This is a genomic window from Dermatophilus congolensis (genome assembly GCF_900187045.1).
In the GTDB taxonomy this organism is placed as follows: domain Bacteria; phylum Actinomycetota; class Actinomycetes; order Actinomycetales; family Dermatophilaceae; genus Dermatophilus; species Dermatophilus congolensis.
In genome coordinates this window covers 1,382,737-1,613,422 of the sequence record NZ_LT906453.1, presented here as the reverse complement: position 1 = coordinate 1,613,422, position 230,686 = coordinate 1,382,737, and the positions used below count along the sequence as shown (strand labels likewise).

General features: G+C 60.2%; 201 protein-coding genes, 6 tRNA genes, 1 other RNA gene, 2 pseudogenes, 1 CRISPR repeat array and 1 riboswitch (2 of these 212 running past the window's edge). Of the genes and pseudogenes, 71 read left to right on the top strand and 139 right to left on the bottom strand.

All coding sequences use genetic code 11. From position 1 onward, the window contains the following. Positions 1 to 1,849, top strand: the 3' portion of a protein-coding gene (locus tag CKV89_RS06930; RefSeq protein WP_028327835.1) for a molybdopterin-dependent oxidoreductase. The gene continues 500 nt to the left of window position 1, outside the view; the window shows 1,849 of its 2,349 coding nt (coding positions 501–2,349); its start codon lies off the left edge, out of view; it ends in the stop codon at positions 1,847 to 1,849. Positions 1,850 to 1,926: 77 nt separating this feature from the next. Here CKV89_RS06930 and ulaG read toward each other — a convergent pair whose 3' ends face one another. The 5 genes from ulaG to CKV89_RS06905 all read right to left on the bottom strand — a co-directional run bounded on the left by ulaG (position 1,927) and on the right by CKV89_RS06905 (position 7,689). Further along, the gene (ulaG, locus tag CKV89_RS06925; RefSeq protein WP_028327836.1) at positions 1,927 to 2,982 is read right to left on the bottom strand and encodes an L-ascorbate 6-phosphate lactonase; all 1,056 of its coding nucleotides are present in this window, start codon (positions 2,980 to 2,982) and stop codon (positions 1,927 to 1,929) included. Between the two features lie 43 nt (positions 2,983 to 3,025). After that, entirely contained in the window at positions 3,026 to 4,390 is a 1,365-nt protein-coding gene (locus tag CKV89_RS06920) for an MFS transporter (protein ID WP_028327837.1), read from the bottom strand. Positions 4,391 to 4,454: 64 nt separating this feature from the next. Continuing rightward, on the bottom strand, positions 4,455 to 5,408 hold the full coding sequence (locus CKV89_RS06915; protein ID WP_028327838.1) for a sugar kinase: 954 nt from the start codon (positions 5,406 to 5,408) through the stop codon (positions 4,455 to 4,457). Further along, positions 5,405 to 6,991, bottom strand: coding sequence for an L-ribulose-5-phosphate 3-epimerase (locus tag CKV89_RS12275; protein ID WP_084441381.1), 1,587 nt, complete (start codon positions 6,989 to 6,991; stop codon positions 5,405 to 5,407). The genes CKV89_RS06915 and CKV89_RS12275 overlap by 4 nt, the downstream gene beginning before the upstream one ends. Beyond that, entirely contained in the window at positions 6,988 to 7,689 is a 702-nt protein-coding gene (locus tag CKV89_RS06905; protein ID WP_051277774.1) for a 3-dehydro-L-gulonate-6-phosphate decarboxylase, read from the bottom strand. Before CKV89_RS06905 ends, CKV89_RS12275 begins: the two co-directional genes overlap by 4 nt. A 234-nt stretch (positions 7,690 to 7,923) precedes the next feature. Between CKV89_RS06905 and CKV89_RS06900 the strand changes: the two genes are divergently transcribed. After that, positions 7,924 to 8,877, top strand: coding sequence for a sugar-binding transcriptional regulator (locus CKV89_RS06900; protein ID WP_028327840.1), 954 nt, complete (start codon positions 7,924 to 7,926; stop codon positions 8,875 to 8,877). Positions 8,878 to 8,914: 37 nt separating this feature from the next. Here the strand turns inward: CKV89_RS06900 and ndk are convergent, their stop codons facing one another. Then, a complete protein-coding gene (gene ndk, locus CKV89_RS06895; RefSeq protein ID WP_028327841.1) occupies positions 8,915 to 9,334 on the bottom strand; it encodes a nucleoside-diphosphate kinase in 420 nt (139 codons plus the stop codon). Between the two features lie 323 nt (positions 9,335 to 9,657). Between ndk and CKV89_RS12080 the strand changes: the two genes are divergently transcribed. The 4 genes from CKV89_RS12080 (at position 9,658) to CKV89_RS06875 (ending at position 11,882) form a co-directional block, all read left to right on the top strand. Then, on the top strand, positions 9,658 to 10,023 hold the full coding sequence (locus tag CKV89_RS12080; RefSeq protein WP_028327842.1) for a roadblock/LC7 domain-containing protein: 366 nt from the start codon (positions 9,658 to 9,660) through the stop codon (positions 10,021 to 10,023). A gap of 175 nt (positions 10,024 to 10,198) precedes the next feature. Further along, entirely contained in the window at positions 10,199 to 10,774 is a 576-nt protein-coding gene (locus CKV89_RS06885; RefSeq protein WP_028327843.1) for a hypothetical protein, read from the top strand. Between the two features lie 41 nt (positions 10,775 to 10,815). Beyond that, entirely contained in the window at positions 10,816 to 11,391 is a 576-nt protein-coding gene (locus tag CKV89_RS06880) for a GTP-binding protein (protein ID WP_028327844.1), read from the top strand. Continuing rightward, positions 11,388 to 11,882 (top strand): roadblock/LC7 domain-containing protein, encoded by a 495-nt coding sequence (locus CKV89_RS06875; protein ID WP_028327845.1) that lies wholly within the window; start codon positions 11,388 to 11,390, stop codon positions 11,880 to 11,882. The genes CKV89_RS06880 and CKV89_RS06875 overlap by 4 nt, the downstream gene beginning before the upstream one ends. Before the next feature lie 14 nt (positions 11,883 to 11,896). Here CKV89_RS06875 and CKV89_RS06870 read toward each other — a convergent pair whose 3' ends face one another. The 3 genes from CKV89_RS06870 to ileS form a co-directional block, all read right to left on the bottom strand. After that, entirely contained in the window at positions 11,897 to 12,310 is a 414-nt protein-coding gene (locus CKV89_RS06870; RefSeq protein WP_157728090.1) for a DUF4233 domain-containing protein, read from the bottom strand. Further along, entirely contained in the window at positions 12,303 to 13,874 is a 1,572-nt protein-coding gene (locus tag CKV89_RS06865; protein WP_324603357.1) for a bifunctional folylpolyglutamate synthase/dihydrofolate synthase, read from the bottom strand. Before CKV89_RS06865 ends, CKV89_RS06870 begins: the two co-directional genes overlap by 8 nt. A gap of 99 nt (positions 13,875 to 13,973) precedes the next feature. Continuing rightward, positions 13,974 to 17,246: an isoleucine--tRNA ligase gene (gene ileS / locus CKV89_RS06860; RefSeq protein ID WP_028327847.1), complete on the bottom strand. Its 3,273-nt coding sequence runs from the start codon at positions 17,244 to 17,246 to the stop codon at positions 13,974 to 13,976. Between the two features lie 302 nt (positions 17,247 to 17,548). Between ileS and CKV89_RS06855 the strand changes: the two genes are divergently transcribed. After that, complete coding sequence (locus CKV89_RS06855) at positions 17,549 to 19,201, top strand: aspartate:alanine exchanger family transporter (RefSeq protein ID WP_084441388.1); 1,653 nt, start codon at positions 17,549 to 17,551, stop codon at positions 19,199 to 19,201. An 87-nt stretch (positions 19,202 to 19,288) separates the two neighbouring features. Beyond that, a complete protein-coding gene (gene valS, locus CKV89_RS06850) occupies positions 19,289 to 21,997 on the top strand; it encodes a valine--tRNA ligase (protein WP_028327849.1) in 2,709 nt (902 codons plus the stop codon). Positions 21,998 to 22,077: 80 nt separating this feature from the next. Here the strand turns inward: valS and CKV89_RS11850 are convergent, their stop codons facing one another. From CKV89_RS11850 to tig, 5 genes are all read right to left on the bottom strand, one after another. Beyond that, a complete protein-coding gene (locus tag CKV89_RS11850; RefSeq protein ID WP_154657707.1) occupies positions 22,078 to 22,821 on the bottom strand; it encodes a hypothetical protein in 744 nt (247 codons plus the stop codon). Positions 22,822 to 22,836: 15 nt separating this feature from the next. Next, positions 22,837 to 24,117, bottom strand: coding sequence for an ATP-dependent Clp protease ATP-binding subunit ClpX (gene clpX, locus CKV89_RS06845; protein WP_028327850.1), 1,281 nt, complete (start codon positions 24,115 to 24,117; stop codon positions 22,837 to 22,839). 418 nt (positions 24,118 to 24,535) lie between these two features. Beyond that, a complete protein-coding gene (locus CKV89_RS06840) occupies positions 24,536 to 25,186 on the bottom strand; it encodes an ATP-dependent Clp protease proteolytic subunit (protein WP_051277775.1) in 651 nt (216 codons plus the stop codon). A 50-nt stretch (positions 25,187 to 25,236) separates the two neighbouring features. Then, positions 25,237 to 25,815, bottom strand: a complete 579-nt coding sequence (locus tag CKV89_RS06835) for an ATP-dependent Clp protease proteolytic subunit (protein WP_051277776.1) — start codon at positions 25,813 to 25,815, stop codon at positions 25,237 to 25,239. A 404-nt stretch (positions 25,816 to 26,219) separates the two neighbouring features. Then, a complete protein-coding gene (gene tig / locus CKV89_RS06830; RefSeq protein WP_324603358.1) occupies positions 26,220 to 27,548 on the bottom strand; it encodes a trigger factor in 1,329 nt (442 codons plus the stop codon). A gap of 587 nt (positions 27,549 to 28,135) precedes the next feature. Here tig and CKV89_RS06825 point away from each other — a divergent pair. From CKV89_RS06825 to CKV89_RS06815, 3 genes are all read left to right on the top strand, one after another. Next, positions 28,136 to 28,212, top strand: a tRNA-Pro gene (locus tag CKV89_RS06825). Positions 28,213 to 28,360: 148 nt separating this feature from the next. Further along, positions 28,361 to 29,395 carry a methyl-accepting chemotaxis protein gene (locus CKV89_RS06820; protein ID WP_051277732.1) on the top strand — a complete coding sequence of 345 codons (1,035 nt, stop codon included), beginning with the start codon at positions 28,361 to 28,363 and terminating at the stop codon, positions 29,393 to 29,395. 187 nt (positions 29,396 to 29,582) lie between these two features. Beyond that, positions 29,583 to 29,656, top strand: a tRNA-Gly gene (locus tag CKV89_RS06815). 63 nt (positions 29,657 to 29,719) lie between these two features. Here CKV89_RS06815 and CKV89_RS06810 read toward each other — a convergent pair. Continuing rightward, positions 29,720 to 30,184 carry a ribose-5-phosphate isomerase gene (locus CKV89_RS06810; RefSeq protein WP_084441392.1) on the bottom strand — a complete coding sequence of 155 codons (465 nt, stop codon included), beginning with the start codon at positions 30,182 to 30,184 and terminating at the stop codon, positions 29,720 to 29,722. Positions 30,185 to 30,473: 289 nt separating this feature from the next. Here CKV89_RS06810 and pepN point away from each other — a divergent pair, with 289 nt between their 5' ends. Beyond that, the gene (gene pepN, locus CKV89_RS06805; RefSeq protein WP_028327855.1) at positions 30,474 to 33,041 is read left to right on the top strand and encodes an aminopeptidase N; all 2,568 of its coding nucleotides are present in this window, start codon (positions 30,474 to 30,476) and stop codon (positions 33,039 to 33,041) included. Between the two features lie 284 nt (positions 33,042 to 33,325). After that, positions 33,326 to 33,883, top strand: a complete 558-nt coding sequence (locus tag CKV89_RS06800) for a hypothetical protein (protein ID WP_154657708.1) — start codon at positions 33,326 to 33,328, stop codon at positions 33,881 to 33,883. A 258-nt stretch (positions 33,884 to 34,141) separates the two neighbouring features. Here CKV89_RS06800 and malQ read toward each other — a convergent pair whose 3' ends face one another. Further along, positions 34,142 to 36,337, bottom strand: a complete 2,196-nt coding sequence (gene malQ / locus CKV89_RS06795) for a 4-alpha-glucanotransferase (protein WP_028327857.1) — start codon at positions 36,335 to 36,337, stop codon at positions 34,142 to 34,144. Positions 36,338 to 36,565: 228 nt separating this feature from the next. Between malQ and CKV89_RS06790 the strand changes: the two genes are divergently transcribed. Further along, positions 36,566 to 37,708, top strand: coding sequence for a mechanosensitive ion channel family protein (locus tag CKV89_RS06790; RefSeq protein WP_231935347.1), 1,143 nt, complete (start codon positions 36,566 to 36,568; stop codon positions 37,706 to 37,708). Between the two features lie 69 nt (positions 37,709 to 37,777). On the opposite strand, the gene CKV89_RS06785 is transcribed toward CKV89_RS06790, so the two are convergent. After that, positions 37,778 to 39,451 (bottom strand): threonine/serine exporter family protein, encoded by a 1,674-nt coding sequence (locus CKV89_RS06785; protein ID WP_154657709.1) that lies wholly within the window; start codon positions 39,449 to 39,451, stop codon positions 37,778 to 37,780. A gap of 130 nt (positions 39,452 to 39,581) precedes the next feature. On the opposite strand from CKV89_RS06785, the gene CKV89_RS06780 reads away from it, so the two are divergent. Next, positions 39,582 to 41,639 (top strand): alpha-amylase family glycosyl hydrolase, encoded by a 2,058-nt coding sequence (locus tag CKV89_RS06780; RefSeq protein WP_154657710.1) that lies wholly within the window; start codon positions 39,582 to 39,584, stop codon positions 41,637 to 41,639. Then, entirely contained in the window at positions 41,636 to 43,036 is a 1,401-nt protein-coding gene (locus CKV89_RS06775; protein ID WP_028327859.1) for an MFS transporter, read from the top strand. The genes CKV89_RS06780 and CKV89_RS06775 overlap by 4 nt, the downstream gene beginning before the upstream one ends. A gap of 19 nt (positions 43,037 to 43,055) precedes the next feature. Here the strand turns inward: CKV89_RS06775 and CKV89_RS06770 are convergent, their stop codons facing one another. The 5 genes from CKV89_RS06770 to CKV89_RS06750 form a co-directional block, all read right to left on the bottom strand. Further along, positions 43,056 to 43,841 carry an ABC transporter ATP-binding protein gene (locus CKV89_RS06770; protein ID WP_051277734.1) on the bottom strand — a complete coding sequence of 262 codons (786 nt, stop codon included), beginning with the start codon at positions 43,839 to 43,841 and terminating at the stop codon, positions 43,056 to 43,058. Continuing rightward, entirely contained in the window at positions 43,838 to 44,944 is a 1,107-nt protein-coding gene (locus CKV89_RS06765; protein WP_197697038.1) for a FecCD family ABC transporter permease, read from the bottom strand. Before CKV89_RS06765 ends, CKV89_RS06770 begins: the two co-directional genes overlap by 4 nt. Continuing rightward, positions 44,941 to 45,918 (bottom strand): ABC transporter substrate-binding protein, encoded by a 978-nt coding sequence (locus CKV89_RS06760; protein ID WP_028327861.1) that lies wholly within the window; start codon positions 45,916 to 45,918, stop codon positions 44,941 to 44,943. The genes CKV89_RS06765 and CKV89_RS06760 overlap by 4 nt, the downstream gene beginning before the upstream one ends. 391 nt (positions 45,919 to 46,309) lie before the next feature. After that, positions 46,310 to 46,948, bottom strand: coding sequence for a hypothetical protein (locus CKV89_RS11845; protein ID WP_034401622.1), 639 nt, complete (start codon positions 46,946 to 46,948; stop codon positions 46,310 to 46,312). Next, a complete protein-coding gene (locus CKV89_RS06750; RefSeq protein WP_051277735.1) occupies positions 46,945 to 47,400 on the bottom strand; it encodes an acyl-CoA thioesterase in 456 nt (151 codons plus the stop codon). The genes CKV89_RS11845 and CKV89_RS06750 overlap by 4 nt, the downstream gene beginning before the upstream one ends. A 122-nt stretch (positions 47,401 to 47,522) precedes the next feature. Between CKV89_RS06750 and CKV89_RS06745 the strand changes: the two genes are divergently transcribed. After that, entirely contained in the window at positions 47,523 to 48,437 is a 915-nt protein-coding gene (locus CKV89_RS06745) for an acyl-CoA thioesterase (protein ID WP_028327863.1), read from the top strand. Positions 48,438 to 48,446: 9 nt separating this feature from the next. On the opposite strand, the gene CKV89_RS06740 is transcribed toward CKV89_RS06745, so the two are convergent. The 4 genes from CKV89_RS06740 to CKV89_RS06725 form a co-directional block, all read right to left on the bottom strand. Then, the gene (locus tag CKV89_RS06740) at positions 48,447 to 49,274 is read right to left on the bottom strand and encodes a hypothetical protein (protein WP_034401624.1); all 828 of its coding nucleotides are present in this window, start codon (positions 49,272 to 49,274) and stop codon (positions 48,447 to 48,449) included. A 68-nt stretch (positions 49,275 to 49,342) separates the two neighbouring features. Further along, positions 49,343 to 50,029 carry an ABC-2 transporter permease gene (locus CKV89_RS06735; RefSeq protein ID WP_028327865.1) on the bottom strand — a complete coding sequence of 229 codons (687 nt, stop codon included), beginning with the start codon at positions 50,027 to 50,029 and terminating at the stop codon, positions 49,343 to 49,345. Then, a complete protein-coding gene (locus CKV89_RS06730) occupies positions 50,022 to 50,897 on the bottom strand; it encodes an ABC transporter ATP-binding protein (protein ID WP_051277736.1) in 876 nt (291 codons plus the stop codon). Before CKV89_RS06730 ends, CKV89_RS06735 begins: the two co-directional genes overlap by 8 nt. Next, positions 50,894 to 51,295 (bottom strand): GntR family transcriptional regulator, encoded by a 402-nt coding sequence (locus tag CKV89_RS06725; protein WP_028327867.1) that lies wholly within the window; start codon positions 51,293 to 51,295, stop codon positions 50,894 to 50,896. Before CKV89_RS06725 ends, CKV89_RS06730 begins: the two co-directional genes overlap by 4 nt. A 187-nt stretch (positions 51,296 to 51,482) precedes the next feature. Here CKV89_RS06725 and CKV89_RS06720 point away from each other — a divergent pair, with 187 nt between their 5' ends. Together CKV89_RS06720 and yidC are read left to right on the top strand one after the other, a co-directional pair. Next, positions 51,483 to 51,797: a hypothetical protein gene (locus tag CKV89_RS06720; protein WP_028327868.1), complete on the top strand. Its 315-nt coding sequence runs from the start codon at positions 51,483 to 51,485 to the stop codon at positions 51,795 to 51,797. 64 nt (positions 51,798 to 51,861) lie between these two features. Beyond that, positions 51,862 to 52,695, top strand: coding sequence for a membrane protein insertase YidC (gene yidC / locus CKV89_RS06715; protein ID WP_028327869.1), 834 nt, complete (start codon positions 51,862 to 51,864; stop codon positions 52,693 to 52,695). A 156-nt stretch (positions 52,696 to 52,851) separates the two neighbouring features. Here the strand turns inward: yidC and ettA are convergent, their stop codons facing one another. Continuing rightward, positions 52,852 to 54,534, bottom strand: coding sequence for an energy-dependent translational throttle protein EttA (gene ettA, locus CKV89_RS06710; RefSeq protein ID WP_028327870.1), 1,683 nt, complete (start codon positions 54,532 to 54,534; stop codon positions 52,852 to 52,854). Positions 54,535 to 54,741: 207 nt separating this feature from the next. After that, positions 54,742 to 55,737, bottom strand: coding sequence for a DUF418 domain-containing protein (locus CKV89_RS06705; RefSeq protein WP_034401627.1), 996 nt, complete (start codon positions 55,735 to 55,737; stop codon positions 54,742 to 54,744). 201 nt (positions 55,738 to 55,938) lie between these two features. Here CKV89_RS06705 and CKV89_RS06700 point away from each other — a divergent pair, with 201 nt between their 5' ends. Next, a complete protein-coding gene (locus tag CKV89_RS06700) occupies positions 55,939 to 57,183 on the top strand; it encodes a sensor histidine kinase (protein ID WP_084441396.1) in 1,245 nt (414 codons plus the stop codon). Beyond that, a complete protein-coding gene (locus CKV89_RS06695; RefSeq protein WP_028327872.1) occupies positions 57,180 to 57,836 on the top strand; it encodes a response regulator in 657 nt (218 codons plus the stop codon). The genes CKV89_RS06700 and CKV89_RS06695 overlap by 4 nt, the downstream gene beginning before the upstream one ends. Positions 57,837 to 57,920: 84 nt before the next feature. Here the strand turns inward: CKV89_RS06695 and CKV89_RS12530 are convergent, their stop codons facing one another. From CKV89_RS12530 to CKV89_RS12525, 3 genes are all read right to left on the bottom strand, one after another. Further along, positions 57,921 to 59,576, bottom strand: a complete 1,656-nt coding sequence (locus CKV89_RS12530) for a GTPase (protein WP_051277737.1) — start codon at positions 59,574 to 59,576, stop codon at positions 57,921 to 57,923. Beyond that, complete coding sequence (locus CKV89_RS06685) at positions 59,573 to 61,267, bottom strand: GTPase family protein (RefSeq protein ID WP_034401629.1); 1,695 nt, start codon at positions 61,265 to 61,267, stop codon at positions 59,573 to 59,575. The genes CKV89_RS12530 and CKV89_RS06685 overlap by 4 nt, the downstream gene beginning before the upstream one ends. 156 nt (positions 61,268 to 61,423) lie before the next feature. Then, on the bottom strand, positions 61,424 to 61,546 hold the full coding sequence (locus CKV89_RS12525; RefSeq protein ID WP_267879313.1) for a hypothetical protein: 123 nt from the start codon (positions 61,544 to 61,546) through the stop codon (positions 61,424 to 61,426). On the opposite strand from CKV89_RS12525, the gene CKV89_RS11840 reads away from it, so the two are divergent. Then, positions 61,545 to 61,781 (top strand): hypothetical protein, encoded by a 237-nt coding sequence (locus CKV89_RS11840; RefSeq protein WP_154657712.1) that lies wholly within the window; start codon positions 61,545 to 61,547, stop codon positions 61,779 to 61,781. The two genes, CKV89_RS12525 and CKV89_RS11840, sit on opposite strands and share 2 nt — an antisense overlap. Here the strand turns inward: CKV89_RS11840 and CKV89_RS06675 are convergent. After that, complete coding sequence (locus CKV89_RS06675; RefSeq protein ID WP_028327875.1) at positions 61,723 to 62,232, bottom strand: hypothetical protein; 510 nt, start codon at positions 62,230 to 62,232, stop codon at positions 61,723 to 61,725. The genes CKV89_RS11840 and CKV89_RS06675 overlap by 59 nt on opposite strands. Before the next feature lie 294 nt (positions 62,233 to 62,526). Between CKV89_RS06675 and CKV89_RS06670 the strand changes: the two genes are divergently transcribed. The 4 genes from CKV89_RS06670 (at position 62,527) to CKV89_RS06655 (ending at position 65,100) form a co-directional block, all read left to right on the top strand. Beyond that, positions 62,527 to 62,835, top strand: coding sequence for a metal-sensitive transcriptional regulator (locus CKV89_RS06670; RefSeq protein WP_028327876.1), 309 nt, complete (start codon positions 62,527 to 62,529; stop codon positions 62,833 to 62,835). A gap of 75 nt (positions 62,836 to 62,910) precedes the next feature. Further along, positions 62,911 to 62,987 (top strand) — tRNA-Arg (locus CKV89_RS06665). Positions 62,988 to 63,049: 62 nt separating this feature from the next. Then, entirely contained in the window at positions 63,050 to 64,480 is a 1,431-nt protein-coding gene (locus tag CKV89_RS06660; protein ID WP_084441398.1) for a hypothetical protein, read from the top strand. Between the two features lie 167 nt (positions 64,481 to 64,647). Beyond that, entirely contained in the window at positions 64,648 to 65,100 is a 453-nt protein-coding gene (locus CKV89_RS06655) for a cupin domain-containing protein (protein WP_084441400.1), read from the top strand. Positions 65,101 to 65,206: 106 nt separating this feature from the next. On the opposite strand, the gene CKV89_RS06650 is transcribed toward CKV89_RS06655, so the two are convergent. Together CKV89_RS06650 and CKV89_RS06645 are read right to left on the bottom strand one after the other, a co-directional pair. Further along, positions 65,207 to 65,998 carry a carbon-nitrogen hydrolase family protein gene (locus CKV89_RS06650; protein ID WP_028327881.1) on the bottom strand — a complete coding sequence of 264 codons (792 nt, stop codon included), beginning with the start codon at positions 65,996 to 65,998 and terminating at the stop codon, positions 65,207 to 65,209. 24 nt (positions 65,999 to 66,022) lie between these two features. After that, positions 66,023 to 67,162 carry a PrsW family intramembrane metalloprotease gene (locus tag CKV89_RS06645; protein WP_084441402.1) on the bottom strand — a complete coding sequence of 380 codons (1,140 nt, stop codon included), beginning with the start codon at positions 67,160 to 67,162 and terminating at the stop codon, positions 66,023 to 66,025. A gap of 186 nt (positions 67,163 to 67,348) precedes the next feature. Here CKV89_RS06645 and orn point away from each other — a divergent pair, with 186 nt between their 5' ends. Continuing rightward, a complete protein-coding gene (orn, locus tag CKV89_RS06640; RefSeq protein ID WP_243886732.1) occupies positions 67,349 to 67,939 on the top strand; it encodes an oligoribonuclease in 591 nt (196 codons plus the stop codon). Positions 67,940 to 68,063: 124 nt separating this feature from the next. Beyond that, positions 68,064 to 68,139 (top strand) — tRNA-His (locus CKV89_RS06635). 83 nt (positions 68,140 to 68,222) lie between these two features. On the opposite strand, the gene CKV89_RS06630 is transcribed toward CKV89_RS06635, so the two are convergent. The 4 genes from CKV89_RS06630 to CKV89_RS06615 form a co-directional block, all read right to left on the bottom strand. Then, positions 68,223 to 68,654, bottom strand: a complete 432-nt coding sequence (locus CKV89_RS06630; protein WP_231935346.1) for a copper resistance CopC family protein — start codon at positions 68,652 to 68,654, stop codon at positions 68,223 to 68,225. A gap of 289 nt (positions 68,655 to 68,943) precedes the next feature. Next, positions 68,944 to 69,016, bottom strand: a tRNA-Lys gene (locus CKV89_RS06625). A gap of 227 nt (positions 69,017 to 69,243) precedes the next feature. Then, on the bottom strand, positions 69,244 to 69,591 hold the full coding sequence (locus CKV89_RS06620) for a GroES family chaperonin (protein WP_456236317.1): 348 nt from the start codon (positions 69,589 to 69,591) through the stop codon (positions 69,244 to 69,246). Next, positions 69,584 to 69,847 carry a DUF3618 domain-containing protein gene (locus CKV89_RS06615; RefSeq protein ID WP_028327884.1) on the bottom strand — a complete coding sequence of 88 codons (264 nt, stop codon included), beginning with the start codon at positions 69,845 to 69,847 and terminating at the stop codon, positions 69,584 to 69,586. Before CKV89_RS06615 ends, CKV89_RS06620 begins: the two co-directional genes overlap by 8 nt. Before the next feature lie 162 nt (positions 69,848 to 70,009). Between CKV89_RS06615 and bcp the strand changes: the two genes are divergently transcribed. From bcp to CKV89_RS06600, 3 genes are all read left to right on the top strand, one after another. After that, positions 70,010 to 70,483 (top strand): thioredoxin-dependent thiol peroxidase, encoded by a 474-nt coding sequence (gene bcp, locus CKV89_RS06610; RefSeq protein WP_028327885.1) that lies wholly within the window; start codon positions 70,010 to 70,012, stop codon positions 70,481 to 70,483. 72 nt (positions 70,484 to 70,555) lie between these two features. Beyond that, a tRNA-Leu gene (locus tag CKV89_RS06605) sits at positions 70,556 to 70,637 on the top strand. 268 nt (positions 70,638 to 70,905) lie between these two features. Continuing rightward, positions 70,906 to 71,886, top strand: a complete 981-nt coding sequence (locus CKV89_RS06600) for a cytochrome b5-like heme/steroid binding domain-containing protein (protein ID WP_051277740.1) — start codon at positions 70,906 to 70,908, stop codon at positions 71,884 to 71,886. A 150-nt stretch (positions 71,887 to 72,036) separates the two neighbouring features. Here the strand turns inward: CKV89_RS06600 and CKV89_RS06595 are convergent, their stop codons facing one another. The 7 genes from CKV89_RS06595 to clpS form a co-directional block, all read right to left on the bottom strand. Then, positions 72,037 to 73,101 (bottom strand): hypothetical protein, encoded by a 1,065-nt coding sequence (locus tag CKV89_RS06595; protein ID WP_231935345.1) that lies wholly within the window; start codon positions 73,099 to 73,101, stop codon positions 72,037 to 72,039. A gap of 124 nt (positions 73,102 to 73,225) precedes the next feature. Beyond that, the gene (gene rdgB / locus CKV89_RS06590) at positions 73,226 to 73,837 is read right to left on the bottom strand and encodes an RdgB/HAM1 family non-canonical purine NTP pyrophosphatase (RefSeq protein ID WP_028327887.1); all 612 of its coding nucleotides are present in this window, start codon (positions 73,835 to 73,837) and stop codon (positions 73,226 to 73,228) included. Continuing rightward, positions 73,834 to 74,577 (bottom strand): ribonuclease PH, encoded by a 744-nt coding sequence (gene rph, locus CKV89_RS06585; RefSeq protein ID WP_028327888.1) that lies wholly within the window; start codon positions 74,575 to 74,577, stop codon positions 73,834 to 73,836. The genes rdgB and rph overlap by 4 nt, the downstream gene beginning before the upstream one ends. Before the next feature lie 45 nt (positions 74,578 to 74,622). After that, positions 74,623 to 75,393, bottom strand: coding sequence for an MBL fold metallo-hydrolase (locus CKV89_RS06580; protein ID WP_028327889.1), 771 nt, complete (start codon positions 75,391 to 75,393; stop codon positions 74,623 to 74,625). 59 nt (positions 75,394 to 75,452) lie between these two features. Beyond that, on the bottom strand, positions 75,453 to 76,274 hold the full coding sequence (gene murI / locus CKV89_RS06575) for a glutamate racemase (RefSeq protein WP_034401632.1): 822 nt from the start codon (positions 76,272 to 76,274) through the stop codon (positions 75,453 to 75,455). 74 nt (positions 76,275 to 76,348) lie between these two features. Continuing rightward, entirely contained in the window at positions 76,349 to 77,002 is a 654-nt protein-coding gene (locus tag CKV89_RS06570) for a DUF2017 family protein (protein WP_051277741.1), read from the bottom strand. Then, complete coding sequence (clpS, locus tag CKV89_RS06565; protein ID WP_028327890.1) at positions 76,999 to 77,304, bottom strand: ATP-dependent Clp protease adapter ClpS; 306 nt, start codon at positions 77,302 to 77,304, stop codon at positions 76,999 to 77,001. The genes CKV89_RS06570 and clpS overlap by 4 nt, the downstream gene beginning before the upstream one ends. A gap of 262 nt (positions 77,305 to 77,566) precedes the next feature. On the opposite strand from clpS, the gene CKV89_RS06560 reads away from it, so the two are divergent. Then, entirely contained in the window at positions 77,567 to 78,853 is a 1,287-nt protein-coding gene (locus CKV89_RS06560; protein ID WP_231935487.1) for a nicotinate phosphoribosyltransferase, read from the top strand. Between the two features lie 73 nt (positions 78,854 to 78,926). Here the strand turns inward: CKV89_RS06560 and CKV89_RS06555 are convergent, their stop codons facing one another. The 3 genes from CKV89_RS06555 to CKV89_RS06545 all read right to left on the bottom strand — a co-directional run bounded on the left by CKV89_RS06555 (position 78,927) and on the right by CKV89_RS06545 (position 82,063). Beyond that, positions 78,927 to 79,727, bottom strand: coding sequence for an RDD family protein (locus tag CKV89_RS06555; protein ID WP_034401634.1), 801 nt, complete (start codon positions 79,725 to 79,727; stop codon positions 78,927 to 78,929). Between the two features lie 104 nt (positions 79,728 to 79,831). Then, positions 79,832 to 81,601: a DEAD/DEAH box helicase gene (locus tag CKV89_RS06550; protein ID WP_028327891.1), complete on the bottom strand. Its 1,770-nt coding sequence runs from the start codon at positions 81,599 to 81,601 to the stop codon at positions 79,832 to 79,834. Positions 81,602 to 81,745: 144 nt separating this feature from the next. Next, positions 81,746 to 82,063, bottom strand: coding sequence for a DUF3039 domain-containing protein (locus CKV89_RS06545; protein ID WP_028327892.1), 318 nt, complete (start codon positions 82,061 to 82,063; stop codon positions 81,746 to 81,748). Between the two features lie 95 nt (positions 82,064 to 82,158). Between CKV89_RS06545 and CKV89_RS06540 the strand changes: the two genes are divergently transcribed. Then, a complete protein-coding gene (locus tag CKV89_RS06540) occupies positions 82,159 to 82,980 on the top strand; it encodes a polysaccharide deacetylase family protein (RefSeq protein WP_051277744.1) in 822 nt (273 codons plus the stop codon). Between the two features lie 32 nt (positions 82,981 to 83,012). Here the strand turns inward: CKV89_RS06540 and CKV89_RS06535 are convergent, their stop codons facing one another. The 4 genes from CKV89_RS06535 to hutU form a co-directional block, all read right to left on the bottom strand. Next, on the bottom strand, positions 83,013 to 83,564 hold the full coding sequence (locus tag CKV89_RS06535) for a YqgE/AlgH family protein (RefSeq protein WP_028327893.1): 552 nt from the start codon (positions 83,562 to 83,564) through the stop codon (positions 83,013 to 83,015). An 81-nt stretch (positions 83,565 to 83,645) separates the two neighbouring features. Further along, the gene (gene hutH, locus CKV89_RS06530) at positions 83,646 to 85,193 is read right to left on the bottom strand and encodes a histidine ammonia-lyase (protein WP_028327894.1); all 1,548 of its coding nucleotides are present in this window, start codon (positions 85,191 to 85,193) and stop codon (positions 83,646 to 83,648) included. Between the two features lie 49 nt (positions 85,194 to 85,242). Continuing rightward, positions 85,243 to 86,433: an imidazolonepropionase gene (gene hutI / locus CKV89_RS06525; protein WP_028327895.1), complete on the bottom strand. Its 1,191-nt coding sequence runs from the start codon at positions 86,431 to 86,433 to the stop codon at positions 85,243 to 85,245. After that, positions 86,430 to 88,121 carry a urocanate hydratase gene (hutU, locus tag CKV89_RS06520; protein ID WP_034401638.1) on the bottom strand — a complete coding sequence of 564 codons (1,692 nt, stop codon included), beginning with the start codon at positions 88,119 to 88,121 and terminating at the stop codon, positions 86,430 to 86,432. The genes hutI and hutU overlap by 4 nt, the downstream gene beginning before the upstream one ends. Positions 88,122 to 88,308: 187 nt before the next feature. Here hutU and hutG point away from each other — a divergent pair, with 187 nt between their 5' ends. Further along, a complete protein-coding gene (gene hutG / locus CKV89_RS06515; RefSeq protein WP_084441406.1) occupies positions 88,309 to 89,274 on the top strand; it encodes a formimidoylglutamase in 966 nt (321 codons plus the stop codon). An 87-nt stretch (positions 89,275 to 89,361) separates the two neighbouring features. Here hutG and CKV89_RS06510 read toward each other — a convergent pair whose 3' ends face one another. Then, the gene (locus CKV89_RS06510; protein WP_095068502.1) at positions 89,362 to 91,713 is read right to left on the bottom strand and encodes a DEAD/DEAH box helicase; all 2,352 of its coding nucleotides are present in this window, start codon (positions 91,711 to 91,713) and stop codon (positions 89,362 to 89,364) included. A gap of 1,821 nt (positions 91,714 to 93,534) precedes the next feature. Next, positions 93,535 to 93,741 carry a hypothetical protein gene (locus CKV89_RS11835; protein ID WP_154657713.1) on the bottom strand — a complete coding sequence of 69 codons (207 nt, stop codon included), beginning with the start codon at positions 93,739 to 93,741 and terminating at the stop codon, positions 93,535 to 93,537. Positions 93,742 to 94,160: 419 nt separating this feature from the next. Between CKV89_RS11835 and trxA the strand changes: the two genes are divergently transcribed. Continuing rightward, a complete protein-coding gene (gene trxA, locus CKV89_RS06500) occupies positions 94,161 to 94,547 on the top strand; it encodes a thioredoxin (protein WP_028327901.1) in 387 nt (128 codons plus the stop codon). 81 nt (positions 94,548 to 94,628) lie between these two features. Here trxA and ssrA read toward each other — a convergent pair. The 6 genes from ssrA to CKV89_RS06470 all read right to left on the bottom strand — a co-directional run bounded on the left by ssrA (position 94,629) and on the right by CKV89_RS06470 (position 99,942). After that, positions 94,629 to 95,001: a transfer-messenger RNA gene (gene ssrA, locus CKV89_RS06495) on the bottom strand. A 137-nt stretch (positions 95,002 to 95,138) separates the two neighbouring features. Further along, positions 95,139 to 95,552, bottom strand: coding sequence for a pyridoxamine 5'-phosphate oxidase family protein (locus tag CKV89_RS06490; RefSeq protein WP_028327902.1), 414 nt, complete (start codon positions 95,550 to 95,552; stop codon positions 95,139 to 95,141). Positions 95,553 to 95,666: 114 nt separating this feature from the next. Then, positions 95,667 to 97,676, bottom strand: coding sequence for a DUF2207 domain-containing protein (locus CKV89_RS06485; protein ID WP_084441410.1), 2,010 nt, complete (start codon positions 97,674 to 97,676; stop codon positions 95,667 to 95,669). 40 nt (positions 97,677 to 97,716) lie between these two features. Beyond that, on the bottom strand, positions 97,717 to 98,196 hold the full coding sequence (gene smpB, locus CKV89_RS06480) for an SsrA-binding protein SmpB (protein ID WP_028327904.1): 480 nt from the start codon (positions 98,194 to 98,196) through the stop codon (positions 97,717 to 97,719). Between the two features lie 124 nt (positions 98,197 to 98,320). Beyond that, positions 98,321 to 99,226: a permease-like cell division protein FtsX gene (gene ftsX / locus CKV89_RS06475; RefSeq protein ID WP_208310107.1), complete on the bottom strand. Its 906-nt coding sequence runs from the start codon at positions 99,224 to 99,226 to the stop codon at positions 98,321 to 98,323. Further along, positions 99,223 to 99,942 (bottom strand): cell division ATP-binding protein FtsE, encoded by a 720-nt coding sequence (locus tag CKV89_RS06470; protein WP_084441411.1) that lies wholly within the window; start codon positions 99,940 to 99,942, stop codon positions 99,223 to 99,225. Before CKV89_RS06470 ends, ftsX begins: the two co-directional genes overlap by 4 nt. Before the next feature lie 217 nt (positions 99,943 to 100,159). Between CKV89_RS06470 and CKV89_RS06465 the strand changes: the two genes are divergently transcribed. From CKV89_RS06465 to CKV89_RS06450, 4 genes are read left to right on the top strand one after another with little or no spacing between them, the layout of a single operon-like run. Further along, positions 100,160 to 101,662 (top strand): methylmalonyl-CoA carboxytransferase subunit 5S, encoded by a 1,503-nt coding sequence (locus tag CKV89_RS06465; protein WP_028327907.1) that lies wholly within the window; start codon positions 100,160 to 100,162, stop codon positions 101,660 to 101,662. A 42-nt stretch (positions 101,663 to 101,704) separates the two neighbouring features. Further along, a complete protein-coding gene (locus tag CKV89_RS06460) occupies positions 101,705 to 103,264 on the top strand; it encodes an acyl-CoA carboxylase subunit beta (protein ID WP_028327908.1) in 1,560 nt (519 codons plus the stop codon). Between the two features lie 51 nt (positions 103,265 to 103,315). Then, positions 103,316 to 103,609, top strand: coding sequence for a hypothetical protein (locus CKV89_RS06455; protein ID WP_028327909.1), 294 nt, complete (start codon positions 103,316 to 103,318; stop codon positions 103,607 to 103,609). Positions 103,610 to 103,650: 41 nt separating this feature from the next. After that, a complete protein-coding gene (locus CKV89_RS06450) occupies positions 103,651 to 104,022 on the top strand; it encodes a biotin/lipoyl-containing protein (RefSeq protein ID WP_028327910.1) in 372 nt (123 codons plus the stop codon). Positions 104,023 to 104,106: 84 nt separating this feature from the next. Here CKV89_RS06450 and CKV89_RS06445 read toward each other — a convergent pair whose 3' ends face one another. Both CKV89_RS06445 and prfB read right to left on the bottom strand, forming a co-directional pair. Then, complete coding sequence (locus tag CKV89_RS06445; RefSeq protein WP_028327911.1) at positions 104,107 to 104,991, bottom strand: universal stress protein; 885 nt, start codon at positions 104,989 to 104,991, stop codon at positions 104,107 to 104,109. 147 nt (positions 104,992 to 105,138) lie between these two features. Then, a complete protein-coding gene (gene prfB, locus CKV89_RS06440) occupies positions 105,139 to 106,245 on the bottom strand; it encodes a peptide chain release factor 2 (protein WP_028327912.1) in 1,107 nt (368 codons plus the stop codon). Between the two features lie 99 nt (positions 106,246 to 106,344). Between prfB and CKV89_RS11830 the strand changes: the two genes are divergently transcribed. Next, the gene (locus CKV89_RS11830) at positions 106,345 to 106,566 is read left to right on the top strand and encodes a hypothetical protein (RefSeq protein WP_154657715.1); all 222 of its coding nucleotides are present in this window, start codon (positions 106,345 to 106,347) and stop codon (positions 106,564 to 106,566) included. On the opposite strand, the gene CKV89_RS06435 is transcribed toward CKV89_RS11830, so the two are convergent. Then, positions 106,527 to 108,014 (bottom strand): beta/alpha barrel domain-containing protein, encoded by a 1,488-nt coding sequence (locus CKV89_RS06435; protein WP_051277747.1) that lies wholly within the window; start codon positions 108,012 to 108,014, stop codon positions 106,527 to 106,529. The genes CKV89_RS11830 and CKV89_RS06435 overlap by 40 nt on opposite strands. 962 nt (positions 108,015 to 108,976) lie before the next feature. Between CKV89_RS06435 and CKV89_RS06430 the strand changes: the two genes are divergently transcribed. Then, a complete protein-coding gene (locus CKV89_RS06430) occupies positions 108,977 to 109,225 on the top strand; it encodes a WhiB family transcriptional regulator (RefSeq protein WP_028327913.1) in 249 nt (82 codons plus the stop codon). Between the two features lie 53 nt (positions 109,226 to 109,278). On the opposite strand, the gene CKV89_RS06425 is transcribed toward CKV89_RS06430, so the two are convergent. Next, the gene (locus tag CKV89_RS06425; RefSeq protein WP_028327914.1) at positions 109,279 to 110,823 is read right to left on the bottom strand and encodes a sensor histidine kinase; all 1,545 of its coding nucleotides are present in this window, start codon (positions 110,821 to 110,823) and stop codon (positions 109,279 to 109,281) included. Positions 110,824 to 110,947: 124 nt separating this feature from the next. Between CKV89_RS06425 and CKV89_RS06420 the strand changes: the two genes are divergently transcribed. Both CKV89_RS06420 and CKV89_RS06415 read left to right on the top strand, forming a co-directional pair. Continuing rightward, entirely contained in the window at positions 110,948 to 111,601 is a 654-nt protein-coding gene (locus tag CKV89_RS06420; RefSeq protein WP_028327915.1) for a hypothetical protein, read from the top strand. A gap of 10 nt (positions 111,602 to 111,611) precedes the next feature. Beyond that, a complete protein-coding gene (locus CKV89_RS06415) occupies positions 111,612 to 112,100 on the top strand; it encodes a DUF2505 domain-containing protein (RefSeq protein WP_084441413.1) in 489 nt (162 codons plus the stop codon). 11 nt (positions 112,101 to 112,111) lie between these two features. Here the strand turns inward: CKV89_RS06415 and CKV89_RS06410 are convergent, their stop codons facing one another. Further along, on the bottom strand, positions 112,112 to 112,513 hold the full coding sequence (locus CKV89_RS06410; protein WP_154657716.1) for a DUF6912 family protein: 402 nt from the start codon (positions 112,511 to 112,513) through the stop codon (positions 112,112 to 112,114). A gap of 120 nt (positions 112,514 to 112,633) precedes the next feature. Next, the gene (locus CKV89_RS06405) at positions 112,634 to 113,941 is read right to left on the bottom strand and encodes an AAA family ATPase (RefSeq protein WP_154657717.1); all 1,308 of its coding nucleotides are present in this window, start codon (positions 113,939 to 113,941) and stop codon (positions 112,634 to 112,636) included. A 239-nt stretch (positions 113,942 to 114,180) separates the two neighbouring features. Here CKV89_RS06405 and CKV89_RS06400 point away from each other — a divergent pair, with 239 nt between their 5' ends. After that, entirely contained in the window at positions 114,181 to 114,432 is a 252-nt protein-coding gene (locus CKV89_RS06400; RefSeq protein WP_028327917.1) for a helix-turn-helix domain-containing protein, read from the top strand. On the opposite strand, the gene CKV89_RS06395 is transcribed toward CKV89_RS06400, so the two are convergent. After that, positions 114,366 to 114,971 (bottom strand): hypothetical protein, encoded by a 606-nt coding sequence (locus CKV89_RS06395; RefSeq protein ID WP_095068500.1) that lies wholly within the window; start codon positions 114,969 to 114,971, stop codon positions 114,366 to 114,368. The two genes, CKV89_RS06400 and CKV89_RS06395, sit on opposite strands and share 67 nt — an antisense overlap. 188 nt (positions 114,972 to 115,159) lie before the next feature. On the opposite strand from CKV89_RS06395, the gene CKV89_RS06390 reads away from it, so the two are divergent. Both CKV89_RS06390 and CKV89_RS06385 read left to right on the top strand, forming a co-directional pair. Next, positions 115,160 to 115,741, top strand: a complete 582-nt coding sequence (locus CKV89_RS06390; protein ID WP_028327918.1) for an Rv3235 family protein — start codon at positions 115,160 to 115,162, stop codon at positions 115,739 to 115,741. A gap of 231 nt (positions 115,742 to 115,972) precedes the next feature. Beyond that, entirely contained in the window at positions 115,973 to 119,257 is a 3,285-nt protein-coding gene (locus tag CKV89_RS06385) for a S8 family serine peptidase (protein WP_028327919.1), read from the top strand. A 78-nt stretch (positions 119,258 to 119,335) separates the two neighbouring features. Here the strand turns inward: CKV89_RS06385 and secA are convergent, their stop codons facing one another. The 14 genes from secA to CKV89_RS06315 all read right to left on the bottom strand — a co-directional run bounded on the left by secA (position 119,336) and on the right by CKV89_RS06315 (position 137,671). Beyond that, positions 119,336 to 122,056 carry a preprotein translocase subunit SecA gene (secA, locus tag CKV89_RS06380; protein ID WP_028327920.1) on the bottom strand — a complete coding sequence of 907 codons (2,721 nt, stop codon included), beginning with the start codon at positions 122,054 to 122,056 and terminating at the stop codon, positions 119,336 to 119,338. A 380-nt stretch (positions 122,057 to 122,436) separates the two neighbouring features. After that, the gene (gene hpf / locus CKV89_RS06375) at positions 122,437 to 123,075 is read right to left on the bottom strand and encodes a ribosome hibernation-promoting factor, HPF/YfiA family (protein ID WP_028327921.1); all 639 of its coding nucleotides are present in this window, start codon (positions 123,073 to 123,075) and stop codon (positions 122,437 to 122,439) included. Positions 123,076 to 123,374: 299 nt separating this feature from the next. Then, positions 123,375 to 124,160 carry a ComF family protein gene (locus CKV89_RS06370; protein ID WP_154657718.1) on the bottom strand — a complete coding sequence of 262 codons (786 nt, stop codon included), beginning with the start codon at positions 124,158 to 124,160 and terminating at the stop codon, positions 123,375 to 123,377. 36 nt (positions 124,161 to 124,196) lie between these two features. Then, complete coding sequence (locus CKV89_RS06365) at positions 124,197 to 125,954, bottom strand: GerMN domain-containing protein (protein WP_084441417.1); 1,758 nt, start codon at positions 125,952 to 125,954, stop codon at positions 124,197 to 124,199. After that, positions 125,951 to 127,765, bottom strand: coding sequence for an MtrAB system histidine kinase MtrB (gene mtrB / locus CKV89_RS06360; RefSeq protein WP_051277750.1), 1,815 nt, complete (start codon positions 127,763 to 127,765; stop codon positions 125,951 to 125,953). Before mtrB ends, CKV89_RS06365 begins: the two co-directional genes overlap by 4 nt. Positions 127,766 to 127,769: 4 nt before the next feature. Continuing rightward, a complete protein-coding gene (mtrA, locus tag CKV89_RS06355) occupies positions 127,770 to 128,447 on the bottom strand; it encodes an MtrAB system response regulator MtrA (RefSeq protein WP_028327925.1) in 678 nt (225 codons plus the stop codon). Between the two features lie 221 nt (positions 128,448 to 128,668). Next, the gene (gene ahcY, locus CKV89_RS06350; RefSeq protein WP_028327926.1) at positions 128,669 to 130,120 is read right to left on the bottom strand and encodes an adenosylhomocysteinase; all 1,452 of its coding nucleotides are present in this window, start codon (positions 130,118 to 130,120) and stop codon (positions 128,669 to 128,671) included. 246 nt (positions 130,121 to 130,366) lie between these two features. Then, the gene (locus CKV89_RS06345) at positions 130,367 to 131,050 is read right to left on the bottom strand and encodes a class F sortase (RefSeq protein ID WP_084441419.1); all 684 of its coding nucleotides are present in this window, start codon (positions 131,048 to 131,050) and stop codon (positions 130,367 to 130,369) included. 8 nt (positions 131,051 to 131,058) lie between these two features. Continuing rightward, positions 131,059 to 132,375 carry an Ig-like domain-containing protein gene (locus tag CKV89_RS11825; protein ID WP_154657719.1) on the bottom strand — a complete coding sequence of 439 codons (1,317 nt, stop codon included), beginning with the start codon at positions 132,373 to 132,375 and terminating at the stop codon, positions 131,059 to 131,061. A 392-nt stretch (positions 132,376 to 132,767) separates the two neighbouring features. Further along, the gene (locus CKV89_RS06335; RefSeq protein WP_034401650.1) at positions 132,768 to 134,147 is read right to left on the bottom strand and encodes a mycothione reductase; all 1,380 of its coding nucleotides are present in this window, start codon (positions 134,145 to 134,147) and stop codon (positions 132,768 to 132,770) included. A gap of 42 nt (positions 134,148 to 134,189) precedes the next feature. After that, entirely contained in the window at positions 134,190 to 135,368 is a 1,179-nt protein-coding gene (locus CKV89_RS06330; protein WP_034401652.1) for an SIS domain-containing protein, read from the bottom strand. Positions 135,369 to 135,488: 120 nt separating this feature from the next. Next, positions 135,489 to 135,692 (bottom strand): Trm112 family protein, encoded by a 204-nt coding sequence (locus tag CKV89_RS06325; protein WP_028327935.1) that lies wholly within the window; start codon positions 135,690 to 135,692, stop codon positions 135,489 to 135,491. Between the two features lie 125 nt (positions 135,693 to 135,817). Beyond that, the gene (locus CKV89_RS06320; RefSeq protein WP_028327936.1) at positions 135,818 to 137,233 is read right to left on the bottom strand and encodes a phosphomannomutase/phosphoglucomutase; all 1,416 of its coding nucleotides are present in this window, start codon (positions 137,231 to 137,233) and stop codon (positions 135,818 to 135,820) included. Positions 137,234 to 137,242: 9 nt separating this feature from the next. Beyond that, the gene (locus CKV89_RS06315; protein WP_095068594.1) at positions 137,243 to 137,671 is read right to left on the bottom strand and encodes a DUF3499 domain-containing protein; all 429 of its coding nucleotides are present in this window, start codon (positions 137,669 to 137,671) and stop codon (positions 137,243 to 137,245) included. 63 nt (positions 137,672 to 137,734) lie between these two features. Between CKV89_RS06315 and CKV89_RS06310 the strand changes: the two genes are divergently transcribed. Continuing rightward, positions 137,735 to 138,172 (top strand): metallopeptidase family protein, encoded by a 438-nt coding sequence (locus CKV89_RS06310; protein ID WP_034401654.1) that lies wholly within the window; start codon positions 137,735 to 137,737, stop codon positions 138,170 to 138,172. A gap of 31 nt (positions 138,173 to 138,203) precedes the next feature. On the opposite strand, the gene CKV89_RS06305 is transcribed toward CKV89_RS06310, so the two are convergent. Beyond that, positions 138,204 to 138,473 carry a WhiB family transcriptional regulator gene (locus tag CKV89_RS06305; RefSeq protein ID WP_028327938.1) on the bottom strand — a complete coding sequence of 90 codons (270 nt, stop codon included), beginning with the start codon at positions 138,471 to 138,473 and terminating at the stop codon, positions 138,204 to 138,206. Positions 138,474 to 139,036: 563 nt separating this feature from the next. Between CKV89_RS06305 and CKV89_RS06300 the strand changes: the two genes are divergently transcribed. Next, the gene (locus CKV89_RS06300) at positions 139,037 to 139,753 is read left to right on the top strand and encodes a TIGR03089 family protein (protein ID WP_051277752.1); all 717 of its coding nucleotides are present in this window, start codon (positions 139,037 to 139,039) and stop codon (positions 139,751 to 139,753) included. Positions 139,754 to 139,818: 65 nt separating this feature from the next. On the opposite strand, the gene CKV89_RS06295 is transcribed toward CKV89_RS06300, so the two are convergent. From CKV89_RS06295 to pyrR, 42 genes and pseudogenes are all read right to left on the bottom strand, one after another. Further along, on the bottom strand, positions 139,819 to 140,994 hold the full coding sequence (locus CKV89_RS06295) for a SpoIID/LytB domain-containing protein (protein WP_051277753.1): 1,176 nt from the start codon (positions 140,992 to 140,994) through the stop codon (positions 139,819 to 139,821). 179 nt (positions 140,995 to 141,173) lie between these two features. Then, positions 141,174 to 141,656, bottom strand: coding sequence for a PH domain-containing protein (locus CKV89_RS12265; protein WP_028327939.1), 483 nt, complete (start codon positions 141,654 to 141,656; stop codon positions 141,174 to 141,176). A 36-nt stretch (positions 141,657 to 141,692) separates the two neighbouring features. After that, entirely contained in the window at positions 141,693 to 142,448 is a 756-nt protein-coding gene (locus tag CKV89_RS06285) for an ABC transporter permease (protein ID WP_028327940.1), read from the bottom strand. Continuing rightward, the gene (locus tag CKV89_RS06280; protein WP_231935486.1) at positions 142,445 to 143,194 is read right to left on the bottom strand and encodes an ABC transporter permease; all 750 of its coding nucleotides are present in this window, start codon (positions 143,192 to 143,194) and stop codon (positions 142,445 to 142,447) included. The genes CKV89_RS06285 and CKV89_RS06280 overlap by 4 nt, the downstream gene beginning before the upstream one ends. Then, positions 143,194 to 144,150 carry an ABC transporter ATP-binding protein gene (locus CKV89_RS06275; RefSeq protein WP_084441422.1) on the bottom strand — a complete coding sequence of 319 codons (957 nt, stop codon included), beginning with the start codon at positions 144,148 to 144,150 and terminating at the stop codon, positions 143,194 to 143,196. Before CKV89_RS06275 ends, CKV89_RS06280 begins: the two co-directional genes overlap by 1 nt. A gap of 60 nt (positions 144,151 to 144,210) precedes the next feature. After that, the gene (locus tag CKV89_RS06270) at positions 144,211 to 144,906 is read right to left on the bottom strand and encodes a response regulator (RefSeq protein WP_028327943.1); all 696 of its coding nucleotides are present in this window, start codon (positions 144,904 to 144,906) and stop codon (positions 144,211 to 144,213) included. After that, positions 144,903 to 145,676 carry a sensor histidine kinase gene (locus tag CKV89_RS06265; protein ID WP_157728088.1) on the bottom strand — a complete coding sequence of 258 codons (774 nt, stop codon included), beginning with the start codon at positions 145,674 to 145,676 and terminating at the stop codon, positions 144,903 to 144,905. The genes CKV89_RS06270 and CKV89_RS06265 overlap by 4 nt, the downstream gene beginning before the upstream one ends. A 490-nt stretch (positions 145,677 to 146,166) precedes the next feature. Then, positions 146,167 to 146,745: a CRISPR direct-repeat array (repeat unit 29 nt; unit sequence CGGCTCATCCCCGCAGGCGCGGGGAGCAC). 30 nt (positions 146,746 to 146,775) lie between these two features. After that, positions 146,776 to 147,141 carry a type I-E CRISPR-associated endoribonuclease Cas2e gene (cas2e, locus tag CKV89_RS06260; RefSeq protein ID WP_034401655.1) on the bottom strand — a complete coding sequence of 122 codons (366 nt, stop codon included), beginning with the start codon at positions 147,139 to 147,141 and terminating at the stop codon, positions 146,776 to 146,778. Then, positions 147,135 to 148,076, bottom strand: coding sequence for a type I-E CRISPR-associated endonuclease Cas1e (gene cas1e, locus CKV89_RS06255; protein ID WP_231935344.1), 942 nt, complete (start codon positions 148,074 to 148,076; stop codon positions 147,135 to 147,137). The genes cas2e and cas1e overlap by 7 nt, the downstream gene beginning before the upstream one ends. A 28-nt stretch (positions 148,077 to 148,104) precedes the next feature. Beyond that, the gene (gene cas6e / locus CKV89_RS06250) at positions 148,105 to 148,758 is read right to left on the bottom strand and encodes a type I-E CRISPR-associated protein Cas6/Cse3/CasE (RefSeq protein WP_028327946.1); all 654 of its coding nucleotides are present in this window, start codon (positions 148,756 to 148,758) and stop codon (positions 148,105 to 148,107) included. Beyond that, the gene (cas5e, locus tag CKV89_RS06245) at positions 148,758 to 149,474 is read right to left on the bottom strand and encodes a type I-E CRISPR-associated protein Cas5/CasD (protein WP_028327947.1); all 717 of its coding nucleotides are present in this window, start codon (positions 149,472 to 149,474) and stop codon (positions 148,758 to 148,760) included. Before cas5e ends, cas6e begins: the two co-directional genes overlap by 1 nt. Next, on the bottom strand, positions 149,474 to 150,592 hold the full coding sequence (gene cas7e, locus CKV89_RS06240) for a type I-E CRISPR-associated protein Cas7/Cse4/CasC (RefSeq protein WP_028327948.1): 1,119 nt from the start codon (positions 150,590 to 150,592) through the stop codon (positions 149,474 to 149,476). Before cas7e ends, cas5e begins: the two co-directional genes overlap by 1 nt. A gap of 36 nt (positions 150,593 to 150,628) precedes the next feature. Beyond that, positions 150,629 to 151,258, bottom strand: a complete 630-nt coding sequence (gene casB, locus CKV89_RS06235) for a type I-E CRISPR-associated protein Cse2/CasB (protein WP_051277756.1) — start codon at positions 151,256 to 151,258, stop codon at positions 150,629 to 150,631. After that, entirely contained in the window at positions 151,255 to 152,958 is a 1,704-nt protein-coding gene (gene casA / locus CKV89_RS06230; RefSeq protein WP_051277757.1) for a type I-E CRISPR-associated protein Cse1/CasA, read from the bottom strand. Before casA ends, casB begins: the two co-directional genes overlap by 4 nt. Next, complete coding sequence (locus CKV89_RS11820) at positions 152,955 to 153,554, bottom strand: M23 family metallopeptidase (RefSeq protein ID WP_051277758.1); 600 nt, start codon at positions 153,552 to 153,554, stop codon at positions 152,955 to 152,957. Before CKV89_RS11820 ends, casA begins: the two co-directional genes overlap by 4 nt. Positions 153,555 to 153,683: 129 nt before the next feature. Next, the gene (gene cas3, locus CKV89_RS06220) at positions 153,684 to 154,613 is read right to left on the bottom strand and encodes a CRISPR-associated helicase Cas3' (RefSeq protein ID WP_084441427.1); all 930 of its coding nucleotides are present in this window, start codon (positions 154,611 to 154,613) and stop codon (positions 153,684 to 153,686) included. A gap of 529 nt (positions 154,614 to 155,142) precedes the next feature. Beyond that, positions 155,143 to 155,724 (bottom strand): annotated as a pseudogene (locus CKV89_RS12260) (CRISPR-associated endonuclease Cas3''); the annotation flags it as partial. A gap of 284 nt (positions 155,725 to 156,008) precedes the next feature. Then, positions 156,009 to 157,097, bottom strand: coding sequence for a methylenetetrahydrofolate reductase (locus tag CKV89_RS06210; RefSeq protein WP_231935343.1), 1,089 nt, complete (start codon positions 157,095 to 157,097; stop codon positions 156,009 to 156,011). A gap of 9 nt (positions 157,098 to 157,106) precedes the next feature. Then, positions 157,107 to 157,829, bottom strand: coding sequence for a nicotinamide riboside transporter PnuC (gene pnuC / locus CKV89_RS06205; protein ID WP_051277761.1), 723 nt, complete (start codon positions 157,827 to 157,829; stop codon positions 157,107 to 157,109). A 59-nt stretch (positions 157,830 to 157,888) separates the two neighbouring features. Continuing rightward, on the bottom strand, positions 157,889 to 158,356 hold the full coding sequence (ribH, locus tag CKV89_RS06200) for a 6,7-dimethyl-8-ribityllumazine synthase (RefSeq protein WP_028327950.1): 468 nt from the start codon (positions 158,354 to 158,356) through the stop codon (positions 157,889 to 157,891). Further along, positions 158,356 to 159,657, bottom strand: coding sequence for a 3,4-dihydroxy-2-butanone-4-phosphate synthase (gene ribB, locus CKV89_RS06195; protein WP_407919588.1), 1,302 nt, complete (start codon positions 159,655 to 159,657; stop codon positions 158,356 to 158,358). Before ribB ends, ribH begins: the two co-directional genes overlap by 1 nt. Then, positions 159,657 to 160,268 (bottom strand): riboflavin synthase, encoded by a 612-nt coding sequence (locus CKV89_RS06190; RefSeq protein ID WP_084441429.1) that lies wholly within the window; start codon positions 160,266 to 160,268, stop codon positions 159,657 to 159,659. The genes ribB and CKV89_RS06190 overlap by 1 nt, the downstream gene beginning before the upstream one ends. Further along, positions 160,269 to 161,426, bottom strand: a complete 1,158-nt coding sequence (ribD, locus tag CKV89_RS06185) for a bifunctional diaminohydroxyphosphoribosylaminopyrimidine deaminase/5-amino-6-(5-phosphoribosylamino)uracil reductase RibD (protein WP_084441430.1) — start codon at positions 161,424 to 161,426, stop codon at positions 160,269 to 160,271. It lies immediately after the preceding gene. A 160-nt stretch (positions 161,427 to 161,586) separates the two neighbouring features. Beyond that, a riboswitch (FMN riboswitch) is annotated at positions 161,587 to 161,727 on the bottom strand. A gap of 43 nt (positions 161,728 to 161,770) precedes the next feature. Continuing rightward, positions 161,771 to 162,439 carry a nucleoside/nucleotide kinase family protein gene (locus CKV89_RS06180; RefSeq protein ID WP_084441432.1) on the bottom strand — a complete coding sequence of 223 codons (669 nt, stop codon included), beginning with the start codon at positions 162,437 to 162,439 and terminating at the stop codon, positions 161,771 to 161,773. Then, positions 162,439 to 163,098, bottom strand: a complete 660-nt coding sequence (gene rpe / locus CKV89_RS06175; RefSeq protein ID WP_028327952.1) for a ribulose-phosphate 3-epimerase — start codon at positions 163,096 to 163,098, stop codon at positions 162,439 to 162,441. The genes CKV89_RS06180 and rpe overlap by 1 nt, the downstream gene beginning before the upstream one ends. A gap of 82 nt (positions 163,099 to 163,180) precedes the next feature. Then, the gene (locus CKV89_RS06170) at positions 163,181 to 164,764 is read right to left on the bottom strand and encodes an RsmB/NOP family class I SAM-dependent RNA methyltransferase (protein WP_051277762.1); all 1,584 of its coding nucleotides are present in this window, start codon (positions 164,762 to 164,764) and stop codon (positions 163,181 to 163,183) included. Further along, positions 164,761 to 165,705, bottom strand: a complete 945-nt coding sequence (gene fmt / locus CKV89_RS06165) for a methionyl-tRNA formyltransferase (RefSeq protein ID WP_028327955.1) — start codon at positions 165,703 to 165,705, stop codon at positions 164,761 to 164,763. The genes CKV89_RS06170 and fmt overlap by 4 nt, the downstream gene beginning before the upstream one ends. 124 nt (positions 165,706 to 165,829) lie before the next feature. Further along, positions 165,830 to 167,944 (bottom strand): primosomal protein N', encoded by a 2,115-nt coding sequence (locus tag CKV89_RS06160; protein ID WP_161626199.1) that lies wholly within the window; start codon positions 167,942 to 167,944, stop codon positions 165,830 to 165,832. Between the two features lie 207 nt (positions 167,945 to 168,151). Continuing rightward, entirely contained in the window at positions 168,152 to 169,372 is a 1,221-nt protein-coding gene (metK, locus tag CKV89_RS06155) for a methionine adenosyltransferase (RefSeq protein ID WP_028327956.1), read from the bottom strand. 159 nt (positions 169,373 to 169,531) lie between these two features. Beyond that, the gene (gene coaBC / locus CKV89_RS06150; RefSeq protein ID WP_028327957.1) at positions 169,532 to 170,863 is read right to left on the bottom strand and encodes a bifunctional phosphopantothenoylcysteine decarboxylase/phosphopantothenate--cysteine ligase CoaBC; all 1,332 of its coding nucleotides are present in this window, start codon (positions 170,861 to 170,863) and stop codon (positions 169,532 to 169,534) included. Between the two features lie 155 nt (positions 170,864 to 171,018). Continuing rightward, the gene (gene rpoZ / locus CKV89_RS06145; RefSeq protein ID WP_028327958.1) at positions 171,019 to 171,282 is read right to left on the bottom strand and encodes a DNA-directed RNA polymerase subunit omega; all 264 of its coding nucleotides are present in this window, start codon (positions 171,280 to 171,282) and stop codon (positions 171,019 to 171,021) included. Between the two features lie 103 nt (positions 171,283 to 171,385). Continuing rightward, positions 171,386 to 171,943 (bottom strand): guanylate kinase, encoded by a 558-nt coding sequence (gene gmk / locus CKV89_RS06140; RefSeq protein ID WP_028327959.1) that lies wholly within the window; start codon positions 171,941 to 171,943, stop codon positions 171,386 to 171,388. 1 nt (position 171,944) lies between these two features. Continuing rightward, positions 171,945 to 172,262, bottom strand: a complete 318-nt coding sequence (gene mihF, locus CKV89_RS06135; protein ID WP_028327960.1) for an integration host factor, actinobacterial type — start codon at positions 172,260 to 172,262, stop codon at positions 171,945 to 171,947. A 254-nt stretch (positions 172,263 to 172,516) separates the two neighbouring features. Continuing rightward, positions 172,517 to 172,864 (bottom strand): chorismate mutase, encoded by a 348-nt coding sequence (locus CKV89_RS06130; RefSeq protein WP_051277763.1) that lies wholly within the window; start codon positions 172,862 to 172,864, stop codon positions 172,517 to 172,519. A gap of 1 nt (position 172,865) precedes the next feature. After that, positions 172,866 to 173,732, bottom strand: a complete 867-nt coding sequence (pyrF, locus tag CKV89_RS06125; RefSeq protein ID WP_095068496.1) for an orotidine-5'-phosphate decarboxylase — start codon at positions 173,730 to 173,732, stop codon at positions 172,866 to 172,868. 40 nt (positions 173,733 to 173,772) lie between these two features. Beyond that, positions 173,773 to 174,792, bottom strand: a complete 1,020-nt coding sequence (locus CKV89_RS06120) for a dihydroorotate dehydrogenase (RefSeq protein WP_084441433.1) — start codon at positions 174,790 to 174,792, stop codon at positions 173,773 to 173,775. Then, on the bottom strand, positions 174,792 to 175,676 hold the full coding sequence (locus CKV89_RS06115) for a dihydroorotate dehydrogenase electron transfer subunit (RefSeq protein ID WP_028327963.1): 885 nt from the start codon (positions 175,674 to 175,676) through the stop codon (positions 174,792 to 174,794). Before CKV89_RS06115 ends, CKV89_RS06120 begins: the two co-directional genes overlap by 1 nt. After that, complete coding sequence (gene carB / locus CKV89_RS06110) at positions 175,673 to 179,005, bottom strand: carbamoyl-phosphate synthase large subunit (protein ID WP_028327964.1); 3,333 nt, start codon at positions 179,003 to 179,005, stop codon at positions 175,673 to 175,675. The genes CKV89_RS06115 and carB overlap by 4 nt, the downstream gene beginning before the upstream one ends. Next, positions 179,005 to 180,357, bottom strand: coding sequence for a glutamine-hydrolyzing carbamoyl-phosphate synthase small subunit (gene carA, locus CKV89_RS06105; RefSeq protein ID WP_407919569.1), 1,353 nt, complete (start codon positions 180,355 to 180,357; stop codon positions 179,005 to 179,007). The genes carB and carA overlap by 1 nt, the downstream gene beginning before the upstream one ends. Continuing rightward, complete coding sequence (locus tag CKV89_RS06100; RefSeq protein WP_028327965.1) at positions 180,354 to 181,703, bottom strand: dihydroorotase; 1,350 nt, start codon at positions 181,701 to 181,703, stop codon at positions 180,354 to 180,356. The genes carA and CKV89_RS06100 overlap by 4 nt, the downstream gene beginning before the upstream one ends. Beyond that, a complete protein-coding gene (locus CKV89_RS06095; RefSeq protein ID WP_034401658.1) occupies positions 181,700 to 182,656 on the bottom strand; it encodes an aspartate carbamoyltransferase catalytic subunit in 957 nt (318 codons plus the stop codon). The genes CKV89_RS06100 and CKV89_RS06095 overlap by 4 nt, the downstream gene beginning before the upstream one ends. Further along, positions 182,656 to 183,252: a bifunctional pyr operon transcriptional regulator/uracil phosphoribosyltransferase PyrR gene (gene pyrR, locus CKV89_RS06090; protein ID WP_084441435.1), complete on the bottom strand. Its 597-nt coding sequence runs from the start codon at positions 183,250 to 183,252 to the stop codon at positions 182,656 to 182,658. The genes CKV89_RS06095 and pyrR overlap by 1 nt, the downstream gene beginning before the upstream one ends. Before the next feature lie 199 nt (positions 183,253 to 183,451). Here pyrR and CKV89_RS06085 point away from each other — a divergent pair, with 199 nt between their 5' ends. The 8 genes from CKV89_RS06085 to buk all read left to right on the top strand — a co-directional run bounded on the left by CKV89_RS06085 (position 183,452) and on the right by buk (position 192,593). Further along, positions 183,452 to 183,808 (top strand): GrpB family protein, encoded by a 357-nt coding sequence (locus CKV89_RS06085; RefSeq protein ID WP_028327968.1) that lies wholly within the window; start codon positions 183,452 to 183,454, stop codon positions 183,806 to 183,808. 112 nt (positions 183,809 to 183,920) lie between these two features. Next, entirely contained in the window at positions 183,921 to 185,606 is a 1,686-nt protein-coding gene (pgi, locus tag CKV89_RS06080) for a glucose-6-phosphate isomerase (RefSeq protein ID WP_028327969.1), read from the top strand. A gap of 190 nt (positions 185,607 to 185,796) precedes the next feature. Continuing rightward, positions 185,797 to 186,909, top strand: coding sequence for a pyruvate dehydrogenase (acetyl-transferring) E1 component subunit alpha (pdhA, locus tag CKV89_RS06075; RefSeq protein WP_034401660.1), 1,113 nt, complete (start codon positions 185,797 to 185,799; stop codon positions 186,907 to 186,909). 2 nt (positions 186,910 to 186,911) lie between these two features. After that, positions 186,912 to 187,889 carry an alpha-ketoacid dehydrogenase subunit beta gene (locus tag CKV89_RS06070; protein ID WP_028327971.1) on the top strand — a complete coding sequence of 326 codons (978 nt, stop codon included), beginning with the start codon at positions 186,912 to 186,914 and terminating at the stop codon, positions 187,887 to 187,889. Between the two features lie 9 nt (positions 187,890 to 187,898). Continuing rightward, positions 187,899 to 189,176, top strand: a complete 1,278-nt coding sequence (locus CKV89_RS06065; RefSeq protein ID WP_028327972.1) for a dihydrolipoamide acetyltransferase family protein — start codon at positions 187,899 to 187,901, stop codon at positions 189,174 to 189,176. A gap of 5 nt (positions 189,177 to 189,181) precedes the next feature. Further along, a complete protein-coding gene (gene lpdA, locus CKV89_RS06060; RefSeq protein ID WP_028327973.1) occupies positions 189,182 to 190,594 on the top strand; it encodes a dihydrolipoyl dehydrogenase in 1,413 nt (470 codons plus the stop codon). A gap of 41 nt (positions 190,595 to 190,635) precedes the next feature. After that, complete coding sequence (locus CKV89_RS06055) at positions 190,636 to 191,535, top strand: phosphate acyltransferase (protein WP_028327974.1); 900 nt, start codon at positions 190,636 to 190,638, stop codon at positions 191,533 to 191,535. Beyond that, on the top strand, positions 191,532 to 192,593 hold the full coding sequence (gene buk / locus CKV89_RS06050; RefSeq protein ID WP_028327975.1) for a butyrate kinase: 1,062 nt from the start codon (positions 191,532 to 191,534) through the stop codon (positions 192,591 to 192,593). The genes CKV89_RS06055 and buk overlap by 4 nt, the downstream gene beginning before the upstream one ends. On the opposite strand, the gene CKV89_RS06045 is transcribed toward buk, so the two are convergent. The 3 genes from CKV89_RS06045 to efp form a co-directional block, all read right to left on the bottom strand. Next, entirely contained in the window at positions 192,583 to 193,518 is a 936-nt protein-coding gene (locus CKV89_RS06045; protein WP_161626200.1) for a LysR family transcriptional regulator, read from the bottom strand. The genes buk and CKV89_RS06045 overlap by 11 nt on opposite strands. Positions 193,519 to 193,682: 164 nt before the next feature. Beyond that, entirely contained in the window at positions 193,683 to 194,183 is a 501-nt protein-coding gene (nusB, locus tag CKV89_RS06040; RefSeq protein ID WP_084441436.1) for a transcription antitermination factor NusB, read from the bottom strand. Then, positions 194,183 to 194,743, bottom strand: a complete 561-nt coding sequence (gene efp, locus CKV89_RS06035) for an elongation factor P (RefSeq protein ID WP_028327977.1) — start codon at positions 194,741 to 194,743, stop codon at positions 194,183 to 194,185. Before efp ends, nusB begins: the two co-directional genes overlap by 1 nt. Positions 194,744 to 194,883: 140 nt before the next feature. Here efp and CKV89_RS12075 point away from each other — a divergent pair, with 140 nt between their 5' ends. After that, on the top strand, positions 194,884 to 196,557 hold the full coding sequence (locus tag CKV89_RS12075) for a peptide ABC transporter substrate-binding protein (RefSeq protein WP_028327978.1): 1,674 nt from the start codon (positions 194,884 to 194,886) through the stop codon (positions 196,555 to 196,557). A gap of 14 nt (positions 196,558 to 196,571) precedes the next feature. On the opposite strand, the gene aroB is transcribed toward CKV89_RS12075, so the two are convergent. The 8 genes from aroB to CKV89_RS05990 all read right to left on the bottom strand — a co-directional run bounded on the left by aroB (position 196,572) and on the right by CKV89_RS05990 (position 206,019). Beyond that, positions 196,572 to 197,723, bottom strand: a complete 1,152-nt coding sequence (gene aroB, locus CKV89_RS06025; RefSeq protein WP_084441438.1) for a 3-dehydroquinate synthase — start codon at positions 197,721 to 197,723, stop codon at positions 196,572 to 196,574. After that, complete coding sequence (locus CKV89_RS06020) at positions 197,720 to 198,268, bottom strand: shikimate kinase (RefSeq protein WP_324603361.1); 549 nt, start codon at positions 198,266 to 198,268, stop codon at positions 197,720 to 197,722. Before CKV89_RS06020 ends, aroB begins: the two co-directional genes overlap by 4 nt. Next, positions 198,265 to 199,485 (bottom strand): chorismate synthase, encoded by a 1,221-nt coding sequence (gene aroC / locus CKV89_RS06015; protein ID WP_028327981.1) that lies wholly within the window; start codon positions 199,483 to 199,485, stop codon positions 198,265 to 198,267. Before aroC ends, CKV89_RS06020 begins: the two co-directional genes overlap by 4 nt. A 63-nt stretch (positions 199,486 to 199,548) precedes the next feature. Further along, a complete protein-coding gene (locus CKV89_RS06010) occupies positions 199,549 to 200,490 on the bottom strand; it encodes a shikimate dehydrogenase (protein ID WP_051277767.1) in 942 nt (313 codons plus the stop codon). Position 200,491: 1 nt separating this feature from the next. Continuing rightward, entirely contained in the window at positions 200,492 to 202,372 is a 1,881-nt protein-coding gene (gene mltG / locus CKV89_RS06005) for an endolytic transglycosylase MltG (RefSeq protein WP_051277768.1), read from the bottom strand. Further along, entirely contained in the window at positions 202,369 to 202,881 is a 513-nt protein-coding gene (ruvX, locus tag CKV89_RS06000) for a Holliday junction resolvase RuvX (protein WP_028327982.1), read from the bottom strand. Before ruvX ends, mltG begins: the two co-directional genes overlap by 4 nt. A gap of 32 nt (positions 202,882 to 202,913) precedes the next feature. Continuing rightward, on the bottom strand, positions 202,914 to 205,604 hold the full coding sequence (alaS, locus tag CKV89_RS05995) for an alanine--tRNA ligase (protein ID WP_028327983.1): 2,691 nt from the start codon (positions 205,602 to 205,604) through the stop codon (positions 202,914 to 202,916). 154 nt (positions 205,605 to 205,758) lie between these two features. Further along, positions 205,759 to 206,019 (bottom strand): hypothetical protein, encoded by a 261-nt coding sequence (locus CKV89_RS05990; RefSeq protein ID WP_028327984.1) that lies wholly within the window; start codon positions 206,017 to 206,019, stop codon positions 205,759 to 205,761. 559 nt (positions 206,020 to 206,578) lie between these two features. Between CKV89_RS05990 and CKV89_RS05985 the strand changes: the two genes are divergently transcribed. From CKV89_RS05985 to CKV89_RS05940, 11 genes and pseudogenes are all read left to right on the top strand, one after another. Further along, positions 206,579 to 207,568 (top strand): ABC transporter permease, encoded by a 990-nt coding sequence (locus CKV89_RS05985; RefSeq protein WP_028327985.1) that lies wholly within the window; start codon positions 206,579 to 206,581, stop codon positions 207,566 to 207,568. Next, on the top strand, positions 207,568 to 208,518 hold the full coding sequence (locus CKV89_RS05980; protein WP_084441439.1) for an ABC transporter permease: 951 nt from the start codon (positions 207,568 to 207,570) through the stop codon (positions 208,516 to 208,518). Before CKV89_RS05985 ends, CKV89_RS05980 begins: the two co-directional genes overlap by 1 nt. Beyond that, the gene (locus CKV89_RS05975; RefSeq protein ID WP_084441441.1) at positions 208,515 to 210,686 is read left to right on the top strand and encodes an ABC transporter ATP-binding protein; all 2,172 of its coding nucleotides are present in this window, start codon (positions 208,515 to 208,517) and stop codon (positions 210,684 to 210,686) included. The genes CKV89_RS05980 and CKV89_RS05975 overlap by 4 nt, the downstream gene beginning before the upstream one ends. Positions 210,687 to 210,811: 125 nt before the next feature. After that, the gene (locus tag CKV89_RS05970) at positions 210,812 to 212,398 is read left to right on the top strand and encodes an ABC transporter family substrate-binding protein (protein ID WP_231935485.1); all 1,587 of its coding nucleotides are present in this window, start codon (positions 210,812 to 210,814) and stop codon (positions 212,396 to 212,398) included. A 343-nt stretch (positions 212,399 to 212,741) separates the two neighbouring features. Further along, positions 212,742 to 214,355, top strand: a complete 1,614-nt coding sequence (locus CKV89_RS05965) for a peptide ABC transporter substrate-binding protein (protein ID WP_028327987.1) — start codon at positions 212,742 to 212,744, stop codon at positions 214,353 to 214,355. A gap of 142 nt (positions 214,356 to 214,497) precedes the next feature. After that, positions 214,498 to 215,424, top strand: a complete 927-nt coding sequence (locus tag CKV89_RS05960; RefSeq protein ID WP_028327988.1) for an ABC transporter permease — start codon at positions 214,498 to 214,500, stop codon at positions 215,422 to 215,424. Beyond that, positions 215,417 to 216,361 carry an ABC transporter permease gene (locus tag CKV89_RS05955; protein ID WP_084441443.1) on the top strand — a complete coding sequence of 315 codons (945 nt, stop codon included), beginning with the start codon at positions 215,417 to 215,419 and terminating at the stop codon, positions 216,359 to 216,361. The genes CKV89_RS05960 and CKV89_RS05955 overlap by 8 nt, the downstream gene beginning before the upstream one ends. A 28-nt stretch (positions 216,362 to 216,389) precedes the next feature. Next, entirely contained in the window at positions 216,390 to 217,511 is a 1,122-nt protein-coding gene (locus tag CKV89_RS05950; protein WP_084441445.1) for an ABC transporter ATP-binding protein, read from the top strand. After that, positions 217,508 to 217,998: pseudogene (locus tag CKV89_RS12700) on the top strand (ATP-binding cassette domain-containing protein); the annotation flags it as partial. The gene CKV89_RS05950 and the pseudogene CKV89_RS12700, both read left to right, overlap by 4 nt. A 102-nt stretch (positions 217,999 to 218,100) precedes the next feature. Continuing rightward, on the top strand, positions 218,101 to 218,556 hold the full coding sequence (locus tag CKV89_RS12695) for an oligopeptide/dipeptide ABC transporter ATP-binding protein (RefSeq protein WP_407919587.1): 456 nt from the start codon (positions 218,101 to 218,103) through the stop codon (positions 218,554 to 218,556). 535 nt (positions 218,557 to 219,091) lie between these two features. Next, positions 219,092 to 219,883: a formylglycine-generating enzyme family protein gene (locus tag CKV89_RS05940; protein WP_231935342.1), complete on the top strand. Its 792-nt coding sequence runs from the start codon at positions 219,092 to 219,094 to the stop codon at positions 219,881 to 219,883. Positions 219,884 to 220,007: 124 nt separating this feature from the next. Here the strand turns inward: CKV89_RS05940 and CKV89_RS05935 are convergent, their stop codons facing one another. After that, entirely contained in the window at positions 220,008 to 220,583 is a 576-nt protein-coding gene (locus tag CKV89_RS05935) for a DUF6226 family protein (RefSeq protein ID WP_028327991.1), read from the bottom strand. Between the two features lie 28 nt (positions 220,584 to 220,611). Next, positions 220,612 to 222,075 carry a replication-associated recombination protein A gene (locus CKV89_RS05930; RefSeq protein WP_407919568.1) on the bottom strand — a complete coding sequence of 488 codons (1,464 nt, stop codon included), beginning with the start codon at positions 222,073 to 222,075 and terminating at the stop codon, positions 220,612 to 220,614. Between the two features lie 161 nt (positions 222,076 to 222,236). Between CKV89_RS05930 and CKV89_RS05925 the strand changes: the two genes are divergently transcribed. Then, positions 222,237 to 224,486 carry a putative bifunctional diguanylate cyclase/phosphodiesterase gene (locus CKV89_RS05925; protein WP_051277769.1) on the top strand — a complete coding sequence of 750 codons (2,250 nt, stop codon included), beginning with the start codon at positions 222,237 to 222,239 and terminating at the stop codon, positions 224,484 to 224,486. Then, a complete protein-coding gene (locus CKV89_RS05920) occupies positions 224,479 to 226,761 on the top strand; it encodes a putative bifunctional diguanylate cyclase/phosphodiesterase (RefSeq protein ID WP_051277770.1) in 2,283 nt (760 codons plus the stop codon). Before CKV89_RS05925 ends, CKV89_RS05920 begins: the two co-directional genes overlap by 8 nt. A gap of 15 nt (positions 226,762 to 226,776) precedes the next feature. Here the strand turns inward: CKV89_RS05920 and CKV89_RS05915 are convergent, their stop codons facing one another. Next, positions 226,777 to 227,409, bottom strand: a complete 633-nt coding sequence (locus tag CKV89_RS05915) for an HAD family hydrolase (protein WP_051277771.1) — start codon at positions 227,407 to 227,409, stop codon at positions 226,777 to 226,779. Positions 227,410 to 227,522: 113 nt separating this feature from the next. Further along, positions 227,523 to 229,346, bottom strand: a complete 1,824-nt coding sequence (gene aspS, locus CKV89_RS05910; protein ID WP_028327992.1) for an aspartate--tRNA ligase — start codon at positions 229,344 to 229,346, stop codon at positions 227,523 to 227,525. Between the two features lie 156 nt (positions 229,347 to 229,502). On the opposite strand from aspS, the gene CKV89_RS05905 reads away from it, so the two are divergent. Then, positions 229,503 to 230,686 carry the 5' portion of a formate--tetrahydrofolate ligase gene (locus tag CKV89_RS05905; protein WP_197697037.1) on the top strand. Its footprint extends 523 nt past the window's final position, so only the first 1,184 of its 1,707 coding nucleotides appear in the window; the start codon lies at positions 229,503 to 229,505; its stop codon lies beyond the right edge, outside the window.

Here is a 230,686-nt window from a genome sequence, read left to right as displayed (position 1 = left end):
GTTCGCGAGCACGTGGGATGTCGTCGCTGAGCACACAGAAACGCTCATCGCTTTTGGCGGGGTGCCAGTAAAGAACACTGGAATTGATGCAGGGGGTGCAGGTGATCACCCCACTGGGCAAGCACTTGATGCTTTGCATTCGCGTGGCGCGAACCTTGTTGTTGTTTCACCGCTGCGCGATGACCTACCTGGAGCGCGCTGGGTTCCTATTTCTCCGGGAACAGACACGGCCCTCATGCTCGCGATGACCCACGTTCTGCTCGAAGAGAATCTCGCTGACAGCGAATTTCTGGAGAAGTACTGCTCGGGCGCGGACACATACGCCAACTACATCCTTGGCCGCAGCGATGGCGAACCGAAATCTGCGCGCTGGGCCGAAGAAATCACGGGGATTAAGGCTGAAGAAATTCAAGCCTTGGCACGCTTGGCCGCTCAGACGCGCACACTCGTGACGGTTTCATGGTCTTTGCAACGAGCTCGCCATGGCGAACAACCCATGTGGGCTGCGTTGGCGCTTGCAGCTCATTTGGGGCAAATCGGTCTGCCTGGTGGTGGGTTCGCAAGTGGCTATGGATCGATGAATAAGCCTGGCTGCTCTCCTACACCGCTGCGGTTCCCGGCTTTGCCTCAAGGGCAGAACCCTGTGGGTGAGTTCATCCCGGTTGCCAAGATCAGTGACCTACTCCTTCATCCAGGTGAGGAGTTCACATATGACGGTGGCACTTACACGTATCCCGATATTCGTTTGGTGTGGTGGGCCGGGGGAAATCCCTTCCATCACCATCAAGATCTAGGGCGTCTGACGAATGCTTTTACCCGCCCAGACACGATCATCGTTTCTGATCCTTACTGGACCTCTACAGCACGTCACGCAGATATCGTCCTTCCTTCCACCACTACTTTTGAGCGAGATGACATTGGTGGGGCGCGTTCAGGGGCACGGCTGACTCCGATGCGAGCGCTGGTTTCGCGGTACTGCGAGGCTCGTGATGACTACGACATTTACTCGGCTCTGGCCGAGCGGCTTGAGGTGGGTGAGGTTTTCACTGAGAACCGTGATGCGCAGGAGTGGCTGCGTCACTTGTACGGCATTTTTGAGCAGGATGTCACTCAAGGGCGTATCACGCCACCGGGTATGGAGGTACCGGAGCTGCCATCGTTTGAGGAGTTCTGGGACGGTGAGGGGATTGATCTTCCTCGGCTGGGTCCCATTGTGGCGTTTGAGGATTTTCGGACGGACCCTGTTGAGAATCCGTTGCCTACTCCGTCGGGGCGCATTGAGCTGACGAGCGAAACGATTGCTGCGCTTGAGTTGCCTGATTGCCCGGGGCATCCAACGTGGCTGGCTCCTACAGAGTATTTGGGTGCGAACTATGCCAATACGTTCCCACTGTTGTTGTTGGCTAATCAGCCTGCTGCGCGGCTGCATTCTCAGCTTGATGACGGCGCTACTTCGGTGGCTTCGAAGGTGGCGGGGCGGGAGCCGATTCGGTTGAACCCTGCGGATGCTGCGGCACGGGGTATTGATACCGGAGATGTCGTTTTGGTGAGCAATGATCGTGGTGCTTGTTTGGCGGGGGCGATCTTAAGTGATGCTGTGCGCCAGAACGTTGTGCAGTTGTCGACGGGGGCATGGTTTGACCCGTATGACCCGCAGGTGCATGGGCCAGAGGCTGGCCAGGCTGGGCTACGTGTGGGGACGTGTGTGCACGGTAATCCGAATGTGTTGACTGCTGATGTTGCTACCTCTGGTTTGTCGCAGGGGTGTACTGGTCAGCATGTTTTGGTGGAGGTTGTGCGTTGGGATGGCCCGGTTCCGGAGGTGAGTGTGCATGAGGCTCCGTGTTGATTGAGGTTTTTGGGCATGCGGATGGCCCGCGCACCGTGATGGTGTGCGGGCCATCCGCATATGTGGGTTGTGCGTGTTTAGAGGATTGAGGGGAAGGGAACGTTTTGTTCTTCGGTGAAGCAGTCTTCGAAGCCGCGGCGGTAGTGGTATTGGATTTTGTCTTTGTCGGTGGGGTAGGTGAATTTGCCGCCGACTTCCCAGAGGAATGGTTTGAACTGGTATTGCAGGACGTCTTTCTTGTAGCGCCACAGCATGAGGATTTCCATGGGGTCGGCTTTGAAGTTGGTCCATACGTCGTGGTGGAACGGGATGACCACTTTGGTGCCGAGGGCTTCGGCCATGCGCAGGATGTCCACGGAGGTCATCTTGTCTTGGTTCCCGATGGGGTTTTCGCCGTAGGAGCCTAGGGCTACGTCGATGTGGTGGTCTTTTCCGTGCTTGGCGTAGCGGATGGAGTAGTGCGAGTCGCCGCTGTGGTAGATGTTCCCGGCGGGGGTTTTGAATAGGTAGTTGACTGCTTTGTCGTCCATGGTGGGGACGATGCCTTCGAGGTCTTCGGAGGAGGTGACTAGGACGGTGCGGTCGAAGGAGTCGAGCATGACGATCTCGACGTCTTTGATTTGTACGGTGTCACCGGGTTTGACGACGGTGATGCGTTCTTCTGGAACACCCCATGAGATCCAGAGGTCGGCGCAGCCTTGTGGTCCGATGAAGGGCACGTCGGGCGAGCAGTTTTTCAGGACTGCTGCGGCGAAGAAGGGGTCGATGTGGTCTTGGTGGATGTGGGTGGCTAGGACGGCGTCGACTTGGGTTACGGCGAAGGGGTCGTAGACGATTGGCGCTGCGCGCAGGTTGGGTTGGAGTGCTCGGCCACCGGTCATGTTGCGCATTTGGTGGTAGGGCTTCATTTCGGTGACTTTTTGGGTGCGTTTGCCGTTGCCGAACCATAGGTCGGTGGCGATGTTGGTGCCGTTTTCGGTTTTGAGCCAGATGCCGGTGCATCCGATCCACCACATGCTGACGGTGCCTGGTTCGACGTGGGTGTTGTCGATTTCTTCGTTGAGCCAGGTTCCCCATTCGGGAAATGCTCCGAGGATCCATTTTTCGCGGGTGATTTCGTCGATTTTGCTCATGTCTGCTCTCCGGTTGGTTGGTGGTTGTGTGGTTGTTGGTGGGTTAGATGGAGTCGAGTGATTTGCCTTTGGTTTCGGTTGCGAAGAGGTAGGTGATGCCGCCTAGGAGTAGGAGGGCTGCGAAGAAGGTGAAGGCTGGGGCGATGGAGTCGAGGGTGACTTTGGCTCCGAACATTGCGCCGAGTAGTGCGGGGCCGAAGATTTTGGCGGTGGCTCCGATGCCGTATCCGAGGCCGAGTCCGGTGGATCGGGCTTCGTTGGGGAATTGTTCGGCTCCGAAGGCGTTGAGGATGCCGAAGGCTCCGTCGCCGAAGGTCATGGCGATGAGGATTCCGGTGAAGAAGATCCATCCGGCGTGGGCGCTGTCACCGGTGGTTGTGGAGATGGCTGCGATGAGTAGTCCGCAGGCGCCGATGAGTCCGAAGCTGAACATGGTCCATCTGCGGCCGATTTTGTCGGCGAGCCAGGCGGAGGTGAGGCGGCCAAGGAGGTCGCCGAGTGAGACGAGCATGAAGAGGTTGGCGACCATGCCGGTATCGAATGCGTAGCCAGAGCCGAGGATGGTTTGTCCCCAGGATTGGATGACGGAGGATCCGAGGATGAAGCTGAAGGATCCGAGGGTGATGATGACTAGTGGGCGTAGGTACTTGCCGAAGATGATGGAGTATGAGGCTGCTTCGGTGTGGGTGGGGGTGGGGAGTTCACCGAGTTCGTTGACGGGGATTTCTAGTGCCCAGGCGAGGGCTTTTCGAGCTTCGTCGGTGCGGCCTTGGGTTTGCAGGTAGCGGGGTGATTCGGGGACGGCTCGTAGCCAGAGGAGCAGGAAGATGGGTGCGGCTCCTAGGGCGATGAGCAGTCTCCAGTTGTCGCCGACCATTTTGGAGGCGAGGCTGCCTAGGAAGAGGCCTAGGGGGATGAATACGGAGGCGAGTCCGGATAGTAGGCCGCGTTGTTTGGCGGGGACGAATTCTTGGATGTAGGGGATGGAGACGATGTTGAGTCCTCCAACGCCGATGCCGACGAGGACGCGCAGGGCGGCCAGCATGATCCAGGCGTTGTCGGGGGTGAAGACGGATATGAAGGTGAAGAGGGTGAAGAGTAGGACGCACCAGAAGAAGCTGACTTTGCGTCCGATGCGGTCGGCGAGGTGTCCCCAGAGGATGGCGCCGATGACGGTTCCGAGGCCGGACATGGCCAGGATGATGCCGATCTCGTTGCCGTTGAGGTTCCAGTTGGGGTCTTTGAGCAGGCTGTTTACGGCGAAGCCGATGAGGAACATGTCGAAGAATTCGGAGATGTTTCCGGTGATGGCTAGGCCGATGAGGCTTTTTTGGTTGCGGGTGAGTGGGCGGGAGTCGATTTGTTGTAGCGCTGTTGGGCGCGCTGAGGGTACAGCGATGTCACTCATGACGAGTCCTAGGTGGTGGGCCGGCTGAACGGCTAGAGGGTAGGTGGGTGGTGGGGTGGGGTTTTCAGCGCAGAATGTCTGCCGTGGTGGGTATGGCGAGTTCTTCGGGGGTGACGTGGGTGAGGTCGCCGTGGTGGGTGAGGGCGAGTTTTGAGGTGCGCAGTCCCCAGATGATTCCGTCTTTGACGCTGTTGCCGAGGTAGCCGTGGAGGGTGGCGGCGACGAAGGAGTCGCCTGCTCCTGGGCGGTCGGTGATGGGTACGGTTTCGACGGCGTGGATAGATCTGCCTTCGATGCCGCTGTAGTAGACGCCGTTGATGCCGTCTGTGGAGATGACGTGGTTGATGGTGTTGTACATGGCGTGAAGTTGGGCGTTGACGGCGGGTCCGTCTCCGTCGAGGCCGAAGAGTTTGTTGGCGTCTGAGCGTGAGCAGAAGAGGATGTCGACTTTGTCGAAGAGTGGTTCGAGTACTGCTCGTGCTTGGGCTGGGGTCCACAGGAGGCTGCGGTAGTTGATGTCGAGGGCGACGCGTACGCCGCGACGGTGGGCTTGGGTGACGGCGTAGGTGACGGTGGCTGCGGTGGATGGGGTGAGTGCGGCGGTGATGCCGGTGACGAAGAGGACGTCGGTGTCTAGTAGTGCGTCCCAGTTGAAGGTGTCGGGGGTGATGTCGCGGAAGGCGGTGTGGTGGCGATCGTAGGTGACCCGGGCGGGCATGGGTGGGTCGCCTGGTTCGAGGAAGTAGAGGGCCATTCGGCCTTCTGGTACGCGGACGACGTGGGATAGGTCGACGCCTGCGCCGCGATATTCGGAGAGGAATCGGCAGGCGAGGTCGCCTCCGGGCAGGACGGTGGCGTAGGTGGTTCTGCGGGCGAGTTGGGCTAGTAGGCCGGCGACGTTGGCTTCGGAGCCTGCTGGGGTGAGTCGTAGGTCGCTGCAGGTTGCTAGGCGTTCGCCGCGGTGGACGGTGAGTCGGATTTGGGCTTCGCCGAAGGTGGTTAGTTCGTAGGTGCTCATCGGCGTAGTCCTTCACTGGCGGCGTCGGTGCCGTAACGGTTTTGGTAGCGGTCGAAGTTGGCGTTGATTTCTTCTTGGGGCAGTTCGGTGAGGGTGCCTAGGGATTCTGCGACGAGGACGGTGTGGGCGATGTCTTCGACCATGATTGCGGCTTGTAGTGCTTTGTCGATTGTTGGGCCGACGGTGAATACGCCGTGCTGTTTCATCAGGATTGCTGGTGAGGTTCCGATGGATCGGACTATTTCTTCGCCGATGGCGTTACCGCCGATGGGGGCGTAGTCCCCTAGGGGTACTTCGCCTCCGAATTCGTCGGCGATGGCGGTCAGGACGCATGGGATGGGGCGGCCTGCGGCGGCGAAGGCGGTGGCGTAGCGGGAGTGTGTGTGGATGATGGACATTACGTCGGGGCGGGCGCGGTAGACGGCTAGGTGGGATGCGGTGTCGGAGCTGGGGCCGTGTTCTCCGGCGATGATTTTGCCGTTGATGTCAACGATGACCATGTCTTCGGGGGTCATGACGTTGTAGGGCATTCCGGAGGGTTTGATGATGATGTGGCCGGTTTCGGGGTCGCGGGCGGAGAGGTTTCCGCCGGTCCAGGCGACGAGTCCGGCTTCGGGGAGGGCGAGGTTTCCGCGGCAGACTTCTTTGCGTAGTTCGGTGAGGCTGTGGGGTAGGTCGGTGGTGGGTGGAGGGGGTGGGGTGGTGATGGTGATGCCTGCGTGGGTGAGTTTGTCGTGGATGTATTGGCGTGCTGTGGCGGCTAGTTGTGCAGAGTTGTCTGCTTCGTCGTTCCACATTTCGATCATCATGCGGCCGGTCCAGTTTTGGGCGGCGAGTTCGGTGAAAGCTTCGTCCCAGTTGACGATGCCTGTGCCCATGGGGACGCGTCGGGGTTCGCCGGGGCGGACGTCTTTGGCGTGGAGGGCGAGCATGTGGCCGCGTCCGCGTCGTAGTTCGCTGGTGATGTTGAGGCCTTGTTCGGCGATGTTGCCGATGTCGGGGTAGAGCTGGAGCCAGGGTGAGTCGATTTCGTTGACGATGTGCATCGCGGTGGAGATGGAGGTGATGTCGGTGCCGTCGACGTTTTCGATGCCGAGGAGGATGCCGCGGGTTGCTGCGTGGGCTGCGCCGGTACGTAGGCATTCGACGTACCACTGGCGGTTTTGGGGGTGGGGTGTTTCGTAGTAGGCGAAGTATCCGGCGAGTTGGAGGACGGGGATGTGTAGGTCGGCGGCGAGGTCGATGCCGTCGATGAGGGCTTGGGTGGCTTGGGCGCGGGTGTGTGGGTCGCTGGATCCGGGTGCGATGCGGCGGTGGAGGGATAGGCATAGTCCGCCGAGTTTGATGCCGGCGTTGTGGGCGGCTTGGCGTACTTCGTCGCGTTGTTTTTTGTTCCAGTGCAGGCGTGCTTGGCGTTCTGGGGTTTCGTCGATGGATATGTCAACGAAGGAGAACCCTGCGGTTGCTGCTTGGGCGAAGAAGCTGGGCCAGGTGCCGGTCCATTTGAGTGCTTTTTCGTAGATGCCTAGTTCGATGGTGGCGGTGGTGGTGCGGGTGTGTTCGATGGTGGGGGTGGCGTTCATTTCCAGACCTGGCCAATTGCGTGGTTGAGTTCGGCGGCTGCTGCTGCGGGGTCGGTGGCGGTGGTGATTGAGCGTCCGGCGATGATGATGCCGACGGGGTGTCCGGCGAAGGTTGTCAGGTCGGTGGCGGTGATGCCGCCGGTGACGGTGACGGTGAATCCCATGGCGGCGAGTTGGTCGATGCGTTCGAGGTCGGTGGGTTTCCAGGAGAGGTCGCCGCTGGCTTCGCGGTCGCGGGAGCGTTTGACGATGATGTGTTGGACGCCGGCGTCGCGCCATTGGTGGGCGCGGTCGGGGTCGAACCATTCGTCGGCGAGTTCGACTTGGACTTCTCCGTTGAATTCTGCGGCGACGGCGCAGACTTGGCGGACGGTTGTCATGGATGCTCCGGCGACGACGGAGACGAGGTTGGCTCCGGCTTCGAAGGCCATGCGGGAGAGGATGGAGCCGGCTTCTGCGATGCGAATGTCGGCGAGGATTGCGGTGTTGGGGAAGAGGGCTCGGATTTCTCGGACGGCGCGTAGTCCTTCAGCCAGGATGAGGACGGTTCCGCATTCGATGATGTCGATGTGGGCGATGACGCGCGGCAGGGGTGCGAGGGCACTGGGGAGGTCGCGGACGTCGAGTGCGACTTGCAGTCGGGGCCTGGGGTGGGGGCTGCAGTCGTGCGACGTGTCTTCAGCGCGGGTCTGACTCATGTCGTCTCCTTCGTCGAGGCTGCCGTCGTCGTCGGCGGCGGCCCTGCTCCCGGCGTCGTTACCGGGATGCGGAGAACGTAGATCTCTGAGGTGGACCACGGCGAGCGACCACATGCACAGGTGTGCACGACTACGTCACATTCAGGGTGTATGTATGTTTTGACCTGTGTTTTTTTGAACGCGTTAGCTTTACCTAACGCTCCACATTTGCACACAGGTGCGCAAAATAGGTGGGTGGAGTCCATCGCTGAACACCGTGAGCACATCCAGCTGTTGTTGTCTGTTTCGCGTTGGTATTACGAGGATCAGCTGAGTCAGAGCACAATTGCCGCGCGGATTGGGTATTCACGTTCGTCGGTCTCAAGGTTGTTGACGCAGGCGCGGCAGCGGGGAATTGTCCGTTTCGATATATCGCACCCGGTTGAGCGGCATATGGCGTTGGAGTCTGCGCTGGTGGAGCGGTTTGGGTTGCGTTCGGCGCGAGTGACGGACAGTGCTGCTGAGGCTGATCCGGGTCCGGCTCGGGCGGGTGCGGAGGTGCTGGTGGAGGCCGTGCAGCGGGCAACGGTGTTGGCGGTGTCTGCGGGGACGACGGTCAGTGAGGTGGCCTATGAGTTGCCGACGATGTCGCTGCGGGATTTGCATGTGGTGCAGATGATTGGGGCACTAAGTCGGGCGAATCCGCTTGTTGATTCTCCTGATGTGACGCGGCGGATAGCGGAGCGTTTGGGTGGGGATTATCGGCAGATGCCGGCTCCGCTCATTGTGGGTACGCCGCGTTTGGCGCGGGAGTTGAAGAAAGAGGAGTCTGTGGCGAACGCTTTGGCGTTGGCTTCGCATGCGGATGTGGCGTTGGTGGGGATTGGGGCCATGGATGAGACCGGTTCGTCGGGGCCGATTTTTAATGGGTGGATTTCGCATGCGGAGTCGCGGCGTCTTTTAGCGATGGGGGCGGTGGGGCATGTTTCGGGGCATCACTTTGATGCCCAGGGGCATCCGGTGGTGACTGATCTGTATGAGCGGGTGTTGTCTGTTCCGTTGGGGCGGTTGCGTTCTGTTCGTACGGTTATTGGTGTGGCCGCTGGTGAGGGGAAGACTGCCGCGATCCGTGGTGCCCTGTTGGGGGGCTATATCAATGTTTTTGTGACTGATGCTGCTACTGCGCATCGGGTGTTGAGGCAGGGGTGAGTGAGGCTGCGGTGCTGCGGTCCCTTACGGGTGGCTGTCAGAGTTCGGGGAACCAGATACTGATTTCTCGTTCTGCGGAGGCGGGGCTGTCTGATCCGTGAACGATGTTCTGTTGCACTGGCGTACCCCAGTCTCTGGCGAGGTCTCCGCGGATGGTTCCTGCTGCTGCCACGGTGGGGTCAGTGGCTCCGGCGAGGGTGCGGAATCCTTCGATGCACCGTTCCCCTTCGATCACTGCTGCAACCAGTGGTCCGGAGGACATGAATTCCACGAGGGGGTCGAAGAATGCTTTCCCCATGTGCTCAGCGTAGTGCCGGGTGAGTAATTCGCGGCCTGGTGCGGCTACTTTCAACGCAATGATGCGGTATCCCTTGGCTTCAATTCGTCGCAATATCTCACCCGTGAGTCCACGCGCATAGCCATCGGGCTTCACAAGAACGAGAGAACGTTGAGTCATAGCTGAACAATATCGGCCCTGTTTACATTCATCATGGAATAGCTATATGTGGTCAAAAACCCTCGTTATAGCCTGTTCGCCCTTGACGTATGCAACACATACATACGGCTCCGGAAAGGGTCATTACCTGCAGGCACAACGCAATTGGTAGCACTACCGGACGAGCGTTCCGGACGAGTGTGTTGTTGTGGGCCCCACACCCTGCATACGCTGATCAAACCGTACGTGACCAGTGCCTTAGTCAATACCGGCGATGCAAAGAACCGCGCGTACGGCATAAGGTCAACATCATCGGAATCCATTCTTTTCCAACAGGAGCCACAGTGAGCCGTCAAGAAGAACTCTCCCTGATCATCGCCAATGTCCGGGCTTCGATCCCCGAACTGCAGAGCGTCATGGTCGCTTCGGTCGACGGCCTTGCCATCGCCCACGACCTTCCCGAGAACGAGGCTGAGCGCATGGCTGCCATGGCCGCCACCGCCCTGGGTCTTGGTGAGCGTATTTCGGAGCGCTCCACTCTTGGTGAGCTCGCTGAGGGTGTTATCCGCGGCCGCAACGGGTACATCATCGTTTACCCCGCCGGCGAGAACGCCGTGCTGGCCCTTGCTGGCCCTTCAGACAGCAACCTTGGTCTCATGCGTATCGAAGCTCGTGCAGCCAGCGCTAAGATCGGTGCTCTACTCGACTGATCAGCGACCTTTCGTGATGTTCAGTCGAGGGCTCGCGTCGGCGGAGCACGGCCCTACCTGGATATCTCGATGTGCTTCAGTGTGGGTACCTTTGACACACTCGAAGAATGCCCGTAAACGGGCGACTCGCCCCACCGGCCGAGCGGCACGTCCGTGAGCATTCAAGGAGACCCCAATGAGCGACTGGGTGATCGTGTTCCTGCAATCCCTGGGCTGGATGTTTCCAGCAGCTCTAATTGGACTCTTTGTTGGGTTTTGGGCGGAGCGTTCAAGAGCTCTCGGCCGGGTTAACCCCTCCCCCGCAACCGATGAGAGCCTCGACGGTGTCGACCTCGCTTCGGAAGCCTCGACTGCCCCCCCAGGAGCCGAGCCTTCCGAGGAGAAGGTTATCGAGCCGGTAATCCCCGACCGGCACGACGAAGACACCGCTATTGCACTCGCTGCGGCGAATGCACGAATCGAAGCTCTCACTGAGGAACTCAACGCCCGCTCCAGTAAGGACGCCGTCGAGTACGGCCGTCTGGAAGCAGCAGCGTTGCGTTCCCTCGACGAGATCATCGAGGCAGATCAGGCTCGCATTAAGCAGCTGACTACGTCTCTTGAGGAAATCAAAAAGAAGTCACGTACCCAGGAGCGCAAATTGCAGGTTGGCGAACAACGTATCGGCAGCTTGAAAAATGCGATTGCTGAGCGGGACTCGCGAATCCTTGAGCTCGATGCGGAACTCGTCAAGCTTCGTCGCGAAAAGTAGCGGCGAACTCCCCCCGCACACCTTCCACCAAGGAGACCCTTGTGGTGAAGAAAGCCGTCATCGGACACACCACTCGCCGTGAGGTGACATTCGTCGGCCCCTATGGAGTTGGCAAATCCACCGCCGTGCGTTCCCTCAGTGATATCCCCGTTGTCAACACCGAAGTAATGAGCACGATGGCCCGCCCCGGCGGCCGCGCAGCTCGCCGGATGACTACAGTCGGCCTCGATTACGGCGAGTGGGGCAGTAACTATGGCGCCGTTGCTGTCGTTGGTACTCCCGGGCAAGCACGTTTTCAGTCCACCCGTGACCACGCTCGCGGACGAGCTTCAGCCGTCGTTCTGTGGATGTACGGCCAAAACGAATACGCTCTCGAGGAAACAGCAGAATGGATCAAGGTTCTCGGTAACGAGCAGACCTGGTCTCGCCTCACCGTGGCTGTCACACGCCTAGATGAGGGAGAGAACCACCCGGCGCTGGAAGACTACCGACCTGTGCTTGATTCATTCAGTCCCGATATCCGCCTTCTTGCGGGAGATCCACGTGATCGCGACTCGGTGATCCGTGTGGTCGAAACCGCGCTGGCCTCGACTAAGAAGAAGAAAGCTCGATCATGACCAGCCTGATGCACACGGGTAACGTACCCGCGGCCGAGACCTCCGAATGGGATATGGAGACCGACACCGAAACGGTGTCCAAGCTTGAAGAAATCGGCACCGCAACACTGCCGATTCTCGAAAGCTTGGCAGAGCGGCTCCCCACTTTGGAAGGCGCAATGCTTTGCACGGCCGATGGATACAACCTGTGCGCGCTCGGACTGGAGTCTTACCAAGTTGGTCGTCTCGCAGCGATGACGAGCACCATGTTTTCCGTGAGTAACGGCGCTATCGATGCCATCACCAGTGATGACAAAGAAGCAAGCCCGCTGGAGCAAGTAACGCTCAAGAGCGGGGACAGCCAGTACATGATCTACCCCATCCAGCATGATCAGCTGGGGTACCTGCTCATGAGCATGTGGGCGCAGGAGATCACGCTGGGTGAGTTCCTCATGGAGGCAAAGATCAGTGCACGCGAGCTCACGCGCCTCGTGCAGATAGAGGATCTCTGAGGCGCGTGAACTGGCTACGCCTGCAGTGAGGCGTTGTTTTTGATCCATTCGTCTGTGAGGGCGTCCATCTGGGCGCCCTTGCGGACGGCTACCAGCCACAGCCCTGTGAATATCGCCCCGACAAGAACCATCATGGGCACCACAAAGGCATAAGCGAACGTGGCTACCTGAACCGCCCAACCGACTAGTTCACCTCGGCGGAATCGCACAGCAATCGCAGCAACTACGCACGCTGCGCTGATTGCTAGACCAATCCAGAGAACCACATCAGCGTTCTGAGGCATCGAGGCGACGGTGAGGGCTCGGCCCACCACTGCCGCGAATCCCATCACGAGCATCTGAGACCACAGCACCATGCTGCACAGCCGTCGCGTCACTCGACGCGACGGCTGTGGCATATCTGCCGACTGAGTGTCGTTCTCAGGCATCTGTGGCCCCAAGCAGCAAACGAACTTCACCAGCGGTGAATACCGAACCGGTCGCAACAACTCCAGCACCCATGCCAGCAGCATCAGCCAACTCAACTGCCGTGTCGAGAGCAGTTGGCAGGTGCGGCTCGATACGCACTCTGTTCTCACCGAAGATCTCCACTGCGAGCGCACCGAGCTCTTCGGCGCTGCGGCGGCGTGGTGAGGTGGTTTGGGAGATGACGATCTCATCGAAGATGGGCTGGAGCTGTTCAAGCATGGCTTCAGCGTCTTTGTCTGCCAGTACCGCGAGCAGGCCAACCGTGTGGGTGAACATGAAGGAGTCCTCCAGCGTGGCGACCAGTGATGCTACGGCTGCTGGGTTGTGGGCTCCGTCTACCAGGACTGCTGGTGAACGACGTACCAGTTCTGCCCTGCCTGGGGAGGTGACGTCAGCGAATGCTGCTTGCACAACTTCAAGTGCTAGTTGTTCCTGACCACCACCGATGAAAGCTTCTACTGCTGCTAGGGCGATGGCTGCGTTGTGCGCCTGGTGCATTCCGAACAGGGGGATGAAGATATCTGGGTAGATCCCAGCCAGTCCCCGCAAGGTGACCATTTGCCCACCGACAGCAACTTCGCGGGCAACAACGCCGATGTTTTCTTCCATGAAGATGATGGGAGCGTCTACGGCGTTAGCGGCTTCGGTCAGTATTTCTTTGACCGCTGGGTCTTGTTCAGCCGAGATGACGATGGAGCCAGCTTTGATAATGCCGGCTTTCTCGCGTGCAATTTCGACGATGTCGCTGCCGAGGTAGCGTTCGTGATCCATCGAGATCGGGCCGAAAACAGCGACGGTGGCGTTAATAACGTTGGTCGCGTCCCAGGTGCCGCCCATGCCGACCTCGATGACACCTGCCTCGACGGGGGCGTCAGCGAATGCGGCGTAGGCCATCGCTACGAGCACCTCGAAGAACGACAGGCGTGGACCGCCTTGTTCTTGGCTTGCCGCGTCAGCCATTTCAACAAACGGCACGATGTCTTCGTAGGCGTCGAGGAACCGTTGGGTGCTGATGGGTTCGCCGGAGAGAACGATGCGTTCGCGGATGTCGTGTAGGTGTGGTGAGGTGAAACGGCCGGTGCGTAGCCCTAGTTCACGCAGCAACCGTTCGATCATGCGTGCTGTGGTGGTTTTGCCGTTCGTGCCGGTGATGTGAATGGTCGGCATCGCCTGTTGGGGGTCACCGAGCAGGTTCATGACGTGGCGGATTCGATCCAGAGTTGGCTCGATGATGTGCTCGGGGTTGCGCGCGATGATGTTTTTATCGACTTCACGCGCTCGTTCTTTGACAGCGGGGTCTTCTGGTGCCGGGCGGCGGGCACGAGATCCGGTGCGCTCTCCCATTGCGTTAGATGTGGGAGCTTCGCTGGGTGTGATGGTTTTTGTGAGTGCGCCTAGTTCGAGGGCTTCGCTGCTGGTTTCATCACCGAAGTCATCGAGGTAGGCGGGGTCTAGTGGGGTGCCAGCGTCGGAGGCTTTGGTGGGGTCATTGCTGGGTTCGATGTCGTCGCTGCGTCGGGTCACGGTGCCCTTTCTCGGTGTTCAGGTGATGGTTGTTAGGCGGGCCGCAGCGCGGTGGAGCTCATGAGCTCCACCGCGCTGCCAGTTCGTGGCTACCCGTTTTTACAGTTTTTTGAGAAGAAGGCGGATTGGTTGCCCGTCGCCCACTGTGGTGGTGACGGAGCCTTCTTCGGGAAGCGCTTCGAGCGTGGGCGCAGAGCCGAACTGGGTTGCCAGTGTCTCTGAGGTGATGAGATCACCGAAGCTCTTGACTGCTTCCCACACGTCGCCTTCACCGGTGATGGTGAGGCTGATGCGGTCAGTGACGTCAAACCCAGCGTCTTTACGTGCCTGCTGGACTACGCGAATGATGTCACGAGCGACACCTTCGGCGGCCAGTTCTGCGGTGATGGTGGTGTCGAGCACAACGAATCCACCGCTGGAAAGCATCGCTGAGGCGCTGGCGCTGCCTTCGGTCTGCGCAACAACGGTCTCGAGAGTGTATTCGGATTCTTCGAGTGCGATACCTGCGCAGACCACTGTGTTGTCTTCGACTGTCCAGTCTCCGGTCTTGGAGCCCTTGATCACGACTTGTACCTGTTTACCCAAACGGGGACCGGCAGCGCGGGCATTCACGGTAAGCCGCTGGGTGATTCCGAAGTCGGCTGCCGAAGCCTGGTCTGTGGCCAGCAAGGTGACCTTCTTGACGTTAACTTCGTCGCTGATGAGTGCGGTGAATTGCTCTAGGGCTGCGGGGTCCTCGGTAACGACGGTGAGTTCGGCTAGTGGGAGCCGGTTACGCAGTCCTTTGGATTTGCGCAGGCTAGAGGTGGTAGAGCAGACCTCACGGGCGCGATCCATAGCTTCCACGAGAGCTGGGTTGGCGGGCAGGTCGTCGCTGTTGGGCCAATCTGCCAGGTGCACGGAGCGTTCACCGGTCAGGCCACGCCAGATCTCTTCGCTTGCCATTGGTAGCAGCGGAGCGGTCAGGCGTGTGAGCACTTCGAGCGTGGTGTACAGGGTGTCGAAGGCGTCGCGAGCCACGGTGGCGTCGGCTCCGCTGGTGTCCCAGAAACGGTCCCGGCTGCGGCGGACGTACCAGTTAGTCAGCACGTCACAGAACACGCGGACGGACTCGCAGGCGGCAGCGATGTCGTAAACCTCTAGTGCTGCGGTGACGTCAGTGACGAGGTCGTGCAGTTTAGCGAGCAGGTACTTGTCGAGTACGTCGGTGGAGTCGGTGCGCCAGGTAGCTTCATAGCCTTGGGTGCCGTCATCGCGGGTGACGGCGTTGGCGTACAGGCTGAAGAAGTACCAGACGTTCCATAGTGGCAGCAGCCCGGCGCGGACACCTTCGCGGATGCCTTGTTCGGTGACGATGAGGTTTCCCCCGCGCAGGATTGGGCTGGACATGAGGAACCAGCGCATCGCGTCGGCGCCGTCACGAGCGAACACTTCGTTGACATCGGGGTAGTTTCGCAGCGACTTGCTCATCTTTTGGCCGTCGTTACCCAAAACGATGCCGTGGCTGAGCACGCTGGTGAAGGCGGGACGGTCAAACAGGGCGGTGGCCAGGATGTGCATGGTGTAGAACCAGCCGCGGGTTTGCCCGATGTATTCGACGATGAAGTCCCCCGGGTAGTGGTTTTCGAACCAGTCGGCGTTTTCGAATGGGTAGTGCACCTGGGCGTAGGGCATGGAGCCGGAGTCGAACCAGCAGTCAAGAACTTCCGATACGCGGCGCATGGTGGCCTGCCCGGTGGGGTCATCCGGGTTGGGGCGGGTGAGTTCGTCGATGAAGGGGCGGTGTAGGTCGACTTCACCGTCAGCGTTGCGAGGTAGACAGCCGAAGTCTTTTTCGATCTCTTCGAGGCTGCCGTAGACATCGGTGCGTGGATATTCGGGGTCATCACTGACCCATACCGGGATTGGGCTGCCCCAGTAGCGGTTACGTGAGATGGACCAGTCGCGTGCGCCTTCAAGCCATTTACCGAACTGGCCGTGTTTGACGTGTTCAGGTACCCAGGTGATGTCTTCGTTGGTTTCGACCATGCGGTCGCGGATTTTCGTTACCTCAACGAACCAGCTACCAACGGCCTTGTAGATGAGGGGCTTACGGCATCGCCAGCAATGCGGGTAGGAGTGCACGTAGCTTTCTTCGCGCACCAGCTGCCCGTTTTCTTTGAGCTTGTTGATGATGGGGCGGTTTGCTTCGAATACCTGCAGGCCCTGGAAGTCAGGCACGACGGAGGTGAATTCGGCTCGGTCGTCGACTGAAAGGATGGTGGGGATGCCATGAGCGGCTGTGTCTGCCTGGTCAACTTCACCGTAGGCGCTGGCCATGTGCACGACACCGGTACCGTCCTCGGTGGTGACGAAGTCAGAGTGGATCACCTGGAAGGCGTTGTGCGTGCCCCAGCGCTCCACGTCAGTGAAGTAGTCAAAGATCGGGGTGTATCGCTGACCGACCAGGGTTGACCCGAGGAAGGTCTCTTCAACCAAGTCGTCAACGTTTTTCGGGTCACCGTCAGGGCCGACGAACTCTTTGGCATAGTGCCCCAGACGCGCCTGGGCGACGATGTAGCGTTCACCGTCGGCGGCGCGCACGGCAACGTATTCGACGTCATTACCGACGGCCATGGCCAAGTTAGTGGGCAGGGTCCACGGGGTGGTGGTCCAGGCGACGAGGCGATCACCGTTGGGTAGCGCAACCCAGACGGCAACGGAAGGGTCCTGCCGCTGCTGGTAAACCTCGTCATCCATGCGTAGCTCGTGGTTAGACAGAGGGGTTTCGTCGTTCCAGCAGTACGGGAGGACTTTGTGTCCCTTGTAGACCAGGCCTTTGTCGTAGAGAGACTTAAACGCCCAGATCACCGATTCCATGTACTGGGGGTTAAGTGTTTTGTAGTCGTTATCGAAATCAACCCAGCGGGCTTGGCGGGTGACGTAGTTACGCCACTCGTCGGTGTATCGAAGCACCGAGCTGCGGCATTCGGCGTTGAAAGCACCGATGCCCATCTCTTCGATTTCTTTTTTCGTTGAAATCCCAAGGAGACGTTGGGCTTCAAGTTCGGCAGGCAGGCCGTGTGTGTCCCATCCGAAGCGGCGCTCCACGTGCTTGCCGCGCATCGTTTGGTAACGCGGGATGACGTCTTTGACGTATCCGGTCAACAGGTGCCCGTAGTGGGGCAGACCATTAGCAAAGGGTGGCCCATCGTAGAAAACGAACTCGTTCTCGCCGTCGTCCCCGGCAGGGCGAGCTTGAACAGAGGCCCGGAAGGTGTCGTCTTCTTTCCAGTAGGCCAGGACGCGTTCTTCAAGGGCGGGGAAATCCGGGGCGGAAGGAACGCCGAGTGCTTCACCGGCGTGGGAAGTGTGTGCTTTGGGGTAGATCATGCTGGTCGCCTTCGATGTTGAGAGTTGGTGGGCGTCCAGACCTCTGCCTCCCTAGCGGTGAGCGTGGGACGGCGAAGACTCGCCCGACGAGGACGGCTCACCGGTTCCGACCGGTCAACCGCGGTACCACCTCGCTTGCTCACCGTCACCGGGCACATGCACCGGGGCGGGAACCTCTCTGCTGGGCTGTGACGGGCCCACCCGTTCGGTTCTACTAGGCCACGCATCACCGGATGCGTGGCTGTTCTTCCGAAGGCTCACCGGTGATGGCCGGGTCTGCGCCTATGCATGCAATTCTAGCCATGTCCGAGGTGGTACGTCGCCCTGCCCAGACCTGCAATGACAGTCCTTGGTTTACCTCGCCATACCGTTATGAGGTGAATGCCGTCCTGGATTTCCTTGCCGCCAACCCGCTGCTGACAGTTTTCGGAGTGGTGGCGTGCGGCACCCTCGTAGGCGCAATCCCGTTCGGCCCACTACGCCTCGGCTCAGCCGGGGGCCTGTTCGTAGGGCTGGCGGTAGGGGCATTGGATGCCCGACTCAGCGAAAACGTGCACCAGCTACAAACATTCGGGCTGGCCCTGTTCGTGTACACGGTAGGCCTAGCCGTCGGGTACACATTTTTCACCACCCTCAAACGACAAGCCTGGACCCTGCTAGCCAGTGCGGGCGTTCTAGCAATTTCCGTGGGCGTCAGCATCGGGGTCGGGCGCCTGCTGGGACTTTCTGCACCGATGGTCGCTGGCGCCTACGCCGGCGCCACAACCACCTCCCCCGCCTTAGCCGCAGCAACCCAGGCCGCCGGGAACACCATCCCTTCTGTCGGTAATGCGCTCAGCTACCCCGTGGGCGTCATCGCCACAATGCTCACTCTCGTCATCGTCACTGCCGTGCCCCTGCCATCGCGCCGCGACCCCGAACCAGTCACCAGCGGCACCCTGACCGCACGCAGCGTCGAAGTGACCCGCCACACCCCACTGGAGGACGTCCCTGGCTGGAAGGCACAGCTGATCCAAGGGTCATACTTCGTCCGCGATGGCGCCGGATGTGTCATCTCCGATGGCGCAACCCTCATGCCTGGTGACCGCATCCTCCTCATCGGCACCCCAGCCACCTTGGAACCTGCCATCGAATTCCTCGGCCACGAATCAGATATAGAACTCACTGACAACCGGCAAGATGTCGATCACCGCCGCGTCACCGTCTCCAACCCAGAAATCGCCGGCCGCACCCTCGCCGAGATCGACCTACCAGGGCGATTTGGTGGCCGCGTCACTCGCGTGTTCCGCGGCGACACCCAAATCCTGGCCCACGACGACCTCAGCCTCGCCCTGGGCGACCGTGTCCTCGTTGTATTACCTGCAGGCCGACTCGACCACGCCGCTGGCATCTTCGGCGACTCCGAACGCCGCATCTCTGAAATCGATCCACTCTCGTTGGGAATTGGTATGGCCCTAGGGATCGGATTGGGCACTATCGCTATACCACTGGGATCAGCGTCGCTGTCTCTAGGCGCAGCAGGCGGCCCCCTAGTCATGGGAATGCTGCTGGGGCGAGTACGCCGCACCGGCAACCTCGTATGGGAACTACCCCACAGCGCCAACCTCACCCTGCGGCAACTAGGGCTAACCATGTTCCTGACCTGTGTCGGCCTAGCTAGCGGCCCCGCCTTTGCCGGCACAGCGTTCTCCCTGACCGGTATCGCTGTCGGTGCGCTCGCCGCGGTGATAGCAGACACAATCGCGTTACTCATGTGGGCCGCGGCGATTCTGCTTGGCCTATCCACTGGGCGAGCAGCCGGTTTAATGGCCGGCAGCATCGGCCAACCAGCACTCCTGGCATACGCGCAAAGCCGGGTCGCTGACGAGCGCGTAGAAGCCGGGTACAGCACAATCTTCGCGGTCGGGATGGTCGCGAAAACCATCATCGCCTACCTGATCGCATCTGCCTGGTGACCTGCCTGAAACACCATCACCTTTTGCCACGCTGAAGACCACCTTCTGGATTGGCCCCCACTTGCGCGGTGATGGGAAGATCAACCCATGACTAACCCCATATCCGGCCACCACAATCACGCCCACATCCCGGACAAACCGTCAGTAGACGGCCTGGAAGAGAAGTGGGGCCCCGTATGGGAAGAAAAGGGCACCTACCACTTCGACCGCCAGCGCGCTGTGGAGCTTCCTCGCGAGCAGATCTACTCCATCGACACTCCCCCGCCCACCGCCAGCGGATCCCTGCACGTGGGGCACGTGTTCAGCTACACCCACACTGACCTTGTCGCCCGATACAAGCGCATGCAGGGCCTCGAGGTGTTCTACCCCATGGGCTGGGACGACAACGGCCTGCCCACCGAGCGACGCGTCCAGAACTACTACGGTGTGCGCGGAGACGCCTCCCTGCCCTACGTCGACAGCTACGAACCCCCACAGCGCGGCATGGCCGACAAGTCCGGCAAAGCCGTGAAGATGGCTGACCAGCAGCCCATCAGCCGCGCTAACTTCATTGAGCTTTGCTACGAACTCACCCGCGAAGACGAAAAAGCCTACGAATCGCTTTGGCGCCGACTCGGTGTCTCAGTTGACTGGGCCCAGACCTACCAAACCATCGACGACCACTCCCGCGCAGTGTCCCAGCGGGCCTTCCTAGACCACCTCGAAGCAGGCCAGGCCTACCAGGCCGAAGCTCCCGGCCTGTGGGACGTCACCTTCCAAACCGCTGTGGCCCAGGCTGAACTCGAAGCCCGCGAATACCCCGGCGCCTACCACCGGGTCGCATTCCACCGCCTTGACGAGCAGGGCAACCGCATCGAGGGCCAAGACGTCTACATCGAAACCACTCGCCCCGAGCTACTCCCGGCCTGTGTGGCACTCATCGCCCACCCCGATGACGAGCGCTACCAGAATCTGTTCGGCACCAAGGTGGCTTCGCCCCTATTCGGGGTTGAGATCCCCGTACTGGCCCACCCTGCCGCCGAAATGGACAAGGGCGCCGGTATCGCCATGTGCTGTACCTTCGGTGACCTCACCGACGTTGTATGGTGGCGCGAACTCAACCTGCCCACCCGCTCACTCATCACCCGCAACGGCCGTCTTTCCGGTGACACCCCCGAATGGCTGCGCGGATCTGGTGCCGAGTTCTACGCCGAACACGTCGCCACGAAGACCCCCTTCACCGCGCGCAAGAACATCGTCGAGGCCCTCGCCGCATCCGGGGAAATGGATGGCGACCCCAAACCAACCCAGCGCATGACGAACTTCTTCGAGAAAGGCGACAAGCCCCTCGAAATCGTCACTAGCCGCCAGTGGTACATCCGTAACGGTGGCCGCGGCGAACAGTTGCGCGAAGAGCTACTCAAGCGCGGCGAAGAACTCACCTTCCACCCCGAGTTCATGCGTGTGCGTTACGAAAACTGGGTTCGTGGATTGAACACCGACTGGCTCGTCAGCCGCCAGCGGTTCTTCGGTGTGCCGATTCCGCTGTGGTACCCCATCAGCGAAAACGGCGAGCCAGACTATGACTCCCCCATCGTCCCAGCCCCCGAGCAGCTGCCCATCGACCCCTACACCGATGTGCCCAGCGGATACACCGAAGAGCAGCGCGGCCAAGCTGGCGGATTCATCGGCGACACCGACATCCTCGACACCTGGGCAACATCTAGCCTCACCCCGCAGATCACTACTGGTTGGCCGTGGGCCGAGGGCGAAGGCGATCCCGAGTTGTTCGCCAAACTGTTCCCGATGAACCTACGCCCCCAGGGCCAAGACATCATCCGGACCTGGCTGTTCAGCACCGTTGTGCGTGCCCACCACGCACAAAACTCCCTGCCGTGGACTGACGCAGCGATCTCCGGGTGGATCCTTGACCCGGACCGCAAGAAGATGAGCAAGTCCAAAGGCAACGCCGAAACCCCTGAGGGCCTGCTGCAGCAGCACGGCTCGGACGCGGTGCGTTACTGGGCTGCATCGGCCCGCCTAGGCACCGACGCCGCCTTCGATACCGGCCAGATGAAGGTTGGGCGCCGCCTGGCGATCAAGGTGCTCAACGCGAGCAAGTTTGTTCTGGGCTTCGGTGCCGCAGACGCGCCAGTGTCGTTTGACCGCGCCCAGCTGCTCTCCCAGGTGACTCACCCGCTGGATGCCTCCATGCTCGCCTCCTTGGCTGAGGTGATAAGCAAGGCCACCGCAGGTTTCGAGGCTTACGACCACACCCGTGCCCTCGAAGTGACGGAAACCTTTTTCTGGGAGTTCTGCGACGATTACCTCGAGCTCGTCAAAGACCGCGCCTACAGCGAGGGTGAAGGAGCTACCTCGGCACAGGCTGCGCTGCGGCTAGCCTTGGAGACACTGCTGCGCATGTTTGCGCCGTTCCTGCCCTACGCCACCGAAGAGGTGTGGAGCTGGTGGCGAGCCGAGACAGGTTCGGTTCACCGCCAGGCGTGGCCCGTTCCCGAAGATGTCTCCCTCGCAACCCCCGGAGACCCAGCTGTCCTGCGTGTTGTCAGTGAAGCGCTGGCCGGTATCCGCCGGGCAAAGTCCGACGCCAAGGTAGGTATGCGTGCTGAGGTCGAGACAGTCGTGATTGCTGGCTCTGCTGCCACGCTGTCGCTGCTTAAACAGGGTGAGGCGGACTTGCTAGCCACCGGTAGGGTGCTCGCGCACACCTACGTCGAGGAAGACACCACCGAGAACCCAGTTGTCATTCGTGACGCAGTGCTTATTCCTCCGCCCCCGCGTGAAAAGAAAAAGTGACACTCCCCTGCTGAGGCAGCCGTGACATAGATCGGGGTGCTCACCTTCGAGTTCGAAGGTGAGCACCCCGACTTTGTGTTTCAAGATCGCATAGCAATGCTTGACTGCGCACTTGGCCGGGGCATCCATAGCGCCAGCCGTCCGGTCTCGCGCGCGATCGTTACTGGGTCTGGGCGTACGAGCAGCCACGGAACATTCCACCCAGATAAGGCACACCGGTCAGTGAGGAACCCTTCCCGCCGTGGGGCGTCCACATCGCCCGTGCCAGGGTCGTATTGCAGTACTGGTTTTCCCGGTTCGGTACGCGCCCACAGCGCTACGTGCCGAGGCATGTGCGCTCCGCCTACATAGACAAGAACGGGGCGTCCTACCCCGATCCGTGCGACCGTTTCATCGAAAAGAGAAGCGCGCCGACGTTTATCAGCGAATCGCACAAGCCGGATCTCATAAGACACACCTGGCACAGAACCAGAACGTTCGATCTCGGCCCTGGCGCCCCAGGGCGGAGTGCCTAAGGACGTCGGCCACGGCACTTGCAGAGTGCCTCGCCGCGGCGTGACTGCGTTCGTGCGGGTGAGCACCTCGGATTCAGCGGTAGCCCACCGTTTCGCGGCCATCTGGGCCCGCATGCGCGCTGCCTGAGGGGTCTCGACACCCACTGCACCGACGCGCGGTTTTTCTCCAGAGACGTCATCAGCGGACAGCCACGCCGCAAATGGCGGGTCAATCAAGGCGCGAGCCATCACAAGTGCTGCCGCGCCACAACTGGTGGGGGTTGCCTGAACCGGCCCCTTACGCCCCACCGATTCGAGTTCTCGGAGCATAAGAATGAGTGTGGCCTAAGCGGATTCTTTACGGTCAAGCCTCTTGCGTGAACGCAGCTCATCGGGGTTGTGACGCACGATGGTGGGCAGCACGTTTTCGAGCACTACCTCGCGGCTGATGACGACTCGAGCGATTTCATCATCGCTAGGCACATCGAACATGACGGGCAAGAGAACTTCTTCGAGGATGGCGCGCAGCCCACGAGCTCCCGTGCCGCGCAGCAGTGCTTGGTCAGCGATTGCTTCTAGCGCATCCCCGGTGAACTCCAAGTCCACACCATCAATCTCGAACATGCGCTTGTACTGCTTCACCAGGGCGTTGCGTGGCTCCTGCAGAATCCGCACCAGGGCGTCCCGGCCTAGCGGAGAAACAGTCGTGATCACGGGAAGACGGCCGATGAATTCGGGGATGAGACCAAACTTCATCAGGTCTTCTGGCATGACGTCACCGTAGCCTTCTGGCTCGGTGCTGGCCTGGTGCAGGTCCGCGCCGAACCCTAGGCCGCTCTTACCGGCACGCGACTCAATGATTTTGTCCAGACCGGCGAATGCGCCACCGACGATGAACAACACGTTTGTTGTGTCGATTTGGATGAATTCCTGATGCGGGTGCTTACGGCCACCCTGCGGAGGAACGGAGGCAGTCGTGCCTTCGAGGATCTTCAATAGGGCTTGCTGTACGCCTTCACCGGAGACATCCCGCGTGATGGAGGGGTTCTCCGATTTACGAGCGATCTTGTCGACCTCATCGATGTAGATGATGCCTGTCTCGGCCTTCTTCACATCGAAGTCTGCGGCCTGGATGAGTTTGAGCAGGATGTTCTCGACATCTTCACCGACATACCCTGCCTCGGTGAGAGCAGTTGCATCAGCGATAGCGAACGGCACGTTGAGCATGCGCGCCAGAGACTGCGCGAGATACGTTTTTCCGCACCCGGTGGGGCCGATGAGCAAGATGTTTGATTTGGCGATGTCGACCTGCTCATCGCCTTTGCGGGGCGCAGCTTGGATGCGCTTGTAGTGGTTGTACACCGCGACCGCTAGTGCCCGCTTGGCTGAATCTTGGCCGATGACGTACTGCTCGAGGAAAGCGAAAATATCTCGCGGCTTTGGCAGCTCACCTGGACCGAAGTCGTTGCTGTCAGTGAGTTCTTCCTCGATGATCTCGTTACACAGATCGATGCACTCGTCACAGATGTACACGCCGGGGCCCGCGATGAGCTTTTTGACCTGCTTCTGACTCTTCCCGCAGAAGTTACACTTCAGCAGATCTCCGCCATCACCAACACGTGCCACGAAATCATCCTTCCCGCCCGCCTCGGCGGACCATTACGGGAATCCGACACGAACAAAACCGACTAGCCAGCTCCGCCGAACAACAGCGGCGGCCTGTGCCGTGGGGCTTGTGGCCTTGGCTGGCTATCCCTCGATGCTGCATCCTCAAACCCGATCTCGAACCTATCGGCAGACACACGTTCTCACAGTTATTGAATCCGTGTGTCGCCCACGGGGGAGCCTCAATTCGCTGATGACACAGCACACGCAAAGACAGAATCTCATTATCTCATCGGCATTGTGACGAGGTTTCCCAGTGTTCACCCTTTCGGCGTAAACACAAGCTTTCCTGAGGAGACGGAGTAGGTCGGGGTGATCATGTGATCGCCCCGACCTACGTCATTGTCAAGATGTGTCCTTGCGGACGGTACCTCAGCAATCAGCGCTGACGCGATGCCTTACGGCTTGCCAAAACCTGGTCGATGAGACCGTATTCGCGCGCTTCCTCAGCGGAGAGAATCTTGTCGCGCTCAATGTCAGCGTTGACCTGCTCAGGCGTGCGGCCCGAGTGGTGCGCCAGCGTCTCTTCCAGCCAGGTGCGCATCCGGAAGACCTCGTTGGCCTGGATTTCGATGTCGCTGGCCTGGCCGTAGTCACTCCCAGCCAACGCGGGCTGGTGAATGAGCACGCGAGCGTTAGGCAGGGCGAAACGCTTACCGGGGGCACCGGCAGCGAGAAGTACCGCAGCGGCCGAAGCAGCCTGCCCCACGACGAACGTCTGCACGTCGGGGCGGATGAACTGCATCGTGTCGTAGATGGCTGTCATGGCAGTGAAGGAACCGCCAGGGCTGTTGATGTACATGATGATGTCGCGTTCTGGGTCTTGAGACTCCAGCACGATCAGCTGCGCGATGACATCGTCAGCAGAAGCATCATCAACCTGCGCTCCAAGGAAGATGATGCGGTCCTCGAACATCTTCGTGTACGGGTCGGTGCGCTTCATCCCGTAGGAGGTGCGCTCCTCGAACTGCGGAAGGATGTAGCGGTTGCTCGGCATTGCCACTGCAGGGCGGCGCTGTTCGTTCATCATGGACGTTCCGTTCTCGGGCTGGCTCGATGCGATGGGGTACTGGAAATGCATCAGTCGCTCGTGCCTCCCTTACCGGGGGTTTGGTTGGCGTGCTCGTAGACGTGGTCAACGAAGCCGTACTCTTTGGCCTCTTGGGCGCTGAACCAGCGGTCGTGGTCAGAGTCTTCGGTGATCTTCTCCACGGTCTGTCCGGTGTGGTGGGCGATAAGTTCGGCCATCTGGCGTTTGATGAAGAGCATCTGCTCAGCCTGGATTTTGATGTCCGTGGCTTTACCGCCGATACCGCCCAGAGGCTGGTGCATGAGGATGCGGCTGTGTGGGGTGGCGTAACGCTTGCCTGGCGCGCCTGCGGTAAGCAGGAACTGTCCCATGGAGGCCGCCATACCCAGTGCCACGGTGGCTACGTCGTTGGGGATCCAGTTCATCGTGTCGTAGATCGCCATACCTGCCGAGATAGACCCGCCGGGGCTGTTGATGTACAGCCAAATGTCTTTGTCGGGGTCTTCGGCGGCCAGGAGAAGCAGCTGCGCGCAGATGGCGTTGGCGTTCTCGTCACGCACCTCAGAAGACAGGAAGATAATCCGCTCTTTGAGCAGACGGTTGTAGATGTGATCGTCCAGGCCACCCATCGGTCCCGGCCCTGCGGCAACGATGTCGCTGCTGTGGCTCACGTGGTCTCCTCACTCGCTTGATCACCGGATGTGACGTCTAGCGGCGTACGTGGGGGTGAACCCCGCTGACGATCCGGCACTTTCACGAGAGTAACGCTCCACCTCACGAGGTAATTCCGTCTCCGGAACCCTGAAGTGCATTGGGCTGGCGGTGTTTGGTGTCAGCTAATGCGTGGTTGCGGGGTGTTGCGCACTCGTCGTTTTCTTTGTTCTTTTCCATCATCACCGGATGCATCCACCGAGAACGACACCGACGTGCACAAGCTGCACGCGAAGCGGGTGGATGCGTGAGGGAGGTGTCCTGCCGAACGCATCGGCAGGACACCTCCCTCACATCACGACGCCTTGTGGGCGCGTTTGTGTCACTTCTTGTCAGATTCCTCAGCCTCGGCCTCTTCTTCGCCTTCTTCGGCGTCGACATCGGCGCTGAGGTCGACCTCGTTGCCAGAGGCGTCGGTGACCTTGATGAGCTCAAGCACAGAAGCCAATGCCTTGCGGCGAGCAACCTCACCAGCCATAGCGGCGACCTGGTTCTGGTCTTCCATCACCTGGGCGAGCTGGCCGGGGTCAATGCCTGCCTGCTGAGCAGTCATGATCAGGTATTCGATGAGCTCACCCTGGCTGACCTGAACCTCGCGGCTCTCAGCGATCTCGTCGAGGAGAAGCTGGGTACGCAGGCTCTTCTCGGTGGACTCAACAAGCTCCTGACGGTGCTCGTCGTCGCTTTCGCGGCCTTCACGTGCCAAGTGGCTGTCAACCTCGGCCTGGACAAGGCTGTCCGGGACAGGGATTTCCAGGGTTTCGAGAAGGTGGTCCAGAAGCTGGTCACGAGCTTCGATGCCCTGCTGGAGCACGAGCTCACGCTCGGCCTGCCTACGGGAGTCAGCCTTGAGCTCTTCGAAGGTGTCGAACTCGGAAGCCATCTGAGCGAACTCGTCGTCAAGCTCGGGAAGCTCGCGCACCTTGACGCCCGAGAGGGTGACCTCAATGTCAGCATCTTCGCCCTCGTGGTCGCCGCCAGCCAGCGGACCCTTGAAGGTCTTGGTCTCCTCAGCCTTCATGCCAATGAGCGCCTCGTCGAGGCCCTCGAGCATGGTCTTGGAGCCAACCTCGTAGGAAACACCGGAGACAGCGTCGATCTCTTCCTCACCGATGGTGCCCTTGAGGTCGATGACGACGAAGTCACCTTCAGCCGCCGCACGGTCAACGGGGACGAGGGAACCGAAACGCTCACGGAGCTGCTCGACGTTCTTGTCGGTCTGCTCATCAATGGCGGAATCGGTCACATCCGCGACGGACACCGACAGCTTCTCGAACTCGGGCAGCTCGATGGCCGGACGGATGTCAACCTCGGCGGTGAACACGAAGTCAGACTCGTCCTCGAGCGGCACGGAGGTGATGTCAACCTCGGGCTGGCCCAAGGGGCGCAGCTCGTTCTCGACCATGGCCTGCGTGTACAACTCCGGCAGGGCCTCATTGACGGCTTCCTGCACGATCGCACCCTTACCGACGCGCTGCTCGACGAGGCGGGCGGGGACGTGGCCCGGACGGAAACCGGGGACGGAGATCTGGGAGCTGATGGCCTTGACTGCGGCATCCAGTCGAGGCTTCAGCTCGTCATAGGGGACCTCGACGGTCAGCTTGACCCGGGTCTGGCTGAGGGTCTCGACGGAGCTCTTCACTTCTGGCACTCCAGAATCACATGGGGAATAAGGACAGATCGGGGAGGTGCACGACCGGCGCGACCTGACTATTCAGGTGCCTCGCGGTGATCGGTTGCATGCGACCGCCGAACCGGCTCGGCAAGAGCCGAAACGGATGATGAGTGCACACAAAAGCCCCGTTCCAGCCATGCTAACCGCTCGCGCCCGCATCCCCGTAACCGAACGGGCGATTAAAAGGCAGGATCACCCCTAGAGGTCTGGCCAGGCAGGCTCTCAGGAGCAAAAATCCTCCGCAGAAAAGAGACCTTCCCTCTCCTCCCCTGATCTCCACCACTTCCCTCGCATCTCACATGGCAAGATACTTGTAGGTTTATGTAACACCCCATCGCACCCAACCGATGACGCCAACAAATTCGCTCAGCGGATTCTCAAGACCGGGCGGGAGGGCAGGCCAGCTCACGACTTAGGGGAGATGAGTCGACCCAGGAGCGGCCATCGAGGAGCAGCTGGCTCCTCAACCACGGGAGGGAGCGCAAGATGCAGCGCTCCCTCCCGTGGCATTCACACCCCTGTTTGTGCCCTACACTGGTATCCGCGGACCGCTGGTCTGCAGACGGGCTGTGGCGCAGCTTGGTAGCGCGCGTGCTTTGGGAGCACGATGTCGCAGGTTCGAATCCTGTCAGCCCGACCACCTAAAAATCCCCTTCCACGTGGAAGGGGATTTTTGCTTCTGTAAACAAATCCCAAAAACACTGATGGCCCCTCTTGCCCATCCAACTGCACCTCACATTGCCCCCACCGGTGCCGATCAGAAGACCACGCACTCACGGAGGTCGAACATGCCCCTTTTCCGACGCGGCACCGCGCCGAACGCCACACCATCCCCCTTTGGCGACAACCACCAGCCCTTCATATACACAGATGAAGACGCAACCCTCCAAGCAGAAAACGACGAACTACGCCGCAAAATCGCCGCCGCAAAAGAAGAGGCAGACTTCGTCAAAATGCGGTTCGACCTCATGACTAAAGCCTCCGACATCGGCCTATGGGACATGACCGTCGAAGCAGGCGACCCCGTCAACCCCAACAACGCCTTCTGGTGGAGCCCTGATTTCCGCCACATGCTCGGCTTCAACGACGAACGCGACTTCCCCAACGTCCTCGACAGCTGGGCATCACGCCTCCATCCCGAAGACAAAGAACAGGCCCTTCAAAAATTCTCCGATCACCTCAATGACCGCACCGGGCGCACCCCCTTCGACATCGAATACCGCCTACAGCTCAAAAACGGCGATTACAAATGGTTCCGCGCCTCAGGGGCGACCCTGCGCGGATCAAACGGCGTACCTATCCGCGTGGCTGGAGCCCTGCACGACATCCACCAAACCAAGCAACTCGTCGCCGAAGCCGAAGAAACAGCCGAACGACTGCGTGACTCTTCGGCGCAACTTGCCAGAGTCAGCGAACAACTAGCTAATGCAGCAAACCGAGCTGTCTCGGCAGTGACCTCCTCCTCAAGCCGTATGGCAAAGCTCGACGAGAGCAGCACAAAGATCGGCCAAGTGGTTGAGCTGATCACCAGCATTGCCGCCCAAACCAACCTGCTGGCCCTCAACGCCACCATCGAAGCCGCCCGCGCCGGAGAAGCAGGCAAAGGCTTCGCCGTCGTGGCCAACGAGGTCAAAGAACTCGCCAACGAAACCTCACAAGCCACCCACGACATCGCCACCCAGGTCGACACAATCCGCAACGACGCCCAAAGCGCCGTCCAAGGAATCGAAGAAATCAGCACAATCATGACCGACCTGGACAGCTACCAACGCGCCATTAGTGAAGTCGTCGAGGAGCAACGGCAGGTCGCCACCCGCCGTTGAGCGCCGCTGTCACCCACGCAAAAACCGCTTATTTCCCGCTCTCACCATTACATTTTTCGACCGGGGCCACCCTGTGGCACACTTTCTTAAGCGGAAGGTCACCCGCGAGAACAAAGATCTTCATGTGTGAAGAACGATGTACTCCTGGGCGGGACCACCGGGTGATCGGCGTTAACGCCGTTCACGTGCGGGTGTAGCTCAATGGTAGAGCCTCAGTCTTCCAAACTGATTACGCGAGTTCGATTCTCGTCACCCGCTCCAAACTCAGGTGAAGCGGCGAGGTAAACACCTCGCCGCTTCACCTTTTTCGCGACTACGCAACAATCATGCCTGCGGCTTCTCACCAGTGGACTCATACGACTCCAGCATCGCCAACCGGCGCTCATGCCGCTCATCACCAGAGAACGGCGTCTGCAAAAAGGCCGTCACCATCTCCTTGGCCAACTCCACCGACGACGTACGCGCCCCAATAGCCAAACACTGGGCATTGTTGTGCTCACGCGCCAACTGCGCCGTCTGAACGCTGTGACCCAACGCGCACCGCACCCCCTTGACCTTGTTCGCCGCGATCTGCTCACCGTTACCAGAACCACCCAAAACAACACCAAAGGAGCCAGCATCCTCACGCACCGCCTCAGCAGCAGGCACAACAAACACCGGGTAGTCGTCCAAAGCGTCATACTCCAGCGGCCCGTGATCGACCACCTCATGACCCAGCGAACGCACATGCTCCATCAGCACACCCTTGAGCTCGAACGCAGCATGGTCCGAACCAAAATGAACCCGCATCACACACTCCTCATACACAACGGCCACACGCGCAGCCCGAGAACAAAACCAGCCGACTCCACACGCCGACCACACGCCCAGTGTGCCACCCGCACAGCACAACCCCCGCCCCAGGCCCCATTCACAACAGCCATAAGAGAAACCCGCTCACCAATCCCCCACCTACAGCCCCCAGAGCCTCCCGACGCAGCGCCGTCCATGCCATGCTGAACCCCAAACACGCCTACATCGTGACGACAATGAGCCCTACCGGCCCCACCCCGCCACGAGAAAACACAGGAGGAACCCCGTGCCTGCCGAGAACCTGACACGTCAGGAAGCCGCCGAACGCGCCGAACTCCTGAAGGTCCACGAGTACAACATCACCCTCGCACTCAACGGCGGCCCCACCACCTTCTCCACCCGCACGCGCGTCCGCTTCGACGCCGTCACCCCCGGCGCCGAGACCTTCATCGACTTCATCGGCCCCAGCGTCGAATCCATCACCCTCAACGGACGCACCCTCAACCCAGCAGAACACTTCGCCGACTCACGCATCCGGCTCACAGACCTAGCCGAACACAACGAACTCGACATCACCGCCACCGGCGCCTACATGAACAGCGGTGAAGGCCTCCACCGCTTCGTCGACCCCGCCGACGACCAGGTCTACCTCTACACCCAATTCGAAGTCGCAGACACCCGCCGCGTCTTCCCCGTATTCGAACAACCCGACCTCAAAGCCACCTTCCAATTCACCGTCACCGCACCACGGGAATGGGAAGTCATCTCCACTCAAAATGTCGACACCACCGAAGAAAACGGCGACAACACCACCTGGACATTCCCGCCCACCGCGATCCTTCCCCCATACGTCACCGCAGTCATCGCCGGCCCCTACGCATCCGTCAGCGACAGCGTCACCACCGGCGACGGGCGCACCATCCCCTTGCGCCTACTAGCCCGCCGCTCCCTGATGCCCCACCTAGACACCGACAACATCTTCGACATCACCAAACGCGGATTCGACTACTACGAAAAAGAATTCGACCTCGCCTACCCGTTCGACAAGTACGACCAGATCTTCACACCCGAATACAACTTCGGCGCAATGGAAAACGTCGGCGCCGTCACCTTCAACGAAATGTACGTATTCCGCGGCCGCGTCACCGAAGCAATCATCGAACGCCGCGCCCTGACAATCCTGCACGAACTAGCCCACATGTGGTTCGGAAACCTCGTCACCATGCGCTGGTGGAACGACCTATGGCTCAACGAATCCTTCGCCGAATGGGCAAGCACCGCCGCCCAAGCAGAAGCCACCCGCTGGACAGAAGCCTGGACAACCTTCGCCGCCAGCGAAAAAGCATGGGCCTACGACCAAGACCAACGCTCCACCACCCACCCCATCGTCGCCCCCATCCGCGACCTAGAAGACGTCGTCGTCAACTTCGACGGCATCACCTACGCCAAAGGCGCCTCCGTCCTCAAACAACTCGTCGCCTACGTCGGCCGTGAAGCATTCACCACCGCACTACGCAACTACTTCAACGCCTACGCCTACGGAAACACCACCCTGACCGACCTGCTCGCCGAACTCGAAGCAGCCTCCGGCCGCCAACTCAGCCAATGGTCCAGCCTCTGGCTCGAAACCGCAGGCGTCAACACCCTCCACGCCGAAATCGACACCGCAGACACCGACACCACCCTCATGGAATCGGTACGAGTCATCCAAACCGCCACCACCACCCACCCCACCCTGCGCCCCCACACCATCCGCATCGGGCTCTACGACCTCGACACAACCGGCACCACCCCCATCCTGACCCGCCGCGACCTCATCCACGCCGAAATCGACGGAGAAAGCACCGAAATCTCCGCACTAGCTGGCCTACGCCGCCCCGACCTACTCCTCCTCAACGACGACGACCTCGGCTACGCCAAAGTCCGACTCGACGACACATCCCTAACCACCGTCATGGCCCACCCACACGCCATCGTCGACAGCCTCGCCCGCGCCGTCGTCCTAGGCTCCCTATGGGACATGACCCGCGACGCCGCACTACCAGCCCGCACCTTCATCAACATCGGGCTGCAATTCCTCGCCGACGACCTCGACTCAACCCTGCGACGCAGCCTCATCTCCCAAATCACCACCACCGCCAAGATGTACGTCGCACCCCACACCCGCGACACCACCACCATCGAGCTAGGCGACAAACTCGCAGAACTAGCCAACAACGCCCAACCAGGCTCCGACGCACAACTCCAACTCGTCACCGCCGCAGCCACCTGGGCCACCACCGACACCCAACTAGAACGCATCCGCGCACTCCTGGACGGCACCCAAACCCTCCCTGGCCTGGACATCGACACAGAAATGCGCTGGACACTCCTGACATCCCTAGCAGCAGGAGGACGCGCCACCGTCGAAGAAATCGCCGCCGAAGAAGAAAAAGACCGCACCGCAACCGGCCGCGAACGCGGAGCCCGCGCCCGCGCATCCATCCCCACCGCCGAAGCCAAAGAAGCAGCCTGGGCCAGAGCAATCGAAGAAGACAGCCTGCCCAACTCAATGATCGAAGCCACCGCACAAGGCTTCGTGCGCGCTAATGACCTATCGCTACTGACGCCATACATCCCGCGCTACCACGCAATGCTGCGTGACATCGAACGCACCCGCACCCACGCGATCACCGAATCGATCGTCGAAGCGTTCTACCCCGCAGTGCTGGCCTCACGCGAACTCCTCGAAGCCACCCAAACATGGCTAGAGGCCAACACCGACGCCCCCGACGCGCTACTACGCCTAGTGAACGAACGCCGCGACGTAGCAGCCCGCGCCCTAGCCGCCCAAGAGCGCGACGCACAAAGCTAAAAACACCAAAACCTGTGGTGGCCTTGCCCTTCCTTCTAAGAAGGGAGGGCAAGGCCACCACAGGTTTACCTGGGAACAGGAGAGAGCCGCGTGATTGATGCGTCATGCGCGCACCAATGCCGCGCGCCGTCGGGCCGAAGATGTGCCTATGCCACACCGCGTCCGCGTTGTAGCTCAACACAGGACGACTAGCTTTCCAAGATCCACCTAGTGAGGAAACATCAATGATCTAATGCGCTCACGAGACGTGTCACATGGATGCGTCTGGCAACAAGGAGGCTGTCATGAAGTGTGCAGTCATCGCATCCGCCTCGCTACTACTGGCCAGCACGGCTCCACAGGTAGCGCCAGCACCCACCGTTCCATGGGACCCAGGGACAGCGACAATCAGCATCACCAACCTCAACGAAGCTCGCGCCCAGGCCATGGTGGTCACGCAGTCGCTGCCAGCGACGCCGAAGAACCTATCCCGCCCCATGGAAAACCAGGCAACCAAGGAGATCGCCTCGATTCGCGCCACAGCCGAGCGCGACCAAGACATCGACACCTTCACGGCAGCCAAGGTCGCTGTAAAGGTCACGCAGGTAAGAACCTCGAACGGAAAAGCTGAGGTCAAGTATCGGATTGACACGGTTCTCAATCGCAGCGCTGCCGCAGTTTCAGAAGGGGCACCCGCGACCATGGAGACCGCAACGGACCGCACCGCACGATTTGCTACTGAAAACGGACGCTGGGTCCTGACCGAAGAAGAAGTGCAGGGTCAAGAGGTGAAGGGCACGGAAGAACCCGCTCAGGCAGGGATGGAAGACGTCATCGAAGCTGCGACTTCGGGGCCGAAATGAGCCGCCGTGCACGGCGGGCACCCAGACCTGGCCGGCATCGGAGGTAAGAAGCAGTTGAGAGCCTGGGCCGTCATCCTGCCCTCGAGGGCAGGATGACGGCCCAGGCTCTCATGAACACGCCCTGCTGATCTGTAGAAGTGCCTACCCAATCAGGTAGGACATGCCCCATGAACACCGGTCATGCCCAGCGTGGCCCCCTAAGACACGAGAAAGTGGCCGATCTTCAGGTCGAAGTCGAAGAGGAGCCGCGCCAACGCATCAAGCTTCACAACGTGGAACACCACGCTCAATACACGCAGCCAACGCCTTAGCCCGACGAGACTGCACCAACTCCTCCAAAAACATAGGAACACCATCAGGGCCAGCCAACGGAACCCGCCAGTTCGGGTACTCATCATTAGTTCCAGGCTGATTCACACCCCGGCGATCCCCAGCCAAATCAGCCATCGCCACCGACACCAACAACGACGGCGTCCACGACACATACCGATGCAGCGCCTCCACCACCGACCCAGCTCGGTGAGCAACGAGATCATCCTCAGCCGCGATCGTGCGGGCATCAACACCATCACCACTGGGCACATCAACAAGACCCCGCTCAGAAAGACGGCACAACACCCGGTGCCGCTCATCATGGAAGGCCTCCCACTCCTTCTCAACCTGCTGAGTAAACATGCCCAACCGGTCACGAACCTTGACGTGCTCACCCTCCAAATACCCAGCCGTAGGCGGCAAATCATGCGTCGTCACCGACGACAAACACAACCGGCGATACGTCTCCGGCTGCCGGAAACCGGCCTCATCCTGCTCAAACCAGAAAATCGACGTGCCCAAAATGCCCCGACCACTCAAGTAGTCACGCACCCACGGCTCCACCGTGCCCAAATCCTCACCAACAATCACAGCACCAGCACGCTGGGCCTCCAGCACGAGAATGCCGATCATCGCCTCATGATCCAGACGCACATACGTCCCATCCAGCGGCTTCTTCCCAGCAGGGACCCACCACAACCGGAAAAACCCAATGATGTGATCAATACGCATACCACCCGAATGACGCAACGCCGCCCGAATCATGTCCCGGAACGGGCGATACCCCGTCTCCACAAGACGATCCGGACGCCACGGCGGCTGACTCCAATCCTGACCCAACTGGCTGTACGCATCCGGCGGAGCCCCCACCGTCACCCCACGAGCCAACACCGACCCCAACGACCACGCATCCGCACCCGCCGGATGCACACCCACCGCCATATCCTTCAAAACACCAACACTCATGCCCGCATCCACAGCTGAACGCTGCACCTGCGCCAACTGCGCATCAGCAACCCACTGCAGCCACATCTCGAACCCGACATCCTCGACGTGCTCATCCCGGAACTGCTCCACCGCAGGAGCCTGCGGCGAGAAGAACAACTCCCGCCACTGCGCATCACTGACCGAACCATCAGCGATCAACGCACACCACGTCGCGAAATCAATCAGCGGCTGCCCCTGCTCCTGACAGAACTGCTCAAACTCCAACTGACGACGCACCGACCGCGGCACCTCATACAACGCATGCAAAGCCTCACGCTTGAGCGGAACCAACACATTGCGCTCAATGCTGTCCCGCTCATTCAACGCCCGACCCTGACGAGCACACCGAGCCACCAACGCCTGCACACCCTCATCGGCATACGCCAACTCAGGCACATCCTCAGGACGGATATAACTCGTATCCACAAACCGGCGCGACGTCGGCAAATACGGCGACGGCTCAATCGGAGGAACAGGAGCAGCCGCATGCACCGGGTTCACCAACACAAAATCGGCACCCAAATCACGCCCCGCCCACACACACGTATCACCCAGATCCGCGAAATCACCCATCCCCCAAGAACGACGGGTACGCACCTGATAAATCTGCGTCGCCACCCCACGAGCACCCGAAGAAGCCACCGGCTCAGGCACATCCAACACCGCCGGAACCACCACAAGCGTGCCCTGCCCAACCCCCTCAACAGAACCCGACACCTCGGCATGCAACGAATGCCACCCCAACGGCAAATCACCCGGCAACTCAAACGTCGCCTCACCCACCAACGCACCATTAACCATGCGCGGATCCACCCACACATCCAACTGCCTCAGATCACGCACACCTGCCCGATCCTCCAACTCCACCCACACCCGCACCGGCTCACCATGAGGCACATGCACCGCAACACGGCCACCCTCCCCCGCCCGCACTAACGAAAACGCCGGCAAAGTTCGTAACCACGGCTCATCCTCCCGCTCACGTAACGCCCGCGACGCCGCCGCATCATCCGAAGCATCCACATCGAACGCGCCCAACACCGCCCGAATCGTCTCGGCGCTAACAATGACGTGCTCACCCTTCCAGTTGTCGTACTCGGTCGCGACACCATAAGCGCGAGCCAGGTCCGCCAGGACCTGCGAAGGGTGCTCCATCTGAGTCAAGGATTCAAGCCTTTCTTCACAAAAGAAAATGGGAAAGAAAAATTAAGAAAAACAACGCGTGCGTCCACAAGCACAACGTCGACAACCACGAGCATCCTATGGGCTGCCTACCAGCACAGTCCTATCCGCTCATACAAGACACACAAAACCCACCAAAAACGCCTTACCCCAACCCACTCTTTCAGCTGGTACCGATCCACCTCAGTAAGAATCAATCACATGATCGGCACGACCCTCATGATGATGACGGCAAAGCTCGACATCCGTAATCCCATCCACACCGGCACCAGCGGACGAACAGGGACAGGCGCAGACAAAGAACCTACCGGAAATACCTCCTTCTCACTATCCAAACTCAGCGACCTCACATGGAGCGACCTAGGCGACTGGCTCCTAGACCGCCCCCTAAAAATCCTCTTCATCCTCGTCGTCGCCTACCTCGCCCGCTGGCTACTACACCGCGGCATCAACACCCTCATCCGCACCATCCAATGGCGCAGATCCACCGGCGACACCGGCAGCATCGGCGTGGTCGACCCCATGCCCACCGCCCAACTGCCCGTCATGCGCCGCGGAGCCCGCAAAGCCGCCCGAGCCGTCAAACAAGCAGGACTGGTCAACACCGACCGTCAAGGCCAACGCCTCGACACCCTCGGATCACTCCTACGAAGCATCGTCTCCGTCCTCGTCTGGGTCACCGCCGCCCTCATGATCGGCACCGAACTCGGCATCAACATGGCCCCGATCATCGCCTCCGCCGGAGTCGGTGGTGTCGCCATCGCCTTCGGTGCACAAAGCATCGTCAAAGACTTCATCAGCGGCCTATTCATGATGTTCGAAGACCAATACGGCGTCGGTGACCTCGTCGACACCGGCGAAGCCATCGGCACCGTCGAAGAAGTCACCCTGCGCGTCACCCGACTCCGCGACGCAACCGGTGTCGTCTGGTACGTCCGCAACGGCCAAATCACCCGCATCGCCAACCGCACCCAAGGCTTCCAAACCGGCGCCGTCGACATCCCCGTCTCCATCGAAGAAGACCCAGGCCGAGTCATCTCCATCCTCAAACGCGTCGTCGCCGACGTCTACATCGACCCCCGCTGGCGCAAATCCCTCCTCGAAGAACCCACCGTCGCCGGTGTCGAATCCCTCGAAGGCGGCACCATGACCATCCGCATCTTCGCCAAATGCGTCGCCGACCAACAATGGGGCGTCATGCGAGAAATCCGCGAACACAGCAAAAAAGCACTCTCCGCACGCGGCATCGCCGGCCCCCTCCTCATGCCCAGCAACCTGCCCTGGGCACCCCACGCCGCCAAACCCAAAGAAGGCACCGACAACAACACCCCACCCAAGTCATAACCCCCTCCCCCACACACAAGAAGGCCCCCTGCGCACCAACGCACGGGGCCTTCTTCACACCCACAACACTCAGCTCGCCGCCCCCGAACTCACCGACGAACGACGCAACGCACGCGAAACCGCCTTCCCCGCAATCCGCGAGCGCGGCCTCAAGAAACGCCCCAAATACGTCCCCATCGACACACCACCAGCAATCGCCAACCCCGTCGCAGCCGCCGACCACAACAACGTCCCACCATCCATCGCCGCAGACGGATCCGGCACCGGCTCAACCAAGTAATACAAGCCCCTAAACACCAGCCCACCAGGCAAAAACGCCACAATCCCACCCGTAACCACACCCAACGGCGGGACACTCAACCAGCCAGCCATCAACTGACTCATCAACCCCGCACACAAACACGCAGCCGCCGTCGCCGCAATCGGATCAAACCCGGCAACCCCCACCAGCGTGTACACCAACCAACTCAACGCACCCGTCACCGCAGCAACCACCACCGTCACCGGCCCCGAATACGACGACAACGCCGCACCAAACGCAGCCAACACCACCCCCGTGATCTGCCACCCCAACATCGGAGCGAACGTGCGCGGAGGAATCAAATACGACGGCACCCCCAACCGCTGGCCAATACTCAACACACCCATCACCCCCACCAAAATGCCCAACGTCATCATGAACACCTCAAATGAACGCGCCGCCGCCGTGACGTAATACGCATCAATCGCATCCTGGGCCGCCCCCACCACAGACAACCCAGCCAACGCCACAACAATCCCGCACGTAACAATCAACGAAGGCCGCACCGCCAAAAACGAATCCGACACATACGCGCCACCAGCAACCAACCCCAACATCACCACCGTAGGGATCGCCCCACCCACAATCTGGGCGAAAAACGCCGCCAACTTCCGCCGCGCCGACCACAACGACGAGCGATCCACCAACATCACCACCAACGTCACCAACACCAACTCAGCCGGCGTACCACCCAACAAGATCCCCACACCCAAACCCGTCACACCCGCAGCAACAGTCACCACCCACCGCGCATACGCATGCGGACTCTCATTGATCTCCAAAAACCGCGCCCGCGCCTCATCCAAAGGCAAATCACCCTCAGAAATCTCCGCGCTCAACGCCTCCAACCGCGACAACCGCTCATAATCAGGCACCCGCACACTCACCGTGCGCACCATCGTCACGGGATCCTGAAACGACCCCCGGTGATGCGTCACCGCGATCGACGTAAACGTCACATCCACATGCACCGACCGCAACCCATAGGCACGCGTCACCGCCAACACACCCGCAGTCACATCCGCAGCCGAAGCCCCCGTAGCCAACGACACCTCAGCCATCCGCATCGCCAAATCAATCACCGACCGCGAATGCGCATGCTCCACCCCATCATTGATCTCCCGCAGATCCATCCCCCACGTCGGCGCAGAACCCCGCAACGCATTCCGAACCCGGAACAACCCACTCTGCTTCAACTGATCCCGCGGAATAACCTTCAACGTCCCGGTCACCGGGTCTTCAGCGATCACGCTGTTCTCATCCAACGCCGGATACATCTCCGGCTTACTCACCGGCGCGACAACCTCCACCCCAGCATCACCCTCAACCGAAGACGCATCCCGCGTCACCGGCACAAACCACGAACGCTCATCACCCTCAGGCACACCCGAGCGCCCCTCATCACCAACACCAGAAACAGAACCGCCACTCTTGTCAGCCACGACACCAACTGTGGAATACCTTCACCCCACACGCAAAGCGACGTTGTGCCTACCCAAAACACGCCCCATCAACAGCCAGATCACAACACCCCCACTCGAACTCACACGACACATAAGCGAGCATGGAACCATGGCTAACCCAACCAGCCCCAGCCCCTACGAACGCATGGGCGGCCACGCAGCCTTCACCACACTCATCTCCACCTTCTACGACGGCGTCCGCAACGACCCCGAACTACGCGCCCTCTACCCCGAAGAAGACCTCGCCCCAGCCGAACAACGACTCCTCGAATTCATGGAGCAATACTGGGGCGGACCCACCACCTACTCCGAAAAACGCGGCCACCCCCGCCTACGCATGCGCCACATGCCCTTCGCCATCACACCCAGCCAACGCGACCGCTGGGTAACCCACATGATGAAAGGCGTCGACGCCATGGGCCTACCCCAACCCGAAGACACAGCCCTACGCGCCTACCTCCTACGCGCAGCCGACTCCCTCATCAACACCCCCGAACCACAACCACTCCCCTGGTGGAAAAACGCCGTCGTCTACCAGATCTACCCCCGCAGCTTCGCCGACGCCAACGGCGACGGCATCGGAGACCTCCCCGGAATCACCAACAACCTCCACCACATCGCCGAACTTGGCGTCGACGCCATCTGGATAAGCCCCTTCTACCCCTCCCCCATGGCCGACGCCGGATACGACGTCACCGACTACCGCGACATCGACCCCACCTACGGCACCCTCGAAGACCTCGACAACCTCATCAACCGCGCCCACCAACTCGGCCTCAAAATCATCATCGACATCGTCCCCAACCACACCTCCAGCAGCCACCCCTGGTTCCAACAAGCCCTCAACGCCGCCCCCAACTCCCCCGAACGCGACCGCTACATCTTCCGCCAAGGCCGCGGCCCCAACGGCGAACTACCACCCAACAACTGGGAATCCAACTTCTCCGGCCCAGCATGGACCCGCACCGACGACGGCAGCTGGTACCTCCACCTCTTCGACTCAGCCCAACCAGACCTCAACTGGAACAACCCCCACGTCCACGCCGAATTCGAATCCATCCTCCGCTACTGGTGCGACCGCGGCATCGACGGCTTCCGCATCGACGTCGCCCACGGCCTCATCAAAGCCGACGGCCTACCCGACACCGACCCCACCCTCACCCCCAACGACCCCACCCACCACCAACCCATGTACGACCAAGACGGCGTCCACGACATCTACCGCCACTGGCGCCGCATCCTCAACGAATACAACCCCACCAACAACCCCAACAACGACCGCATCCTCATCGCCGAAGCCTGGGTCACCCCCCTAGAACGCACCGCCCGCTACGTACGCCCCGACGAAATGCACCACAGCTTCGGATTCGAATACCTCACCACCGCCTGGGACGCCCAAGCCATCACCAACACCATCACCCACACCATCACCGCCAACAACGCCGTCAACGCCATCTCCACCTGGGGCCTGTCCAACCACGACGTCGTCCGCCACGCCTCCCGCCTCGGCCACCACGACACCACACTGACCGCAAGCCGCCTAGGCATCGGCCCCAACGACCCCCAACCCGACACCCAACTCGGCCTCACCCGCGCCCGCGCCGCCACCACCCTCATGCTCGGCCTCCCCGGCGCCGCCTACCTCTACCAAGGCGAAGAACTCGGACTACCCGAAGCCACCACCATCCCCCCACACCACCGCCAAGACCCCACCTGGACCCGCTCCAACGGCACCATCATCGGCCGCGACGGATGCCGCGTCCCCCTCCCCTGGAACGCCGACGCCCCCGCCTACGGCTTCAACACCACCGGCAAAACCTGGCTACCCCAACCCGACACCTACCGCCAATACGCCCGCGACCACCAAGAAAACACCCCCAACTCCACCCTCGAGCTCTACCGAACCCTCCTATCCCTGCGCCGCCAATACCGCCTCGGCGAAACCGACCTCGCCCACGTCGACATGGGCCCCGAGAACAACCACCTCGTCGTCTTCCACGCCGACGGCCCCGTCGAACGCATCGTCATCATGCTCAACACCAGCAACACCCCCACCCCACTACCCCACGGAGAACTCCTCATCTCCAGCAGCCCCTGCCACAACAACCAACTACCCGGCAACAGCGCCGCCTGGATCCGACTCCCCCGAAACACCACCACCCCATGAACACACAACTACAACCCCACCAACGCACCACCGCCGCAACCCTCATCACCCTCATCTCCATCGTCGCCTTCGAAGCAATGGCGATCAGCACAGTCATGCCCAACGCCGCCAACGAACTCAACCTCCACAGCGGCTACGGACTCACCTTCTCCGCCCTCTACACCGCCGAACTATTCGGCATCGTCATCGCAGGAGCCTGGATCGCCACCCGCGGCGCCCTAGCCCCCCTCATCACCGGACAACTCCTCTTCGCCCTCGGCGCCGCCACCTGCGGCGCCGCCACCACCGCAACACCATTCATCATCGGCCGCGCACTCACCGGACTAGGGTCAGGCCTGGTCACCGTCACCGTCTACGTCCTCGTCGGCGCCCTCTACCACCCCACCCAACGCCCCCGACTCTTCGCCTGGATCTCCGCAGCCTGGGTCCTGCCCTCCATCATCGGCCCCCTCCTGGCCGGACTCCTCGCCCAAACCTTCACCTGGCGACTGGCCTTCTGGATCGTCATCCCCGCCGTAGCCATCGCCCTGCCCCTACTCATCCGCCACCACCACACCATCTCCCCCGCCGGAATCGACCCCCACACCACCAGCCGCACCCGACTCGCCCTCCTCACCTGCGGCGCAGCCATCGCAGCCAGCGCCGCAGCACTCCAAGCCAGCGGCACCCACCTCATCCCACCAACCACCCTGACCATCAGCACCATCATCCTGAGCACCCTCACACTCGGCGCCGCACTGCACTACACCTTCCCCACCGGCACACTCCGACTCCACCACGGCATCCCCAGCGTCATCTCCTCACGGTTCTTCCTCACCGCCGCCTTCAACGCCACCATGGCCTACCTGCCGCTCTACCTCGTCAACCGCGGCAACATGACACTCACCACCGCCGGAATCATCCTGGCATGCGCCTCCATCGGCTGGTTCCTCGGATCCACCACCCAAGGCCACCCCCTCATGCACGGACAACAACACCGCCTCGTACGCATCGGCGCACTCACCTGCCTATGCTCCTACGTACTCTTCACCGTCCTGACCTACCACCCAAACCTGCACACCTGGTGGTTCATCCCCACCCTCGCCCTCACCGGAATCGGCATGGGCCTATCCACCGCATCCCTGTCCGTCCTGGCCCTGCACCTAACCCCCCTAGAACAACACGCCTCCATCTCCTCCTCACTACAACTCAGCGACGTCCTCGGCGCCACCCTCGGCCTGACCACCGCCAACGCCATCTACGCCACCGCAGCAGCCACCCAATTCGGCGCCCCCACCACCGGCCCCCACACCGGCAACGCCGCCTACGGCGCCGGCGCCTACATGCTCATCTGGACCATGGCCATCATCACCGCCATCGGAGCAGCCATCGCCGCAAACCGCACCACACCCCAGTAACCACCCCACCACTGCCGCCCTACGCCGGCAACACCACAAACTGCTCACCAATACGATGCACCAGCAACGGTGAGCGATACACCTGCGAAAGCACATCCGCGCACAACACCTCCGCAGGAGCCCCCACAGCACGCACCCGCCCCTGATCAAGCAACACAACCCGATCCGCATAACGCGCAGCAACCGTCAAATCATGAATAGCAGCAACAACCGTCACCCCCTCACCCCGCCGATGCTCATCAACAAAATCGAGCACATCCCGAGCCGTACCGATATCCAAAGAACTCGTCGGCTCATCCAAAACAATCACCGGTGCCTGCTGCGCCAACACCCGCGCCAACATCACCCGCTGCGCCTCACCCCCAGAAAGCTCCCGCACCGACCTACCCGCCAAACCACCAAGACCCAACCGCTCCACCACATCAGCAACAACGGCATGATCACGGAACGAATGACGCGCAAAAAAACGCACATACGGAGTCCTGCCCAGCAGCACATACTCAGCAACACTCATCCCCTCCGGTAACTGCGCAGACTGCGGCATCAAAGCGATATCGCACGGCCCCGGACACCCACCGGCCCCCGTGTGCACCACCCCCGCATACGGCACCAACCCCGCCAACGCCCGCAGCAGCGTGGACTTACCCGACCCATTAGGCCCAATAACAGCGACAAACTCCCCCGCAGAAAAATCCACCGAAACGTCATGCAAAACCCGGCGACGCCCACCAGAGCGCCCCACATCAACCGCGACACCCACCACCCGCAACGCAACCCCCACCTGCGACGACGAAAAACCACTCATACGCTCACCCGCTTACGGCGCCAAAGAATAAAAGCGAAAAACGGTGCCCCAACAAACGCCGTAATCACCCCAATAGGTAACTCAGCCGGCGCAGACACAGTCCGGGCCCCCACATCAACCAAAAGCAGAAAACCCGCACCAAACAAACCAGACAACGGCAAAATCGCCCGATACGAATGACTCGCGACAAGACGCACTACATGCGGAACAACCAGGCCAACAAACCCGATAAGCCCACTGACCGCCACCGCCGCAGCCGTCAGAAAAGTCGCAGCAGCGATAACAACACACCGCACCCGAGCCGCATTCACCCCCAGTGAACGAGCCTGCTCATCACCAAGACGCAGCACATCTAGCCACCGCGCCTGCGGCAGCAAAACAACCACCGACACCACGAAATACGGCAAGAACGTCACCACCGGTGTCCACCCATCACCAGCAAGCCGACCAAAAATCCAACTCAACACTTCACGAGAGCGAGTCTGATCAAGCTGCTGCAAAAGGTACGCCTGGGTAGCCGAACACAACGAGGAAACCGCCACCCCCGCCAACAGCAACGTCGAAGGATCAAAAAACGACCCCCGTGCCACCAACACCGACCCAGCCACCGCCAGTAACGCTCCCACAAAAGCAGCCAACGGAACCGCCTCAAAAGGCCCCACCGTGAACTGCACACCAAACCCAAGCGCGAGCACAGCACCCACACCTGCCCCCGCAGAAGCACCAAGAAGATAAGGGTCAGCAAGAGGATTGTGAAAAACCCCCTGATACGAAGCCCCCGCCACAGAAAGAGCAGCACCCACCATCAAGGCAAGCACAGTGCGCGGAAACCGGATCTGCCACAACAAATCCGCGACAGGATCACCCAAGTGGCTACCGGAACCAACCCCCGGAATCTCTGCGAACATCACGTCCACAACCTCAGCGATTTCAAGGCCAGCAGCCCCCGAAGTCAGGCTCACCCCCACCGCGACAGCAAGAAGCACAACCCCAACAATCACCGGAACCAGGGGCACCTTGAACGCCCGCGAAAGCGCCTCTTTCGCTGCCTGCGGCTGCTGCAGCGAAAGAGGCGCTCCCTTTGAGGTAGAAGAACCCATCATCCGACTGTGGTGGGCTGAGCTGCAGCGCTAGTCCCCACCCCAGCAGTGGCTTTAGTCAGCGCGCCAGCAAGCTGATCAACCAGCTGCGGCAAACGCGGCCCCCACCGGGATGCGATATCGGAATTCACTGTGACGACATTGCCGTTTTTCACTGCCGCAACATTGGCCCACCCCGGACGGCGAGCCACATCCTGGGCCGTATAGCCCGACTGGTCAGTGATCACAATGACCTGCGGATCAGCCTTAATAATGGCCTCTTCAGTTAGCTGCGGATACCCGCTCTTAGGGCCATCTGCATTATCAGCAATATTCGTGGCACTCATCTTGGCGTAAATAGACCCAATAAAACTATGTGAACTCGCCGAGTGATACTTGTCATCAAGCTCGTGATAAACAGACAGCGGTTTATTCGGCGCCTTACTCAACGCAGCATTGATCTGCGAACGCATCGTCCCCACGAGCTCCGTAGTCTCGTTCACATGCCCAGTGGCCTGCCCGAGAATAGCGAGCTCGCCATACCCTGCATCAAGCGTCGGCGGCGCAGGAGAAAGCAGCACCGGAATACTCAGCTTCTTCATCGATGCAGCCAAACCATTAACGTCATTACTTATAACCACAAGATCCGGTTTATGTTTGACGATCGCTTCAACATTCGGCTCAAAGCCAGACAAATCTGTAGCCGGAGCCCCCTGAGGGTACGTGGAATATTTATCGGCAGCGACCACCTGTTTACCCGCACCAATAGCGAACAACGATTCGGTAGCGCTCGGCGACAACGAAACAATCCGTTGCGGCTGCGACTTCAACGTAACCGGACCAAGTGAGGTGTTCACCACAACCGGGAACGTTCCCGTCCCCGCAGCGGCGCTAGCAGACGAACTACCAGCAGGTTTACTGCCAGTAGAGGCATTACTGCAGGCAGTAAGAACAAGCAGCGCTGCTGCAACAACGGCGCTGACTTTAGATAACCGCATTGACGGTTTCCTCCTCTGTAAGCGGGGGCGAAGGGTGCACTGATGCGCTTCGAGGAGGTGAAGTTCTAACGCCCGGCAAGGCTAAGCGAGGCGGCTCCGAACCGCTCCTTTCCTCGAGAGCGTCGAATCTTAAAGTGACAGCGGGTTCGACCGGACTCATCCCTTCCCTGCCCTAACCCACTACTACGGGCTCAAGAACCGGAGGGCTTCACCGTTGCGGGCCAGTGCCGGATTCTCACCAGACTTCGACCTACCATCACCTCCACGTTATCCCTGGCACCTCCCCTCAGGACAGCTCAGCAGCTGTGTCGATGCTCTCCCCCCGTCGCCTCTGCCAACCTTTTGCAACGACACCTGCACCCACACCACCGCCACTGCCCCACCGACAGCCTCACCTACCAATCACATCACCAGCAGCCGTGGACAACCGCGTCCACGACCCATGACGCAACAACCGCACCGGCCCCTGACCACCAAAACCCAACGCATGCACTCCCAACGCCAAAGCAGCCCGGAACTGCCCCATCCCCTCACCCACCGACTCATCCCACACCTGCTTATCCAACGCAGTAAGTGCCGCAGCATCCGCGCCACCATCACGCTCACGCTGCACCCGCGCCAACCCCGACTCCGCCACGAAAGCCACATCCTCCCCAGCGAACTCACCAATCACCGACCACCCCTCACGCGGAGGAGACACCGCAGCCCACGGCGCCTGCCGTAACACCGGCGGCACATCCAAACGAAGCCATCCAGCACCTCGCATCCGCGCCAATCGATCCGCCACCGCCGACAAATCCACCGTCACATCCAACGCACCCACCGCTTGCCCCAACGCCGTCCCACGCATACCCACCACAGTCCCGGACCCCAACAGCCCAGAACCACTACGCACCAACACCGAGGACATCAACACCGAACCCGCCGTCTGCAACCGCACATACCCATCAGGCACCAACACCCGCGCCCGCGACACAAACGTCGCCACATCACTCAACGCATCCTCATCAGCAAGCGTGACAAAACTCATCGCTCCCCCTCCCGAACACCAGCAGCCATATGAGCGCACAAAACCGCCCGGGCCTCATCACCAATCCGCATAGAACTCTCACCCGACTCACTCACATACACCGACGTCGTCACCATCGCCGCATGCACAACCTCACCACCATCAGCACCCACCGAACGCACCACCTGCACCGTCTTCACACTGCTATTCCCCACCCGCTCAATCCACACATCCACCAACGCCACACCCACCGCATACGCCAACGGCACGAAGTACTCCACCTCATGCTTCACCACCAAATAACGCCACGTATGAAGATCCTCCGCACCCCAGCGATCAAACGCCTCAATCCGTGCCTCCTGCATGATCGAGATGAAAGCGATGTTGTTGATATGCCCCAACGCGTCCATATCTGAAAACCGCAACGGCACCTCAACCCGAGCCGCGTTCGCCGGTGCACTCCACTGATCCATACCCGACATCCTCGCCGAACCCACCCCACAACAGCGAACCTGCACCGTTATCGGCGCTGCCCCGCCACGCAACAACCGCAACCCTCTTGTTCCACCAGCCCCATTTGGCAAGATGAATTTCCGTGACCCACGACCAGACTCCCACCGAATTCGACCCACTGGCCGACCTGCTGGACACCCTCGACCTCCACGACGCCGACCCCACCACCGGCACAGACGGAACCATCCGTGACAGGTTCACCGGCCGTAGCCAGCCCACACCCCACGGACGTATCTTCGGCGGACAAGTACTCGCCCAATCCATCATCGCCGCTGGCCGCAGCGTCACCCGCAGCCGCGACGAAGAAATGAACATCCACTCTCACCAAGTCAACTACCTCCACCCCGGCGACCCCAACACTGCCCTGGAGTTCGTTGTCGAACGCCTCCGCGATTCCCGCTCCTACTCCACCCGACGCGTCCACATCCTCCAAAACGGTCGCCCCATCCTTGCCGCAATGAGCTCCTTCGCCCGCCCCAATGACGGCTTCGAGCACCACATCGAAGCCCCCTCCGTCCCCGGCCCCGAAGGACTACCCAGTCTGTCCGAAGATCTCTACCCCATGCCCGCCACCGAACCGGGCAACTGGGTGCTACGCCGAGCCGTTGAGATCCGCCACGTCCAAGGCCACGTCGCGCTCTCCCCCGCCAATGACCCCCAAGAAACCCAACAAGTCTGGTTCAAAACCATCGGTGAACTCCCCGACGACTCACTCCTGCACGCAGCAGTCCTCGCCTACGCCTCCGACTGGGTACTTCTCGACCCGGTACTACGCCGCCACGGCATCGCCTGGTTCGACCCTCGGCTACGCGTGGCCAGCCTGGACCAAACCATGTGGTTCCACCGCCACATGCGCGCAGACCAATGGGTCATGTTCAACCAGTCTTCCCCCACCGCAGCTCACGGACGTGGCCTATGCCTAGGCCACATGTACACCGCGCAGGGCACACTCGGCGTCACCGCGGCCCAAGAAGGCATGGTGCACATCCGCGACTAGCTCCATACGTCACGGGGCAGAAAAATGCCCCGTGACCGTACGCGTACCATCCGCAGCTAAGACCTCCACGCCACTGTCTAGCCCCTCAACCGCCGGGACCGCCGTGATCCGCTGCGCCCCAAACGCAGAAGCCCCCACCCGGTAGGTGTATTCACGCCCAATAAGGTCAATGCCCTGCCGCCTAGCCAACTCACTACCTAACAACGCCATCAACGGGCCATGCACAACCAGATCTGGGTAGCCACTACGGCGACACCAGTCACGGTCAAAATGGATACGGTGCGCGTTATACGTCAACGCCGAAAAACGGAACAGCATCACCTCATCCACATCCAGCACGCACCGCGGCTCATCCTCCGCAACGCTACGCACCGGCGGCGCCGTCAACTCCCCCCGACTCCCGACAGAACTGAGGTCACGGTAGACAAGGTTTTGATGCTCAGTGACAGCCACCTGTCCGTCCTGGATGATGCTGTGCTCAACCGTCACGAACGTCAACGCCCCCGTGCGTCCTTGTTTATGCACCGGCGGCAAGGTTCGAATCTGTCGCTGCGCGCTCTGCCCAAAAACCAACGGGCGGTACGTAGTGATACGGCCACCAGCAAACATGCGACCAAGCGCACCACCACCAGGTACGCCACACGCGACGTGCCCATCCTCACCCAGCTCAGCCGTGGTGGGATTGTTCAACAAGTAGAGAATGTGCCACCCAACCGGCACCACATCCGTGGGGGCTTCCAGATCCAAAAGGTGCGCCAAGCGCGCGCACGGCTCGGGAGAAAGAATGCCGTGGCGACGAACTATGTCGACACCGTCATTTATGTCGCTGGCAGTCATAGACCCCATCTTTGCGTATTACCAAGCAGGAGAACCCCACCGGGCACGAGGGCAACAAGTAACAACTGTCATATGTCTGTTTTTTCGCTCGCCAGCGCCGTGGACAAGCAGCAAGCGGTCACGAAGATCCCGGTTGCAAGGAGCGCAACTGCCGCGCCGAGAATGTGGCCGGTTGTGCAAATTTCGTAGGAGCCAAAAGCCACTGACCACACAGCAGGTAAAAGCAAAGCCATCATTACTGCAGTCAGTAGGGCACACAAAGCTGCCACGAATTGAGGAAGTCGCACTGCGCAGCGCAGACCGGCCGCTATCCCCATCGTTGCCATAACGGTAGTGAGCAACGCGGAGAAATACTGCTGGCCAGGCGAGGTGTGCATGACGTACCCAATGAGCGCACTGACCACTACGTGCACGACGAGCACGATCGCTGCGATAACTCCCGCCAAGAGGTAGCGTCCGTAAACGACATCTCGGCGAGAAAGAGGAAATACCGCGCGCATCATGCCGCCGTTATCTGCCTGCCCCATCGAAGACAGCAAGGACGTAAGGGGCATCGCGATGAACGCGAAAAGCCCGAAAGGCAAACTGCTCTCAGGTGCAGCGAGCACAGTCGCTGCCGAGAAAGCTCCGCAGATGAAAGACAACCCCACCACGGTGCCCCATCCGCCCGTGGCCTGAGAAACGTCTAACCGTAAAGCGGCGAGCACACCGGTCGCGCCGTCCGTGTTGTGGGAGCTAGTGGCGGGGTTATTCATGTGAAGTCTCCTGGAGCTGGGCAGGGTGTCCTTTAGCGAGGGCGATGATGAGGGAGTCGAGGGTGGGGCGTTCGACCACGAGGGGTCGTGGCCAGGTGTTGGCGATGTGGGTGGGGGCGTGGGCTTCGAATCCGGCGGTGTGTACGCGTAGCCCGTAGAGGTGGCGGCGGTTTGGGTTGTTGAGGTCGTGCAAGTTGCCTCGGATGAGGCGGTAGTTCTCGAGCAGGTCGGGGGTGGGGCCGTTGTAGATGGCTCGGCCTTGGTGGAGTAGGAGGAGGTGGTCGCTGATGCGTTCGAGGTCTGTTGTGATGTGGCTGGAGTAGAGGGTGGTGTGGTTGGGGTTTTCCATGTATTCGGCGATGAGGTCAAGGAGGTCATCTCGCGTGAGGGGGTCCAGGCCGGCGGTGGGTTCATCGAGGATGAGTAGCTCGGGGTTGTGGGCTAGGGCTGCGGCGGCTTGGAGTTTCATGCCTTGGCCTCGTGAGAGGTTTTTGATTTTGGTGTGTAGCGGTATGCGGAGTTGCTGGAGGAGGTCTCGGTACCGTTGCGGTGACCAGGTGGGGTAGAAGGGTGCGCTGGCGTTTTCGATGTTTTCTGCGGTCCAGTGCTGTGGGTAGAAGGGTGTGTCGAGGACGACGCCGATGTGTTCGTTGGTGGGGGCGTGGATGTTTCCTGCGTCGGGGATGAGGGCTCCGGTGATGGAGTTGATGATGGTGGTTTTTCCTGATGCGTTGGTTCCGGCAAGGCCTAGAACGTATCCACGAGGGATGTCTAGGTCGAGGTCGTGGAGTGTGAAGGTGCCTCGGCGTTTGCGTAGTCCGCGGATACGGACGACGGTGTCGGGGTTGTTGGGGGTGGCGGTGGTCATGGTTGTTCCTCGTGTGGGCTGGGGTAGGGGTTGGCGAGGAGCGCTTCGAGGCAGGTGCGGATGTCGGTGGGGGTTAGGCCGGTGGTATGGGCGGTGTGGATGGCGAGGTTGAGGTGTTTTTCTACTTCGCGTAGTGCGTGTTCGCGGGCGATGGCTGGGTCGCGGGGTCGGACGTAACTGCCTTTGCCTTGGACGTTGTCGATAAGTCCTTCTGCGGCGAGGTCGTTGTAGGCGCGGGTGGTGGTGATGACGCTGACGTGCAGGGCGCGGGCGAGTTTGCGGATGGAGGGTAGTTGTTCTCCTGGCTGGATTTCTCCGCGCAGGATGGCGGCGCGGATGTGGGCGGTGATCTGTTCGTAGATGGGGCGCCCGGAAGAGTTTGAGATGAGTATCTGCACGCACCCTCCTTAGTGTCTATATTCACTATAAACAGTAAGGGTGCTGTATCCCATCAACGCCCAAACCCCACCTGCACTCCCCCACCTACCTACACCGCCGCACCCACCCATCTATGCGTACCCTGTGATGACCAAAGACCACTCCGCCCCTTTTAAACCGCCGCGCCGTCAACCAGAGAGGAACGCCATGCGTATCGCCCTCTCCCCCCGCGCGCAAACACACCCCACCACTGAACTAACAGCAAAACTCTCGACCTACACCTGCATCTTCCTCACCCTCATCACCACCGCAGCAACCGACCAGCAACAACTCACCCTCACCATGATGGTCGGCCTAGCGGCCCTGGCCCTTGCTCTCCAGCACAAAAACCCACCAGCCACACCACGGCTCACCAGCCCACACGCCGCACTGCAACGCCTCACCCCACCACCGCCACCCCACCCCAGCAGACGTATCTGCGGACACCCGTGCAGGCCACGCGCTCCCTCCTCCCCCAGGTAAAACCCCACGGAAATCCACCTGCACCTGCACTCGCGAACAGCCCGACTCCCGGGCGAGGAGAACCATGCCCAATTTGCTCTACCCATTCGACTACGCCATCAGCACGGTCCTAGCCGCGGCGCATTCCGCCCTAGCCGCAGTAGGTTTCGCCCCAGATAGCGCCCTGTCCTGGGTGCTGTCCATCGCGGTTCTTGTTGTGGTGGTCCGGGCAGTGATGCTGCCGCTAACCATCCACGGCGTGAAGCTCGCTCAAGCTTCCGGGCGGGCCCGCCCAGCATTGAACGAGCTACGCAAAAAATACGAAGGAAAAACCGACCTCGAATCGCTCAAAGCGATGCGCGCCGAGCAGATGGCCATCCAAGCCGAGCACGGAATGTCCAGCATCGGCTGTCTGCCTCTACTGCTGCAGATCCCCATCATGTGGTCGCTGTTCCAAGTGCTGCAGCATGTCGCGAACGGTGATCCCATCGGTGTCATGACCCACGATTTGGTCGCATCGATGCGCAGCGGCCGACTAGTCGGTGTTTCCCTCGCTGACCGGATCGGAGGGTTCGGGAATTTGCTCTCATCGCCGGGGCATTTCGCGGTGATCATCACGCTTGCAGTGCTGTCTGCGGCGCTGATCTACATCACGCAGAAACGTTTCGTGCTTGCCAACATGTCACTTGAGGGCATGCCTGAAGGGTTCGCTGACGTGCAGAAAATGATGCCGTTGCTTTCTTCGGTCGGCATTCTCGTCGGGGCAGTGGCTGTCCCGGTCGGGCTGCTGGTGTACTGGGTGGTTTCTAATGCCTTGACTCTGGTGCAAACAGGCATCATCACCACCTGGTTCCCCACCCCTTACACACCTGCAGCTGAAGCGCTCGCACGGCGCCGTGGCCAGCAGTCAAGCGAATAAATAAATCCGCGGGACTGCGCTGGTTGGGTGCCGGTGGAAACATGTGGAGGCTTGCCCCCCCAATGACTGGGATGGTCAAGCCTCCACACGTTTCCCCACCGGGGGGCTGCATGTCTTTCACAAGGTTTAGGCCATGCAGCCCCCCGGGGGTGGGGTTTAGTCGCGGGTGAGTTTGCGGTGTGTGACGCGGTGCGGGCGGGCAGCGTCTTCACCCAGACGCTCCACCTTGTTCTTCTCGTAGCCTTCGAAGTTGCCCTCGAACCAGTACCACTGGTCGGGGTTTTCTTCGGTGCCTTCCCACGCGAGGATGTGTGTAGCCACCCGGTCCAGGAACCACCGGTCGTGGCTGATCACCACGGCGCAGCCAGGGAAGTCCAGCAGCGCGTTCTCTAGCGAGCCGAGGGTTTCGACATCGAGGTCGTTGGTGGGTTCGTCGAGCAGGAGCAGGTTGCCGCCCTGTTTGAGGGTCAACGCGAGGTTGAGTCGGTTACGTTCACCACCGGAAAGCACACCGGCTTTCTTCTGCTGGTCTGCGCCTTTGAAGCCGAATTGGCTGACGTAGGCGCGGCTGGGGATCTCGACCTGACCGACCTGGATGTAGTCGTTGCCGTCGGAGACGACCTCCCACAGGGTTTTGTTTGCGTCCAGGCCGGTGCGGTTCTGGTCGACGTAGCTGATCTTGACCGTTTCACCGATCTTCACCGAACCGTCGTCAGGGGATTCCAGCCCGACAATGGTTTTGAACAGGGTGGTTTTACCCACACCGTTGGGGCCGATCACACCGACAATGCCGTTGCGGGGCAGCGTAAACGACAGCCCGTTGATGAGGGAACGGCCATCGAAACCTTTCTGCAAACCAGCAACTTCGATGACGGTGCTGCCCAGGCGCGGACCTGGGGGGATCTGGATTTCTTCGAAGTCGAGTTTGCGGGTGCGCTCGGCCTCGGCTGCCATTTCCTCGTAGCGGGCCAGACGGGCCTTGCTCTTGGTTTGACGGCCTTTAGCATTAGAGCGAACCCATTCGAGTTCTTCTTTAAGACGTTTCTGCAGTTTGGCGTCTTTTTTGCCCTGCACTTGGAGACGGGCGGCTTTTTTCTCCAGGTAGGTGGAGTAGTTGCCTTCGTAGGGGTAGAGGCGGCCGCGGTCGACCTCGGCGATCCATTCAGCGACGTGGTCGAGGAAGTAGCGGTCGTGGGTGACTGCCAGGACGGTGCCGGAGTATTTCTGCAGGAACTGCTCGAGCCACAGCACGGATTCGGCGTCGAGGTGGTTAGTGGGCTCGTCGAGCAGGAGCAGGTCAGGCTTGCTCAGCAGCAAACGGGCCAACGCGACGCGGCGACGTTCACCACCGGAAAGAACAGTGACGTCAGCATCTCCCGGGGGCGTGCGCAGCGCATCCATTGCCTGCTCGATCTGGCTGTCAAGATCCCAGGCGTCCGCGGCATCGATCTCGGTTTGTAGCTTGCCCATCTCTTCCATGAGGGCATCGAAGTCAGCGTCAGGCTCGGCCATTTCGGCCGAGATTTCATTGAAGCGGTCGACCTTGCGTTTGATGTCGCCAAGGCCTTCCTGCACGTTCTCGAGAACGGTTTTGTTTTCGTCCAGCTCCGGCTCCTGCAGGAGGATGCCGACGCTGTAGCCGGGGCTGAGGCGTGCCTCACCGTTGGAGGGCTCATCAAGCCCGGCCATAATTTTCAGGATGGTTGATTTTCCGGCGCCGTTGGGGCCGACGACGCCGATCTTCGCGCCCGGATAGAACGACATCGAGACGTCGTCGAGGATCAGCTTGTCGCCGACCTTCTTACGCGCCTTGGTCATGGTGTAGATGAACTCGGCCATATACCCAGGCTATCCGCTCAGATCAACCGCCACGAATCCGAACACCCCACAGGCCCAGCAAACCAATCACCACCCCATCCTGGACTCAACTCTGCCCCTGAAGAAGAGTTTCTCGCTGGCGCTTCCTCTTCTCACTCGCCCTTACAGCAGCTTTGGATGCTTTTCCAAGCAATATCATTGGAACGCACCTGCCGTCGGTACGATTAATTATCCCTGAAGGGGTTCAGTATTTTTTGCTGAGCGGAAAGGAACCCCAAACCATGTGATTGCTCTCCATGGATACTCGAGCGGGCCATAAGTGAAGCGTTTAAACCAAAATCGCATGAAAATGTTCTGCGCAATCAGGATTGCAGCACCTAAAACCACTGCTACTCGCAGGTCGCCGCAGACACTGAAGTGGAAAATTTTCCCGACTGGAACGACGATCATGGTAGCCGTGAGATAGCAGGTAAAAGCTGCTCGCCCGAGTGGAGTAAAGAGAGCTTGCAGTATTCCTTTTGCCTGGGTTTGCCACATCAAAGATAAAAGAGTGATGTACAAAACGGCCATGATGCCACCTGTAGCTCCACCTGCGAGCGTGAATCGAGGGTCGCCTGGCTGAGTTGTTTGCCACCAGTATCCGGCAACTGTCGCTGCCAGCGCCGAAGCGGCGGTGACCTTGACGGACTTGTCGCCACGTTCGAGCTTCTCGATCCATCCGCAAGATACCGCTCCTGCTCCTAAAAGCATCAGAGTTGGTATTGAAGCGAGTCCTCCTCCTTTGAGAGTGAAAACAGCAACCGTCGCTACAAGTCCTCCTAAGAGTTGTAGCCTTCCTGGAATGAGAATTATGGCTGGCAACATAATGAGTCCAGCGACGGCATACATAATCAAAACTTCGCCTGGGTAAGCGATTTGATGCAGCGCCCCAATAGCGAGAAGGGCAACGAGTCGGCGTGCGAGAACCGCCCATGGGGAACACCCCCGACAACGGGCCGATTCACGCATAAATACCATCGAGGCTCCGAAAAGAAACACGAAGATGGGCACAAATCTGCCCGAAACGAAGTAATGAAAGACAGATAAGACAGCTTCTGGTCCAGGTAACTCTTCACCGTCCCAGCCAAGGCGAGTGATATCGGGAATATTAACGAAGATGATCCCGGCTACAGCAAAGCCGCGGAGAGCATCGAGAAATGCGTATCGGTGTCGTACAGGAGGCATACCTATACGCTAAGTAGCGATTCTGGCTTCCCGCCTCGCATCTTCAATGAACCCAACCCTTCGGAGGACAGTCCGGATGGCAAACTCCACCCACGGGTGGAAAGGGCAGCTTAAAGAGGCAGCACCAACAAGTGAGCCTTACGGTTGAACGTATGCACTCATCGCTGGGACTAGCTAGCCAAGTCCTGAAGGAGGCGCCTGATGTCCGCTTCACTGAGGAATATGTCACGGCTTAAACAAACTGTCGATGCGGTATTGATCGCAGTTTTAGCGTTTTTAACGCTGCCTGGAACTTTGTTAGAGCACCCTTCGTGGGTAATGGCTTCATGGGTATCGCTACTTCTTGTGCCTTTATGGTGGCGGCGCACGCATCCAGATGTGGTTATGGCCATCCTCGTTGCTGTTGGCGCAGTGCAGTTAGCGGTTTCGGACTCAGCAATCGAAGGCAACGTGACAATGCTGCTGGCTCTTTATTCATGTGCTCGATACGGACGCGTGTGGCGATCTGCTGTTTGGGTTGTGGTTGTTTTAGCTGGCTCCGGCGTAGCCACCTATGTATGGACACGTGACGAGGTTGGACTGGTATCTCCTGAGTTGTTGCAGCGCGATATACAAAGCCTTGCTGGAGCATTGGTTGCACTGACCTTGCTGTCATGGATGGCAGGCCATTTGGGTCGTCTTGATGCGTCCCTGATATCTGTACGTACTGCAGCGGAAGTTGCCGCACAGGAGCAGGAGGTTCGTCTCGCTGTTGCTGCTGAACGCGCACAGATCGGACGGGAGGTGCACGACATCATGGGACATGCCCTTGCGTTAATTGCTGTGCAGGCTGACGCCGCTTGCTACATCATCGCTGCCTCGCCTCGCGAAATTGATCTTTCGCCCGATGAGCGTCTAAGGCAGTCCGAGGAGGCACTTAGTAACATTCGTACCCATGCGACGGCTGCTCTTGAGGAAACCCGCACTTTAGTTCGCGCTATCGGCGAAGCTGATTCTGAGAAGGATATACGGCACCCTCTGCATGGAATCGACGATATTCCAGAGTTAGTCGACGCGGTTCGTAGCAGTGGACGGGTCGTTAAACTTGATTGTGAGAATTTTGACTTTGGAAGGATCGACACCCCAACCCAGAGCGCGATTTATCGAGTGGTACAGGAGTCAATAACAAACGCAATCAAACACACGAGAACCGCGGAAATTAATATTCACATTACATACGACTCTGACCTCACAGTCAGTGTTTGCACTGAGAAAGATTCGGCAGAAAATACTACTACCACTGTTAAGTCTTCCGCAGAGCCGCTACGACGCGGTCGGGGATTGATTGGAATGAATGAGCGAGTAAGCGCCCTTGGTGGCGTCTTGCGCGCTGGACCAACACCAGAAGGAGGTTTTCTCGTTGAAGCGCGGCTACCTCTTCAGGTCAATGAACATGTGACGTCATGAAACCAGCACGTCTTATCCTCGCTGATGATCAAGCAATGGTGCGGACTGGGTTCCGTATGGTTCTGACGCCCCAGCGTGACTTCGATGTAGTAGCTGAGGCTGCTGACGGCCAGCAGGCATGTGAGCTCGCTGAACTTCTTCGTCCGGACATTGTCGTCATGGATGTGCGTATGCCTCGCTTGGACGGAATCGAAGCGACTCGGCGCATTATTCAATGTGTACCGACTACGCGAGTATTGGTCTTAACGACGTTCGATCTAGACGAGTATGTTGTCAGTGCTCTCAATGCGGGGGCATCGGGTTTTCTTCTCAAAGATGCTGGCGCACCCGAACTCCTGGCTGCGGTTCGTGCTGTTCATGCTGGTGATTCTGTTGTGGCTCCTGCTGCTACCCGCCGTCTGCTGGAGCGGCTGCTTCCGTTAGAGAATTCTCACACTCCTGTTGACCTTCGGGCTTTAAGTGCCCGTGAGCTCGAAGTGTTAACTCTCATCGCTAAGGGACAATCGAACAGCGAAATTGCTGATTCTCTTTTTCTTGCAGAGTCCACGGTAAAAACTCACATCAATCGCATTCTTAGTAAATTACGCGCACGGGACCGGGTTCAGCTCGTCATCATTGCCTATGAAACCGGCCTCATTCGCCCTGGGTCCTGAGGTCACTCCACTGCCAGTGCCCGTTGTTCAGATTTTGAACTTCTTGTTCTAGGGGCGGTTCCTTGAACGCTGTCTCTATGTCTTTCAGGATGCGAGGATTTTGTCGAGGTTTTCGCGGGTGGTGCGGTGTGCGGTGAGGACGTCGCGTACTGGGGTGATGACGCGGGTGCGGGCGACGTCGTCGATGGCTGTGTGGAGTCGTTTTTCGGCGCGGGTGCGGGCGCGGTGAGCGCCGATGCGGGTCCAAGTGCGGGCTAGGAGGGTGAGTAGGAGTGAGGTGAGGGCGCCGGTGGCCAGGAGGAGGGTGGGTAGTGGGATGGGGCCGATGGTGGGGGTGGCTGGTGCGGGGAGTTGGAGGTATCCGATGCCGGCTAGGAGGAGTAGCCAGGTCATGCCGGTGGCTAGGGCGATGGTGGCTGCCCATTGGAGGGCGCCGATGATGGTCCACCAGATGGGGCGGCGTTGGCCGAGGTCGACGTTGAGGATGGCTTGGTCGAGGGCGTCGGCGAGGTCGTCGTGGGCGGGGTGGGTGGCTGCGGCGATGGCGTAGGCCCAGGAACGGGGTAGGCCGGTGATGGCGGTTTCGCCGAGTTTGCGGGTGGCGAGGTCGACGCCGGCGTGGGCGGTGGCGGTGGGTGCGGGCAGGGAGGTGCGGTTGAGGAGTGTGTTGAATTCTTCTGGTGGTGCGGTGGTGGTTTCGGGGTGGCGTTGGGCGTTGAGGCGTAGGCGTTTGAGGGGGTCGGGGGTGAGTTTTTGTGTCCAGCGTAGGGGTGGCCAGGCGGTGGTGGCGTTGGCGCGGCGGCGGTAGTCCTTGTCGATGGCTTCGAGGATGGTGGGTGTTCCTGCGGTTTTGGCGAGGGCGTTGATGAGGTTGGTGGGGGCGTTTTCGGGCAGGGTGGGTTCGGTGTCGGCGACGTGTTCGCGTAGTGCGCGGGCGTGGTGGTGTAGGTCGCCGATGAGGCGTTCGCGGGTGGCGGTTTTGGTGGCGACGGTGGTGGCGACGGTGTGGCCGAGTTCGGTGAGGCCTTGTCCGGTGAGGGTGGAAGTGAGTAGGACGTGGGTGTTGGTGAGTCCGTCTTCGTGGAGGAGTCGTTGGAGGTCGTTGGCGCAGGCTGTTTGTTCTTCGTTGGTGAGGCGGTCTGCTTGGTTGAGTAGGACGGTGGAGATGTTGGTGTGGTCGGTGGCGCGGCGTAGGTAGGTGTGGATGAGGGCGTCGGCGTATTTCTGGGGGTCGGTGACCCATAGGAATGCGTCGGTGAGTTGAAGGATGCGGTCGGCTTCTTCGCGGTGTTCGGTGCGGTGGGAGTCGAAGTCGGGGAGGTCTAGGAGGATGAGTCCGTCGAGGTTGGGGGTGTTGATGCGGGTGGTGGTGCCGGGGGGTACGTGGTGGCGGTTGGGGATGTTGAGCCAGTCGAGGAGTTCGGTGGCTGGGTCGTTGCCCCAGATGGCTGCGGTGGTTGTTGTGGTGGTGGGGCGTAGGCGTCCGACTTCGGAGATGAGGTCGCCGACGAAGGCGTTGAAGAGGGTAGATTTGCCGGATCCGGTGGCGCCGGCGAGGGCGATGACGGTGTGGTTGCTGTTGATGGCTATGCGTTCGCTGGCGCGGTCGAGGAGGGTGCGTGTGTGTTCGACGGTGTCGGTGGGTAGGTAGTTGCTGCCGTGTTCGAGAGCGGTGATCATGCCTTCGAGGGCGAGGCTTAGGCGGGTGTTGGGGCCGTGGGTGGGGTCTGGGTTGTTCACCGGGAGGCCTTTACTGTGGCGAGGGCGTCGGCGAGGCGGCGCGGTAGTTGTGGGTCGAGTTCGATGGTGTTGAGGGTGGATCGTATGTCGTTTTCTTCTTCACTGAGGAGGGTTTGGCAGCGTTGCATGAGGAGTTTGCGGGCTTTGGTGGCTAGGGTGCGGACGGCTTGGTCGCCGAAGACTGCTTCGAGGAGGCGTTGGGCTAGGACGGAGGATCCGCCGGCGATGCCGATTTCACCTCCGGTGAGGCCGCCGGTTTGGCTGAAGAGTACGAGCATGAGGATGAATCCGATGGTGTTGGTGCCGATGGCGAGGATGCGGGCGGTGGTGCGGCGGTCTTTTCCTTCGGCGCGGACGAGTTCGAGGATGTCGTTTTGCCAGTCGCGGATGAGGCGGTTGGTTTTGTCTTCGAGGTTGGGGTTGGGGCGGTGGAGGTTGGGGTTGGTGTTGATGAGGTGGGTTCCGGCGGGGATGGTGTCCCAGCGGGTGGTGAGGTCTTCGCGGGCGAGGGCGGCGTGGGAGAGGAGGAGTTCGGCTACTCCGCTGCGGAGGGCTTCGCCGAGTTCTGTGGCGGGGGTTGGTTTTCCGGTGATGGCTGCGGTGACTCGGTCGCGTAGGCGCCCGAAGCTGATTTCGACGGTTTTGAGGAATTCTCCGGTTCCGACGAATTCGTGCCAGCGGGCGAGGATTTCGCCGCGTAGGAGGGAGCCGTCGGATAGGGCGATGGTGATGCGTTGGAGGGCGGCGCCGTAGGCGCTGGTGATCATGGCGTCGAGTTGTTGTTTGGTTTGGACTTGCATTGAGTAGGTTTCGGCGACTGTTTTGATGCGGGTGTCGAGTGAGTCGAGTGCGCCGGTGAGGGTTTGTCGGATGAGGAGTGAGCGGGCGCGGGCGTCGGAGCCGAGTCCGTTGAGCCATTCGCGTAGTTGTTGGGTTTGGAATAGGGGTAGGAGTCCGTTGTCGAGGGGGACTTCGGAGATGGTGAATATGGGTGAGTGGCGTAGGCCGTGTTCGATGAGCATGGCGGCGAGGTGTTCGCCGATGGTTTCTTCGGCTCCGGGGGGTACGCGGTCTAGGACGATGGCGATGGAGGTGCCGCGTTCTACTGCTTCGTCGAGCATTTCCCAGGGGACGGCGTCGGCGTATCGGGCTGCGGTGGTGACGAATAGCCATAGGTCGGCGGCGGCGAGGAGTTGTCGGGATAGGTCGCGGTTGGCTTCGACGATGGAGTCGATGTCGGGGGCGTCGAGGATGGCTATGCCGGCGGGGATGGTGGTGTTGGTGGTGAGGTGGATGCTGTTGGGGTCGTTGGTGGGGGTGGTTCCGGTGGTGCGTGCCAGGGTGGGCAGGATGCGGGGTCCGGTGAACCATTGGTTGTCGGTGGGGTGGTGGATGAGGATGCTGGTGCGGGTGGTGGGGCGTAGTACGCCTGATTCGGTGACTTTTTCTCCGACGATGGAGTTAACGAGTGTGGACTTGCCTGATCCGGTGGATCCTCCGACGACGGCGAGTAGGGGGGCGTGGGCGTCGCGGAGTCGGGGAAGTATATAATCGTCGAGTTGAGCTGTGAGGCGGGCGATGTCGGTTCGTGCTTGCGCCGTGCCTTCTGCGTCGAGCGGAAAGGTGGCTGCACCGAGCTGCACGCGCACGTTTTCTACTGCGCTCAGTAGTTGACCGGTCTCGTTTCCCACTTGCCCATGATCTCTTATTCCGTTGGTGCTGCGGGGTTCGAACACGGCGGGGTGTGTGAATTCGTCGTTTTCGTGTGGTGGTGGCTGTGTTTGTGTGGGGTGTGGCCGGTTTCTTTTGTTTGTTTGTTCGCTGTTGTGGCGTTGTGCTGTGAACGCTCATGCTCGGTTCGGGTGAGCCGATGAGGGGGCTGGCGCGCGGTTGTGGGAGTGGTTGTTGAGCTCTTGGCGCCGCGTTTCGCTATGGATGGCGAAGTGGACCTCATGGAGGAGAACGGTCATGTACGAGAGTGTGTTGTCTGGCCCTAGTGGTGTTGATGTGGGTGTGGTGGCTGCTTTGCAGCATGCTGCGGTGCTTGCCACGGTTGAGGCGGTGGCGCAGGTGCGGCGGTCGGCGGCGGGCGATCCGGCTGTGTGGCTGGATGCGCAGCTTGCTGATTTTGCTCAGGGTGGGGTGGTTAACCCTTATGCGGAATTCCTTCTTCGCGCAGCCGGGTTTGTACCTGTGCAACGCTGAGTGTTTGTTCGTTGAGGAGGGCGGTGGCTGCCCAGTGGATGACGGGCCAGGCTTCGCGTAGTTCGCCGCGCCATGCGGCGGTGACGCCGGGAACCCATCCCCAGGAGCGGGTTTCGTCGATTCCTCCGCTGCGTAGGAGGTCGACGACTTTGTGGTTGGCGTCGTCAATGATGTCTGCGTCGGCGCATTGTGCGCTGGCGTGGGCTGGGTCGAAGGCGTCTTTTCCTTGGATGATTTCTACGTCTGCGGCTCCGCATTCGCGTTCGCTCCAGGGTCCTGCGAAGGCGAGGAATGGTGCGGCTGCTGCATCGACGGCGTTGCGGTCGATGCAGTCGCGGATGTGCAGTGTGGTGGTTGGGGTGGCTCCGCGTAGGGCTGCGGCGATGAGGTGTCCGGCTTGGTGGTAGCTCCACCCTGTCATGCTGCCCATCATGATGTCGCTGACCGTCACGTAGTTGTTCCCCCCCGGGTGGCGACGCCCCTGGTGCAGAGACGCCAGTTGTTGGTGTGGCGCTGTTGTGGCGCCTTTTGAACCCTAAGAGGACACTGAGTTGTGGGGGTGGGGGGTTTGTCGACAACTTTTGGGTGGTTGGGCTGCTTGGGGGTCTGTCTGGATACCTTCGGGGGGTATGTGCTGCTTCGTTAGACTGGCTGGGCCCCTCTTTTTCTCGTGTGTTCACCCAAGTTGCCAGGAGTGCCTGTGCCTGTCGATAGAAGCGATGCGTCAGTGTCAGAGTCGGCGCAGATTTGTTGCACGGATAGTGGTGTGGTTGATCCGGGGTATGTGGGTGAGAAGGAGAGGTATCTCAAGCGGTTGCGGCGGATTGAGGGGCAGGTGCGTGGGATTGCTCGGATGGTTGACGAAGGCCAATACTGTATTGACATTTTGACGCAGATTTCTGCGTTGGATTCAGCGTTAGAGAACGTTGCCTTGGGGTTGTTGGAGGATCACCTGCGTCATTGTGTTGCTGATGCTGCCCGCACCGGCGGTGATGTCGCTGACGCTAAGCTCGCGGAGGCCACTGCGGCTATCCGGCGGCTCGTAAAATCCTGAACCACACCACGAGGTGCGTTACCACTCCCCCACATAGCCCCCTACACTTGATCCCGCACAGCCACTTGTGCACTCGCCCCCGTAGCTCAGCTGGACAGAGCAGGAGCCTTCTAATCTCCCGGTCGCAGGTTCGAATCCTGCCGGGGGCGCCATTGGTCACCTATGGCTGCGCGCTCGGCTAGATCAAGATCACCCGATTCTCAGGAGTCGAGTCATGCGCTGTGGCTTTTGGGCTGTTACTGCTGCTTTGGGGTTGTCGGTGCTGGTAGCGCCGGTGGCGTTGGCTGCTCCTGATCCGGGCTCGCGGGGCGGGGTGCATGGTTTGGGTCCGGTGGGTACTGCGACGATGCATGGGGATGCGCAGTCCAGTGACACCACACCGAATCCCGGCCCTGGATCGCGGGGTGTAAGGAGCGTTTTTTCTGGTAAGCAGGCTGCGTGCCCCACGGTGTTAGCTGATCGTGAGGGCATGGTGTGGTCGCTGTGCACACAGATTGCTAACCGTGCTCCGGTGGTGAATTTGTTGGATTCGACTACTGGGGCGACGTTGGCGTCAATGCCAGTTGCCAAGGGTGCGTTGCTTGGTGGCGTGTATGCGTATGTGGATAATCAGAACCGTTTGGTGATGGTGGATGGTAAGCATCGGCTGTTGAAAATCGGTAAGTCGCGGGCGGGTAATGGGTCGTGGGTGGTTTCTGCTGCGCAGTCGTATGACATTTCTGCGTTTGTTACCGCTGGTGGTGCTGATTCGGCGGATGCGGTGGTGGGTTTGGCTCCGGATCGGCGGGGGCGTATCTGGTTGGCGACGCGGCAGGGCAAGGTGGGGGTGTTTTCTGCTGGTTCTGCGGGGGTGAAGAGTCTGCGTTTGGGGGTTGGTGAGCGTGTAGATAATTCGATTTCGTCGTCGCCGCGGGGTGTGGCGATCGCGAGTTCGCATGCGTTGTACATGCTGGATGCTTCTGATGACGATGTGCCGCGGGTGCTGTGGCGTAAAGGGTATGACCGTGGCAGTGCACGTAAGCCTGGGCAGTTGAGTTGGGGTACGGGGGCTACGCCGACGTTTTTTGGGCCGAAGGGCTCTGATGAGTACGTCACGATCACTGATAACGCCGATGAGCAGGAGCATCTGCTGGTGTACAAGGTGTCGGATGGTTCGTTGGTGTGTTCGGCTGGGGTTTTTGCGCGGGGGGCCAGTGGGACGGAGAACTCTGCGATGGGGCATGGCCGGTCTGTGATTGTGGCGAGTACGTATGGGTATCCGTATCCGGCGTTGCCTCAGGGGGCGGGCAGGAGTAAGCCTGGGGTGGCGTCGTTTACCGCTGGTGGTATGGAGCGGTTTGAGGTTGCTGCTGATGGGTCGGGGTGTCGGCGTGTGTGGTCTGTTCCGGTGTTGTCTTCTGCGGTGCCGCGTTGGTCTGTCGCCGATGACACGATTTACACCATTGTTCGTCCTGCTGCTGGAGTGGTGACGGGCAGCACGTTTGAGGCGGTGACGGTGGATCCGAATACGGGAGCAGTGACTTCTCGCACGAAGATCGCGCGTTCTGCGTTGCGGGACACGTTGGAGATGGTTGGCACCATCACTAAGGATGGCGTGTGGTGGCAGGGCGCGATGACGGGTGTGTTCCGTATGCAGGCTAAGTGATTTCGTTTTTGCTTTGCGTGTGGCTGCATCTACGCGTTTCTTGCCCTTTTCTCTAGGGGTGCAGATGCACTGTCGGACGTGACGCATCCGATGCGTGTACATCAGATTCACGCAGTGGAAGGTTCAGCAGGTGGTAGCTCCTTACGTGGGGTGGGGAGAATGGTGGGATGAGTGATGTAGAGCTGCCCGATTGGGCTAAACCGCTTGGCATGGTTCCGCACCCAGAGGGTGGTTGGTATGTCGAGACGTACCGTTCTTCGACGGTGATTCCTGGGAGCATGCTTGCAGAGCATGGTGGTGACCGTGCGAGCGCGACGGGTATTCAGTTCATGCTGTTGCCGGGTGAGCAGTCTGCCTGGCATCGAGTGGTCTCGGATGAGTTGTGGCTGTATACGCGTGGTGGCCGGGTGGCGCTGGAGTTGGGTGGTGTTGGGGATGTTCCTGAGGTGACTGACAGGCTTGTCATTGGTCCTGATCCTTCGGCTGGTGACGTGGTCCAGGGGTTGGTTCCAGCTGGGGTGTGGCAGCGTGCGTATCCGCTGGATGCGCAGCCTTCGCTTGTTTCTTGCATTGTCACGCCGGGTTTTGATTTCGCGGATTTTGAGCTGTATAGGGCCTAGCGGGCACAGGCCTGCAGATTCGGCGCCGTAGCGTTCACGGCCACTACTGCCGCGCAGTTATCGGCAGTGGTGGCCGTGAAAAGTCAGTGCGTGTGGGGTGTGGCTGCTAGTGGAATTCGTGGGTGTTGGCGAGGACGGGCAGTTCGCGGCGGGCGATGGTGACGGTGTCGCTGTCGATGTCGGCGATGAGGAGTTCGGGAGCTTCGTGTGCGGCGGTGAGGGTTTCTCCGGTGGGGGTGATGATGCGGGAGTGCCCGGCGCCGGTTGGTGCTGTGCTGGTGGTGGCGCCGGCGGGGCGTGCTTGGCCGCAGGCGAGGATGTAGGTGGTGGAGTCGAGCGCGCGGGCGGTGGTGAGGGTTTCCCAGGCGTGGATTTTTCCTACTCCGGTGCCCCATGAGGCGGCAACGATGGTGGCGTGGGCGCCGGCTTTGGCGAGGGTGGTGTAGAGGTTGGGGAATCGGATGTCGTAGCAGGTGGTTAGGCCGATGCGCATGCCTGCGATGTCGACGGTGACGGGGGTGTTTCCGGGTTCTACTGTGTCGGATTCGGCGAATCCGAAGGCGTCGTAGAGGTGGATTTTGTCGTAGTGGGTGTCGATGTTTTTGCCGGTGATGAGCAGGGTGTTGCGTACTTTGCCGGGGGTGGTGGCGGGGGTGAACATGCCGACGGCGATGGTGATGTTGGTGGTGGCGGCGATGTGGCGGATGTGGTTTGCCCAGGGGCCGTCGAGGGGTTCGGCGATGTCGGTAAGGCGGTTGCCGAAGGCGCGCATTGTTGCTTCGGGGAAGATGACGAGGTCGGCGTTGTGGGTGGCGGCTTTGTGTGCCCAGGTGTGTACGAGGTCGAGGTTTGTGTTTAGGTCTCGGCTGGTGGTGATTTGTGCCAACGCGATGCGCATTGTTCTTTCCTCTGTGGTGGTGGGTTAGCCCAGTACGGCGCGTGCGGCTGTCATGGCTTCGAGGAGGCGGCGTTCTTCGGCGGGGGCGCCGGGTCCGGCGCTGCCGTTGGTCATGCGGCGACGGAGCATGGCTAGTTCGACGGCGTCGTCTTGGAAGTCGCGCATTGCTGTTTTGCCTTCTCGTCCGCCGACGGCGTGGGCCCAGGATCGTGCGGTGCGGCGTTCGGAGATGCTGGTGAGCATGCGCACTTCGGCTGGGGAGATCCATCCGTAGTCGGCGTAGACGGTCAGGTGGCTGCGGATGAGTCCGCGTTCGCGTACGCGTACCCAGATCGCGAAGGCGGTAAATGCGACGAAGATGGGCATTTGGAATACGAGGTAGGCGGACCAGAATCCGCCTGCGCCGGTGACGGAGGAGAGGTTCCAGGCGGCGTGGAGGGTCATGGCGGCGCAGAGGCCTAGTGGCGGGATGATGCAGCGTAGGAAGGGGCCGCGCTGCAGGCTCCAGCCGAGTGCTACGCCGGTTACGCCGGTGAATAGGGGGTGGGCGAATGGGGAGATGAGGCCGCGGATGACGAAGACGGCTACGAGGCCTTCGGTGCCGCTCTCGTTGAAGGCGCGGCCGAGGTAGAGGATGTTTTCGGCGAATGCGAAGCCGCAGGCGATGACGCCGGCGTAGACGATTCCGTCGATGATGCCGTCGAATTCTTCGCGTCGCCAGAACAGGATGAATAGCAGTCCTGCTCCTTTGAGTGATTCTTCGACGATGGGGGCTACGAGTACGGCGCTGACGGCGTCTGGGTCGGCGGTGGCTGAGGCTAGGAGCAGGGTGGATCCGGTGTTGAGGGCTAGGGCGGTTCCGGTGGCGATGACTGCGCCCCAGAGGAAGGCGAGCATGACCATAGCGGGGGGTTCGGCTTCGTAGGCGTCGAGCCAGAGCAGTAGTGGCATGACGATGCCCACGGGCAGCAGGGACACGGTCAGGGCGAGTAGTCCGGTGGCTCCGCCGAGTTCGAGTCCGATGACGGTGGGCAGGAGCCATCCGGTGACGCCGAATGCTAGTAGTACGGCGGCGAAGACAAAGCCGCGGCGGAGGCGTTGTCGCCGTGAGCGTTGGGTGCGCACGGTTTGTGTGGTGGTGGGGTGCGTGGACCGCTGGTCCATTCCTGGGTCTCCTTGGGCTGTGCGCTGAGGGTGCCGGGGCCGTGGCGTGCGGATCCACGATGTGGGTTAAGAGTACGTGGCGTTGGTGTCAGGGTCGGGTGGCTTGCCGCAGCGGGTGCGTAACCTGGTGCGGTGAGCAATTCTGCGAAGAGTGTTAATGACCGCATCGTGTGGATCGACTGTGAGATGACGGGTTTGTCTTTGGAGCATGACGCCTTGATTGAGGTGGCTGCGATTGTGACGAACTTTGATCTTGAGCCGTTGGATGAGGGGGTTGATGTGATCATCAAACCTCCGGCGGAGGCGTTGGCTCAGATGAATGATTTTGTGCATCAGATGCATGTCGATTCGGGTTTGCTTGCGGAGTTGGATGGTGGGGTGTCGCTGGATGAGGCGCAGCGGCAGGTTCTTGAGTATGTGCGTGGTCATGCTCCTGAGGCAGGTAAGACACCTTTGGGGGGTAACACGGTGGGCACGGATCGGGCGTTTTTGGCGCGGGATATGCCGGAGCTGGAGGGGCATCTTCACTACCGGAATATTGATGTGAGTTCGGTTAAGGAGTTGTCGCGTCGGTGGTTCCCGCGGGCGTATTTCAATGCGCCGGCTAAGCATGGTGGGCACCGGGCGTTGGGAGATATCCGGGACAGCATCAATGAGCTGCGGTATTACCGTGAGGCGGTGTTTGTGGCTGATCCGGGGCCGGATTCTGCTACGGCTAAAGAGATCGCGGCGCGGCATGAGTTGCCGGTTCCTGATGGTGGTGCTGGGGTGTCGTGAGTGGACGTGGACACCACGGTTTTCCCACTCGATTTTGAGTCAGGCGGGTTTGTGCCGTAAGTTCGTCTCGTTCGGTTTCACCGGCAACGGATCGCCCGCATCGTTGATGTGAGCGTGTTCGATGGTGGGTGTAGCTCAGCTGGTAGAGCACCTGGTTGTGGTCCAGGTGGTCGCGGGTTCAAGTCCCGTCACTCACCCCACAAAAGTAGGCCCCCGCAGATATCTGCGGGGGCCTACTTCATGCCCTTGGCGCCTGATGTGTTCAGGCGCCAAGGGCGGGTGGTTATTGCTTGCGCTTGCGGCGGGCGAGGAGGATCGCTCCGCCGATGAGGAGCGCGGCTGCTGCAGCAGCGCCAATAAGCCATGGTTTTGAGCTTTCTGAGGCGTTTTCTGGGGTGCTGGTGTCTGTGGGTGCCGGTGCGGGGCTGGCGGCGCTGCTGGAGGCTGCTGGCGCGGGCGCAGAGGGTGTAGGTGTTGTTGCCGGCACAGTGAAGGTCACTTCTCCTCCGACGGGGTGCCCGTCAGCGGAGACGATGCGGTATTTCGCTTTCACGGATGGGCCGGTGAGACCTTGAGGGATGGCAGCGGTTACTTTTTCGCCTTTGGTTTGTATGTCTGTGGCGGGGTGGGGTTTGCCGTCATTGCCGACCAGCACGATCTGGGAGAACTGAGAGTTGATTTCTTCGTTGAAGGTGAATGTGACCGAGCTGGGCATGGCCTCTAGGCGGGCCCCGTTTTCTGGGTTTGAGTCGACCAGTTGTGAGTGTGCCCATGCTGGGGATGCCATCAGGAAGCACAACAGGGAAGCTGCGGCAGTGGTGAGAGATCTTCTCAGGGGTGGCGTGGGGATTTTTTTAACGGGGTAGTTCAGGTGAGGGTGCGTAGCCGGACGCGACATGAGAGATCTCCTTCACACAACAAAGGTCACACCCGATCCTGCCATGTCGATTCTTCGCTGTGAGGGTACCAAAAAACCCAGCAGGCTTAGCTGCTGGGTTTGCTTGTGCGCCATCAGGGACTCGAACCCCGAACCAATTGATTAAGAGTCAACTGCTCTGCCTATTGAGCTAATGGCGCTTGGTCTTCAGTTTGCGTCTCGGTTAGCTGATCTTTGTGATCGCTTTCCGGGCCTCGCCCTGACGACTCCTGAAACATTACACGGCTCTGCGGGAAGAGCAAAATTCACCGCTCACCACAAGCGACACACCGGCACCACCTGCCCTCATCAGGGGCATCTCGATACACCGCGGCGCCCTCCTTGCAGCACTGCAAGGAGGGCGCCGCGGTGAAAACTTCAGCGATATTCACAGATACAGACCAGCGGCAGCGTCATCGCCAGGCGCAGCCCGCACCGCATGCAGATCACGCTCACGCGCCAACACATACCGCACGCCATCAAGCTCCACATCCGGCTGCTCGCTAGGGTCAAACAGCGCGTAATCCTCCAACGAGACCTGCCGCACATGCTGCCCCACAGCAACAACCTCCGCCCAGGCAAGCCTCTTGCCAAGGCTAGCCGTGGCAGGAATCAACAATCCGCCGCCAGACTGCCGCTCACCCTCTTTATCCTCAGGCCGCAACAACACGCGGTCACCGAGCATCCGGATCGGCAATCCAGATGAGGTTCGTGCCTGCGCTGCCACTTCAGCCACGCGCACGACGTGCGATAGCCACAGCAGTCAAACCGACCACCACGATCGCTGCCGGGGCAATCACCTCAAGACGAGGCTCACCATGCTCATTCTTCACAGCCTTGTTCAGTGTTTCCCGCGCAGACTCCGCCTGGCGAGCGACAATCGTCTTCGGCTTGACTCGGTACGCCAGCTCGTCGACCGTCGCGGCCAAACGGTTCCGGGACCGGACAATGTCGTTCTCGATCTCTTGGGGAGAACGGGTGCCGTTGCTCATGGCTTGCCTTTCGATAGAGATGGTCGGTTAAACCCTCAATCCGACGATAATCTACTGACGCGGAACAGGCCTCCCCCGCGACGCGACCTTCCGCCCAACGGTTATCGCAGCATCCTTTACCTCGCGAACCGCTACCCATTCATTCACTCACAGGAGCCATGCATGCCCCGTCTCGAAACCGGCCAAAAAGCCCCCGCGTTCTCTCTCACCGCCGCCGACGGCTCCACCGTTTCCCTCGCCGACTACGCCGGCCGCAAACTCATCATCTTCTTCTACCCCGCCGCGATGACCCCTGGATGCACCAAAGAAGCATGTGACTTCCGTGACTCGCTCGCACCTCTACAGCAAGCTGGATACGACGTGATCGGCATCAGCCCTGACTCCCCCGAAAAACTCACCAAGTTCATTGAGCGCGATGCTCTCACCTACCCCTTGCTATCCGACCCAGACAAAGCCGTCGCCGACGCCTATGGCACCCACGGTGAAAAGAAGCTCTACGGCAAAGTATCGATCGGCATTATTCGCTCCACCATCGTCATCGACACCGACGGCACCGTGGAGCTCGCCCGCTACAACGTCAAGGCAACCGGACACGTCGCATCCCTGGCTAAACAGATGAAACTCAACCTCACCTGAAGCCTCCACTCCCCCGCTGACCACGCCGATTCCCACCTTCGGCACCAATACCGGTAAGGTCAGTAGGCAGACGCGCCAGTGGTGGAATTGGCAGACACGCAGGATTTAGGTTCCTGTGCCTCCGGGCGTGCGGGTTCAACTCCCGCCTGGCGCACTCTTTTCTTCACCAACACGGCCCCACGGGCCGTGTCCCGCTTTCTTAAGGCCCCCAAACAAGGGCGCGCGGGCATCAAAATCTTCAACTTCTTCTTTAAATCACCAAGAAACGGCGCGTCGTTTCTTGAGCTACCAGCTCAGTTTCCTTCTCTCCTGCACGATGAGGCATACGGAGCTCCCACTCCGCTGTGCCATCACGTAGACCGGACGCCCCTCACCGGCGAACACCCCGCCAGGTCGAACCAGTCCGACGCAGGAGACCCAACATGCAATCATCAGGACCTTTCGACCTTATCGGCGGGCTGCCTGTGCATGCCCTCACCTTGCACGCCACGGTTATCTTGCTTCCCCTGGCGCTAATCGGGCTGGTCATTGTCATCTTCACCAAGCGTCTCCAGTCTCGCCTGCGTACTCCTATCACCATCGTGGTGATGCTGATGGGGCTGCTCACACTCGTTACTAAAGAATCTGGTGAGGCCCTCGAACACCGCATCGGTGCCCCTGGTGTACACGTCGAATATGCAGACATCCTCACCCTCGTCACCGGCCTCACCGTGCTCGCCACCATGCTTTGGTGGCTCTTGGGGTTCCTCGCTGCACGGAAAGCACGCCAAGCCACCTCGCCTGCACCCACCTACGCAGAAGAGAACGGTGAAAAAGAGAACCTCGGAACCACGCCTTCCCCAATCTTTTCGATTGCTTCCCAGGTGCTCGGCTTGCTCATCGCCGTACTTTCCGTTGCCGTTTTGATTCTTGTCGTCATGGTTGGGCACACCGGTGCCACTGCCACGTGGCAAGACCAAATTGCTAAGACCACCCCTACCTCCGGTATGCAAGGGGAAGGGACAGCCACTTCCCCCACTACGACCCAGCCGACAGGCGCACCTACCGGGCCTTTCGTTTCTTCGACCTCTTCTCCAACACGTTCAGCTCCCTCCAGCACTCGAGGCAGCACCCCCAGCTCTAGCCCCACCGGAAAGCGTCGCCCAATCACCGTCGCGCAGGTGAAGCAGCATGCAACATCGTCGAGTTGCTGGGCGGTCGTCAACAACAATGTCTATGACCTCACGGCCTGGATTTCACGACACCCTGGTGGCCCAGCTCGCATCAAGAGCTTGTGCGGCACTGACGCCACCGCCAAATTCTCATCGAAGCACGGCCAAGAGCGCGGCCCTAACCAGGCTCTAGCGAAGTACCTCATCGGCGCATTAGTCACTGAACACCAGTTCCCACCCCGCGTCCGGTAACCACTCCCCCGGTTAGGAACAGGAGCGCTGCGCTACCGAACTCGTAGAGTGCGTGTCGATTCCTGAACTACACCATCGGGCATGTTGATCAACAGCCGGTATGTCACCACTGCGGGTTGATCTGGCAGCACCGCGCGGGTACGTGACCGGTTATTGTTCCTGATTCCCGGTCCGCGCCAGGTGTACTTCTGCGCGCCTGGAACGGCGGGGATTCTTAGAGCCAGGGTCCGTCCAGGTTTCAGTTTGCCGCGCACAACGATCGGTGCTCCTTGCGCAGCAGACAACGTGGGGGGTGCGGTCCAGGAAAACTGAATCGGCAACATTCCAGTGCGATGCCAGATAGCCGCCGCGGCGAGGTGCGGTAGAGAAATAATCATCACCGCCGCAGTCGAGCAGCCCCACATGCTCGAGGCCACATACCGGGCGCAGCCGCGTTGTCGGGGTTTCGCGGTAGCACATCAGGTCGTTGGCGTCGTCGCAGTGATATTTGCCGGACGCGTGCGGCGCGTCTGGCTGTACACCACCGAGCATGTGCACCAACTCGTGCGCCGCCACAGACCAGTCCGGTGAGATCCAGCAGGTTTCGTCGATACGAGCGTGGGCGGTGTAGCGGCCGTTGCTTGCGTTGTCGCGGTGTGATGAGTCTCGATAAATGGTGGAGACACCGCAGATGTTCCGGGCTTGAGCGAAGACGAGATATTTGCGTTGGGGGGAGCCCATTCCTTGGGCGAGGAGTGCTTTTTCGGTGGTTTCTATGCCGGTGGATGCAGTGAAGGTTCCGGGGGGAACGGTGATGGTGGCGATGTGGGGGCGGCAGTGTGTGCTGACCCAGCGGGCTCGGCGTCCGCTTCCGGTTTTTCTGGCGGATAGGTCGAAAGTGGAGTCGATGCGGGCTAGTTCGCGGCGGATGATGGGTTCGGCGCGGTGGAATTGGCTGTGCGTGCCAGCTTCGTAGGCGTAGACAGCTTGGACGCGGGCGCCGTCGTTCCCGGTGCCAGTGCAGGTTGGGGTGAGATCACGCCATAGGGCGGTGATGGGCTGGTGGTGCGGTGGAGTTGTTGTTGGGGTTGGGGTGTTTTCCACGGCTGCGCCGCCGGTGGCTGGTGCACCGACGATGGTGGCTGCCGTGAAAAGAGCAGCAATGATGTGTGTGATCGCGACAGGCACGATGATCCCCCCAAACCTCAGCATCCCCCGAGCCGAAATTTTTCGCATCACTACTGGTGTAGCGTGCACCGGCTAAACATAGCGGCACAGGGGGCGTAGACGAGAACTCCGGGGTGAAGGCGGCGCCCCACTTTCTGTGTGTGAAAGTGGGGCGCCGTTTGTGCCGGCTGGGTTAGCTGAGGAGTTCGCGCAGGTCGCTGGCTAAGGCCGCGAAGGCTTTGCCTCTGTGGGAGCGTTCGTTTTTCTCTTGTGGGGACAGTTCGGCGCTAGTGCGGGTGTCTCCGTCGACAAGGAGGATGGGGTCGTATCCGAATCCGTTGGTTCCGCGGGGTTCGCGCACGATAGTGCCGGTGAATCGGCCCATGCGTACGGCTGAGCGGCCATCGGGGAGAACTAGCGCTGCTGCGCACACGAAAGCGGCTGCGCGGTGTTCGTCGGGAACGTCGGCGATTTGAGCTAGGAGAAGGTCGAGGTTCGCTTGGTCGTCTCCGTGTTTCCCGGCCCAGCGTGCACTGAACACTCCTGGGGCTCCGCCGAGAACGTCGACTGCTAGCCCGGAGTCGTCGGCTAGGCAGGGTAGCCCCGTGGCTGCGACGGCGGCTTGTGCTTTAAGGAGGGCGTTAGCTTGGAACGTCACTCCGGTTTCCACTACGTCGTGGGCCTCTGGGAATGCGTCGATGCCCACGAGTTCGAGGTCGAGGTCGGTGAGGACGTCGGCGAGGATGTCGCGTAGTTCGTTGACTTTGCCGGCGTTGCGGGTGGCCAGGACAATGCGGCGGCTCACATCTGCTCCCGCGGGGTAGCTTCGAGTGCTTCTTGCTGGCGGCGGGTGAGTTCAGCGCATCCGGTGGTAGCTAGGTCTAGGAGTGCGCCGAGGAGTTCACGGTCGAAGGGGTCACCTTCGGCTGTTCCTTGTACTTCGACGAAGCGGCCATCGCCGGTCATGACAACGTTCATGTCGGTGTCAGCTGTGGAGTCTTCTGGATAGTCGAGGTCTAGGACTGGGTGTCCTTCGACGACGCCGACGCTGACTGCGGCAATAGAGCCGGTGATGGGGGTGGCGGAGGGGCGGATGGCGCCCATTTTCCGTCCGGCGCGGACTGCGTCGACGAGGGCGACGTAGGCTCCGGTGATGGCTGCGGTGCGGGTTCCTCCGTCGGCTTGGAGTACGTCACAGTCCAGGACGATGGTGTTTTCGCCAAGTTGTTTTAGGTCGATGCAGGCGCGCAGGCTGCGTCCGATGAGGCGGGAGATTTCGTGGGTGCGGCCTCCGATTTTTCCTTTGCGGGATTCGCGGTCGCTGCGGGTATTGGTTGCGCGGGGAAGCATGGCGTACTCGGCGGTGAGCCAGCCGGTTCCGCTTCCTTTTTTCCAGCGCGGGACTCCTTCAGTGAAGGAGGCTGCGCATAGGACACGGGTGCGGCCGAATTCGACGAGCACGCTGCCTTCGGCGTGGTCGAGCCAGTTACGGGTGATGCGTACTTCGCGGAGTTGGTCGTCTAGTCGTCCGTCGTGTCGAGTCATGGACTCACCGTATCGGTGCGGGCGTTTTGGTGGTGGGTGCGGTTGTCACCGTGTGACGGTGAAGCGTTGACCGGGGTGGCAGAGTTCCACGTTGGGCCAGAGCGTGGCGGCTTGTGCTCGGCAGATTTCGGGGTCGTTCCAGGCAGGGATGTGGGTCAGGACGAGCCGTTTGACTCCTCCTGCGGTCAGGGCTGCTTGGGCGACGGCGCGTCCGTGCATGTGGATGCCTGGGACGGTGTCGCGGCCTTCGATGAAGGCGCTGTCGGCTAGCACGAGGTCTGCGTTGCGTAGCAGGGGGGTGAGGTTGGGGGTGGTGTCGGTGTCGCCGGTGTAGGCGAAGGTGGCGCCGTCGGCTTCGATCCGGAATCCGAAGGTGGTGACGGGGTGGCGCATGCGAATGGGGGTGATGTGGAATGGGCCGATGGTGATGGGGGTGCGATCAATGAGGTCAGTGAAGGTGTATCGGTCGGTGAGGGTTTCGGTTTCGTCAACGTGGTAGGCCCGGGCGAGTCGTTCTGCAGCGCCAGGAGGTGCGTGTACGGGCATGGGGTTGTCTCGACGGTGAGTGGGGTGGTGGCTGAGCAGCACGTATAGGGGGCATATGTCGAGGCAGTGGTCGGGGTGCAGGTGGGTGAGCAGGACTGCGTCGAGGTCGGCTGGTTCAACGTAGCGTTGCAGGTATCCCAGGGATCCGCTGCCTAGGTCCAGCACGATGTTCCAGGTTCGTCCGTGGTGCTCGGCTTGTACTAGGTAGCACGAGGCGGCCGATTGCGGCCCAGGGTAACTGCCCGAATTACCTACGGCGGTGACGAACACGTACTTCCTCCTTGAGCAGTGCGGGCAGGGTTGACCGCGGCTGGCTATCCAATGCCCAGTTAGGGCTGGGCTGATACCGCATTCCCTTCGGGTTGAACGCTGTCGACTTCCGGTCCGAGGAACCGGCGGGCTAGGCGCGCGAATTCGGCCGGGTCACCCGTGGTGTTGAAGGTGTGTACGGGTGGGGTAGCGGTGTCAGGACGCAGTGCATCACGATCAGCGAGGATGCGGTACACGTCCCGCGCCGTTTCTTCGGCAGAAGAGACCAGTGTCACGGACTCACCGACGACGTAACTGATCACGCCGGTCAGGAGTGGGTAGTGGGTGCATCCGAGGATGAGGGTGTCAACTCCGCGTTCGATGAGCGGGTCGAGGTATTCGTGGGCGACGTGGTGGAGTTCTTCTCCGCTGGTGGTGCCTTGTTCCACGAATTCCACGAATCGTGGGCATGGCTGACTGACGACGGTGAGCTGGGGGGCGGCGGCGAAAGCATCTATGTAGGCCCGTGATTTGTGGGTTCCTTCGGTCGATATGACGCCGACCGATCCATTTCGGGTTGTGGCTGCGGCGCGGCGTACTGCAGGACGGATCACTTCTACGACAGGCACGTCGTAGCGTTCGCGGGCGTCGTGTAGGACTGCGGCGCTGGCTGTGTTGCACGCGATGACGAGGATTTTGACGCCTTTGTCGACGAGGCGGTCCAAGCAGGAGAGGGCGTATTCGCGGGTTTGGGCGATGGGTCGGGGCCCGTAGGGGGCCCTGGCCGTGTCTCCTAGGTAGGCGATCGACTCGTTGGGAAGCTGGTCCAGCACTGCACGGGCGACGGTGAGGCCGCCGAGGCTGGAGTCGAAGATGCCGATGGGTGCGTCGCGTTCAACCACGGGGTGAATATATGCGCTCGTGGGTGACTACCACCTATTTGCAGAGTCGGCTAGGGCTGTGCCGGATTGCTGGGTCAGGTTAGTGAGCTGGCGAGGGTTTCTTGCAGCCAGGTGAGGAAGTCGTAGGTGAGGATCAGCGCTGTGGCGTCGTTCATCTGGCCGTCTTGGATTGCTTGTTCGAGTCGGTCAACGTCCTCTTCGTCGTGGAGCCCTAGACGTTCAGCTAAGACCAGTCGAAGGTCGGTGAGGGCGATGAGTACGGTGACGGCTGTGTCTTCGTCGATGTTCAGGGGGGTTCCGTCGGGACGGAGAGCGTCTGCGGCGGCGTGAAGGCGGTTCAGTTTGGTGCGGCGGACGGTGTCGCCAGACCAGGCACGGAATTCGGCTGCGGCGAGTGGGTCGTCGTGGTGAGCATCAGGTAGGAGGCGTCCGAGGGCAGGGTCGGCGGCCAGAGCGTTCTCGTTGATGAACCCTGTGGTTGGAGGGTTGCTGCTGGGGTCCTGGTTGGTTGGCCCCAACCCGGCGGCGGTCATCATGCGTTCGAATTCACCTCCCACGTCGCCGGTGGTTTCCCCGCTGTCCGGGTGATGGTCTTCGGGCTCGGCCGGTGCGGCCTGTTCCAGGAGTTCGGTGGTTTGTTCGATGAGGCCGACGATGATTTCGCGTTCTTCGTCGTCGAGGTCTGCGACAAAGCGGTCGCCGTCGCGAGTGAATCCGTAGTTCATCATTCGTCTTTCTGGAATGTGGCCCATAGGCCGTAGCTCTGTAGCGCTTCGACGTGGCGTTCCATTTGTTCGCGGGGTCCGGTTGCAACCACGGCGCGGCCTTTGTGGTGTACGTCCAGCATGAGGGCGGTTGCTTTGTCTTTGCTGTAGCCAAAGTAGGTCTGGAACACGTATGTCACGTATGACATGAGGTTCACTGGATCGTTCCACACCAGCGTGATCCATGGGGTGTCTGGGAGTTGATCCATCTCAGGTAGTTCGAGGGTGGCTGTGCCCTCGGATGGGCCCGTGGGTGCGGTGCTCATCACCTCGGGGTGTTGTGTGGGCGTCATGGTGTCCTCAACGGTCGGGGTGTGGTGTAGGAGGCGTGTGGTGGTGTGGTTGTAGAAACAGGGTAGAACGCAGTGAAGCGTGATAGATCACGCCACTTCGCTGAGGTAGTGATGGAGTTTTCTTCACTGTGGCCTGTGTGGAACGCACTACGGGCGTCACTTCTTCTTCGAGGAAGCGCCTAGGGTGTCGGCTGTGATCAGTACGGCGTTGTTGACAGACCATTACGAGTTGACGATGGTGCAGGCTGCGCTCCGTTCAGGGGCGGCGCACCGTCGGAGTGTGTTCGAGCTTTTCGGGCGCCGCCTTCCAGAGGGGCGTCGATACGGCGTCGTAGCTGGGACTGGGCGTTTATTGAATGCTTTGCAGAACTTCCGTTTCGGGGATGAGGAGTTGTCATTCCTGCGGGAGAACAAGGTGGTGGATGCGGACACCTTGGAGTTCCTCGCGAATTTCCGTTTCTCAGGTGATATTTGGGGTTACCCCGAGGGTGAAGTGTTTTTCCCTGGTTCTCCGTTGCTCATTGTGGAGAGCACGTTCGCTGAGGCGGTGCTGCTTGAGACGGTGGCGCTGTCGATCTACAACTTCGATTGCGCGGTGGCTGGTGCGGCTTCGCGGATGGCTACGGCTGCCGGGTCACGGCCTTTGATCGAGATGGGGGCTCGGCGTACGCATGAGCAGGCGGCGGTGGCGGCCTCGCGTGCGGCGTATATCTGTGGTTTCAACACGACAAGTGATTTGGAGGCTGGCCGTAGGCACGGCATCCCTACTGCGGGGACGAGTGCGCATTCGTTTGCGTTGCTGCATGACTCCGAAGAGGAAGCGTTCGCGGCGCAGGTGGCGAGCATGGGCAAGGGGACCACGCTTTTGGTCGATACCTACGATGTGCGTCGTGCTGTGGAGACGGCAGTGCGTATCGCTGGGCCTGAATTGGGTGGGGTTCGGATCGATTCGGGTGATTTGGTGACTCAGGCGCGTGAGGTGCGTGCCCAGCTTGATGAGTTGGGGGCTACTCAGACACGCATTGTTGTGACCTCGGATTTGGATGAGTATGCGATTGCTGCGTTGGCGGCTGCGCCTGTGGATGTGTATGGCGTGGGGACGCAGCTTGTAACCGGTTCGGGAGCCCCCACTGCGGGGCTGGTGTACAAGCTTGTCGCGCATGAGAACTCGACGGGGACGATGGTGAATGTGGCCAAGCGGAGCGTCGCGAAGGATTCAGTGGGTGGCCGTAAGGTCGCAGCGCGGCGGTTGGGTGCTGATGGTATTGCTGAGGCCGAGGTGATTGGTATCGGCGAGGCTCCCGCTATGGGGTCGAATGATCGACTGCTGTTGGTTCCGTTGGTTCAGCAGGGCCAGATCGTGGCGCAGGATGATCCGCATGCGGCACGCCAGCGGCGTTTGGCTGCGTTGGCGGAGTTGCCAAGTAAGGCGTTGCGGTTGTCTAAGGGCTCGCCGGTCATTCCGACGATGTGGGTCGAGGGTGATCAGACGGTGCGGATCGTTGGTGACATTCCTGGCTGAGGTGTGTTCCTGCTGTGAGTCAGGCTCCTCCTGCCTGGTGTTCTGGCAGGAGGAGCCTGACTCACAGCGTTGGTCACCACTGTTGCGTGCCGCGAGTGATGCGTATGACCTCGGTAGTGGCGATTTTGTCGTGTAGTGCCTGGCGTTGTTTATCCCAGAGAGGCCAGGCGAAACTGGCTACTTGGAATCCGAGAGCTAATGCCCCCAGCAGGGGCAGGCCGCCAACCATGCTGTAGATGTTTTTGATGACGGCTCGGCGTAATGCTGGGGCCCATCCGAGGGTGCCTGTGTGGCCGTATCCGCGTACCCGTAGCCCTAGGAGCAGTTTGCCGACGCCGCCACCCCATTGATGCACGGTGACGACTTCGTAGGTGAGTCTGATGAGGACGAGCATCAAACTAGCGTTAGCTAGCGCCGAGAGGAGCTCTTGGGGCATTTCTGGCGGGGTGGTGCCACCTTGTTGAGCTACGGCTACGGTGCGCTCAATCCATGCCTGCAGTTGCGGTAGGGCTGCGGAGATGGGGGCGTAGAGGAAGGGCAGCGCGATGGCGGCGAGAACAAAAACGTCGATGATGTAACCCACTGCTCGGCGCCACCAGTGGGCGAGTTCGTGCCCGTCGGCGGCGATGATTCCCATGCCGCGCCATGCTCCGCTGGCGGTGAGCATGCCGTTTCCCCCTGGTGGGGTCAGGGGTGTTACGGCGGGTTGAACCACTGGTGTGGGGGTGGGGTTTGGTGTGGCTGGGGGTTGGTCGGTGCGGTTTTGTGGTGGGCGGCGAAGCGCTGTGTGTTCAGTCCATAGGACTCCGTCCCAGTAGCGGAGCAGCTCGGGGTCGTCGGGGTCGTCGTACCAGCCGGAAGGGCGCGCATCCATGAGGCAAGTTTTCCATGCGCAACGGCATTGATTTGATCTCCACTGCTGAGTTCGCCGCGCGCTGATCCGCCGAACTCTTTGGGTCGGCGCGCGGCGTGCGTAGTTCAGCGGCGTCCTACGAACCAGTTACGGATTTTGTTGATGCGGGCTTGCACTTGTTCTGCGGTGGCTTCGTCCACGGCTGGCCCTCCGCAGGTGCTGCGCAGGTCGAGGTGGATTTGGGCGTGGGCTTTGCCTGTTTTGCGGGCGTATGCCGCCACGAGGGAGTTCAGTTCTTTGCGGTGGGCGGTCAGTGCACGGTGCGCGGCGAGGGGTTCGTCGCGTTGTTGTGCTTTGTCTCGTGATGCGCGTTTGCTGGAGCGTTTGAGTTGGGCGGTTTGTCGTTGTCGTAGCAGTTGAGAGACTTGGTCGGGTTCGAGTAGGCCAGGGAGCCCTAGGTAGTCGGCTTCATCTTCGGAGCCGACTACTCCTCCCATGCCGAACTGTTCGGCATCGAAGAGGACGTGGTCCAGGTGGGCATCGGATTCGAGGGCTTCGAATTTCGGGGCGTCGAAGTCAACTGTTTTTTCTGTGCGGTTGGCTGCCTCGATGAGGGAATCTTCTTGCCAGATTTCGTCGCGCCCTTCTTTCTGGGGGCGGTCTAGGGCGTGGTCGCGTTGGGCTTCCATGCTGGCGGCGTGGCTAAGCAGAACGGGCACTGTGGGCAGGAAGACACTGGCTGTTTCCCCGCGGCGCCGTGCTCGCACGAACCGTCCCACGGCCTGGGCAAAGTACAACGGCGTGGAGGTGCTGGTGGCGTAGACCCCTACGGCCAGGCGGGGCACGTCAACACCTTCGGAGACCATCCGGACTGCGACCATCCACCGGTCGTCGCTGGCGGCGAATGCTTCGATTTTTTTACCTGCTGTGCCGTCGTCGGATAGCACGACGGTGGGGCTGACTCCTGTCATTTCGGTGAGCACTTTGGCGTAGGCGCGTGCTTTGGTCTGGTTGGAGGCGATTACCAGACCACCGGCGTCGGGGACGTGCCTACGCACTTCGGAGAGGCGTTTATCGGCGGCGCGCAGTACGGAGGGGATCCATTCGCCTTTGGGGTCTAGGGCGGTGCGCCAAGCGTGTTTGATGACGTCTTTGGTGGCTGGTTCTCCGAGTTGGGCAGCGATTTCGTCGCCTGCGCTGGTGCGCCATCGCATGGCTCCGCCGTAGGCGAGGAAGAGCACTGGACGCACAACGCCATCACGCAGGGCGTCGGCGTATCCGTATGTGTAGTCGGCCTCTGATCTGCGGATGCCTTCGCTGTCGGGGGCGTATCTGACGAAGGGGATAGGGCTGGTGTCGCTGCGGAACGGGGTTCCGGTCAGGCAGAGCCGTCGGGTGGCGCCGGTGAACGCTTCTCGCATCGCGTCCCCCCAGGCCAGAGCGTCTCCGCCGTGGTGAACCTCGTCCATGATGACCAGGGTGCGGTGCCGTTGCACGATCTGTTCGTAGACGGTGGGTCGGCTGGCCACTCCGGCGTATGTGACGGCCACGCCGATGTAGTCCTTGCTGAGGGCTGCGCCGGAGTTGCTGTAGGTGGGGTTGATTTGCACGCCGACGCGTGCGGCAGCGTCGGCCCATTGGGTTTTGAGGTGTTCGGTTGGGGCGACAACGATGACTCGCTCTACTTCGCCACGGGCGAGAAGCTCGGTGGCGATACGCAAAGCGAACGTGGTTTTACCGGCGCCGGGGGTAGCGACAGCGAGGAAGTCACGTGGGGAGTTCTCCAGGTACTTCGCTAACGCTTCGGCCTGCCATGCCCGCAATTTCGTGGCGGTACCCCAAGCAGCCTTCGCTGGGAAGGACGGAGACAAATGCGATGCGGCAGAAGTACTCATATCGGACCTGACTGTATCCCGACCACCTCACTTCAGCCCGCCGTCCACGCCTCGTTGTCCGTCGAAGGGTTGCGCATGAAAGGCACCCGTGTGGGGCGTGGCTGCGGGCTGGGTTAGGTAGCCGGGGTTCCTTCCCGGGCTACCTCACTCTTTGGGGTTGTCTCCGCCGTCTTGCGGGTCGCGCAGGCCTTCGTAGATTTCTTTGCACATGGGGCATACGGGGAACCGGTTCGGGTCGCGCCCGGGAACCCACACTTTGCCGCATAGCGCGATGACTGGCTCGCCTGTGACGGCGGAGGAGGTGATTTTTTCTTTGCGTACGTAGTGGGCGAATCGTTCGTGATCGCCATCGTCGAGGCGGTAGTCGGGCTCGGCCTGTGTGCGTTCCAGGGTGGAGGTCGAGGTGCCCCTGCTCGGCATCTCCTGAGGCCGGATGGGTTCGGGTGTCGACGGAGTACTCATAACCATCAAGTATGCCGCGACTGGTACCACGCCCGCTGCTCCTGCATAGCCACGCCCCTACACTCAAGTGCATACACAAACGGGGAAGGCATTCTATGAGCGACCTGGTCCATACCGCGAAACTGGCAGTTATGAAGGTGCTTGAACACGCACCGGACTCCATTGGCTCTGTCAGTTCGCTTCGCACAGACCAGGGCCACTGGGTTCCTACTTTTGATGATGGCCCTACCGCTGAACGCACTCCGCAGATCCTGCGGGCGTTGGCTGAGCATGACGCCACCGGCACGTTTTTTGTGTTGTCGACATCGGTGCGCAATGACCCGGGGTTGTTGCGTGAGGTTGTGGCTGCTGGCCATGAGATCGGCCTGCATGGGTTGGATCACCAGCATCTTTCATTGTTGGATCCGCAGCAGATCCGCGAGAACCTGCGAGTGGCTAAAGCAGACCTGGAAGATGTTTTGGGGCAGCAGGTGCGCTGGTACCGCCCGCCGTACGGTGATCAAACTATTGCCGCCTGGCGTGAGATCACTTCAGCTGGGATGACTTCTGTGTTGTGGAGCAGCACCAGCCACGATTGGAACCCGTTTGTCGACAATGACACCCGTGTCGCGAAAGCCACTAGCTCGCTAGAGCGAGGCGCCATCGTGTTGTTCCACGACGGGTTCGCCTCCCATGCTGATGGCGCTGATGATGGCCCTGAGCCTGCGTTGGATCGCTATGACCTGCTCAACCGGGTTCTTGCCGCGGGTGAGGAGCGTGGGTTGCGCGGACGCTCGTTGGGGGGTGCGCTGAGTGCTGGCGGACAGGTAGTTACCCGTCCCCACTTCAACCTTTTCCCCGCCGCGCTGAATCGTCGACGTATCGAATCTGCCCGCGTAGCAACGTATAGGCGAGCCAGCGAGGCAGGGCTGCTTTGAGGCACGTGACGCCCCTGCGCAGGGGCGTCACTTCAGTTCATCGTTGGGTCGTCAGGGAACCTCGCCACCCAGGACAACCGCCCGCGCTGGCGAGCCAGCACTGACTGCCATAGCTCCTCGGGGCACGGGGTGAACACGTCACCGACTTCGGCTTCGACGACGTACCACGCATCTGCGCTGAGTTCTTCTTCAAGCTGCCCTGCTGACCATCCTGCGTAGCCAGCGAACACCCGCAAGGAAGCTACGTGCTGCGCCAACACCTCCGGGGCGTGGTCGAGATCGACCACGCCAATCGACCCGAACAAAGACACCACACCAGCGGTCTGTGTTTGCCCTGGCACAGAAGCCAACCCCATAGCGCTGTCCAGACCGACAGGTCCGCCTTGGAACAGTTGGGCAGGCTCACTGACGTAGGGCTGCCAATCGGGGAGCACAGGGGTCAGGTCAGTTTCGAGAGGTTTGTTCAGCACAACCCCGTGCGCCCCGTCAGCGTCGTGATGAAGCACGAACACGACCGAACGTTGAAAAATGTCACCTTCCATCGTCGGGGTGGCGACTAGGAGCTTTCCAATGGTGGATCTCACTAGACCATCTTCGATCCGTGAGGCCTTTGTGAAAAGTTGATCGCAGGAATCGCTGTGACTATGTGAGATGTTCGTGCGCTTTTAGTCTCCGAGTGCGGCTGCCACGATGGTGGTGAATGTTCCGTCAGTGAGCATTTCCTCCGCGGCTTGTAGCTGTGGGGTCATGAAGCTGTCGGGCCCGGGAGCCTCGATCTGCGCGGGGAGGGCCTCGATGATGGCGCGGGCAACGGGGCCAGGTTCAAGAGGGGCTCGTAGTTGTATGGCACGGGTTGCCGCGACGAGCTCGATACTGAGCACCCGGCGGAGCCCTTCGACGGCTTTGCGCAGTTTGCGGGCACCGTGCCACCCCATGGAGACGTGGTCTTCTTGCATCGCTGAGCTGGGAATGGAGTCCACTGATGCGGGGTTGGCCAGGCGTTTGAGTTCTGAGACGATGCCGGCTTGGGTGTATTGGGCGATCATCAACCCGGAGTCTGTTCCTGGGTCATCAGCAAGGAACGGGGGCAGCCCATGGCTGCGTTTGACGTCGAGCATTCGGTCGGTGCGGCGTTCAGCCATAGAGGCCAGGTCGGCGACGGGGATAGCGATGAAGTCCAGGACGTGCGCGATGGGGGCGCCGTGGAAGTTGCCGTTGGACAGCACCCGTCCGTCGTCCAGAACGACAGGGTTGTCGATGGCGGCGGCGAGTTCGCGTTCAGCGACACTGGTGGCGTAGGTGAGGGTGTCTCGCAGGGATCCGGACACTTGTGGGGCGCAGCGCAGTGAGTACGCGTCTTGTACTCGGATTTCGTTGTTTCTGTTGTGGTTCACGATTCTGGATACGGCCAGGGTGCGCAGCATTCTGTCGGCGGATACGGATTGGCCTAGATGGGGGCGCAGAGGCAGGTGCAGTTCGGGAAGGAATACTTGGTCGGTGCCGCCGAGGGCTTCTACAGATAGTGCTGCGGTGACGTCGGCGATATCGACGAGGGTGCGGAGGTCTTCAAGGGCGAGAATGAGTTGCCCGAGCATCCCGTCGGTGCCGTTGATGAGGGCAAGGCCTTCTTTTTCGGCGAGAACGATGGGTGTGATTCCGGCGTCGCTGAGCAGTTCAGGGACGGGCCGTTCGATCCCGTCGGGGCCGGTGGCGCGCCCCTCCCCCATGAGTACCAGGGCACAGTGGGCTAGGGGTGCCAGGTCTCCGGAGCAGCCTAGTGACCCAAATTCGTGGACGATGGGTGTGATTCCGGCGTTGAGAAGGGCAGCCAGGGTGGTCATGGTTTCTGGGCGTACGCCGGTGTGCCCGGAGGCCAGTGTTTTGAGGCGGAGCAGCATGAGTGCTCGTACTACTTCTTTTTCTACTTCTGGGCCGATGCCTGCGGCGTGGGAACGCACGAGGGACTGTTGCAGTTTGGTGCGTTTGTCGACGGGGATGTGTTCGGTTGCCAGGGCCCCAAAGCCGGTGGAGATGCCGTAGACGGGGGTGGAGGAGGAGGCAAGTGCATCGATGTGTGCCCGAACGGTGGTGACTTTGGTGATGCTGTCTTCACTGAGGGTGATGTGGGCGCCGTGGCGGGCTACGGCGATGACATCGCTCGTGCGCAGTGCGTGAGTGGAAACGGTTACTGCGTCGGTCTGATGACGTGTCATGTGGAACCTTTCGTGGGTCAAGGGCCCAGTGCGGGAAGGGTTTGTGGGGTCAGCGGTTGCTGTGCACACGGGCTCCGGCACGCCAGACACCCCAGGTGAGGGGCATTCCGGGCCGGTAGGCCAGGTGGATGGCCGCTGGGGCGTCGAGGACGTGCAGGTCTGCGCGTGCTCCGGGAATGATTGAGCCGATGGCTGGGCGGGTGTCGGTGCCGGTTTCGCGGCGGAGCGCTCGGGCTCCGCCCCAGGTTGCGGCGCGGACTGCTTCGAGTATGGTCATGCCCATTTGCAGCACGGCGATGCCGACGCAGAAGTTCATTGAGCTGGTGTAGCTGGTGCCGGGGTTGCAGTTGGTGGCGATGGCCATCGTTACCCCGGCGTCGAGGAGTCGTCGTGCTGGCACCAGGGGCGCTCGGGTGGATAGGTCGCACGCTGGTAGCGCGGTGGCGACTGTTTCTGTTGCGGCTAGGGCGTTGATGTCGTTGTCGTCGAGGTGGTTGCAGTGGTCGACGCTAGCTGCGCCCATCTCGACTGCCAGGGCCACTCCCCCGGAATGGCCGATTTGGTTTCCGTGTACGCGTAGCCCGAGTCCGGCGTTTTTGCAGGCGGTGAGGATGTGGCGTGATTGTTCAACGGTGAAGGCGCCCTCTTCGCAGAACACGTCGGCCCATTGCACGTATGGCCGTACTGCGTGGAGCATCGGGCCGGTGACGAGGTCGATGTACGTGTCGGCGTCCATGGGGTGCCCGTCAGGTCCTGGGGGGATCAGGTGGGCGCCTAGGTACGTTACTTCGTCGACGGCGTTGGCGGCGATGCGTGCGGCGCGGGCTTCTTGTTCCACGTCGAGGCCGTATCCGGTTTTGGTTTCTAGGTAGGTGGTTCCGCCAGCGTGGGCTTCGGCTATGCGCTGTGTCACGAGGCGGGTGAGTTCCTCGTCGCTGGCGGCGCGGGTTGCTGCGGTGGTGACGCCGATTCCTCCGGCTGCATATGGTTCTCCGGCCATGCGGGCTTCGAATTCGGCGGAGCGGTCGCCTGCGAAGACGAGGTGGCTGTGGGAGTCGACCCATCCGGGTAGGACGGCGCGTCCGGCTACGTCGGTGCGTGAGTCTGTGGCTGGGGCTGCGTTGGCGTGGCCGACCCATGCGATGCGTTCGCCGTCGATGACGATGGCGGCATCGGTGATGCGGGGGCGGTCAGGGTTGTTGGTGAGCAGTTCGGTGATGCCGGTGATGAGTTCGCTCACGCGTCGCCTCTTTTGCTGTGTTCGCGCATGGGGATGCGCACGCCGCGTTCGTCGGCTACGTGTTGTGCGCGTTCGTATCCAGCGTCGGCGTGGCGGATCACTCCCATGCCTGGGTCGTTGAGCAGTAGGCGGGTGAGTTTTTCTGCGGCGAGGTCTGTGCCGTCTGCGACACCTACTTGGCCTGCGTGGATGGAGCGTCCGATGCCGACGCCGCCGCCGTGGTGGATGGAGACCCAGGTGGCTCCGGAGCTTGTGGCGGTGAGGGCGTTCAGCAGTGGCCAGTCAGCGATGGCGTCGGAGCCGTCTTTCATGCCTTCGGTTTCGCGGTAGGGGGAGGCTACGGAGCCGGAGTCGAGGTGGTCGCGGCCGATGACGATGGGGGCTTTGACTTTGCCGTCGCGGACGAGGTCGTTGAAGAGTTTTCCGGCTTTGTCTCGTTCGCCGTATCCGAGCCAGCAGATGCGGGCGGGTAGGCCTTCGAATTCGACGAATTCTTCGGCGGCGTCGAGCCATCGGTGGAGGTGTTCGTTGTGGGGGAAGAGTTCTTTGAGGGCGTCGTCGGTGACTTTGATGTCTTCGGGGTCTCCGGAGAGGGCAACCCATCGGAAGGGGCCGAGGCCTTCGCAGAAGAGGGGGCGGATGTATGCGGGAACGAATCCGGGGAATTCGAATGCGCGGGTGTATCCGGCTTTGCGGGCTTCGTCGCGGATGGAGTTGCCGTAGTCGAAGACTTCTGCGCCGGTGTCTTGGAATTCGACCATGGCTTGGACGTGTCGGGCCATGGATTCTTCGGCTTTTTTGGTGAATTCGATGGGGTCGGCTGTTGCTTCATCTGCCCATTCGTCGATGGGGATTTCGCTGGGTAGGTAGGACAGGGGGTCGTGGGCGCTGGTTTGGTCGGTGACGACGTCGATGTGGATTTGTCCGTTTTTGTGGCGTTCGAGTAGTTCGGGGAATATGTCGGCGGCGTTGCCTTCGAGGCCAATAGAGAGGGCTTTTTTGTCGTTTTTGGCGGCGTTGGCTTTGGTGATGGCTTCTTCGAGGGAGTCGGCGATGAGGTCGAGGTATCGCTTGGAGACGCGGCGTTGGAGCCGCGTGCGGTCGACGTCAACAACGATGGCTACGCCGCCGTTGAGGGTGACGGCTAGGGGTTGGGCTCCGCCCATGCCTCCGCAGCCTGCGGTGAGGGTGATGGTGCCGGCGAGGGTTCCGTTGAAGCGTTTTTTGGCTACGGCAGCGAATGTTTCGAAGGTGCCTTGGAGGATGCCTTGGGTGGCGATGTAGATCCAGGATCCGGCGGTCATTTGGCCGTACATCATGAGGCCTTCGGCTTCGAGGCGGCGGAATTCGGGCCAGGTTGCCCAGTCGCCGACGAGGTTGGAGTTGGCGATGAGTACGCGTGGCGCCCAGGTGTTGGTGCGGAATACACCGACGGGTTTGCCGGATTGGATGAGGAGGGTTTCGTCGTCTTCGAGGTCGGTGAGGGTGGCGATGATGGAGTCGAAGGCTTCCCAGGAGCGGGCGGCGCGTCCGGTGCCTCCGTAGACGACGAGGTCGTCGGGGCGTTCGGCGACTTCGGGGTCGAGGTTGTTGCAGAGCATGCGTAGGGGTGCTTCGGTTTGCCAGCTTTTTGCGGTGATGCCGGGTCCGCGTGGGGCGCGGACTTCGCGTGCTCCGGGCAGTGCCATATCCGGTGACTCCTTCGTCTGCGTATGGATCTGGTCACCATGAGAACGCTTCGGGCGCAGTCGGGTCAGCGCAGATGGGGCAGTTTGTGTCTGGGATACCAGACACCTGGGTGGGGTGTTGTGTGAGCGGGGCATTGACCGTTGCGTCTGCAAGACAACCGCAGCGTGTGGTTTTAGAGTCGAGCGCATGAGCGATAGCGAGGCGGGGGCGTCGGTGTGGCAGGGGCGGTTTGATGGGCATGGCCGCGAACATTGGCGGTGGCATCAGCGGGTATGTTCTGCCTCGATGCCCTCTGCTGATGCTGGTGGGGTTGCGCTGGTGGGGTTCGCTAGTGATGAGGGGGTGCGTCGTAATGGTGGCCGGGTTGGTGCTGCTGCCGCGCCTGATGCGTTGCGGGCTGCGTTAGCGCCCATGGCGGTGCATACGCAGGTGCCGTTGTTTGATGGCGGCACTGTCGCGGTTGTGGGTGAGGATTTGGAGTCTGGCCAGGCCGCGTTGGGTCAGCGGGTAGCTGACCTTGTGGAATCGCATCGTTTGGTGGTGGTGCTCGGTGGCGGCCATGAGACGGCGTGGGGTAGCTACGTAGGGCGGGTTGAGTCTTCGCGGTGGGGTGGCGCTCGAGTGGGAGTGCTGAATCTTGACGCTCATTTCGATCTTCGTCAGGCTGATCGGCCTACGTCGGGTACACCGTTTTTGCAGATGGCAGCTGCTGATGCCGCCGCTGGTCGTGTGTTTGATTACACGGTGGTGGGGATTGCGCAGGCCTCGAATACGCGGGTTCTTTTCGATACTGCTGATGCGTTGGGGGTGCGGTATGTGCTGGACACCGCGGCGGGGGTTGCACATCTTCCTGCGCTGGAGCAGCTGGTAGATGAGCTTGCTGCCCGTGTTGATGCTATTCATTTATCGATTGATTTGGATGTGCTTCCTGCTGCTGTTGCGCCGGGGGTGAGCGCACCTGCGGGGTTTGGTGTGCCGGTGGAGGTAGTTGAGGCGTTGTGTCGTCGGGTAGCGGCTACGGGCAAGTTGGTTGTGCTTGATGTTGTGGAGCTGTGTCCGCGGCTGGATATTGATGGGCGCACTGCCAGGACAGCGGCACGGTTGATCACTACGTGTGTGCATTCACTTCCTGGTGTGAATGCACAGCCATAGCTGCGGTGATTGACTGCAATTGCAGGTGGGGCCCAACCGATTGATCGGTTGGGCCCCACCTGCAATTGCAGTCAGTGTGTGAAGTTCTCAGTCCTCGTAGCGGCGACGGGGACGGTCGTGTCCGCCGCGGCCGTGTCCGCGACCACCTTTGAAGCCGCCGCGTCCGCCTTTGAAGCCGCCGCGGGGGCGGCGGGGCGGGTCGGTGATGGCGCGGAGGCATTCTTCGGAAATCGGTTCACCGCTGGGGCGTGATGCACCTGTGGTTTCGATGATTTCACGGTGACCGAGGTCGACTTTCTGCGGTTCTACCTCAAGGCCAGCGTCGTTGGCGATGCGCTTCATCAGTTTGCGCTGGTGCGGCAACGCCAGGGTGACAACAACACCGTTGGAGCCGGCGCGTGCGGTGCGGCCTGCGCGGTGTAGGTAGTCCTTGTGGTCACGGGGTGGGTCGACCTGCAGCACTGCTGAGACGTCATCGACGTGGATACCACGGGATGCGACATCGGTAGCGACTAGCACTGGGAGGGTGCCGTCTTTGAAGGCGGCCAGAATGCGGGTTCGCATGCCTTGGTTGAGGCCACCGTGCAGGGCAGCTGCGAACACGCCTTGCTCACGTAGCTGCATGGCAACACGGTCGGCGCCGAGCTTGGTGCGGACGAACACCACGGTGCGGCCTGGACGGTTAGCGATGTCACCAGTGATGGGTTTCTTGTACTTGGGGTCCACGAGGAAGATGTGGTGTGACATCGTCGCGACGGAGGCTTTTGCTTCGTCGGTGGAGTGCACGACCGGGTCGTGGAGGTATTTTTCGACGACGTCGTCGATACCTTTGTCGAGGGTTGCGGAGAACAACAGACGCTGACCGGTTTCGGGGATTGCCTCGAGCAGGGTGGTGATGTCGGGGAGGAATCCCATGTCGGCCATCAGATCTGCTTCGTCAAGGACGAAAATTTCCACGTTGTCTAGACAGGCGGCGCCGCGCTCGACGAGGTCGTTGATACGACCGGGGGTGGCCACCAGGATGTCTACGCCGCGCTCGAGGGCGTTGATTTGAGGTTCGTAGGGCATGCCGCCAGCGACGAGTTTGTGACGCAGGTTCATCTCTTTAGCGAGCGGGCCGATAGCGTCCCCGATTTGCATCGCAAGTTCGCGCGTGGGCGAAAGGATCACGGCGCGCGGGCAGCGAGGTTCGCTGCTGCGTCCTGCCAGGCGGGTCAGTACGGGAATCCCGAATGCCATTGTTTTTCCCGAGCCGGTGCGCCCGCGACCTAGAACGTCACGGCCAGCGATGGCGTCGGGAATGGTGGCGGTTTGGATGGGGAATGGTTCAGCGATTCCATCCCGGGCGAGGCGCTCAACGATGGGCATCGGCACGCCTAGGCCTTGGAAGCCCTGGTTTGGGTCTTCGGGGATCTCCACGCGGCGGGGCCGTTCGGCGCGGCGCATCCGTTCGGCTTCGTATTCGCGGGGGGCTTCTTCTATGCGGGCTGGGTCGTATGAGCGGGGGCGGCGGTGTTTGTCCCGAGCGAAGTCGGAGCCGCTGTGGGTGTGGCGTTGCTCGTCACGTCCACGGAATTCGCGTTTTTCGTGGTGCTTGTGTTCGTCGTTGCGACGGTAGCTGCCGCGCTCTTCGCGGTGGTTGTCGCGGTCGAAGCCGCGCTCACCACGGAAGCCACCGCGGTCACCATCACGACGGTTGTCCCGATCACCGCGATAACCGCCCCGCTCGCCACGGTCAAAACCGCGCTCACCACGGAACCCGCCCCGGTCGCCATCACGGAAGTCCCGACGGTTCCCTCGGAATCCGCCACGGTCATCACGGTCCCCGCGACGCTCATCACGGCGGTCCTCATCGAAACGACCAGGCCGGTCAAAGCCACGACCGCCCTGGTAGCCGCCGCGCTCACCACGGAAGCCACCGCGGTCGCCATCACGGAAGTCCCTGCCACCACGGAACCCACCGCGGTCACCATCACGACGGTTGTCCCGATCACCGCGATAACCGCCCCGCTCGCCACGGTCAAAACCGCGCTCACCACGGAACCCGCCCCGGTCGCCATCACGGAAGTCCCGACGGTTCCCTCGGAATCCGCCACGGTCATCACGGTCCCCGCGACGCTCATCACGGCGGTCCTCATCGAAACGACCAGGCCGGTCAAAGCCACGACCGCCCTGGTAGCCGCCGCGCTCACCACGGAAGCCACCGCGGTCGCCATCACGGAAGTCCCTGCCACCACGGAACCCACCGCGGTCACCATCACGACGGTCTTTGCCGAACTCGGCTGCTCGGCGCTGCTCACGCGGGCTTAACGGTTTTTCTTTTGCTTTACGGGCTTGCGCCTTGCGGGCTGGGCTCCAGCGCTGTTTAGGGCCGGAGTGGCGTTCAGAACGGCTAGAAGTACCGCTGTCGGAGTTGGTTTCCTGCTGAAAGTCTGGCATCTGCTCTCTCGCTTCTCGTTCTCGGGCAGGCGCGTTCACCCGGGCACACATCGAATGCGCTGTCGAGAACGAGCCATTACGTCGTTTTCACATGCACGCGTCACATCGTCGCGTGCTCGGCCCCTCGTCGGACCGATCTCATGAGCAGTCTTCGGGGACGTGGACGCAACGTGCTCGAGGAGTCCGCGCATGTGAACGACTGCTGGTATGCACGACACAACATTGCGTTTGCGTGCAGAACGGATGCTGTTCGGCCGGCTGACTCAGGTGAGCAACCTGTCAAGCGGGCCGTTATTGCCTGTCTGTGGCTATCGCCCGTACCCATAACGAACCGGACAACACCAATTCCTCGGCAACCGAGAAATCTCTGGACAGGCCACTCAGTGCAGCAGTCACAAAGGACCGCCGCGTATGTGCTGCTGGCCTACTTCTTCCCGATACCGTCCGCCATGTTCCACATCCCATGCACACACGCACATACGGAGTCAGCAACTACATGACACACGGATCGTTCCTGCACAAACACAGGCATCCGTGACCAACTCTATCCCAAAGAAGACGATGCCCGTACCCGAATGATCAGGCGAAAAACACCCTCCGAAGCATTCGGCCGAACCGCGTGGTCCGGCAATACCTCCATAGTCTGCTCGCTGCGACCGCCTTCGCTACGTGAGAGCGCCGCGCCGCGGGGAAGTGTGCGGAACTTCGCCGGGGAAAAAGGGACCCCATTCCACTCAGGGACCAGTCGTTCAGTAAGCCTGCGATGGAGCATATTTGCACGGCGTTGCCCAGGGGCAAGAGCGAGAGCTGCTCGTTGAAAACTGGGCGTCAGCAAGGGCGAACAAACACCATTCCTTTCGCCCATTGTGCCCCACCTGCGCATCCGCTCGAGCACGTAGTAATGATCCAGAACAGCCGAGCTGGGGACACCTGAACGGCTGATCCTCCAAAGAACTGACAGAACGTGCATGAACACGTCTTGTCGATAACGATCCACGACTGCCTCGCCAGTGCAGTGACGCCGGACAATCCGATCAGCGCACGCCTTCAGCAAATCCTCCTCTTGGGATGCGCGTTCGATTCCTCTCAGGAGGTCACTTTGCAACCCTTGGGGCTCGCCCACTCTCCCGAGGGGTCCGTAATAGGAGTGCGCTGCTTCTCCGCCAACACCACCGACGACGACGTTGGTCTCAGCATCCAGAGTTCGGGGGGCGATGGAGCAAGAACGATGAAGGGCGCAGCCCTTCGGCGTATGCATGCCAGGCATAGGCAGCATCCATTCCAGAGGGCATCTGAACAGCTCCAGTACCCCCAGACTCCGTGTGCTTGATGCGGTGTTCGACTTCTCGCCCCAAGAGCCCAACTAACTCCTTGGCAATAACGAGGTCTCCCGGGACGGCATCGTGGCTGTGAAGCGTGATAGCCGTTCCGCTAACGAGGAACGCAGCCGCGACCAGACGGGAGTCCCGCCCGCCGCTCAAGTCCACCGTCGGGGCGCCATCAAACCAGCGACCTATAGAGGCCACTGCGCCCTTCAGGTCCGCGGCTGCCTCCTCCACCAGGTCATCCAGCTCCCCTTCATGCCAGAGCTGACTCGATACGGTGTCCAAGCTGTGAACTGTCAGACGTGAGCGCCGCCAACTCACCCGCGTCGCTGGCCCAACGGCCCGGACTCCTCTTAACGGGGTTACCTCGCCAAAGAGTTCATCCGCTACTGCCATCTGCGACCAACCGAGCGGGTCTGGCACCAGCGGCAACCCAGCGAACTTGATGGCCGCAACAGGCCCGTTACTCCACACCCATCCCCACTCAGTGCGCACCTCAAATAGCCGCCCGACACCCAAGCGCGTCTGTAAAAAGGTCCAGCCGGTCGGCGTCAGCATCGATGCATCCGAGGACGAACGGAGGAGTTAGATCCAAAATCCTGCGAGGAGAACTGCGCAGAACCCGCGCCACCTCGATCGCCGCATCTACAGGCGCCTTCTGAGTGATGCGCTCAACACCCAATGGGGTGCCTACCGAGGCCACAGCCTGCGACCCTTGCAGCACCCATGCGGGCCAACGGAACGTCGACGGGCAGCGCGACCACTCAACTAGCCCGCACGTTGCACAGTGACGCGCACGCGGCTTAGGTCGAACACCCCACCTCCTCTCGTAGGCTCGCTCCACCCGAAGCAACCCCTGCTGCACACGCTCCGCAGAGAGCCCCCACCTGCATAAGCAATCACGGTCTGCACGACTCACACCTCCACGTTCGCGGAGTCGTCTTACGCACGACGACCGCTGTCACCCCAGCTGCTGATGGCTAACTCATCACACAACTCCCCCGGATACGGCGCGCGACACGTCTACAGGCTCTAGCGAGCGGGCGGTGTCTCATTTTCCGGCGCAAGGACAGATTCATCGACTAAGGAATCAAACACCCCCTGCCCGACGTTGCCGCCACCATGACCACAGTGGCACTGACCGAACAGAACTTCGAGCAGACGATCTCCGCGACCGACATCGTCCTCATCGACTTCTGGGCCTCCTGGTGCGGCCCCTGCCGCCAGTTCGCGCCCATCTTCGAACAGGTATCTGAAAAGCACGAAGACATCACGTTCGCCAAGCTCGACACCGAGGCCGAACAATCCATCGCCGCCGCCGCCAACATCACCTCCATCCCCACGATCATGATCGTCAAAGAAGGCATCCCAGTCTTCTCCCAAGCCGGCGCGCTGTCAGCACCTGCTCTCGAAGACCTCATCACCCAGGCCCGCAACCTGGATATGGAACAGGTACGCAAAGAAATGGAAGAACGCCAGGGCAACGAACAAGCTGGCGACAACAACTAAAACCCACCCATAAAGTGAAGGCCGGGCCCCACCAGGGGCCCGGCCTTCACTTGCACAGATAACCAGTGCGAGACACACAAATGGTGGAGGTGGCGGGAATCGAACCCGCGTCCGCCGATGAAAGACCAGGACTTCTCCGGGCGCAGTGCGCTTAGGTGTTTCTCAGCCTTCGGGCACGCACGCACACGTTCCCGAACACAGGCCCAGTCGAGTAAAAGTCCCGCAATGCCCCCCGACATGACAATGCAGCAAGATTCCTAGATGACGCCAGGAACTAGGCCGGAATCAAACCTAGGCTGACGGACTTCTTTATGCGCTCGCTCAGGCGGCGAGGGCGAAGTCGGTGCGCTTGGAATCGGCACCTATTGGTTTACAGGGAGCGTTAACGAGATAACCCTGCATCCTCGGCCCGCTTCCCCTGGCCGAACTATCGACGTCGAAACCGATCACCCCCATGGGGTGTCTCACACTGTTTTGTTATCCAGTAGCACGCCCTGCCTGTACACCACAGACCGGGAAACCAACGATAGCTCAGCGCGCTCCAGCGGCGAAACCCCTCACCAGAAACACACCACTACTACTACGCACCCATCACAACTGTGCAAACTCATTCAGCCGGAACCGTCGACCAGAAATCTCCCCCACCGCAATCTTCACCACATGCTGCTTATCGGTCTCAATCCACGGCTGCAATGGCAGCGACTCAGCAAACTCTCGTTCCTGCCCGGCAACTACCTCTTCAGCGCGCCCCATCACAATCACACTCTCAGCACACCCATCAACGAAACGATCCGCCTCAAAAGCCACATCCGCATTGATGGTCAACCCCATTAATTTGTTTCCCTCGGCCGTCCGGAAATAAACAGCACCATCACGCGCCACATAATTCAACGGCGTAATAAAAGGAACCCCAGCTACCGCTGTAGCAAGCCGCCCAAACCTCAACGACTCCAGAACCTCGACGGCTTCTTCCTTGGTCATCTCATGAATCATCTCGTCACCCATAGCCGCTCCTGACCTCGTACATCCTTGTGCAACAACGAAATACCCGACACTGCACGCAGCGCCCACCTCACCCACGCTAACCCCACATCACGGCCCGTGGTGCCCAAACGTCCCTCACCACGAACCACCACCGCCCCCACCAAAACCACCACCACCAACTGAACCGCCTCCACCAAAACCACTCTGTCCTGAAGCGCCCGCAGAGCCCCCACCACTACCGCTGTCAACCGGGGCAGAGAAAGCACTCTCAGCACTGCCCGAAAAATCACGCAGCATCGAGGTGAAAACCACGTAATCCCACGCCGTAGCGCCACCGGAATACCACGACGGTGAATCCACTACCGCGCCCTCAGCTTTAGCCGCAGCCACAACCTCATCGAAGATCTTCGCCCACTTCTCTGCCACCCCAAAAACAATCGCATACGGCAAATAGCGACTGAAAATCTTTTCCGCCTCCTCAAAACGGATCTGCCCCGCCTCAGCCGTCACCAAGTACTCCTTAAAACCACGAGCCTGATGCAACACAGCTGTACCTGCCGCCGTACGCGCCACCATCGAACGCGCCATCAACAACACCACCACGCCAGCAGCAGCGACCCCAGCACCAGCACACAAAAACATCCCAAACTGCGCACCAGTCAACGCCACAGTCCCGGACATAAACAGCAACGGAGCAGCCAAAACAGCACCCGCGATCAGCAAAACCACACCCAAACCAGCCCACACTGAACGTGTCTGCTTCGGGTTCTTTCTAAACCACCCACGCGCAGTCACCTCGTCATACATATGCGACTTGACCAGATCAACCCGCGTAGCCATCTGCTGACGACGAGAGGACAACAACGCCGTCTGCGAAGACCCCAACAACGCCTGCACCAAAGTCCGCTCATACCTAAGCAACTGATCCTCATCGAAGTTCTCGCCGCGACGAATCCGCCAATCCGGATCACTCCGCTGATGCGGAACCTCCTCAATAACCACAACCCCACGCACCGCCAAGTCAACGATCGAGGCCGTCACATCCACCATGTCGGCGGACTCATCCTGCAACGTCCCAATCAACCCCGGCAGCGAATCCTGCGGAGGCTCAAAACGCACCGCCACCGGAGCAGACGCAGACAACCGCACCGTCTCCGTCGCCGCATCCTCATCACCAGGCAAAACCCCAGGAGTCAACCCAACAAACTGCTCATCGCGACCACGACGCCGATACGCAGCCCCCATCCCCACAACCGCGCCCACAAACGCCAACCCACCCACACCAACACTGCCCGCACCCATCGCCGTAGCCACCCACTGCGGCACAAACTCCGTCAACGCACGCCCACCCTCAGCATCACCCTCCCGGATGATCGGCTGATCATTACTAACCGTCCCACCCTGATACCCCGTCACCACAGTCATGCCCAGATGCTTCTCACCCTGCATCCCTAGCCCTGTCGCAGTGAAAGTATCTGTACCCCCCACAGCCTCCCCCACACACCCAGACTTATTCCTGGATCCTTCCTCCCCCACCCAGCATTCCCGACGCTCAGAACCAACCGGACCTGTCACCGTCACCGTCGCCTGATCAATCGGCGCCTCCCAATGAGTCGCCACCGGGTTCAGAAACAACTCCTGCGTATCGGCAGCGCCATCCTTACCCGGAATCCGGTTCACCACGCCCTTAACGCGATACTCGACCACGTAACGCTGCCGCCCCGACACAGACCGCTTCTTATCCCCGATCTGTAACCGCAACGCACCACCCCGGTCCCGCTTCTCATACACCGTCGAAGCGCCCGTAGGGCTCGTCACATTCACAATCGACATCTCGTACTCACGGAAATGCCCCGGACTTTCCGGAAGATTCCGCCGCACAGTCCAATCCATAAAAATGCCGTGCCGGTCCTTGCCACCACCGAACACGTAATCCACCGTCTCTCGCGCCCACACCTCACCATCAGGACGCAGCGAATACTCCACCCGATAATCAGCGATACGGTCCCCCTGCTGCGCCCACGCCCCACCAACACCCACACCAACCAACATCGCAGCCACACACAACCCCGACATGCCACGCCCCACCCACCGACGCGCCCCCGAGGCAACCCCTACCCGAGCCACACCCATCAACAACCCCATCACTACGCCCCAATCCCATCCACGAAAAAACAGCCGCGCCTCACCGACCCCGCTTAAACGCCACCGACATCGCTCTCTCCGCCTCACGACGATCCTGACGCTCACGCAACGCCTGACGCTTGTCGTACTCCCGCTTACCTTTGGCCAACGCGATCTCCACCTTCACCCGACCATCCTTGAAATACAGCGACAACGGCACCACCGTGTGTCCTGCCTCCCTGGCCTTGGACTCCAACTTGTCGATCTCAGCTCGATGCAACAACAACTTGCGCCGACGCCGAGCCGAATGATTCGTCCACGTCCCCTGCACATACTCCGGGATGTGCACACCCTCCAACCACACCTCACCCGAACGTGAAAACGACGCAAACCCATCCACCAACGAAGCCCGCCCCAACCGCAGCGACTTCACCTCAGTACCCATCAACGCCAGACCGGCCTCATAGGTGTCCTCAATCAAATAATCGTGACGCGCCTTCTTGTTACGCGCGATCACCTTCACACCCGACTCCTTGGCCATCTGCCACTGCCTTCCTCAACCCAGTGCTCCCACTGGTCACACAACTACCGCGCAAACCACTCCATAGCTCACGCTCAGACTCCACCACCGTACAGGCACCCCAACAGCACCCAGCGTCCCTGACTCACACCCGCACATACCGACCCAACGCCACCCACGACACAACCACCGCCACCCCAACCCCACACCCCACCAACACCGGCGCCACCACCAACACATCCACCGGAGTAATCCACCCAAAATCAGAAAACTTTGCAGCCAACTCAGCCACCCCAAAACGCACCGCCCCCCACAAAACCCCCACCGCCAGCACACACGCCACCAGCACCGCAGCAACCATCTCCACCATAAAAGGCAACTGCAAAGCCCCCTTCGAAGCCCCCACCACCCGCTTCACCCCAGTCTCACGACGCCTCGTCCACGCCACCTGACGAATCGTCGTCACCAACAACAACACCATCGCCACCGACATCACCCCAGCAACTCCCCACGCAGTCACCCGCAAAAAGTCCAACACCCGAATCAACGGATCCACCACCTGGCGAATATCCTTCACCGCCGCCACCCCCGGCATCCCACCAAACATTTGATGAACCACCGCATACTCCCCCGGATCCACCAACTTCACCCGAAACGCCGCCGGAATAGCCGAAGCCGGAGTACGCGCAAACGCTGGATTACCCGCAAACTGCGCCCGGAACCGCTCATACGCCTGATGCTGAGACTCAAACTCATACGACGCCACCACCTTCGAAGAGGCATCTAGCAACTCCCGCACCGCCGCCTGCTGCACCGCAGTCACCGGCTTACCCCCACACCCCGCATCCGGCGACGAAGCCGTACACAAAAAAATCGACACCTCAACCTTGTCGTACCAATACCCCTTCGCGGCATCCACCTGCCGCCCCGACAACATCCCCACCCCCAAAAACACAACACTGACCATCGCCACAATCACAATCGACACAAACGCCCCCAGATTGCGACGCAACCCCGCCCCCACCTCCTGCACCAAAAACGTCGGCCTCACAGCAGCTCACCCCCATGCCCCTCACCCGAAGCCACCACCCGATACCTACCACCAACCTCATCTCGAACAACCACCCCATCACACAGCTCAATCACCCGCCGACCAGCCATATCCACCACCCGATCATCATGCGTAGCCATCAACACTGTCGTTCCCTCCGCATTCACCCGCCCCAACAACTCAACAATGCTCTCGGTCGCCTCCGGATCCAGATTTCCCGTCGGCTCATCCGCCAACAACAACGACGGCCGTTTCACCAACGCCCGCGCCAACGCCACCCGCTGCTGCTCCCCACCACTCAACTCATGGGGCAACCGCCGCGCTAACGACCCCACTCCCACCAAATCCAACGTCTGTGGCACTAACCGATCCACATCCGCAGGGTTGTACCCCAACACATGCAGCACATACGCCACATTCGCCTGCACATCCCGATCCGGCAACAACCGATAATCCTGAAAAACAACCCCAATCTGACGACGCAACTGCGGCACCCGCCGACGCGGCAGCCGCACCACATCCCACCCCAATGCCGACAGCTCCCCCGAAGAAACCTTCTCCTCAGCCAACAGCAACCGAATCAACGTCGACTTACCCGACCCCGAAGCACCCACCACAAAAACAAACTCACCCTCCCCCACCTCAAAAGAAACCCCATCCAACGCCGGCTTCACACCACGCCGATACGTCTTGACCACATCCGTGAACGAGATCACAACTCCTGCCCTCCCAGAACACGAAACGAACAAGAAACCCCCCCGGCTACACCCCACAGCACCCTAGCCGCCGCGCCCACACGAACCCCGTTCCTGCAGCGGCGCGTCGCAACCCCATCCACCAGCCCGTAACCCAGCTCACACCTTTCATGTGACTCTGGTCCCGGTTTCTCCAAAGGTTGCGCGCATCCCACCAAGACCGTGACAACCTCACACCATGACCACGCAGCGACAGATCGGCGTCACCGAACTCGCACTCCGCGATGCACACCAAAGCCTCATGGCAACGCGCATGGCACTCGAAGACATGGTCGACGCCTGCGCAGACCTGGACCAAGCAGGTTTCTGGAGCGTCGAATGCTGGGGCGGAGCCACTTTCGACTCCTGCATCCGGTTCCTCAACGAAGACCCGTGGGAGCGCCTACGCACCTTCCGCAAACTCATGCCAAACACGCGCACACAAATGTTGCTGCGCGGGCAAAACCTCCTGGGTTACCGCCACTACGGGGACGATGTTGTCGACCACTTCGTTGAAAAAGCCGTCGAAAACGGCATGGATGTTTTCCGGGTCTTCGATGCCCTCAACGACCCTCGCAACCTCGAACACGCCATCGCTGCTGTTAAACGCGCCGGCGGGCACGCCCAAGGCACCGTCTGCTACACCACCAGCCCGCTACACACCGTTGAGGGCTACGTCGAGCTAGCCAAACAGCTAGCCGACATGGGTGTGGACTCCATCGCTCTCAAAGACATGGCAGCCCTACTCAAACCCCAACCGGCTTACGACATCGTCAAAGCCATCAAAAATGAACTGCCTGACATGCAGATCAACATCCACTGCCACTCCACCACCGGAGTAACCCTGGTCTCCCTCATGAAGGCTATCGAGGCAGGTGCAGACGTCGTCGACACCGCCATCAGCTCCATGTCCCTAGGGCCGGGCCACAATCCCACCGAGTCCCTCCAGGAAATGCTCGAAGGCACCGGTTACATCGCTAACCTCAACAAAGAGCTACTGAAAAACGTCAAACAGCACTTCGCCAAAATCAAACCCCGCTACCAGAAGTTCATGTCGAGCTACACCGTCGACACCGCCATCTTCGATAGCCAAATCCCCGGCGGCATGATCTCCAACATGGAGTCCCAGCTCAAACAGCAGGGAGCTGCCGACCGCCTCGAAGAAGTACTCGAAGAGGTACCCCGCGTCCGCAAAGACGCCGGATACCCCCCACTCGTGACTCCCTCGAGCCAAATCGTTGGCACGCAAGCGGTGTTCAACGTACTCATGGGCAAATACAAAGTCCTCACCGCCGAGTTCGCCGACCTCATGCTTGGCTACTACGGCACCACCATCGGCGATATGAACCCCGAGGTGGTCGAACAAGCCAAAGCGCAAACAGGCAAAGAGCCCATCACTGTCCGGCCTGCCGACCTCATCGAACCCGAATGGGACAAGCTCAAAGAGGAAGCAGCCAACATCCCCGGCTTCGACGGCACTGATGAAGACGTCCTCACCTACGCCATGTTCCCCAAAGTCGCCCCTGGCTTCTGGGCTACCCGGCCTGAAGGACCCAAGAACGTCGGCCAAAGCCCCGAAGAGCTCGAAGCGGAACGTGCAGCCCAAGCCGGAGACACCAAGAACGGACCCATCCGCGTCCCCATCACCTACAACGTCACCGTCGGAGGCAAGAGCCACTCCGTCACCGTTAAACCGGCCTGACCACAGCCCCTAACCGCCTCCACACATTCTTAAGGACCACACATGGCTGACAAACCCGCAACCATGGCGGAGCGGAACAAAGAACTCCGCGCCCGCCGCGCAGAACTCGAAGCTGGCGGCGGCGAAGCCCGCATCGAAAAACAGCATGAGCAAGGCAAACTCACAGCCCGTGAGCGCATTACCGAACTCGCTGACGAAGGCAGCTTCGCTGAACTAGGTCTCTTCGCCCAACACCGCACCACTTTGTTCGGCATGGACAAAGCCAAAGCCCCCGCCGACGGCGTCGTCACTGGCTCCGCTACCGTGCTGGGGCGCCCCGTTCACATCGCCAGCCAGGACTTCACCGTCATGGGCGGCTCCGCCGGTGAAAAACAGTCCGAAAAAGTCACGGTCGTTCAAAAAGCATCACTGGAAAATGGGACGCCCTTTATCTTCATCAACGACTCCGGTGGCGCCCGCGTTCAAGAAGGCATTGACTCGCTATCCGGATACGGCAAAGTGTTCTTCCAGAACGTCGCGCTCTCCGGGGTGGTGCCACAGATCTCCATCATCGCTGGTCCGTGTGCTGGCGGTGCTGCCTACTCCCCCGCACTCACCGACTTCATCATCCAGACCAAAGAATCTCGCATGTTCATCACCGGTCCTGGTGTGATCAAGCAGGTCACGGGAGAGGAAGTATCCGCTGAAGATCTCGGCGGCCCGGGCGCGCACATGACCCGCTCCGGTGTCACGCACTTTGTTGCCGACGATGACGCTCAAGCAATGCTCATCGCGAAGAAACTTCTGAGCTTCCTGCCCAGCAACAACTCCGAAATGCCCCCCATCGTCGATGGCAACGATGATGTCGAAGACATCCCTGAGCTCAACGACATCATTCCCGAAGACACCAAACGCGGATACGACATCCGCGAGGTCATCTCGCTCATCGTTGATGATGCGGATTTCCTCGAAGTGCAGGCCGGTTGGGCAATGAACGTTGTCATCGGTTTCGGACGAGTGACTGGTCGCTCTGTGGGAATCATCGCGAATCAGCCCAACTTCCTCGCTGGTTCTCTAGACATCAACGCCTCCGACAAAGTTGCCCGGTTCGTGCGCTTCTGCAACGCCTTCAACATTCCTGTAGTCAACCTCGTTGACGTTCCCGGCTTCTTGCCTGGTGTTGAGCAGGAGTACGGCGGCATCATCCGCCACGGCGCCAAAATGCTCTTCGCCTACAGCTCGGCCACGGTTCCTAAGATCACCGTTGTTCTCCGGAAGGCATACGGCGGCTCTTACCTAGCCATGTGTTCCAAAGACCTTGGCGCGGACCGGGTATTCGCGTGGCCTACCGCTGAGATCGCTGTGATGGGTGCCGAGGGCGCTGCAGGCGTAGTCTTCCGCAAAGAAATCGCCAACGCTGAAGACCCCGAAGCCAAACGAGCCGAACTGGTCCAGCATTACCGCGAGGCGTTCTCCACCCCTTACGTTGCCGGGGCGCGCAGCCAGGTCGACGACATCATCGAACCAGCCAGCACCCGCCGAATGATCGCGCAATCCTTGGAATACCTCGCGAACAAACGCGATATCCGACCGCCCAAGAAGCACGGCCTCATCCCGATGTGATCGGCGACGTTTCACCACGACGAACACGTCGACGAGAACGGAGAACACACCATGAGTGATGTGACTGAGCCTTCTGAGCTCGAGCAGTTGCGCGTACTCGTGCAAGACCTCAGCGCCCGCGTAGAACGCCTAGAAAGCAGGCTTGCTGAACTTCACGATCCCGAAGAGATCAGCGAAGACGTCATTCTCGCTATCTCTGCGGCGGTGGCCGCGGCCTTGGGCAAGCGCGCCACCATCAAACAGATCCACTTCGCCTCGAAGTCTGGATCGGGCTGGGCTGACCAAGGCCGCAGCGATATTCAGCATTCGCACACCATCCGACCGCAGTCGTCGAACGTTCGATGATCAGCCGGTGAATGACCAGCAAGAGCCATACGAGGGAAGATATGAAGCTCAAGATCACAGTCAACGGCTCGGTCTACGACGTCGAGGTCGAGGTCGAGGACACGCGTAAACAGAAACAGCTCGGCGCGATCCAGGTTGGCGGTTTCGGTGGTGGTATTCCTGCTACCTCCGCGGTGAAAGCTCCTGCCTCCTCGGCGAGTGCTTTGACGGCCAACATCGCTGGCACGGTTGTCAAAGTGCTTGTTGAAGATGGTGCCGAGGTCAAGTCCGGTGACACTTTGCTCATCTTGGAAGCGATGAAGATGGAAACGGAAGTGACCGCACCCAAGGATGGTGTGGTTGCTTCAGTTGAGGTCACTGTGGGGCAGGCCGTGCAGAACGGCCAGGTGCTCCTGCAGTGGGCGGAAAGCTAAACACGTTTTCACTGTTCAGGGGTGGTGTATCCAGCTGGCTACACCACCCCTGTTAGTTGTGGCGTGTATTGGATTCTGGTGCGGTTAGGCGTGCACTACTGTCACTGGCACAGGAGCGGCGTGCAGGATGCTGCGGGAAGTTGATCCCATGAGCAGCCCCTGGAATCCGCCTCTGCCTCGTGATCCGACAACAATCAGTTGAGCGTTCTGGGCGGTGGCCAGTAGAGCTTGTTCGGGGCCGCCGTGGATGAGGCGTTTTTCCACCTTCAGGTGTGGGTGGGTGGTGGTTTCGGTGGCAATGATTTCCTCGAGCACAGCTCGTGATGAGTTTTCGATTGCAGTGGCGAAACGTGCGTGGTCTTCGTCTGTCATGGTCCAGCTGCGCAGCGCGCCCCAGCAGCGCACGGCGATGAGTGGAACGTTGAGGTCGGATGCCATTTGGGCAGCGAAGCGTGTTGCGGCGCGGCCATCAGGGCTGTCGCTGACTCCAACAACTACCGGAGCGCTCTTATCTGCGGTAGTGCTTTCGGGCACGACGGTCACTACTCCGTGTGCGTGTCCGGCGACGGCGTTGGAGACGCTGCCGAGAAGCAGTCCGCTTACTTGGCCGCGCCCGTGTGATCCCAGAACGGTCATGCGGGCGTGGTTTGAAGCTTCGATGAGTAGGCGGGCAGGTGAGCCGGTGCTTGTCACTGCGTCTACGTCAAGTTCACGGTGGTGTGCGCGTACTGTTTCGACACCTTCGGCGCATTCGCGGCGGGCCACGTCGAGGAGCACGTCGGTGGCTGGCTCGTACCAGCTGCCTTCGCCGATGGTGGGTGCGGTGAGTTGGACTGCGGTGAGGACGGTTAAGCCGACGCCGCTGTGTTCGGCGGCGTCGGCAGCCCATGTGAGAGCTCGTTGGGAGACGGGTGAGCCGTCGTAGCCAACAACGATGCGGTTGGTGTAGGCACGAGTCTCGTCAGTCATGGTGGCCTCCAGGTCTCGTCTGGGTGGGCAGGCGCCCGCGGCCGTGGTGCGTCGCTGACACCCGATTTTTCGAGTCTAGAAGCGTGCTGAGCGGTTTACGTGTTCCGTTGTTGAGTGTGTTGGAAAGGCAACACACTCGTTAGGGGGTCACTCTTTTTCAGCTGCTCGTTTCCAACGGATGCCAGCTTCGATGAATGCGTCGATGTCGCCGTCGAAGACCGAGTCAGGGTTACCAACTTCGTAGCCGGTGCGCAGGTCTTTAACCATTTGGTACGGGTTGAGGACGTAGCTGCGCATCTGGTCACCCCAGGTGGCTTTGACGTCTCCGGCGAGTTCTTTCTTTGCGGCGGCTTCTTCTTGCTGTTTTTGCAGTAGGAGTCGGGATTGGAGCACGCGGTATGCGGCGGCGCGGTTTTGGATCTGGGATTTTTCGTTCTGCATAGACACGACGATGCCGGTGGGGATGTGTGTCATGCGGACGGCGGAGTCGGTGGTGTTAACGCTTTGTCCACCGGGGCCAGAGGAGCGGAATACGTCAATTTTTAGTTCGTTTTCGGGGATGTCAATGTGGTCGGTTTGTTCGATGAGGGGAACAACTTCAACCGCGGCGAATGATGTTTGACGTCGCCCTTGGTTGTCGAAGGGGCTGATGCGTACGAGGCGGTGTGTGCCTGCTTCGACAGATAGGTGGCCGTAGGCGTAAGAAACGTTTACTTCGAAGGTCGCGGATTTCAGGCCGGCTTCTTCGGCGTAGGAGGTGTCCATGACTTTGGTTGGGTAGTCGTTACGTTCGGCCCAACGTAGGTACATGCGCATGAGTTGTTCAGCGAAGTCGGCTGCGTCGACGCCGCCTGCTCCGGCGCGGATGGTCACGACAGCTTCTCGTTCGTCGTATTCGCCGGCGAGGAGGGTTTTGACCTCGAGTTCTCCAACGGATTTTTTGAGTCGTTCGAGGGTTTGTTCGGCTTCGGCGAGGGTGTCGGCGTCGTTTTCTTCACGGCCGAGTTCGATGAGTACTTCGAGGTCTTCGATGCGGGAGTCGAGGCTTTCGACGCGTTCTAGTTCGGCGTTGGCGCGTGAGAGAGCTGAGGTGACTTTTTGTGCGTGGTCGACGTCACCCCACAGGTCTGGGGCGCCGGACTGTTTTTCGAGGTCGGCGATTTTGGCGCGTAGGGCGTCCACGTCGGTCACGTCACGGACCGACTTCATGGTCGTCCGTAGGTCGGTCAGTTCGGATTCGAAGTCAACAGCCACAATGATCAAGGTTACGCGACGCTTGTGGCTGGTTCTCACCATGTTGGTTGTTGTGCTCACTGTGCCCTGGTGGGGGCCGATTGTTGTGGGTGGGGGGTGGTGTTCGTCGTTGCGGGTCAGGAGGAGGGGTCGGTGGGGGTGCGGGTGTGGTTGCGTGATGGTCGTCGGGAGGATTTTGGTCATCCTCGGGATGGGCAGTGGACGGCGCGGCGGGATGATTTTTCGGGGGTGTTGCTTGTTGCGTATGTGCGGGCGGGGGTGTTTGAGGAGGTTAGGCGTTTTTATCGTTCTGATGAGTGGCGTCGGGTTGAGATCAGTTGAGGGTGGTTGTCGCTGGCGTTGTGTGGGGTGCGGGTTGCGCTGAGTAGCCAGTGTGTGGCGGTTTGGGCGCTCCAGCCGTTGGGGTAGAGGTCGAGTAGGCGTTGTGCGCCGGTGAGGTCTTGGCCGAGGGTGACGCCGGGTGGTTCTTCGTATCCGGTTTTGCGGCGTTGTCCGAGGCCGTGGTTGGTCAGGAGTGCGTTGCAGAGGCATTTGCGGCCGATGGTCTCGGCGATGTCTCCGCCTTTTTTGATGTATGCGTCTTGAGGTTCGGCGGGGCATCGGTAGCCAATGCTGCCGTCGGGGCGTTCGTAGGGGGTGCGTAGGTAGGAGAGGTCGCAGATGCGGGGGCGTTGTTCGTAGACGGTGGGGTCGGAGAGGGTGTCGGTGAGGGTGGCGATTTTGAAGGGGAATCCGGTGGGGGATGCGCGGGGGTCGTTGCGGATGGTGAGTGTGTTTGTGCGTAGGTGGTGGTGCAGGGTGGCCAGGATGTGGGGGGCGAGGCCGGAGTCGTTACTTAGGGCGAAGATGGTGCCGCATTGGACGCCGGTGGCTCCGGCTTGTTTGGCTTGTTTGAGGGCTTGCGGGGTGGATTCTCCTCCGGCGAGCCAGAACGGTAGGCCTAGGCGGGCGATGGCGGTGAGGTTGGGAGTGTCGCGGGGGCCGTAGATGGGGTCGCCATGGTGGTCAAGGGTGAGTTTTCCGCGTGGGGGTGCGCTGTGTCCGCCAGCGGTGGCACCTTCGACGATGAATCCGTCGGGACGGATTTCTTCATCGCGGTGCAGGTAGGTGGCTAGGGAGTGCAAGGAGATGATGGCGAGGAAGTGGGGGCGGGTTAGTGGCGGTAGGGGGGTGCTCAGAATGCTGGTTGGGTCGAGGGTGGTGGTGTGGGTGCAGGTGGCGTTGGCTACATCGATGGTGAGGGTTGCGGGTTTGTGTGCTGCGTAGTTGCGCAGCAGGGCTGGTATTTCGCGGGGGATGCCTGCGCCCATGAGGACGTAGTCGACTCCGGCGAGCATGGCACCCAGTGCTGCGCTGGGGGTGGCCATTTGGATTTTTTCGAGGAAGTTGATGCCGACGGGTCCATCGTGGCCTTCTTTGGCGAGCCAGACTTCGGCGAAGTTACCTAGAACTGCTAGTTCGACTGCTTTGCGGGAGATGTTGATAGTGATTTTTGGGTTGGGTCGGTAGGGAGCCCCATTGCGCCCATGGGGGCGGTAGTAGGTCTGGAGTGCGCGTTTGACCATGTCTTGGTCTGGGAAGTGTTGGAGTGCGCGGCGGTAGTGGCCGCCAGGATCTCCGTCTTCGAGGGTTCTGGCGAGGACTGAGTCCATGGCTGTTCCTGAGACGACACCAAGTTGGCCGGTTTGGGCGACTTTGCGCGCCATCCACCATGAGGAGATCGCTACTCCCATGCCGCCTTGGATGACTGTTGGTAGCGAGGTGTTCATTGCCGTCCTCTCCGTGCGGTGGTGGCGCACGTGTGTGTGGGCGGCCACAATGACCGCAACCTACGGTTACGTAACTTTAGGCTACGGTTCCGTAGGTTACGGCAGCGAAACTTTCTCGTCTAGACCTTTCGTTAGACGTATTGAGCGATGGCAGAAGCATGCGATGTGGGCATTTGCAAATCGCGTCGCATGGTGCGCGATTTATCGATATGGACTCACTGGGGTTAGAGTCAGCAGTGTCTGGACAGTCAAGGCGACCCACAGGGCCAGGCTCTATCAGTGAGCCGCTGATATGCAGCGTTCCTCTATGGGTCGCACGCCTTCCTGACGGAATTGCCGCCCACAGGCATCCATCCGTGATGCGTAGCGGTACTTTGACGCAGCGTCCGTATGCAACGGACGTAGTTTTTGTGCGCAAATTTTGAGAGATCTCTTCCCTAAAGCGGGTCACACTGTGATGCTTGAGCAGTTCCACCCGCAACTTTCGCTGTTACAGCACCGCGGTGAAGGCGGTCATTCACCACGCTTTGCACCAAAGCACTGATCAATCCCTCACACCACGGTCAACTCATCTTGAGTTGCGCACAGGATCGACCTGTTTCACTCACCCTCCTCCTCCAGAACGAGGGGTGCAAAGACGCACGTGAAACAGACCGGACCCAAACATCGCGAGCATGACTGCTCTCGACGTCGTAGGGCAGCGGCCCATTGGCCACCACAGGTCAGTGGATGTTGCCGTGCGACGCCCTGGCGTCACGCACACCGGCTAACGAACACACATCCTCCTGTGATGTCACACGTTCAACGGAACAGACACACCCACCACGTGCCCATCTGTTCCACAGAATGCCGGAAGCACATGTCCGAGATGTGGCCTCCACACCACACCTCGGTGAACAACTCGACGACTCAATCGGTCCACCAACCACTTTCCCCGTTACGTACTTCAAGGAGAACTCCTCATGGATTGGCGCAGCCGAGCAGAATGTCTGACCGAGGACCCCGAGCTTTTCTTCCCCATCGGAAACACCGGACCCGCCCTGCTCCAGGTTGAAGAAGCCAAAACCGTATGCCGCCGCTGCGCAGTCATGGACACCTGCCTGCAGTGGGCCATCGAATCCGGCCAAGACGCCGGCGTATGGGGCGGCATGTCTGAAGACGAACGCCGCGCCCTCAAGCGCCGCAACGCCCGCGCCCGCCGCGCCAGCTAACTTCACACCCGCCGGTCAACCACCGGCGAAACCTCACGGCGCACTCACCACGCTCACCCAGCGCGGGAGTGCGCCGTGAGGCGTTTACGCGCAGTAAAAGTCACCTTCGTTCCCCCCTCAGGGCGCGCCTGCCACGTAATTTTCCCCCGCAAGTCCTGCACAAAAGCACGCACAATCTGCGTACCCAACCCTGAACGCCCCGGTTTGAATCCTTCCGGCAACCCGACCCCATCATCAAAAATATCCACCCGTAAAACCCCAGCATCCTCCTCAGCAACACTCAACACCACATGACCCCCATCAGGACCAAATGCGTGGTCAACCGTGTTCTGCACCAGCTCAGCTAGCACCAACGCCATCGGTGTCGCCTCAGCAGCATCAAGATGACCAAAACTGCCTTGCCGCGACCATGAGACCGTCCCACCAGCCACCTCAAGAATCGCGTTAATCACCCGAGTAGCGATCTCATCAAATCCCACGCTCTCATCCAAACTACGCGAAAGCGTCTCATGCACCAACGCAATCGTTGACACCCTCCTACCAGCCTCAGCTAACGAAGCCTGCGCAGAGGTATCCGTTACACGACGAGCCTGCAACCGTAACAACGCAGCAACCGTCTGCAGGTTGTTTTTCACCCGGTGATGAATCTCGCGGATAGTCGCATCTTTTGTAAGAAGCTGCTCTTCCTGCCTACGCAGCTCACTGATGTCACGAACAAGGATTAACGCCCCCAAACGTTCCTTGCCCTGCCGCAACGGCACCGCCCGCATGGCCATCACGCCGCCATCAGCCTCAACATCAGTGCGCCACGCCGCGCGCCCCATCGTCACTAACGGCAACGTCTCATCCACATTCGTATGCCCCTGCAGAAGGTCAATCACAACCTTCGACAAATACGCACCCTTCAAAGGGCCCTCATGCCCCAACCGCAACAACGCACTCGTGGCATTCGGCGACAAATACTCAATAACACCATCATTGTCGATACGAATAACCCCATCCCCAGCCCGCGGAGTGCCATGACGCTGCGACTTGGGCTGACCCGACAACGGAAAACCACCATCACGGATCATCCCCATCAACGTATCTGCCGTCGCTTGATACACCCGCTCCAACTGACTAGCAGCACGCACCTGCGCCACAGACTGATGCCGCGTCACCACCGCGATAGCCGCCCCCCGATGCACCACCGGCGTAGCCTCCACCCGCCGCAACACACTGTGCGGCCACTGCCCCGCAGTCACAATCGCCCGCGCAGCAACAGCCTGATCCAACATCAAGGTGCTGGCCTCATTCGCCTGATCCCCCACCAAATCGTCATAAAACACCAACGGCCCCGTATTAGGCCGCACATGCGCCAAAACCGTCCACTTCGTCCCCTCAGGACGACGGCCAGCCAACAACGCCGCCTCATCCGCAGCCTGATCAAAACCACCCTGGCAAACCTGCTCCTCATCACGAGCAAGCCCCCACAAAACAAGATCACCAATCGCCAAATCAGCGATTAACTGCCAATCGCCGACCAGCATGTGCAACCAATCGACGTCCTTACTGCGCAGCCCTGGAACGAACTGCAATTTCTCGCTGAACGTCGCCATATCCCCAGACTAGCGCCGCCCAACAACAACCAACTCATCCCCAACAACACCCACCACAAACACCCCATCCACAGGCACACATCGCAACACCCCTCCCAGCGCCCCCGCGCCCTAGGGTGTTCCCGTGACCAACCACCCCACCCCCCACGAAATCGCCCTCCACGCCCTGGCCAGACTGCCAGCAACAACCTGCGTAGACGTCGGCGACCACCACACCCAAGAACACCTACTCGACGCCCTAGCCACCATCGCCAGACGCGCCTCCCTCGCCCACCCAACAAGCGAACACGTCCGCGCCGCAACCCAACATGCCCCTATCCCCACCCCCGGCGCCACCACCGAACGCACCAACCGCCGCTGCCACACCAGCACCAACAACGACAAAGAAAACGCAACATCCCTGGAATGCCACGCAGACGTAGACTCCTGCGCCGCGCTCGCAAGCAAACTCCTTGCCCACGCCGCAACAATCACCCACTCCCCCGATGCAATGCCCTCTTCGCTCATGGTCGCCACCGACGCTGAGTTCCTCGGACAAGCCCTACACGCATTCACAGAAAACATGCGCGCCCTACGCGCCGACCTGCTTCGCCCAACAAGCGCCGAATCTGACGACGATGTTCGCCGCCACCGCCACGCCACCGCCACCGCCACCGGTAAAGCGCGCTACCGCCTACGTTTAGCCACCGAACAGGTCCGGCACGGATGCCCCGAACCAGAACTACCTCACACAAACGCCTCACTCCCCCACTCCGGCCAGGAAACAGGAACCCGGTAGCCTGTCGCCCATGCATGTGCACGAGACATTTCTAGTCGCTACAACCGCGGCAGAGGCTGGTCGCCGTCTTACTGATGAGGCGATCTATCATCGCGGTGCCGAACACATCGGCGCCCATAACGCAGACGTGCACATCACACAACAGGAAGACGCTTTTAACGTCGAAGCTACTTTCGCTCTACCCACAACCGGCATGCCTTCAGCAGCAGCGCGGCTAGCTGGCCCCACATTGACTGTCCGACTCACCCAACACTGGGAATCAGCCACAGCGGAGGGATCCCGCACCTCATCTGTCAACATCACCGCCCCGGGAACCCCGGTTACCGGAAACGGAACCCTAAGCCTGCGCCCCACCGGCCCCGACAGCTGCCAGCTAGAACTCGACGCCGACATCACCGCCGCCGTACCACTGTTCGGACCCAGCATCGAAAAAGCAGCTGCCCCAGCACTGGTAGAGACAATCCGGGCTATCGCCCAGGAAATAGGGACGCCCGCATGAGGTTGCGCGGCTCACGCCATGAGCCGCGCAACCTCATGCGTCTCTGTCACGTCGTACCAGGAAAGCTCATCGTCGGGGCCATCTTCAGCTAACTCGATATGCCAACTCACCACAGCTGAAAGTGGAATCTGCGCCGATACCACCACATGCCCCGGCGCATCTTCTTCTGGCTGTTCACTTACCCATGCCGCTGGAACATCTGCAGCTGCAACAGCAATACGGCCAGGACAATCTGCCGCTGCCTCCCACAGCGCTTCATACTCCAAGTCTTCTTCATCATGCTCTGGGAAAACCGCAGACAACGTCGGCGTGATCATGTGCGCACGCCCCCCAGCAGCAAGCAATGCATCTCCCTGCGCCACTGCAGCAGGCACCTCTTGCCCCACCCCGATGAACACCCTCACCTCACCCATCCGAACCCTCCACAGCTTCAGCAACACACATAACGTGACCGATTAATCACGCCTTCACTGTCATCGTACGTTTCTTGCCTTCCCAGCAGAGATTGAGGCCAGGTAACTAGCTGCCTGACCTCACACCGACGAGTACTGTGCCACCTGCTCCAGCAGCCCTTGCGCCAAATGGTCAATGCCCGCCCCTGCAGGTGAACGCTCCTGCAGCGCAGTAACCGGTACTCCCCTCATCCGAGCAGCCCACACGCCTTCCGGGTCAGCAGGGACCAAATGCACCGTGTGCCCCAAATACAATCGCCGCCACGCCGCAGATCGCGCCATTACTGGCCCGGACTCCCCCTCCTGCACCCCGCTTCGCGTAATCTTGGGCAACGGCGTTCGCACCTGATTAACCACAACTCGTTCCGCTGGGCTACCCACGGCGGCCAACTCCAACAACCCATCCTCTAAACGCGACAGCCCAACCGGGTCATCACACCCCACCGCGACTACGTGATCCGCTGCCTCAAGCGCAGCTAAAGTCGCCCCATTACGGCGCGGAGCATACGTGTCATAGCTCAACTCCGGGTCATCTTCCAACGCAAAACCACAGTCAACAACCGTTACTTGCGCGTACCGGCGTGCCACGTCAAAAACCGGGCCAATCAACTCAGGAACCAAAGCTGGCCACCGGTCAACGCGATCCAAACCAGTCAACACCTGCAGCCGCGATCCAGCCTGTACTGAAAGCAGCTCAACATCGACAGGCTCCAAAAGCCCCCGATCGGCTAGCCGCAGCGCCGCCACGAGTCCCGGGGACTCCTGCTCAAGACCTAACGAACCAGCCACCGCGCCGCCGTAAGTGTCGGCATCAATGAGCAGTGTGCGCACACCGCGCCCAGCTAACGCTGCCGCCACCCCCACAGCAATCGTTGTCCGTCCTGGAGCCCCCGCAGGCCCCCACAACGCAATGACGCTTCCCAACTGTCCTTCCACAGCTGCGCCGAGTTCTCCGGTTTTGGCGGCCTGGAGTTCGCGCCCTCGCGGCCCTCGCCCCCGCAGCCGCTGTGTGCGTGCCTGCTCATCACAGGTCACGCGCTCACAGGCCTGCCGCAAGAGTGGAGGAACATCGGCAGGCCCTGCATTCATAAACACGTGCCCATCACCCCCGAGCCGCAACGCGGCTTGGGCCTCATCAACTGCCCCTGGTGGCACTGCGGCCAGCACTGCCACACCCCGCTGACGCATTTTCTCCACCAGAGATCGTTGCAGCTTCACGGTTGTGAGATTCACGATGGCCACATCTGCCAGTGCTGCCTCTGCCGCAGCCGCCACCCCGGCGATTTCTTCTTCCTCAGCAACCACGTCGACACCACGTGAGATAGCCAGCGCCTCACGCAAAAGGCCGATATTTCCCCCGACTATCACTCGTACACGCGCAGCCCGCATCACGAATCCCCTTGATCTTCAATGCCCCTCGCGGCAGCTCCCCCTACAGCGCCGCCACGAACAGCTCCCCGCACGCCACGTCAGTTATCCACAGGGCCCACAGTCGATACGACTTGCCTCGCAACCTGCGGTTAAACTCGGTCGACCGTTGACTGTACGGGCGCTGGCTCCACCCACACCCAGGTGCCGGTATCTCTGACGTCGACACACCTGCACAGCAACCACGAAGGAGACCAGCGATGACATCACGCTTCTTGCTGTTGTCCGATGTCTGCGAGGTCCTCAACATCTCCTCTGCCCAGGCATACGCACTCGTGCGTAGCGGCGAACTACCAGCCATTCGGGTAGGAGGACGCGGACAATGGCGCGTCGAATCAGTGGAACTAGAGAACTACATCCAACGCATGTACGCCGAAACGCGCCGTTACCTCGCCGAATCTCCCCAAAGCGCAGATGACTCCGCTGATGAACGCATTGATGAATTGCGCTGATTAGCCAGAGTCGTCACAGCTACCACAGCACTAAACGGCACGATTTTCACTCCCTGGACGTAACGCGCCGAGCGCGGAACGTCAGGGGCGTGCCCAGCCAACTCAAAGAAATCTGCGCCCACGATATCGATCGTGCCGGTGCGCACTCGCCGCATCTCATCCTCAACAGCCACCGGAACTCGATGCCGCGCAATCACACGCAAAGCGTGTGACATAGACAACCGCTTGCGCATATCAGAGGGCGCCGCAACAGCTCTGCCTAGACCGTTGACCTCCATGACGGCATGAAGAGGCACAAGAACCTGCTCCCGGTTCTCCATCAGTAGCCAGTCTGCACCTGCATCAATGAGGTCCCCGGAGAGCATTCGGCCTCCGCGCAACACCAGACAGATGCGGCCATCATTGGCCCGCAGGCGATCCGAAAGCTCTACGCGGGCGAGTTCGCGACGAACACGGTCCGCGATTTCGGATTCCAGAAACGCCCGATCCTGCTCGTCAGCCATGCCTTCGAGATCGGAAAACAGTCGTTCCCAGCGCATTCGTCCTCCTTGTAAACGTGCCCCAAGCCAACACACCCGCTACGTACCACCGCAACCACCTCAACAAATCAACAAGGTCTAAAAAGACTTATAAACCCACAAACTGCATCAAACTGCATCAAACTGCATTAAGGTGAGGTTGTAGCCCACCCCACAAAAGCACCCTCACTGACCCCTCGGAGACAGCCATGACCGACTCAGCCACCAACAGCAGCACCATTCCCAGCACCATTCCCAGCACCAACATCGGCTCATGGCGCGTCTACCCCTCCCCCCGCAACATCCCCGCCCATACCACCGTCATCACCCGCACCCGCCCCACCACCCTCGAACCCGAAAACCCCACCCCCTACGCCCAAGACCGCCTCGACATACAAATCACCCCCACCCGCAGCACCACCACTGCCACCCGCCCCACCGAACCCGAAATACTCCCACCCGCCGAAAACTACGTCGGCCGCCTCGCAGTTACCCTCTTCGAAGTCCTCCGCGGCCGCCGCCCCCTTTCCACACTCGCCCGATTCGTCAGCCCCAAAATCCACGGATCCCTCGACCGACGCCGCCACCGCGCAGGCAGCACCATGAAAATCAAACCCGTCCGACTACGCACCGTCGTCGGCAGTACCCCCAAAAAACGGCACCTACGACGCTGCCGTCATCCTCGAAGAAGAAGGTATCATCCACACCATGGCCCTACGAATCACCCAAAACCGGGGGCGCTGGATCGTCACAGAGCTCTACCTCGACTAACCCTCATCGCCCTTCAGTAAGGCCGTGCCAGCCACCAACCACAGTGGCCAGCACGGCCTTACTGCTACCCCAACAACACGACACGAAAACCACAGACTTACCCATTCACCTGGGAATTCGCCGCGACACCAGAAAAAACCACGTCGAAATGTCGCACCAAAGAACACCCCTCCAGCGAGAGTGTGCACAGCGGAGCGGCCAGGGGGGAACGAAGGCCATACACTCCGCCCCCTCTCGAAAGGACAACACCCATGCGTGCACGCACGTCGAGGATCGGCAACGTAGCCACCCTCGCCCTGGCACTCACACTCGGCGGAGCCACCGCCATCCCCGCAAGCGCGGAACCCCTGCCACCTCCCTCCACCACAGGAGGGGTCTCCGACGGAGCCAAAGGCGCACCCGACAAAGAAAAAATGAGCAGCCACAGCCAAGAGCTACTCATCGAGGCAGAAGCCGCAGGCAAATCACGCGTCACAGTAATGACCGCCACTGAACGAGGAAAAACCGCCGAAGTCGTCAAACACCTCACCTCACTTGGGGCAACCATCGGCTACGTCCACGACAAACTCGGATACGTACGCGCATCCCTACCCACCGGCAAAGCCGAACAAGTCTCCACAATCCCGCAGGTCAAATACGTAGACCTCGATGAAATCGTCTCCGAACCCAAACCTGACCCCGCGCCAGGAACCGGCACCGGCTCCAGCCCCTGGACCGGCCCCTCACCACAAACCCCCGCCGAAAACCCCTACCTGCCCACCGCTGACACCGGCGCAGTTGCTTTCACCAAGAAAAACCCCACCTACGACGGGCGAGGAATCACCATCGGTGTCCTGGACTCAGGCATAGACCTAGAACACCCAGCCCTGGCAACAACCACCACCGGTGAACGCAAAATCAGCAACTGGATCACCGCAACAGATCCACTTCTGGAATCAGACCCCACCTGGCGAGTCATGCTCAACCGCGTATCCGGCGAAACAGCCACATTCCGCGGAGCAAACTGGAAACTCCCCCACCGCGACGACGCCCAATACTCAATCGACATATTCCGTGAATCAAGCTCCGCACGAAGTGAATTCAAGGGAGACATCGACAGGAACGGGAAAACCGACGACAGCTGGGGAGTCCTGTACGACTACCAAACTCACGACATCTGGGTCGACACCGACGGCGACCACGACTTCACCAACAACACCCCCATGCGGCCATACGCCGAAAAAAACCAAGTCGGACACTTCGGTAAAGACAACCCCTCCACCCGCGTCCAAGAAAACGTCCCCTTCGTCGTCGAATACCGCACAAACGTCGACCTCACCCCCATCGGCCATGCAGGAACCACAGCCGACGTCATCAACATCGGCACCGTATCCAGCGCACACGGCACCCATGTCGCCGGAATCGCCGCAGCAAACATGCCCGGATGGAAAATGCAAGGAGCAGCCCCCGGAGCAAAAGTTGTCTCTGCCAAAGCCTGCGTCTACGCAGGTGGCTGCACCTCCGTCGCCCTCACCGAAGGCATGATCGAACTCGTTGCCAACCAACGCGTCGACATCGTCAACATGTCCATCGGCGGCTTGCCCGCCCTCAACGACGGCAACAACACCCGCTCCGCTCTCTACAACCGCATCATCGACGAATACGGTGTACAAATCTTCATCTCCGCAGGCAACTCCGGAGCAGGCACCAACACCATCGGTGACCCCTCCGTAGCAACCGACGCCGTCAGCGTCGCCGCCGGAGCATCCAAAGACACCTGGCTGGCCAACTACGGCGCTAAAGCCAAAGAAGAGTACTGGGCACAGAACTACTCCTCTCGCGGCCCCCGCGAAGACGGCGGATTCAAACCCAACATCATGGCCCCCGGGTCAGCCATCAGTGCTGTCCCCATGTTCATGGACCCCGAAGACATCCCACAGGTCAGCTACAAACTTCCCGTTGGCCTATCCATGTTCAACGGAACCTCCATGGCCTCCCCCCAAGCCACCGGCGCAGCAGCACTACTACTCTCTGCAGCACGCCAAAACGACCTACCCGTCACACCGGCACAACTACGCGCATCCCTAGAATCAACAACACGATTCATCCCCGGGCTCGAACCCACTGCCCAAGGCAACGGCCTTATCCGCATCGACCGCGCCTGGCCAGTACTGCGCAAAGCACCCGAAGCCTCCAACAAATACGCCATCTCCGCCCCCGTGTGCACACCACTAGCCCACCTGCTAGCCACACCCAACAAAGGCGAAGGCATCTACAACCGCTGTGACGCCACCAAAGGCGGACACAAAGCTGGCCAAAACCGCACATACAACGTGACCATCACCCGTACAGCTGGCCCCCAAGAGGCCACATCACACACCCTCACCTGGATAGGTAACGACGGAACCTACTCCTCAACCAACGCCGTGGAACTCCCCCTAGGAAAACCCGTCACCATCCCGGTGACCGCAACCCCCAAAACACTAGGAACCCACGCCGCCATCCTGGACATCACACCTCGTGACAACGCCATCCGCGGCACCCGCATGATGGCCGACATCATCACATCCAACGCACTCGACACCGCCCCATACACCGCCTCCATGGCCGGAAACATCGACCGCGTCCGAGCACGCAGCATCTTCGTCACCGTCCCGGAAAAAACCCAAGCACTCCAGGTCAACCTCGCCGGAATCGCACACGGATCCGCCGTGCGCTTCCTGGCAATCGACCCACTGGGCATGCCCGTCGAAAGCGAAGAAATCCAAAACCGCTGCTACACCTCCATCGGTGACGCCAAAGTCTGCCCACCCACCTCACGGGCATACACAAACCCATGCCCCGGAGTATGGGAAATCGTCGTCGACGCCAGCCGACGCACACCCGTCACATCCAACTCCTTCCGCCTTACCGCCTCAGCACAAGGCGTCACTGTCGACCCCGCCGAAAAAACCATCCCCACCGCATCAGTGGGCAGCCCAACCGAAATCAACTGGAACATCAAAAACGATTTCGGTAGCACCCCCGTACGCGGCACCGGCGGCCCCCTCGGCTCCGCACACGAAGAACGCCCCAGCATCAGCCAAGGCGAAAAACACACCTACAAAGTAGCCGTACCCGCCGGAACCAGCCGACTGGAAATCTCCACCGGCAAACCAGCAGACATCAACTCTGACCTGGACATCGTGGTCCGTGACGCCTCCGGCACCGAAGTAGGCCGCGCAGCAACATCCTCCGCCGAAGAAACCGTCACCCTCACTAACCCCACCGCGGGCACCTACACAGTCGAGATCGACGGATACACAATCCCCGGCGGCAAAATGGCCTACGACTACCAAGACGTCTACTACAGCAGCACGCTAGGCAAACTCACCATCAACAACGGCCCCCTGCGCACCCTCGAACACGGAGCCACCCTGCCCATCACGGGTGAAATCACCCCCAACACCCAACCAGACGAAGGCCGCCACATGTTCGGCGAACTCACAATCATGAACTCCGAGAACGCCGCCATCGGCTCAGCCAAAGTCAGCATCGAAAAAATCACCACCAAGTAACCCACCAGCACATAGCTGAGGCCCGCACAGAACACCGTGCGGGCCTCAGTCACGTTTCACAACGCTACGGACAACACATCAACGCCCGCGACGACGCAATCTGCGCGAACGACGCTCACGACGGTTACCCCGCTGCTCAGTCTCACCCACAGTGTCCCCACCGCCGGAATAGGCAAAGCGACGCGCATCAGGGTGCTCGACACCCTCACCACGCACAGCCTCACCCGAGCTCTGCTCCGGCGCCTCCTCCGGAGGCAACTGGCTTTCATCCACCTTGATATCAGCGTTGAACAGAAGACGCACAGCGTCTTCCTTGATGGCCTCAATCATCGCCTGGAACATGTGGTGGCCCTCACGGCTGTACTCCACCACCGGGTCACGCTGAGCCATCGCCCGCAGCCCAATACCCTCTTTGAGGTAGTCCATCTCGTACAAGTGCTCACGCCACTTACGGTCCAGAACACTGAGAACCACACGACGCTCCACCTCACGCATCGCACGGCGACCAAACTGCGCCTCCCGTGCATCCAGCGCGAACTGAGCATCCGAGATCAGCTCTTGCACAAGAATTTCCCGAGTCACCGAACTACGGCCACCGGCAGCAGACTCCACATCCGCTAGCGACAACGACACCGGGAACAACTCAGCCACATCAGACCACAACTGCTCCAGCTTCCAATCCTCCGGAAGCTGCTCCTCCGTCGCAGCACGCACATACTCGGTCACCACATCGTTGATGAAGTAACGCATCTGCTCGTGCAGATCCTCACCCTCAAGCACACGACGACGCTCACCGTAAATAACCTTGCGCTGAGTGTTCAAAACATCGTCGTACTTCAAAACATTCTTACGAATGTCGAAGTTACGGCCCTCAACCTGCGTCTGGGCACTTTGGATCGAACGGGTAACCATCTTCGCCGAGATCGGAACCGAATCATCCATCTTCACAGCAACCATGAAGCGGTTCACGCGCTCGGCGTTAAACAACCGCATCAAATCGTCCTGCAATGACAGATAGAAACGGCTTTCCCCCGGGTCGCCCTGACGACCAGAACGACCCCGCAACTGGTTATCGATACGACGCGACTCGTGCCGCTCGGTACCCAACACATACAAACCACCCAGCAACGACACCTCGTCGTGCTCAGACTTCACCGCAGCCTCAGCCTCAGCCAAAGCCTGATCCCAAGCCGCCTCGTACTCCTCAGGCGTCTCCTCCGGCGACAGCCCCCGACGGCGCAACGCATCCACCGCACGGAACTCTGGGTTACCACCCAGCATGATGTCGGTACCACGACCAGCCATGTTCGTCGCAACCGTCACCGCACCCCGACGGCCAGCCTCAGCCACAATGGCCGCTTCACGCTCGTGATACTTCGCATTCAGCACCTCATGCGGCACATCATGAGCATCCAACTGCTGCGAAAGATATTCGCTCTTCTCCACGCTGGTCGTACCCACCAGCACCGGCTGGCCCTTACGGTGCCGCTCAACGATGTCCTTGACCACCGCGTCAAACTTCGCGACCTCTGTCCGGTACACCAAGTCCGGCTGATCACGACGCACCATCGGACGGTTCGTCCGAATCTGCACCACCCCAACCTTGTAAATCTGATGCAGCTCGGCAGCTTCCGTCTGAGCCGTACCTGTCATACCCGACAGCTTGTTGTACAAGCGGAAATAGTTCTGCAACGTCACCGTCGCCAACGTTTGGTTCTCGTTCTGAATCTTCACCCCCTCTTTGGCCTCAATAGCCTGGTGCATCCCCTCGTTATAACGACGACCAGCCAAGATACGGCCCGTGTGCTCATCAACGATGAGCACCTCACCGTCCATGACCACGTAATCCTTATCCCGCTTAAACAACTCCTTCGCCTTGATCGCATTGTTCAAATACCCGATCAAAGGCGTGTTGTTGCTCTCATACAAGTTGTCAATGCCGAGGTAGTCCTCCACCTTGGCAATACCCGGCTCAAGAATGCCTACCGTCTTTTTCTTCTCGTCGACCTCGTAGTCACCCTCGGCCTCAATACCACGCAGACGATCCGCGCCACGCCCCCGCTCAAGATGCTTAACCATCTTCGCCATCTCGACATACCAGCGCGTCACACCATCAGCCGGACCAGAAATGATCAACGGCGTACGCGCCTCATCAATGAGGATCGAGTCCACCTCATCCACAATCGCGAAGTTGTGCCCCCGCTGCACCAACTCTTCGGTCTGCCACGCCATATTGTCACGCAGGTAATCAAAGCCGAACTCATTGTTCGTGCCGTACGTGATGTCCTTCGCGTACTCCGCCCGACGCTGAGCCGGCGTCAAATGAGACAAGATCACACCCGTCTCCAACCCCAACATGCGGTGCACACGACCCATCAGCTCAGACTGATACTTAGCCAAGAAGTCGTTCACCGTAACAACGTGAACACCCTTACCCGACAAAGCATTCAAATAACTCGGCAAAGTCGCGACCAGCGTCTTACCCTCACCGGTCTTCATCTCAGCAACATTGCCCATATGCAACGCCGCTCCACCCATCACCTGCACATCAAAGTGACGCTTACCAATCGTTCGAGAAGACGCCTCACGAACCGCGGCAAATGCCTCCGGCAACAGCGAATCCAACGACTCACCATCAGCGATACGCGCTTTAAACCTGTCCGTCTCTGCCCGCAACTCCGCATCAGAGAGCGACAGAAAATCCTCCTCGATCGCGTTCACCTGAGCAACGATGCCCTCTAGGTGACGCAGCACACGCCCCTCACCTGCTCGCAGGACTCGATCGATGATCTTCGGCACGGACACTCCTCGTTGTGTAACGCAGAAACCGGAAAAACCGGCCCTCGAACACCTAGTAATCGGCTGGGCACCCAGGAAACGACACCAGCCGGAAAACGCCAACACAGCGAACTCCGCGCCCTCACGCCGACCCCACAACGAGATCACATGAGGACATGCCACCGGTCACTCCCCAGACCCAGGCTAAACGCTTACAACCGTCGACGCGTTCCCCGACCTCATCGCGGCGCGCCCACACGGATAACCAAACCCGGGCTCACACAGGATATGACGCTTCAGACACAATGCAGGGCTGCCGCAACACACCACGACAGCCCCACACACTCACAACCACCACAGCAACACCAAAAACATCGATGCCGCGGGGTCACGACAAGCAACTACTGCGCGGCATCCTCCGCCTCAGAAACTTCCAAACGGATCACGCCGTAATCCCAACCACGACGCCGATACACAACGCACGGACTATCCGAATCCTTGTCATGGAAGAGGTAAAAATCGTGCCCTACCAGCTCCATCTCATAAAGAGCCTGATCCAAAGTCATCGGCGAGGAAGCATGCACCTTCTCACGCACCTGCACCGGCGAATCACCCGTCACACCAAGCTTGGCCTCCAACGGATTAACCTCATCACCGCCTGAAGAACCACCCGGCGGCATAGCCTCCACCACATCAAGATCAGCCGTTGCCGTCGCCAAATCCGGCCCACGGTGCCGACGCACCTTCTTCTTCGAATTCGCCCGACGCAACCGCTCAGACAATTTCGCAAGAACAAGATCCAACGCCGAATACGGATCATCAGCAAAAGCCTCAGCACGAAGAACCGGCCCCTTGGCAATGCACGTAATCTCCACACGCACACTGCCCTTCGGAGCATTCCGCGACGTCTCATGCCCCACAATGACCTCAACACGCTGCGCCCTAGGCGCCAAGTGCTCAATCTTCTCTATTTTCTCCTCCAGCACGGAGCGAAAACGATCAGACACCTGGACGTGACGTGCAGTGACGGTGAGTTCCATCAGTTCCTCCTGGAAGCGCTGTCCCGAACGGCCCGAACCGGACTACGGGGCTGAGATGGGCCCTGGGAAAACACGCAATCCACACCGGGCCCGGAAATCAACTCGCTAACGCGAGTGAGGCATCACCTCTTTCAATGCGCGACAACGCGCAAAACATCGGATCCCGGCGGCCACCCAATGAGGTGAACACCCGATAAAAGAACGGTAGATGAAACTCTGACCAGGAGGAAGGAACCCGGCATATTTGTCAGCCAACTTGCATCCACCACTCAGCCAACACCCCCACCCAGTGACCCACCTCACACCCCAGGACCACCCGGAGTCGCAGCAACCACCGCACCCACCACCCGATGCACACCACACTGCCTCAACACCCGCTGCGCCTCACCCAACGTCGCCCCCGTCGTACACACATCATCAACCAACACCACCAACCCCCACGAACCCACCTCAGCACTCCAACGCTCCACCACACCCATCGCCCCCCACACATTCACCACCCTGCCCAACCGCCCCAAACCACGCTGATCTCGCACCCGCCGCACCCACCGCAAAGACTCAACCGCACCCACCTGAAAAGACAACACACCCGACCTCAACGCCACATCAACCAACTCAAACAACGGCACATCACCACGCCGACGCCGCGCCGAAGGACGCGAAGGAACCGGCACCACCACAACCGGACCATCCACTGGCCCACCCCGCAACACCTCCACCCCCACAGCCGCCTCAACCGCACGCGCCAACCCCACCCCCAACACACTCCCCACATCCCGACGACCACCATCCTTAAACGCCACCACAGCAGCAGCAACCGGCCCAATAAACTCCGCAGCAGACCACACCACCAACCCCTCACCCGACCCCACCACCGTAAACGGCTCTACATCCGGCAACGCCCCCACATCCGCGCACTGCGCACACCACGACTGCCCATGCCGCCCACACCCAGCACACACCACCGGCCACACCAACTCACACAGCGCCACCACCGCCGTCACACATCCACGCCACCAACGCACACACCAATCCATCCCCACAGCCTCAACCACCCCACCCACCCCAAAGCGGGTTATCCCCACCACCGAACCAACACCACCACGGTTGCGGACAACGCCCTAGCGAGCAGGAACCAACAAATCCGAAGCCGTACCAATCCGCTGCCACCGGCTACCCACCTTACGCAGCACCTGATTGGCCTGATCCACCCCCACCAAACCACGCTCACCACCCATCGAAATCAACCTCGAAACACCAGCCACACCCGAATACTCCTGCGTCACCCCCGCCAATGGCGCCACCAAAGGCACCAACGGCTGCCCCGCATTACGCGAGCCCACAAACGCCAACGTACTGTCATTTACCCACATCACCGACGTCGCATCCACCACATCCTGCGCAACCGCCAACGGCTCAGGCAAAGCTGAAGGTACACCCGAAGACGACACCACCCCAGAAACATCCACATGCATCGCCCCAGCAGCATCCTTACTCAACACCACCACCCGATGCCCCTCCGGAGAAGGTCTCACATCAATCACCCGCCGATCATGCAACCACGGCGCTGAAACCCGCACCGGACGCGGCTCAGAAACCGCCCCCGCGTCCCCCACCCGGTGGAAGACCCACACCGCCCCCTCACTCTTGGCATCCTGGCCCCCCAGCCACACATGCCCCATCACGTCATAAGCCGGCGCGCTCATTCCCGAACCAGGACTCTGCACCGACGCACGCTGCCCATCCACCCACCGAACCAACGCAGTACCCGACTCATTAGCAGCCATCACATCACGCAAATCCAAAGAAATCGCCGCACGCGACCACTCCTCTGGCACCTTCGGCAACGCAGGCAACGCCGCCTTACCCACCTCCGCAGGAAAAGACGCCGACGACAACGGCGTCAACACATCACCCACACGACGTACCACCACCGGAGAACGCGCAGGCGCCCCCGAATACCCCACATCCCCCACCCGTTCGGGCAACGAACCCAAACCCATCACTTCCAGCGGCCGCCCCTCCGCCGTCATCGCCACCCGATCAACAGTCCCTGCCTGGCGCATCGTCCGCAACGTCTGCGCCCACGCCGTATGACGTTCAGAGGAATTCATCGCCAAGGCCCGACCAGTCAAATCCATCGTGGCCACACCATTACCCACCGGAACCGCATCCACAGCCAACGTCGTCCCCGACGGAAAACCACTACGCACCGCACCAGCCAAATGCGAAGGAACCGGCCCCAACAGCGCCCGCGCCAACGACGTCGTCAACCCAGGACCCACCGCAAAACGACGCCAATCCGGCACCAACGTGCTACCCATCGTCGAGCCATACGACACCTGAAACGGACGATACGTCGAATCGAAATAGAACTCAGAGAGCCACAGGCCAAAACCCTTAGGCAACGAAGAAATACGCCACTCACCATCCACCTTGGCCAGCGAAATCTCCACCTCCCGCGTTGTCCCAGCTGTCGACGCATGGAAACGGCCATCCGAATCCAGCACCCCTATCTCAACAACCGTCACCGTCACCGAACTGCCGTCTTTCGACTTCACGGTCTGCGGCCGCATCCCCGTCGGATGCACCACCACCGAATCAGGTGCCCACTTCTCAGAGACAGCTTTAGTCAGATACGCCCGAGCCGCCCGGTAATCATCGTCAGCCGACCACTGCGCCGCCAAAAAACCCCGAACAATCTCCTCCTGAGAGGCCCCTGCCCGCGGAGCCTCAAACTGCAGCTTGATCGGCGGCGGCGGCCGATCCTGCACCGCCAGCCCCTGCTCCACCTTTCCCGAGCTCGGCAAACCACACGCTGCCACCAACGACAGCGAGACCACTATCCCCGCAACACCCAACCAGCGCCGCGACCTCACACCTGCCCCTGAGAATCTGAATCCACCGGCACAACCGTGGCTCCCGGCACCACCCCATCAATCACCGGCAACGTCCCCGTGTCGTGATGGCTGGTCACGCCCTCACCATCAGCCAACGGAATAGGTGGCTCACTAATCGACACCGTTTCATCCTTAGGCACAATCAACCTGAACCTACTGCCCTCCCCGGGAACACCCCACGCCTGCAACAAACCCCGATGCAAACGCGCATCCTCCAAAGCAATCGCTAGCCCCAAACCGGTACCACCGGTGGTGCGAGTCCGCGCCGGATCAGCCCGCCAAAAACGGTTAAACACCAACGAAGACTGCCCCGGCTCCAAACCAATCCCATGGTCACGAACCGCAACAGCGACGGCTTCCTCGTTTGCGCCCACCTCAATCTGCACCGGCTCACCCTGCCCATGCTCCAACGCATTCACCAAAAGATTGCGCAGAATCCGCTCAATACGACGCGGATCGATCTCAGCCACAAATGGCCCCGGCGTCAGCTCAACAACCGTGACCTCACTGCCCTTGGTCTCAGCCAACGTGGTCGCTGCCGAAATCACCCGCTGAACTACAGCCACCACATCATGCTTGTCCGTCTCCAACACCACCGACCCAGCATCATGACGGCTGATCTCCAACAACCCCGACAACATCTCATCAAACCGCTCCACCTCACCATGCAGCAGCTCAGCAGAGCGCCGACTCGTAGGCGAATACGCATCCCGATCCGCAAAAAGCATCTCGCTAGCCATCTGAATAGTCGTCAACGGCGTACGCAACTCATGACTCACATCCGAAACAAACCGCTGCTGAACCTGCGACAGCTCCTCCAACCGACGAATCTGGCTCTGCAAATTATCAGCCATCCGGTTAAACGCCCCCGAAAGCCGCGCCAGATCATCCTCGCCACGCAACTGCATCCGCTCATCCAACCGACCGTTGGCCAGCCGCTCCGCCACCTGGGCAGCTTCACGCACCGGATCCACCACCAACCGCGTCACAGCCAACGACACCAAAGCAATCAGCCCCGTCAGCAGCACACCACCCAACAAATACGTACGCAGCATCAAATCCATCGTCGAGGCTTCACGTTCCATCGGATACACGAAATACAACTCGTGCGCATCCGAATCTGGAATCTGGATCTGCTGCCCCACAACCACCGCCTGAGCTTCAGACCCGTCATGCCCCCGAACCGGCACAATCTGCACCTGTTGGTGGCCTGGATCCTCCACTACCGCCTCACGCAACGCCTGCGGCAACACCTCCGGGCCAAAAGCCGTCCACATCGTCGGGATACTGCCCGGCGACTTCTTCGGCCCGTGCGTCAAAATCACCTCACGAGCCTGATCAGGAGCCTGCGACGTTTGCTGCTGCATCAAGTCATACGTCAACTGCCGGATCGACTCAGCATCCGAACGATCCGTGGCATCCAAATTTCTCTGCACACCCGAAGCCCGATAAGCAGCATCCTCTTTCGAAGCCTCCACTTTGCCCTCTACCAGCGCCGCCGCCGTTCGGCTATACGAAAACGACTGCAACAACACCGTAATCACGGCACCCAAAACAACCGTGATTACAACGGTGCGAAACTGAAGACTTGTCCGCCACCGTTTAGCAAGCTCTGCCCGAGCGTTCCTCCACCCCGACTTCACGCGCTGCTTCCAACCACGATGTTCCTGCACCTGAGAAACAGGACTCGAGGCAACCAGCGCCTCTTCACCGCCGGGAGGAACAGCCTCCCCCACCTCGACGGAGGCCACCCCATCCATCGGCGCAGACCTCACGACGTCATCTGGCATCGGCTCAGTTCGTCCCCGCCTTGTACCCCACGCCACGCACCGTCACCACAATCTTCGGGTGTTCCGGATCATCCTCAATCTTGCCCCGCAGCCGCTGCACGTGAACATTCACCAACCGCGCATCTCCGGCATGCCGGTAACCCCATACCTGCTCCAACAGCACATCCCGGCTAAACGCCTGCCACGGTTTACGCGCCAACGCCACCAACAAATCAAACTCCAACGGCGTCAGCTGAACGACCTGACCATTCTTTGTCACCGAGTGACCAGCCACATCGATAACCACATCACCAATACGCAACGTTTCAGGATTGGTATCCGTACCGCGACGCAGCCGCGCCCGCACACGAGCAGTCAATTCCTGGGGCTTAAACGGCTTGACCACATAGTCATCTGCACCAGATTCCAGACCCACCACAACATCAATCGTGTCCGAGCGCGCAGACAACATCACGATTGGCACCCCAGACTCGGCCCGAAGCTGCTTAGCCACCTCGATGCCATCCATCCCCGGCATCATGACGTCCAACAACACCAGATCCGGCTTCAGCTCACGCGCCGCCTTCAACCCTGAAACACCATCAGGGCAATGGGTCACATGAAAACCCTCGTTCTGCAGCACCAACCCAAGCATTTCAGCTAGCGCAAGATCGTCATCCACGACCAGGACGTGAGCTTTCACAGGACCTCCTCAGAAACGACACAAGCGCACATGCCACTTGCCAAAACCGCGGGTCCTGCACCACATAGGACACACACCCCACCGGCTCTCACAACGCCGCCATGCTACCCGCAGCCCGAAAATCACTGCGCCAGGCGCGCACACTTCCACCCCGCTACGGGTGATCCGTGTGTCCACGATCGTGGACACACGGATCACCCGAAAACAGAATCTACCGACAATCAGTAGCGGTAGTTGTCCGGCTTGTACGGACCAGCGATGTCAACACCGATGTAGTCAGCCTGAGACTTGGTCAGCTCCGTCAGCTCAACACCCAGCGCAGCCAGGTGCGCTCGCGCAACCTTCTCGTCAAGGTGCTTAGGCAGCACGTAGACGTCGTTGCTGTACTCCTGCGGCTTGGTGAACAGCTCAATCTGAGCGATGGTCTGGTCAGCGAAAGAGTTGCTCATCACAAAGCTGGGGTGTCCCGTAGCGTTACCCAGGTTCAGCAGGCGCCCCTCAGACAGGATGATGATCGAACGCTCACCGCGCTCACCATCAGCGGGGAAGGTCCACTCGTGCACCTGCGGCTTGATCTCGGTGCGCTTGACACCAGGCACCTTGGCCAGGCCAGCCATGTCGATCTCGTTGTCGAAGTGGCCGATGTTGCCCACGATGGCCTTGTCCTTCATCTTGACCATGTCTTCGGCCATGATGATGTCTTTGTTGCCCGTGGTGGTGACGAAGATGTCGATCTGGTCAACGACATCCTTCAACCGTGCAACCTGGTAGCCGTCCATCGCGGCCTGCAGCGCACAGATCGGGTCAATCTCGGTGACGATGACGCGGGCGCCCTGTCCACGCAGCGACTCAGCACAGCCCTTACCGACGTCTCCGTAGCCACACACCAAAGCGGTCTTACCGCCGATGAGGACGTCAGTGGCGCGGTTGATGCCGTCAATGAGGGAGTGGCGGCAGCCGTACTTGTTGTCGAACTTGCTCTTGGTGACCGCGTCGTTAACGTTCATGGCCGGGAAGAGCAGCTCGCCGTTGCGGGCCAATTCGTACAGGCGGTGCACACCTGTCGTGGTTTCTTCAGTGACACCCTTAATCTGCTTAGCGATCTCGGTCCACTTGTTCGGGTTCTGCTCCATGGTGCGGCGCACCAAAGCTTTGAAAACGGTGAACTCTTCAGAGTCTTCCTCAGTGGTGGGGGGAACGCCGCCAGCCAGCTCCCACTCGCGTCCCTTGTGCACGAGCATGGTGGCGTCACCACCGTCGTCAAGGATCATGTTCGCCCCGGAGCCCTCAGGCCAGGTGAAGATCGCTTCGGCGCAGTCCCAGTACTCCTCGAGGGTTTCACCCTTCCAGGCGAAGACGGGTACACCCTGAGGGTTCTCAGGGGTTCCGTTCGGGCCGACGACAACAGCAGCGGCAGCCTCGTCCTGGGTCGAGAAAATGTTGCACGAAGCCCAGCGCACCTCGGCACCCAGAGCTGTCAAAGTTTCAATGAGCACAGCTGTCTGAACAGTCATGTGCAACGAACCAGCGATACGGGCGCCCTTCAAAGGCTGCTGCTCGGCATACTCTTCACGCAGCGACATCAGACCGGGCATCTCGGCCTCCGCCAGACGCAACTGGTGACGGCCAGCAGCCGCCAGGTTGATGTCCCGAATCTTGTAGTCGAACGTCATGAATTCCTCTTTCGTTGATAAACGCAATTGGTGCACAGACGCCGATGGGTGCGGCCTTGACGGCCGGTCACGGTCGACGGATACGCGCCCGCAAAAGCAGACACGATCAATAAGCTCGGGGGGCTCCCCTGCAAGACGAACCGCGTTCCACGCGGCTTCACAGGCCGAACACACGCCGACCTCCGCAAAGCATTCTACCCGCGTCCGCACAATAAGGACGCTGGGGATTTCCATAGAACCAACACATCAGCGCTTTACGGCCGCAGGAACAGCCGTCACAAGAACATTGTCGCGATAACTCCAGCGCCCCTCCCTGCGTTCAACCGGCCCCCCGCAGGTGACAAGAATCAGACGACGCGGACCGCTAGCCTGCCACGAAGGCAAACGGTCTTTCGCGCGAACAATCAAAGAAGTCACAGTCCAAAACTGCACTCGCCCAACAGCATCACTCGTATACACCTCAGCGCCCGGCTCAATACGCGAAAGCTGATGCAACGCACCCAAGTCCCCCCTGACATCAACATGCCCAGCAAGAAGAGTGCCTCCCTGATCCGCCCCCAATGCTGCACCGGCACCCCAGCGCCCAACCACTTTCACATCACCAGGAACAACAAGCTCTCCTGCATGCACAGACACATCCACTACCGGCGCATCCACCCCCAACGAGGGAATAACAACCCGAGACGGAGAAATTGTTGAGAGCCGATGCACCCCAGTTGCTCGCGCATCGTGCCGCACATCAGTAAGACGACGAGCATCTTCGGCCGCGAGAGAAAACGTATGGTCAGGCAGTGGCGCCGCATCCGGAGGAGAACCTTTCAACCCTCCCCAAAGCAACAAAACCCCCATCACCACGCCACCTACCGCACCGCTAGCCACAAGAAAATTACGTATCCGCCCCACCCCTGCATCAGGAAGCTTCGTGCTCATTTTCTTAATCAGATACGCCGACGACGCACCATCGAACGCAACGCCGCTGCTAACACACCAACTGAGCTAGCAACCAACACCCCACCTGCAGCCAGCATCGGCACATTCGGGCCATCGCCAGGCTGCCCAGTCTCAATGCGTGAAGGCGAAGCATCCGTTTGCGAAACCCCACGATTAACAACTGAAATCACCGTTGGTTTTGAGGTGGACGAGCTAGGCAATGAAGGAGTCACTGAAGCCTGTGGATTCTGAATAGGCTTCACAGGAGCACCCGTTGTCGGGCCCGTTGAAGGTGTCGAAGGACGCTCTTGCGGGTTGGGATCAATAGGTGTCACCGTCACCGTGGGCGGGGTAGGTGGAACCGTGACCGTCACAGCAGGCGGGATCGCCGGGTTGGTGATAGTTACCGAAGGAACCGCAGCTGGCGTGCCAGTCCCTTCCCCCGTGGCCTCCACCAGCAGGGTGTCACTCACACGCAGCGGGGCGGTATCCCACACGCTGACGTAGCCACTGTTCCGATATGCACTCAAAGTCCGATCCGTTACTCGCGAACCACCCATCAACATCAAGACACGGCCAAACAAACTCGCATCCGGAGTCACAACTGCGCTAGCCGACTTCTCATCACAAGACTTCGCATACAGATTTACCGGCACCCACCTGGCATCTTTGAGGACCCCCGCCTCATTCGCTGACCCAGACCACAACGTCAGCGACGAACAATCAATAGCTTTCCCTGGACCAGCCTCATCAACAATCCGATACGAAGCTGTCACCATTCCATGCGGCACCCTAGGGCCAGTGATCCCCCATTGAATCCGGCCTCGCTTATCTTCCCCAACAGCCTTCCAGGTCTGCCACTTAGTCGCCGCCCCTGAATAATCATCTTTAACAGGCGGGGCGACAGCAACAATCTCATCCTGATGAGAAAAAGCAACACCATTCACAAGAAAAACAAGTGCACTATTGCTTCCGGGCTCAACAGAACGTGATAAACGCACACCGAAACGCGCCGTTCCATGTACACCCACATACTCATCAGCAAACTCTGTCATTGTGAAATTGACAGTTTGACCATGAACTTCATAACGCGCCACCACTGCACCATCAGGGGCCTTCACATCCCGATGAACATCATCAAGAACATCCGCTACCAGCATGGTCGGCAACGTAAGCGTGAACGTATCGCCATGCCGCGCCCCATCCGGAACCGCCCAGTCCACAACAACCGTGACGCCACTTCCAGGGGAAGCAGAAGATTCCACAACTTCAATTCGCTTAACAGCATCATCAATCACGGCCGCATACGCAGCGCCCTGAAACATAACAGAAGCAGCAAAAACGCTCGCGCCCACAGCGCCCGCAAGGAGAAAAAACGGGAAGCGAGGAGACAGAGCCCGCGAAATCATGGGTGGCCTTTCTTATCGAAGATGCACTCAATACCGTTCGAGCATTGAGCGCAAACCAGTGACGGCGGCCACCAGTTACTAAACATCCCTGCGCATCAACGAAGGGCAATAAGGGGACCCGTCACGCCCGGATACCCAAGGCCGGCCACATTCACAACTCCCCCACCGGCTTTTACCCCCAGGCAATTCAACTATCTCACTATTTTTAACCGTTTAAAGCGCGACACCACTACCAAAAATGCTTAAAAAATTAATCACCCGAATTGAGCAAGTGATCAATTCGGGTGATTATTTGAAGCTACTATCCGCTACTTATCAAACTCCAAGCCCAATAGCGCATTCTCCACAACCTCAGCCAACGCCGGATGAATCCAATACTGATCACGCGCCACACGCCGCGCATCCAACCCCAACGACATCGCCATCACAACCGGCTGAATCAACGTAGACGAATGCGGCCCCATACTGTGCGCACCCAAAATCCGCCCCGATGCCGGATCCGCAAGCACTTTGAAAAACGACTCAGAATCCTCCAAAGCCCACCCATACGCCGTATCACCAAACGACTGCACCTTCGACACATACCGAACCCCAGCCGAACGCAACTCATCCTCAGATGCACCCACCGACGCCACCTGCGGGTCAGAAAACACCGCCGCCGGAACCACCTCATGCGGCATCGACCGCAAATCCTGCGGATGAGTGAGGTTATGCGCCACCGCCCTCGCCTCCGCATTAGCCACATGCTTCAACTGGAAGGGCGAAGAAATATCCCCCAACGCCCACACACCTTCAGCACTAGTACGCCCGAACTCATCCACCCGCACCCGACCATCTGAACGCAACTCCACCCCACCAGCAGCAGCATCCAAATCTTCCGAATTCGGAACCCTGCCCGTAGCAACCAACAACATGTCGCCAGCAACTTCGCCACCACTATCCAACGTCAACACCACCCCACCAGCAGACGTCGAATGCGCAGCAACCACATCCACCCCTGCATGCACCTTCCAGCGCGTCTTAACCGACTCAGTGAAACGCTGCGACAACTCCTCATCAAACGCACGCAACATCCGCGGACCACGAATCACCACCTCCACCTGCACACCCAAAGCAGAAAACACATGCGCAAACTCGGCAGCAATAACCCCACCACCCATGATCACAATCCGGGAAGGCAACTCATCAATACGCATCACTGAATCCGAAGTCTGGAAAGGCACCCCCGAATCAGCGATCACCGACGGAACCCGAGGACGAGCCCCCGCAGCAATCACCACCTGATCAGCAGTGAACTCACTAAAACCACCCTCATTCAGCTCCACCCGCAAACGACGATCACCCACAAACCGCGCACTACCCAAAAACGCAGTCGTGTTCTCGCCCTCTACCCGATACTTCCGGCCACCCTCCTCAATTGGATCAATCCGACCAAAAACCCGATCCCGGATATCCCGCCACCGCACACCATCCACATGCGCATCCACCCCATAGCGCGCAGCTGACCGAGCTGTCTCCGCGACCTCCGCCGCATAAACAAACATCTTCGTAGGGATACACCCCACATTCAGACACGTACCACCAAACAGGTGACGCTCCACCACAGCCACCTTCGCATCTGCGAAGTCGTCCGTGACAAGGCTGTTACCCGAACCAGCACCAATGATCGCAAGGTCGAAATCTGCCATTGCACCAGACTAGGCGTGAGAACACCGCGGAACAGCACCCAATCAGCGACCCGTGAAATCCCTCAACACCGACACATGACGCGACAACGACGGATCCGCCCCCATACCCAACGCAAGATACGTAGCTGCAAAATCCGTCAACGCCATCTGTCCAGCAAGACGCGCCACCGCTGGCCCCGGCTCAGCAAAAACCTCATGCACAGACACGCCAGCCTGCTGCGCAGTCTCCACAATCCCATCCACCAACGCCAACCGTTGCGCCTCATCAGGAGTAGAAGCTGGCTGATTCGGCTCCCGCAACATCAACAACCCCAACCGCGGCTGGGCCGGGCCGTCCAAATACGGATCAGCAAAAATGTCATCCGCCGCACTCACACCCGCCCCCTGGCCCCCACCAGCAGTGAAAGGCCCATCAAACGTAGCCACCACTTGCGAAGCCATATCCGGGATCTCCCCAAAAGTGGTTGGAATCCGCGCAGTTCGCGAAAACATTGACGCTGCTCGCTGCGCAGCAACCCCATTCAACGGACTATCCCCCAACACAGTTGGCACACACTCGGACAACCCCAACGCCAACGACTTCGCCGGATTAACAAACGACTCCGAACTCGGACGAGCAGCCTCAGCCACCTCATCCAAACGCGCAATCGCAGCATCCAAATCACTATCTGGAACCGACACCAACCCAAGCCGATGAGCCCCCATCAACACAGGAGTCAACAACGACCACAACGACGTACGCGACGAAACCCGACCAAGACCAACCCCCACATGCACGCCACGAGCCTGCCTCGTCACTGCCTCCAACGGTGAATCAACAGCACCCACCGTCAACAACGACGCACCCCGACGCGCAGCCTCCGCAGCCAACGCCAACGCCCCCGGCGACCGCCCCGACAACGACACCGCCACCACCAAATCCAAGGCCCCAACCCACCCCGGCAACGGCACATTCCGGCGCGCCGTCACCGGAACCGGAGAAGCCGGCTCAGCCAACATCTCCAACACCGCAGCCACCGCCGCAGACACGCCCACCGACGCAACCAACACCGACCGCGGACGATCCCACGATCGCAACCGCTCCACACCCGCCTCATCAGCAAGAAAACGCGCCTCGCGCACCTGCGCCCCCGCGCTGGCCAAAGCACGCAAAGTCCCAGCCCGATCCTGCTGCGCCAGCCACCCCGCGTCATCGAGACAACCCTCATCGATATACGGCATGCCACCTCCCGAACTCAGTTCGCACCAACACCACGACACTCACACAACGCCGAATACACGACAGCGTCGCGCATCCCCGCAGCGGACACGCGACGCCCCGAAAAACCAACCAGAAAGAGGTCAGTCCATGAAACGAGCCTCTTCCGGAATGAGGACAGGAACGCCACCCTCAACACGGTAAGCACGACGGCGCCCCTGAGCGTCGGCGTCCTTCGCCTGCAGCTCAGGCTGCCCATCAGGCCCAGTGCCGTCAACCAACTCACTCTGCGTCACAGGGCAACGCAAAATCTCGCGCAGCCAAGGCTCGATACCGGTGGTGCTCATTCTCTATCTCCTTGAATCTCGTTCCCCAACGAGGAACGGTAGCTGTAGCCCGGGCTCTGGGCGCACGGACAACGCGTTCCTTGATCCTGCCAGATCTGTGTGCAGCCTGCCGGTACGGCACAGCCTCACGCACGCACGATCCCGAGAACCTCATCCCGAATTTTCTCCATCGTTGCCACATCCGCAGCTTCAACATTCAGCCGCAACAACGGCTCCGTATTGCTCGGGCGCAGGTTAAACCACCACATAGGCGCATCCGTGCTCGTGCTCTCCACCGTAATGCCATCCAAACGGTCAACCGTTACCGGACGCTCCTGCGCCCACTCGCACACCCGCTGCACCGCATCCTCAACCGAAGACACCGTGGAATTGATCTCCCCAGAAGGCACATACCGCACGTACGGCTCAACCATCGCCGACAACGGCTCACTCTGCGACCCCAACGCAGCTAACACATGCAACGCCGACAACATGCCCGTGTCCGCGAACCAGAAATCCCGGTAGTAATAGTGCGCTGAATGCTCCCCCCCAAACACCGCATCATGCTCAGCCATCTGCGCCTTAATAAACGAATGCCCCACCCGAGTGCGCAACCCCTTCGCGCCAGCCTCGCTGACCACCTCACGAACAACATGCGACGAAATCACGTTGTACACGACAGTGATATCCGAAGGATCAACACCCCGCGCGACCTCTTTAGCAATCTCCCGATCCGCCACCAAAGCAGTGATCACCGACGCCGAAACCGGATTGCCCTTCTCATCCACCACAAAACACCGATCCGCGTCCCCATCAAACGCCAACCCCACATCGGCTCGATGCTCCACGACAGCTTTCTGCAGATCCACCAAGTTTTTCGGATCTAGCGGATTAGCCTCATGGTTCGGGAACGTCCCATCCAACTCGAAATACAACGGAACAACATCCAAAGGCAGCCCCTCCAGCACTGCCGGAACCGTGAACCCCCCCATGCCGTTCCCCGCATCCACCACCACCTTCAGATGACGAATATCACCCAAAGGAACAAGATCACGCACGCACCGGGCGTAGTCCTCCACAGTCTCCCGTGTACCAATCGCCCCCGGAGCGATCCCCTCCGGAGCCAACGGGCTCACCCCATCCACAATCCGCTGCGCAACCTCAGTAATCCGCGCCAACCCCGTGTCCTGCCCCACCGGACGGGCACCAGAACGGCACAACTTGATCCCGTTGTACTCCGCCGGGTTATGGCTAGCTGTAAACATCGCCCCCGGCAACCCCATCGACCCGCTCGCAAAATACAAACCGTCGGTAGAGCACAGGCCAATAATCACCACATCCAGGCCCTGAGCTGCCACGCCCTCAGCAAAAGCCTGACTCAACTCAGGCGACGACGGGCGCATATCGTGCCCAACAACTACAGAAGAAGCCCCATCCGGACGCGCCACCACCTGCGCGAAAGCAGAACCGATTGCCCGCGCAACCCCGGCATCCAACTGAGAGGGCACCAAACCGCGGACGTCATATGCCTTGATGAAATCGGAAAGATTACGGGAGCTCACGGTCACAGCCTAACGGCCGGAGTCCGGAACGTCGCTGTCTCGAAGCACACGAAGACGAGGAGTCCTCGACGTTAACGGCTCGCCCCCTACCGCAACGTCACGGCGCGAACGGCCATAGCGTGACAACGCGCGCTCCTCCTGCGCCGCGTGTCGCGTCGCCTGCTCCCACACATCCGCATCCCGAACAGCGTCCGCAACAGCCGTCAGGTCATCCGTTGGGTCAGGAAGGCTTTCAAAATCATCGATAAGCCGTACGACCTCCCAGCCCTGCGGAGCTGTCAGCCGCTCAGCATGTTTGGGGCACAGGTCGTAACTGTGTGGCTCGGCGTAGGTAGACAACGCGCCAAGCACCGCCGTGGAGTCGGCGTAGTTGTAGGTCAGCGTGGCCACCGCCCGCCGCCCACACGCGGTCCGGGTACAACGTCGCATGGAAGGCACGATTTCGACTTTAAACCCCCTCAAACAACCGACCACGCTCACCACGCCGTATCGTCATGTCCTATGAACGCAACCGGCCCTCACACACCGCGTCGTCGCGACCGCCGCGGACGCGGTATCCGCGGGCCGCTCGCCTGGCCCGCAGTGCCAGCAATGAAATCTCGTTCCGACCGCTTCGACGAAGCTGTCCTCGACGCTCTCGAACGCATTGAACGCCGACTCGGCGGACATATCGAAAACCTCGAGATTGCAGTAGAACTCGTTCCTCCGTCCGACCCTAACCCATGGGAAGAGCAACGAGTTCCCTTATCTCGACTATTCCCGCCAGAACAGTCACTGCCCGGCAAGATCGTTCTGTACCGCCGCCCCATCGAAACCGGCCTAGAATCCCCCGACGACCTGCGCTACGTGGTATTCGATCTCGTCGTAGACCAAGTCGCCGACGCACTCGGCATGGATCCGCTCACCTTGGATCCCAACCGTCCCCGTGACTGGGACTAACTTTCACCACCAAGGGGAAAGTAAAAACACATCACACCACTGCACGCTTGCGCAGTTTCCTGCGCTCCCGCTCTGACAAACCACCCCAAATTCCAAAACGCTCATCATTTTCGAGCGCATATTCCAAACATTCGGCTCGGACTTCACACCCGGTGCAGACGCGCTTAGCCTCGCGTGTCGATCCACCCTTCTCGGGAAAGAATGCCTCAGGATCGGTTTGGGCACACAATGCGCGGTCCTGCCACGAGAGCTCAGTCTCCTCAACCATTAGCTCTTCGACAACCAGCTGCAGCTCATTCATTTAAAACGCCTCCTAGCCCGAGGTCCTATACGAGCTCGCGCCTTAATATCCACATAAACGGGCATTCCCGGAAGCATTCACAACCCACTGATCAACTTCGGAAATACCTACTGCCAGAACGTGTTCCCCGGCACCCAAACTTCGGATGCATCAGTGAAGCAACGACAACGAAATTACACGCGTGTCGAATGCAGCCGTCAAGCTCGAATTTGATAATTGGACCTGCACACTCGTCCAAAACAAACGTCTTGGTCATAAGTGCAAATAAAGTTTTTCAATCACCGAATCGGGTATCTAGCAATTCCTAGAAAGAACCCTTGACCAGGAACTCCATCACCACTTTCACAACGACTCCACAAAAAACAACACCCCATTCCATCCACAAAACCACCACCAGGCACACCAATCACACAGACCCCACTTTGTGCGCGGCTTACAGAGATTTTGCGATCCCTTGACTCACGAATCCCAACCACCATCTCCACCCCACTCAGTTGCCACACACAGCAGGCACCTGACCCCATCCACACCAAGCACACCCAACCTCACCTAGGCTGACCATCGTGTTTGACACCCACCGCTTCCTCAACACCCTCACCACCGACCCCACCGCCCCACGTATCACCCGCTACGACTCCTGGGGACGAATCGAACTGTCCGGACGCGTCCTGGGCAACTGGGTAGCAAAAGCCACAAACCTACTTCGCACCGAATACGACCCCCAACCCCTGGACGTCATCGCACTCGACCTGCCCGCAGGACATTGGCGCACCCTCTACTGGGCCCTGGCAACCTGGGCATGCGGAGCACACCTACACATCATCGACCCCGAAACCGACCCAGCCACCGCCACAACCTCAACTGGGACCCCCCTTTTAGCTATCACTGACCGTCCCACCAAGTGGACACAGCTCCCCCTGGACACAATCGCCGTCTCCACCGCCCCCCTAGCGCGCAGCTTCGAGCGCGACCTCGCCGGCGCACTCGACGAAGCCGCAGAAATCTCCTCCTACCCCGACAGCGCAGACCTAGCCACCAGCGCCGACCCCCACGACCCCGCCTGCTCCGACCGCGGCTACGAAGTCACCTACAACGACCTCATCAGCCCCCACTCACCAGAACGACTCCTGCTGCCCCTGTCAGCAGACACATCCCGGATGCAGGCACTCACCCTCATAGCCTCAGTCCTAGCGGCAGGGGGCTCCATCGTCACCAGCGACACCACAGAAGACCTCAACAGGCTCGCCACAATCGAACGAGCCAACCTGCACCACCTGTAACACCACTGCCGGGAGCGCCCCACATGACGCACTCCCGGCAGCAACATCTAACCCACTGAGAAATATCACCCAGCGAACGACACCCAATCAGAACGCAACCTAAGCGCCCATCGGAACGAATCCCCAGAAACAGTCTTCGTTCCCCGCGACCCAGAGACCAGAACACTCAACACACGCCCACCGCGAGCGCCGTGCCCATCGCGTTGTGTGATCCGCAGCGACCGGACCGTCCCCACTCCGAATGCTGCGTCCATTTTCGCGGGAGAGATCGTGACAGACCAGCTGGAGTTCGGGTTTTTCATTCGACCGTCGTATGGGTCTGCTTTTGCTACCTGGTAATACGGGCCACCTTCGACGGTCCATCCGCCATTGCTGGCAGAGAATTCAGTGAAAGCGAAGTTTTTATTTCGGGTGCGTAGCACCGTTCCCGTTGTGGCTTTGATCGCGGCGTCGGTGGAGGCGTATTCGCCAGGCGTGCGGGTTCCCCACCTGCTGGTGTTTGCTACGCCTTTGAAAACCTGGCAGGTGGTGGTGTCGCAGATATCCCAGGTAGCTTTCCTGGCTCGTTGGTTAGTGCGGTATGCGGCCGCGTAGGTGCGGGCAGCGACCGTTTGCGCAGCCAGAGCATTCGGGTGCCAGGAGGCGGGCATTTCGTTGGGGACGACGCTGCGCAGGTAGGACTCCATGCTGGAGTTCAGGACGGTGCGCATCCCCGAGGTGGCGGCGCGGTCACTGACGGCAGAGACCGACCCGCGTACTCGTTTGACGTTTCCGCCCGGCAGGAGAACGTCCACGAGTCCTGAGTTTGTGGCAAAGACGACAGCTGACCCCGTGGTTGTGGTGTACGGCCGCCAGGTGTTTGCGTTGTTGAGGTACTGGACGTTGAGGGTTTTACCGGAGCGGATTGCGCGCCATGCCCGGTATCCGTTACCCGATGGGAGTGCTCTGCGGGTTGCTCCTACAGTGAGGGACATTCCGCGTGCCGGTGCGATGCGGGTGTCGCCATCGTTATCTGCGCTCAGCCAGACACGCATTGTGCTTTCAGGCAGCTTGGAGCGCACGGTGCCCGGGTAGTAGAAGTCCAAGATCCGGCTCCAGTTAAGCCCAGCGGTTGCTGCGCCGTATGCGCCCCACTGGCTCATTCCGCGGCCGTGACCGAACCCTTGCCCAGAAATAACAAAGCCGCCACTGCTGGGGCGGCTTACGGTGTCTCGGGTGGCGGCGTGCGCGGGAGCTGACATCGGCAACAGCACAGCTGCCGCAGCGACTGAGACCGCGAGGCGTCGGATCGTGTGGGCGTGGGAACGGGAAGGAATACGCTTTGTACGAGTCACAATCGACCCATCGGCTGGCACACACAGCCTTTTAACTATTCAGGCATCCATGTGCCTGAACCTAGCGGAGCTGGCCGCGCGAGCCGTTACGCCTCTGGGGCGCCCCGGTGTGGTTCAGCACTGGAGTGAAACTGCACCAAGGCAGACAGGCGAGAGGCTTCTTTGATTGCTTTGGCACCATCAGCTTTCTGGATCGCCATCACAGCCACCGTTTCCAAAACCTCCCCATCCATGACATCCAGGTACGCCCAGGGCCCTCCCCCACCGAACTGGACCCGCAGAATCTCCGTCCACTCAAACCGCCGCTTACGGAACAGGTTCCGCACCATGAGCCCCTGTTCCGTAGGCACGGCTCGCACCCCAACAAACCGTGAGCAAAACCACGCAATCCCCGCCCCCAACGCGAACACAAACAGGCGATCTACCAGCTTCCATTCCGCACCTTGAATCGTTATCGCTGCGAACGTGAACGAGGCAAAAACGATCACCGAAACAACCACCGGAACCCACCTGCCCCGCACCGGGCGGAACGTCGCATACGGATCCACCGCCTCCCCCTTCCCTCTCACACAGCACAGCACCTCTAGCCACGCTTACTCTGCGGCTTAGAATTCTCGCCGCCTCAGGTGCGCTACCAGCACAGCAATCGCAGCTGCCATCCACAGCAACGCCATCGCCACGTTACCAACCGCCTCAGCCAGACAGACCTGCCCAGCCGAACGCACGAACATTAGATTGCCAGGTAGGCAGAACGGCCAGAACAGCGCTAGAGGCCGCGCCACAAGAACAAGCACCAGCCCAACCATCGAACCAGCACCCCCCACTGCCACGGGGGTGACGAAACTCCGCGCTCGCATGGCAACGTAGAGCAGCACTGTCATGACCGCAGCGGCCCCCAAAGCTCCAGACAGAGCGGCCAGCAAAGTTGTCCCCAGCTCGCCGTTGAGACCAAAACCCAGCATCAGCCCGGTCACAGCCATGGCCACCCAATAGATGACAGTCCCGATCACAGCCATCACAGCGATTGCTAACAGCTTGCCGAGCAACACGTGCCGGCACAGGGCCGCATACCCGGCCATGCGCTGCAGATTGCGGTCATCATGTTCAACCTTGACTGCCATCGCCACCCAGGCCGCGAGCGCGATAGGCAGAAATAGGTAGGCGTATATGACTCCCGACTGTCCCCATAGCACACGGTAGGTGACTGTCTGCGCCTCGAAGAGGACTCGGTTGTTGTTGTAGTGGACGGCTGCTCCTGCCATGTTGAAGGCAGCAAACACAGCTAACGAAACGAAATAGGCGAGCAAACCTCTCATCTTGGTCATCTCGGTGCTCCACATCGCAGCGGCTGACGTAGTCACTGCTCTTCTGCCTTCCAGACGACAAGCGCAGCAGAAACTCCCCACCACAGAGGCACACCCGCCAGCCCGATGAGCAATGGCACCACTGATGACACATGAACGTACTGGGCGTGCCCATCGATCATGGTCAACCGGACCGAAGATGCACCACCGATAAGAGTCCATGGGGTAAGGGCAGCCACTACCGGAGGCATCAGCAGCGAGGCACTACCGAACAAGCCACCGATGATTCCTGCACCCAAAGTGACCCACTGGTTCTCGAATGCCATTCCAAGGCCAAGGTGAACCGCTGAGAGGGCTGCGGCCGCAATAACCAGGCAGGACAGCACAGACAGCAGCTGCACCAAGGCAGGGCCAGCGTCAAAGACACTGCCGATCAGGCACACCAGCACCCAATAGATGCCCAGGAAACCGGACACCAACCCCCATGTCAGCATGGTTTTACTCACCGCGCTCTGCCAGGAGGAGCACCCAAGGCTGCGCAGCATCTGAAGCATTCGGTCATCGTGCTCGATCGAGACGATACGAGAGGCAATGATTGCCACCATCACTGGCAACAGCAACGACATCAGTTGAGTACCGGTCTGCACCGTACTCGCTGCCACTTTGCCGGCCGCGGGAGTTGATGGGGCCCGTTGCAGCTTGACAATCACCATGCCTGCCCATGCCAGCAGCGCAAGAGTCAGCAGCCCGCTGATCAATAAAATGTGACGGCCCCGCCACTTCATCAGTTCAACGGAGATCATCACCACTGCCCCTCCTGCGCCTCACCTGTGATGCGCAGGAACACATCTTCTAGCGTCTCCTCATATCCCTCTACGCGATATACGTCGATCCCCTGTCTAAGCAGGTCGCGCACCATCGTGGCCACTGTTACGTCATCCAGCCACGGCAATGTCAAAGAGTCCGGCTGCAGCGGGGCCCCATTCGCACGCAGATAGGCGTGGGCGAGACTGTCATTGTTAGTCCGAAGCCGCAGTTGCGAGGCGCCACGCAATGCCTCTAGCGGCCCTTCGAAGACCAGACGGCCACGGTGGATGATGCCGATGTTGTCAGCGACCTGCTGCACCTCACTGAGAATGTGACTGCTCATCAGCACCGTAAGACCGTGATCAGCTGGGAAACGCCGGATCATCTCACGAATCTCGTGAATGCCAGCCGGATCCAGACCGTTAGTGGGCTCATCGAGAATAAGCAGTCGGGGCTCGGCAATCAGAGCCATCGCGATTCCCAAACGCTGTTTCATTCCCAACGAGTACTCGCGTACTTTCTTGTCGCGAGCTTTTTCCAAGCCGAGGTAGGCAAGCAGCCCGTAAATGTCCGACCGTGCCCCGCGAACTCGTCGAACAATTTCCATGTTCTGCGCCCCGGTCAGATGCCCGTAAAAGGACGGGCCCTCGATTAGCGAACCAGTTGCGGCCAGAATCTCTGCACGACCTGCACGAATGTCACGCCCCAGCACGGTGGCCTGGCCACACGAAATCCTGATCAGGCCAAGCAGCATTTTCATCGTCGTGGACTTGCCTGCCCCATTCAGGCCGAGGAAACCGTAAACGCTCTGTTCAGGCACCGTGATGGATACGCGGTCCACGACAGGGATACCCCGGTACTCCTTTGTTAGAGAATGGGTTCGGATTGCTGCCTGGGCGTATCTGCCTGCGGCGCGGTCTGCGTGGGGCTGAACCTTTAAATCACTGCTCATGGCTGCTTCTCCGATGTGCCTAGTTGCCGAAATTCCCTCCCTGTCATATTGATCCGGGAGCTAGAGCGGCACATCAGTCGCAAGCATGAGTTCTTTCAAGAGCTTGTCTCGGGTGATCACCCCATGCGCACAGGCCCACAGAACAGCTTGCACACGATCCCGACTACCCGTTTTGTGAAAGACCTGACTCACATGTGTTTTGACCGTTGGTAGAGAAATCCAGAGCTTTTCGGCGATCTCAGCGTTACTAAGCCCCGACGCCACTAGCGTCAGCACCTCCACTTCACGTGCCGTCAATCCAACCCGTTGCGTAGCCTGCGCGACACCAGTTGAGGAACGCAGGACAGGCTGAACCCGAGCAAGGAGTTGACGTGTTGAGCGTGGGGAAATGACTGCATCACCAGCGTGCACGGTGCGCACCGCAGCCAGAATGTCTCTGGGGGCAGAATCTTTAACAAGAAAACCACTGGCCCCGTGTGCCAAGGCTTCAGTCAAGTAGTCCTCGTCATCGAAGGTGGTTAGCACGATCACGCGGCCGCCAAACCATCGCTTGATTGCTTGCAGTCCGTTCATCACAGGCATCCGCACATCCATAAGGGTCACGTCCGCCCGTGTCGCAGCCTGGCAGTCCAAAGCTTCTCGCCCGTTCCGTGCCTGCCAACACGCCGCAAGGTCTTTTTGAGAATCGACGATCAACGCCAAACCGCTAGTGAACAGCTCTTGATCATCGACGAGCCCAACCTTGATTACGGTCATGACAGCGGAATCTCCGCAGTGAGCAGCCACATCTCACCTGTGGGGTCCGGGGCACTGTTCAAGCGCCCCCCGATCAACTGTGCCCTTTCTTGTAGCCCCGCCAGCCCCATACCGGATTCTTTCGATGACCGGCTACAGGGGTTACAGATTTCAATCACCATCATTTCCCCCAGTACCCGCACATCGAGGCTTGCTGGCCCGCAACCGTGGCGCACGGCATTACTTAACCCCTCGGTGAGGATGCGATTAACAGTCACCTGGACCAGCATGTCGGCCTCTGGCCACGGTTGCGGCAACGCGGCGGAGATCTCTAGGCCAGCTGCCTGGATGTTTCGAATAACCTCCGCGATCTGGTCAAAACCATCCTGAATCAAAGCCAGTTGCTCATCCTGCGAGCGCAGCGCCACAACCAACTCACGAACTCGGCGTAAAGATGTGCGTGCAATAGCAGCGACCCGTTCGAGAGTTTCCTGTTCAAGCTGGCGATTGTCGCCCCCGGCGTACCGGGCGCCTTCTGCCTGCACAGCAATGACGCCCAACGAATGGGCGACGATATCGTGCAGTTCGCGCGCAACAGCTGCTCGCTCTTCAGAACGCTGTAGGGCCAGAAGCTGTTCGTTATGTTCACGTTCTCGCCGGTTGAGTAACCCTGTCAGCGCAGCGACCGCCGCTATGGCCAGGGTGACCACAGCGCCGATGATCAGAGCGGGAGTGTGGGGTCGAAAAGCCACGGCGATGACAACCATTGAGGCGACAAGGCTGAGGGTCACCCACATCCACCTGGACGAAAGACGAGCCGCAGCCGAGTGCACAGTGACCGCCACCACGAGCCCAATGTGCAGTGACATCACCGGCGTTATCGCCATAAGCACAGCTGCTGCTGCCAGCCCCGCCGCAACGCACAGAGTTGCCCGTTTCCTGCGCATAGCAATCACAGGCACGAGGGCAACGAATACTGCGAACACGAGCACTGTCACCCACAGTGCAGGCTGGAAAACGACAGCAAAAGGGGGCCCAAGCACTGCGACTGCCACCCCCAGGAGCACATCCGGCAGGGGCCAGCGGCTTCGTTTTAGCATCGATACCTTTCCCAGAGCCTTCGACCCAAAATCACGACCAGGTACCCCGCATGTTCCCCAGGGGAAAGCAGCCTCGATTCCTTTGCGGTAAAACCGGAAAAACTATGTTGGGCCTATCAGCCACGACGCTAAGGCACCTCGACGGCACCAGGCATCATCCCCGAGTATGAATCCCCCTGGCCCACGCATCCCCGCAGGCGCGGGGAGCACAGGCTCGCTAGCGCGTTGACCTGCCATCTCACCGGCTCATCCCCGCAGGCGCGGGGAGCACGGTGGGTCCGTGGGGTTATAGCGGGCCGGTGTCGGGCTCATCCCCGCAGGCGCGGGGAGCACGCGAAGTACAACCAGAGCAAACACCGCTTCACGGGCTCATCCCCGCAGGCGCGGGGAGCACAGCTCAAAACGAACACCGGCAAGGTCAGGCCCAGGCTCATCCCCGCAGGCGCGGGGAGCACAGCTCAAAACGAACACCGGCAAGGTCAGGCCCAGGCTCACCCCCGCAGGCGCGGGGAGCACGGCTCGGAGGGTATTTCTCGGGCTACGTTGGCGGGCTCATCCCCGCAGGCGCGGGGAGCACATCCGCCCCGCCCGTCCTCCAGACACGAAAGCCGGCTCATCCCCGCAGGCGCGGGGAGCACTTCCAGGTTCCGCGTGTGATGTGGTCACGAAGCGGCTCATCCCCGCAGGCGCGGGGAGCACCTTTTAACCTTCGCGGTGAGCTGATCCAGGCCCGGCTCATCCCCGCAGGCGCGGGGAGCACACTTCGTGACCAGCATATTCTTTTCTGCGTTTAGGATTCCAGCTTCGGTTTTCGTGTCTGAGATCGCCGGTATCGGCTGGCCTTGCTCCATCCATGCCGGAGACCTCCAGCGCGTTGAGTTGGTTCGGTGGGACGTCTCATCAGCTGGATGCCGTCATAGTCGGTCGGCTCCCAGTCATGTCGGTGAACTTTGAACTCAATGTGTTGTTCTCCTTTCACTGAATAAACCAGGAGTGCTCTTCCGTCTTTGGCGTGCTCGATGACTTCCAGCCACATGGGCTCCCTGATTCGTGAATTTACGTTTCCAACAAAAACTCCCGGGCTGATCTCGAGGAGCCAGCGCGTTAAATAGCCGCGTAGTCCTGCTGGGCAGGCAGTAAGGACGAGAACTACCACGGCACCTCCACCTCATCATCTATGCCATAGGACATACCTCCAGCTACCCGTCGGTTTCCGCCGTCCCAGAGGAGGGTGACATCCCAGTCTTCTTCGGTGTCGACGGGATCATCTGGAAGGAGAAGAGCGCGAATGTCCCGTGCACATCTGTTGAGAATTTTTCCGTCGTAGACAGCGTCGCGGACAGCACGTCGGGTCTCTCCTGCGATGTCTTCTGGTTTTTCAGCCACTACTGCAAATGCGACAGGGATCGCGATCTCTGCTTTATATAAATCAGCGATGTCGAACACGAAGGAACGAACGTGCCCCGTATGGACGAACCCCAGCCCAGGTGAGCATCCCAAGGCCACGATGACGGCGTGCGTTATCCCGTATAGGCATGTTGTCGCTGCCGATAGAGCCTGATTGATGGGGTCGGAGCTGAAAAAATCTTCCCGGGAATAGTCACGTCGAGCCCATGGAACCCCTGTAGCTTTCGAGGCACCTCGATAGACACGTCGCACGCGGGCTGCTTCTCTGCCACGGAGCTGCTGCATCGTTAAACCGGTTACGTCTTCGTCTGGAAAACGCATGGCATACATGCGCCTTGCCACAGCCAAGCGAGAAGACTGATTAGTGACCAGCGCTGCTTGTGCCTCCAGTAGCCGTGATGACTTGGCCAAGGAGCGCCCGTGCGCGTAGTACCGGACTCCTCGCTCACCAACCCAGACAGCTGTAGAGCCGCTCTCCGCTAAAAGCATCATTGCCTGATGAGTTACGCGTGTACCTGGGCCAAGCAGCAGAGCACCTAACGTAGCTGATGGGATGTGCACGATTCCCCGCTCATCAGTCACTGTTACGGCATTGCCGTCGCGGTGAACGGTGCAGCGTTCTACATAGATGAAGCTGAGTCGGTCTTCGGCTCGTTGTAGTTGGGTAAGGTCAGGTGGCGGCATGCCCGGTATGGGTTTCATGCGGCCCTCGCTAGGCCTTGGCCAGGGTCATCAAGCCACACCCGTACGCTTTCGCGCGGCCGATTCCCTCAGTGAGAGCTGCCCGTAGAGCATCGGGGTCAGTGACATGGAGTAAGCCGTCGTATGTTGCCATAGCGATCGTGACGTTTCGTCCCTGCTGGGCGTGGCGGCGCTCAAACCTGGCTGCATTGCGATTCTTGACTACTAGGTTTGGGTCCCTGGTCTCTGTCTGAGCGATTGAGAAACCACACTTGCCTGCACGGCGCATCAGCCATTCTTGCTGCTGTGCCGGAGTGACGTGGGCCTTTACTTTTCCTCTCTCGTTTGGGCCTGCGTTTATGTTGCGTACGGGGTTGGCTGTGAGGCGGAAGGCCCATTTTTGTCCTTCCTCTAAGCGTTCAAGGAATGGCGTGTAATCCGCCGTATCCCAGGTTGCAGTAGTCGGCCATCCTGCCTGCTCAACTAGATGAGTAAGGTCCGGGCGTTTCGGACTCACTATGAACAAGTCAGTTTTTGTAGGGCTAGAGTCAACGCGCCATAGGACTCGCCCTGGGGTTTCTGAGGGAAATCCTGCGAGCACAGCTGCATGCATTCGTTGCTGGGCGCTGAGAAGATGTCGCGCTCCGCGACGTGATGTGTTAATCCCGAATCGGGTTAAAAACATCAGGCACCTCCAAGTACAGCCATGAAGTCCATGTCACGGTCGTGGCCGGCGGGGTTGTGAACCCGCTGTGGCTGAACCCGCACCACTTCGCGCCATCCGTACTCACGGCGGATCGGGCTGAATGATTCAGGGACGTCACGGACAACTTCAGTGACTGTGTCGCCCGTCACTGTTGTTGCCCCCACATCTAGGTACAGGGGAAGGTCGATCTCTTTGCCTTGTCTCCGGCGATGCCATGCGGAAGCTTGCCAAGGCACCTGCCTGAGCGCCTCTTCCAGCTCGGCGTCATGCACACCGAGGCTGACCTGCCCTGACAGGGGACAAGAGCGCCGTCCGAGATAAAGCGGGAATGATGGATTTTTCAGCGCGTCGTTGAGTCCCTCAAGAAGGTTCTGGTCTCCGCTGACCCCAGCTACGAACACAGCATCGGCCAGGTAGTAGCGGTAAGACAGCGGCATTGACGTTCGTTTTGGCTCCTGCCAGCGAATGGCTGTGTGAAAATCACGAACAATGCGCCCAGGTTGGTCCACTCGCACGCCGAACAGCAGATGTGCAAGATCTTCGATGGGGTCGCTGCGCCGTCTTCCTTGTGCAGCAGCGAGCAACCCAACAACCCCGCTTTTTGTCGGCTCACTTCGAGTGAGCCGCTGCGTGAATCGACTGGAGTCGCCCCACGATTGCAAAGGCCCAGCGAGGCGGAGCAGTAATACCGCCATCAGGCGTCGCCGCTCTCGGTGCGGTGTGACATGTGTGCAGTGACAGCGGAGCCAAGCTCATCCAGTGTGGAACGCGTTCCGAGATCGTCAAGGGATTTTGCTTTAGGGGACACTCGGACAACGAAAGAAGCTAAAGGCTTTCCTGCGTATTGGGTTTCCACTTCGTGTGCGTAGTCAGCCAAGGCTTGGGCAGAGGGCTCAACGTAGCCGCTGGCGGAGGTAACTGCTTCTTCAAAAGCGCCGATGAAGTTCGTTGGCGCCTTCCTCACCTGCACCAGGACAGCATCGACCGGGGTGTGGTTGGCAAAGGTGTTCTGTTTTCCTGTTGGCATGCTGCGCACGAAAGCATCGATGAATGCTTTCGTTGCTGTTAGCGCTGCTTCCTCTGATCCGAGGTTTGTGATGAGTTGATCGATTGCGATTGTTGCGTATCGGTAGAAAGTCGCAGATGTGAATTCAACTGTGCCTAACATGCCTGCGCCAGCGTTGTCAGCTGGTGCTTTGTCATCTACTGCGGTGTAGTAGTCATGTTCCACTGTGGCGGCGTGGGTGGAGATGGCATGCGCCACCTGGCAGGCAGCGTCGACATTCAGTTGCTTGTCATCAGCGACCATTCTTCCGAAAAGGGCAACTTCGATGCCGTGTTGTGCCCGTGCGGCCTCGGTGAGGGCTTTCTTGTCGAGTTTTTCCCCGGGGGCGGCTGCGGCAGCGATTTCAGCGAAACGGTCCAACTGTGCGTTGCTGAAAAAGGTGAGGTACTCGGTGAGGTTGGCTTCTGCGGTGTCGTCTTTTTTAGTTCGTCCTTTTTCTAATTTGAACCCCAGCAGAGTGATGGCCTCAACAGCACGGTTGGTGGCGTCTTCATGTTCTAGTGCGTGTGTGGCTACCAGCCGTTCGGTGATTTGTTGCACGGCGCGTTTTGTGCGTAGAGCCAAGTGACTAGCTTCGAGGTGCTGGCTGAAGTCCTGACGCGTGGCTTTTTTCCATGCTTGGCTGCTGACTCGTGCTCGTTGCACACCTCCGTAGAAAGCGTTCTTGGGAGTTCCGGTGTCATCGCGGTTGATGTTGCTCGGCGGAACGGACTGAAGGACGTGAATATCGATGTAGGTAGCGGACATGCTGTTCTCCTGTCAGGTGGGGAAGGTCAAGATGTGTTACTGGGCAGATCGGTTGCTGAAGAAATCTCGTCCCCAGCGGCGGCGAATCGTGGCCGAGCTGGAAGGGTTTTGCAGCTTGCTTAGGTCGCTGCAGAGTGCGACGTAGTCCAGGGCGATGTGTTCTCGACGAAGCAATGTGATGAGCCCGCGAAGGTGATACATCGCGGCTTCGAAGCTGGGAGCCGCGACCAGCGAGGTGAATCGTTTGAGGATGGGGCTTCGTTCGTCGTCAGCGCCGGGGAGTTGTTTGAGTGCGCGCCCTAAAGGGACACCGGCGCAGTGCATACCTGTTGGTTGAGAGCTTTGGTGCACGGCATACAAAACCAAGGTTGCGTGCATAGCTCTTTCTTCACGCGTTATCGCATCTGTGTGGCCAAGTAGCTGTTCTGGAATGGCCGCGTAGATGAGAGGCCATGCGCCTCGGTCATTTTCGATTTTTCCGGGGCTGCTTTTGCGCAGGGTTGCTATGGATGCTGCTGCCCACGCTGATGGTTGAGATCCAGGCCGCACGTATTCGGCTTGCAAACGTGCAATGACCTTGCCCGTGGCGTTTCTTAGCTCAGAGGGTTTGTCCCGTGCAGCTGTAGCGGATTCTTTTTGGAGTGTTGATGAGTGAGGCTCGATCATTGCTGCTCCTTGCCATCCGACGGTGACTCAATTTTTGGTTCGTCGGTCTGTTTTTCCTGCGGGAAGGCGTATGGGAGGGCTTTTTTGAGGGCGGCGCGGAAAAAGTTCTCAGCGATCGATGTGTTGAGGTAGCGGCTGTTGACTGTTCGGCCCACCAAGGCTGGGGTTCCTGCTGCTTGCGCGAGTTCGCTTGCTACTCGATTGGCGATGTGCCAGACCGTTTGTTGCCATGCCTGTCGACGTTCGTCGAGGTTCTCGGCTGTTAATGTCCCCACCCATGTTCGGTATGGGAGATCAAGGAGGGCGTAGGTTGTTTCTCCAGCTCGCGCTCGGGCTCCGTCTTCCATGCCTGGCAGGAGGTGTCGCCCGCTGGCATCTGCAAGATTTGTCGCTAACCGCCCCAGAGCGCGGACTGCTTCCTCAGCGGCGTCGACAGCGTCGATTGCTTGGCGCCTGACGAGGGGGTCTGCGATGACGGCAGGCGCGAGTTCCAGTCGGTCATCAATCACTGCAGTCACTGATGCGCTTTGCGCACCGTATTCCATGCCGACAGCTCGAAACCGCATGGGAAAGTCCCGTTTAACGATGCCGTCATCGACGAGGTCAGAGAGCCACTCCAGATTGCCAGCGCGCAGGAAAGCTGCAGCATTTGCTTTGGTAGCAGCTTGGCTTACCCGCTCCCCCAGCATGCTCCCTAAACCGCGCCATAGAGCCCGCGAAGGTTGATGCGCCAATGGCATATACGTCGTTACCCCGTTGGCTTTCTTTGTCTGTGGTTCGCTGAATCTCCACGACGTCATCGGTTCTACGGTTTGACGGTTCTGCGGTCCCAATGGGTCACCGTTAGCTAGAAGGACATCGACCACATTGAATCCGTCATGGATAAGTCGGACTCGGCGCCCCTGCCAGGTAGCAGCGCTAACGGGTCCTCGAGGTTGTGGGTGAGTCAGATCTATCTCGGCGCCGACCGGTTCTCGCTCCCAAGGGGGAAGGTCATCGGCGCGCCAGAATCGCAGCGAAAGGTTAAGGAGCAGTGTTTCAGCGAGAGTTTTGCCCTCAAGGATGATCAGGCCGAGCCAACCAGTGAATCCTACCCCGATGGGGTATCCCTTACCTCCTTTAACGCGGTCATCTCCGACTGCGCCGGATTTAATTCCGGAGTAGTCGTAGGCCTGAACATGCACAAGCCATCGGGCTGCTTCAGCGAAGGAAAGCTGCTCAGAGGACTGGCCTGCCCGGGTTGTAAAGAAGGGCGCTCCGTCTGGAAGTTCAGCGATGATTTTTCCCAGGCCTGAGGTTTTACCGGATGCTGTATGTAGCCCAGCTACTTGGAAGAACGGTGTGCGCGGGTGCAGTAGGTCGAATCGGTCGGCATGCTTCATGAGGTAGGGACAGACCTGTTCAACAGGCAGGCGACGTTGTTCCCATAGCTGTTCCCAGGTTGTCATTTCTTCGCCTTCGGGCACGTCTATGGCCCGGTAGAGAATGGCCAGCATTAAACGCAGGCAGGCTGCCTCCTGAGTAGGTATTTCTCCACCCAGGCCAGTGATCTGATGGGCACGTTCGAACGCCTCCAGTAGCCCGATCTGTTCGACTTCACCCGATTGGCTTCTGGCCAGGAGCCACGGCTCTGTAAGGAGGTTGAAGGAGGTGTGTTTTTTCTTTGGTTCTGTGGATGATGTCGTGGGCGCAATGGTCATGTGTTCTCCCTGGACGTGGTGACGGTTAGACCTGTTTCCAGCTCGTAGGCGACATCGAGGTTTGCGACACGTGCGTGCCCCTGCTCGTCGAGGACTAGCACCAACTGCCCTTGAAGCCAGGGGCAGTCCTGTTGCCATCCGGGAAATGACATGTCTTCCAGGGCGGCGATGATGTTGTCGATGTCAGAGGCGGTACTCCACGCCGGTAACCGGACAGTGCATCCGGCGAGGGCGCGCGCTATGCGCGGTTCAGGTGGGAAGTCCAGCGGGAGGGCGGTGTCTTCAGGAAGGCCAGATCCCGGCATGGGACGGATGGTTCCGTTGATGCGTTGCACAACGATCACTTCGAGACTGTCTTCGCTGTCTCGAACCTGGCTACGGCCGCCATTGCCGCCATTGCCGCCATCAGGGTCTCCTTTAACGAAGAACCCGGAGCGCGCTAGGAGACCCTCATGGCTGGTTGGTGGACCAAGCAGAAAAGCAGTTGCCTTGCTTTTGGCTTTTTCGACACGCTCCAGTTCACGTTGCTCTGCTACTTCCCATGCTTTTTCCCATCCTTGAGGGGCGGTGAGATCGGGCGCGTAGGCCCGGTCCACCAGCGTTGGTATGTCTTGGGGAAGATGGATTTTGTTGCCGTGCTGCTGGAGGGTAGCGGCAGCTCGAAGTAGTTGGATGCTTCCGTATACCCGTTCTGATCCTGCGTCCGCTTTAACGGGGCTGTGTTGTCAGTCGGCGCCGGTCAAAAGAACCCGGGGAGCACGCAGGAGCGGCGGTCGGTCTTTTTCTTCGACGCCACGGGTGTGCCTGTGTAGGCGGCCTAGCCGTTGGAGCAGTAAGTCGATCGGCGCTAGGTCGGTGACCATGAGGTCAACGTCTATGTCGAGTGATTGCTCAAGTACTTGGGTTCCTACTAGAACAAGCCTGTGAGGACGTGTCCCAGCTAGGCAGGAACTTCCACGGCCAAGTCGCCCGCGCAGGTCGTTTTCCCGTGCAGCCCGATCTATGGAGAGGAAACGACTATGTACTAGCAGGACTTCTGTGTGCGGCAATGCGCGGCGTAAGGCTTGCCATGTTGTTTGCGCTCGACTCACCGTGTTGCGGACCACTGCGACGCATCCCCCCTCAGCGAGGTCGCTGGCGAGTCGAGACGCTAGGGATGGAATGTCATCGGGGAATTCTTCAACTGTGATGGTGCGGGGCCGGTGCGATTTTTGTTGTGTCTCTATTTCCCGGAAAGAGGCATCAAGTAGCAGTGTGCGCGGGTATCCCTTTGGTGTAATCGAATCTGGAGTAGCTGAAGGGGTGGGGTGTGCGGATGAGCTTCGGGCTGCACCTTTGGCATATGCGTTCACTAATTGTGTGCGTTGCGCCTGGGGCAGGGTTGCTGACATCAGCACCACGGGAGTTCCGTATGCGCCTAGCCATACGAGGATTGCGGCCAGGTACTCACGCATGTAGGTGTCAGCAGCATGGACCTCGTCGATTACTACTACTTTCCCGGCAAGTGCGAGGTGTCTTAGTGCTAAGTGTTTGCTTCGCAGGGCACCGAAAAGTATCTGATCGATAGTTCCGACTACGAAAGGTGCGAGTACGCCTTTTCGGCGTCCCCTGGTCCAGGCGTTGACTGCAGCGAGCGCATGGTTGGGGGGGGTCATCGTCGTCGTGTACTTCGGTGATCCACCTGTCGTCGGCTAGCCCTTGATATTCGTCATTGAGGCCAGCTTTGGCGTGTGCGAGGAACATGCTCAGGGCACCGTTGCCGGGCAGTGAGTCGATCCAGGCGCGCACCCGGCCGAACATGGCGTCAGATGTCGCCATTGTGGGCAGGGCCATGAAGACGCCTTGCATGCCGAATCGATATGCGAGGATTTCCGCAGCTGCTAGACCAGCTTCGGTTTTACCGCTTCCCATTTCTGCTTCAAGGATGATCAGTGGAGGGCGTTTGGCGGCCCAGGCGGCGTGGATGGCTGCGGTTTGGGTTGGAGTGGGCTCGTACTCAGCTAGGGCGGGGAAACGCTGCGTCAGGAGATCCCGTGGATTAGGGGGAGGTTTTATTGGTTTCCATGGCGTGGGTAGCGCGAGCAGTTCCCAGTTGATTTCACAGTTAGAGCGGTCACCGTAGCCGAAGCGGCCTTCATCGCTGGCAAGCCAGTCGGCCACGACTACAGTCGATGCTGCCAGTGCTTGCACTGTGGCCGGCAGGGGGCGGGATAGCCAGTCGTTGAGGCGTTTGTCTGCGCCGGTGAGTGCTGTGATGTGGTTGAGGATTTCTTTTCGGGCTTGTTCCCATGCGGGGCCGCCTAAGTAGTCGGGGCGCTGCCGGAGTGCTTCTAGTTCACCGGAGTTGGGGAGCGTGCCATGGTGGGCCCCTACAGGGACCGCGAGCGCGGCGGAGGCACGTGGTGTTGCTGCGAATTTTTCTTCTAGCCAGTTCCGGAGGATGAGATATCCGAGAGCGCCGTGGGGAGCTGTGCGTGTTTCTGAGAGCGGGACGTTGAGATCAAGGCCAGCGGCGTGTAGCCGGCCGGTCATATCGGCGGCTTTGATAGCGAAGGCTGGGGTGGCTTTTCCGATGTCGTGTATGCCTGCGAGCCAGCTCAGGAGAATTTTTCCGTCTGCGCTTCCGCCGGGGAGAGCTGCGGCGATGGTGTTTTTTATAGCGGTGGGGAGCCAGTTATCCCAGAGGAGTTCCGCGACGTGCGTGGCGTCTTCTAGGTGGCGCCACAGTGGCAGCCATGAGTCTTGGCCGGGGTTAGTTTTCCCCATATTGCTTGCACGGCTGTGCTCCATGCATGCGCTGGTCGTGGCGGCTCCATCCCCGCTCCTTTGCGTGGCTCCTGTATGAAGAATACCCAGGAGGTTTGATGGAGCTAATTAAATTTTTGGGAGGTTAGACGCATCTGAACTGCAGGGACGCCGCCCATTAGGCCTTGAAGTGCGCACAGTTTGATACTGCGGTGTTGTCGCAGTAGATACGTGTTAACCCTGCGTGAGTATGGCATTGAGCCGGGGGCACGCAGGGGTTAACACGTATGAGGGGTTGGTGGTTTTTAGCGGCGGAGCAGTTGGGAGACTTCGTGGGCGAGTTGCACGGAGGCTTCGATTTCTACTTTTCGGCTGGAGACTGATTCGACGTTGAATCCGAAGGGGATGCCTAGGTGGCGGCAGTATTGGGCTAGTTCTTGTGCGGCTCCGGCGGCGTGTGCGGCAGATAGGCCCAGTGGGTCGTCGGTGTCTTCGAGTTCGTTGCTTAGCCAGCGGGGTACGTCTACGCCGAGCCAGCGTAGGAACTCTAGTGATTTCAGGGATCCGCAGACGGATAGGGTGAAGATGATGGGGGCCGGGCGGAGGTCTTTTTCGGCGCGTAGGGCGCGGGCGTAGTCCGAGACCATATCTTTGGCGGAGCGTCGGTCGTAGACGACTTGTGTGACGAAGAAGGAGCAGCCTTGTCGTTGTTTCATGACGAGGCGGTCTTGTTCATCTCCGTGGCGAGCGTGGCGTTCAGGGATTGCAACTGCGCCTAGTGGTGTTGGTGAGTTTTCGTTCCGGTAGACCTCGTAGGCTTCCCGTAGGCTCATTTTTACGGGGGTGTCTTTTGAGGGTGCCCCCACGAACACGGTGGATACTTCTGCGGGTGCGGTGTTCAGGAAGCTGCGTAGCTGTTCTGGGGTGTATTTGCCGACTGAGCGGTAGATGATGCTGTGCCCTTCCCAGGCTTGTAGGTATTCGGCTTGGTAGGAGGCTGGGTCGTGTGTTTCGGAGAACGGGAATGGGCGTTCTTGTTCGGTGCGGCTGCTTTCGTCGGCGAGGTCGTACAGGATCAGTGAGTCCAGCGCGAGTCCGTCCAGGCGGGTCAGGGTACGGCCTGCGATTTCTGGCAGTTTTTCTGGGTCGGTGGAGCGCCGTGGTGGGGTGATGCCGAAGAACAGCAGTTCTCCTTTGCCGTGAGCGATTGTTTCTTTCACTCGCGGTATCCCGACTTCTGACATTGTTGCGACGGGGCCTGCTGTGGCTGCTGTGCCTGGCCGTACTCGTGGGGGCCGGCCGGGTTCAGGTTCGGTTGCGTCGCCTAGCATGCGGCGCACGGCTACGTCGTCGGTCAAGGCAGGAGAGTTGCTGTTCTTCTCGGGTCGATCCACCCGCGAAGGTTATCTTCCGTTGCTGGTGGTCTCCAGTTCGGTTCGCGCGGAGACGGTGGGTTGTTCGTTGCGGGCTGCGTTCAGCCACACCACGAAACCAGCGATAACGAAGGCGCCGTAAACCGCATACAACACTGCTGATGGGTAGTACTGGCTGTGCCATAGCAGCGGCACTCCTACTACGTCTACGGCTACCCAGGCCAGCCAGAAGTCCACCCATCCGCGGGCCATGGCGTAGGTGGCGATGAATGAGCCGACGAAAATCCATGCGTCTGTCCAGTAGTACCAGCGCGGCGCGGGCCATCCTGCTCCTACCGTCGCGAATATTTGCTGGCAGATCACCACGAGGGTGATCCACACGGCGATGTATGTGGCGCGTTCTTTGGTGGTGGCCCAGCGGGGCACGATAGCTGGGGCGTTTTTCGCTTTCCCTGCAGAGCGGCGGCGCCACATCCACCAGCCGTACACGCTGGTCAGGACGAAGAACACTTGCCGGAATGCTTGTCCGAGCAGGGGTTGGCGGCCGTCGGCGAACCCGACTGCGGCCCCCACGAACACCGTGAACAGGATCACGTTGCCGATGATCCCGACCGGCCAGGCCCATACGCGTCGGCGCATGCCGCCGATCGCCGAGGCTAAACCGAACCCGTTGCCGATGATTTCTCGCCAGTACAGGGGATAACCGGCCACGTCGATCTGTGCCTCGTAGATCGACTGTAAAACGTCGCTCACAGCTGTCTCGCCGTGCCTTTCTTCAGAAGGGAACCGTCATATGTGTTGACGGGGAAGGCTTACAGGTCACGTAATGCCACGGCGGTGGCGATTGCTGCCTGCGCAGCTTCGTGTCCTTTGGATTCGTGTGAGGTACTCAAGCCGGAACGGTCAGCGGCTTGGGCTTCGTTATCGCAGGTGAGAACCCCGAATCCGATCGGGGTTCCGCTGTCTAGGGCCACTCGTGTCAGGCCTGAGGTGACTGCTTGGGAGACGTATTCGAAGTGTGGCGTGCCACCTCGAATCACCACTCCCAGCGCCACGACTGCGTCGTGGTTTTCGGCGAGCTTGGCTGCCACGACGGGCAGTTCGAAACTTCCGGGCACACGGATCACGGTTGGTTCTGCCACCCCGGCTTCTTCGCATGCCAGCTGCGCCCCGGCGATGAGAGCATCCATGAATTGGTCATGCCAGCTGGCTGCGGCGATCGCAACCTTCAAGCCTGCTCCATCCATATTCTCCAAATCTGGCGACCCAAAACCTGCCATCACATATCCTTTCCGGCCCCGGAGGTTGCGCCCTCCGGTATACCCATCACGTCATGGCCCATACGGCGAGCCTTCGTTTCCAAATAGCGAACATTTTCACTGGTCACAGGCGTAGCCACCGACACGGACTCGACCACATCAAAACCTGCCTGCCGCAGCGCCGACACCTTTGCAGGGTTACCCGTCAACAAGCGCACCCTGTCCACCCCCACATCGGCCAAGACAGCCGCCGCGGCACCATATTCACGCGCATCAATCGGCAACCCCAGCCGCGTCTGCGCATCCACAGTGTCTTCACCCTCATCCTGCAGCGCATACGCCTCCAACTTCGACAACAAACCAACCCCCCTACCCTCGTGGCCACGCAGATACACCACCACTCCCCCATCACGGGCGATACGCGCCATCGACGCCTCCAACTGCGGGCCGCAATCACAGCGCCGTGACCCAAACGCATCCCCGGTCAAACACTCCGAATGCACCCGCACCGTACTCACCCCCTGCGCATCAACCCCCACCCCACCGGCCCCTGGCGCTATCAACGCCACATGCTCAGCGCCAGTCAACACATCCAGGTACCCCACCATGTCGAACGTGCCATGAGCAGTCGGCAACACCGTCCTAGAACCAGGCCGCACCCGGTCATGCACCTGCCGATACGCCACCAAATCCTCAATCGTGATCACCGCAAGACGATGCTCACGACCCAAAGCCAACACCGCCTCAGCCCGCATCATCTCCCCGGAATCATGCACCAGCTCACCAATCACCCCCACCTCAGGCAACCCCGCCAACCGACACAAATCCACCGCCGCCTCCGTGTGCCCACCCCGCACCAACACGCCCCCCGGCCTGGCCCGCAACGGAACCACATGCCCCGGCCGCGTGAAATCCTGCGGACCAGCCTTCGGGTCAGCCAACAACCGCGCCGTCAACGCACGATCCGCCGCCGAAATACCCGTACTCACCCCCACAGCAGCATCCACCGTCACCGCATACGCAGTGCCATGCGGATCCTGGTTATGCTGCACCATCGCAGGAAGACCCAACGCATCAGCCCGCTCCTGCGTCATCGGCGCACACAAATACCCCGACGAATGCCGCACAGTCCACGCCACCCACGCCGCATCCGCCGTCGCCGCAGCCAGAACAACATCCCCCTCGTTCTCCCGGTCCGCGTCATCCAAAACCAACACCGGACGCCCCGCCCGCAACGCCTCCAGCGCATCCTCAATAGAAGACAAACCCTCCACGGACTCCCCCGCAGCACCATTAACCAAAGACTGCGCCGACATACTCATCACGCCCCCACCACGCCCTGGCCACACGGCCCCAACAACCGCTCGACATACTTGGCCACCACATCAACCTCCACATTCACCCTTCCCCCAACCTTCACCTCACCCAATGTGGTCGCCTCCAAAGTTGTAGGAATCAACGACACCTCACACCCCGTCTCCGTCAATGCACTCACCGTCAACGACACCCCATCCAGCGCAATCGACCCTTTATGCACCACATACCGCCGCAACTGCTGCGGCAGATCAAAAGCAACCACCTCCCACCGCTGCCCCGGCACACGCGAACGCACAGTCCCCACCCCATCCACATGCCCCTGCACCACATGCCCACCAAAACGCCCCGAGGCTGGCATCGCCCGTTCCACATTCACCCGCATCCCCGGCTCCACCCCATCCAACGAAGAACGCAGCAACGTCTCACGCATCACATCCACCGAAAACGTGTCCCCATCCACCTCCACCACCGTCAAACACACACCACTAACCGCGATCGAATCACCCGGGCGCGCATCCGAGGTCGCCAACGCGCTACGCACCCGCAGCACCGCCGAATCCGTCAGCCACTGCACCGCAACGACCTGACCGACCTCTTCAACAATTCCTGTGAACATCTACGCAACCGCCCCTTCCGAAACTGAAACCCCATTAATCTGCTCCTGCTGCGCCGCGGCCGGAACACGCAACACACAGCGCACATCTGCACCCACACGCTCCACCTCACACAACTCGAAACGACGCACCTGACTCATCGAAGAAACACCGAGATCACCCACCGCACCCACACCAGAGCCCAACAATGCTGGCGCCACATACGCCACCACCTCATCCACCAACCCAGCCCGCACAAACGCAGCCGCCAACGTCGGCCCGCCCTCCAGCCACACATGCCGCACCTGCCGCGCATGCAACTGCGCCAACACCACCTGCGGATCCCGCGTCCGCAAATGCACCGCCGGCACCAACGACGGCACCGACGGGTCAGTCATAAACACGCGCGCATCACCTGGAACATCACGACACCCCACCACCACCCGCAACGGCTGCCGCCCCACCAACCCACCGGAGCCATCACGCACCATCAACGCCGGATCATCAGCCAACACCGTGCCCGTACCCACCACAATCGCCCCCGCAGCACCGCGCCGCACATGCACATCCGCGCGTGCCTGCGGACCAGTAATCCACTTACTCGACCCATCAGCTGCTGCCGAACGCCCATCCAACGTCGCCGCGAACTTCCACGTCACCCACGGACGCCCCCGCAGCACCGCAAACTCCCACTCCCGCACCAAGTCACCAGCCTGAGCTACCAACTCCCGCACACACCGCGCCTCATCGCTCTGACCAGCATCCCGGCACCACTGCGGCACGCTATCCACCTGCACCCCAGCAGCACGCAGCGTCTGCGCACCCCGGCCAGACAACGCGCCCACATCGTGACGCAACAACACCACCCGAGACACACCCGACTCCACCAACGCCGTCACACACGGCCCCGTCCGGCCAGTGTGATTGCACGGCTCCAAAGTCACATACGCCGTACCCCCCACCGGTGAAGCGCCACTTTCCCGCACCCGCAGCAACGCATCCACCTCAGCATGCGCCGTACCAGCACCCCGGTGATACCCAACCCCCAGCTGCACCCCAGCCGAATCCGTAATTACGCAACCCACACGAGGATTCGGATCAGCGGCCGGCCCCAACACGGCAGCATCCAACGCGGCACGCAAATGAACCAGATCACGCGCCCCAACCACAGCCGCAACCATCTAAACCTCCCGGATGAGCATGCAATGCACACACCACTCCGGGATTCATGACGAGTCGACATAGCACCGAACACGCAGCCACAACCAACGTGACCACGCACGGCATCAACCGCCAACAGCAACACCACAACGACACCACACGGGTGCCACAAGCGTCACTGCACGCACTGCCTCCCATCCGGACTTTCACCGTCGGCTCTGGAATTTCACCAGATCGGCCAAGACCCTGCACACAGTGCAGAAACTCGGTTCGCGGGCTTTCACCGCCGGCTCGGAATTACACCGACCCCGGAGCACGTACGAGTCACACTATCCCACCACCCACCCAGCCACACCCCACCCACTCAACAAACAGTGCACTCCCACCCCCGCACATCCACCACCAAATCCGCCCGATCCCGCGTAGCCGTCACCAACACCGCATTCTGTGCATCCACACCACGAGTCGCCCGCTCTAACGCTGCCTCAGCAGAACGACCATGCAACTGATGCCGCTGCGCCAACCGCTGCACCCGCACCGACTCATCCCCCTGCACAAACCACACCTCATCCAACAAACCACGCACCTTCACCCACGCCCCCGAATCCAACAACAGGTAATTCCCCTCCGTCACCAAAAATGACACCGACGCCGGCAATTCCACCGCACCAGCAACCCCGTTATGCAACGACCGCTCATACACCGGAGCCCACACCACCTCCTCATCACGAGCACGCAACCGCCGCAACAAATTCACATACCCCTCAGCATCAAATGTCTCCGGCGCCCCCTTACAATCCACATCACCGCGAGCCGAGAGCACCTCATGCGCTAAATGAAAACCATCCATCGCAAACAAAGCAGCACAAACCTGCCCACCCAGTGACTCCATCAACGCCCGCGCAAACGTGGACTTACCCACCCCCGGCGGCCCCACCAAACCCAACACAAAACGCTCACCACCAGCCGAAGCAGCCAAACTCAACCGACTCGCCCGCGCCAACGCCTCCTCAACCCCCACAACCTCAGGCATCAGATATGCCTGTGCTTGTTAGCCAACGCGCGCAGCTCATCCACTGCCGAAGCCGCAGACTCCGCCCCATACACGGCAGAACCAGCAACAAAAACATCCGCGCCCGCCTCAGCACACTGCTCAATCGTCGATGCAGACACACCACCATCAACCTGCACCCAAATATCGCCACCATGACGACGCACAGCCTCACGCACCTGCGCAACCTTCGGCATCATGTCAGCCATAAACTTCTGGCCACCAAAACCAGGCTCAACCGTCATCACCAGCACCATGTCCAGCTCCGGCAACAAATCCTCATACGGACCAAAATCCGTACCCGGCTTAATCGCCATCGACGCCCGCGCACCCGCAGCACGAATAGCCCGCGCCAACGACACTGGATCCGCAGCAGCCTCCACATGAAACGTCACACTCTGCGCACCGGCCTCCGCGAACTGCGGCGCCCACCGATCCGGATTCTCAATCATCAAATGACAATCCAACGGAACAGGAGTCACCTTCAACAACGACTCCACGATGGGCAACCCCAACGTCAAATTCGGGACGAAATGGTTATCCATCACATCCACATGCGCCCAATCAGCATTGGCGATCGCTTGCAACTCCGAAGCCAAATGGGCGAAATCCGCGGACAAAATACTCGGTGAAATCTGCACAAATCCACGATAGAACCCCCACCCCCGGGGCTCCATCGCTCGCGCAACCGCTCAGATCACACAACCAGCACCATCAACACCCTCACCCAGCAGCATCCCCCACCCGCAGCAACGCCAAAAACATTGCATCCGTACCATGCACATGCGGCCACAACTGCACATACGGCGCCGCTCCCAACCCCTGAACTTGCTCACCATCAGCGCCACGCACCCACTGCTGAGCGTCCAACACAGACACATGCGCATTCCGCTCCAACGCACCCTGCACCACATCCACCGTCTCCACCGGATGCGGACTACACGTCACATATGCCACCACACCCCCCACGCGCGTGGCAGCAATCGCCGAATCTAACAACTGCCCCTGCAGCTGCGCCAACTCCGCCACATCCCGCGGAACACGCCGCCACCGCGCCTCCGGACGGCGCCGCAACGCACCCAACCCCGTACACGGGGCATCCACCAACACCCGATCAAACCCGCCAGGCTCCTCCGCGCCCAAAGAACGCCCATCACCAACACCAACAAACACCTCAGCACCAGCATCCTGCGCCGCCGAGACCGCCTGCTCCACCAACTCAGCTCGATGCTCACTCACCTCATTAGCGAACACCGCCACATCACCCGGATACCCAATCGATAACGCAGCCAACAAGCCCGCCTTACCGCCAGGACCAGCACACATATCCAACCAGCGCTCACCATCACCACCGGCAACTGGCTCCACCGGCACCCCCACCAACGCCGGAGGTAGCAACACCGACCCAGGATCTTGCACCGCCGCACGCCCAGAACGCACCGCCGCGATACGGCCAGGGTCACCACCATCAAGAACAACCGAATACGCAGACAACGACAACGGCTTGGCCCCGGCCTCCACCAACTCCTGCACATCAGCCAAACCAGGACGCGCCACCAAAGCCACCTTCGCCCCAGCATTATCAGCCTCCAGCAGCTCCACCAACGCCTGCCGAACAGCCTCCCGGCCACCTGCCTCATCCCCAGCATCCGCGCCAGGGACACTTCCATGAGCAACCAGCGCAGCCCGCAGCGCACGCACCACCCACGCCGGATGCGAATACAACACCGCTAACCGCTCAGCCTCATCATCCACCCCCTCAACAACACGCTCACACCACTGTTCCCGCGAGCGCTCACTGACTCGCCGCAGCACCGCATTAGCGAACTTGCTCGCTCCCACACCGACCTCGCCACGCACCAGCGCAACCGTCTCATCGACTGCCGCATGCACCGGGACACGCATGTCAAGAATCTGATGCACTCCCAAACGCAGCGCAGCCAACACATCCGCGTCCACGTCTTCAACGCGACGATTCCCCGCCACGCTGATCACCGCGTCATAAAATCCCCGCATCCGCGTAGTTCCGTAGACAAGCTCCGTGACGAATGCGTAGTCCTGCCGATGCAGCGTTGCTCGACGTAGCCGTGCCGGAAGGTCCAGGTTGGCGTACGCCCCTTCTTCGATGGCGCGCATCGCCTGGAAAGCCACCGAACGTGCTTTATCGCCATGACGAGACCGTTGCGAAGGGCGTTGCGCAGAACGCCGCGAGGCATCACTGACCCGGGCGCGCCCCCCGTACCTCACTCGCCCTTGACCTTCAAAGCCCCGGCCTGCGTTCTTGCCCTGACCACGCGCATCGCTCATCGTCCTACCAACTCCCCATCCTCGATACGGACGCCGCGCGCCCAGTCACTGGCCACCATCATTTTCTTTCCAGCTGGCTGAACCTGCTGCAGCTCAATAACTCCATCACCAGTCACCACATGGACTGATCTCTTGCTCACCACGAGCCGCCCCGGTTCGGCTCCTTCGGGAATTTCGACAGCGCCAGGGGCCGCGACCTGCATCTGTCCCACCCTCAAACGGACACCACGGAACAAGGTCCACGCCCCAGGGCTAGGTGTGCAGCCCCGTGCTCGACGGTCTAGGTCGATGGCGCTGGCTGACCAGTTCAGTCGCGCATCTTCGTGTGAGAGTTTGGCGGCGTAACTGACGCCTTCCTCTGGTTGCGGGACGGGCGTGGCTGTTCCTGCCTCGATGGCATCGAGGCAGGACACCAGTAGAGTGGCTCCCTCCTGAGCAAGACGCTCCAGCAGTTCACCGGAAGTTTCGTGTTCTCCGATCTGGGTAGTCAGCGTGTCGATGACTGGCCCTGTGTCCAGGCCTTCTTCGAGGAGGAAGGTGCTGGCTCCGGTGACGGTGTCTCCTGCGATGATTGCTTGCTGCACTGGGGCGGCTCCACGCCATGCTGGCAGCAGTGAGAAGTGCAGATTTATCCAGCCATGCGTGGGGATGGAGAGCACTTCCGGTGGGATGAGGCCTCCGAAAGCAACCACGGGGGCTGCATCTGGGGCGAGATCACGCATGCGGGAAACGAACTCGGGTTCTGAAGGGGTGGCAGGTGTTAGTACTTCGACGCCGGCAGCTTCGGCAACTTCCCGCACTGGACTGGGGCGGAGTTTTTTTCCCCTGCCTGCGGCGGCATCAGGGCGGGTGACAACGGCGAGGATTTCGTGACCAGATTCCAAGAGTGCCTGGAGTGAAGGCACTGCCACTTCAGGCGTGCCAGCGAAGACAAGTCGCATCAAATTCCTGCTTTCCTGCTGTGTTTCTACGGGGTGCGGCACGCTGTTGGGTCGCGTCGTGTGTTGTTGGTGGTGCTCAGGTCGATCGCTCAGTCTACGGGGGTTGCGTTCGATGCTTCGCCGCTCAGGCGAGGGCTTCGAGGTCAGCGTCTCCGACGCGAACACGTACTTGTGGTTCTTGTCTGGCTGCTCGGGTGGCGCGCATCGCAGCCAAGAGGGCGGCTACGTGCTCTCGATGCTCGAGGTCGCAGGTTACTAGGGCAACTGCGGGTCGTTCGGAGACGGGGGTGTGTTCGTCTTTACTCTCGCCCGTGGCTAGCAGGGCGGGACCAAAAACGCGGGCGTTGGTGTCGTGGAGGTTTGTTTGCATGGTGTTTAACGCATCGGCGAGGGCGCCGTAGTTGCCGGTGAGTTTTGCTGGCCACATGAGCGGGGGCAGGTCCAGGCCACAGCGGTCAGCTAGTTCTCTGCTGGAAAACCATTCCGGTGCCCAGCGCACGAAAGCTTCTACTGGAGTTAGTGCGGTGCTGTCGGGAACCCCTGCGAGCACGATGCGTCCTCCTCGGCTGCGTGGCCGGGTCAGGGCGGCGGCGCTCATCCATCGGGATAGTGCTTCTTCACCGACGTCGAGGCAGGCATGTCCAAGTGCGGACCATGCATCGAGGATGATGGTGGCTGCGTAGCCGCCCTCAACAGTTGGTTCGGCTCCTGGTGTTGCGACAACCAAGGCTGGAGTGGGAGGTACTGAGTCTTTTATGTCTGCCCCGACGGAGAATCGGACAGGCACGCCGGGGAATGCTAGGCCAAGTTCTTCAGCGGTGCGTTCGCTGCCGATGACGGTGGCTCGTAATCGAAAGCCGTGACAGTCCGGGCATTGGTATCGCGGCACTGTCGTGGCGCACCAGCGGCAGGTGGGCGGCGCCTCAGCGGTGGGAAAAGACAGCGGCCCGTGGCAGTCGGGGCAGCGGGCGGGCAGAGCGCATGAGGTGCACCGGATGGACGGGACGTATCCGCGTCGCGGGACGTGAACTAAGACGGGGCCGTGCGCCAGTGCTGCTTTAGCGGCACGCCAGGCCAGTGAGGGGATGCGGGCGTGGGCTCCGGGGCCGTAGCGATCTTCTTGTTCGTGTTCACCGGCGATGGTGATGGGGGCGGCTCGGTGGCGACGCTGGGCGGGGTCTTCACTGATGGGGTGGATCCAGCCGTCATCGATCCAGGCTTGTGTATGGGTTGTGCGGGTCCAGCCGCCAACGAACAGGGCGCAGTTGTTGAGTTCGCGGCGGGTGCGGAGAATGTCGCGCACGTGAGGGTAGGGAGCATGTGGTTCGGCTAGGCAGTGGTCGCCGTCGGACCACCATGCAACGAGTCCGAGGTTAGTTACGGGGGCGAAAGCTGCTGCGCGGGTGCCGACTACGCAGCGGACGTGGCCGCGGAGCACTTTCAGCCAGGCTGTGTATCGGGCTGATGGGCCTTGACTTGCGGTGAGGCATACGTGTTGGTCCGGCCCGAGAACGGCGGTTAGGGCGGTGTCGAGGCTGGCGACATCACGGTGGTCTGGGGCGACGATGAGGGCCCCGCGACCGGATGTGAGTGTGGCGGCGGCCAGGTGCGCGAACGCGTATGGCCAGTCTTCGTCGTGTGGTAGGCCGGGTGAGGCGACCCAGGCAGCTGCAGGGTTATCGCCTTCGCGTAGGTGCCGCAGTAAGTGCTCTCCCGCTGGGTAGTGCTGCCATGGTTGGCTAGTAGGTGGTGGTAGCGGGGAAGGGTCGTTTGTTCTTGTCAGGGGTAGGTCGCGTTCTGCGGTGGCATGGCGCGGCGGGATCGCTAGGCGCAGGACGTCGTCGACTGTGCCTGCGTGGGTGAGGGCTATCTTTTGGGCGAGGGTGAGGATTTCGGGAGTGAGGACCTGTTCGGTGCCCACTACACGTCGGATGAGAGAGAAGCTGCCGTGATGGTCGCTGGTGTCTGCGCGTTCGGTGAGGAATCCGTTGAGTTCTCGGCCGGAGAAGGGCACGCACACTCGTACACCTGGTTGGGCGCTGTGGTCCATCGTTGCGGGAACGAGGTAGTCGAAGGTTTGGTCTAGTTGCGGTAGGCCAAGGCTGACAACGACCCGAGCGACTGGGTTTTCAGGCGCGAGGGGAACGCCCTCGTGAGTCTTTTTGGTGACTGTGACCGGCCCGGTGTCCAGGTCCAGACCTATGTGAAGCAAGTCTGGGGCTGCGTCTTCGCTGGCCATAAACACCCCCTTCGGTCACGTCGGCATGGGTGTAGGTGTTATCTCGTTTTTACCGCACTGCACTGTCAGTGTTGCTCTCTGCTGGGCTGTGCGCCGTCAAAACCTGGGAGGGTGTGCATGGAGCCGGTGGCTGGCGCGTTGCGTGCTAGCCACCGGCTCCCGGCGTTGCTTGGTGCCCGGTTTTAGGTGGGCTGTGCGGTGAAGAGGTCAGCCGCGGATGACGCGCTGAAGCTCTTCGACGCGGTTGGTCTTTTCCCAGGTGAAGGGGTTGTCCACGCCGTCAGCGGTGGTGCGGCCGAAGTGACCGTAGGCGGCGGTGGCCTGGTAGATCGGGCGCAGGAGGTCCAGCTGCTCAACGATGGCGGCCGGGCGCAGGTCGAACACGGCGGTGATCGCAGCCTGGATCTTCTCAACCGGGACCGTTTCGGTACCGAAGCATTCCACGTAAAGGCCGACCGGCTGGGCTTTACCGATGGCGTAGGCGGTCTGAACCTCGCAGCGCTTGGCCAGGCCAGCGGCAACGACGTTCTTGGCGACCCAGCGGGTGGCGTATGCGGCGGAGCGGTCAACCTTCGACGGGTCTTTACCGGAGAAGGCGCCACCACCGTGGCGAGCCATGCCGCCGTAAGTGTCGACGATGATCTTGCGGCCGGTCAGGCCAGCGTCACCCATGGGGCCACCAACAACGAACTTGCCGGTGGGGTTCACCAGGGTGCGGTAGTCCGAGCAGTCCAGGTTCACGCCGGAGTCAGCTAGTTCAGCCAGGACAGGCTGGATGACGTTTGCTTCGATCTCGGGCTGGAGCTGCTTCTCGAGGTCGATGTCTTCGGCGTGCTGGCTGGAAACAACAACGGTGTCCAGGCTGATGGCTTTGTCGCCGTCGTAGTCGATGGTGACCTGGGTTTTGCCGTCGGGGCGCAGGTATTCCATCTTGCCGGACTTGCGGACGTCGGTGAGGCGCTCAGCCAGACGGTGCGCGAGGAAGATCGGCAGCGGCATGAGCTCGGGGGTGTCATCGCAGGCGTAACCGAACATCAAGCCCTGGTCGCCAGCGCCCTGACGGTCGAAGGGGTCTTCGCCACCGCTGGTGCGGGTCTCGTAGGCGGTGTCGACACCCTGAGCGATGTCGGCGCTCTGCTCGCCGATAGAGATCTCTACGCCACAGCTTTTACCGTCGAAACCTTTGACGGAGGAGTCGTAGCCGATACCCAAAACAGTGCGGCGAACCAAGTTGGGGATGTCGACGTAGCCGCTGGTGGCTACCTCTCCTGCGACGTGCACGAGACCGGTCGTGACCATGGTCTCAACCGCCACGCGAGCGCGGGGGTCTTGCTCGAGCATGGCGTCGAGGATGGAGTCGCTGATCTGGTCGCAGATCTTGTCGGGGTGTCCCTCGGTGACGGACTCGGACGTGAACAGTCGAGACACGAATGCTCTCCTTGCTGCCACCGGCTCTCCGGCGGCGTCGATTGCGCCTGGAAGTTGTCGTCGGTTGACGGCCGAACGGCGATGGCTGGCCGTACCGTACCGCATAGGAGCGGCTGTGGGACCTGGCCCTCGCGGCGGTCGAACGTCGCTGTTTCGAGTTTACGGCTGGTTCAGGATCTCGCGGACCCGAGCCCAGACAGCGTGAGCTATCTCGTGTTTATCAGCAGGTCCGATAGTAACGACACCGGTTGAGTCCGGGGCGAGCAGATGCACTGTGGAACTGTCTTTCCCGAACGTGAGATTGTGTCCTACTTCGTTAGCCACAAGAAGGTCTACGCCTTTACGGCGGAGTTTGGCGCGGGCGTATTCCACAACTGTGCCTTCGCTGTCACCTGTCTCTGCAGCGAATCCCACTAGGAGAGGTCCGGTTCGGCGAGAACGTCTTTCAGCGACGAGTCCAGCCAAGATGTCGGGGTTGCGTACGAGCTCGATGGTGGGCACATCGTGTGCTTGCACGGTGGGGTCGGTTTCGTCGGTTTTCTTAATTTTCGTCTCAGAGATGGAACGTGGCCGGAAGTCAGCGACCGCTGCTGCCATTACCACGACGTCGATCGGGTTATCGACTCCATGCGCAACGTCGCAGCCGGAGGCTTCATCCACCCCGAAAGCACATCCCCAGACAGCCTCTTGCATCTGCGCAGCCGACTCGACAGAAATGACGCGTGCCCCATCTGGGTCAGGCAGTGCCACGTTCGCTGCCACCACAGTGACCTGTGCACCTAGGCGCACAGCGACCTCCGCCAGGGCATACCCCTGCTTTCCGCTGCTGCGGTTACCGATAAAACGCACCGGGTCGATCGCTTCCCTGGTGCCGCCAGCTGTCACCAGGACATGCAGTCCAGCAAGCAACGGCTGCTGTTTCTGCTCAGCTGCCCCCTCAGCCCCATCAAGGACCTTCAGCGCTGCGGCATAGATGTCTTCTGGGTCCGGCAGACGTCCCCTACCTGTGTCTTTACCTGTGAGTCGACCACTAACCGGATCAAGCACATGCACCCCTCGGGAGCGCAACGTGTTCACATTGGCAGTTGTTGCTGGATGCTCCCACATCTCTGTATGCATGGCTGGGGCCATTACAACGGGACCCGAGGCAGTGAGCAAAACATTAGTTAGCAGGTCATCGGCCATGCCGTGCGCGGCGCGGGCCAAGAGGTCAGCCGTAGCTGGGGCCACCACTACCAGATCGGCGCGCTGCCCCAGTAGCACGTGCCGCACTTGCTCCACCGAATCCCACACTTGCGAGGACACTGGGTTTCCTGACAGGGCCGACCATGTTGGCTCTCCCACGAACCGTAGTGCCGAATCTGTCGGCACTACCGTCACATCAAAACCAGACTCAGTGAATAGGCGAAGCAACGAAGCTGCCTTATATGCAGCAACTCCCCCACCTACCCCGAGCACCACGCGCCGGCCAGCACCAACATTGCTGTCCATACCAGTCACCAATTCCCCTTTGCCCTGCATCTGCATGTGTTCTCGACGCAACGCTGCGCACTCACAGCACAGACGCCAAAAGGCGCGCCTCTCATCAGAGAAGCGCACCTTTAGACGTTTTCACGTTCCTCGCGACGAACGGTTCGTTCGACCGCTCAGGCCTCGACCGGAGTCGACGTCAGCAGACCTTCGTTAATCTCACGCAAAGCCACCGACAGCGGCTTTTCACGGACCTCGGTTTCAACCAGCGGACCCACGTACTCCAGCAGCCCCTCAGAGAGCTGGCTGTAGTAGGCATTGATCTGACGTGCACGCTTGGATGCGTAAATGACCAGAGAGTACTTACTCTCCGCCACATCCAGCAGATCGTCGATGGGCGGGTTGGTGATACCGATTGGATCGGCAACGGTGCCTGCCACGCAGTGTCCTTTCATCGCTGATGGGGCCAACTCGAGCGCACGGTGGCCGCTCATCAAAAGTTGACCGTGAAGATCACGCACGCCTGAGAAGGGCGCGTCGGAATCAGGGATCGATCAATGATACGAGTTCTGCAGCCGCTCGCTCGACCGTGTCGTTGACAATCGACACATCAAACTCGCTGCGCGCTGCCAACTCGACCCTTGCTGTAGCGAGTCGGGCTTCCTGTTCGGCTGGAGATTCAGTGCCTCGCCCCACAAGACGAGCAACAAGCTCATCCCAGCTCGGCGGCTCCAGAAAAACAAACAACGCATCTGGCATCGTGGCGCGCACCTGGCGCGCACCTTGCAAATCGATCTCCAACAGCATCGGTCGACCAGCATCGAGAGCTTCCTCAACCGGCCCCCGCAGGGTTCCGTAGCTTGCCCGACCGTGCACCACCGCCCACTCGAGGAACTCCCCATCCTCGACTCGAGCGGCGAAATCCTCTTGATCGAGGAAGTGGTAGTGAACGCCGTCCACCTCGCCCTCACGCGGAGGGCGGGTGGTGGCGGAGACCGAAAGCAGAATCTCAGGGTGATGCTCGCGGATATAGGCCGCGATAGTGCCCTTACCTACTGCTGTCGGCCCCGCCAAAACGACGAGACGCCGCCTGTCTGACACCTCAGCTCTCGCCGAAGCGGTCCAGCAGGGCCGTGACCTGGTTGGCGCCAAGTCCACGGACGCGACGGGTTTCAGAAATGCCGATCTCTTCCATGATCTGCTTGGCGCGCACACGCCCGACTCCAGGCATGGACTCGAGCAGGGCGGAAACCTTCATCTTGCCGATGATCTCGTTGGTCTGCCCCTCCTTAATGACCTCGGTCAGGGATCCCTGAGAGCTCTTCAGGCGGTGCTTAACTTCGGCGCGCTCCCGGCGGGCCTCTGCGGCCTTCTCGAGTGCTGCGGCGCGCTGCTCGGGGGTGAGCTGGGGTAGAGCCACGTGTCTCTCCTCGACTGAAGCCCCCACCGTTCATCAGGTGAGGGGTGATTTGTCATTGACTGGCACTGCGGAGTCTGTGACCGGCTCCGGCGCGATTGTATGCAAATTTTGTACATACAGTCCCATGTACGGAAAAGTCTTCGGGTCGGATTTCCCTAAACCGAGCGACTTCACACCCGCACAAGGCTGTCTATCACAAGGAAACTTATCGACGCCCCGCGACCTGCGCAAGGAGATGAGTCATCTAGACCCCCTCACGCCTCACCTGCGGCGATGGCTTTATGGTGCCGAATGACCTCATCGACGACGAAAGTGAGGAATTTCTCAGCGAAAGCTGGGTCTAACTTGGCAGCCACAGCCAAGGCCCTCAACCGCTCTATCTGCACTTTCTCCCGCTCTGGATCAGCAGGAGGAAGATTGAAGTCGGCTTTGAGAACACCCACCCGCTGCGTGCACTTAAATCGCTCTGCCAGCAAATACATAATTGCCGCATCAATATTGTCAATCGAATGGCGAATCTCAAGCAGCTCAGGAGGAAGCCCCTCACCATCAGCAGCAGGACCAACAGGTTCACTCGCGGCAGAACATGACTCCTGGGTCATCTCACCGCGCCCGCAACGTCTCAGCGAGCTCCTCAGCGGTCGCAATAGCTTTGCTGCGCAAAGCTTTCACATCAGAGCCCACGGAGAGCACACCGCGGCTGGAATTAGCCAACACATTCGGGCAAGCCGCGCCAAACACCCGCTGCACATCTGCACCAGTAGCCCCCTGCGCCCCGATCCCAGGAGCCAAAATCGGAGCATTCGCCGCGGCTAAATCAATACCCAAATCGGCAACAGCGTTACCGACCGTGGCACCAACAACCAAACCAACTCGACCCAATTCACCACGATCACGCGCCGCGGCGTTATCGGCAGCAGCACCAGCAACAATGGCACCAGCAACACTGTGATCAGCAATGCTGGCATGCTGCACCGACTTGCCTTCCGGGTTCGACGTCAACGCCAGCACGATCACTCCCCGACCGGTCTGCTCAGCCAAGTCCAGAGCAGGGCGCAGTGACTCGTAGCCCAAGTACGGGCTGACAGTCACCGCATCAGCCCGCAACGAAGATTGTTCACCCAGATACGCCTGGGCATAACCAGCCATCGTCGATCCAATATCTCCACGCTTGACATCGAGAATCGACAACGTCCCCGCCTGGCGCAAGCCAGTCAAAGTGTCTTCCAGAACGGCAACACCTGCACTACCGAACCGTTCGAAAAACGCAGACTGGGGCTTAACCGCAGCGACGTAACCACCAAAAGCCTCAACGCACGTCGCGGCAAAAACCTCCAACCCGTGCACATCATCGCTCAGGCCCCATTTCTCTAGGAGCCCCGGATGTGGATCAATACCGACACACAACGGGCCGTGCTGTTTCATTGCTGCGCGCAAGCGCACGCCAAAAGAAGCGGTGGTGCTCATCATTTACTCTCCGGGGCAGATAGGGCTCAGACAGGCAAATCAGTTACGAAAGCGGAAGAGCGGCGCCAACAACCTCCGAAACTGTCGTGTATCCACGCGCGTCCAACTCCGCCGCCAACTCCTCAATCACCCGCACCGGCGCATGAGGGTCGTTAAAGACGGCCGTACCGACCTGAACAGCCGCAGCACCCGCAGCAAGGTACTGAAGCGCATCGGCGCCTGTACGCACGCCACCGACTCCGATGATGGGACGAGGAGGTATACGGCCATCACGCATGGCATTAGCGACCTGCCACACTGCCCGCACTCCCACCGGGCGCACAGCCGGGCCTGAGAGCCCGCCAGTAACACCAGCCAAGTGAGGACGCATCCGCACCGTATCGATTTCGATACCGAGCAGGGTGTTAATCATGGTCAAACCGTCGGCGCCAGCGTGCACCACAGAGCGCGCTATCTCAACCAGGTCAGTGACATCGGCACTGAGCTTGACGAATAGCGGAACACCCTCACCAACGACGCGCCGCACCCGCTCAGTAACCTCGGCAGCAGAAACTGGATCACAAGCGAACACAAGCCCACGGTTAGCAACATTGGGGCACGAAATGTTCAGCTCAATACCCGCAACCGCTCCAGCATGCTCACAGGCAAGCAGAGTCTGGGCTACCTGCGCATACTCACGGGCATCATTGCCACCAACCGACACCAACGCCCGCGCCCCCACTGAGGCAAGCCAAGCGAGATCTTTCTCACAAAACGCCTCAATGCCCGGGCCCTGCAAACCAATCGAGTTGAGCATGCCTGAAGGAGTCTCAGCCATGCGCGGTGTCCCCCGCCCTGAACGCGGGTCAGCAAGGACTGTCTTGGTAACAAACGCCCCCAGCGCGGACACGTCGAAGAAGTTATGCAGCTCCCGCCCGTTAGAGGCACACCCAGAAGCAGTCATGACCGGGTTCGCAAGCGTCAACGGCCCCAGCTGAGCAGTCAGGTCAACTTCAGTAGCTGTCTCCTGCGCGGCGACCGGTGTCTCATCGACAACCGCAGTGTCACGTTTGCGTGAAAACATCAGTGGCCTCCGTTTCCTGGGGCGCCAACCGCATCAGCAGGAACTTGGCAGTACCCGTCATTCCACGCATCCCAACGAACCCGATCTCCGCGGAAGGTAGGCCCTTCCACGCAGCTACGCACCATCCGCGTCACCCCATCGGAGCCAGTCACCGGCATTGTGCAGGTCATACACACCCCGATACCGCAGGCCATGGCCTCTTCCACAGAGACCTGCGCGATCACACCCATCTCGCCAGCAACCCGCGTCACCGACTCAAGCATGCCCATCGGGCCACAGGCGTACACGACCGAAGCATCGCTACGACGAATAACCTCAGGAAGCGGATCAGAAACCCAACCCTGCTGCCCACGAGAACCATCGTCAGTGACGACGGTAACGCCGTCGGCATACCGTTCAGCCTTATCCGCTCCGAACAGGCGGTCATTCGTAGCTGCACCGAGAATGAACTCGACATGGCAGCCGCGCTCGCGCAGCGCCGCCGCCAACCAAAACAGCGGCGCACTGCCATAACCGCCACCAACAAGCACACAATTGACCCGCTCACGCGGCAACGGGAACGCCCTACCGAGCGGCCCCACCAAGTCCACGTACGAACCAACCTCCAGGTTGGCCAACCAGTCCGTGCCCTTACCCGCGGGGGAAACAACAATGTCCAGAATGTCTTCTTCAGAGCGATCCGCAGCGGGACTGACCGCATGCAGGGCAAAAGAACGACGCAGCAACGCGCCACTCATCTGCCCACCCACAGTGATACCAACGAACTGCCCAGGCTTAGCCAGATCGGGCAAGCCTGGCGCAGTGAACGTCATGTACTGGTAGTGACCCGCTGGTCTCGTCGCTACCAGTCGAGCCTCGACGTGAACCGTGCGTCGCGCACTCATGCGCGCTCCTCTCTTACCGGCTGAGCCTGATTCAGCCTCACCGCGTGCTCCTGGATAGACCCGATCGTGATCGAGTCAGCCATCAGGGCTTCCATGCCTTGCACTGCCGCACCGAGCTGCTGCACCGTCGTGATGATGGGGAGCCCTTGACTCGTAGCTGCCGTGCGGATCGTGTACCCATCCGCCCGAGCCTTACCGCTGCCAGGGGTGTTCACGACCATGTCGACGTTACCCGCCAAGATCTCTTCCACGACTGTTGGCTCGCCGCCAGGTCCACGACCCTCACTGTGTTTACGAACGGGTTCGGTGGGGATTCCGTTCCGTCGCAACACTTGTGCCGTTCCCTCAGTAGCGAGAAGCGAGAAGCCCATCTCGTGAAGGCGTTTGATCGGGAAAATCATGGCACGCTTATCCCGATCAGCCACCGAAACGAAAACCCTACCCGCAGTAGGCAGTCCCGCGAGCGCGCCCATCTGTGTTTTGGCGAACGCGGCGCCGTACGTGGCGTCAATTCCCATGACTTCACCAGTCGAACGCATCTCCGGCCCGAGCACAGAGTCAACAACTCGACCTTGGGCGGTGCGGAACCGTTTGAACGGCAAGATGGCTTCTTTGACCGACAGCGGCGCATTGGCGGTGAGGGTGGATCCGTCCCCTACCTGGGGCAGCATTCCCTCTTCACGCAGCTGTTGAATGGTGGCGCCCAACATGATTCGGGAAGCAGCTGCTGCTAACGGGATTCCTGTGGCCTTAGCGACGAAAGGAACCGTGCGGCTAGCGCGAGGGTTAGCTTCTAGCACGTAGAGGATGTCCTGGGTCAACGCGAACTGCACGTTCAACAGGCCATGTACACCGATGCCTTCTCCCAGCAGCCGAGTGGACTCTCGGATACGTTCGATTTCGCTGGGGCCTAGGGTAATCGGCGGCAACACGCAGGCAGAGTCACCCGAGTGGATTCCGGCTTCTTCGATGTGCTCCATCACGCCACCGAGATACATTTCGCGCCCATCGAAAAGGGCATCAACGTCTATCTCGATTGCGTCATCGAGAAACCTGTCAATAAGGACCGGATGCTCGGTGTCAGCGAACGTGGCACGGTCGACGTACTCAATCAGGGTCGGGTCGTCATACACCACCTGCATGCCGCGGCCCCCCAGGACGTAGCTCGGACGAACCAGAACCGGGTATCCAATACCGGCAGCGATTTCCACGGCTTGAGCTGAGCTGTAGGCGATGCCGTTGCTCGGCGCGGGCAGCCCTGCTGCCTCCAAAACCCGCCCAAAAGCGCCCCTGTCTTCAGCGAGGTCGATAGCTTCTGGTGAGGTGCCAACAATTGGCACTCCCTCAGCTTTGAGCGCAGCCGCCAACCCTAGTGGCGTTTGCCCACCCAGTTGAACGATCACTCCAGCTACCGGGCCAGCCTGGCGTTCGGTATGGATGATTTCGAGGACATCTTCGAGAGTGAGCGGTTCGAAATACAGCCGCGACGAGGTGTCGTAGTCCGTGGAGACAGTCTCGGGGTTGCAGTTGACCATGACCGTCTCGAACCCGGCATCCCGCAACGCGAAACTGGCGTGCACGCAGCTGTAATCGAACTCGATTCCTTGACCGATCCGGTTTGGACCCGACCCGAGAATGATTACCGCCGGTTGTTCACGGGGGGCGATTTCCGTTTCACAGTCGTAGGTGGAGTAGTAGTACGGCGTACTGGCAGCAAATTCTGCCGCACAGGTGTCAACCGTTTTGTATACCGGCCGTACTCCCAGGGCATGACGCACCCCTCGCACCACTGCCTCGTCAGTGGCGAGGATCTCGGCGAGCTGGGCGTCAGAAAATCCATGACGCTTCGCCAACCGGAGAATCTGCGGGTCGATGGTGCCGCTGCTGTTTTGGCTACGCGCAACCTGCTCAGCTACCGCGTTGATTAGCGCGATCTGGTCAAGGAACCACGGGTCAATCTTGGTTGCCTCGAATACCTCTTCAACACTGACTCCGGCGCGCAGAACCTGTTGAACCAGTTCGATACGGCCATCGCGAGGGATCGCTGCCTGTTCCAGTAGGCACATGGCCTGTTCCCGAGAAGGAGTTGTGCCCGGGCGCCAATGGAACCCTGCTCCTTGGCGTTCCGTGGAACGCAGCGCCTTTTGCAGCGCCTCGGTAAAGTTACGGCCCAAGCTCATTGCTTCGCCGACAGATTTCATCGTGGTGGTGAGAACATCTTCGGCATCGGGGAATTTCTCGAAAGCGAAACGCGGCACCTTAACGACCACGTAATCGAGTGTCGGCTCAAAACTGGCCGGAGTTTTCTCCGTGATGTCGTTAGGCACCTCATCCAGGGTGTACCCGATCGCCATCTTCGCGGCGATTTTCGCGATCGGGAATCCTGTGGCTTTAGAAGCCAACGCTGAAGACCGTGAAACACGCGGGTTCATCTCGATCACGATGATTCGCCCATCAACGGGGTTCACCGCGAACTGGATGTTGCAGCCACCAGTGTCAACACCGACCTCACGGATGACGGCGATACCAATGTCACGCATGCGTTGGTATTCGCGATCGGTGAGGGTCAGTGCGGGGGCAACAGTGATGGAGTCACCGGTGTGCACCCCGACCGGGTCGACGTTCTCGATTGAGCACACCACGACGACGTTGTCCGCGTGGTCACGCATGACCTCGAGTTCGTACTCTTTCCAGCCCAGGATGGACTCTTCGAGAAGGACCTCGGTGGTGGGTGAGTCATCCAGACCAGCCCCGGCGATGCGGCGTAGGTCTTCTTCGTTGTAGGCGAACCCTGACCCCAGCCCACCCATGGTGAAGGAGGGCCTCACAACGAGGGGGTAGCCAAGCTGTTCTGCACCTGCAAGGACTTCGTCCATGGTGTGGCAGATGAGCGACGCAGCGGACTCGGCACCAACTTTTTCGACCACACTTTTGAACAGCTCACGGTTTTCCCCGAGCTGGATGGCTTCTACGTTCGCGCCGATCAGACAGCAGCCGTATTTGTCGAGAACGCCGTTTTCGTGCAAAGCAATAGCTGCATTGAGCGCGGTTTGTCCACCGAGAGTAGCCAGGATCGCATCTGGCTGTTCTTTGGCGATGATGCGTTCGAGAATGCTCGGTTCGATGGGTTCGATGTATGTGGCATCCGCGATGTCCGGGTCGGTCATGATCGTGGCCGGGTTGCTGTTCACCAAGATCACGCGCAGCCCTTCAGCGCGCAGCACCCGGCACGCCTGTGTACCGGAGTAGTCAAACTCGGCAGCCTGCCCGATAACGATCGGCCCAGAACCAATGACGAGAACGGAATTGATGTCATCACGTTTGGGCATCAGTGACCCTTTCTTTCCGTGGTGGTCGCTGCTGCCTGGCCTGCCTCACCGGCGCTCAGGTGAGACTGCTGGTGTACGCCCTCTTTGATCTGGGCGATAAGAGGATCAATGATCCTGATCTCGGCGGCTACTTCTTCGACACCATGCACCTGCCCCATGAGAGCGATGAACTGGTCAAAAACATATTGGCTGTCGTGGGGCCCGGCAGCTGCCTCGGGATGGAACTGCACGGAGAACGCTGGGATGTCCAGGCATTGCAGCCCCTCGACAACATTGTCGTTAAGGCCCACGTGAGAAACCCGGACACGACCGTAGGAAGCATTCGCCGCAGCGGTGATGTCCTCATCAATCGGGGCGTCAACAGCGAAACCATGGTTTTGTGCAGTGATATCGACCTTGCCGGTAGCGCGCACCTTCACCGGCTGGTTGATGCCGCGGTGGCCAAACCGCAGCTTGTAGGTATTGAATCCAAGAGCCCGGCCCAGGATTTGGTTACCGAAACAGATCCCGAAGTAGGGGACGCGGCGGCGCAAAACCTGTTGGAGAAGGTCGACCTGATGGTCTGCGGTGGCCGGGTCTCCCGGACCGTTAGAAAAGAACACACCATCGGGGCCGTGCTCGGCGTGGACACCGCGCACAGACATCACATCATCGAAAGTTGCGCTCGCAGGCAGCACAACAACTTTCACGCCACGCCGCGTGAAGTTACGGATGCTCATGTCTTTGATACCCAAGTCCACAAGCGCCACCACAAAGGCAGGTTCGCCTTCGGGTAGATACTCCACAGGTGCTGCGACGGTGACCTCATCGACGAGGGCCGCCCCAGCCATCTGCGGCGCAGATCGGACCTGCTCCAGCAGTTCCGTGTCGCTGTGTTCAGCGGCGGTGCCGGAGAAAATACCGACACGCATAGCGCCCTGAGTGCGTAGGTGGCGGGTGATCGCTCGCGTGTCGACACCGCAGATACCGACGATTCCTTGCTCACGCAATTCGTCCTCGAGGTGACGTTGGCTACGCCAGTTGCTCGGGCGAAGAGCGGCCTCACGGATCACGTACCCAGCCACCCAGATTCGTCGTGATTCGACGTCATGGTCGTTGACGCCGGTGTTGCCGATGTGCGGGGCCGTCATCACAACAACTTGCCGGTGATACGAGGGGTCTGTGAGTGTCTCTTGATAACCGGTCATGCCGGTGTTGAAAACAGCTTCGCCGGTGGTGGAGCCAGTAGCGCCGTAGGCACGCCCGCGAAAGATCCGGCCGTCTTCGAGAACGAGGACGGCCGGGCTTCGCTGTAATTCAGTGAGAATGGCCGCCTCGGCGTCAAGAGAGAAAGTGGCGGTCTTCTCGGTCACGCGCACCCTCCTCGAGGGGTTACCTGCAGGTCGGTGAGTTCACCGTTAAGGAAGGTGGGCACGCCGCGCAGCAGGGTGTGGCGGACACGGCCACGCAAGGTGCGCCCGTGCCACGGGTTGTTACGCGAAATGCTGGCGCTTTCCTCACGGTCAACGGTGTACGTGGCTTGCGGGTCAACCAGCGCGATGTTGGCAGGCTCCCCCACTTCCAAGGGGCGGCCTTGATCGGACAGGCCAGCCAAAGAAGCAGGGCGCACGGATATCGACTGGGCCACATCAGCCCATGTCATAGCCCCCGTGTGGACAAGCACGTCACTGACAACAGAGAGGGCGGTTTCAAGGCCAAGCATGCCGTTAGCGGCAACCGCGAAGTCATGCTGCTTATCGACCAGGGCGTGCGGAGCGTGGTCTGTGCCGACCATGTCGATCGTTCCGTCTGCTAGCCCAGCACGCAGCGCTTCGACGTCTTTCATCGACCGCAGCGGCGGGTTCACTTTATAGACGGAGTCATACGACTCAAGCAGATCAGCAGTCAGTGCCAAATGGTGAGGCGTTGCTTCGGCAGTGATGTTGACTCCCTGTGCCTTACCCCACCGGACCAGCTCAACAGACCCAGCAGTGGACAGGTGACACACGTGCAGGCGAGCGCCAGCGAACTTAGCAAGCATGATGTCGCGGGCGATGATCGACTCTTCTGCGGCTGCGGGCCATCCGGGCAGCCCCAACCGGCCAGAAACGGGGCCTTCGTCACAGCAGGAAGATCCAGGAGCTAGTCGTGGGTCTTGGCTGTGCTGGGCGATCACGCCATCGAAAGCAGCGACGTACTGCAGCGCTCGACGCATGATCACTGGGTCAGCGACACATTTACCGTCGTCGCTGAACATGGTGACGCCAGCGCGGGAAGAGTTCATCAATCCGAGCTCGGCCAGCTCTTCACCGTTGAGTCCTTTAGTGACAGCACCTACCGGGTGCACGTCACAGTAGGGCGTGGCCACACCGGCGTCGTGGACCCACTCAGCAGCGGCTGCGGTGTCCGTGACCGGGGTGGTGTTGGCCATCGCCATGACGGCGGTGTAGCCACCCACTGCGGCAGCGCGGGTACCAGTAAGAATGGTCTCTGCGTCTTCACGGCCCGGCTCACGCAGGTGCGTGTGCGGGTCGACGAGGCCAGGAAGAGCGACGAGGCCGGTGGCGTCGATGGTCAAGGCGTCAGGGACGTTGGCTGTGCCTGGCTCGGTGATCTGACTGATCACACCGTCGGTGATGACCAGGTCGGCGCTGCGTTCTCCCAGCAGGGAGGCGTTCGTGATAACGACTGTGCGGTTGTTGCTGTTCGTGCTGGTCATCGGGACTCCCCTGCACTCATCTGGTCGCCGGAAAAGATGTGGTAGAGCACGGCCATGCGCACGGAGATACCTGCCGAGACCTGGTCGAGGATGAGAGAGTTCGCTGCGTCAGCGGCCTCCGGTGAGATTTCCAGTCCGCGGTTCATGGGGCCGGGGTGGCAGATCACCGCGTTGTCTTTCATGCGGGCCAGTCGCTCACGCGTCAGGCCCCACCTGTCGGTGTATTCGTTCTCGGAGGGGAAGAATCCACCGCTCATGCGCTCACGCTGCACACGCAGCATCATGATGGCGTCGGCATCTTCGACGACCTCGTCGAAGTTGGTGGTGCAGGTGAAACCGGGAGTACCCATCACTTCCCAGTCACGAACCCCGTCGGGGAACAGCGTGCCCGGGGCGACCAGGGTGACTCGTGCCCCCAGAGCAGCCAGGCTGTATAGATTCGAGCGGACCACCCGGCTGTGCAGCAAGTCACCAACGATGGCGACGTGCTTGCCTTCCAGGTCACCCAAGGCTCGCCGCATAGCGAACGCGTCCAGAAGGGCCTGGGTGGGGTGTGCGTGGCGACCGTCACCAGCGTTCAGGACCGGCAGGCCGCTCCATTCCATCGCGAGTTTGGGTGCCCCGGAGACGGAGTGACGGATGACGAACCCATCGACCCCCATCGCTTTGAGGGTGAGAACCGTGTCGCGTAGGGACTCACCTTTCGATGTGGAGCTGCCTTTAGCGGTGAAAGCCATCGTGTCTGCGGACAGGCGCTTAGCGGCAAGGTCAAAAGACAGCCGCGTGCGCGTGGAGTCCTCGAAGAACATGTTGACGATGGTGCGTCCACGCAGTGCCGGGAGTTTTTTCACTTCCCGCTGCTGCACCTGCGCCATTTCCTCCGCAGTGTCCAGGATGGTGGTGATGGTTTCGCGGCTGAGGCCTTCAGTGTCCAGAAGGTGTGGCAGTTGCATCAGGCCTCGCCTCCGTAGATGCGGACCTCATCGATCCCATCGGTTTCTGAGACCGTCACGGCAACGCGTTCTTTGCTGGAGGTGGGCAAGTTCTTACCGACAATGTCTGCTCGGATGGGTAGTTCACGGTGGCCACGATCCACTAGGACTGCCAAGCGGACTGCGCGAGGCCGACCCAAGTCATTGAGCGCATCCAAAGCTGCACGGATGGTGCGGCCGGAGTAGAGAACGTCGTCTACGAGAACCACGACTTTGTCGTCGATACCTCCGGTGGGGATCGACGTGCCCTCTAAGGAGCGAGTCGGGTTGCTGCGCAGATCGTCTCGGTAGAGCGTGATGTCCAGGTTGCCCACTGTGACTGGGCGGCCTTCGACCTCAGTCATCAACGTGGCGAGCCTGCAAGCCAAAGGAACTCCGCGAGTGCGGATACCGAGAACGATGAGATCCTCGCTACCTTTGTTTGCTTCGAGGACTTCATGGGCCATGCGGCGCAAAGCGCGGGCAATTTCATCTGGCCCAAGAACTGTGCGGAATGTCTCGGCGATAGCCGGATCTGATTCACCCTGTTTCAGGGCATGCTTTTTGTCTGACGCCATGGCGAACAGACCTCCTTACCCGCCTCACGGGACGGTCTTTAAAGGATGTCAGTTAACGGGTTGTCAACGAGGCCACCATACATGTGCGTGGGGCATCTCTGGGCACAAATCACGCCACACATCTGCCATCACATTGCGATCGAGGTCAGGCCTGCTCAGGCTGCGCTAACAGGACTGCGAAAGTGGGAAACTCGGGGACATGAGCGTGACAGTCCTCACACCTAACCCGCGATGGGCTGAGCAGTTCAAGCAGGTTGCTACCGACCTCGCTGCCGCACTGATCGGGATGCATATGGAGGCCATCGAGCACGTGGGATCTACGTCTGTGCCGGGCTTGGCGACCAAACCTACCCTGGACATCGACACATACATCGCAGGCAAATCAAAAATCCTGCAAAAAAATACTCTCCGAGCGCGACCTCAGCGCGGCAGACCAGCGGGTCATCCTCCTGCTCAACAACCCACAGACACATCAATAACTCTGCTTGAAGAGCCCACCAACCTTCCCCCAGCCCACCCCCGCACCAACAACGTCATCCCCTACTCCTGCAACTAGGCTGGAGAACGAGAGCAGCCACATCTATGCGCGGCTCACGCCCCCGACCTCTCACACCGTTTCGAGCGGCCGATTGGGCACCGACGAACGAAACGACCGGAAGGTGCACAGCATGACCACCCCCGTTGACGCAACCGCAACCACAGCCTGGGCCGAGCTGACCACGCTCAAAGAAACAACAACCCCCGACCTACGCGCCTGGTTCGCACAAGACCCCAACCGCGCCAAACGCTTCACCTTCCAGGCCGCCGACCTACACGTCGACCTATCCAAAAACATCATCACCGACGAAATCCTCACCGCCCTGATCCACCTCGCCGAACAGGTCAACCTCACCGAACGACGCGACGCCATGTTCGCAGGCGAACACATCAACATCACCGAAGACAGAGCAGTCCTGCACACCGCCCTACGCGCCCCCGCCACCGCCAACCTCACCGTCGATGGCCAAAACGTCACCGCCGACGTCCACGACACCCTCGAACGCGTCTACGCATTCGCCGACAAAGTCCGCTCCGGTGATTGGAAAGGCGTCACCGGCAAACGCATCGAAACAGTCGTCAACATCGGCATCGGAGGCTCCGACCTGGGCCCCGTCATGGCCTACGAAGCCCTCCTGCCTTACACCCAAAAAGGCCTCACCTGCCGCTTCATCTCCAACATTGACCCCACCGACGGCGCCGAAAAACTCCACGACCTCGACCCCGAAACCACCCTCATCATCGTTGCCTCAAAAACATTCACCACCCTCGAAACCCTCACCAACGCCCGCCTAGCCAAAACCTGGCTCCTTGAGGCCCTCACCACCAACGGCGCCATCGACGGCTCCGAAAACTCCCGCTCCGAAGCCGTCGCCAAACACTTCGTCGCCGTCTCCACCGCCCTGGACAAAGTCAGCGCCTTCGGCATCGACCCCAACAACGCCTTCGGATTCTGGGACTGGGTCGGCGGCCGCTACTCCGTCGACTCCGCAGTCGGCACCGCCCTAGCCATCGCCCTCGGGCCAGAGAACTTCCGTGACTTCCTCGCCGGATTCCACGCCATCGACGAACACTTCCGCACCACCCCCCTAACCAGCAACGTCCCAGCCCTCATGGGACTGCTGAACATCTGGTACCGCAACTTCCTCGACGCCAGTACCCACGCCGTCCTTCCATACGCCCAATACCTCCACCGATTCCCCGCATACCTGCAACAACTCACCATGGAATCCAACGGAAAATCTGTGCGCTGGGACGGCACCCCCGTCACCACCGAAACCGGCGAAGTGTTCTGGGGCGAACCCGGCACCAACGGACAACACGCCTTCTACCAACTCATCCACCAAGGCACCCAACTCATCCCCGCCGACTTCATCGCCGTCGCCACCCCCGCACACCCCCTCAAAGACAGCACCGCTGCAGGTGCAGACGTCCACGAACTCTTCCTCGCCAACTTCTTCGCCCAAACCAAAGCCCTGGCCTTCGGCAAAACCGCCGACGAAGTCCGCGCCGAAGGAACCGCCGAAAACATCGTCCCCGCACGCGTATTCACCGGGAACAAACCCACCACATCCATCATGGCCCCCGCCCTGACCCCCAGCGTCCTAGGCCAACTCATCGCACTCTACGAACACATCACCTTCACCCAAGGAATCGTCTGGGGCATCGACTCCTTCGACCAATGGGGAGTAGAACTCGGCAAACAACTCGCCACCCAAATCACCCCCGCCGTCGGCGGCGATGCCCAAGCCCTCGCCGACCAAGACTCCTCCACCAAATCCCTCATCGAGTACTACCAAGCCCACCGCAACAACTAACCCGGCAACACCACACGGCCGGGTAGGTGAGTTCTGCACTCACCTACCCGGCCGCACTCATACCCACGCCCAGACTCATAGGTGCATAAAACACCGCTATAAACTCCCCACCCCCAACCCAGGCTGCGCCACCTCCCCTGCTCATACAGTGCTTGACAAGGTCGCTCGACAAGCAGGAGATGCGCAGCCCATGACAACCACCCACTCCCTGACCAACATCGACTTGGCCCATTTGGTCACCACCTACGCCGAAGACTTCCCCATCATCCAAGTACTCGACGAAACCGGCACCATCGTCGACCCCCAAGCCGCGCAAAAAATTGACGACACCACCCTCGTGCAGCTCATGAAAGACCTGCAATGGGCCAAAACATTCGACGTGCGCATCACCATGCTCAACCGGCAAGGAACCCTCGCCAACTACGCCCCCGGCGGCGGCCAAGAAGCCAGCCAATTCGCCACACTCGCCGCCCTCGACAAAGGCGACTTCCTCGTCCCCACCTACCGAGACATCGCCCCCCTCATCAAACACGGCCTGCCCATGTGGAAAGCATTCCTCTGGTGGCGCGGACACGTCGAAGGCAACACCTACGAACCCGAATTCCAAGCCTGGACACCCCAAGTCATCGTCGGCGGATCCATCCCCCACGCCGCCGGAGTAGCCCTAGGCAAAAAGAAAAAAGGCGACAACCACGTCGTCATGGCCTACTGCGGTGACGGAGCCACCTCCCAAGGCGACTTCTACGAAGGACTCAACTTCGCCGGCGTCTACAAAGCACCACTGATCGTCGTGGTTCAAAACAACCAATGGGCCATCTCCACCCCGCTGGCCCAACAAACCGCCGCCGCCACCATCGCCCAAAAAGGCGTCGCCGCAGGCATCCCCTCCCTACGCATCGACGGCAACGACCCCATCGCCCTCTACCTAGCCGTCAAACAAGCCCGCGAATACGCGCTAGCAGGAAACGGGCCCGTCCTCATCGAAGCCCTCACCTACCGCACCGGCGCCCACACCATGTCCGATGACCCCAAACGCTACCGAGAAGACGACGAAGTCGACATGTGGACCTCCCGCAGCGCCGTCACACGCCTAGCCACCCACCTCACCAGCAAAAACCTCTGGAACGAGGACATGGCCAACCACATCGACGAACAAGTCAAAGCCGAAGTCAAACAAGCAGTCACCGACATGGGAAAAATCCCCGCCCAAAAAGTCAGCACCTTCCTGACCAACATGTACGAAAACCCACCCCAGAACATCACCGAACAAATCGCGGTCTACCAGGCCAAGGAGAACAACTGATCATGGCTGAACTGACCCTCGCCCAAGCCATCACCGCAGCCCTAGACCTCAAACTTGCCCAAGATCCCACCACCCTGATCTTCGGCGAAGACGTCGGCCACAACGGCGGTGTTTTCCGCATCACCGACGGCCTCCAAGCCACCTACGGCCAAGACCGCGTCTTCAACACCCCCCTCGCCGAATCCGGAATCATGGGCCTGGCCCTCGGCCTTGCCAACGAAGGCTGGCGCCCCCTACCCGAACTCCAATTCGGCGGATTCGTCTTCGAAGCCATGGACGCCATCGCCGGACAAATCGCCCGATTCCGCTACCGCTACGGCGGCACCCGCTCCATGCCCATGGTCATCCGAGCCCCCTTCGGCGGCGGCGTACACACCCCCGAACTGCACTCAGACAACATCGAAGGACTCCTGTCCCACATCCCCGGCCTACGCGTCATCATCCCCGCCACCGCCTACGACGCCAAAGGCCTCATGATCTCCGCCATCGAAGACAACGACCCCGTCTTCTTCCTCGAACACCTCCGCATGTACCGCACTGTCAAAGGCGAAGTCCCCGACGGCCACTACACCGTCCCCCTAGACAAAGCCAACATCGTGCGCGAAGGCACCGACATCAGCATCATCGCCTACGGCCTCATGGTCCACGAAGCCCTCAGCGCAGCAACCACCCTCGCCAACGAAGGCATCAACGCTGAAGTGATCGACCTACGCACCGTCTCCCCCATCGACATGCACACCGTCCTGGAGTCAGTAGAAAAAACCCACCGCGCCATCGCCTGCCAAGAAGCACAACGCCAAAGCGGCATCACCGGACAACTCATCAGCGAAATCACCGAACGCGCCTTCATGACACTCGACGCACCCGTTGGCCGAGTCACCGCCCCCGACACCACCTTCCCCTTCGGCATGGCCGAATCCATCTGGATGCCCAACGCCACCGACATCGTCGAAACGGCCCGCAAAACCGTCCAGTTCTGAGGAGAACCGATGTACCAATTCACCATGCCCGACATCGGCGAAGGCACCCACGAAACCGAAATCACCAAATGGTTCGTCGCCGAAGGCGACACCATCACCGAAGACTCCATCCTCGTCGAAGTCGAATCAGACAAAGTCGTCGCCGAACTGCCCTGCCCCGTCACCGGCACCATCGCCAAACTCCACGTACCCCAAGGACAAAAAGCACTCGTCGGCAGCGTCATCGCCGACATCCTCACCAACGACAACACCCCCACCGCAGGAACGCCCACCCCCCAAACCCCCGCAACCACCCCCACCACAACCACAACCCAACCACCCGCGAGCGCCACCACCAGCAGCGTAGACATACGCTCCCTGGCAGTACCCGGAGTACGCCGCTACGCCCGCTCCAAAGGCGTGGACCTGACCTGCATCACCGGAAGTGGAAACCACGGCAAAATCACCCGCGAAGACATCGACGCCTACCTAGCCAACGCCGCCCCCACCCCCACACAACCAACCGCCCCGGCACCAACCAGCGAAGAAAACACCACCCCAGCAGCAGAATCCACACCACAACCCGCCACCAGCAGCAGCGGGCAACGCCGCGAAAAAATGTCCGCAATCCGCAAAGCCGCAGCCCGCGCACTCACCGAAGTAGTGACCACGGTGCCCGTAGTCACCATCCTCGACCGAGTCGAAGTATCCGCACTCGTGGCCCACCGCAACCGGCTCAAAGACACCGCAGCCACCCGCGAAGCAAAACTCACCTACACGCCCTACATCGTTAAAGCATGCGTGGCCATGCTCAAGAAAAACCCCCTCATGAACGGCCGCGTCGACATGGCAGCTGGGGAATTCATCTACTACGACACCTTCAACATCGGCGTCGCCACCAACACCGACCGTGGCCTATTCGTTCCCATCATCAAAGACGCAGACCGAAAATCCCTATTCGACATCGCCCGAGAAATCACCGAACTCAGCAGCCACGCTAAAGCAGGCACCCTCACCAGCGCCGACATGAGTGGCGGATCCATGACAGTCACCAACGTCGGTGGTTTCGCCACCAGCGGCGTATGGTCCACCCCCATCATCAACGCCCCCGAAGCCGCCATCCTCGGCATCGGCCGATTCGAGGACGAATTCCTCCCCGACAAAAAGGGAAAACCCGTTCTGCGCCCCGTGTGCAAACTGTCTTTCGCCTTCGATCACCGCCTCATCGACGGGGTCGATGCCCAAAAAGCACTCAACGACCTCAAAGAATTCCTACACAACCCAGACCTCCTCCTCGCCGAAAGCTGAACACCATGGTTGTCGGAGATTTCGCATCAGAAACAGACGTCATCGTTATCGGCTCAGGTCCCGGCGGATACGTAGCCGCCATCCGTGCAGCCCAACTCGGCCACAGCGTGGTGTGCGTTGAACGAGACGCCATCGGCGGAGCCTGCCTCAACGTCGGATGCATCCCCTCAAAAGCACTCATCCAAGCCGGGCACCACTACGCAGCCTCACGCACCCCCAACCTTTTCGGTGTCACCAATACCGAAACCACCCTGGACTTCACCGCCACCCAACGCTGGAAAAACGAACAGGTCGTCGGCAAACTCACCCGCGGTGTGGCTGGACTACTGAAAAAAAACAAAGTCGAAGTAGTCACCGGTGAAGCCCACTTCATCGACGACCACAACATCCGCGTCGTCTTCGACGATGTCTACGGACAGACGTACCGGTTCAAACACTGCATCATCGCCACCGGATCGCGCCCCATCGAAATCAGCACCGTCCCCTTCGGGCCACGCGTCCTAGACTCCGCCGGCGCCCTCAACCTCCCCCACGTCCCCGACTCCCTCATCATGATCGGCGGAGGCTACATCGGGATGGAACTGGCCAGCGCCTACGCCGACTTCGGCACCAAAGTCACCATCCTTGAAGGCATGGACCATGTCCTGAACGGATTCGACCACGACCTCACCCAACCGGTGACACAACACATGCAAGCCAAAGGCGTCCAGATCATCACCGGCGCCAAAGCCACCGGAAGCAGCGAAAACGACACCTGCGTCACCATCACCTACGAACACGACGGCACCACCACCGAAATCACCGCCGACTACGCCGTCGTCACCGTAGGACGCACCCCCAACACCGACGGCATCGGCCTAGACGCCATCGGGCTAGACATGAACGAGCGCGGCCTGATCAACGTCGATGCCCAAGGCCGCACCTCATACCCACACATCTTTGCCATCGGAGACGTCGTTGCTGGCGCACCCCTGGCACACAAAGCCAGCTACGAAGCAAAAATCGCCGCCGAAGCGCTCAGCGCAGACACCAGCGCAACAGTCGACTACGCCGCCATGCCCACCGTCTGCTACACCACCCCCGAAATCGCCACCGTCGGGCACACCACCGACACCGCTACCGCCGCAGGCATCGAAACCACCACCGCAACCTTCCCCCTGGCCGCCAACGGACGAGCCCTATCCATGAACAACCCCACCGGATTCGTCCGACTCATTGCCGAAACCACCACCGGACGCCTCATCGGCGCCCACATGGTCGGCCCCAACGTCTCAGAACTCATCGGCGAAGTCACCCTCGGCATCGAAAACCTCATCACCCTCGAAGACATGGCACTGACCATCCACGCCCACCCCACCATCACCGAAGCCATCATGGACGCCGCAGAAATCGCGCTCGGGCACCCCATCCACCAGTAAAAAGCCACACACGACACACAACTCACAAGGAGCTTCACCCCGTGTCGATCACAATGAACGACCTCATCAACATCAGCCAAGACAGCACCGCACCCGCAGCCCGCGTCGCCGTCGTCAAAGCAGCCGACGAACACGTCCTCGACAGCATCATCCAAGCCACCCACAAAAACCTCATCCACCCCATCCTCATCGACGACGCAACCAGCATCGAAAAAACAGTCGCCCACCGCCTCACCCCCGACCAATACGACCTCATCGACATCGCCGAAGACACCCACGCCGCTGCCGAAGGCGTCCGCCTAGCCCGCACCGGCAACGCCGATGCCCTCATGAAAGGGCACATCTCCACCGGCACATTCCTCAAACCCGTCGTCGACCGAGAAACCGGCATCCGCACCAGCCCCCTGCTATCCCACGTCATGCTCGTCGACAACCCCACCGTCGGACGCATCATCGCCATCACCGACGGCGGCATGGTCACCGTCCCCCGCGAAGAAGACATGATGCCCCTGATCAACCACGCCGTCCACATCATGCGACTCCTAGGTCAACCTCACCCCAAAGTCGCCCTGCTCTCAGCCGCAGAAACCCCCATCCCCCGACTACCCTCCGCCGAACTCCAAACCACCTTCACCACCAACAACGCCACCAACGACATCACCATCGAAGGCCCCCTATCCCTGGACCTAGCACTCCTACCCAGCCACGCAGAAGAAAAAGGCTGGAAAGGCCGCATCCGCGGCGACGCCTCCATCCTCCTGGCTCCCGACATCGTCTCCGGCAACGCCGTAGCCAAATCCCTCAGCATGTTCGGCAACGGAACCATGGCCGGACTCGTCCTCGGCGCCGCAGTACCCATCATCCTCGTCTCACGCAGCTCATCAGCCCAAGAGAAATACCTCTCCATCGCCCTAGCACGCCTCCTGGGAGACCACGCATGAAACACATCCTGGCCATCAACCCCGGAGCGACCTCCACCAAAATCGCCGTCTACAACGACACCACCGAACTCTTCCGCGAAGAAATCACCTACGACCCCCACCACTTCGCACACACCACCCACGTCATCGACCAACTCGACACCCGCGCCAACGACATCGAAAAAATCCTGCGCGACCGAAGCGAAAACAACTTCGACGCCGTCGTCGGCCGCGGCGGACTCATCGGCCCCGTCGCCCCCGGCGCCATCACCGTCGACGACACCTTCGAAGACATCGTCCGCAACCGCCCCACCCTCCAACACGCCTCCAACCTCGGCGGCCCCCTCGCCCGCATCATGGCCGCCACCTTCGGCATCCCCAACGCCCCCGCCTACGTCTACGACCCCGTCACCGTCGACGAAATATCCGACGTCGCCCGCATCACCGGCATCGCAGGCATCCACCGCGAAAGCATCGGCCACCACCTCAACATGCGCGCCGTAGCCATCGACCTGGCCAACAAACTCGGTAAGGGCTACCCCAACAGCGACATCATCGTCGTCCACATCGGCGGAGGCAGCTCCGCCAGCGCCCACCAACACGGCACCGTCATCGACTTCATCTCCGACGACGAAATCCAATTCTCAGCCGAACGCTCCGGCGGCCTGCCCCTCAAAACCGTCACCACCCTCCTGAACACCATGAGCGTCGAAGAATTCACCCAACTCGTCCGCTCCCGAGCCGGGCTACGCTCCCACGCCGACACCACCGACCTACGCGTCCTAGAAAACCGCATAGACAACGGTGACACCCACGCCGCCCTCATCCTCGAAGCCATGGCACTAAACATCGCCAAAGCAATCGGATGCCTAGCCACCACCATGAAAGGCTCCGTCGACGCCATCATCCTCACCGGAGGCATGGCCCACTCCAACCGCCTATGCACCCTCGTAGCCGAACGCACCGCATTCATCGCCCCACTGCACCCCTACCCCGGCGAAGCAGAAATGACCGCCCTAGCCGCCGGAGCCCTACGCGTACTCAACGGCGAAGAACACGCCCACACCCTCACCCAGTAACCCCATCACCTACCCCCGAGCGCAGCGCAGCCGAACGCCCACACTGACGAATCATCGTGACAAACTCATCCACCACCCCACTGCGCTGCGCTGCGCCATGAGTCGCAATACCAATCGGAAAACAATTCGCCTTATCGTCCAACGGCACCCACGACACCCCCTCCACCACCGACAACTCCTCCACCTCAGAAGGCAACAACGCCACCGCATTCAACGAACGCACCGCATTCAACAGCACCTCCCAACTGTCATCCTGCAACACCACCGCAGGCGTAAACCCCACCTCCGCAGCACGCGAACGCAACACCCGCCCCAACACAAACCGCTCCGACAACGCACAAAACCGCTCCGAACGCAGCTGCGCAAACGTCACCGACTCCCGCCCCGCCAACGGATTATCCGAACGCATCACCGCCGACACCCTGTACGACCCCGCCCCCTCAGGCAAAGACAACACCGTGATCTCCGGCTCCACAATTGGGTGACTCACAATCGCCACATCGATCTCATCAGCCACCAAAGCCTTCTGCAACTGCATCGAACCGCTCTGCACCAACGTCACTTCAACATCGGTATGCCCAGCAATAAACGCCGAAATCGCCGGCATATGCTGCACCGCAAACAACACCGTCAACCCCACCCGCAGCTGCGGACGCGCCTGCTGCCCCATCGCCCGAATCTCATCCACTACCGCATCCACCCGCCGCACAATCTCCGACCCCTCCTCATACAAACGCCGCCCCGCCTCCGTCAGCTCATACCCCGACCCCGGAGTACGAACAAACAACCTCGCCCGCACATCCGTCTCCAACTTCTTCATCGCCACCGTCAACGTCGGCTGAGTGACATACAAATTACGCGCCGCACTCGACAACGACTTGCGCTCACTCACAGCAAGGAAATAGCGCAACTGACGAATATCCACCTGGGCAACCTCCCCGCAATCCTGACCACGCCCACACCACAACAACCCTCAAAGAACACTGCTGCGGCAACACAATTCCGCAATCCTACGGGCGCAACACCACCAACACACGCCAGGAGGGGCATGCACCACCGGCGCACGCCCCTCCTGACACACCACGCTGATCACATCAACGTGGACTTCACCTCGACGATACGACTCAACAAACCATTCACGAAGCTCGGAGACGAATCAGTCGACAAATCAGCCACCAACGCAACAGCCTCCGCCACGGCAACACCATCAGGTGTCTCATCGTGGTACAGAACCTCCCACGTCCCGACCCGCAACGCAGCACGATCAACCGCCGGAAGACGATCCAACGCCCAACCCTGCGAATACGTCGAAATAGCATCATCGATCGCAGCCCAATGATCAGCCACACCCTCGACGATCTGCGCCGCAAACGCACGCGGAGGATTCACCCGCGCCGGATGCGCCACCCGCTCAGCCAGCATCTCCAACGGACGCTTACCCCGCTGCTCAGCCTCAAACAAAATATCCAAAGCCTCACGACGAGCCTTACTGCGCGCAGACGTACCCGAACCCTGGCCAGGCTTACCCGAACGAGAACGCTTACCCGCCCCCGAACCGCTGCGAACAGACTCCGAAGAGCTCTGCGACATCAGTTCACACGGCTCAAGTACGAGCCATCACGCGTATCAACCTTGACACGAGTACCGGTCTCCAGGAACAACGGCACCTGAATCTCAGCACCCGTCTCCAACGTCGCAGGCTTCGTCCCACCAGTGGAACGGTCACCCTGCAACCCCGGCTCCGTGTACGTGATCTCCAACTCCACCGACGCAGGAAGCTCAATAAACAACACCGAACCCTCATGCGTAGCAACCGTGGCTTCCATGTTCTCCAACATGTACTTCGCCGCGTCACCAACAACACTTCCCGGCACCGTCAACTGGTCATACGTTTTCCCATCCATGAAAACGTAGTCGTCGCCATCCTTGTACAAGTACTGCATCGAGCGCTTGTCGACATTGCTGGTCTCGACCTTCGTGCCAGCGTTAAACGTCTTATCGACCGTCTTACCGCTCGTCACACTCTTGAGCTTGGTACGGACAAAAGCCGGACCCTTACCCGGCTTCACGTGCTGGAACTCAATAACAGTCCACAACTGGTTGTCCAGCACCAGCACCATGCCGTTTTTCAGATCGTTCGTCGTTGCCACGTAAGTCGACTCTCTCTTCGAAAATGATGTCCGAATAACTCTCGGCCCACCAGTCTATCCGCGCCACCGGCCCTTCGCAGACTCCACCGACAACACCCCGCCCTCCACCTCCACCACCCCACCCGTGGCAAGGTGGCTACATGCGAAACCGGGGGAACACACAAGAACGACCCAGTTCCATCCCAACACCCCACACCCGCCGCCGCACACACCGGCGGATCCTCGTCACGCTCGCATGCACCCTACTCACCACCGCCTGCACCCACCCCAGCCCCACCCCCACCACACCCTCACAACCCCCCACCACACCCCCACCAGTAGCCCCCGAAACACCCATCCGCACCAACACCCGCGCCGCAGGCCCCTCACTCTTCCCCGCCGACATCACCGACGACGCCACCCGCCGCATCGCCCAACTCATCTACCGCGGCCTGTACTCCATCGACCCCAAAGGAAAAGCAGTCCCCGGCCTCGCCAACACCATGACCACCAGCGACCACACCACCTGGACCGCCAAAATCGACCCCCGCGCCCAATTCGCCGACGGAACACCCATCACCGCCGAAGATATCGCCGCCTCCTGGACCCTCACCGCAACCCGCACCAAAACCACCGGAGTAGCCACCCCCCTCACCCTCATCGAAGGCTACGACGAACACGACCCCAAAAACACCGACCCCCTCAGCGGCCTCAACGTCATCAACCCCACCACCCTCCAAATCACCCTCACCACCCCCACACCACGCTTCAACAAACTCTCCGCCGACATCACCATGGCCCCCTTCCCCGCCAAACAACGCACCGACCCCACCGCCCTAGCCACCAAACCCACCGGAAACGGCCCCTACCGACTCGAAAAACCCTGGACCGGCAAAGGCACCTACACCCTGCGCCCCAACTCCACCTACATGAGCCCCCAACAAGTAGCCAACACCGGAATCGAATTCCACACCTACGACAACCTCGACACCGCCTACCTCGACCTACGCGCAGGAAAACTCGACGTCATCGACGAACTACCCCCCAACCGCATCCAAGAAGCCACCGACGCAAAACTCCAAGTCGCACAACAACCCGTCGGCATGAACCAAACCCTCGACTTCCCCACCACCCCCGAATGGCAAGGAATCGAAGGACGCAACCGCAAAGCAGCCATCGGCGCCGCCCTAGACCGCAACACCATCACCGAAACCAACTACGACGGCGCCACCACCCCCGCCACCGACCTAGCATCCCCCGTCGTCGACGGCTACTCCAACGACATCTGCGGAACCCTCTGCGTCCACGACCCCGACCAAGCCCGAGCCCTCTGGTCACCCAACTCACCCCACAACATCACCATCGCCTACCTCACCAACGGCACCGAAGCCGTATCCGCCGGCGCCATCTGCTCCGCCCTCGTCGAAACCCTCCCCATCACCTGCGACACCCGCCCCTACCCCAACGAACAAGCACTAGCCAACGCCGTCCGCAACGGCAAAATCAACGGCCCCTACCTACGCACCTGGCGCATGCGCCAACGCGACCTCGGCGCCTTCCTCGAACCCCGCTACTCCCCCGACGCCCAAGAAAACTGGAACTCCTACACCGACCCCCTCGCCGAACTCCACCTACGCCTAGCCAACGCAGCAACCAAAAACTCCGCCGCCATGGCCGCCCAGCAAGAAGCCGAACGCTACATCCTGCGCGGCCTACCCAGCCTGCCCCTATGGTCATTCAACGCCACCACCACCTCCACCTCCGCCGTCACAGGCGTCGTCACCGACCCCACCGGCGTACCCGTCTACACACACATCACCCGCCCCCCGCAATAACCCACTCCCACACCTCACCCCGACACCGCAGCAAAAGCCTCCCGCAACAACCCCTCATCCGGCCCCACAAGCCGCCGCGGAACCCCCACACCAGCAAGAACCACAAACCGCAACGTCGCCCCCCGCGTCTTCTTATCCCGCCCCATCACCTCCACAACATCAGCAAACCCAGCCCCCGAATACCCCACCGGCAACCCCAAACCCGACAACACATCCCGATGCCGCCGCACCACAGCCGCATCCAACAACCCAGCACTACACGCCAACTCAGCCGCAAACACCATCCCCACCGACACTGCATCCCCATGACGCCACGTATACCCCTCAAGATTCTCAATAGCGTGCGCCAACGTATGCCCATAGTTAAGGAACTCACGCTCCCCCGCCTCACACAGATCCCCCGTCACAATCCCCGCCTTCACCGCAATCTTGCGCTCCACCAACTCCCGCAACACCCCAGACTCCGGATCCACCGCTCCTAGAGGGTCCTGCTCAATCAACTCAAGAATCCGCCGATCAGCAATAAACCCACCCTTAACCACCTCAGCCAAACCCGCCACCACATCCGCCTTCGGCAACGTCCGCAACACTGACAAATCAGCAAAAACCCCCAACGGCGGGTGAAAAGCCCCCACCAAATTCTTCCCCTCGGCCGTATTAATCCCCGTCTTACCCCCCACAGCCGCATCCACCATCCCCAATACCGTCGTCGGGACCTGCACCACCGACACCCCACGCAACCAACTCGCCGCAACCCACCCAGCCAAATCCGTCACAGCCCCACCACCAACACCAACAACAACATCCGAACGCGTAAAACCCGCCCGCCCCATCCGCGACCACAAATCCGCAGCCACACTCACCGTCTTAGCCGCCTCACCATCAGGCACACACACCACAAGCGCCTCAACACCCCCACCCCGCAACTGCCCAGCAATCTCCCGCGCCAATCCCTCCACCGCACCAGCATGCACAACCAACGCCCGCCCAGGACGATTCGCAGCAGGATCAGCCACCACACCCTCACCACCGGTACCCATCACTAACGCAGCTACCTCGGCAGCCAACCCCCACCCCACCACCACGTCATACGCCCCCGCCCCAGCAGTGGGCCCCACATGAATAACGCTACGACCACCCTCACACCGCACCCCATCAACACTCATCGCACTCCCCCGCTGTTCAACTCATCAGACAACAACGCAACAACAGCCTCAACCACCTCATCGGGCTCTTTGCCATCGGTATCAACCCTCGCCGTCGCCACGTCCACATAAATCGGACGCCGCTGCTCCATCAACGCAAGCCACTGCCCCCGCGGATTCAACGCCAACAACGGCCGCCCCTGATCAAACCCAGTACGCCTACCCGCATACCGCAACGACACATCAAGAAACACCACACACCGATCCCGCAACAACACCTGCGAGACCGGATCAAGCACCGCTCCCCCACCCAACGCCAACACACCACGCCGATGCGCCAACGCATCAGCAACTACCTCACGCTCCACCGCGCGAAAAGCAGCCTCCCCATCATCAACAAAAATATCCGCAATATCCTTGCCAGCCCGCTGGGTAACAAGAACATCCGTGTCAGCGAAATCAACACCCAAACGCGCAGCCAACAACCGCCCCACCGTGGACTTACCCGCCCCCGGAGGACCAGTTAAAACAATGAGCGAGGAATCAACACACATCTGCTCAGTCACCACGTCCTCTTCCCAGCAGGCATAGCCTCCAAATACCCCGTCACATTACGCCGCGTCTCCACCACGCTGTCCCCACCAAACTTCTCCGCAACAGCCTCAGCAAGCACCAAAGCAACCATCGCCTCAGCAACCACTCCCGCCGCAGGCACCGCGCACACATCCGAGCGCTGATGAATAGCCTTCGCCGCCCCCTGACCAGTGATATCAACCGTATCCAACGCATGCGGCACCGTACTGATCGGCTTCATCGCAGCGCTCACCCGCAAAAACTCACCATTGGTCATCCCGCCCTCAAGACCACCGGCATGCCCCGTACGACGGCGAATCACCCCAGCATCATCACGCTCCATCTCATCATGCGCCTGCGAACCAAGCCGAGCAGCACTATCAAAACCATCACCAACCGCCACCCCCTTAATAGCCTGAATCCCCATCAACGCCCCAGCCAGACGCGCATCCAACCGCCGATCCCAATGCACATGCGACCCAAGACCAGGAGGGCACCCGTACGCAAGCACCTCAACAACCCCACCAAGAGTGTCACCAGCACCACGAGCCGCATCAATCTGCTGCACCATCGCCGCTGAAGCCGCAGCGTCAAAAGAACGCACCGGATCACCATCAAGGGCATCCACATCATCAGGAGTCGGCAGCGCTGCCCCATCAGCAGTGCCCGCACTACCAATCGAAACGGTATGAGAAACAAGACGAATGCCCGCTACCTGCTGCAAGTAACACGAGGCGTAAGCCCCCAAAGCCACCCGAGCAGCAGTCTCACGCGCAGAAGAACGCTCCAACACATTCCGCGCATCATCCCACCCATACTTCTGCATACCAACCAGGTCAGCATGCCCCGGCCGAGGACGAGTAAGCGGCTTGTTACGAGCCAACTCCTTCGGCGCATTGACATCATCGCTACGCGCCAACGCATCAGCACAAACCGGGTCAGGAGACATCACCGTCTCCCATTTCGGCCACTCCGAATTACCTATCTCCACAGCAATGGGAGACCCCAACGTAACTCCGTGACGCACACCGCTAAGCACGCGCAATGCATCCTTTTCAAACTTCTGGCGTGCACCTCGCCCATACCCCAAACGCCTACGCGCAAGCGCTGCCGCAACATCATGTGAGGTCACTTCCACACCCGCTGGCATTCCTTCAAGGATGGCCACCAGGGAAGGGCCATGGGACTCACCTGCTGTCAACCAACGCATGAAGCTCATGGTGTCACGGCTGGTGCGCTCCCCCGGGCGCTTGCTCGGGGATTGGGCAGACAGCTACAACGTGACAGCGTGCTCCAAAGCCTGACGCATATGTGCGACGTTCGGTGTGCGCCCTGTGAAGGCTCGCACTTGAGCCGCAGCTTGGTGGAGCAGCATGGGAAGCCCTGAAATAACGCGTGCGCCAGCCGCCTGCGCCCAGGTACCCAAAGCGGTGGGCCAGTTGGCATAGACGACATCCATCACGATGCCCGGAATCGGGTCATCACTCAGGGGCGGCAAGCTGAGGTCGGTCCCCGTGGGAAGAGTAGAAATAGTCACTTCGGCTTCATTGACGCATCGCTGCAGGCTCACCGTGTCAGTGAGGGCCAGGGTGTCAATGTTGACTTCAAGACGTTTGGCTAGGTCGACAGTGGCAGGTCGCACCTGAGAGCGCACAGCGAATGTGACGTGCTCAACCCCGAAGGAAACCAGCGCCGCCAGAGCGGCTCGGGCCGTGGCACCGGAACCAATGATCAGTGCGTACTCGGCGTGCTGGATCCCAACTTCTTGCAGAGCCATCTCAATACCGACAATGTCTGTGTTGTCTGCTGCCCAGCCGCGGCCATACGGAATGAGGGTGTTAGCTGCTCTGAGGTCAGCTGCACGTGCGCAGACAAGGTCGGCTGCAGCCAGTGCGTCTTCTTTCAAAGGCATCGTGATTGCCATCCCCCGCCAGCGGCCATGGCTGGCATGCACGGTAGAGAGGTGATGCGCCAAGGTTGGTTCTCCAGGGCCACCGACGGCGTAGCGCTGAAACTGCCAATCGCTAAGACCTAGCTCGTTGTAGGCGGTTCGGTGTAGCAGCGGGGAAAGGGAATGGTCAATGGGTGACCCAAGAACGGCTGCGACGTTGGTGCCGTGGGTTCCGGCCGCGGCGCGCACCAGATCTTCTTCTTCACGAGCAGTGTCGATGACCGTGAGGAAGTCTTCGGGCGGGAGCACGCCGTAGCCGGGCACGTCAGCAGGTTCCTGGGTGTTGCTGGCACCACTGCTGGAACTGGCGCACAGCGTTGTCGTGTTCGACTTTGGTGTTGGAGAACACGGTGGTTCCCTTAACTGGGTCAATGGCGACGAAGTAGAGCCAGGGGCCTTCAGCCGGTTGAATGGCAGCTTTGATCGACTGGGCTCCAGGGTTGCCAATAGGTCCGGCGGGCAGGCCATCATTGACGTACGTGTTGTAGGGGTTCTTGTTGGCGCGTTCGGCGTCTGTGGTGGTGATGGAGCGGTTCTGCACGCCGTAGCTGACGGTGGAGTCCAGCTGCAGACGCATCGGTTTGGCAAGACGGTTGAGGATGACGCGAGCAACCTTGGGTCGGTCTTCGTTAAGGCGCGCCTCGGCTTCAACAATGGAGGCCAAGGTGATCATCCGTTCGGCGTCTGCTTCTTGTACGCCAAGGTTTTTCAACTGTTCCAGGGTGTGGTTGACCATCTGTCGCAGTTGTTGCGCCGGTGTTGTTCCGGGGTCGAACTCGTAGGTGGCTGGGAATAGGTAGCCTTCAACGTTGCCTTTAGCTGAGGCAGGAAGTTTGAGGATGCTGGGATCGCTTTCGTTTTGCTTTTCAACTGCTGCGTAGTCTGCTGGCTTGTGGTTAGTTACTTTGGCGAGTTCCTCGAAAACCTGTGCTTTCCATAGCCCCTCGCGGATGGTGACGCGGTGCACAGCTCGTCCGGTGCTGCGCATTTTTTCAAGCGCGCTATCGGCAGACATCTCTTTAGCGAGGGCGTAGGTTCCGGGCTGGATTTCTTTGCCGGGGTTGTTTTCTAGCGCTTTGATGAAGGCGCGGGCAGATTTGACGACGCCTTCTTTCTCCAAGGTGTTGCCGATTTGGGATCCGCTTTGTCCTGGAGCAACAACGATGTTGACCGAGCCGGTTCCTTCGCCGTCGTAGTCGGGGGTGCTGAATGCGCGATAGACGGTGGTTCCGAGGGCCACGGTTGCCACAAGGAGGAGTACCGCGACGATTGTTAGGAGACGTTTTCCGCGTCGCTGTGGTGGTTTGTCGTTGCGGCGGATGCGTCGTCCCTGATCGGGACTCAGATTTTGTTGAACCCGGCGGCCTTGTTCCCCGCGCATGCCTTGTTCGATTCGGCGGCTGGGGGTACGTGGTTCGGCCTCGGGCTCAACATCTTCACGCTCGCGCTGCCGTTTACGCTCACGCCTACTAACCCCACGCAGCGCAGGGGACTCTTCATCGTCGAATCCACCACGACCGCTGGGCTCTGGGGCATCGTAGCCGCGACGACTACGACGACTAGGTTGTTCCTGTTCCCGCGAGGAACGAGGTGATTCGGGGTCAAAACCCCGCCGAGGCCGCATGGGCTCCTCATCGTCAAATCCGGCGCGCATCCCAGGATCTGGGGCCTCATAGCCGCGACGACTACGACGACTAGGTTCGTTATCTACCTCGAGGCGGCGTCTACTACGGGTGAGTTCTTCTGTGCTGCGGATGAGTTCGCCGGTGTCTATGCCACGTTTCCTGCGGTCAGGGTTTTCGTATTGGCGGGTTCGGCGAAGAAGTTCTTCGAGAGGATCGAGCTCTTGGGTGGAGTCGTCGGTGTAGTGAGCCGAGGTCCAAGGTTTTTCCTCTTCGTGACGTTGAGCACGTGAGGAGCGTTGAACGAATCGGATGGGTTCAGTGGGTTCCGGTTCGGAACGGCGACTGCGGCGAGGTGGTTCGTCGTAGTAGGTGTCGCGTCGTGGCTCTTCGTCGTAGCTTCGACGTGTTGCGCGTTTAGGGCGCTTGTTGCGCTGGTTCCGGCTGGCGCGGAGTGAGGCGCGGGTGACGAATTCCTCGGCAGGCCGGGGACTGTAAGGATCCTCGGGATACTGCGAATTCATGTACGTCTCCTATGCCTAGGTTTTCGGCCCCCGATGATGGACCCGGGAACGCGGTTGAAGTCGCGTTCGGCGTCCAATGCGCTTTGCAAGATCATGACTGCCGCGACTTGATCGACGACTGACCGGTGCGTTTTCGCGGCCCGGCCGCTCGAGTGCAGTGCGCGGTGAGCATCCACCGTAGTAAGTCGTTCGTCCATGAGTCGAACAGGGATGGGCTTCACGCGTGCGGCGAGAGCTTGTGCAAACGTTTTCGCAGCGTGTGCCGACTGCCCCTCGGCTCCAGATAAGTGCATGGGGAGGCCAACGATGATTTCGATGGGTTCGCACTGACCAGCAAGCGCAACGATGCGTTCGAGGGCATCGGGAACGGCAGGGATGTCCCCTTTTGCGGGGACACCCTCTCGTGGGTAGGTGTCGACCGGAACCGCGAGAATTGCCTCGTGGTTGCAGGTGGCTACGCCGACGCGTGCAGCGCCGACGTCAACGCCGATACGTACTCCAGACCGCACTGTGCCGCTCCCGATTGCGTTGTGTTACTGGTTCAGCGGGTGGCGATCGCGTGGCGCACGGCTTCGAGCGCGTCAGCGATTTTGGTGGTGTCTGTGCCGCCGCCTTGGGCGATGTCGGGTTTGCCGCCACCGCCGCCGCCGAGAATGGTCGCGGCTGTTTTGACGAGCGCTCCGGCTTTGATGCCTTCTTTGCGAGCTGCGTCGTTGGTGGCAACAACGATAAGCGGACGTTCTTTAGCCACGCCAGTGAGCGCCACGACGGCGGGTTTGTCTTCGCCGAGGCGTCCACGGATGTCGAGAACAAGGGAGCGGACATCGTCGGCTCCGGCGTCAGCTCCCAGGTCATGGGTGAGAACGGCGACGCCTGAGATGTCGATTGCTTCGTTGGCGAGGTTGGCGTTAGCTGCGCGTAGCTGAGCTGCACGCATGGCTGTGAGTTCTTTTTCGGTGCTCTTGAGTTTGGCCATGAGGGCGGCGATCCGGTCGGGGATGTTCTCGCCCTTGGCTTTGACAAGGTCACTGATTTGGGAAAGAAGCAGCGATTCGGTGGACAGGTGGCTGTATGCGTCCATGCCGACGAGGGCTTCGACGCGACGCACCCCAGAACCTACGGATTGCTCGCTAAGAAGTTTGACGACGCCGAGCTGACCAACGCGCATGGCGTGGGTGCCGCCGCAAAGTTCGCGACTCCAGTCACCGATGCTGACAACGCGGACGTGTTCGGGGTATTTCTCGCCGAACATTGCCAGGGCCCCTGAGGCAAGTGCTTCGTCCTTGGGCATAGTGGCAGCTTCGACGGCTTCGTCGCCGAGGATGACGCGGTTGATTTGCTCTTCGATGGTGGCGAAGGTGTCGGGGTCGATGGGGTTGTTCCAGGAGAAGTCGAACCGCAGGCGCCCAGGCATGTTTTCAGAGCCTGCCTGGGTGGCAGTGCTGGCGAGGTTGTCACGTAGTGCCTGGTGGACGATGTGGGTGGCGGTGTGAGCGCGGGAGGAGTCACGACGGCGTGCGGCGTCGACGATGGCGGTGGCGGTCTGTCCGACACCGAATTCGCCGGCGAGTACTCGTCCCTTGTGGACAACGAGGCCAGTGACGGGGCGCTGCACGTCGGTGATTTCGATGCGGGCTCCGTCGACTTCGATGATGCCTTTGTCGGCAAGCTGTCCACCCGATTCGGCGTAGAAGGGGGTGCGGTCGAGAACGAGTTCAATCTCGTCGCCTTCGCTGGCGCTGCGAACCGACCCAGAGTCGCTGAGAACACCCATGATGCGTCCGGGCGCGGTGGTCTCGCTGTAGCCGAGGAATTCCGTGGGCGCGGACATGGTGTCGGCGATTTCTCGGTACAGGTGTAGGTCTGTGTGACCCATCTTTTTGGCTTTGGCGTCAGCTTTGGCGCGTTGCTTCTGCTCGTTCATGAGGGAGCGGAAGCCTTCTTCGTCAACGGACAGGCCTTGTTCGGATGCCATCTCTAGGGTGAGGTCGATGGGGAATCCGTAGGTGTCGTGCAGGCTGAACGCGTCGGCGCCGGAGAGCTGGGTGTGTCCTTGGCTCTTAGCGTTGGCGACTGCGGTGTCAAGGATTGCGGTGCCAGCGGTGAGGGTGCGGCGGAACGCGTGTTCTTCTTCGAAGGCGACGTTGGAGATGCGGTCCCAGTCGCGGCGCAGCTCGGGGTAGGACTTCTCCATTTGGGCCACGGAGACGGGGAGCAGTTCGGGCAGAACTGGGTCGGTGACGCCAAGGAGTCGCATGGATCGGATGGCGCGGCGTAGCAGGCGGCGCAGGACGTAGCCGCGGCCTTCGTTGCCGGGGGTGACGCCGTCTCCGATGAGCATGAGGGAGGAACGGACGTGGTCGGCGACGACGCGGAAGCGAACGTCGGCGTCGTTGTCTGCGCCGTATTTGCGGCCGGAGAGTTTTTCGGCGGCGGCGATGACGGGGTAGACCTCGTCGATTTCGTACATGTTGTCGACGCCTTGCATGAGGAAGGCGACGCGTTCTAGCCCCATGCCGGTGTCAATGTTTTTGGAGGGCAGGAGGCCTTCGACGGTGAATTTGTCTTTGGCGGTGACGTCGGTGATTTGTTCGGTTTGGAAGACGAGGTTCCAGATTTCGAGGAAGCGGTCTTCGTCGGCTTCGGGGCCACCGTCGGGGCCGTATTCGGGGCCGCGGTCGATGTAGATCTCGGAGCAGGGACCGCCGGGCCCTTCGACGCCCATGTGCCAGTAGTTGTCTTTGAGGCTGCGGCCTTGGATGCGTTCGTCGGGGATGCCGACTGCGCGCCAGTAGTTGCGGGCCTCGATGTCGCCTTCGGGGTGGTCGGGGTGATGTCCGGGGCCTAGGACGGTGACCCAGACTTTTTCGGGGTCGAAGCCGAGGTTGCCTTCTTCTTGAGGCCCGGTGACGAATTCCCAGGCGAATTCGATGGCTTCTTTTTTGAAGTAGTCACCGAAGGAGAAGTTGCCGTTCATTTGGAAGAACGTGCCATGGCGGGTGGTTTTACCGACTTCGTCGATGTCTCCGGTGCGTACGCATTTCTGCACGCTGGTGGCGCGTGTGTAGGCGGGGGTTTCGGCGCCGAGGAAGTAGGGCTTGAAGGGGACCATTCCGGCGTTGACGAACAGGAGGTTGGGGTCGTCGTATAGCAGGGGTGCGCTGGGCACCACGGTGTGCGCCTTGCTCTCGAAGAATCGGAGCCAGCGACGCCGGATCTCTGCGGTTTCCATCGACACAACCCTTCACTCGCGGTGCGTTCGCTGCCGGATTTTCCGGTAGGTAGCGCCCTTCGTGCAACAACAACGATCGCACTAGTATGCCGCCGCTCCCCTGGGCAACCCCAAAGCAACCTGACGACAACCGCAAAGCGGGTCGGGAAAAGGGTTAGGCGCGGTGGCGTCCTGGGGCAGTGCGGAAGGGGCGCCAGGCTGCGTTTGCGGCGCGATTGAGCCCAGGAACCCACAGTCCCAAGGTTGCCCATCCAATGAGTTCACGCAGTGCTGTTCGCCATGCCGAGCTACCGAGTGTGCGGTGGCGTCCAACTGGTGGGACAACTGGTGCAGGAATATGCAGCCGGTCTGTGTAGGCCGATTGCAGGAAAGCACGGGCGTTTGTGGAGACAGTTGTGGTGTGTACCAAAGTCATGGGGAAACCTCCTGAGGTTCCCGATTCTTAATGACATTGGCGTAATTCAGATTGATCGCGCTTTCACTGGCGTGTCGCGGTAACTCGTACATTCATCCGGGACGCTCGTCCGAGTAATCAAACAAAAATTGAGCGCTATTTTTTAGCCTGCATATCTCGCAGACGGATATTCAATTTGCGCAATATGTGAACCAGGTCACTACGTACAGGATTTGCCACAGCGGCACTCCTGAGCCCGCACAGAGTTTGAGTTACGTGCACCACACGGGCGCTCATCGCTTACCTTTTGGGGATCAGATCTTCGGGCGAGGCCCGAACGAGCTAGTCAACGAGCTTAATTCGCCCTTTTTCGGTGTGCCTGCCGGCAGTGTCGCGCCGCAGCAAACGCATCGAAAAACCTTCCGGAAGATCCGTTACTTTCCGGCACCGTCGCCGTTCCACAGGTGGGGTGCACCTCGAGACAGGGCTCTGTCCCGTGAGAGAAAGGGTTGTCGCCCATGCCCCGCTATTTACTGCTGGTCGTATCTGGGATCTGCCATCCATGCCCGGAGGTGGCGACGTGCTGAAATACCTTTTCAGGCGCCTGGCCAACTACTTCGTGATGATTTTCGTGGCGACATCGCTGGCGTATTTGGCCGCCGTGACAGTCATGAAACCCGAAACAGCACTGCTGCAGCGCACTCCACGCCCCACCATGGAGCAAGTCACCGCGCAGCTGCAGGAAGCTGGGCTGGATCCCACCTTGAACCCGTTCCAGCGCTATCTGGTCTGGCTGAAAAACGTCGTTTTTCACTTCGACTGGGGCATGGGGCCAGATGGTTCCAGCATCAACCAGGAGTTCCTTACCAGGGCGGTTATTTCTGGGCGGCTGGTGCTACTGGCAACGCTGTTGTCGATCGTCATCGGTATTGCTCTGGGCGTGTTCGCTGCTTCGCGGCAATATTCCTTCTCAGATCGTTCGGTCACGACACTGAGCTACGTCATTAGCTGTATCCCGGCCCCGGTGATTTATCTGACTGTGCAGACGGCCGGTATCGATCTCAACGACGCCGTGGGCAAGCGTTTACTTTACGTCTCTGGCATGTATTCGGTGCCGCAGCCCGAAGGTGCGATGGAGAGGGTTGTCGACATAGCGCAGCACCTTGTTCTTCCTACGGTAGCGCTGACGATTGTTGCTTACGTCAGCTACCAGTTGCTGCAGCGCTCTTTGCTCTTGGACAACATCAACGCTGACTACGTGCGTATGGCTCGCGCGAAAGGTCTCACGAAGTCTCAAGCGGTGCGTAAACATGCTCTGCGTACCTCTTTTATCCCGGTGGCGCAGTCGATCGCCTTCCAGATTCCTGGCATTTTCACCGGCACGTTCATCATCGAGGCGGTGTTCGCTTGGGAGGGCCTGGGCCGGTACACCCTCGATGCAATTACGTCGACACAAAACGTCAATGCAGCCGTGGCCGGAGTGGCTTTCGGTGGAGTGATGTTCGCCATCGGTGCTATCTGCGCTGACTTGTCGGTGGCGATCGTGGATCCGAGAGCGAGGGTCGCCTGATGACTAGCGATGCACACACCTGCACTGAGCCCCCGGCGCCTCTTCCTGGCGGAGCTGCTGCGCCTGTGGCCTCTGCTCAGCCGGAGCATGCGATCACGCGTAAGTCCACGCTCATTCTGCGCCGTCTGCTGCGGAACAAAGGAGCGATTGTTGGCCTGGTGATGCTGGGGTTGGTTGTAGCTTTCGCTCTTGCGGGAAACACCATTAACTCGTTCTCGTATACCGATCAGGACCTGATGAATTTGGGGGCTGCTCCTGGTGAAGGCGGCCATATTCTTGGCACCAGCGCTGGCGGGTTGGACCTGTGGGCGATGCTGGTGCGTGGTACCGGAAAGTCTTTGCTCATCGCTTTGTGCGTGGGCGTGCTCGCTCCACTGATTGGGGCGGTGTACGGCACGGCGATTGCTTTCTGGGGTGGTACGCGTGAGCGGATAGGCATGTGGCTGTTGGACATGCTGATTCTGATGCCGTATTTCCTGGTCATCGCGGTGTTGATGGGATCCAGCCAGGGTAATGCTTTCCAGTTGGCGCTGTATTTGACGTTGTTTGGCTGGATGGGGTTGGCGCGTGTGGTGCGAGCCACGACGCAGTCGTTGCGTGAGCGTGAGTTCGTTGCGTGTGCGCGGTACATGGGTGTGTCGGATTGGCAGATTATCCGGCGGCACATCATTCCAAATATCGGCTCGTATTTGATTCTCAACATTGTGTTGGGCACGTTCGGGGCGATCATCGCCGAGACGTCGTTGAGCTTCCTGGGTGTGGGGGTACGGCCGCCGGATGTTTCTCTTGGCCAGCTTATTGGGCAGTCGGCCAGTCAGTTGTCTGCTTATCCGTGGATGTTCTGGGGTCCGGTGGCGTGTCTGCTGTGGATCACTTTGTCCTTGTCTTTGGTCGGTGATGGTCTGCGTGACGCTCTCGACCCCAACAGCAAGTCCGGAGGCCGAGCATGAGTAACGTTGTTTTGTCGACTGAGCACACTGTGTCTTCTCCGCAGGAACAGGCGGTTTTGTCGGTGCGGGATTTGCATGTGCGGTTTCCTTCTGAGGCCGGGGTGGTGCATGCGGTACGCGGCATGGATTTTGATCTGTTCCCGGGCCGGGTTTTGGGGATTGTTGGCGAATCGGGGTCGGGTAAGTCGGTGACCTCGTTGGCGATGATGGGACTGTTGCCTGCCAGCGCGAAGATCTCGGGGTCGATCACGTATCAGGGCAAGGAATTGATTGGCCTGTCTGATCGGCAGATGTCGGCGCATCGTGGCCGTGACATCGCGATGATTTTCCAGGATCCGCTGAGTTCGTTGACGCCGGTGTTCACGGTAGGGCAGCAGATTATTGAGGCGTTACAGGCGCATCAGTCGCTGTCGGCGAAGGCGGCTCGGGAGCGCGCAATTGAATTGCTCGAGATTGTGGGGATTCCCAGCCCGAGTTCGCGGGTGGATTCCTACCCGCATGAGTTTTCTGGCGGTATGCGCCAGCGGGTGGTGATCGCGATTGCGATCGCGAACAATCCGCGCGTGATCATCGCTGATGAGCCGACGACGGCGCTGGATGTGACGATCCAGGCGCAGATTTTGGATGTGTTGAAGGTGGCGCAGCGGGAGACCGGTGCGGCGGTGGTGATGATTACGCACGATTTGGGTGTCGTGGCGGGCATCGCTGATGACGTGATGGTGATGTATGCCGGGCGTCCGGTGGAGAAGGGGCAGGTGGATGACATTTTCTACCAGCCGCGGATGCCGTACACGCTGGGTTTGTTGGGTTCGATTCCTCGGGTTGACCGGCGGGAGAAGGCCTCACTGGTGCCGATTGAGGGCAATCCGCCTAATTTGATTCATGAGCCGACTGGGTGTCCGTTTGCGCCTCGCTGCCCGTTGGCGATTGATGCGTGTGGCGATGGTGAACCTGCGGCTGTGCTGGTGGAGCCGGGGCATATGAGTGCGTGTGTGCGACACGAGCATTTGCGTGACATCCAGGGCGCTACGGATGTGTTCCCGGTTCCTGCGGTGACGCATTCACCGTTGGAGGGAGTGCCTCGGCAGCAGCGACAGACGTTCTTAGAGGTGGAGAACCTGCACAAGCACTTCCCGCTGAAGAAGGGGGCCTTGTTTAAGCGTCAGGTCGGCGAGGTGAAGGCCGTTGATGGGGTCTCTTTCGATGTGCGTGAGGGTGAGTGCCTGGCCATCGTGGGTGAGTCTGGGTGCGGTAAGTCGACAACGTTGCTTGAGATCATGGAGATGAATCCGGCCACGGTCGGCAAGATCGTTGTATTGGGTAAGCCGGTGGCCTCGTTGCGGCGTAAGGCTGAGATCACGGCGTTGCGGCGCAATGTGCAGTTGGTGTTTCAGGATCCGATGGGGGCTTTGGACCCGCGGTTCACGGTGTATGAGTTGATCAGTGAGCCGTTGCGAGCTTTTGGGATGCCGGAGGAGCAGCGGCAGCAGCGCACTCGTGAGCTTATGGCCACGGTTGGTTTGGAGCCGGACCATTTGAACAGGTTTCCTTCGCAGTTCTCAGGTGGTCAGCGTCAGCGCATCGGTATTGCGCGGGCGCTGGCGTTGAATCCCAAAGTGATTGTGTTGGATGAGCCGGTTTCGGCGTTGGATGTGTCTGTGCAGGCTGGGGTGATCAACCTGTTGGACAGGCTCAAGGCGACGTTGGGTATTTCGTATTTGTTTGTGGCTCACAATCTGGCTGTGGTGCGTCACATCAGTGACCGGGTTGCGGTGATGTACCTGGGCAAGATTGTGGAGATCGGGGATGTGGATTCGGTTTTCGATAATCCGCGGCATCCGTATACGCGTGCGCTTCTTTCGGCTATTCCGCTTCCTGATCCGGTGAAGGAGCGGACTCGTGAGCGGATCGTGTTGCGGGGTGATTTGCCTAGTCCGTTGAACCGGCCGGTGGGGTGTGATTTTGCCTCGCGGTGCCCGGTGGTGGAGCTGTTGGATGAGCAGCAGCGGCAGCGGTGTCGTGATGTTGAGCCTGCGTTGGAGGCTGTTGGTGATGGTGATCACCGTCAGGCTTGTTTTTTCCCTGATCGTTTGCGTGGTGGGGAGCAGGTAGGTGGGGCAAGTGATGCTGGTGTGGATGGCCTGTTCAGAGAAAGGACAACGCCGTGAGTAAACGTAGGTGCACTGTGGCAGTGGCGATTGTGATGGCTGCTGTGTTGGGGGTTTCTGGTTGTGCTGGTAGGGGTGGGCAGGATTCGAAGAGTTCGGTGAGTAGTCATGATCCTGCTTCGTTGGTGCAGCGTAATCCGCAGGATCGGGCTCATATGGATAAGGGCGGCACCGCCATTTTCGCGGTGAAGATTTTCCCGACGAACTACAACAAATTGCACACGAATGGCAATAACGGTGACTGGGGTCGAGTCACCAAAGCCACCGATCCGACGCTGTTTATCTATTCGCCGCAAGGGGTTGCCAGCGCCCGCACTGAGTACCTCACCAAGATGCCGCATGTGGAGATCACCGGCGGCAAACAGGTAGTCACTTACGACCTCAACCCGAAGGCGATCTGGAATGACGGCACCAAGATCGACTGGACTGCTTTTGAAGCCACGTGGAAGTCCCAGCGCGCACCGGTAGATGAAGGTAAGTACAACAACGCTGGTGCCACTGCTGGCTATGAGGACATCGAGTCGATAGAGAAGGGGGACACCCCCGAGCAGGTGGTGGTGACGTTCAAGCAGCCTTTCAATCCGATCACCGAGATTTTCGATATTCTTATTCACCCGAAAGTGGCGAAAGATCCAGAAACTTTTAACACCCTGATGAAGACGGATCCGCATCCAGAGCTGCGGTCTGGGCCGTTTGTCATCAAGGAAATCGATGAACAGAGTAAAACTGTCGTCATCGTTCCTAATGACAAGTGGTGGGGAAATGCCCCGATGCTGGATCGGGTGGTGTTCCGTCAGATGGAGGATTCGGCAACCATTCTGGCGTTCAAAAACGGGGAGATCGATGCCACAGATGTGGCAAATAAGGCACGACTAGAGCAGATTCGCGGCACTGCTGGGATGGAATTACGCCGCAGCCAGCTGCTGTACAACAACGTCTATATTTTCAACGCGAAGTCACCGAACATCAAAGACATAGCTGTGCGTAAAGCCATCTGGCAGGGATTGGACCGTGAGCAGCTGCGGAAAATTAAGTTCAACGGAGTCGACTACACCGAGAAACCAGTCGAATCTGGGTTGTTCTTCTCCTTCGACCCACGAGCAGAGAACAATACGCCGGTGAAGTTTGACCCGCAGGCTGCGCAGAAAACGTTGCACGATGCGGGGTATGCAAAACAGGCCGACGGGTTCGTTGCAAAAGACGGCAAAAAGCTGTCGGTGCGCTACACAACTTTTGGTGACGACCCGCTGTCAGCAGCGCTGGCGCAGACCACCCAGTCCCAACTGAAAGCCATTGGCATCGACCTGCAACTCGATATCCGCCCCTCCGCACAGTTTGGGAGCACAGTCGAAAAGAAAGACTTCGACTTCATCGCTATGGCTTGGTCGGCAACTACGAACAGCCCGCTGGGTGGCATGTGTCAATCAATGTGTTCTGATTCGGGTAACAACTTCTCTGCCGCAGGCACCCCAGAACTCGATGCCCGCATCAAAAAGCTTGGCTCCATCACCGATGAAGAAGAACAAGCCAAAGAGATGAACGCTGTGGAAAAGGAATGGATGGCCGAAACATACGGTCAACTTCCGCTATGGAATGGCCCAAAGATCACCGCCACGCGTGAAGGGCTAGCCAACTGGGGGCCCGGTTTGTTCCAAGAACTGACCCCGAAATGGGAAGAAGTCGGCTGGCAAAAAGGCTTCAAGAAAGGGTGACCTAACTTAGTTAGTGAGTGCCTTTTCCACGGCCGAGGAATCACCAGTGCCCAAAATCCGGACACAGATTCCTCGGCCGTCTTTACGCCCAAAATCAGGCATAACGCACCAATAGCCACATTCACCGGCGTGCCGTGGCACCAATCGAAGTGGACAAAAAGCCGACATAGCGTACCTTTACGCAATCGGATGAATTTTTGTGCGTCCGCTGGTCACCCCACATATGCCCCGGCGCGCCCTCATCCTGTGCCCCACGGCACCGCGCCCGATGTCACCGCGACACCCGGGCGCCCTTCGGAGAACGCAACGATGCGCTCCCCGTTGACGCAGAAAGGAAGTGCAGATGTCGATCCGCACACGCGCCGCACTCGCAGTCGGTCTCTCCCTCACCACGCTTCTGGCCGCCTGCGGCGGCGGAGGCTCCAACGGTTCAAAGGTGGAAGGCGGCGCAGTCACCATGCGCGGCTGTAACCCCCAGAACCCCCTCATCACCACCTCCACCAGCGAGGTATGCGGCGGCGACGTCCTCGACGCGGTCTCCTCCGGGCTCGTGCGATACAACGCACAAAGCGGAGCGCCCGAAAAAGACATGGCCGAATCCATCGAGACGACGGACAACCAGCACTTCACCGTCAAACTCAAACCAGGCCGCAAATTCTCCGACGGCACCGAAGTCAAAGCCAAAAACTTCGTCGACGCCTGGAACTGGGGCGCATACGGCCCCAACGCCCAAATCAACTCCTACTTCTTCGAACCCATCAAAGGCTACGAAGACCTCCAAAGCGACAAAGGCGCACAGCCCAAAGCCAAAGAGATGAGCGGCCTGAAGGTTGTTGACGACCACACCTTCACCATCGAAACCACCCAAAAACTCGCCAACCTCGAAGTCCGACTAGGCCACACCCCCTTCATGCCACTGCCCGACGTCTTCTTCAAAGACACCGAGGCCTACGGCAAGAAACCCATCTCCGCCGGCCCCCTCATGGTCGAAAACTGGACCCCCAACCGAGAAATCGTGCTGGTGAAAAACCCGCACTACGACGGCCCAGACAAAACCCAGGTCGGCAAAGTCACGTTCCGGATCTACCAGAACAGCGACGCCGCCTACAAAGACGCCCAAGCTGGCAACCTCGACATCGACAACGACCCGCCACAGTCGGCCCTCATCAACGAGAAATACAAAAACGACTTCAAAGACCGAAACATCTCGGCCCCCATCGCTGGCAACGGCACCATCTCCTTCGCCCCCAAGGAAACCGACCCCAGCGTCCAAAACCCCAAACTGCGCCAAGCACTATCCATGGCGATCGACCGCGAAACCATCAGCAAGCAAATCTTCGCTGGCGCTCGCGTCCCCGCCACCGGATGGGTACCCCCGGCCGTCGACGGCCACAAAGCTGGCGGCTGCGGCGAATACTGCACCTACAACCCCACCAAAGCCAAACAACTCCTCCAGGAAGCCGGCGGCTACACAGGCACCCTCACCTTCAGCTACAACGCCGACTCCGACCACGGCCCCTGGACCAAAGCCGTCTGCAACAACATCAAGCAGAACCTCGGCATCAACTGCGTCTCCACCCCCGTGGTCGACTTCAAAACATTCCGCACCCAAATCACCAAACACGAGATGAAAGGCATGTTCCGTTCCGGGTGGCAGATGGACTACCCCTCCATCGAGAACTTCCTCACCCCCCAGTTCTCCACCGGCGGATCCAGCAACGACGGCAAATACAGCAACCCCGAATTCGACAAGAAACTCGCTGAAGCCGCCGAAGCAGCCTCCCTGGAAGAAGCGAACAAGGAATACCAAGACGCAGAAAGCATGCTCGCCGAAGACATGCCCAGCATCCCGATGTTCGACTACACCCGCCAAGTCGTCTACAGCGACCGCATCAGCGACATCAAAATCACCAAAAAAGGCACCATCGACTGGGCCTCACTCAAAGTCAAAGGCTGACACCAGCCCCAGCATCACCTAGCACACCTCCGGGGTGCCGCGCCCTCAAAGACGCGGCACCCCGGACAGCCGCACCATCACGGCCTATCCACCCCCAGCACCACGCCACAACACACACCGCCACAGAGCAGGAGCCAAAACTGTGGGCACCTATGTTCTGCGCCGACTACTACAGATGATTCCTGTACTACTGGGCGCAACCTTCCTCATCTTCGCGATGGTCTTCGCACTACCTGGAGACCCCACCGTCGGTAAATGCGGTGAGCGCCCATGCTCACCCGAATTCGTTGCCGAATTCCGCGCACAACACAACCTGGATGACCCCCTGATCATCCAATACGCGAAGTGGGGAGGAAACGTACTCCAAGGCGACTTCGGAAAGAACTACTTCGGAAACCCCATCAGCGAAGAACTCACCGAACGCTACTCAGTCACCGGCCAACTAGCCATCGTCGCCGTCGCCGTCGAAATCCTCATCGGTGTCCTAGCCGGAATCCTGGCCGGAATACGCAAAGGCGGATTCATCGACGCCCTCGTCATGGTCGGAACCCTATTCGTCATCTCCATCCCGATCATCGTCATCGCCCCCATCATGCAACTCGTGTTCGGGATCCAACTCCAATGGTTCCCCGTCACCGTCGGCTACGACCCCGGCTGGTACCAGCTCCTCCTACCCGGCTTCGTCCTCGGGTCCCTGTCCATCGCCTACGTCGCCCGACTCACCCGCACCAACCTCGTTGAAAACCTCCGCGCCGACTACGCCCGCACCGCACGCGCCAAAGGCCTCACCCAAAAACGCGTCGTCGGTATCCACGTACTGCGCAACTCACTCATCCCCGTCATCACCTTCATCGGCGCCGACTTCGGTGCACTCCTAGGCGGGGCCATCGTCACCGAACGCATCTTCAACATCCCCGGAGTAGGTGGATACATCTTCGAAGGCATCGCCAACCGCGACGGCATCGCCGTGGTCTCAGCCGTGACGATGCTCGTCCTTGTCTTCCTGCTCGTCAACCTGATCGTCGACCTGCTGTACGGCGTTCTCGACCCGAGGATCAGCCATGACTGACACCAACATCACCCCCACCAGCAGCGTCGCCCAGGAACCCACCATGAAACCCACCACCACCGCAGAGGCCCCCGCACGGTCCCTGACCTCCGACGCCTGGCGCTACCTGCGCCGACGCCCCCTGTTCTGGGTCTCCACCGTCATGATCATCATCCTCGTGCTCATGGCCATCGCCCCTGGCCTCTTCGCCCACGGCGACCCCTACGCCGCCGACCTATCCCAATCACGCGCCGAACCCAGCGCCGAAGCATGGTTCGGCCGCGACGTCCAAGGCGCAGACATCTACACCCTCACCATCTACGGCGCACGCGCCTCCATCCTCGTCGGTGTCCTAACCACCATCTCCACCCTGCTCATCGGCGCCATCGTCGGAACCCTCGCCGCCTACTTCGGCGGCATCTGGGACACCCTGCTCATGCGCGTCACCGACGTCTTCTTCGCCATCCCCATGCTGCTAGGCGGCATCTTGTTCATGACCTCCTTCCCCAACCCAGCCGACGCCAGCTTCTGGGTCGTCGTAGGAAAAGTGGTCCTCGTCCTAGCCCTCTTCGGCTGGCCCAGCATCGCCCGACTCATGCGCGGAGCCATCCTCCAAATCAAAGACAGCGAATACGTCATGGCAGCCCGCGCCCTGGGAGCAGGAACAGGCCGCATCATCTTCAGCCACCTACTGCCCAACGCATTCGCACCCGCCCTGGTGGTCTCCACCATCAACCTCGGCACCTTCATCGCCGCCGAAGCAACCCTGAGCTTCCTCGGCATCGGGCTGACCTCCCCCGCCATCAGCTGGGGACTAGCAATCTCAACCGGCACCGACGCCATCTACGCCGCACCCCACATCCTGCTCTTCCCGAGCCTGTTCCTGTCGATCACCGTCCTGGCCTTCATCCTCCTCGGCGACGCCGTCCGTGACGCGTTCGACCCCAAGGCCCGATGACCGCCCCCAAGCGCAAAGAAGCCCACCCATGACCACCACACACACCAAACACGCCACCCACCGCAACGTCGGCCAAACCCTCCTGGAAGTCGATAACCTCCACGTCGACTTCCACACCGACGACGGCATCGCCCACGCCATCAACGGCGCCTCGTTCAGCGTCGCCGAAGGCGAAACCCTCGCCATCCTCGGCGAATCCGGATCCGGGAAATCTGTCACCGCCCAAGCCATCATGGGCATCCTCGACACACCACCAGCCCGCATCGCCTCCGGATCCGTGCGCTACCGCGGCCGCGACATCCTCACCCTGCCCGAAAGCGAACGCCGCAAACTACGCGGACCTGACATCTCCATGGTGTTCCAAGACGCCCTATCAGCACTTAACCCCGTCTTCCCCGTCGGCTGGCAAATCGCCGAGATGCTACGCGTCCACCGCGGCATGAACCGCAAAGACGCCCTCGACCAAGCCATCCGACTCATGGAACGCGTCCACATCCCCGGTGCAAAACAACGCGTCAAAGCATTCCCCCACCAATTCTCCGGCGGAATGCGCCAACGCATCATGATCGCCGTGGCCATCGCGCTCGACCCAGCAGTCCTCATCGCCGATGAACCCACCACCGCCCTGGACGTCACCGTCCAAGCCCAAATCATGCGCTTGTTGGCCGAACTCCAAGAAGAACGCCACATGGGCCTCATCCTCATCACCCACGATCTAGGGGTCGTGGCCGACGTCGCCGACCGCATCGCCGTCATGTACGCCGGACGCATCATGGAACAGGCCAACGTTTTCGACGCCTACGCCCACCCCGCACACCCCTACACCAAAGGGCTCCTGGACTCCATCCCCCGCATGGACGGCCGAGGCGAACAACTCGCCGCCATCGGCGGACTGCCACCCAACCTGCTCGCCATGCCCCCCGGCTGCGAATTCCAACCCCGCTGCCGCTACGCCACCAGCGAATGCATCCGCACCCGCCCAGCACTACACACCGTCGAAGACGACCCCACCCACCCACACACCTCGGCCTGCCACTACGCAGACTCCCTTTTCGAAGGAAAACTCACCCCCCGCGCCGAAGTCACCGCCACCGGCAGCATCCGCACCGTGCCCACCTCAACCACCCCCACGAACGGAGAAACACGATGAACGACGTCATCCTCCGTGCCAACGACCTCGTCAAGCACTACCCCATCCGCAAAGGCGTGCTGCGCCGCAAAGTCGGAGAAGTCAAAGCCGTCGACGGTGTCTCCTTCGAACTACGCAAAGGCGAAACCCTCGGCATCGTCGGCGAATCCGGGTGCGGAAAATCCACCCTCGGCCGCATGCTCGTCCGCCTCGAACACCCACCTCCGGCAGCGTCGACTTCGATGGTGCAGACCTGGCCACCGCCACCGGCGCCGCCCTACGAAAAATGCGCCGCGACATCCAAATCGTCTTCCAAGACCCCTACACCTCACTCAACCCACGTAAAACCGTCGGCGACATCATCGGCGAGCCCTTCGACATCCACCCCACCGCCACCCCTAAAGAAGGCAAAAAAGCCGCCGTACGAGAACTGCTCGACATGGTTGGCCTCAACCCCGAGCACATCAACCGATACCCCCACCAGTTCTCTGGCGGTCAACGACAACGCATCGGCATCGCCCGCGGCATCGCCCTGCGCCCCAAAGTGCTTGTCTGTGACGAACCAGTTTCGGCCCTTGATGTTTCCGTCCAGGCCCAAGCCGTCAACCTCATGGAACGACTTCAAGATGAGCTCGGACTGGCCTACATCTTCGTTGCCCACGACCTATCCGTCGTCCGCCACATCTCCGACCGCATCGGCGTTATGTACCTGGGCAAAATGGTTGAACTCGGCACCGAAGAAGAAATCTACGAACACGCCACCCACCCATACACCCAGGCACTCCTGTCCGCCGTGCCCGTCCCTGACCCCACCGTGCGCGGCCTAGGAAACCAAATCATCCTCACCGGCGATGTCCCCTCCCCCGCGAACCCACCCAGCGGCTGCCGATTCCACACCCGCTGCCCCATCGCCACCGACATCTGTGCCACCGATGACCCAGAACTCATCGACCGCCCAGACACCACCGCTACTGGCGCACACCGCAGTGCATGCCACTACGCCAAGGAAAACGCCATCATCAACAGCAAACCCACCCCACCCTTGGGTGAACCTGCCGGAATCTAACCCCACGCGTCTTCACCTGTCACCCCACGTGACAGGTGAAGACGCGTGCCTCCCTCGTCGGCACTCATGAGGTCATGATGCCTGGCCTCGTCGGCTGGTCTCGCTACGCACAGCCGGGGCGGCAATTCAAATTCTAGATATTCAAGATTCTTGAATATCTAGCTTAATTAGAGGGCACTGCCAGTGGGCGGTGTAGTTTGAATCCCAGTGAAGGCAGGATGGGTGGGTATGTTGAGAGAACTGACACTTTGGCCAGTTAGAGAGCCCAGTCTCACTCCAGTGCTTCTCTCGGAGAAAATCAACCAAGTTTTCAATAAATTGTTGAAATTACTGAGGGTCAATAACACTGGCATCAGCTTCAATCAATCCAATTGATCCGCTTGAAGAAGAGATGGATAGGAAATTTGATCCAAACGAATCTTCTTCCCCTAATGAGACTTTGTTTTGATTTTTGATCGCTATTGCACTTTTCAACAACCTGAAGGGTCAAGTATTTAAATCCTCAACTTAGGGCTCACGTGATCAACCCTTCTGTATGGACAAGTTGCACCTCAACCCCAAAGGTACCCCCAGAAAATCATTAACAATGAAAACTCACCTGGTCACCGTTCCTCTCCCCGGAGCAGTTAAGGAAACCGTGATTGATCGCCGCACTGGCCAGTCTTGGATCGTCCACGTCGAGCCGTTTGCTTTGGCAGACACCGTGGTTACGCATGGCGTATGGAACGACGTATGCGGCAAAGTCGGCGATCCTCAACTAGCCAATTTTCCCAAAACAGATGTGACCTGGCGAGACGCCATTTTGTTCTGCAATAAGTACTTGCTAAAGGAAGGATTAACGCCGGTCTACAAGATCACAGAGTGCAGCGTTCCCAAGCAGACACGATGGCGGCCGCACAGCGAACCGGAACTCGATGACTGGATCGTGGAGTGGAACCACAGCTCTGATGGGTATCGCCTGCCCACGGATGCTGAATGGCAGGTGGCATGCCGCGCAGGAACACTCGGAGCCCGTTACGGGCACCTGAATGACATCGCATGGTACGCGGATAATTCCGACGCTAGATCCCATCCAGTGCGATCGAAGCAGCCAAACACATGGGGCCTGTTCGATCTGCTCGGCGGTGTATGGGAATGGTGCTGGGATCTGTACGACCCCGCGGTCTATGGGTCATACCGAATTATTCGCGGCGGAGGCTGGAATGATCCGGAATGGAGCTGCCGAGCGGGCGTCCGACGCAAAACTAACCCGAGCGCCTCGTTCGACGATTTGGGGTTCCGTCTCGCACGAGGGGCCGCTGACCAGGCTGCCGTAAGAACAATCTGATGCATGAACCTGACGGATAGCCCGTCGAGAAACAACAGCATCTTTGAATTCAAAATAGGTGGAGCGGGTTCCAAAGAACCCACTCCACCTATTACGTTAAATCCAGCAACAACACCCCAGAGAATTAATCCACCCACGCCGCGCCATGCCACTCCCCTACCAACGGATGATCAAGAAAATGCGCGCCACCTTGACTGCTGCACTGCGACAAATACACATACCGATCCTGCTCATCCTGCCGCACAGTCACATAACCAGTCACCACAGACTCAAACGCACAATCAAAAAGCCCCAACAACGAGTCACTACCAAAATCACACCCATCACACCCACAACGCGGCTCAGACTCAATCACAAGCTGAGGATGAGCAACAGCCAACGTCGTCGGCTCCTGCACACCCGTAGTCACCCACAACGCTAAAGTCCCCGAACGCTTCGCACGCACCAGCTCACGACGCAACCGCTTCCCACCCTGCTGCACACACCCAACCTCCACAGCAGAAGCCACGCCCAACCCAACCAAAACATCCACCCACGCCCGCACCCGCAACGGCGGAGCCTCAAAACGACGAAAATCACTCGTGCGCTCATATGCCTCCAACAACGGACCATCACCCCCATGCGGGCTATCCCACGCCAAAGGCCCCAACGCCTCATAGCGGGCATCCACAGCATCCCGCACGTCAAACCACGTAACCATCCACCCAGCCTAAACACCCCAACCACCCTCAAAAATGCGACACCAGCTCACCCCCCCCTTCCGAAGAATTCGAAGAACCACCCTCAGCCCCTGGCTTACCCAAACGCTCCCGCAACCACGCCCACCGCCCCACCAGCCGCTCCTCATACCCATGAGGCTTGGGGTGATAGTAATCAACCCCCACCAACTCATCCGGCAAATACTGCTGCCGAGCAACCGAATCCACCTCATCATGCGCATACACATACGCATCCTTACCAGCCCCCACCGGCCTCGTCGCAGACCCAGCCGCCCGCGAAAACGCCGACCCCCGCAACGCCGGCGGCACCTGACCACCCCGCCCCGCCTTCACATCCGCCATCGCCGCATTAATCGCCGAATACACCGCATTCGACTTCGGCGCCAAACAATTATGAACAACCGCCTGCGCCAAAATCAGCCGAGCCTCCGGCATCCCCACCTGCGCCACCGCATGCATCGCCGCAACCGCAGTCTGCAACGCCCCCGGATCAGCCATACCAATCTCCTCACTGGCCGAAATCACCACCCGACGCGCAATAAAACGAGGATCCTCACCCGCCTCCAACATCACCGCCAAATAATGCAACGCAGCATCCACATCCGAGCCACGCATCGACTTAATCAACGCACTCGCAACGTCATAATGCTGCCCACCAGCCCGGTCATACCGCACCGCAGAACGCGCCACCGCACGCTCCACATGCGCCAACGTAATAACAGCAGGATCACCAGCCGTCGGATACCCACGCCCCGCCGGCAAATCATCCAACGCCACCCCCGCCGCAGCCTCCAACACTGTCAACGACCGCCGCGCATCACCACCAGCCATCCGCACCAAATGCTCCAAAGCATCATCCTCCACCACAAAAGCCCCACCCAAACCCCGCTCATCCACCAACGCCGCACCCACCACACCCGCCACATCCTCATCCGACAACGACGTCAACGTCACCACCATCGAACGAGACAACAACGGCGAAACAATCGAAAAACTCGGATTCTCCGTCGTCGCCGCCACCAAAATCACCGTGCGATTCTCAACCCCCGGCAACAAAGCATCCTGCTGCGCCTTCGAAAACCGATGAATCTCATCAAGAAACAACACCGTCTCAACCCCATACACATCCCTATCCCGACGCGCAGCCTCCATCACCGCCCGCACATCACGCACCCCCGCACTCAACGCAGACAACTCCACAAACTTGCGCTCACCACCAGCCACCAAATGCGCAAGCGTCGTCTTCCCCGTCCCCGCAGGCCCCCACAAAATCACCGACAACGGCCCCACACCACCACCAACAGCGCCCTCCACCAACCGCCGCAACGGACTCCCCACCCGCAACACATCACCCTGCCCACGCACCTCATCCAACGACCGAGGCCGCATCCGCACCGCCAACGGCACCGACCCCACCCCATCCACACCACCACGACCAGCCTCAGCAGCCACACCAAACAAATCATCACTCACACCCGACAGGCTAAACCGACCCCCACCACCCCTCCACCACCCAACCCGACCTCCACACGCACACCACACAACTCACCCCCGTACCCCTCAGAAACCCCCCACACCAGACGACCTGTGAAGTACCGACACCTCGGTCACACGGTGGTGCGAGAGGAGACCGAGTGAAAACCCCAACACCCCCACACACCAACCCCACACCCCGACCCCTCACTATCGCCATCGCCCTAGGTGCCACCACCCTCATCACCCTCACCTACCTACGCCACCCCACCTTCATGACCACCCCCCTCGGCATCGCCCAATGCGCCACCCTCGCCATCACCACCCTCAGCCCCCTCCGACGAAAACCCCACACCCCCACCCACTGGGCCACCTTCATCGCAGGAACCACCACCCTCATCCTCGCCACCCTCTTCGACACCATCGCCGCCCAAAGCATCCCCCACCCCTTCACCGAAACCCTCCACCTCACCGGCTACCTACTCATCACCCTCTTCTTCTTCACCAACCACACCCGCAACAACCCCCACCCACACCCCATCATCAACCTCGACACCGCAGCAGCAGCCATCGCCACCCTCCTCATCCTCTGGTCCATCCCCCTAGCACTCCCCCACCGCCCACCCGCCATCAACACCCTCCAATGGACCATCCACCCCACCCTCGACGCCCTCCTATGCGCCTACTTCGCCACCCACGCCAACCACCCAAACCAACACACCCCCACCGCACACTGGCTCACCGCAACCTTCGGCATCCTCCTAGCCAGCGACACCATCAAAGCAGCCACCCAACTCACCAACCAACCCATCCCCACCTGGTCAAACGCCGCCACCTTCATCGCAACCACCACCCTGGCCCTCGCCTTCACCCACCCAGACATCCTCACCATCACCCACCCCCACACCACCTACACCCACCGCACCCCCAACCGCGGCATCAACGCAGCCTTCTACCTCAGCGCCATCCCCGGCGTCGCCAGCCTCGCCATCCACAGCAACAACACCCCCGACCAAATACTGCGCACCTCCCTGGTCACCGCCCTACTCATCCTCCTATTCATCCGATTCCTCCGCGCCATGACCAAACTGTCCGCCACCGAAGCAGACAGCCGACACCGCGCAACACACGACCCCCTCACCGGACTACTCAACCGATCCGGACTCCTCCACGCCTGCACCAACGCACTACGCCGCAACCGCATCAACGGCCACCACACCCTCATGCTCTTCATCGACTGCGACCACTTCAAATACGTCAACGACACCTGGGGACACTCCGCCGGCGACGTCGTACTCACCACCATCGCCCACCGCCTACGCACCACCCACCCCAACGACATCACCGCACGCAACGGCGGAGACGAATTCATCCTCATCACCCCCATCCCCCACCCCGAACACGCAAAAACCATCGCCCACACCACCCTCCACACCTTCGACACCCCCATCGAAATCGCCCCCGGAGTCCTCCACAACATCACCCCCTCCATCGGCGTCGCCACCGCAACCCCCACCGAAAACATCACCCCCGAAGAACTCACCGCACGCGCCGACATCGCCCTCTACTCCGCCAAACAACGCGGCCGCGCCCGCTACGCCATCTTCGACGACGACCTCGGCACCAAAGCACGCACCCGAACCCTCACCCTCGCCGCCCTACGCCAAGCCGTCACCACCAACGCCATCACCGTCCACTTCCAACCCCTCATGACCGGCCCCAACTTCACCACCATCCTCGGCTGGGAAGCACTCGCCCGCTGGAACGACCCCACCCTGGGCCCCATCGCCCCCGACATCTTCATCCCCCTCGCCGAAGAAATCGGCCTCATCGAACCCCTCGGCGCCCACGTACTACGCACCGCATGCCGCGAACTACACACCCTGCGCACACTCCCCGGATACGAACACACCATCGTCTCGGTCAACGTCTCAGTCATCCAACTACGCCGCCCCGACTTCGTTGAAAAAGTCCTCACCACCCTCCACGAAACCAACCTCCCACCCACCGCACTCACCCTCGAAGTCACCGAATCCATCCCACTCATCGAAGGATCCATCGCACACAAAACCCTCGTCCAACTCCGCGCCGCCGGAGTAGCCGTCAGCATCGACGACTTCGGAACCGGCTACTCCTCCGTCACCGCCCTACTCCAAACCCCCGCAGACACCGTAAAAATCGACCGCTCACTCACCGCACGACTCGACACCACCGACGACGGCATCGCCCAAGTCTCAGCAGCCATCGAAGTCGTCACCAGCCTAGGCATCCCCTCCGTCACCGCCGAAGGCGTCGAAACCGCCGAACAAGCCCACATCCTCACCAGCCTCGGCTGCCACCACGCCCAAGGCTGGTACTTCGGCCGCGCCGAACCACCAAGCAACCTCATCGCGAGGCACACCCATGCCTAAAACCCACACCACCCCCCACCACAAACACCACCCCATCCTCATCCTCCTCGCACTCACCCTCCTCGCCGCCCAAAGCATCATCACCATCAACAACCCCTACGGCATCGGCCCCCTCACCCACGCCACCACCCTGACCATCGCCTTCCTCACCATCGCCATCGCCCCCTTCACACACGCCTACATGCCCCTACGCATCTGGGGATTCGTCCCCCTAGGCATCCTCTTCCTCGGCTCAGCCCGCATCATCGACCTCCAATGGCCCCGCACCGACGGAAACCCCCACGTCGACATCCTCTTCACCCTCGGATACCTCTCCTTCGGAATCTGGTTCGCCCAACTCAACAACCAAGCCGGAAAAGTACTCACCTACCGCGCCGTCCTCGACGCCATCGCTGTCACCACCTCCGTCATCCTTCTCCTATGGACCATCCCCGCCCTACGCACCAGCCTCGACAACCCCCTCCTAGTCCTGCAATGGACCGCATACCCCGTCCTCGACGCCACCATCGTCGTACTCACCGGCCACATCGCCTACCGCATCGGAACCTACATCCACGCCTGGTACTGGGTCTGCGCATCCATGACCGTCCAACTTGCCGCCGACCTCACCTGGGCCCAATACGGACTCGACGCAGGCCTAACCAACCACACCCTCCCCTCCGCACTGACCGCCACCGGATACGGACTACTCGCCATCGCCTGCGCCCACCCCTCCGTCGTCACCATGCGCGACCTGACCATGCCACCCCAACCACTCTCCCCCCACCCCTGGCGCCACGTACTCCTCTACCTACCCCTCATCCCCGCCGTCATCTACATCTCCCTACCCACCACAGACCGCATCGACACCACCGTCCGCGTCACCCTCACCCTCCTACTCCTCATCCTCCTCTACCTACGCCTCATCGGCACCACCAACGACCTCTCCCGCGCAGAAAACGAAAGCCAACACCGCGCCCAACACGACTCACTCACCGGACTACTCAACCGCTCCGCCCTCTTCGAAGTACTCGAACAACGCCTCAACCGCGACAACAACCACCACCACTCCACCGCCCTCCTCTTCTTCGACTGCGACCACTTCAAAGAAGTCAACGACACCTGGGGCCACGCCACCGGAGACCGACTCCTGACAAACATCTCCACAGGCCTGCCCCGACAACTACGCGACGACGACGTCATCGCCCGCATCGGCGGCGACGAATTCGTCATCGTCGCCACAGTCACCTCCCCCACCGACGCCCACCAACTCGCCCACCGCATCCTCACCTACTTCGAAACCCCCTTCACCCTCGCCCCCCGCACCACCCACCGCATCACCCCCTCCATCGGCATCGCCATCACCACCCCACCCGAACAATGCACCGCCACCGAACTCCTCGAACGCGCCGACCTAGCCCTCTACTCCGCCAAAGAACAAGGCCGCGCCCAATACGCCGTATTCGACGACATCTTCCGCGCACGCCAAAAGCGACGCAAACAACTCAGCGAAGCACTCCGCACCGCCCTACACCACAAACAAATAACCGTTCACTTCCAACCCATCATGACCGGCCCCTCATACACCCAAACCATCGGATGGGAAGCACTCGCCCGCTGGACCCACCCCACTCTCGGCGACATCCCACCCACCGAATTCATTCCCCTCGCCGAAGAACTCGGCCTCATCCACCCCATCGGACAACACGTCCTACACACCGCCTTGCACCACCTCACCCTCCTACGCAAACTCCCCCAACACAGCAACCGCACCATCGCCATCAACGCCTCCCCCCTCGAACTACAACGCACCGACTACGCAGACGACGTATTCACCGAACTAGCCACCACCGGACTGCCCCACCCCGCACTCACCATCGAAGTCACCGAACGCCTCCCCACCCACACCCCACTACCAGGATCACCAGCAAACGTCCCCCTCCAAAACCTCGCCCGCCTCCGCCGCGCCGGCATCAACGTCGTCATCGACGACTTCGGCACCGGCCACTCCTCCTTCACCTCCCTCCTACGCACACCCGCAAACGGCGTCAAACTCGACCCCTCCCTCATCAGCCGCATCGGACATGACCCCCGCGGCGCCACCCAGGTCCGAGCAATGATCCGACTAGTCCAAGCACTCAAACTCGACACTGCTATCGCTGAAGGCGTCGAAACCGCAGAACAAGCCACAGTCCTCGAAGAAGCCGGATGCCACATGGCTCAAGGCAACTACTTCGCCATACCCCAATCCCCCACCGACATCCTCACCCAAGCAACCCCCACCATCGCCGAATAACCACCCCCACCTAACTCACCCCAACTCAAACATCACTCCCTCTTCACGCAGCAACGACACCAAATCACCAATTCCCTGATCCGGGCTGTCATGCCGCGCATGCACCCGCGCCGATAACCCAACCTGGCGAGCAGCAGCCACGTTGTCAGCCCTGTCATCAATAAACAAAACCCCCTCCGGCCCAATCCCCAACCGGTCAAGCAACCTCCGGAAATACTCCGCAGAAGGCTTAGCCACCCCTAAATCACACGAAAAAAACAACTCATCAAAGTGATCCGCATACCCCAGCCCCAACATCACATCACGGCGAAAACTCTGCTGGTTGCTCGCCAAATGCACCTTCACCCCCGCCGCACGCACCGCATCCACCAAAGCAAACGACTCCGCAAAAACATCAATCGAGGCCCACCCAGAAAGAATGTCCTCCACAGCTTCTGCAGGAAGCCCACGTTCAGCCACGAAACGCCCCACCGCATCCTCAATACGCCCCTGCCCCGCTAACGACGGCAACTCGATCCGAAACAGTTCCTCCGCTAACGCCTCCCGGCTGCCCTCTAAGGCATAACGCCCCCACCGCTTAGCCAACTCTGCAGAAGGCGCCTGCAACACCCCATCAGCATCAAACAAAACCGTGTGAACAACAGCCACGAAAACTCCTTCAGAAATTCAAAGAATCCAACACCCGGGCACGCCCATCCGAACGCGCCCGACACACGTGTGCGGCCCGAGTCGACCTCGACCCGAGCCGCACAGCACACACATCAGTTACCCGCAGCAGCTCCTGCCGAAGCAGCATCCGAGGCGTTCGCCTCATCCTTCTTCTTCGGCTTGGCATCTACGCCAGCCTCACGCCGCTGCTGCACCGTGATCGGAGCAGGAGCATCGGTCAACGGGTCGTAACCGCCGCCGGACTTGGGGAACGCAATAACATCCCGGATGGTGTCAAACCCACCGAGCAACATCACCAACCGGTCAATACCCCACGCGATACCACCATGCGGGGGTGCACCGAAGCTGAACGCCTCAAGCAAGAAGCCGAACTTCTCGGATGCTTCTTCTTCGCTGAGCCCCATGACAGAGAAGACCCGCTTCTGCACATCACGGCGGTGAATACGGATAGATCCGCCACCGACCTCCACGCCGTTACACACAAAGTCGTACCCGTAAGACAAAGCCGAACCCGGGTCAGTGTCAAAGGTGTCCAGGAACTCCGGCTTCGGCGACGTGAACGCGTGATGCACCGCATTCCATTTACCTGCACCCAGCGCCACATCACCTTCCGCCACAGCGCGCTCAACCGGTTTGAACATTGGCGCGTCGACAACCCAGCAGAACGCCCAAGCATCTTCAGGAATCATGCCGGTGCGGTGTGCAATCTCCAGACGCGCCGCTCCCAGCAGCTCCTGGCTTGCCTCACGCTCACCAGCCGCGAAGAAGATCGCATCCCCTGGGTTGGCGCCAACTTTCGCGGCCAACCCTTCACGCTCTGTTTCGGAAATGTTTTTAGCGACCGGTCCACCAAGCGCACCATCTTCACCGATCGTGACGTAGGCCAGTCCCTTTGCTCCACGCTGACGTGCCCACTCCTGCCAGGCATCGAACTGGCGACGAGGCAACGAGCCACCACCAGGCATCACTACCGCACCTACGTATTCGTTCTGGAATACCCGGAAAGGTGTCTGCGCGAAGAACTCAGTCATTTCGACAAGTTCGTTGCCAAAGCGCAGGTCAGGCTTGTCTGAACCGTACTTGTCCATCGCTTCGTGCCACGTGATGCGCGGCATTGGCCGGGGCAGCTCCACCCCAATGAGTTTCCACACCGCTGCCATCACTTCTTCGGCAATCGCGATGACGTCTTCCTGGTCCACAAAGCTCATCTCGAGGTCGAGCTGCGTGAACTCAGGCTGCCGGTCAGCACGGAAATCCTCATCGCGGTAGCAGCGAGCAATCTGGTAGTACCGCTCCATCCCACCGACCATGAGGAGCTGTTTGAACAGCTGCGGACTCTGCGGCAGCGCATACCACGAGCCCGGCGACAAACGAGCCGGCACAAGGAAGTCGCGAGCGCCCTCGGGGGTTGAACGCGTCAGGGTGGGAGTTTCAATGTCGTAGAAATCGTGGGCGGCTAGCACTTCCCGGATGGTGTGCGTCACCTTCGAGCGAAGCACGAGAGCGTCATGTTGGCGCTGGCGGCGCATGTCGAGGTAGCGGTACTTCAACCGGGCTTCTTCACCGACGTTGATGCGCTCATCAATCTGGAAAGGTAGTGGAGCTGCTTCGCTCAACACTTCGAGGGATGAAGCAACAATCTCGATCTCGCCGGTGGGCAGTTCGGGGTTGACGTTTTCAGCGTCACGAGGGGTGACTGTCCCGGTGACTTGGATGCAGAACTCGTTGCGGAGGGCACGGACACCCCCGGCGAGTGCCTCATCACGGAAAACCACCTGCACGATACCGCTGGCATCACGAACATCGATGAATTCGACGCCACCGTGGTCGCGGCGGGAATCAACCCATCCCGCGAGAACGACCTCGGTCCCTGCGTCGCTGGAGCGGAGTGAGCCGGCTGTATGGGTGCGGAGCATGCATGTTCCTTTCTTCGCGCCCACATAGACGGTGTGGGCGCATGGGGTCTTCTTTGATCCTACGCGGGGTGCATTCGTGTTCTCGAACGCAAGAAGTTGGGCGACAGTCTGAGTTAGCCGCTGCGTAAGCGTGTTAGCTGCGTCATGATGAAGGACATGAGCAGCTCCATGCCTTCGAATCTGCACATTGCTCGGGATGCCGAATTGCGTCCCGTTTCAGAGATCGGTGCGGCCGCCGGTCTGTCCACGGAGCAAATGGATCCGTATGGCCACTATGTGGCGAAAGTGTCGTTGGATGCGGTGAACAACCCTTCCAAGGTTGCTGGTGGCGCGAAATATGTTGTGGTTAGCGCCATCACTCCGACTCCGTTCGGTGAAGGAAAAACCACAACGTCGGTGGGTTTGGCCCAGGGATTGTCTCGGATCGGGCATCCGGCAACGTTGGCTTTGCGTCAGCCATCGATGGGGCCGATTTTCGGTATTAAGGGTGGCGCGGCAGGTGCTGGTTACAGCCAAGCCGTGCCGATGGAGAAGTTGAACCTGCATTTGACGGGTGATTTTCATGCTGTGACGGCGGCGCATAGTTTGTTGGCCGCGATGGTGGATAACCACCTGCATCACGGTAATGAGCTGGGTATTGACACGCGTGCGATCTCTTGGAAGCGCGTTGTCGATATGAATGATCGAGCGTTGCGGAATGTGATTGTCGGTTTGGGTTCACGCATGGATGGGGTGGCGCGTGAGACCGGTTATGACATCACTGCAGCTTCTGAGGTGGGTGTCGCTTTGTCTTTGGCGACGTCGCTGCATGATCTTCGTGAGCGTTTGGGTCGCATCGTCATTGGCTACTCGTATGAGGGCAAACCGGTCACAGCTGAGGATTTGAAAGCTGCGGGCGCGATGACGGTGCTTTTGAAAGAGGCGATTAAGCCCAACTTGTTGCAAACGTTGGAGCACACACCGGCGTTGTTCCATGCTGGCCCGTTCGGGAATATCGCCACGGGTAACTCATCTGTGGTTGGTGACCTGATTGGCCGTCAGATGGGTGAGTATTTGATCACGGAGGCTGGTTTCGGCGCGGATATGGGTGCCGAGCGGTTCTTCAATATCAAGTGTCGTGTTTCGGGTATGACTCCGGATGCGGCGGTGCTGGTCACAACGGTGCGGGCGTTGAAGTCTCACTCGGGTCGGTTCACCATCACGGCGGGTAAGGATCTGCCGGAGGAGATGAAGACGGAGAACCCTGATCTCGTCCGTGAGGGGGCCGCGAACTTGCGTAAGCACATCGAGATTATTCGTGGTTTCGGTGTTGCTCCGGTTGTGGCTATTAATGCTTTCCC

What these genes read in the sequence shown, in the direction of transcription:
- ulaG (WP_028327836.1), bottom strand. Translation starts at nt 2,982, where the DNA reads ATGAGCAAAATCGACGAAATCACCCGCGAAAAATGGATCCTCGGAGCA.
- CKV89_RS06920 (WP_028327837.1), bottom strand. Translation starts at nt 4,390, where the DNA reads ATGAGTGACATCGCTGTACCCTCAGCGCGCCCAACAGCGCTACAACAA.
- CKV89_RS06915 (WP_028327838.1), bottom strand. Translation starts at nt 5,408, where the DNA reads ATGAGCACCTACGAACTAACCACCTTCGGCGAAGCCCAAATCCGACTC.
- CKV89_RS12275 (WP_084441381.1), bottom strand. Translation starts at nt 6,991, where the DNA reads ATGAACGCCACCCCCACCATCGAACACACCCGCACCACCACCGCCACC.
- CKV89_RS06905 (WP_051277774.1), bottom strand. Translation starts at nt 7,689, where the DNA reads ATGAGTCAGACCCGCGCTGAAGACACGTCGCACGACTGCAGCCCCCAC.
- ndk (WP_028327841.1), bottom strand. Translation starts at nt 9,334, where the DNA reads ATGACTCAACGTTCTCTCGTTCTTGTGAAGCCCGATGGCTATGCGCGT.
- CKV89_RS06885 (WP_028327843.1), top strand. Translation starts at nt 10,199, where the DNA reads ATGAGCGACTGGGTGATCGTGTTCCTGCAATCCCTGGGCTGGATGTTT.
- CKV89_RS06875 (WP_028327845.1), top strand. Translation starts at nt 11,388, where the DNA reads ATGACCAGCCTGATGCACACGGGTAACGTACCCGCGGCCGAGACCTCC.
- CKV89_RS06870 (WP_157728090.1), bottom strand. Translation starts at nt 12,310, where the DNA reads ATGCCTGAGAACGACACTCAGTCGGCAGATATGCCACAGCCGTCGCGT.
- ileS (WP_028327847.1), bottom strand. Translation starts at nt 17,246, where the DNA reads ATGATCTACCCCAAAGCACACACTTCCCACGCCGGTGAAGCACTCGGC.
- CKV89_RS06855 (WP_084441388.1), top strand. Translation starts at nt 17,549, where the DNA reads ATGTCCGAGGTGGTACGTCGCCCTGCCCAGACCTGCAATGACAGTCCT.
- valS (WP_028327849.1), top strand. Translation starts at nt 19,289, where the DNA reads ATGACTAACCCCATATCCGGCCACCACAATCACGCCCACATCCCGGAC.
- CKV89_RS11850 (WP_154657707.1), bottom strand. Translation starts at nt 22,821, where the DNA reads ATGCTCCGAGAACTCGAATCGGTGGGGCGTAAGGGGCCGGTTCAGGCA.
- CKV89_RS06840 (WP_051277775.1), bottom strand. Translation starts at nt 25,186, where the DNA reads ATGATGAACGAACAGCGCCGCCCTGCAGTGGCAATGCCGAGCAACCGC.
- CKV89_RS06835 (WP_051277776.1), bottom strand. Translation starts at nt 25,815, where the DNA reads ATGGGTGGCCTGGACGATCACATCTACAACCGTCTGCTCAAAGAGCGG.
- CKV89_RS06820 (WP_051277732.1), top strand. Translation starts at nt 28,361, where the DNA reads ATGCCCCTTTTCCGACGCGGCACCGCGCCGAACGCCACACCATCCCCC.
- CKV89_RS06810 (WP_084441392.1), bottom strand. Translation starts at nt 30,184, where the DNA reads ATGCGGGTTCATTTTGGTTCGGACCATGCTGCGTTCGAGCTCAAGGGT.
- CKV89_RS06800 (WP_154657708.1), top strand. Translation starts at nt 33,326, where the DNA reads ATGAAGTGTGCAGTCATCGCATCCGCCTCGCTACTACTGGCCAGCACG.
- malQ (WP_028327857.1), bottom strand. Translation starts at nt 36,337, where the DNA reads ATGGAGCACCCTTCGCAGGTCCTGGCGGACCTGGCTCGCGCTTATGGT.
- CKV89_RS06790 (WP_231935347.1), top strand. Translation starts at nt 36,566, where the DNA reads ATGATCGGCACGACCCTCATGATGATGACGGCAAAGCTCGACATCCGT.
- CKV89_RS06780 (WP_154657710.1), top strand. Translation starts at nt 39,582, where the DNA reads ATGGCTAACCCAACCAGCCCCAGCCCCTACGAACGCATGGGCGGCCAC.
- CKV89_RS06775 (WP_028327859.1), top strand. Translation starts at nt 41,636, where the DNA reads ATGAACACACAACTACAACCCCACCAACGCACCACCGCCGCAACCCTC.
- CKV89_RS06770 (WP_051277734.1), bottom strand. Translation starts at nt 43,841, where the DNA reads ATGAGTGGTTTTTCGTCGTCGCAGGTGGGGGTTGCGTTGCGGGTGGTG.
- CKV89_RS06765 (WP_197697038.1), bottom strand. Translation starts at nt 44,944, where the DNA reads ATGATGGGTTCTTCTACCTCAAAGGGAGCGCCTCTTTCGCTGCAGCAG.
- CKV89_RS06760 (WP_028327861.1), bottom strand. Translation starts at nt 45,918, where the DNA reads ATGCGGTTATCTAAAGTCAGCGCCGTTGTTGCAGCAGCGCTGCTTGTT.
- CKV89_RS11845 (WP_034401622.1), bottom strand. Translation starts at nt 46,948, where the DNA reads ATGAGTTTTGTCACGCTTGCTGATGAGGATGCGTTGAGTGATGTGGCG.
- CKV89_RS06750 (WP_051277735.1), bottom strand. Translation starts at nt 47,400, where the DNA reads ATGGATCAGTGGAGTGCACCGGCGAACGCGGCTCGGGTTGAGGTGCCG.
- CKV89_RS06740 (WP_034401624.1), bottom strand. Translation starts at nt 49,274, where the DNA reads ATGACTGCCAGCGACATAAATGACGGTGTCGACATAGTTCGTCGCCAC.
- CKV89_RS06735 (WP_028327865.1), bottom strand. Translation starts at nt 50,029, where the DNA reads ATGAATAACCCCGCCACTAGCTCCCACAACACGGACGGCGCGACCGGT.
- CKV89_RS06730 (WP_051277736.1), bottom strand. Translation starts at nt 50,897, where the DNA reads ATGACCACCGCCACCCCCAACAACCCCGACACCGTCGTCCGTATCCGC.
- CKV89_RS06720 (WP_028327868.1), top strand. Translation starts at nt 51,483, where the DNA reads ATGCGTATCGCCCTCTCCCCCCGCGCGCAAACACACCCCACCACTGAA.
- yidC (WP_028327869.1), top strand. Translation starts at nt 51,862, where the DNA reads ATGCCCAATTTGCTCTACCCATTCGACTACGCCATCAGCACGGTCCTA.
- ettA (WP_028327870.1), bottom strand. Translation starts at nt 54,534, where the DNA reads ATGGCCGAGTTCATCTACACCATGACCAAGGCGCGTAAGAAGGTCGGC.
- CKV89_RS06705 (WP_034401627.1), bottom strand. Translation starts at nt 55,737, where the DNA reads ATGCCTCCTGTACGACACCGATACGCATTTCTCGATGCTCTCCGCGGC.
- CKV89_RS06700 (WP_084441396.1), top strand. Translation starts at nt 55,939, where the DNA reads ATGTCCGCTTCACTGAGGAATATGTCACGGCTTAAACAAACTGTCGAT.
- CKV89_RS06695 (WP_028327872.1), top strand. Translation starts at nt 57,180, where the DNA reads ATGAAACCAGCACGTCTTATCCTCGCTGATGATCAAGCAATGGTGCGG.
- CKV89_RS11840 (WP_154657712.1), top strand. Translation starts at nt 61,545, where the DNA reads ATGTACGAGAGTGTGTTGTCTGGCCCTAGTGGTGTTGATGTGGGTGTG.
- CKV89_RS12525 (WP_267879313.1), bottom strand. Translation starts at nt 61,546, where the DNA reads ATGACCGTTCTCCTCCATGAGGTCCACTTCGCCATCCATAGCGAAACG.
- CKV89_RS06660 (WP_084441398.1), top strand. Translation starts at nt 63,050, where the DNA reads ATGCGCTGTGGCTTTTGGGCTGTTACTGCTGCTTTGGGGTTGTCGGTG.
- CKV89_RS06655 (WP_084441400.1), top strand. Translation starts at nt 64,648, where the DNA reads ATGAGTGATGTAGAGCTGCCCGATTGGGCTAAACCGCTTGGCATGGTT.
- CKV89_RS06650 (WP_028327881.1), bottom strand. Translation starts at nt 65,998, where the DNA reads ATGCGCATCGCGTTGGCACAAATCACCACCAGCCGAGACCTAAACACA.
- CKV89_RS06645 (WP_084441402.1), bottom strand. Translation starts at nt 67,162, where the DNA reads ATGGACCAGCGGTCCACGCACCCCACCACCACACAAACCGTGCGCACC.
- orn (WP_243886732.1), top strand. Translation starts at nt 67,349, where the DNA reads ATGACGGGTTTGTCTTTGGAGCATGACGCCTTGATTGAGGTGGCTGCG.
- CKV89_RS06630 (WP_231935346.1), bottom strand. Translation starts at nt 68,654, where the DNA reads ATGCCCAGCTCGGTCACATTCACCTTCAACGAAGAAATCAACTCTCAG.
- CKV89_RS06615 (WP_028327884.1), bottom strand. Translation starts at nt 69,847, where the DNA reads ATGAGCAACGGCACCCGTTCTCCCCAAGAGATCGAGAACGACATTGTC.
- bcp (WP_028327885.1), top strand. Translation starts at nt 70,010, where the DNA reads ATGCCCCGTCTCGAAACCGGCCAAAAAGCCCCCGCGTTCTCTCTCACC.
- CKV89_RS06600 (WP_051277740.1), top strand. Translation starts at nt 70,906, where the DNA reads ATGCAATCATCAGGACCTTTCGACCTTATCGGCGGGCTGCCTGTGCAT.
- CKV89_RS06595 (WP_231935345.1), bottom strand. Translation starts at nt 73,101, where the DNA reads ATGCGAAAAATTTCGGCTCGGGGGATGCTGAGGTTTGGGGGGATCATC.
- rph (WP_028327888.1), bottom strand. Translation starts at nt 74,577, where the DNA reads ATGACTCGACACGACGGACGACTAGACGACCAACTCCGCGAAGTACGC.
- CKV89_RS06570 (WP_051277741.1), bottom strand. Translation starts at nt 77,002, where the DNA reads ATGATGAACTACGGATTCACTCGCGACGGCGACCGCTTTGTCGCAGAC.
- clpS (WP_028327890.1), bottom strand. Translation starts at nt 77,304, where the DNA reads ATGAGCACCGCACCCACGGGCCCATCCGAGGGCACAGCCACCCTCGAA.
- CKV89_RS06560 (WP_231935487.1), top strand. Translation starts at nt 77,567, where the DNA reads ATGGTGCAGGCTGCGCTCCGTTCAGGGGCGGCGCACCGTCGGAGTGTG.
- CKV89_RS06555 (WP_034401634.1), bottom strand. Translation starts at nt 79,727, where the DNA reads ATGGATGCGCGCCCTTCCGGCTGGTACGACGACCCCGACGACCCCGAG.
- CKV89_RS06550 (WP_028327891.1), bottom strand. Translation starts at nt 81,601, where the DNA reads ATGAGTACTTCTGCCGCATCGCATTTGTCTCCGTCCTTCCCAGCGAAG.
- CKV89_RS06545 (WP_028327892.1), bottom strand. Translation starts at nt 82,063, where the DNA reads ATGAGTACTCCGTCGACACCCGAACCCATCCGGCCTCAGGAGATGCCG.
- CKV89_RS06540 (WP_051277744.1), top strand. Translation starts at nt 82,159, where the DNA reads ATGAGCGACCTGGTCCATACCGCGAAACTGGCAGTTATGAAGGTGCTT.
- hutH (WP_028327894.1), bottom strand. Translation starts at nt 85,193, where the DNA reads ATGACACGTCATCAGACCGACGCAGTAACCGTTTCCACTCACGCACTG.
- hutU (WP_034401638.1), bottom strand. Translation starts at nt 88,121, where the DNA reads ATGGCACTGCCCGGAGCACGCGAAGTCCGCGCCCCACGCGGACCCGGC.
- hutG (WP_084441406.1), top strand. Translation starts at nt 88,309, where the DNA reads ATGAGCGATAGCGAGGCGGGGGCGTCGGTGTGGCAGGGGCGGTTTGAT.
- CKV89_RS06510 (WP_095068502.1), bottom strand. Translation starts at nt 91,713, where the DNA reads ATGCCAGACTTTCAGCAGGAAACCAACTCCGACAGCGGTACTTCTAGC.
- trxA (WP_028327901.1), top strand. Translation starts at nt 94,161, where the DNA reads ATGACCACAGTGGCACTGACCGAACAGAACTTCGAGCAGACGATCTCC.
- CKV89_RS06490 (WP_028327902.1), bottom strand. Translation starts at nt 95,552, where the DNA reads ATGGGTGACGAGATGATTCATGAGATGACCAAGGAAGAAGCCGTCGAG.
- CKV89_RS06485 (WP_084441410.1), bottom strand. Translation starts at nt 97,676, where the DNA reads ATGGGGTTGTTGATGGGTGTGGCTCGGGTAGGGGTTGCCTCGGGGGCG.
- smpB (WP_028327904.1), bottom strand. Translation starts at nt 98,196, where the DNA reads ATGGCCAAGGAGTCGGGTGTGAAGGTGATCGCGCGTAACAAGAAGGCG.
- CKV89_RS06465 (WP_028327907.1), top strand. Translation starts at nt 100,160, where the DNA reads ATGACCACGCAGCGACAGATCGGCGTCACCGAACTCGCACTCCGCGAT.
- CKV89_RS06460 (WP_028327908.1), top strand. Translation starts at nt 101,705, where the DNA reads ATGGCTGACAAACCCGCAACCATGGCGGAGCGGAACAAAGAACTCCGC.
- CKV89_RS06455 (WP_028327909.1), top strand. Translation starts at nt 103,316, where the DNA reads ATGAGTGATGTGACTGAGCCTTCTGAGCTCGAGCAGTTGCGCGTACTC.
- CKV89_RS06450 (WP_028327910.1), top strand. Translation starts at nt 103,651, where the DNA reads ATGAAGCTCAAGATCACAGTCAACGGCTCGGTCTACGACGTCGAGGTC.
- CKV89_RS06445 (WP_028327911.1), bottom strand. Translation starts at nt 104,991, where the DNA reads ATGACTGACGAGACTCGTGCCTACACCAACCGCATCGTTGTTGGCTAC.
- CKV89_RS06435 (WP_051277747.1), bottom strand. Translation starts at nt 108,014, where the DNA reads ATGAACACCTCGCTACCAACAGTCATCCAAGGCGGCATGGGAGTAGCG.
- CKV89_RS06430 (WP_028327913.1), top strand. Translation starts at nt 108,977, where the DNA reads ATGGATTGGCGCAGCCGAGCAGAATGTCTGACCGAGGACCCCGAGCTT.
- CKV89_RS06425 (WP_028327914.1), bottom strand. Translation starts at nt 110,823, where the DNA reads ATGGCGACGTTCAGCGAGAAATTGCAGTTCGTTCCAGGGCTGCGCAGT.
- CKV89_RS06415 (WP_084441413.1), top strand. Translation starts at nt 111,612, where the DNA reads ATGCATGTGCACGAGACATTTCTAGTCGCTACAACCGCGGCAGAGGCT.
- CKV89_RS06410 (WP_154657716.1), bottom strand. Translation starts at nt 112,513, where the DNA reads ATGGGTGAGGTGAGGGTGTTCATCGGGGTGGGGCAAGAGGTGCCTGCT.
- CKV89_RS06405 (WP_154657717.1), bottom strand. Translation starts at nt 113,941, where the DNA reads ATGCGGGCTGCGCGTGTACGAGTGATAGTCGGGGGAAATATCGGCCTT.
- CKV89_RS06400 (WP_028327917.1), top strand. Translation starts at nt 114,181, where the DNA reads ATGACATCACGCTTCTTGCTGTTGTCCGATGTCTGCGAGGTCCTCAAC.
- CKV89_RS06395 (WP_095068500.1), bottom strand. Translation starts at nt 114,971, where the DNA reads ATGCGCTGGGAACGACTGTTTTCCGATCTCGAAGGCATGGCTGACGAG.
- CKV89_RS06390 (WP_028327918.1), top strand. Translation starts at nt 115,160, where the DNA reads ATGACCGACTCAGCCACCAACAGCAGCACCATTCCCAGCACCATTCCC.
- CKV89_RS06385 (WP_028327919.1), top strand. Translation starts at nt 115,973, where the DNA reads ATGCGTGCACGCACGTCGAGGATCGGCAACGTAGCCACCCTCGCCCTG.
- hpf (WP_028327921.1), bottom strand. Translation starts at nt 123,075, where the DNA reads ATGGAACTCACCGTCACTGCACGTCACGTCCAGGTGTCTGATCGTTTT.
- mtrB (WP_051277750.1), bottom strand. Translation starts at nt 127,765, where the DNA reads ATGCCAGATGACGTCGTGAGGTCTGCGCCGATGGATGGGGTGGCCTCC.
- ahcY (WP_028327926.1), bottom strand. Translation starts at nt 130,120, where the DNA reads ATGACGTTCGACTACAAGATTCGGGACATCAACCTGGCGGCTGCTGGC.
- CKV89_RS06345 (WP_084441419.1), bottom strand. Translation starts at nt 131,050, where the DNA reads ATGAGCACGAAGCTTCCTGATGCAGGGGTGGGGCGGATACGTAATTTT.
- CKV89_RS11825 (WP_154657719.1), bottom strand. Translation starts at nt 132,375, where the DNA reads ATGTTTCAGGGCGCTGCGTATGCGGCCGTGATTGATGATGCTGTTAAG.
- CKV89_RS06335 (WP_034401650.1), bottom strand. Translation starts at nt 134,147, where the DNA reads ATGGCAGATTTCGACCTTGCGATCATTGGTGCTGGTTCGGGTAACAGC.
- CKV89_RS06330 (WP_034401652.1), bottom strand. Translation starts at nt 135,368, where the DNA reads ATGCCGTATATCGATGAGGGTTGTCTCGATGACGCGGGGTGGCTGGCG.
- CKV89_RS06325 (WP_028327935.1), bottom strand. Translation starts at nt 135,692, where the DNA reads ATGAGCACCACCGGTATCGAGCCTTGGCTGCGCGAGATTTTGCGTTGC.
- CKV89_RS06310 (WP_034401654.1), top strand. Translation starts at nt 137,735, where the DNA reads ATGAACGCAACCGGCCCTCACACACCGCGTCGTCGCGACCGCCGCGGA.
- CKV89_RS06305 (WP_028327938.1), bottom strand. Translation starts at nt 138,473, where the DNA reads ATGAATGAGCTGCAGCTGGTTGTCGAAGAGCTAATGGTTGAGGAGACT.
- CKV89_RS06295 (WP_051277753.1), bottom strand. Translation starts at nt 140,994, where the DNA reads ATGTCAGCTCCCGCGCACGCCGCCACCCGAGACACCGTAAGCCGCCCC.
- CKV89_RS06280 (WP_231935486.1), bottom strand. Translation starts at nt 143,194, where the DNA reads ATGATCTCCGTTGAACTGATGAAGTGGCGGGGCCGTCACATTTTATTG.
- CKV89_RS06275 (WP_084441422.1), bottom strand. Translation starts at nt 144,150, where the DNA reads ATGAGCAGTGATTTAAAGGTTCAGCCCCACGCAGACCGCGCCGCAGGC.
- CKV89_RS06270 (WP_028327943.1), bottom strand. Translation starts at nt 144,906, where the DNA reads ATGACCGTAATCAAGGTTGGGCTCGTCGATGATCAAGAGCTGTTCACT.
- cas1e (WP_231935344.1), bottom strand. Translation starts at nt 148,076, where the DNA reads ATGCCGCCACCTGACCTTACCCAACTACAACGAGCCGAAGACCGACTC.
- cas6e (WP_028327946.1), bottom strand. Translation starts at nt 148,758, where the DNA reads ATGTTTTTAACCCGATTCGGGATTAACACATCACGTCGCGGAGCGCGA.
- cas5e (WP_028327947.1), bottom strand. Translation starts at nt 149,474, where the DNA reads ATGGCGGTATTACTGCTCCGCCTCGCTGGGCCTTTGCAATCGTGGGGC.
- cas7e (WP_028327948.1), bottom strand. Translation starts at nt 150,592, where the DNA reads ATGTCCGCTACCTACATCGATATTCACGTCCTTCAGTCCGTTCCGCCG.
- casB (WP_051277756.1), bottom strand. Translation starts at nt 151,258, where the DNA reads ATGATCGAGCCTCACTCATCAACACTCCAAAAAGAATCCGCTACAGCT.
- casA (WP_051277757.1), bottom strand. Translation starts at nt 152,958, where the DNA reads ATGACCATTGCGCCCACGACATCATCCACAGAACCAAAGAAAAAACAC.
- cas3 (WP_084441427.1), bottom strand. Translation starts at nt 154,613, where the DNA reads ATGACCCCCCCCAACCATGCGCTCGCTGCAGTCAACGCCTGGACCAGG.
- ribH (WP_028327950.1), bottom strand. Translation starts at nt 158,356, where the DNA reads ATGGCAGGTTTTGGGTCGCCAGATTTGGAGAATATGGATGGAGCAGGC.
- ribB (WP_407919588.1), bottom strand. Translation starts at nt 159,657, where the DNA reads ATGAGTATGTCGGCGCAGTCTTTGGTTAATGGTGCTGCGGGGGAGTCC.
- CKV89_RS06190 (WP_084441429.1), bottom strand. Translation starts at nt 160,268, where the DNA reads ATGTTCACAGGAATTGTTGAAGAGGTCGGTCAGGTCGTTGCGGTGCAG.
- ribD (WP_084441430.1), bottom strand. Translation starts at nt 161,426, where the DNA reads ATGGTTGCGGCTGTGGTTGGGGCGCGTGATCTGGTTCATTTGCGTGCC.
- CKV89_RS06180 (WP_084441432.1), bottom strand. Translation starts at nt 162,439, where the DNA reads ATGCCTGAGGTTGTGGGGGTTGAGGAGGCGTTGGCGCGGGCGAGTCGG.
- CKV89_RS06170 (WP_051277762.1), bottom strand. Translation starts at nt 164,764, where the DNA reads ATGAGCGATGCGCGTGGTCAGGGCAAGAACGCAGGCCGGGGCTTTGAA.
- fmt (WP_028327955.1), bottom strand. Translation starts at nt 165,705, where the DNA reads ATGCGACTTGTCTTCGCTGGCACGCCTGAAGTGGCAGTGCCTTCACTC.
- CKV89_RS06160 (WP_161626199.1), bottom strand. Translation starts at nt 167,944, where the DNA reads ATGGCCAGCGAAGACGCAGCCCCAGACTTGCTTCACATAGGTCTGGAC.
- coaBC (WP_028327957.1), bottom strand. Translation starts at nt 170,863, where the DNA reads ATGGACAGCAATGTTGGTGCTGGCCGGCGCGTGGTGCTCGGGGTAGGT.
- CKV89_RS06130 (WP_051277763.1), bottom strand. Translation starts at nt 172,864, where the DNA reads ATGACCCAGGAGTCATGTTCTGCCGCGAGTGAACCTGTTGGTCCTGCT.
- pyrF (WP_095068496.1), bottom strand. Translation starts at nt 173,732, where the DNA reads ATGATGAGCACCACCGCTTCTTTTGGCGTGCGCTTGCGCGCAGCAATG.
- CKV89_RS06120 (WP_084441433.1), bottom strand. Translation starts at nt 174,792, where the DNA reads ATGTTTTCACGCAAACGTGACACTGCGGTTGTCGATGAGACACCGGTC.
- CKV89_RS06115 (WP_028327963.1), bottom strand. Translation starts at nt 175,676, where the DNA reads ATGAGTGCGCGACGCACGGTTCACGTCGAGGCTCGACTGGTAGCGACG.
- carB (WP_028327964.1), bottom strand. Translation starts at nt 179,005, where the DNA reads ATGCCCAAACGTGATGACATCAATTCCGTTCTCGTCATTGGTTCTGGG.
- CKV89_RS06100 (WP_028327965.1), bottom strand. Translation starts at nt 181,703, where the DNA reads ATGACCAGCACGAACAGCAACAACCGCACAGTCGTTATCACGAACGCC.
- CKV89_RS06095 (WP_034401658.1), bottom strand. Translation starts at nt 182,656, where the DNA reads ATGCAACTGCCACACCTTCTGGACACTGAAGGCCTCAGCCGCGAAACC.
- pyrR (WP_084441435.1), bottom strand. Translation starts at nt 183,252, where the DNA reads ATGGCGTCAGACAAAAAGCATGCCCTGAAACAGGGTGAATCAGATCCG.
- CKV89_RS06085 (WP_028327968.1), top strand. Translation starts at nt 183,452, where the DNA reads ATGAGCGTGACAGTCCTCACACCTAACCCGCGATGGGCTGAGCAGTTC.
- pgi (WP_028327969.1), top strand. Translation starts at nt 183,921, where the DNA reads ATGACCACCCCCGTTGACGCAACCGCAACCACAGCCTGGGCCGAGCTG.
- pdhA (WP_034401660.1), top strand. Translation starts at nt 185,797, where the DNA reads ATGACAACCACCCACTCCCTGACCAACATCGACTTGGCCCATTTGGTC.
- CKV89_RS06070 (WP_028327971.1), top strand. Translation starts at nt 186,912, where the DNA reads ATGGCTGAACTGACCCTCGCCCAAGCCATCACCGCAGCCCTAGACCTC.
- CKV89_RS06065 (WP_028327972.1), top strand. Translation starts at nt 187,899, where the DNA reads ATGTACCAATTCACCATGCCCGACATCGGCGAAGGCACCCACGAAACC.
- lpdA (WP_028327973.1), top strand. Translation starts at nt 189,182, where the DNA reads ATGGTTGTCGGAGATTTCGCATCAGAAACAGACGTCATCGTTATCGGC.
- buk (WP_028327975.1), top strand. Translation starts at nt 191,532, where the DNA reads ATGAAACACATCCTGGCCATCAACCCCGGAGCGACCTCCACCAAAATC.
- nusB (WP_084441436.1), bottom strand. Translation starts at nt 194,183, where the DNA reads ATGTCGCAGAGCTCTTCGGAGTCTGTTCGCAGCGGTTCGGGGGCGGGT.
- CKV89_RS12075 (WP_028327978.1), top strand. Translation starts at nt 194,884, where the DNA reads ATGCGAAACCGGGGGAACACACAAGAACGACCCAGTTCCATCCCAACA.
- aroB (WP_084441438.1), bottom strand. Translation starts at nt 197,723, where the DNA reads ATGAGTGTTGATGGGGTGCGGTGTGAGGGTGGTCGTAGCGTTATTCAT.
- aroC (WP_028327981.1), bottom strand. Translation starts at nt 199,485, where the DNA reads ATGCGTTGGTTGACAGCAGGTGAGTCCCATGGCCCTTCCCTGGTGGCC.
- mltG (WP_051277768.1), bottom strand. Translation starts at nt 202,372, where the DNA reads ATGAATTCGCAGTATCCCGAGGATCCTTACAGTCCCCGGCCTGCCGAG.
- alaS (WP_028327983.1), bottom strand. Translation starts at nt 205,604, where the DNA reads ATGGAAACCGCAGAGATCCGGCGTCGCTGGCTCCGATTCTTCGAGAGC.
- CKV89_RS05990 (WP_028327984.1), bottom strand. Translation starts at nt 206,019, where the DNA reads ATGACTTTGGTACACACCACAACTGTCTCCACAAACGCCCGTGCTTTC.
- CKV89_RS05980 (WP_084441439.1), top strand. Translation starts at nt 207,568, where the DNA reads ATGACTAGCGATGCACACACCTGCACTGAGCCCCCGGCGCCTCTTCCT.
- CKV89_RS05975 (WP_084441441.1), top strand. Translation starts at nt 208,515, where the DNA reads ATGAGTAACGTTGTTTTGTCGACTGAGCACACTGTGTCTTCTCCGCAG.
- CKV89_RS05965 (WP_028327987.1), top strand. Translation starts at nt 212,742, where the DNA reads ATGTCGATCCGCACACGCGCCGCACTCGCAGTCGGTCTCTCCCTCACC.
- CKV89_RS05955 (WP_084441443.1), top strand. Translation starts at nt 215,417, where the DNA reads ATGACTGACACCAACATCACCCCCACCAGCAGCGTCGCCCAGGAACCC.
- CKV89_RS05950 (WP_084441445.1), top strand. Translation starts at nt 216,390, where the DNA reads ATGACCACCACACACACCAAACACGCCACCCACCGCAACGTCGGCCAA.
- CKV89_RS12695 (WP_407919587.1), top strand. Translation starts at nt 218,101, where the DNA reads ATGGAACGACTTCAAGATGAGCTCGGACTGGCCTACATCTTCGTTGCC.
- CKV89_RS05940 (WP_231935342.1), top strand. Translation starts at nt 219,092, where the DNA reads ATGGACAAGTTGCACCTCAACCCCAAAGGTACCCCCAGAAAATCATTA.
- CKV89_RS05935 (WP_028327991.1), bottom strand. Translation starts at nt 220,583, where the DNA reads ATGGTTACGTGGTTTGACGTGCGGGATGCTGTGGATGCCCGCTATGAG.
- CKV89_RS05920 (WP_051277770.1), top strand. Translation starts at nt 224,479, where the DNA reads ATGCCTAAAACCCACACCACCCCCCACCACAAACACCACCCCATCCTC.
- aspS (WP_028327992.1), bottom strand. Translation starts at nt 229,346, where the DNA reads ATGCTCCGCACCCATACAGCCGGCTCACTCCGCTCCAGCGACGCAGGG.